At 44.8% G+C, this 230,686-nt stretch carries 175 protein-coding genes, 1 rRNA gene, 4 pseudogenes and 1 riboswitch (1 of these 181 cut by a window edge); of the genes and pseudogenes, 29 read left to right on the forward strand and 151 right to left on the reverse strand.

Features of this window, described 5'->3' with window-relative positions; translation table 11 throughout:
- The 12 genes from FKV70_RS07105 to rfbC form a co-directional block, all read right to left on the reverse strand.
- Window positions 1–223 (reverse strand): 16S ribosomal RNA (locus tag FKV70_RS07105); the annotation flags it as partial.
- A gap of 378 nt (window positions 224–601) precedes the next feature.
- Window positions 602–2,617 carry an NAD-dependent DNA ligase LigA gene (gene ligA / locus FKV70_RS07110; RefSeq protein WP_142612282.1) on the reverse strand — a complete coding sequence of 672 codons (2,016 nt, stop codon included), beginning with the start codon at window positions 2,615–2,617 and terminating at the stop codon, window positions 602–604.
- A gap of 88 nt (window positions 2,618–2,705) precedes the next feature.
- A complete protein-coding gene (gene pcrA, locus FKV70_RS07115) occupies window positions 2,706–5,030 on the reverse strand; it encodes a DNA helicase PcrA (RefSeq protein WP_142612284.1) in 2,325 nt (774 codons plus the stop codon).
- 35 nt (window positions 5,031–5,065) lie between these two features.
- Window positions 5,066–5,758 (reverse strand): heptaprenylglyceryl phosphate synthase, encoded by a 693-nt coding sequence (gene pcrB, locus FKV70_RS07120; RefSeq protein ID WP_482811952.1) that lies wholly within the window; start codon window positions 5,756–5,758, stop codon window positions 5,066–5,068.
- Between the two features lie 144 nt (window positions 5,759–5,902).
- Complete coding sequence (locus FKV70_RS07125) at window positions 5,903–6,775, reverse strand: phosphatidylinositol-specific phospholipase C/glycerophosphodiester phosphodiesterase family protein (RefSeq protein WP_142612288.1); 873 nt, start codon at window positions 6,773–6,775, stop codon at window positions 5,903–5,905.
- Window positions 6,776–6,910: 135 nt separating this feature from the next.
- The gene (locus FKV70_RS07130) at window positions 6,911–8,311 is read right to left on the reverse strand and encodes an undecaprenyl-phosphate glucose phosphotransferase (protein ID WP_142612289.1); all 1,401 of its coding nucleotides are present in this window, start codon (window positions 8,309–8,311) and stop codon (window positions 6,911–6,913) included.
- Window positions 8,308–9,216: a glycosyltransferase family 2 protein gene (locus tag FKV70_RS07135; RefSeq protein ID WP_142612291.1), complete on the reverse strand. Its 909-nt coding sequence runs from the start codon at window positions 9,214–9,216 to the stop codon at window positions 8,308–8,310. The genes FKV70_RS07130 and FKV70_RS07135 overlap by 4 nt, the downstream gene beginning before the upstream one ends.
- A 248-nt stretch (window positions 9,217–9,464) precedes the next feature.
- Window positions 9,465–9,557 (reverse strand): putative holin-like toxin, encoded by a 93-nt coding sequence (locus FKV70_RS27085; RefSeq protein ID WP_222847800.1) that lies wholly within the window; start codon window positions 9,555–9,557, stop codon window positions 9,465–9,467.
- Window positions 9,558–9,741: 184 nt separating this feature from the next.
- Window positions 9,742–10,686 carry a glycosyltransferase family 2 protein gene (locus FKV70_RS07140; RefSeq protein ID WP_142612292.1) on the reverse strand — a complete coding sequence of 315 codons (945 nt, stop codon included), beginning with the start codon at window positions 10,684–10,686 and terminating at the stop codon, window positions 9,742–9,744.
- 157 nt (window positions 10,687–10,843) lie between these two features.
- Entirely contained in the window at window positions 10,844–11,716 is an 873-nt protein-coding gene (gene rfbD, locus FKV70_RS07145) for a dTDP-4-dehydrorhamnose reductase (protein WP_142612294.1), read from the reverse strand.
- Window position 11,717: 1 nt separating this feature from the next.
- Window positions 11,718–12,737: a dTDP-glucose 4,6-dehydratase gene (gene rfbB, locus FKV70_RS07150; protein WP_142612296.1), complete on the reverse strand. Its 1,020-nt coding sequence runs from the start codon at window positions 12,735–12,737 to the stop codon at window positions 11,718–11,720.
- Between the two features lie 79 nt (window positions 12,738–12,816).
- Window positions 12,817–13,362: a dTDP-4-dehydrorhamnose 3,5-epimerase gene (gene rfbC, locus FKV70_RS07155; protein WP_142612298.1), complete on the reverse strand. Its 546-nt coding sequence runs from the start codon at window positions 13,360–13,362 to the stop codon at window positions 12,817–12,819.
- An 83-nt stretch (window positions 13,363–13,445) separates the two neighbouring features.
- Between rfbC and FKV70_RS07160 the strand changes: the two genes are divergently transcribed.
- Complete coding sequence (locus FKV70_RS07160) at window positions 13,446–15,320, forward strand: hypothetical protein (RefSeq protein WP_142612300.1); 1,875 nt, start codon at window positions 13,446–13,448, stop codon at window positions 15,318–15,320.
- 68 nt (window positions 15,321–15,388) lie between these two features.
- Here FKV70_RS07160 and FKV70_RS07165 read toward each other — a convergent pair whose 3' ends face one another.
- Window positions 15,389–16,480, reverse strand: a complete 1,092-nt coding sequence (locus FKV70_RS07165) for an acyltransferase family protein (protein ID WP_142612302.1) — start codon at window positions 16,478–16,480, stop codon at window positions 15,389–15,391.
- 37 nt (window positions 16,481–16,517) lie between these two features.
- Here FKV70_RS07165 and FKV70_RS07170 point away from each other — a divergent pair.
- Window positions 16,518–17,281, forward strand: a pseudogene (locus tag FKV70_RS07170) (IS5 family transposase).
- Window positions 17,282–17,386: 105 nt separating this feature from the next.
- On the opposite strand, the gene FKV70_RS07175 reads toward FKV70_RS07170, so the two are convergent.
- The 7 genes from FKV70_RS07175 to FKV70_RS07205 form a co-directional block, all read right to left on the reverse strand.
- A complete protein-coding gene (locus FKV70_RS07175) occupies window positions 17,387–18,115 on the reverse strand; it encodes a sugar phosphate nucleotidyltransferase (RefSeq protein WP_142612306.1) in 729 nt (242 codons plus the stop codon).
- Window positions 18,116–18,142: 27 nt separating this feature from the next.
- Window positions 18,143–19,261, reverse strand: a complete 1,119-nt coding sequence (locus tag FKV70_RS07180; RefSeq protein ID WP_142612308.1) for a glycosyltransferase family 1 protein — start codon at window positions 19,259–19,261, stop codon at window positions 18,143–18,145.
- A gap of 68 nt (window positions 19,262–19,329) precedes the next feature.
- Window positions 19,330–23,166: a glycosyltransferase family 2 protein gene (locus FKV70_RS07185; protein WP_244310700.1), complete on the reverse strand. Its 3,837-nt coding sequence runs from the start codon at window positions 23,164–23,166 to the stop codon at window positions 19,330–19,332.
- Between the two features lie 39 nt (window positions 23,167–23,205).
- A complete protein-coding gene (locus FKV70_RS07190) occupies window positions 23,206–23,619 on the reverse strand; it encodes an FAD synthase family protein (RefSeq protein ID WP_016822980.1) in 414 nt (137 codons plus the stop codon).
- Window positions 23,616–25,154, reverse strand: coding sequence for an asparagine synthase (glutamine-hydrolyzing) (asnB, locus tag FKV70_RS07195; RefSeq protein WP_064797883.1), 1,539 nt, complete (start codon window positions 25,152–25,154; stop codon window positions 23,616–23,618). The genes FKV70_RS07190 and asnB overlap by 4 nt, the downstream gene beginning before the upstream one ends.
- Window positions 25,155–25,167: 13 nt before the next feature.
- A complete protein-coding gene (locus FKV70_RS07200) occupies window positions 25,168–26,475 on the reverse strand; it encodes an ABC transporter ATP-binding protein (RefSeq protein WP_142612312.1) in 1,308 nt (435 codons plus the stop codon).
- A gap of 10 nt (window positions 26,476–26,485) precedes the next feature.
- On the reverse strand, window positions 26,486–27,274 hold the full coding sequence (locus FKV70_RS07205) for an ABC transporter permease (RefSeq protein WP_064797881.1): 789 nt from the start codon (window positions 27,272–27,274) through the stop codon (window positions 26,486–26,488).
- Window positions 27,275–27,424: 150 nt separating this feature from the next.
- Between FKV70_RS07205 and FKV70_RS07210 the strand changes: the two genes are divergently transcribed.
- A complete protein-coding gene (locus FKV70_RS07210; protein ID WP_142612314.1) occupies window positions 27,425–29,881 on the forward strand; it encodes an O-antigen ligase family protein in 2,457 nt (818 codons plus the stop codon).
- 89 nt (window positions 29,882–29,970) lie between these two features.
- Here FKV70_RS07210 and galU read toward each other — a convergent pair whose 3' ends face one another.
- Window positions 29,971–30,852, reverse strand: coding sequence for a UTP--glucose-1-phosphate uridylyltransferase GalU (gene galU / locus FKV70_RS07215; RefSeq protein ID WP_064797879.1), 882 nt, complete (start codon window positions 30,850–30,852; stop codon window positions 29,971–29,973).
- Window positions 30,853–31,039: 187 nt separating this feature from the next.
- On the opposite strand from galU, the gene FKV70_RS07220 reads away from it, so the two are divergent.
- The gene (locus FKV70_RS07220) at window positions 31,040–32,071 is read left to right on the forward strand and encodes a glycosyltransferase family 2 protein (RefSeq protein ID WP_142612315.1); all 1,032 of its coding nucleotides are present in this window, start codon (window positions 31,040–31,042) and stop codon (window positions 32,069–32,071) included.
- A gap of 13 nt (window positions 32,072–32,084) precedes the next feature.
- Window positions 32,085–32,522, forward strand: coding sequence for a GtrA family protein (locus FKV70_RS07225; protein ID WP_269203327.1), 438 nt, complete (start codon window positions 32,085–32,087; stop codon window positions 32,520–32,522).
- Between the two features lie 100 nt (window positions 32,523–32,622).
- Here the strand turns inward: FKV70_RS07225 and FKV70_RS07230 are convergent, their stop codons facing one another.
- The 4 genes from FKV70_RS07230 to FKV70_RS07245 all read right to left on the reverse strand — a co-directional run bounded on the left by FKV70_RS07230 (window position 32,623) and on the right by FKV70_RS07245 (window position 39,464).
- A complete protein-coding gene (locus FKV70_RS07230; protein ID WP_208738396.1) occupies window positions 32,623–35,133 on the reverse strand; it encodes a U32 family peptidase in 2,511 nt (836 codons plus the stop codon).
- Between the two features lie 434 nt (window positions 35,134–35,567).
- Window positions 35,568–36,029 (reverse strand): GNAT family N-acetyltransferase, encoded by a 462-nt coding sequence (locus FKV70_RS07235; RefSeq protein WP_142612319.1) that lies wholly within the window; start codon window positions 36,027–36,029, stop codon window positions 35,568–35,570.
- Between the two features lie 239 nt (window positions 36,030–36,268).
- Window positions 36,269–38,182 carry a stalk domain-containing protein gene (locus FKV70_RS07240; RefSeq protein ID WP_142612321.1) on the reverse strand — a complete coding sequence of 638 codons (1,914 nt, stop codon included), beginning with the start codon at window positions 38,180–38,182 and terminating at the stop codon, window positions 36,269–36,271.
- Window positions 38,183–38,231: 49 nt separating this feature from the next.
- Window positions 38,232–39,464 (reverse strand): S1C family serine protease, encoded by a 1,233-nt coding sequence (locus tag FKV70_RS07245; RefSeq protein WP_142612323.1) that lies wholly within the window; start codon window positions 39,462–39,464, stop codon window positions 38,232–38,234.
- 353 nt (window positions 39,465–39,817) lie between these two features.
- Here FKV70_RS07245 and FKV70_RS07250 point away from each other — a divergent pair, with 353 nt between their 5' ends.
- Window positions 39,818–41,443 (forward strand): nitrite/sulfite reductase, encoded by a 1,626-nt coding sequence (locus FKV70_RS07250; RefSeq protein WP_142612325.1) that lies wholly within the window; start codon window positions 39,818–39,820, stop codon window positions 41,441–41,443.
- Window positions 41,444–41,551: 108 nt separating this feature from the next.
- On the opposite strand, the gene FKV70_RS07255 is transcribed toward FKV70_RS07250, so the two are convergent.
- From FKV70_RS07255 to uvrB, 3 genes are all read right to left on the reverse strand, one after another.
- Window positions 41,552–42,763: a hypothetical protein gene (locus FKV70_RS07255; RefSeq protein ID WP_142612326.1), complete on the reverse strand. Its 1,212-nt coding sequence runs from the start codon at window positions 42,761–42,763 to the stop codon at window positions 41,552–41,554.
- 406 nt (window positions 42,764–43,169) lie between these two features.
- Window positions 43,170–46,031 carry an excinuclease ABC subunit UvrA gene (gene uvrA / locus FKV70_RS07260; RefSeq protein ID WP_063212678.1) on the reverse strand — a complete coding sequence of 954 codons (2,862 nt, stop codon included), beginning with the start codon at window positions 46,029–46,031 and terminating at the stop codon, window positions 43,170–43,172.
- A 167-nt stretch (window positions 46,032–46,198) separates the two neighbouring features.
- The gene (uvrB, locus tag FKV70_RS07265; protein WP_142612328.1) at window positions 46,199–48,190 is read right to left on the reverse strand and encodes an excinuclease ABC subunit UvrB; all 1,992 of its coding nucleotides are present in this window, start codon (window positions 48,188–48,190) and stop codon (window positions 46,199–46,201) included.
- 208 nt (window positions 48,191–48,398) lie between these two features.
- Here uvrB and FKV70_RS07270 point away from each other — a divergent pair, with 208 nt between their 5' ends.
- Together FKV70_RS07270 and FKV70_RS07275 are read left to right on the forward strand one after the other, a co-directional pair.
- Window positions 48,399–49,226, forward strand: coding sequence for a flagellar motor protein (locus FKV70_RS07270; protein ID WP_142612330.1), 828 nt, complete (start codon window positions 48,399–48,401; stop codon window positions 49,224–49,226).
- Complete coding sequence (locus FKV70_RS07275; RefSeq protein ID WP_142612332.1) at window positions 49,210–50,025, forward strand: flagellar motor protein MotB; 816 nt, start codon at window positions 49,210–49,212, stop codon at window positions 50,023–50,025. The genes FKV70_RS07270 and FKV70_RS07275 overlap by 17 nt, the downstream gene beginning before the upstream one ends.
- A gap of 232 nt (window positions 50,026–50,257) precedes the next feature.
- Here the strand turns inward: FKV70_RS07275 and FKV70_RS07280 are convergent, their stop codons facing one another.
- From FKV70_RS07280 to FKV70_RS07295, 4 genes are all read right to left on the reverse strand, one after another.
- Window positions 50,258–50,485, reverse strand: a complete 228-nt coding sequence (locus FKV70_RS07280) for an aspartyl-phosphate phosphatase Spo0E family protein (protein ID WP_063212674.1) — start codon at window positions 50,483–50,485, stop codon at window positions 50,258–50,260.
- A gap of 258 nt (window positions 50,486–50,743) precedes the next feature.
- Window positions 50,744–52,165, reverse strand: coding sequence for a tetratricopeptide repeat protein (locus tag FKV70_RS07285; protein WP_137079355.1), 1,422 nt, complete (start codon window positions 52,163–52,165; stop codon window positions 50,744–50,746).
- A 559-nt stretch (window positions 52,166–52,724) separates the two neighbouring features.
- A complete protein-coding gene (locus FKV70_RS07290; RefSeq protein ID WP_142612334.1) occupies window positions 52,725–53,561 on the reverse strand; it encodes a copper amine oxidase N-terminal domain-containing protein in 837 nt (278 codons plus the stop codon).
- A gap of 48 nt (window positions 53,562–53,609) precedes the next feature.
- Entirely contained in the window at window positions 53,610–54,755 is a 1,146-nt protein-coding gene (locus FKV70_RS07295) for a YrpD family protein (RefSeq protein ID WP_142612336.1), read from the reverse strand.
- A 584-nt stretch (window positions 54,756–55,339) separates the two neighbouring features.
- Here FKV70_RS07295 and FKV70_RS27090 point away from each other — a divergent pair.
- Window positions 55,340–55,460: pseudogene (locus FKV70_RS27090) on the forward strand (IS5/IS1182 family transposase); the annotation flags it as partial.
- 214 nt (window positions 55,461–55,674) lie between these two features.
- Here the strand turns inward: FKV70_RS27090 and FKV70_RS07300 are convergent.
- Window positions 55,675–57,062: pseudogene (locus tag FKV70_RS07300) on the reverse strand (DNA-binding protein).
- 295 nt (window positions 57,063–57,357) lie between these two features.
- Between FKV70_RS07300 and FKV70_RS07305 the strand changes: the two are divergent.
- A complete protein-coding gene (locus FKV70_RS07305) occupies window positions 57,358–57,933 on the forward strand; it encodes an RNA polymerase sigma factor (protein WP_142612338.1) in 576 nt (191 codons plus the stop codon).
- The gene (locus tag FKV70_RS07310) at window positions 57,905–59,047 is read left to right on the forward strand and encodes a DUF4179 domain-containing protein (protein WP_142612340.1); all 1,143 of its coding nucleotides are present in this window, start codon (window positions 57,905–57,907) and stop codon (window positions 59,045–59,047) included. The genes FKV70_RS07305 and FKV70_RS07310 overlap by 29 nt, the downstream gene beginning before the upstream one ends.
- Window positions 59,048–59,103: 56 nt before the next feature.
- Here FKV70_RS07310 and FKV70_RS07315 read toward each other — a convergent pair whose 3' ends face one another.
- From FKV70_RS07315 to ftsE, 10 genes are all read right to left on the reverse strand, one after another.
- Window positions 59,104–59,466, reverse strand: coding sequence for a BLB8/JUQZ-1 family protein (locus tag FKV70_RS07315; RefSeq protein ID WP_142612342.1), 363 nt, complete (start codon window positions 59,464–59,466; stop codon window positions 59,104–59,106).
- Between the two features lie 223 nt (window positions 59,467–59,689).
- Window positions 59,690–60,988, reverse strand: a complete 1,299-nt coding sequence (locus tag FKV70_RS07320; RefSeq protein WP_142612344.1) for a helix-turn-helix domain-containing protein — start codon at window positions 60,986–60,988, stop codon at window positions 59,690–59,692.
- A 284-nt stretch (window positions 60,989–61,272) separates the two neighbouring features.
- The gene (locus FKV70_RS07325) at window positions 61,273–65,337 is read right to left on the reverse strand and encodes a glycosyl hydrolase (RefSeq protein ID WP_142612346.1); all 4,065 of its coding nucleotides are present in this window, start codon (window positions 65,335–65,337) and stop codon (window positions 61,273–61,275) included.
- A gap of 473 nt (window positions 65,338–65,810) precedes the next feature.
- Entirely contained in the window at window positions 65,811–66,194 is a 384-nt protein-coding gene (locus FKV70_RS07330; RefSeq protein ID WP_142612348.1) for a hypothetical protein, read from the reverse strand.
- Window positions 66,195–66,467: 273 nt separating this feature from the next.
- Complete coding sequence (locus FKV70_RS07335) at window positions 66,468–67,025, reverse strand: class I SAM-dependent methyltransferase (RefSeq protein WP_063212319.1); 558 nt, start codon at window positions 67,023–67,025, stop codon at window positions 66,468–66,470.
- A 178-nt stretch (window positions 67,026–67,203) separates the two neighbouring features.
- Window positions 67,204–68,520 (reverse strand): PDZ domain-containing protein, encoded by a 1,317-nt coding sequence (locus FKV70_RS07340; protein WP_142612349.1) that lies wholly within the window; start codon window positions 68,518–68,520, stop codon window positions 67,204–67,206.
- A 163-nt stretch (window positions 68,521–68,683) separates the two neighbouring features.
- A complete protein-coding gene (locus FKV70_RS07345; protein ID WP_064797859.1) occupies window positions 68,684–70,150 on the reverse strand; it encodes a S41 family peptidase in 1,467 nt (488 codons plus the stop codon).
- A gap of 204 nt (window positions 70,151–70,354) precedes the next feature.
- Window positions 70,355–71,638, reverse strand: coding sequence for a murein hydrolase activator EnvC family protein (locus tag FKV70_RS07350; RefSeq protein ID WP_142612351.1), 1,284 nt, complete (start codon window positions 71,636–71,638; stop codon window positions 70,355–70,357).
- A gap of 84 nt (window positions 71,639–71,722) precedes the next feature.
- The gene (gene ftsX, locus FKV70_RS07355; RefSeq protein WP_142612353.1) at window positions 71,723–72,640 is read right to left on the reverse strand and encodes a permease-like cell division protein FtsX; all 918 of its coding nucleotides are present in this window, start codon (window positions 72,638–72,640) and stop codon (window positions 71,723–71,725) included.
- The gene (gene ftsE / locus FKV70_RS07360) at window positions 72,630–73,316 is read right to left on the reverse strand and encodes a cell division ATP-binding protein FtsE (RefSeq protein WP_063212314.1); all 687 of its coding nucleotides are present in this window, start codon (window positions 73,314–73,316) and stop codon (window positions 72,630–72,632) included. Before ftsE ends, ftsX begins: the two co-directional genes overlap by 11 nt.
- Window positions 73,317–73,540: 224 nt before the next feature.
- Here ftsE and FKV70_RS07365 point away from each other — a divergent pair, with 224 nt between their 5' ends.
- On the forward strand, window positions 73,541–74,959 hold the full coding sequence (locus FKV70_RS07365; RefSeq protein ID WP_142612355.1) for a VanW family protein: 1,419 nt from the start codon (window positions 73,541–73,543) through the stop codon (window positions 74,957–74,959).
- 71 nt (window positions 74,960–75,030) lie between these two features.
- Here the strand turns inward: FKV70_RS07365 and FKV70_RS07370 are convergent, their stop codons facing one another.
- Window positions 75,031–76,221, reverse strand: coding sequence for an S-layer homology domain-containing protein (locus tag FKV70_RS07370; RefSeq protein ID WP_142612357.1), 1,191 nt, complete (start codon window positions 76,219–76,221; stop codon window positions 75,031–75,033).
- Window positions 76,222–76,489: 268 nt separating this feature from the next.
- On the opposite strand from FKV70_RS07370, the gene FKV70_RS07375 reads away from it, so the two are divergent.
- On the forward strand, window positions 76,490–77,278 hold the full coding sequence (locus FKV70_RS07375) for an alpha/beta hydrolase (protein ID WP_064797854.1): 789 nt from the start codon (window positions 76,490–76,492) through the stop codon (window positions 77,276–77,278).
- Between the two features lie 78 nt (window positions 77,279–77,356).
- On the opposite strand, the gene FKV70_RS07380 is transcribed toward FKV70_RS07375, so the two are convergent.
- From FKV70_RS07380 to argC, 13 genes are all read right to left on the reverse strand, one after another.
- Window positions 77,357–78,997: a glycosyltransferase family 39 protein gene (locus FKV70_RS07380; RefSeq protein ID WP_142612359.1), complete on the reverse strand. Its 1,641-nt coding sequence runs from the start codon at window positions 78,995–78,997 to the stop codon at window positions 77,357–77,359.
- 103 nt (window positions 78,998–79,100) lie between these two features.
- The gene (locus FKV70_RS07385) at window positions 79,101–80,702 is read right to left on the reverse strand and encodes a glycosyltransferase family 39 protein (RefSeq protein WP_142612361.1); all 1,602 of its coding nucleotides are present in this window, start codon (window positions 80,700–80,702) and stop codon (window positions 79,101–79,103) included.
- A complete protein-coding gene (locus tag FKV70_RS07390) occupies window positions 80,702–81,118 on the reverse strand; it encodes a GtrA family protein (RefSeq protein ID WP_142612363.1) in 417 nt (138 codons plus the stop codon). The genes FKV70_RS07385 and FKV70_RS07390 overlap by 1 nt, the downstream gene beginning before the upstream one ends.
- The gene (locus FKV70_RS07395) at window positions 81,081–82,088 is read right to left on the reverse strand and encodes a glycosyltransferase family 2 protein (RefSeq protein WP_142612365.1); all 1,008 of its coding nucleotides are present in this window, start codon (window positions 82,086–82,088) and stop codon (window positions 81,081–81,083) included. Before FKV70_RS07395 ends, FKV70_RS07390 begins: the two co-directional genes overlap by 38 nt.
- A 23-nt stretch (window positions 82,089–82,111) precedes the next feature.
- Window positions 82,112–84,571, reverse strand: coding sequence for a cyclic di-GMP-binding domain-containing protein, MshE-related (locus FKV70_RS07400; RefSeq protein ID WP_142612367.1), 2,460 nt, complete (start codon window positions 84,569–84,571; stop codon window positions 82,112–82,114).
- On the reverse strand, window positions 84,564–84,815 hold the full coding sequence (locus tag FKV70_RS07405) for a hypothetical protein (RefSeq protein WP_142612368.1): 252 nt from the start codon (window positions 84,813–84,815) through the stop codon (window positions 84,564–84,566). Before FKV70_RS07405 ends, FKV70_RS07400 begins: the two co-directional genes overlap by 8 nt.
- A 528-nt stretch (window positions 84,816–85,343) precedes the next feature.
- Window positions 85,344–86,756: an argininosuccinate lyase gene (argH, locus tag FKV70_RS07410; protein ID WP_142612370.1), complete on the reverse strand. Its 1,413-nt coding sequence runs from the start codon at window positions 86,754–86,756 to the stop codon at window positions 85,344–85,346.
- An 88-nt stretch (window positions 86,757–86,844) separates the two neighbouring features.
- Window positions 86,845–88,080, reverse strand: a complete 1,236-nt coding sequence (locus FKV70_RS07415) for an argininosuccinate synthase (RefSeq protein WP_142612372.1) — start codon at window positions 88,078–88,080, stop codon at window positions 86,845–86,847.
- A 46-nt stretch (window positions 88,081–88,126) separates the two neighbouring features.
- Window positions 88,127–89,083, reverse strand: coding sequence for an ornithine carbamoyltransferase (gene argF, locus FKV70_RS07420; protein WP_142612374.1), 957 nt, complete (start codon window positions 89,081–89,083; stop codon window positions 88,127–88,129).
- Between the two features lie 48 nt (window positions 89,084–89,131).
- Window positions 89,132–90,394: an acetylornithine transaminase gene (locus tag FKV70_RS07425; RefSeq protein WP_142612376.1), complete on the reverse strand. Its 1,263-nt coding sequence runs from the start codon at window positions 90,392–90,394 to the stop codon at window positions 89,132–89,134.
- A gap of 65 nt (window positions 90,395–90,459) precedes the next feature.
- Window positions 90,460–91,299 (reverse strand): acetylglutamate kinase, encoded by an 840-nt coding sequence (gene argB / locus FKV70_RS07430; protein ID WP_142612377.1) that lies wholly within the window; start codon window positions 91,297–91,299, stop codon window positions 90,460–90,462.
- Window positions 91,300–91,415: 116 nt separating this feature from the next.
- Entirely contained in the window at window positions 91,416–92,642 is a 1,227-nt protein-coding gene (gene argJ / locus FKV70_RS07435; protein WP_142612379.1) for a bifunctional glutamate N-acetyltransferase/amino-acid acetyltransferase ArgJ, read from the reverse strand.
- A 106-nt stretch (window positions 92,643–92,748) separates the two neighbouring features.
- Complete coding sequence (gene argC / locus FKV70_RS07440; RefSeq protein ID WP_142612380.1) at window positions 92,749–93,798, reverse strand: N-acetyl-gamma-glutamyl-phosphate reductase; 1,050 nt, start codon at window positions 93,796–93,798, stop codon at window positions 92,749–92,751.
- Between the two features lie 322 nt (window positions 93,799–94,120).
- On the opposite strand from argC, the gene FKV70_RS07445 reads away from it, so the two are divergent.
- Entirely contained in the window at window positions 94,121–95,008 is an 888-nt protein-coding gene (locus tag FKV70_RS07445) for an SMP-30/gluconolactonase/LRE family protein (protein ID WP_142612382.1), read from the forward strand.
- Between the two features lie 93 nt (window positions 95,009–95,101).
- On the opposite strand, the gene FKV70_RS07450 is transcribed toward FKV70_RS07445, so the two are convergent.
- The 4 genes from FKV70_RS07450 to hpf all read right to left on the reverse strand — a co-directional run bounded on the left by FKV70_RS07450 (window position 95,102) and on the right by hpf (window position 101,079).
- Window positions 95,102–96,001, reverse strand: coding sequence for a YitT family protein (locus FKV70_RS07450; protein WP_063212297.1), 900 nt, complete (start codon window positions 95,999–96,001; stop codon window positions 95,102–95,104).
- Between the two features lie 97 nt (window positions 96,002–96,098).
- Window positions 96,099–97,212 (reverse strand): peptide chain release factor 2 gene (gene prfB / locus FKV70_RS07455; protein WP_142612385.1). Its coding sequence is split into 2 segments (ribosomal slippage): window positions 96,099–97,139 and window positions 97,141–97,212, totalling 1,113 coding nucleotides; the frame shifts between segments, so codons are not numbered across the junction.
- Between the two features lie 446 nt (window positions 97,213–97,658).
- Complete coding sequence (secA, locus tag FKV70_RS07460) at window positions 97,659–100,109, reverse strand: preprotein translocase subunit SecA (protein ID WP_064797844.1); 2,451 nt, start codon at window positions 100,107–100,109, stop codon at window positions 97,659–97,661.
- A 409-nt stretch (window positions 100,110–100,518) separates the two neighbouring features.
- A complete protein-coding gene (hpf, locus tag FKV70_RS07465; protein ID WP_064797843.1) occupies window positions 100,519–101,079 on the reverse strand; it encodes a ribosome hibernation-promoting factor, HPF/YfiA family in 561 nt (186 codons plus the stop codon).
- A 435-nt stretch (window positions 101,080–101,514) separates the two neighbouring features.
- Here hpf and FKV70_RS07470 point away from each other — a divergent pair, with 435 nt between their 5' ends.
- Window positions 101,515–112,590, forward strand: coding sequence for a DUF7507 domain-containing protein (locus tag FKV70_RS07470; protein ID WP_142612387.1), 11,076 nt, complete (start codon window positions 101,515–101,517; stop codon window positions 112,588–112,590).
- A 162-nt stretch (window positions 112,591–112,752) separates the two neighbouring features.
- On the opposite strand, the gene FKV70_RS07475 is transcribed toward FKV70_RS07470, so the two are convergent.
- From FKV70_RS07475 to FKV70_RS07590, 23 genes are all read right to left on the reverse strand, one after another.
- Window positions 112,753–112,950, reverse strand: coding sequence for a cold shock domain-containing protein (locus FKV70_RS07475; RefSeq protein ID WP_007432685.1), 198 nt, complete (start codon window positions 112,948–112,950; stop codon window positions 112,753–112,755).
- A gap of 251 nt (window positions 112,951–113,201) precedes the next feature.
- A complete protein-coding gene (locus FKV70_RS07480) occupies window positions 113,202–113,537 on the reverse strand; it encodes a hypothetical protein (protein WP_142612389.1) in 336 nt (111 codons plus the stop codon).
- Complete coding sequence (fliS, locus tag FKV70_RS07485) at window positions 113,530–113,934, reverse strand: flagellar export chaperone FliS (protein ID WP_142612390.1); 405 nt, start codon at window positions 113,932–113,934, stop codon at window positions 113,530–113,532. The genes FKV70_RS07480 and fliS overlap by 8 nt, the downstream gene beginning before the upstream one ends.
- A gap of 19 nt (window positions 113,935–113,953) precedes the next feature.
- Window positions 113,954–115,414, reverse strand: a complete 1,461-nt coding sequence (gene fliD / locus FKV70_RS07490; protein WP_142612392.1) for a flagellar filament capping protein FliD — start codon at window positions 115,412–115,414, stop codon at window positions 113,954–113,956.
- 15 nt (window positions 115,415–115,429) lie between these two features.
- A complete protein-coding gene (locus tag FKV70_RS07495) occupies window positions 115,430–115,828 on the reverse strand; it encodes a flagellar protein FlaG (RefSeq protein ID WP_142612394.1) in 399 nt (132 codons plus the stop codon).
- Between the two features lie 111 nt (window positions 115,829–115,939).
- On the reverse strand, window positions 115,940–118,855 hold the full coding sequence (locus FKV70_RS07500) for a glycosyltransferase family 4 protein (RefSeq protein ID WP_142612396.1): 2,916 nt from the start codon (window positions 118,853–118,855) through the stop codon (window positions 115,940–115,942).
- A 45-nt stretch (window positions 118,856–118,900) separates the two neighbouring features.
- Window positions 118,901–120,778, reverse strand: coding sequence for a glycosyltransferase (locus tag FKV70_RS07505; protein WP_142612397.1), 1,878 nt, complete (start codon window positions 120,776–120,778; stop codon window positions 118,901–118,903).
- A 141-nt stretch (window positions 120,779–120,919) separates the two neighbouring features.
- Entirely contained in the window at window positions 120,920–121,747 is an 828-nt protein-coding gene (gene hag / locus FKV70_RS07510; protein WP_063212278.1) for a flagellin Hag, read from the reverse strand.
- A gap of 152 nt (window positions 121,748–121,899) precedes the next feature.
- A complete protein-coding gene (gene csrA / locus FKV70_RS07515; RefSeq protein ID WP_063212276.1) occupies window positions 121,900–122,139 on the reverse strand; it encodes a carbon storage regulator CsrA in 240 nt (79 codons plus the stop codon).
- 2 nt (window positions 122,140–122,141) lie between these two features.
- Entirely contained in the window at window positions 122,142–122,594 is a 453-nt protein-coding gene (gene fliW / locus FKV70_RS07520) for a flagellar assembly protein FliW (RefSeq protein ID WP_142612399.1), read from the reverse strand.
- A 90-nt stretch (window positions 122,595–122,684) separates the two neighbouring features.
- Window positions 122,685–123,254 carry a DUF6470 family protein gene (locus tag FKV70_RS07525; RefSeq protein ID WP_142612401.1) on the reverse strand — a complete coding sequence of 190 codons (570 nt, stop codon included), beginning with the start codon at window positions 123,252–123,254 and terminating at the stop codon, window positions 122,685–122,687.
- Between the two features lie 19 nt (window positions 123,255–123,273).
- Window positions 123,274–124,194 carry a flagellar hook-associated protein FlgL gene (flgL, locus tag FKV70_RS07530; protein ID WP_090737978.1) on the reverse strand — a complete coding sequence of 307 codons (921 nt, stop codon included), beginning with the start codon at window positions 124,192–124,194 and terminating at the stop codon, window positions 123,274–123,276.
- 61 nt (window positions 124,195–124,255) lie between these two features.
- Complete coding sequence (gene flgK, locus FKV70_RS07535) at window positions 124,256–125,824, reverse strand: flagellar hook-associated protein FlgK (protein ID WP_142612403.1); 1,569 nt, start codon at window positions 125,822–125,824, stop codon at window positions 124,256–124,258.
- A gap of 18 nt (window positions 125,825–125,842) precedes the next feature.
- Window positions 125,843–126,343, reverse strand: a complete 501-nt coding sequence (locus FKV70_RS07540) for a flagellar protein FlgN (protein WP_142612405.1) — start codon at window positions 126,341–126,343, stop codon at window positions 125,843–125,845.
- Window positions 126,344–126,352: 9 nt separating this feature from the next.
- The gene (flgM, locus tag FKV70_RS07545; protein ID WP_013373392.1) at window positions 126,353–126,628 is read right to left on the reverse strand and encodes a flagellar biosynthesis anti-sigma factor FlgM; all 276 of its coding nucleotides are present in this window, start codon (window positions 126,626–126,628) and stop codon (window positions 126,353–126,355) included.
- Window positions 126,629–126,823: 195 nt separating this feature from the next.
- A complete protein-coding gene (locus FKV70_RS07550; protein WP_142612407.1) occupies window positions 126,824–127,234 on the reverse strand; it encodes a TIGR03826 family flagellar region protein in 411 nt (136 codons plus the stop codon).
- 734 nt (window positions 127,235–127,968) lie between these two features.
- On the reverse strand, window positions 127,969–128,439 hold the full coding sequence (locus tag FKV70_RS07560) for a LysM peptidoglycan-binding domain-containing protein (RefSeq protein ID WP_142612409.1): 471 nt from the start codon (window positions 128,437–128,439) through the stop codon (window positions 127,969–127,971).
- A gap of 383 nt (window positions 128,440–128,822) precedes the next feature.
- Window positions 128,823–129,689 carry a ComF family protein gene (locus FKV70_RS07565; protein ID WP_244310684.1) on the reverse strand — a complete coding sequence of 289 codons (867 nt, stop codon included), beginning with the start codon at window positions 129,687–129,689 and terminating at the stop codon, window positions 128,823–128,825.
- Window positions 129,690–129,747: 58 nt separating this feature from the next.
- Complete coding sequence (locus FKV70_RS07570) at window positions 129,748–131,859, reverse strand: ATP-dependent helicase ComFA (RefSeq protein ID WP_142612411.1); 2,112 nt, start codon at window positions 131,857–131,859, stop codon at window positions 129,748–129,750.
- Between the two features lie 200 nt (window positions 131,860–132,059).
- Complete coding sequence (locus FKV70_RS07575; RefSeq protein ID WP_142612413.1) at window positions 132,060–132,500, reverse strand: hypothetical protein; 441 nt, start codon at window positions 132,498–132,500, stop codon at window positions 132,060–132,062.
- A 166-nt stretch (window positions 132,501–132,666) separates the two neighbouring features.
- Window positions 132,667–133,389, reverse strand: coding sequence for a response regulator (locus tag FKV70_RS07580; RefSeq protein WP_013373401.1), 723 nt, complete (start codon window positions 133,387–133,389; stop codon window positions 132,667–132,669).
- A 4-nt stretch (window positions 133,390–133,393) separates the two neighbouring features.
- Complete coding sequence (locus FKV70_RS07585) at window positions 133,394–134,554, reverse strand: sensor histidine kinase (RefSeq protein WP_013373402.1); 1,161 nt, start codon at window positions 134,552–134,554, stop codon at window positions 133,394–133,396.
- A 47-nt stretch (window positions 134,555–134,601) separates the two neighbouring features.
- The gene (locus FKV70_RS07590) at window positions 134,602–137,319 is read right to left on the reverse strand and encodes a stalk domain-containing protein (RefSeq protein WP_142612415.1); all 2,718 of its coding nucleotides are present in this window, start codon (window positions 137,317–137,319) and stop codon (window positions 134,602–134,604) included.
- A gap of 263 nt (window positions 137,320–137,582) precedes the next feature.
- On the opposite strand from FKV70_RS07590, the gene FKV70_RS07595 reads away from it, so the two are divergent.
- From FKV70_RS07595 to FKV70_RS07605, 3 genes are read left to right on the forward strand one after another with little or no spacing between them, the layout of a single operon-like run.
- A complete protein-coding gene (locus FKV70_RS07595) occupies window positions 137,583–138,992 on the forward strand; it encodes an efflux RND transporter periplasmic adaptor subunit (RefSeq protein WP_142612417.1) in 1,410 nt (469 codons plus the stop codon).
- Window positions 138,989–142,105: an efflux RND transporter permease subunit gene (locus FKV70_RS07600; protein WP_142612419.1), complete on the forward strand. Its 3,117-nt coding sequence runs from the start codon at window positions 138,989–138,991 to the stop codon at window positions 142,103–142,105. The genes FKV70_RS07595 and FKV70_RS07600 overlap by 4 nt, the downstream gene beginning before the upstream one ends.
- A 54-nt stretch (window positions 142,106–142,159) precedes the next feature.
- Window positions 142,160–143,062, forward strand: a complete 903-nt coding sequence (locus FKV70_RS07605) for a TetR/AcrR family transcriptional regulator (protein WP_063212251.1) — start codon at window positions 142,160–142,162, stop codon at window positions 143,060–143,062.
- Between the two features lie 125 nt (window positions 143,063–143,187).
- On the opposite strand, the gene metK is transcribed toward FKV70_RS07605, so the two are convergent.
- From metK to prfA, 47 genes are all read right to left on the reverse strand, one after another.
- The gene (gene metK, locus FKV70_RS07610; protein ID WP_063212249.1) at window positions 143,188–144,390 is read right to left on the reverse strand and encodes a methionine adenosyltransferase; all 1,203 of its coding nucleotides are present in this window, start codon (window positions 144,388–144,390) and stop codon (window positions 143,188–143,190) included.
- Between the two features lie 330 nt (window positions 144,391–144,720).
- Window positions 144,721–145,011, reverse strand: a complete 291-nt coding sequence (locus tag FKV70_RS07615; RefSeq protein ID WP_063212248.1) for an alpha/beta-type small acid-soluble spore protein — start codon at window positions 145,009–145,011, stop codon at window positions 144,721–144,723.
- 137 nt (window positions 145,012–145,148) lie between these two features.
- Window positions 145,149–145,706 (reverse strand): hypothetical protein, encoded by a 558-nt coding sequence (locus FKV70_RS07620; protein ID WP_142612421.1) that lies wholly within the window; start codon window positions 145,704–145,706, stop codon window positions 145,149–145,151.
- Window positions 145,707–145,753: 47 nt separating this feature from the next.
- The gene (locus FKV70_RS07625; RefSeq protein WP_142612423.1) at window positions 145,754–147,283 is read right to left on the reverse strand and encodes a stalk domain-containing protein; all 1,530 of its coding nucleotides are present in this window, start codon (window positions 147,281–147,283) and stop codon (window positions 145,754–145,756) included.
- A gap of 99 nt (window positions 147,284–147,382) precedes the next feature.
- Window positions 147,383–149,776, reverse strand: coding sequence for a copper amine oxidase N-terminal domain-containing protein (locus FKV70_RS07630; RefSeq protein ID WP_142612425.1), 2,394 nt, complete (start codon window positions 149,774–149,776; stop codon window positions 147,383–147,385).
- Between the two features lie 544 nt (window positions 149,777–150,320).
- On the reverse strand, window positions 150,321–151,667 hold the full coding sequence (locus tag FKV70_RS07635; protein ID WP_142612427.1) for an efflux RND transporter periplasmic adaptor subunit: 1,347 nt from the start codon (window positions 151,665–151,667) through the stop codon (window positions 150,321–150,323).
- A gap of 19 nt (window positions 151,668–151,686) precedes the next feature.
- On the reverse strand, window positions 151,687–154,824 hold the full coding sequence (locus tag FKV70_RS07640; protein ID WP_142612429.1) for an efflux RND transporter permease subunit: 3,138 nt from the start codon (window positions 154,822–154,824) through the stop codon (window positions 151,687–151,689).
- A gap of 350 nt (window positions 154,825–155,174) precedes the next feature.
- Entirely contained in the window at window positions 155,175–159,191 is a 4,017-nt protein-coding gene (locus tag FKV70_RS07645) for an S-layer homology domain-containing protein (protein WP_142612431.1), read from the reverse strand.
- Window positions 159,192–159,381: 190 nt separating this feature from the next.
- A complete protein-coding gene (locus tag FKV70_RS07650) occupies window positions 159,382–160,512 on the reverse strand; it encodes a glycosyltransferase family 4 protein (protein ID WP_063212235.1) in 1,131 nt (376 codons plus the stop codon).
- Window positions 160,513–160,649: 137 nt separating this feature from the next.
- Entirely contained in the window at window positions 160,650–161,411 is a 762-nt protein-coding gene (locus FKV70_RS07655; protein WP_142612433.1) for a WecB/TagA/CpsF family glycosyltransferase, read from the reverse strand.
- 8 nt (window positions 161,412–161,419) lie between these two features.
- Entirely contained in the window at window positions 161,420–162,556 is a 1,137-nt protein-coding gene (csaB, locus tag FKV70_RS07660) for a polysaccharide pyruvyl transferase CsaB (RefSeq protein ID WP_142612435.1), read from the reverse strand.
- Window positions 162,532–164,547: a DUF5693 family protein gene (locus tag FKV70_RS07665; RefSeq protein ID WP_142612437.1), complete on the reverse strand. Its 2,016-nt coding sequence runs from the start codon at window positions 164,545–164,547 to the stop codon at window positions 162,532–162,534. The genes csaB and FKV70_RS07665 overlap by 25 nt, the downstream gene beginning before the upstream one ends.
- 258 nt (window positions 164,548–164,805) lie before the next feature.
- A complete protein-coding gene (locus tag FKV70_RS07670; protein ID WP_142612438.1) occupies window positions 164,806–166,524 on the reverse strand; it encodes a phospho-sugar mutase in 1,719 nt (572 codons plus the stop codon).
- Between the two features lie 95 nt (window positions 166,525–166,619).
- Complete coding sequence (gene fabZ / locus FKV70_RS07675) at window positions 166,620–167,066, reverse strand: 3-hydroxyacyl-ACP dehydratase FabZ (protein ID WP_013373420.1); 447 nt, start codon at window positions 167,064–167,066, stop codon at window positions 166,620–166,622.
- A gap of 898 nt (window positions 167,067–167,964) precedes the next feature.
- Entirely contained in the window at window positions 167,965–168,177 is a 213-nt protein-coding gene (locus FKV70_RS07680) for a DNA-directed RNA polymerase subunit beta (protein ID WP_063213876.1), read from the reverse strand.
- Window positions 168,178–168,187: 10 nt separating this feature from the next.
- Complete coding sequence (locus FKV70_RS07685; protein WP_142612439.1) at window positions 168,188–169,015, reverse strand: flagellar hook-basal body protein; 828 nt, start codon at window positions 169,013–169,015, stop codon at window positions 168,188–168,190.
- A 13-nt stretch (window positions 169,016–169,028) separates the two neighbouring features.
- Entirely contained in the window at window positions 169,029–169,913 is an 885-nt protein-coding gene (locus FKV70_RS07690; RefSeq protein ID WP_142612440.1) for a flagellar hook-basal body protein, read from the reverse strand.
- Window positions 169,914–170,036: 123 nt separating this feature from the next.
- Window positions 170,037–171,035 carry a rod shape-determining protein gene (mreB, locus tag FKV70_RS07695; RefSeq protein ID WP_142612441.1) on the reverse strand — a complete coding sequence of 333 codons (999 nt, stop codon included), beginning with the start codon at window positions 171,033–171,035 and terminating at the stop codon, window positions 170,037–170,039.
- A 171-nt stretch (window positions 171,036–171,206) separates the two neighbouring features.
- The gene (spoIIID, locus tag FKV70_RS07700) at window positions 171,207–171,494 is read right to left on the reverse strand and encodes a sporulation transcriptional regulator SpoIIID (protein WP_013373425.1); all 288 of its coding nucleotides are present in this window, start codon (window positions 171,492–171,494) and stop codon (window positions 171,207–171,209) included.
- Window positions 171,495–171,695: 201 nt separating this feature from the next.
- Window positions 171,696–172,436, reverse strand: coding sequence for a stage II sporulation protein SpoIIQ (spoIIQ, locus tag FKV70_RS07705; protein WP_142612442.1), 741 nt, complete (start codon window positions 172,434–172,436; stop codon window positions 171,696–171,698).
- Between the two features lie 70 nt (window positions 172,437–172,506).
- Window positions 172,507–173,913: a stage II sporulation protein D gene (gene spoIID, locus FKV70_RS07710; RefSeq protein ID WP_142612443.1), complete on the reverse strand. Its 1,407-nt coding sequence runs from the start codon at window positions 173,911–173,913 to the stop codon at window positions 172,507–172,509.
- A gap of 216 nt (window positions 173,914–174,129) precedes the next feature.
- Window positions 174,130–175,485: a UDP-N-acetylglucosamine 1-carboxyvinyltransferase gene (gene murA, locus FKV70_RS07715; protein ID WP_063213870.1), complete on the reverse strand. Its 1,356-nt coding sequence runs from the start codon at window positions 175,483–175,485 to the stop codon at window positions 174,130–174,132.
- Between the two features lie 324 nt (window positions 175,486–175,809).
- Window positions 175,810–176,061, reverse strand: a complete 252-nt coding sequence (locus FKV70_RS07720; protein WP_063213869.1) for a DUF1146 family protein — start codon at window positions 176,059–176,061, stop codon at window positions 175,810–175,812.
- Window positions 176,062–176,406: 345 nt separating this feature from the next.
- Window positions 176,407–176,820, reverse strand: a complete 414-nt coding sequence (locus tag FKV70_RS07730; RefSeq protein ID WP_063213868.1) for a F0F1 ATP synthase subunit epsilon — start codon at window positions 176,818–176,820, stop codon at window positions 176,407–176,409.
- Between the two features lie 70 nt (window positions 176,821–176,890).
- The gene (atpD, locus tag FKV70_RS07735) at window positions 176,891–178,291 is read right to left on the reverse strand and encodes a F0F1 ATP synthase subunit beta (protein WP_063213867.1); all 1,401 of its coding nucleotides are present in this window, start codon (window positions 178,289–178,291) and stop codon (window positions 176,891–176,893) included.
- A 121-nt stretch (window positions 178,292–178,412) separates the two neighbouring features.
- A complete protein-coding gene (gene atpG, locus FKV70_RS07740) occupies window positions 178,413–179,279 on the reverse strand; it encodes an ATP synthase F1 subunit gamma (protein ID WP_063213866.1) in 867 nt (288 codons plus the stop codon).
- A gap of 174 nt (window positions 179,280–179,453) precedes the next feature.
- The gene (atpA, locus tag FKV70_RS07745; RefSeq protein ID WP_063213865.1) at window positions 179,454–180,968 is read right to left on the reverse strand and encodes a F0F1 ATP synthase subunit alpha; all 1,515 of its coding nucleotides are present in this window, start codon (window positions 180,966–180,968) and stop codon (window positions 179,454–179,456) included.
- 19 nt (window positions 180,969–180,987) lie between these two features.
- Window positions 180,988–181,533: a F0F1 ATP synthase subunit delta gene (locus FKV70_RS07750; protein WP_063213864.1), complete on the reverse strand. Its 546-nt coding sequence runs from the start codon at window positions 181,531–181,533 to the stop codon at window positions 180,988–180,990.
- Window positions 181,530–182,018, reverse strand: a complete 489-nt coding sequence (gene atpF, locus FKV70_RS07755; RefSeq protein WP_063213863.1) for a F0F1 ATP synthase subunit B — start codon at window positions 182,016–182,018, stop codon at window positions 181,530–181,532. The genes FKV70_RS07750 and atpF overlap by 4 nt, the downstream gene beginning before the upstream one ends.
- A 112-nt stretch (window positions 182,019–182,130) precedes the next feature.
- Entirely contained in the window at window positions 182,131–182,355 is a 225-nt protein-coding gene (gene atpE / locus FKV70_RS07760; protein ID WP_013373437.1) for a F0F1 ATP synthase subunit C, read from the reverse strand.
- Between the two features lie 103 nt (window positions 182,356–182,458).
- Window positions 182,459–183,283 (reverse strand): F0F1 ATP synthase subunit A, encoded by an 825-nt coding sequence (gene atpB / locus FKV70_RS07765; protein ID WP_063213862.1) that lies wholly within the window; start codon window positions 183,281–183,283, stop codon window positions 182,459–182,461.
- Window positions 183,284–183,312: 29 nt separating this feature from the next.
- Window positions 183,313–183,693, reverse strand: coding sequence for an ATP synthase subunit I (locus FKV70_RS07770; RefSeq protein WP_063213861.1), 381 nt, complete (start codon window positions 183,691–183,693; stop codon window positions 183,313–183,315).
- Entirely contained in the window at window positions 183,690–183,947 is a 258-nt protein-coding gene (locus tag FKV70_RS07775) for an AtpZ/AtpI family protein (RefSeq protein ID WP_063213860.1), read from the reverse strand. Before FKV70_RS07775 ends, FKV70_RS07770 begins: the two co-directional genes overlap by 4 nt.
- Before the next feature lie 167 nt (window positions 183,948–184,114).
- A complete protein-coding gene (wecB, locus tag FKV70_RS07780) occupies window positions 184,115–185,281 on the reverse strand; it encodes a non-hydrolyzing UDP-N-acetylglucosamine 2-epimerase (RefSeq protein WP_142612444.1) in 1,167 nt (388 codons plus the stop codon).
- Window positions 185,282–185,391: 110 nt separating this feature from the next.
- Window positions 185,392–186,021, reverse strand: coding sequence for a uracil phosphoribosyltransferase (upp, locus tag FKV70_RS07785; RefSeq protein ID WP_013312332.1), 630 nt, complete (start codon window positions 186,019–186,021; stop codon window positions 185,392–185,394).
- A gap of 351 nt (window positions 186,022–186,372) precedes the next feature.
- The gene (locus FKV70_RS07790; protein ID WP_142612445.1) at window positions 186,373–187,638 is read right to left on the reverse strand and encodes an ABC transporter substrate-binding protein; all 1,266 of its coding nucleotides are present in this window, start codon (window positions 187,636–187,638) and stop codon (window positions 186,373–186,375) included.
- 15 nt (window positions 187,639–187,653) lie between these two features.
- Window positions 187,654–188,490, reverse strand: coding sequence for a carbohydrate ABC transporter permease (locus FKV70_RS07795; protein ID WP_142612446.1), 837 nt, complete (start codon window positions 188,488–188,490; stop codon window positions 187,654–187,656).
- Window positions 188,490–189,371, reverse strand: a complete 882-nt coding sequence (locus tag FKV70_RS07800) for a carbohydrate ABC transporter permease (RefSeq protein WP_142612447.1) — start codon at window positions 189,369–189,371, stop codon at window positions 188,490–188,492. Before FKV70_RS07800 ends, FKV70_RS07795 begins: the two co-directional genes overlap by 1 nt.
- 174 nt (window positions 189,372–189,545) lie before the next feature.
- Complete coding sequence (locus tag FKV70_RS07805; RefSeq protein WP_063213855.1) at window positions 189,546–190,796, reverse strand: serine hydroxymethyltransferase; 1,251 nt, start codon at window positions 190,794–190,796, stop codon at window positions 189,546–189,548.
- Between the two features lie 120 nt (window positions 190,797–190,916).
- Entirely contained in the window at window positions 190,917–191,504 is a 588-nt protein-coding gene (locus tag FKV70_RS07810; protein ID WP_142612448.1) for a TIGR01440 family protein, read from the reverse strand.
- Window positions 191,505–191,710: 206 nt separating this feature from the next.
- Window positions 191,711–191,792: riboswitch (ZMP/ZTP riboswitch) on the reverse strand.
- 78 nt (window positions 191,793–191,870) lie between these two features.
- Window positions 191,871–192,455 carry a low molecular weight protein arginine phosphatase gene (locus FKV70_RS07815; protein ID WP_142612449.1) on the reverse strand — a complete coding sequence of 195 codons (585 nt, stop codon included), beginning with the start codon at window positions 192,453–192,455 and terminating at the stop codon, window positions 191,871–191,873.
- 83 nt (window positions 192,456–192,538) lie between these two features.
- Entirely contained in the window at window positions 192,539–193,099 is a 561-nt protein-coding gene (locus FKV70_RS07820) for a manganese efflux pump MntP (protein ID WP_142612450.1), read from the reverse strand.
- 142 nt (window positions 193,100–193,241) lie between these two features.
- The gene (locus FKV70_RS07825) at window positions 193,242–194,525 is read right to left on the reverse strand and encodes an L-threonylcarbamoyladenylate synthase (protein WP_142612451.1); all 1,284 of its coding nucleotides are present in this window, start codon (window positions 194,523–194,525) and stop codon (window positions 193,242–193,244) included.
- Window positions 194,526–194,705: 180 nt separating this feature from the next.
- On the reverse strand, window positions 194,706–195,398 hold the full coding sequence (gene spoIIR / locus FKV70_RS07830) for a stage II sporulation protein R (protein WP_142612452.1): 693 nt from the start codon (window positions 195,396–195,398) through the stop codon (window positions 194,706–194,708).
- Window positions 195,399–195,609: 211 nt separating this feature from the next.
- Window positions 195,610–196,803 carry an FtsW/RodA/SpoVE family cell cycle protein gene (locus FKV70_RS07835; protein ID WP_063213849.1) on the reverse strand — a complete coding sequence of 398 codons (1,194 nt, stop codon included), beginning with the start codon at window positions 196,801–196,803 and terminating at the stop codon, window positions 195,610–195,612.
- Window positions 196,804–196,878: 75 nt separating this feature from the next.
- Window positions 196,879–197,778, reverse strand: coding sequence for a peptide chain release factor N(5)-glutamine methyltransferase (prmC, locus tag FKV70_RS07840; RefSeq protein ID WP_142612453.1), 900 nt, complete (start codon window positions 197,776–197,778; stop codon window positions 196,879–196,881).
- A gap of 3 nt (window positions 197,779–197,781) precedes the next feature.
- On the reverse strand, window positions 197,782–198,849 hold the full coding sequence (gene prfA, locus FKV70_RS07845; protein WP_063213847.1) for a peptide chain release factor 1: 1,068 nt from the start codon (window positions 198,847–198,849) through the stop codon (window positions 197,782–197,784).
- Window positions 198,850–199,265: 416 nt separating this feature from the next.
- Here prfA and FKV70_RS07850 point away from each other — a divergent pair, with 416 nt between their 5' ends.
- Window positions 199,266–200,222 (forward strand): IS30 family transposase, encoded by a 957-nt coding sequence (locus tag FKV70_RS07850; RefSeq protein ID WP_142612454.1) that lies wholly within the window; start codon window positions 199,266–199,268, stop codon window positions 200,220–200,222.
- Window positions 200,223–200,265: 43 nt separating this feature from the next.
- On the opposite strand, the gene ychF is transcribed toward FKV70_RS07850, so the two are convergent.
- From ychF to FKV70_RS07880, 6 genes are all read right to left on the reverse strand, one after another.
- On the reverse strand, window positions 200,266–201,366 hold the full coding sequence (ychF, locus tag FKV70_RS07855) for a redox-regulated ATPase YchF (RefSeq protein WP_064797779.1): 1,101 nt from the start codon (window positions 201,364–201,366) through the stop codon (window positions 200,266–200,268).
- Between the two features lie 151 nt (window positions 201,367–201,517).
- Complete coding sequence (locus FKV70_RS07860) at window positions 201,518–202,009, reverse strand: GNAT family N-acetyltransferase (RefSeq protein WP_142612455.1); 492 nt, start codon at window positions 202,007–202,009, stop codon at window positions 201,518–201,520.
- On the reverse strand, window positions 202,006–203,106 hold the full coding sequence (fni, locus tag FKV70_RS07865; RefSeq protein ID WP_142612456.1) for a type 2 isopentenyl-diphosphate Delta-isomerase: 1,101 nt from the start codon (window positions 203,104–203,106) through the stop codon (window positions 202,006–202,008). The genes FKV70_RS07860 and fni overlap by 4 nt, the downstream gene beginning before the upstream one ends.
- 252 nt (window positions 203,107–203,358) lie before the next feature.
- Window positions 203,359–203,850, reverse strand: coding sequence for a DMT family transporter (locus FKV70_RS07870; protein ID WP_142612457.1), 492 nt, complete (start codon window positions 203,848–203,850; stop codon window positions 203,359–203,361).
- Window positions 203,851–203,907: 57 nt separating this feature from the next.
- The gene (locus tag FKV70_RS07875) at window positions 203,908–204,612 is read right to left on the reverse strand and encodes a Crp/Fnr family transcriptional regulator (RefSeq protein ID WP_142612458.1); all 705 of its coding nucleotides are present in this window, start codon (window positions 204,610–204,612) and stop codon (window positions 203,908–203,910) included.
- 57 nt (window positions 204,613–204,669) lie between these two features.
- On the reverse strand, window positions 204,670–205,095 hold the full coding sequence (locus FKV70_RS07880) for a DMT family transporter (RefSeq protein ID WP_142612459.1): 426 nt from the start codon (window positions 205,093–205,095) through the stop codon (window positions 204,670–204,672).
- A gap of 234 nt (window positions 205,096–205,329) precedes the next feature.
- Between FKV70_RS07880 and FKV70_RS07885 the strand changes: the two genes are divergently transcribed.
- Window positions 205,330–206,826 carry a phospholipase D family protein gene (locus tag FKV70_RS07885; RefSeq protein ID WP_142612460.1) on the forward strand — a complete coding sequence of 499 codons (1,497 nt, stop codon included), beginning with the start codon at window positions 205,330–205,332 and terminating at the stop codon, window positions 206,824–206,826.
- A gap of 35 nt (window positions 206,827–206,861) precedes the next feature.
- On the opposite strand, the gene cls is transcribed toward FKV70_RS07885, so the two are convergent.
- The gene (gene cls / locus FKV70_RS07890) at window positions 206,862–208,373 is read right to left on the reverse strand and encodes a cardiolipin synthase (RefSeq protein ID WP_142612461.1); all 1,512 of its coding nucleotides are present in this window, start codon (window positions 208,371–208,373) and stop codon (window positions 206,862–206,864) included.
- A 196-nt stretch (window positions 208,374–208,569) separates the two neighbouring features.
- Here cls and FKV70_RS07895 point away from each other — a divergent pair, with 196 nt between their 5' ends.
- From FKV70_RS07895 to FKV70_RS07920, 6 genes and pseudogenes are all read left to right on the forward strand, one after another.
- The gene (locus tag FKV70_RS07895; protein ID WP_063213838.1) at window positions 208,570–209,187 is read left to right on the forward strand and encodes a TetR/AcrR family transcriptional regulator; all 618 of its coding nucleotides are present in this window, start codon (window positions 208,570–208,572) and stop codon (window positions 209,185–209,187) included.
- Window positions 209,188–209,209: 22 nt separating this feature from the next.
- On the forward strand, window positions 209,210–209,551 hold the full coding sequence (locus tag FKV70_RS07900; protein ID WP_063213837.1) for a DMT family transporter: 342 nt from the start codon (window positions 209,210–209,212) through the stop codon (window positions 209,549–209,551).
- On the forward strand, window positions 209,552–209,866 hold the full coding sequence (locus FKV70_RS07905) for a DMT family transporter (RefSeq protein ID WP_063213836.1): 315 nt from the start codon (window positions 209,552–209,554) through the stop codon (window positions 209,864–209,866).
- A 14-nt stretch (window positions 209,867–209,880) separates the two neighbouring features.
- Entirely contained in the window at window positions 209,881–210,813 is a 933-nt protein-coding gene (locus tag FKV70_RS07910; RefSeq protein WP_142612462.1) for a 1-phosphofructokinase family hexose kinase, read from the forward strand.
- A gap of 124 nt (window positions 210,814–210,937) precedes the next feature.
- Window positions 210,938–211,090 (forward strand): annotated as a pseudogene (locus tag FKV70_RS26500) (VOC family protein); the annotation flags it as partial.
- A gap of 118 nt (window positions 211,091–211,208) precedes the next feature.
- Complete coding sequence (locus FKV70_RS07920; protein ID WP_142612463.1) at window positions 211,209–211,673, forward strand: DUF3592 domain-containing protein; 465 nt, start codon at window positions 211,209–211,211, stop codon at window positions 211,671–211,673.
- An 11-nt stretch (window positions 211,674–211,684) separates the two neighbouring features.
- Here FKV70_RS07920 and FKV70_RS07925 read toward each other — a convergent pair whose 3' ends face one another.
- Complete coding sequence (locus FKV70_RS07925) at window positions 211,685–212,299, reverse strand: LysE/ArgO family amino acid transporter (protein ID WP_142612464.1); 615 nt, start codon at window positions 212,297–212,299, stop codon at window positions 211,685–211,687.
- A 23-nt stretch (window positions 212,300–212,322) separates the two neighbouring features.
- Window positions 212,323–213,075: a molybdenum cofactor guanylyltransferase gene (gene mobA / locus FKV70_RS07930; RefSeq protein ID WP_208738398.1), complete on the reverse strand. Its 753-nt coding sequence runs from the start codon at window positions 213,073–213,075 to the stop codon at window positions 212,323–212,325.
- A gap of 375 nt (window positions 213,076–213,450) precedes the next feature.
- Here mobA and FKV70_RS07935 point away from each other — a divergent pair, with 375 nt between their 5' ends.
- Window positions 213,451–214,674, forward strand: coding sequence for an MFS transporter (locus FKV70_RS07935; protein ID WP_142612465.1), 1,224 nt, complete (start codon window positions 213,451–213,453; stop codon window positions 214,672–214,674).
- A 145-nt stretch (window positions 214,675–214,819) separates the two neighbouring features.
- On the opposite strand, the gene FKV70_RS07940 is transcribed toward FKV70_RS07935, so the two are convergent.
- The gene (locus FKV70_RS07940; RefSeq protein WP_063213879.1) at window positions 214,820–216,499 is read right to left on the reverse strand and encodes a glutamine--tRNA ligase/YqeY domain fusion protein; all 1,680 of its coding nucleotides are present in this window, start codon (window positions 216,497–216,499) and stop codon (window positions 214,820–214,822) included.
- A gap of 207 nt (window positions 216,500–216,706) precedes the next feature.
- On the opposite strand from FKV70_RS07940, the gene FKV70_RS07945 reads away from it, so the two are divergent.
- Both FKV70_RS07945 and FKV70_RS07950 read left to right on the forward strand, forming a co-directional pair.
- Complete coding sequence (locus FKV70_RS07945) at window positions 216,707–217,435, forward strand: hypothetical protein (protein ID WP_064797764.1); 729 nt, start codon at window positions 216,707–216,709, stop codon at window positions 217,433–217,435.
- A gap of 84 nt (window positions 217,436–217,519) precedes the next feature.
- A complete protein-coding gene (locus FKV70_RS07950; RefSeq protein WP_013373475.1) occupies window positions 217,520–218,068 on the forward strand; it encodes a GNAT family N-acetyltransferase in 549 nt (182 codons plus the stop codon).
- Window positions 218,069–218,172: 104 nt separating this feature from the next.
- Here the strand turns inward: FKV70_RS07950 and FKV70_RS07955 are convergent, their stop codons facing one another.
- The 10 genes from FKV70_RS07955 to FKV70_RS08000 form a co-directional block, all read right to left on the reverse strand.
- Window positions 218,173–218,667 (reverse strand): GNAT family N-acetyltransferase, encoded by a 495-nt coding sequence (locus FKV70_RS07955; protein WP_064797762.1) that lies wholly within the window; start codon window positions 218,665–218,667, stop codon window positions 218,173–218,175.
- 125 nt (window positions 218,668–218,792) lie between these two features.
- The gene (locus FKV70_RS07960) at window positions 218,793–220,022 is read right to left on the reverse strand and encodes an MFS transporter (RefSeq protein WP_142612466.1); all 1,230 of its coding nucleotides are present in this window, start codon (window positions 220,020–220,022) and stop codon (window positions 218,793–218,795) included.
- A gap of 46 nt (window positions 220,023–220,068) precedes the next feature.
- Window positions 220,069–222,201, reverse strand: coding sequence for a molybdopterin-containing oxidoreductase family protein (locus FKV70_RS07965; protein WP_142612467.1), 2,133 nt, complete (start codon window positions 222,199–222,201; stop codon window positions 220,069–220,071).
- 355 nt (window positions 222,202–222,556) lie between these two features.
- Window positions 222,557–223,402, reverse strand: a complete 846-nt coding sequence (locus FKV70_RS07970; RefSeq protein WP_142612468.1) for a formate/nitrite transporter family protein — start codon at window positions 223,400–223,402, stop codon at window positions 222,557–222,559.
- Between the two features lie 383 nt (window positions 223,403–223,785).
- On the reverse strand, window positions 223,786–225,147 hold the full coding sequence (locus tag FKV70_RS07975) for an FAD-dependent oxidoreductase (RefSeq protein ID WP_063213824.1): 1,362 nt from the start codon (window positions 225,145–225,147) through the stop codon (window positions 223,786–223,788).
- 391 nt (window positions 225,148–225,538) lie between these two features.
- Entirely contained in the window at window positions 225,539–226,015 is a 477-nt protein-coding gene (locus tag FKV70_RS07980; protein WP_142612469.1) for a glutathione peroxidase, read from the reverse strand.
- A gap of 115 nt (window positions 226,016–226,130) precedes the next feature.
- The gene (locus tag FKV70_RS07985; protein ID WP_063213822.1) at window positions 226,131–227,024 is read right to left on the reverse strand and encodes an ABC transporter ATP-binding protein; all 894 of its coding nucleotides are present in this window, start codon (window positions 227,022–227,024) and stop codon (window positions 226,131–226,133) included.
- A gap of 228 nt (window positions 227,025–227,252) precedes the next feature.
- A complete protein-coding gene (locus FKV70_RS07990; protein WP_063213821.1) occupies window positions 227,253–228,272 on the reverse strand; it encodes an LLM class flavin-dependent oxidoreductase in 1,020 nt (339 codons plus the stop codon).
- Between the two features lie 134 nt (window positions 228,273–228,406).
- Window positions 228,407–229,552 carry an AI-2E family transporter gene (locus tag FKV70_RS07995; protein WP_142612470.1) on the reverse strand — a complete coding sequence of 382 codons (1,146 nt, stop codon included), beginning with the start codon at window positions 229,550–229,552 and terminating at the stop codon, window positions 228,407–228,409.
- Between the two features lie 148 nt (window positions 229,553–229,700).
- Window positions 229,701–230,686, reverse strand: partial view of an LCP family protein gene (locus FKV70_RS08000; protein WP_063213819.1) — the 3' portion only. 28 nt of this gene lie beyond the right edge of the window; only the last 986 of its 1,014 coding nucleotides appear in the window; the start codon falls outside the window, past its right edge; its stop codon occupies window positions 229,701–229,703.

Here is a 230,686-nt window from a genome sequence, read left to right on the forward strand (position 1 = left end):
TTGCTCCGCCTTTCCTCCTTCACCCATGCAGGAAAAGGATGTATCGGGTATTAGCTACCGTTTCCGGTAGTTATCCCTGTCTTGTGGGCAGGTTGCCTACGTGTTACTCACCCGTCCGCCGCTAGGTCAATTAGAAGCAAGCTTCTAATTGACCCCGCTCGACTTGCATGTATTAGGCACGCCGCCAGCGTTCGTCCTGAGCCAGGATCAAACTCTCCATTAAAGACCAACCGAAGTTGGTTTACAGAAAGAGCGATTAGCTCATTTTTAATGCTAGCGATTCTTCTTAATAAAAGAAGTAATCTTTATTTCATCATCCATTTGTTCAGTTTTCAAAGAACTTGTCTGTCCTCGTTTCATTTAACGAGCCAGGAATTATATCATAACATGTTAGTTGCTTTCTTGTCAAATCTTTTTTTTGATTATCATATCAGCAACCTCGCTTCAAGAAATACTATTCTCAAAGCAACGTCTAATAATATATCATGCCTAAAGTTAATTAGCAAGCACTTTTTATATTCTTTGTTCTTTACTACATAACAGATAATAAGGGCAGCCACTCCGCTCTGAAGCGGAATGACTGCCCTTATTGCAAAACTATTTATTCTTGTTCTAATAGTCTGATGAATTCGTCTTCATCTTCTATGGTGGCGATCCCGAGTTGTTGTGCTTTAGCCAGCTTGCTCCCAGCCTTTTCACCAGCGATGACTAGATCCGTCTTTTTGGATACAGATCCGGCAACTTTGGCTCCCATCGCCTCCAGCCTGGATGCAGCTTCATCACGCGTAAGCTGATGCAAGGTACCTGTGAGCACAACCGTTTTGCCGCTGAAAAAGCTATCTGTCTTCTTCACTTGTGGAGCTTCTGGAGCCTGAGCTTTCACCCCTAGAGACAGCATCTTTTCAATTCCCGCTTGAGTAAATGGATCGGCAAAGAATGCAACAATGCTTTCTGCGACAATCCCACCTACATCCGGCAGTTCTATCAGTTCATCCACCGTAGCGGACATCGTTTTGTGCAAATCACGATAGTGTTCTGCCAACATGCGTGTCGTCGCTTTACCAGTGTTCGGTATGCCCAGAGCATAAAGGAAAGAAGCCAAATCTCTCTCCTTACTCTTTTCAAGTGCCGCCAAGAGGTTATTGGCCTTTTTCTCACCAAACCGTTCCAGCTTCACGAGATCATCATATTTCAATGTATACAGATCTGCAGGTTCACGAACTCCCAGTTCATCATGCAGTTGGATAGCTGTTTTGTCACTGAATGTCTCGATATCCATAGCATCACGTGAAGCAAAATGGGAAATGCGGGCCACAATTTGTGGTTTACAACCGAGCTTATTGTCGCAAAATAAATGGGCGCCACGCTGCTGCAGCGGAAACCCACAAGCTGGGCAGTGATCTGGTACAACAATTTCCTCCCCGTCGTTCTCAGATGTTACTTTTCCTAAAATCTCCGGAATGACATCGTTTGAGCGACGAATAAACACCCGTGCCCCCAAAGCAAACTTCAGGTTTTTACGTTCGATGTCACCAGCATTGTTCAGCGTACAATTTTGTACAGTGACTCCCGCCAGCTCTACTGGTTCTACTCTTGCCAGTGGAGTGATCTTCCCCGTTCTACCTACATTCCACTCGACCGAGTTAAGAACGGTAGTCGTTTCCTCTGCTTCGAACTTATAGGCCACCGCCCAGCGCGGGAATTTATCGGTATAACCGAGAACCTCACGCGTGCGCATATCTGTAATTTTTAATACTGCTCCATCAATGAGATAGTCCAATCCCGCACGGGATTCTTCGATCTCAGTCAACTGCTCCATTACATCATCAAAGTTATCAAAGTAAGTCAGATATGGATTTACCTTAAAATGATTTTCACGCAGGAAAGTCATCATCTCCTGGTGACTGTTAAACTGAATACGATCCGCATAGCCCACATTGTAGAAAAAAGCATTCAAACGCCGCTCTGCTGTTACTTTGGGATTCAGGTTACGTAAAGCCCCAGCTGCGGCGTTCCGCGCATTTTTAAGAGGTTCTGCAGCAGTCTCATTATATTGGGACAGTACAGAGAGATTCATGATTCCTTCTCCCTGTACTTCAATAGTTCCATTTTTAAAAGGTATGGTAAGCGGCACGGATTTAATCGTTTTCACCTGTGCCAGTATCCCCTCACCTACTACACCATTACCGCGGGTAGAAGCCTGCACCAGCTGTCCATCCGTATACGTCAGGTTCAGCGTCAATCCATCAAATTTTAATTCTATCGCATAGCCTAGAGATGGCAAAGGCTGCTCCGGGTTCTTGGTATTGTAATCATTGACCAGCTTCACGACACGCGCATTCCATGCACGTAGCTGCTCCATATTCTGAGCTTTATCAAGACTCCATAATGGGGCGAGATGGCGATGCGGTGTGAAACCCTTGAGGATCTCCCCGCCCACACGCTGTGTTGGCGAATCCGGCAGCACAAGCCCGCTGGCCTGTTCAAGCGCTACCAGTTCGTCATAAAGCACATCATATTCTTTGTCGCTGATCTGGGGCTCATCCAATGTATAGTAGTGATAGTTATATGTGTTCAGTTCAGCAACAAGCTGCTCCATTCTGTGCATTGGATTCATGCAGGCGTATCCCTCCGGGAACTTCATTAGGGCAGAGGCCTATGCCAAGCTGCCCTATGAGGTTCGAGATTTAATGATATTTTAAATTTTATTCTACTTTTGTAATCGGCGCAAAGCCAGCCAACAGACGTTTAACCCCTACCGGAGCCGGGAAAGCAATTTGGAGCTCCATATCATTGCCTGTCCCTTTTACAGCTACGATAGTTCCAATTCCCCATTTGCCATGCTGTACCTTGTCTCCGGCAGCAAAAATGGATGGACCTCCTGTCGAAGCAGTCGGAGCTGGTCTTGCGGGTGAAGACGTGGTTACTGTGACGCGAGGCGATGCGGAAACAGACGAGCCACTACGGCTCATCATATCAAATGAACGTTCTCCGCCAAAGTTGCTGCTGCCACCTTTGCCTAGTCCGCGACCACCATAAGATCCACCTACATTGCCTGAACGACGGTAGCGGTCACGCTTGATGATCGTATCCTCTTTTAACTCATCCGGAATCTCTTCGAGAAAGCGGGAAGGCGGGTTAGCTGTGGTGCGTCCAAACAGAGTGCGCATCTGTGCGCATGTGAGGAACAACTGCTCCTCGGCACGGGTAATCCCGACATACGCCAATCTGCGCTCTTCCTCCAGCTCTTCATTGTCCAAAAAGGCCCTGCTGTGAGGGAATACCCCCTCCTCCATACCAACGATAAATACGATAGGAAACTCCAGTCCTTTGGCGCTATGCATGGTCATTAATACAACTGCATCACTCTGTTCCTCTTCATCATCATTCATGGAGTCAATATCGGCAATCAGGGCAAGATCGGTCAGGAAGGAGACGAGCGACTTGTCTTCCGTCCCTTTTTCAAATTCCATGGTTACCGACAGAAACTCATCAATATTCTCCAAACGCGAGCGGGACTCAAGTGTATTCTCGTTTTGCAGTTCCAATCGATATTGGGTGGTTTCCAGCATTTTTTCGGTCAACTCAGTCACTGACAGGTAATCTACCATCCGACTTAAACCTTCAATCATATCGTAAAACTCTACAAGTGCATTGCGTGTGCGCCCAGCAAAGCCCAAATCATCTACCACTTGAAGCACACGGAAAATTGAAACTCCACGTTCTGCCGCGGCTGCCTGTAATTTACCGACGGTTGTGTCGCCAATGCTTCGTTTGGGCACATTAATGATTCGTGTCAGGCTGATATCGTCGTCAGGATTGGACAGTAGACGTAGATATGCCAGCAAATCCTTAATCTCTTTACGATCATAGAACTTGATTCCGCCCACGATTTGATAAGGAATATCTGATTTAATCAAAATTTCCTCGACAACCCGTGACTGAGCATTTGTACGATACAAAATAGCATGATGACTATAGGTTTTGCCTGCCTTAATATTTTTATGAATTTCTGAGGCGATAAAGTAGCCCTCGTCATGCTCGGAGTCAGCACGGTAAACCTTAATCTTGGCTCCGCCTTCTTTGTCGGTCCATAGTTTTTTCGGCTTACGGCCGGTATTTTGACCAATGACCTCGTTGGCTGCATTAAGAATATTTGAAGTGGAACGGTAGTTCTGCTCCAGCAAAATTGTACGTGCCTCCGGGTAATCTTCTTCAAAGTTCAAAATGTTGCTAATATCTGCTCCCCGCCACCGATAGATGGATTGGTCACTGTCACCTACAACGCATAGCCGGTGATGCTTGTCAGCCAGCATTTTACACAGCATGTACTGCGCACGGTTCGTATCCTGATATTCATCAACATGAATGTATTGAAATTTCTTCTGGTAGAAATCAAGCACCTCAGGCACTTCTTTAAAGAGCTGAATCGTTGCCATGATCAAATCATCAAAATCAAGAGAGTTGTTACTTTTGAGCCGTTGTTGGTACTTGGCATATACCTTCGCCACAATGCCTTCAAAATAATCGCCAATCTTGCGTTCATACATTTCGGGAGTGACCAGCTCATTTTTTGCCGTACTCATCATAGACTGAACCGCTTTGGGTTCAAACTTCTTGGTATCTATATTTAGATCCTTCATGCAGCTCCGAATGACAGACAACTGATCCGTAGAATCCAAGATGCTGAAATTGGAGGTGAATCCAATCCGCTCGATATCCCGGCGTAAAATACGCACACACATGGAGTGAAAGGTGGATACCCACACATCTCTCCCCTGCGGACCAATCAGCTTGGATACGCGATCCTGCATTTCACGCGCGGCCTTGTTCGTAAAAGTAATCGCCAAAATCCCCCATGGGGCCGTCTTGCGAGTCGCGATGAGGTAAGCTATTCGGTGCGTAAGCACCCGTGTCTTACCACTGCCCGCGCCAGCCATAATCAGCAGCGGACCATCTACCGCCTCCACAGCCTGACGCTGAGGCTGATTAAGGCGAGCTACCGCCTCGTGTATATCTATTGATTGCATGCGTGCATGCTCCTTTCCCTAAGCTATCATAAAATTTACACTCTATCCTTCACAGCTACCGTCTCCAGTGCTTTCGCCAAGTCACGATAAATAATGTTTCCTACTACAATGGTGTCACAAACAGCTGCTGCTTGTAACGCGGTAGATTTATCCACGATGCCTCCTCCGTATAGGACACGGGACCGTTCCGTACCGCGATGTATCTTTTGTACCATCTCCATATCTCCAAAGACACCGCTATATTCCACATATATAATCGGCAGCTGCATAAGCTTGTCAGCAATCTGTGCATATGAAGCAGCAGCAGAGGCACTCAGCGAAGTATTTGCACTGGTAAGCTTAGCGACGGTGGAATCACCGTTCAAAACAATATATCCTTCCGTCACAAGCAAATCCCAAGGGATCATATAACCAAATTGCTCAATCGCACGTTGGTGCTGACCTATAATCCAATTACTGTCAGTGGTATTCAACACCATGGGAATCATATATAGATCAAACCCCGGCACCACAGCTTCCAAATCGGATACCTCAAGCACACACGGCACCTCATAACGTCGAACCCGTGATAGCAAATCCACCGTATTTTCATAGGTTACGCCCGATGAACCTCCGATCATAATGGCGTCCGTACCAGACATACACACGGCATCAAGCGTCTCATCATTCAGTTCTTTGTCAGGATCTAGCTTAAATACATGCCTCCAAGATTGAATTGAATCTGCCAACACACATTCCTCCAGCATCCATTGCTTTTGTCATCATCCAGACGAGCCGAATTCCAATATCCAAAAGCGTTCTATGCTAAGTCTATGACAGTGGCTAAAAGGTGTCAATGTTCGTATTAGATGGGAACACCTCGTTCAGACAGCTCATGGTCTTAGCGCATACACCCAACTGCGTTTACGAAGCTCTTTTTCCATTAAAACATCCGTATAAAAGCCTTGCACACCCATCTGCTCGTACTCAGTAGCATCCTTCAACTCATTAATCGTATTTACGTAGCACACTGCTCCTGCCTGACGCAAACGTTCTACCAAGTCACCACTCACCCGATTTTCTGGTAAAGTCACTGCCGTGATATCATTGTGTTGGACAAATCGAATAATCTCATCATCCGGATCTTCTGTAGCATAGAGCGTATAAATAATGGATTTATAAGGATAGATATTTCGCAGCGTTTGTAGCATTTCTTCATTATAAATTTGAGGGACAATACGAGACAAAAGCTCGGGATTTTTCTCCTGGGCCTGATGGGTCAGTTGTACAAACAACTGCTTGATTTGGGCAGGGTCCTGCTCTTTTGTATCAGTCACAATATAGGCATCCGGATAGTTCTCCAATAGATCCAATACATCCTTCCAATCTAATGGAGTATAGGAACCGTGTATGGGGGTGTTTTTAAATTGATGGTAGCTCCAAGGTCTTCCGCCCTGCTTTGTATCAACGGCGTATTCCTGTTGCATTTGTTTTGTAAAGGATTCCGTCCATTCATGGCGTGCCACCAAATGTCCATCCGACGTAAACATCAGGTCGACCTCGAATACGCGGCTGCCTTTTTTATAATTTTCCACAAACGCTTCACGTGCATTGGTATAGGCCAAACCATCAACGGCTCCCATAGCATGCGAAATCACGCGGTGTGTGGTAAAGCCAATATGTTCTTCCGTAGATTGTCCTTTGTAAGCCAGTAAAAATGTGCCACATAACATTAAAAGAATAATCGCAGCAATCACTCGTTTCATAGGGTGTCACATCCTTTTCGTACAGGTCAATACCCTACATACATCTACTCAAAACAGTTCTATATCAGTTGAACTACAAAATCAGCTATATAGACACAAAAACACCCTCCGGCTAAACCGAAGGGTGACTCTGGATTAATATGCATTTTTGAAACCATTGCGAATCGTGCGAAAAATAATTTTGATATCGAATAAGAGCGACCAGTTCTCAATATAGAAGATGTCATGCTTAATCCGTTCCTCTATAGATGTGTCTCCGCGCAAACCGTTACTCTGTGCCCAGCCTGTAATTCCGGGGCGAACATGATGCTTCACCATGTATTTTGGAATTTCCTCACGGAATTGCTCTACATAATAAGGTCGTTCCGGACGTGGGCCAACGACACTCATATCACCCAGAAGTACATTGAAAAACTGTGGCAGCTCATCGAGACTCGTTTTACGAATAAAAGTGCCAAAACGTGTGCGTCTTGGGTCATTAGCAGTCGTCCAGCCCGTGTCCTCCGTTCCTGGCGGCAGCACCTTCATCGAACGAAATTTATACATCCGGAAGGTGCGACGGTTCAAGCCTACCCGCTCTTGCTTGAAAATAATGGGTCCTTTCGACGTAACCTTTACACCAATCGCCACAGCCAGCATAATCGGAGAGGTCAGAATAATGGCGAATAAAGAAAATAAAATATCGAATAGACGCTTAAACAATCGATTCCCTGCTACATCTAGTGGAATATCCCGTACATTGATCATCGGCATGCCTGCAAAATTGTCAAAGTAAGGTCGTGCCGGCAAATAATCAAAGAAATCGGGAATAATAAGCGTGCGCACCCCAGCCTTTTCACACATGTTGATAATCTTGGGGTATTTATCATGAGCATCCAGCGGCAACGCCAGAATGACTTCATCAATCATCAGGCGTGACAGCGTTGGCTCCAATTGATCTAATCCGCCAAGAATCGGGCAAAAATGAGCTTCTTCCTCTTTGTTCCAATGCCGTTTATCATCCAGAAATCCCACTACTTCATAGCCTAAATCAGGATACTGTCTTAGATTATGATAAAATCGTTGCCCTAAAGAACCTGCTCCAAGGATAAGCATGAATTGCTTATTGTATCCTTTTTGACGGAGGAGTTTAAGAATTTGCTTCAAAAAATATCGATAAAACAAAATAATCAGCACATTACCAACCATATAGATCGCCAGATAAGACCGCGAAATGTCGATTTGCTTCACGAAGAACATCACACTCAACAGCACAAACAGGCCAACAATGTGAATCTGGGTAACACGAAACACGTCATCTGCAAACCTCTTTTTGCGCTTTGGCGAATAGAGTGAGAACAACATCCCCAGCACTACAGCAATCAGACCGTATATTAAACTCCAGCCTCCATATACTTGAATAGGAAGCGGCTCTTTATAAGTAATCCATTCACTCTCAAATTTAAAAAACCAAGCGATCAGAAAGGATAACTGAATGACAGCGAAATCCGCCACAATATATAATTGGGTTAAAAAACGCTGATTTCTGCGTATCATGCTTTCACCTCAGTACGAGATTGTTCTCCGCCGTCCGGCTTAACCGGTGCAGACAACTTATTTTTTAGAAACGCCATCCCAAACTTCACTGTAATTCCGGCATATACAGCCATGTTGGTGATCCAACTGTATTGCTGTTTATAATGCTTACGATGAAATACCCACATCGCTCTATGAAACTCATAAATAATTTTCAAAGGACGACGGCGAGCACTGCCCCCTTTGATATGAATAATATATGTGCGCGGGTAGTAGTAAATGCCCCAACCGGCTTGTTTAATCCGGTAACACCAGTCAATATCCTCACCATACATAAAAAAAGTTTCGTCCAATCCGCCGACCTGGTCAATCGTCTCCTTACGCACCAGCATAAAAGCACCAACCAGTACATCTACAGGATACTCATCATCGGGGCTTAGATGCCCAAGCTGATATTGGTTGTACTTCGGGTTATCCGGGTAACGCTTCGACCAGCCGAAAGCATAGTAAAAAGAGGCGGACGGCGTTGGAAACCCTCGCTTACAAGCTTTGTCTAGCGAGCCATCCGGCAGGATGACCTTACAGCCCGATGCCCCCATCTCCGGGTGCGTATCCATAAACTGAATCATTGTATCCAGTGTATCCGGCTGCACCAACGTATCGGAGTTCAGCAGCAACACATAACGCCCGCTAGCTACTTCCATGCCCTGGTTGTTCGCCTTGGCGAAACCTGTATTATCTTTATTGGCTATCAATGTAATCTCCGGGTATGCAGCACGAATAGCCTCAACAGACCCGTCACTGGAGTGATTATCGATAACAATCACTTCATATCGATACTGCGTCTTTGACGCATACACTGACTGCAAACAATCCAGCGTCAATCGACACGTGTTATAGTTGACGACCAGTATGCTTACATCCATATTTAAAACGCTCCTGACAAATTCAGTAATCTATTCTACTATCGCCTATTATAGCATACCCCGTCGATCACGGGGCGCAAAAAAGCACACAACTTGTAACCTTACATAGTTGAGGTCTAAAAATCATCGTGGTAAGATATACATGGAAAAAGGGCTGGTGCCAGCCAGCCCCGCGCAACCAACGCTCCAAGAGCGGACGGTTTTGGAACAATCAGGCCGAAAATAGACCCTTCCTTTGCGGGGGCGGTCTATTTTCGTTTGTTAGACTCTAACAGTGTGACGATTAACGCCCCGAACGTCAGCATTAAACTGAGCGCCTCAAACACTGTCACAGGCTTCACCCCCCTCCTCGGGAGAGTTAGCCGACCGCCCTTGCCAGCTCTATCGGTTGCACGTTTCAATTATACTATATATTTCCAAAAAGGAACACGCATTCGATGGTATTTTATCTAGCATTCAGTTGTACCTTTGATTATTTGACGCTTCTATATGGAAAAAAGTTTCAATATTTTTTCCTTCCGTCTTCTATAATTTCCCCATTATAAAAACAAATTTATAAATCCAGTTGTCCAACCGTGACTGCCTATAAAATGGAGACTGCCCAATATATTTTATACGTGAAAGTACACCCTTATGGTAGCTATACAGGAATCGCTCCACATCTCTATACATTTGGGAAGGCATGTCTTGTCCATATAGTTGAACAAATTGCCGGGCTTGTTTACTTAAAATATAGCGATTTTTCCCTTTTACGAATCTACTTAGTCTTTTCCTCCACTTGCCAAGCCAGCCATCTGTTGAACCTCCCAGCACATTGTTTTGATGCTGCCGATACCAGATATATGGCTCGTGATCAAATATAACTTCACCAAAAGAGGAGGTGCATAAGTAAATCCACCAGTCATGCATGATAATGTTATCCAAAGTATCCGGCATTCTCGTTTTCACGAGCTGAAGTGTTTCTTTATTGATTACCATGGTACAACCTACACATACATTCTCGATGAGAGCATTATAAAAGGATAAAGATCTAGAGATATCGGCTGGCCATACTTTGAGAGGTTCCAAGTTTTGAGAGACCATTTGCGTTGCTGAACAATACATCAGCGGTCGACTCCCATCCTTTTCCCTGAGACGAGCTACAGCCCGAGCAAGCTTGTTCGGCATCCACACATCATCCTGATCACAAAATGCGTAATAGTCAAATGCCTCGGACGATCTTTCAATCAGATCAAAAAAGCTCGCAATAACACCTACATTATTCTCTCGGCATAACCTAATCTGTTGGGGATAACGTTGCTCCAGTATTCTCAACTTATCAACTGTATCATCTGTTGAGCCATCATCACGGATTAGAATCTGAACTTCTACGTCTTTTTGATTAATGAGACTTTCTACCTGCTCTTCTAAGTAAGCCGCTCCATTATATGTAGATAATAAAATTTGTACTTTAGGTCTGTTCAGAGTCATGCCCTCCTTCTTTTAATATGGGCTGCAGGGACGTGTACGTCCCACCTGCCTATACATTATAATGCTCATCGCGCTTTATCAACATAGTCTTAAATTAATAAAATCTCCCAATCCTAAAATGATGGGAGATTTTTTGATAGCTATGATAAAGTTTAAATTACTCGGATTTATTAAAATACTCCTGCAAAAATTCACGTAATCCTTTGCGCCAATCCTGTAAATCATGGAATCCGTTGGTCCGGATCGCAATATGCTCCATCACGGAATTACGTGGCCGCGCTGCGGGTCTGGGAAACTGCTCTGTGCTGCACGGTTCTAAATTTGCAGTGACCTTTACAGCATATAGCTCTGCGGCATCCTGCAAAATAGCTTGTGTAAACTCGTACCAGGTGCAAGAACCGCTATTGGATGCATGATATACGCCATACTTCTCCGTTTGAATCAATTTCGCCAAAAAACGTGCCAAATCCACCGTATAGGTAGGTGAACCCTTCTGATCGTTCACCACCTGAAGTTGCGGTTTCTCTTGTCCAAGCTTCAGCATTGTTTTCACAAAATTGTTCCCGTGCAATCCGTATACCCAAGAAGTACGTACAATAAAATATCTGGAGGAAAGTGTTTGCGCCAGTATCTCTCCGGCCCGCTTGGACTTTCCGTAAATACTCTGCGGATTCGTATTGTCATACTCATGATATGGCTGTTCCGCTGTTCCATCGAACACGTAATCCGTACTGATATACACCAGCTTAGCTCCTGTTTTTTCCGCAGCCAATGCCATATTGCGTGTTCCCGACGCATTGACTTGGTAAGCCGTATCTATATCAGACTCGGCTGCATCTACAGCCGTATACGCTGCACAGTGGATGATAGCATCAGGTTGGTACTGTCCCACGATCTTTACAACCTGCCCCAAATCCGTTATATCCAGCTGTTCCCGATCGTATCCCAAGACATCATGTCCCTGGCCCTGAAAAACGTTCACTACATCTTTGCCAAGTTGACCGGATGCTCCAGTAACCAGCACCTTCATCTTACACATCCCCTAAGCGGGAACCATACTGCTTGGCATAATATTGCTGATATTCACCGGATTGAATGCGGGTCCACCATTCCTCATTGTCCAAGTACCAGCGAATCGTTTCCTTAATGCCGGTCTCAAAAGAGTGCTTTGGCGTCCAGCCCAGCTCATTCATGGTCTTCGTTGGATCAATGCCATAACGGCGGTCATGACCTGGGCGATCCTGCACATACGAAATCAGAGATTCTGGCTTGCCCAGCTCCTCCAATACCGTTTTGACAATATGCACATTCGTTCGCTCGTTATTTCCACCGATATTGTATACCTCACCAAGCTTCCCTTGATGTATGACCAGATCGATTGCACTGCAATGATCCTCTACATACAACCAGTCGCGAATGTTCAAGCCATCCCCGTACACAGGTAGCTGTTGGTCGCTCAGTGCACGGGAGATCATTAACGGAATCAGTTTTTCTGGGAATTGGTATGGACCGTAGTTATTAGAACAACGCGTGATATTCACTGGCAGACCGAAGGTTTCATGATATGCACGAACTAACAGATCACCGCCTGCCTTGGAAGCAGAATAGGGACTATTAGGCTGCAATGGAGTTTCCTCTGTGAACAATCCGGTTTCACCCAGTGAACCGTATACTTCATCTGTCGATACCTGCACAAATTTGGTCACATTATATTTCTTGGCGGCATCCAATAACAACTGTGTACCCAGTACGTTTGTTTTCACAAACACTTCCGGCTCCAAAATACTCCGATCCACATGCGACTCTGCCGCAAAATTCACCACCACATCAATTCCCTGCTGCATCAGCTGGTCCATCACTTGTGCATTAGTAATATCCGCTTTCACAAAGGTATGTTTGGGATGGTCTTCGATGGATTTCAAATTTTCCAAGTTGCCTGCATAGGTAAGTGCGTCCACATTTACAATTTCATATTCTGGATGCTGCTTTAACGTATACAACACAAAGTTACTACCAATAAATCCGGCACCGCCAGTGACAAGAAGTTTCATAAATACCTCCTAAAACATGCTTAATACAATAACATGTGTTATTTTGGAACAGAACGAAAAACAGTCGGTTATTATCACTCTAGTCAAAATTAATGTCTGCATCCTTTAATGTTGGATGCTTCTGGTCCTTCTCTGAAAGAATAGCCTGAGAAGTTGGCCAATCAATCCCCAACGCAGGGTCATTCCACAGAATTCCCCGATCATTTTCGGGTGAATAATACTCGTCTACCTTATACAACACTTGAGTATTTGGAACAAGCGTACAGAACCCATGAGCAAACCCTTTAGGAACCAGTAATTGACGCTTATTGTGTTCACTTAAGATCACCCCAACCCATTGGCCGAATGTTGGAGAACTTTTTCGAATATCTACAATAACATCATAGATGGCTCCAAACAGCACTCGGATGAGTTTGGTCTGAGCTTTGGGATTAAGCTGGTAATGCAACCCTCGGATTACGCCAGCTTCTGTAGATAAGGACTGATTATCCTGAATAAACGCATAGTTGATTCCATGTTGCTTCATAATTTGATCATTGTAGCTTTCCATAAAAAAACCACGGTGATCACCATGGACCACGGGTTCAATGATTTTTGCGCCTGCAAGTACTTCCTTTATTATCATTCACGAAACCTCCAACATCTTCTGTATATACTTTCATTTATGATTACTATAAAATTAATAAGCACACTATTTTGGGAGGGAATATGCTTTTGAATTTATCGAGAGTTAATAAAAATTTTGTTTGGTCCTATTTGATTTTGATGTGGCTACTTATCCCGATTCTCATATTGTTTAAAATTGATTCTTACTATATTTCCATATTATTCAGTATAAATATTGCTCAGTCGTTTGTCATAGGTGCTACATACATTTTACACATCAGTGGTATCTTAACATATGCAAAGAAAGAAATAATGGTGCAATACCTAGCTTTTGGCGGCTATCTCGTTGGGATTATATTCATTTATGCTTTTCTCCAAAGGGAACATTTCATTTATTATTGGGACTTTTCGGCCTATTGGAATACTTCCATACAATTTAACAACCTTTTAAGTACAGATTTTATAGCAGCATCTAAACAAATCTATGCAAGTATTTTAAGAGACGATTATTCCGTGTTCCCAACAGTCTTTCTCGCTCTACCCTTAAAGTTCTTAGGTACAAGCTACATGAGCTATGTGTTAGCAATCTATACCTGCTTCTTGTATCCATCTTGTTTGATCCTGTTCTTATTATGTATCAAGATTGCTGATCAAATCCAGTTCAACACAAAATTGAACGTTCTTATCATCTTTGTACTTACATTTACTTTTCCAATTATGATAGCTCCTATGTTAGGTGGATATCTGGATTCTATAGGACTTATTTTTATCGGCTTGTCCTTAGTTATCTTATTTAATAATGATTTTAAACATTTAAATTTAAAAGCGATTTTACTTTTAGCTGCTTGTCTGGTATTACTAACATTCACAAGAAGATGGTATGGATTCTGGATCGTATCTTTTTTTGGGTCGATCGGTATCGCCTTTTTATTCAAATGGATTCTAGAAAAAGAGTTTCGCTTTAAGCAGCTTTTACAGGTTATTTTAAACTTTTTCATTATAGGAGCTTCAAGCGCATTATTTCTTATCATATTCTTCAATGAATTTATTCAAAGAGCTCTGACCAATAACTTTAAGAACGCCTACTCAGCTTATTATTTTGGTGACGTCTTAAGTAACTTGCAGAATTTATTTTATCATTACGGAGCCTTCATTTTTATCATAGCTCTTGTTGGTTGTGTAGGCTTGCTCTTTATGAGTAAAACTAGGTATATATCAATCTTTTTAGTTACGAACTTATTCATTACGTACTTTCTTTTTACAAGAATCCAAAGCTTAGCTTCTCAGCATTATTATCTGCTTACAGTGAATGTGTTAATTCTATTTATTAGTGGCGTTATTCTCATTCTAAACTATTTGTCCAAGATAAAATATGCAAAAAGTGTTGGCTTAGTTATTCTGGCTTATTTAGTGCTTTGTAATTTCTTAGTAACCTTTACGAATACAAATGCACGGCCTGTTACCTACTTTTCTTCTTTATTCAGTGACTTTAAACAAACACCTAGAGTAAGAACAGATATACCTGTTTTGAAGCAACTGACGGCTGATCTTAAGGAAATTTCATCAGAACAGCATAAAGTATATGTCCTATCGAGCTCTGGAATCCTTAATGATGACATACTCAGACAGATCGAAATGCCTGACAATAGCAACGCTCTTCCGTTTATGAATCTGACTCATCATGTGGATTTAAGAGATGGCTTTCCAGTGTCGTTTTTTGAGTCCGATTATGTTGTGATCGCATTACCTACACAATACCATTTAGGTGAAAGTGGTCAAAAAGTTGTAGGTATACTCGCAGAAGAGGTTATGAACGGATCTCTTAAAAATAATTTTAAACCTTTAAAAAGCTATACTCTTGATAATAATGTAAAAGCCATCGTATTGAAAAAGACATCATCTATCACAAAAGAAAAAATTGAGCTTATACGTTCACAATTCAGAAAAATATACCCTGATAATCCTGATCTTTTCTAATTCAATCCAGATGTCCGACGCATAAAAAAACCCTCGAATAAAAATCGGGGGCTTTTTTAAGTTAATCGTTATACATTCTTATTAGGAATTGTAGTTATTATTTTAGAATTGCCAAAACTAAAATTTTTGCCGATCAGGAATGGTAAGAATCTATTAAATATTTCAATAAAAAGGACACAGCTTAAAAAGACAAGCAAGGTAGAAATAACAACAAATGAAATTCCATCTAAATACATATTTGTTTTAACAGAAAACATCTCGTAAAAATTCACATTCTCCCAGAAGCTAAGTATTAGCCCATGCAGACCAAATATAACTAAAGAATTTTTACCAAAATAGGACAACAAGCTAGATGACTCAATTTTTTTGGATAAGTAAATATAGAACACTAGACTGCCCAGTACCGACAGATAAAATAACACATAATTATGTCCATAGTAATTTCCTGACATGCCTGGTTTATCATTTATTAAAAATAATAAAAGACCCAAGAATCCACCAGTATAAGCAATGTATGGTTTATTAATTTTAAGTTTTTCGATAAAAAATTGTTCGTTTAATTTAAATAAATAACCACAAATAATTAAAGAAGCTGCATTAACGGACGTACCAAATGACCAGGGAAGTGCATGTGTGTCAAGCTTACTTAAAAATGCCCCTAAAATAGTTAGCAATATCCAAAATACATACATATAACTTCTCTTTGAGGAAATTTTCAAAACTAAGTACGAAATGATTTGGGCCAAGAAGAGACAAGGTAGGAACCATAGAGACATATTAAGAATACCCAGGTGATTCCCATCTGCATATAAAAAAGTTTCAATAACAACCATTGGATCAAGTGTTCCGACAATCCCCATCCAATGCATCCAACCAAAATACAATAAGGAACATATATAAAGAGTCGTATATGGTAAAAGGATTGTTTTGATTTTAGACCACAAAAAACTACTAAACTTATACTTTTGAAAATTAGAGGTAAACCCAGAAGCAAAAAAGAAAAGAGGCATATGGAAGGAATAAAAATAACCTATAATAAAGCTTTTATCCATCGACTCATTCCCTTTAAAACCATGAGGTACCAAGTGGGAGAAGACTAAAAAAATAATTGCCAGTCCCTTTAATACATCTACCCACTTTATTCTAGGGCCTGTACGCAAACTGTAGAGCCCATAAAAATCTAGTAAAATAAGGAATATGAGACGAAGATATGAGTTAACAGATGAAGAATGGAATATCCTTGAACCCTTGCTGCCCCCGGCCCGAAAAAAACAAGGAGGACGTCCACCTAAAGATCGGCGTCAGATGCTGAATGCCGTGCTATGGGTTGCTCGAACGGGAGCGCCATGGCGAGATTTACCGAGTACGTATGGTCGTTGGTCTTCTGCCTATAGTTTTTTCTGGCGGTTACAAAAAGCGAATATTTCGAATGAAATCTTGAAGCATGTCGCCATCGAACCCGATTGGGAGCAAGTGATGATTGATGCTACCATCGTTCGCGTCCATCAGCATGGAGCGGGCGCAAAAGGGGGCAGGATCGGCAAGCCATCGGGCGTTCGCGCGGAGGATTAACCACCAAAATTCATGCGATGGTGGATGCGCTTGGCTATCCGCTGCGTTTCGAATTGACGCCAGGACAAGACCACGATTCGGTCACGGGCTATCGCCTTCTTCATGGACTGGACGTTTGCCCGGGAGAAGTGTTAGCGGATCGCGCCTACGATACCAATGCCATTTTAGAGCTTTTGCAAAGCCGATCCATTACTCCGGTGATCCCATGCAAACGCAATCGGCGGGTAAAGCGTCCGCTAGATTCGGAGACGTATAAAGAGCGACACTTAGTTGAATGCTTTTTCAACAAAGTTAAAAACTATCGACGCCTGGCTACTCGCTATGAAAAAACAGCGAACATGTTCATGGCTTTTTTGACGCTACTTTCTATTCGTTTATGGCTTAAATAGGTTTGCGTACAGACCCTAGTTGGAGAATGCACAATTTGCATTTATAAAGTCTCACTTTCTTTATGTCATTAATATCTCAATGGATTCTTTAGTACTGCGATCATCCTAAGAAAAAAGGTCATAATCCATTTCACTTACTAATTTGTTAGCAAGCATCAATGAAGTATGTGTTCCCGCATCAGTCCACCAATTTTCTAAAATATCAAATGTAAGTTGGTTTCGTTGGATATAAGCGTTATTAACATCTGTGATTTCATATTCTCCTCTTGCTGAAGGGGTTAAGGTCTTAATAATATCGAACACTGAGTGGTTAAACATATAAATGCCCGTAACTGCATAATCACTTTTAGGGATCTTCGGCTTCTCCTCAATATTGACAATGTTATTTCCTTGTAATTCTGGTACTCCATAGCGATTAGCATCAGGCACTTTATGAAGTAGCAATTTCGCTCCTGATTCTTGAAGCTTGAATTTTTCAACGAACGAGGTTATATCATCTTTAAAAACATTGTCCCCCAAAATCACAACCATCTTGTCATTGCCAACAAATTGCTCAGCTAAAAGCAAAGCCTGCGCAATTCCCCCAGCCTCATCTTGTACTTTATAAGTCAGCGTAACTCCAAGGTCGCCCCCGCTTCCTAAGAGATTAACTACATCTCCCATATGTTCCTTTCCGGTAACGATCAAAATATCGTTTATGTTCGCCTTTTTGAGCTTGTCAATAGAGTAATAAATCATCGGATATTTACCAATTGGCAGCAAATGTTTGTTTGTAACTTTAGTAAGCGGGTACAATCTAGAGCCAGTTCCTCCAGCTAATATAATCCCTTTCATATCTAACTTCCTCCTATTGAAGCTCTTTTATAGTTGCTCCATAATGGTTTTTGCACGAGCTTCCCAATTGTTGTGGACTATGAAGTTTTCTAGTTGCTCCTGATCATAAAAAGGCCGTTGCAGGGTATCTATATCTGCTAAATATTCCCTCATCTCTTCTAAACTACGATATAGATAGACCCCTTTCTGATCTAATAGTTTAGTTTCCTCACTCTGCACAGCTAAAGTCACTTTATTCAGGCTAAGATACTCATAAACTTTTACTGGATTAATCGTATCAATTCTATCCGAATTCCTCAAAAAGGGGTATAAACAAACATCAAAAACATCAATAATCGCACCAATTTCTGATTTTGGAACAGGGCTATAGTACTTGATCCCACTATGCTGCTCAAAATTATAGTCCAGATTATTTCTTCCAACCAAACATACAACAAACTTTTCATCAAATTCTGTAATAGCCTTAACCGCTTCTACATCAAACCAGTGGTCAATCGCTCCTACATAGCCAAAAATATGGTAGCCCTCATGCTTTAATCGTCTCAAGTCACTAGCAACTAAGCTATTTACATTTATGTTTAGTATAGCTGTATCCACAGCATTTTTCACTAAATAAGATTGTTTATTCAATGATAGGGAATGCTTATGCAAATCATTGCTCGTAGAAATAACAAGATCCGCCTTGGCCAGTAATTCAAGTTCCCACTTTTTAAGTAACTTCTTCATCAATACATTGTTAGTTAGAAATACGTAGTCGTCCATGCGATCAAATACAATCTTCTTCTTATTTTGTTTAATAAGAGGATAAAAAACAGGACTCCCCAACCAAATGATATCTGCATTGGAAACTAAGTCTTTTAATTGTCTCTTTTCAAACCATTGATTCATACGGAATATGTCTATGCTTTCAAAGCTTCTAGGCAATCTCAGACTGCCTGAAGGCCTGAATATTTGAAGACTATCATTAATGGTTTGTTCTCTTTGTTTATAATCTGAGTTCTGCCTTGCAATACTATTAAGTATGCTAATGGATGGTTCTACAAAGGTGATGTGAACCCCTGGTATCATAGCAAGCTCTTCAGCTAAATGTTGCGGACGCTGTTTTAAATCATCCCAATAGATTGGAGAGAAATATAAAATTTTCAATTTAACCGCTCCATACTAATAAAGGCGCCCCTTATTTTATAAAAGAGGCGCCTTTAAAGTTTTATTAATTATCTATACGCTCCTGCCAACTGTCTTCGCGTATTCATATCATTTTCCTTCATTTGTATCAGCTCTTCATATGCTTCGATTGTGTACTTTTTATACAAGATATCAATCTCCACATCTCGATTTTTAACTGGAGTCTTCTGCAAATGATCTAATTCAGCTTTAACAATTTCAAGGTGATTCTTATCTGCCTCAATATCCGATTCCATTGGCGCATACAGATCCTTTTGCAATTGGTAATTGGTTAAAATACTATTTCGCATTGTCTTTCTAACATGCTCAACCGTATATCGGGAGGTGTCCACATCATGAATGACTTTCATCTTCGGATTAAGACCAACCTTATAACCGATTTCTTTCATAGCAAAAGATACGACAATTTCTTCTCCTCCAGCGTAATTGTTTCCTTTACGCCCATAAGCGCTTCTAAAGCCACCAATTCGCATTAACGCAGCATGTCTAACCGCAAAGTTGGCTCCATAAGGAAACTCCCACTGAAAGTTAGAATCGATAATTTCTTCGCCTTCCACAATAAGCTGACTCCAGTATGCTTCAGTACCTGGTTTAACCACTTCGGGACGTTCCTCATGTAAATTGAGTATAATATTCCCACCCATAACTCCGATATCGGGACGATCTGAGAAGCCTCTGACGGTCTCTTCAAGCAAGTCGGAGTTTGCGATAGCATCATCATCAATATAGAGTATGACTTCACCCTCTGCTCCAAACAAACCAACATTACGCGCAAAGGAAAGACCTTTTAATGGAGCCTCCATATACCGTAGGAAGGACTCGTCAATATTATAGGTTGTTCTGAACTCACGAACCAGATGATGAATCTCATCATTCTGATAATCATTATTTACAACAATAATTTCATAGCTTGCTTTATCCAACGACTGTTCTATCACAGATTTAATCGCATTTGATAGTTTCTCACTCCGCTGGTATGTGCAAATAATAACGGATAATCCCTTTTTATAGACGGGTTCACTTTCAATTACCGCCTCAATGCGATATAAGTGATCGTTTTTAACCTTGGTATTTATAAGAGAGAACAGAACTTCCGTCTCCTGTGCAAAAAAGTCATAGTTGCTATCCGTCTCACCATTCATTTTATCCTTTATTTTCAGATCCCAAGGATAGTCAGCTACGAATGTATCTGCGGTATGCTCTGATTTATCTATAAGCAGTGCATACATAGACGATGAGGCATTAGAATCTATAAATTCAAAATTATGGACTTCGCCTGTTTTAATATATAAATAGCAAATAGGCGTTGCCAAATTAAGACCAATAATTGTATTCAGTTCATCTCTTCCAACCACGGTATGACCTTTAGCCAGAACATATTTCTTAAACTCACTAACTTTAGCAGCATCTCCCTCAATAATCCAAACTAATGGGGTCAGATAAAAATCTCTTCTAAAATCATCAAGTACCATGAGTTTATATCTGTTAGATGTGATGCCAAGTTCTTGATCTGAAGCGGTCAATGATTTGTCATGCCAGCGATAATCATATATAGGCTCATCGAACGTCACATGTTTGAGCTCAAATAAGGAGTTCACTCTCATCCAGTAATCATAATCTTCAAGGGTATGCTTATAGCTAGAATAGTCGCCTAATAAGTGAGTTACCTTGGCCCTATACATAAAGGCCGCACCAATCGTATTGTTAGGATATACATTTAGTTCCAATGCAGACTTAGGTAGCATAACATTGCCACTGAACTGTGGTTCTTCATACCAGCCATGGTTGGAAATTACTTGGCCGTCCGAGTCAATTAACCTCATGTTCGCATATACCATACCAATATTTTCATCACGTTTAAGATCAGCGACCATCTTCTCCAAGAAATGTTCAGGTAGAATATTATCTGCACTGGTCCACGTATGATACTCACCCTTAGCAAGTTTAAAACCTCTCGATAATGTTCTTGGTATTTTACGATTTTCCTGATGGACTACCCTAATACGATGATCTGCTTTCGCATACGCATCAATAATTTCTGCCGTTTTATCTTTTGAACCATCGTTAATAATAATGAGTTCAAAATACTTATAAGATTGCTGCAGAATACTATCAATAGCTTTTGATACATAATCCTCACCGTTATATACAGGAAGGACAATCGATATAAGATCTTTCTCAAATGCAGTCTCAAACTTATCCAGTGCCAGAGAAAATGAATTGTCTTTAGCTACTTTATAATTATAAAATTTATACTCATACCAAGTTAATAACTGATTGTAATTCCCTTCATCTTTGCGCAGATCAACAGGCTGATCTCCTGTGTTAGCCCGCTTAATCTTATGCGACACTTTAGATTTAATCTTTTTCAGCAAGATCGTAGTGCCATAGTTTTTCCATACTCTGTATCCCTTAAGAACATATATCATTTTGGATTTGTGTAAAATATGTTTAAGTTTATTTGCCATTTTCCACCTTTTAGAGTTATAAATATTATGAAGCTCTGTAGACAGTCTTCCATTATATTCTTGCAACTCACAGAACTGGGTGTTCAGTTCATTATATTGACCAAATAATTGTCTATATTGATGATTCAAAATATCCAAATTATTTTTTTCATCATTATAATCCTCTGTGAGTTGAACATATTTTTGTTCTAATTCATCTTTCTTTTCTGACAGAGATTTAAAATCTGCTGACATGCTGTTTATTACATTTTCCTGATGGTCACGCGTTTGAATCAATGTGTTAATCTGATCCGCATGCTCAGCTACTCGTTGTTTTTGCTGTTCAATTTCTTGGCTCTGATTTTCATTAAGGTTTTGTAATGCATTGAACTCATTATTCAGACGTGTATGCCCTGCTCTATAAGCATGGTCTACGTCATCTTTTAAAAACCTATTAATTACATCCATACACTTATCTATCGTCTCTCTTCCTTTGACCGGAAACATCTCTAAAGTAAATTTCCTTCTTTGTTGTATTAGTTGCTCATCTAAGATTGCATTAAGTAAAGTTTGCTTAATATTACCGTTATCACTCACAAAAGGAACAATATTTTGCTGAACTATTTGTTCTTCCAAAGGTAAAATTCCCTCGAACGATTCTGTTTGAGGATGCTGAAATATTACAATTGGAGTATCCGTAAATAGTGCATCAAATATAGCCCCAGAGCCGTCTGATAATATTACATCTGCTTCCTCTATTAAATGAACAAGAGAAGCTTTGTGATCAAGTACTTCAGGAACACGAGATTTAACTAGATTAACCCGATCATGCTCCAAAAAAGAAGTGCCATGATGTAATTTCACCTTCATATTAAAGATATCTGAAATCTCTTCAATGTGGTTCATCACAAGCTCAATAGACGACTCATTCCCATACGTAGGCAAATAGAGCAAACTATATTTATCTGTTTTATGTCTCATCCTTTGAAAGTTGGCATATTTAATCATTCCTACGATTTCAGTCTGAGTGTACGCTGTCAGAACCGAGGAATCATACATCCCATTACAAAAGATGAAATCAAAATTCCGACTCCATGTATCTAAATTCCAGTTTGGTTTAGCCATTCCATACTGATATCTGAACTTATAATCGGACTTAACTTCCAAATAATAGGGGAGGTAAGGATAGAAGGCTATTTTATATGTTTTGTCAGGTACAGCGCTTGTTAGAGTCACGTTTATACCGTTGTTCTTTAAGTAATGATAGGTATCTAAGGACATGTCTCCCCAATCATCTTCTTCAATGTGAGGGACATAAATATCACAAACGATCTGCTTTTTTTCACATTCCTCAATTAAAGGCTTAATCGTTTCATATAAAACAAGATTGTGAATGACAAAAGCTATAGATCTGTTCATATTCACTGTAAAACCTCTTCCTTTCAGGCAAAAATCCACTTATTTTCTTAATTTCAGTAATGTCTCATTCAGTAAAGTTGATGATGTACTCTTCGTATAGGGAAAATATATAATTTTCACTCCAACTTCCTTAAACTGCAACTCATACTGGTCCCAACGTTCATTTTGAAACCAATCATCACCAACGAACATTACGTCATACTTTAATTTTTGCCAAACCTCAAATTTATCCATTGAGTCCTGAGGAATTACAGTATCAACAAATTTGATATTTCTAACAATCTCAATTCGTTCCTCAAAAGGAATGACCGCTTTTTTGTACTTATATGAAACCAACTCATCTGTGGTCACACCCACAATGAGCTTGTCACAGAGTGACTTAGCATTTCTCAACAAATTCAAATGTCCAATATGAAATAAATCGAAGACTCCGGAAGTATAGCCGATAATCATAAGATTTCTCCTAACGTATTTAAATTGAAGTTAAACCATTTGTCGAATGTCGTCTTCCCTTCAATTTTTTCAGAAGATAGGACTCTTTCAAGTTGAACAGGAAAACCCACCTTTTTTCTGTTTACAATCTCTGCTGGGACGATATCTTTAAAAATTCTCTTGAGCGGAGCCTTAACAACCCCATCCCTCATCTTATACTGAGCATCTACACCTGCAAGCCTTTCAATTAATCTGTAGTCCAAGAAAGGAGATCTTGCTTCAACCGAATTTAACATTGAGGCACTATCCAATCTTTTAAGTAACCCTCGTAAATGGGCTTGTTGAAAGAATGCAGCTACGATTTTTTGAGGGCACTTCAGGTTCATAAAAGGTGCTAATGCATCTTCTACAATCTCTAAATCCTCTTCCGATCCATAGGTGTAGAGATCACTAAAAGCTTGGATATCAAAGTCTGTGGTGCTGCTAGCCCATCTGAAAATACGGTCATATCCATAGAAAAGTTCATCAGCGCCTTCTCCACTTAAGATGACTGTGTTTTTAGCAGATGCTTGTTGTGTCATATGATACAGCAGCACTTCGTTGGGCACAGACAGTGGTTCTTTTTTTACAAGCACAAGTTCACGAGCTAATGATAAAAAGCGATCAGGATCAAACAATATCGGATGATGAATAGTGTTGTATCTTGTTGCTGCGATTTCAGACCACTGGAACTCATTATAATCTTCAAAGCCAACAGTCCATGTATGCTCTACCCCAGCAAGTGCGGTAATAATCGTGCTATCCAAGCCTCCGCTTAGGTAACTTCCAATTTCAACATCTGCGATCTTGCGATACTCTACTGCAGAACGAATTAAATACTCAAGTTCCTCATCTGAAGGCGGCTCTTTCTCTGAATAATCAAGTTCCCAATATTTAATAAATTCGCCATTCTCATAGTAATATCCTGGCGGGAATTCTTTTATTTCATTATAGATAGTCCGATTATTAAAAAAACATCTCATTTTTTTATATTGCCTTATAGCTGCTTGATCTAAAGAAACGCTATGAACTAGTGGGAGCAGGGGAGCAATTTCAGAGCTAAAGATGTACTCTTCACCATTCCTATTGTAGTAAAGCGGCTTTACCCCCATACGATCTCGTGCTACAAAAAATGATTTCTGCTGGACGTCTAAAACAATAAAACTGAACATTCCATTAAGCCAATTCAACATTCGGGGACCATATTGAATGTAAAGCTTCAATAAAAGTTCAGTATCTGAGTTTGTTCTCATTTGAATTGAATATGCAGAAGCTAATTCTTTATAATTATAGATTTCTCCATTAAATATAATCGCATATCTTCCATCATCAGAAAAAAAAGGCTGATCACTTCTCTGATCTAGATCTAAAATGCTTAACCTGTTGTGACCAAGCATAAAATTTTCATTCTGGTATATGCAAAGTGGGGCCGTAGGCCCCCGATGTTTCATTATACTTAATGAATTACGAAATGCTTTTTTATCTATAGCTACATTAGAAAACAAAATCCCACACATTTTATCACCAGCCCTAATTAATGACTTGCAAATCTATTGTATTATCTACAAATATTAAACCTGGTACGTAATTATTTTCTGGCTTAGGAACCTCAAAAACAGCTGCTATACTTACGCTATCCAAATAAAGAGGCTCAAACGGCTTAGGCTTCAAGCCAATAGAGATGGTGTATTTACCACTTTCAGACAATAGATTACGGAAATTAAAATTAACCTCAAGAATGCCCCCTGCTTGCATTTTCGGGACTAATTTTGCCTTATTATAAATATTCATGCCAAACACATCTACACCTGTATGGTTTCTAACCATGTAGCCAATGGTTCCCTCAGAATCAATATCTTTATAATATTGTGCCAGCAAACGCAAAGTAACCATTTCGCCAAAAGGAACCTGATTTACTACTTCTCCATTGACTAACAAGTCTGCTCTTATAAATCGTGCATCTCCCGTTCCAGAGCGAAACTCATTGGCACGTTTTGCAAAAGCAGGGTCCTCTTCTAACAACAACAACGTACTCTTCTTATCCGTTTCAGAATTCACGAATATATCCAAAGATTGGACGCGCTTCATATCAGCAATTTCCTGGTTAATAATATTTTCATAAATTTGTGCTACACGTTTCACTGGGCCAATTTCGACCATGTTCCCCTTATCAATAAGCAAAGCTGTATCACAAAAACTCTTAATGGTATCCATGGAATGAGAAACAAATAAAACGGTGCTCTTTTTGGAGAGCTCCTTCATTTTCGTGATACATTTGGCCTGGAAATAAATATCTCCAACAGACAAGGCCTCATCCACAATCAAAATGTCAGGATCAACATTGATAGCTACTGCAAATGCTAGGCGGGCAAACATACCGCTGGAGTACATTTTGACAGGTTGATTAATGAAGTCCCCAATATCCGCAAAGGATGTAATATCTTCTACCTTCTCATCCATTTCCGCTTTGCTATAGCCCATAAGCGTACCATTTAAATAAATATTTTCCATCCCGGTTAAGTCCGGGTTAAACCCCGCCCCGAGTTCCAGCAGAGCTGCAATTTTTCCATTCACCTTAATGCTTCCGCTGGTAGGCGTAATTACGCCAGTAATCATTTTTAAAAGAGTGGATTTGCCTGAACCATTTTTACCGATAATACCAATCGCTTGTCCTTTTTTAATAGTAAAGGAAAGGTCGTTAATGGCTTTAAAATCAGAATGATATTTCTTTTTGAAGGGATGAATGGCCTCTTTTAAACGCTCATTGGGATTATCATATATTTTATATATTTTAGTGACATTATTAACCTCTACAGCAACTGATTCCGTTTGAGTCATACTTTTCTCCTCACAATACATCAGCAAAATGAGATTTCATTTTTTTGAAAATTTTGATTCCTATCGTACCTGCGATGATCACAATAGCCCAAAAGTAGATCGTCATGGATGGATGCTCCCAGAACCATTTGTGATTAATAAAAGTATCCCGATATCCTTCAACGATATAAAAAACAGGGTTTAGTTTAAAGAAAAACTGATATTTATCCTCAACAATATTTAAATTCCAGAAGATCGGCGTAAGCCAAAAGAATAGCTGAATAAATACCGCAACAACTTGACCAACATCCTTTACAAAAACAACCAATGTCGCTGTTATGTAAGAAATGGACAAGGAAAGAAAAATCGTGGCCAATAAATAATAAAGGATCTGAAGATTATAAATCGTAAAATCAACATTGTATATTTTGAACATAATGAAAAGAACAATGATGAAAAACACATGGACAAAAAGGGCAGCCAAAATTTTCACCATTGGTAGTAAACCTACCCGGAAAACAATTTTCTTTACCAGATAACTATTTTCAATAATACTATTGGTTGCAGTTGACAAGCTTTCCGAAAAGAATAACCACGGCACCATGCCTGTTAGTAACCAAAGAATAAAGGGAGTATCACCAATAGGTACATTTTTAAAACCAACCTGAAATACGACCCAATAAACAAGTATAGATACCATAGGATGTATAAAAGCCCAGAGTACTCCCATAAATGAACCAAGGTACCTAGATTGAATATCCTTTTTAGACAATTCCCAAAGTAACTTTAAATTTTTCGAAAAGTTTTGAGTTAAATTCATACGAGTGTGTCACGACCTTAAACATGGTTTGGTAATTCTCTTATAATACAATAATGTGAATATGTGGGAAGTACATTCTTGCGATATAGCTCTGACCGCTACTATATGCTAAAATGTTGACGTATCTACAAGAAAAGGAGATTGTAAACCTTGTCGAATCCAGTATACGGGAAACAGGCCAAAACGTCGACCCGTGACGATAAAAGGCCGGCTATGTTTTGGGTGTTAATTGTTGGCATGATTCTGTTTTTAGCTTGGTCTCCCTTCCAGGCTGCACTTTTTAATGGGCAAATGCTCGATTTTGAAAAGCCTCTTTATTGGGCTGTCATCATCGCCTCGATTCTAATGATCCTGGCAATCGTATCTTATTATAAGAAATTCAAGCTGGAAGAGCAAAGGGATTGGCTGGCTGTGCTAGTATTACTGCTTCCCCTGACCTATGTGCTTTCACTGACTTCAGCAGCTTCGCATTACCTGGCCATGAATATGGTGGTGGTACAGTGCATATATGCTGCCCTGTTTATCATCTCAATCTACCTACTACAAGATCGCTTAGGCAATAAGATTATTCACAACCTGATTATGACTATTGCCTATATCATCGTAGGCTTTGGCTTCATTAACTGGTTCGGACAGTGGGTGCTTGCCGGCAAGATGGTGGGCTGGTTTAGCCAATATGTGTATCAAAATCGCTATATCAATGCGGTTATGACAGATACAAATGGTCTCCGGCTGACATCAGTGTTTCAATATGCGAATACATATGCCGCCTTTCTAATGGCTTTCCTGTTCGCTGCCGTTTTCTGTCTGATGAAATCAAAACTGTGGTACGGCAAAGCTATTCACGGCTTCATGTTGGTGCCTATTCTGGTCTCGCTATTCCTGACTTTGTCACGGGGCGGTCTGGTTATGCTGCCTGTCGTATTCGTGCTGCTTTTACTTTTCCTTAAACCTGCACGCCAAATTATATGGATTTTGCATTGCGCCATTGCTGGTATAGCGTCAGTATCTATCTTGGCGCCAATTACAAATATGGGATTACAACTTAATAAGACTTACAACGGTGGAGAAGCTGCCAAGGCTTGGGGGCTAATTATTGGTGTCTCCCTGGCTGTAGCTGTCGTACTGTGGCTTGTTGAACATTATCTGGCACCAAAGCTGGAAAATGCCCTCAAAGGATGGAACTCACGGAAGTTGTCCAACTTGTGGTTGCCTGTCGGCTCCGTTGTGGTGATTGGCTTGCTGGCTTTTCTGTTAATTGGAACCAGTCTACGCAGCGTACTACCAGAGAATGTTCAAGTGCGGTTAGAAAATATCAATTTCCGCCAGCATAGTGTGCTGGAGCGGCTGGCATTCTATCAGGATGCCGCCAAATCGATTAAAGACCACCCTATCATAGGAACTGGCGGTGGTGGTTGGGCTACTTTATATGAAAAGTACCAGGATTATCCTTATACTAGCCGTCAGGCCCATAACTTTTTCATGCAGTATTTAGTTGAAGTGGGCATTCTCGGTTTTGTAATTTTCATGTCATTTATCTTATATATCTTCTATAAATATATTCGCAACTATATTAGACAAAATGATGAAGAACGGGATTCTCACTTCCTTTATCTCATTTTGGCACTCTCGATCTTACTTCATAGCTTGCTAGACTTTAATCTGAGTTACGTATTCATGGGCATATTGGTATTTGTGAGTCTCGGTGGTATGGCCGCTGCTATGGACAGCAAGCCGCTTAAACGTCTGTCTATGAGTGCTTCGGGATTCCGGGTCCTGTATAGTGCAGTCATTGGCATTCTAAGCATCGTGGTGCTTTTTGCAGGTCTCCGCTTCGTGCAATCAGCCAATGCTGCCACAAATGCTAAACAAATTATGGCGGTAAGCACATCATTTGAGGAAATTCAAAGTGCTATTAATAAAGATCTGGAGCTTCGACCTACACATCCGGATTCGGTAATAAGATTGGCTGCACTGTACAAGAATGTGTATGATCAAACGAAAAAAGAGGAATTTTATAACGCTGCAATTGAGGTATTAAATACGGGTCTGAAAGCAGAACCTTATAATAAAACCATGCTAAACTCCAAAGTTAACCTTTTACAAGCAAAAGGTGAGAATGAGCAAGCCTTCAGCATTTTGGAAAATAACATTTCCAACTTTAACTGGGACAATGACTGGTACAATATGTTGATTGCCCAAGCTTACACTATTGGTAATAAGGCACGTGAGCAAAAAAACACCGCCAAAGAACAGAAGTATTTCCAAACAGGTCTTGCTGCTTATCAGCAGGTTTTGGATAGGGTAGCCCATCTTAAGACGATTCCACCTGAAATTGAGTTGCCACGTACTTTTGAAGTAACTCCAGGTATTGCACTCAGTACTGGCAAAATTGAGTTCATGTCAGGCAAGCCTGCTGAGGCTGCAAGCATCCTCAAAAACGGCCTGAAGGACGACCTGAGCGATGCTACAAATCGTGAGGTTGCTCGCTATTACGTTGCTGCCCTTCAAAAACAGGGCCAAAATGACGAAGCTTTATATAAGAAGCTGATTCAGGCTGATCCGAAGGAGAAGGAGCAGATTGAACAGTTGAAATCGGGGAAATAGTTAAGAAAAAAGAGACTGTCAGATGGTTTTACATCACCTGACAGTCTCTTTTTTATATTGAGAAGGCAAAGTTTGGTTTAGTGGGATGTTTATTTTTGTTCGTCAATCTCTTGAATAACCTGTCTCATATAAGCTAATACTTCATCCTTAATCTCGTTATGCTGTAGAGCATAATGAATGGTCGTTTCAATGAATCCCAGCTTCTCGCCAACGTCATGGCGATTACCATCAAATTCGTAGGCTAGGATCGGACTCTTTTCTCCCAGTTTGGACAATGCATCCGTTAACTGAATCTCCCCGCCTACTCCTGCAGATTGCTGACCTAGGATATCGAAAATATCGGGTGTCAAGATATAGCGTCCCATGATCGCCAAATTGGATTTAGCCTCTTCCTTCTTTGGCTTTTCCACTAATCGTTCCGCCTCAGAGATTTTGGAAGTAAGTGCATGACCTTCAACAATTCCGTAACGATGCACCTCGTTCCAATCGACTTGTTTTACACCTACAACAGAACGCTGATATTCATCAAACACGTCAATCATCTGTTTGAGACATGGGTTCTCAGACTCTACGATGTCATCACCCAAAAGGACAGCAAAGGGTTCGTCACCGATAAACTTACGTGCACACCAGATGGCATGCCCGAGCCCTTTAGGCTCCTTTTGACGAATATAGTGGATATCTGCCATCTCTGATGGTTTGCGCACTTCATTAAGCAGGTTCCATTTTTCCTTCGAGGTCAAATTATGCTCCAGCTCGAAAGAGTAATCAAAGTGATCCTCAATCGCTCTTTTACCTTTACCAGTAACGATAATGATATCCTCTATACCAGATGCAACAGCTTCTTCAATGATATATTGAATTGTTGGTTTGTCTACAATGGGAAGCATTTCTTTGGGCATCGCTTTCGTCGCAGGAAGGAACCGAGTCCCTAATCCCGCAGCAGGAATAATGGCTTTACGGATTTTCATAGGTAAAACTCCTTTTCGACAAATCTTACTAAATTATTCAATAGTTTGAGTAACGTTTGGAAATTGCTAATAGTTTATTATAGCACTTAGTCATTGCATTGTTATATAATTTAAGTAAATCATATTATAGACTAAAAAAGATAGAAATATGAGTGCCAGATAAGCCAAAATTTGAGGAGAGAGTTATTTGGATTCAATAATCAGTAACCCTGTTTTAACGTTAGTTATTCCCTGTTATAACGAAGAAGAAGTACTGCCTGAAACCATAAGCAGACTTACCGCCATTCTTGAGGAGTTGACAGAGAGTCAGCTCATTTCTAAACATAGTAAAATGTTGTTTGTTGATGATGGCAGCCGTGATCAAACATGGGACATCATAGCATCATATAATCTAAAAAACCCTTTTGTCAGTGGTCTTAAATTGGCAAAGAATGCGGGTCACCAAAACGCTCTATTATCCGGGTTAATGGAAGCTAAAAAAAACTCAGATTGTGTGATATCCGTCGACGCTGACCTGCAGGATGATCTCAATGCCATTCGAGAATTCATAATAAAATTCAATGAAGGTAATGACATCGTGTACGGGGTGCGAAAAAGTAGAACTACCGATACATTTTTCAAGCGTTCAACAGCCCAAGGCTTTTATCGTCTGATGAGTAAAATGGGTGTTAATATCGTATATAATCATGCAGATTACCGTTTAATGAGCAAAAGAGTTCTACAAGAATTAAGCAACTTTAAAGAGGTAAATCTCTTTTTACGCGGTCTAGTTCCATTAATAGGTTATAAATCTACTGAGGTGTATTACGATCGACACGAACGCTTTGCAGGTGAGTCCAAATATCCTTTAAAGAAAATGCTCGCTTTTGCTTTTGACGGAATCACCTCGTTTAGCGTAACCCCGATACGGCTTATTTCGGCCGTGGGTTTTGGAATGTTTGGCATAAGCTTATTAATAGCTGCCTATACCCTAATTAGCAAGTTTCTTGGCACCACCGTTTGGGGTTGGTCATCTTTAATGTTGTCCATTTGGTTTATAGGGGGTCTACAGCTCGTTGCACTCGGACTCATTGGCGAGTACATCGGTAAAATATATAAAGAAGTAAAACAAAGACCCAAATATATTATTGAAACTATATTAGAGTCCCAGAGCACCTTAGACACTGAAAACACAAAAAAAGTGAATAATAGTGAAAGGGAAGCTGTGGCGGTCCAATAACAGATGCGAACAGGTGACTAATTTGACTTTATTTCAGAATAGTTTTTTCCGTTTTCTTGTCGTAGGTGTTCTAAATACAATATGCGGCATGTCCGTCATGTTCTTGCTCTTTAATATTTTAGGGACTAACTACTGGTTATCGACCTTTATTGGTAATTCTGTAGGCGCCACTGTAAGCTATTTCTTAAATAAGAGATTTACTTTCAAAAATGATGCAAGCCATGGACAGACCATTTGGAAGTTCATCTCTATTATATTAATATGCTATATACTGTCGTATTGTCTGAGCTATCTAATCAGTCACTTCTTGATCTCAAGTTTGAGTATTAAGAACAATGAGGTTCTAGGCAATGTGTCCATTTTAATCGGGAATGTTTTTTATACTTTAATTAATTATGTCGGACAAAAGTTCATTGTTTTTTCCAAAAAAACAAGAGCCCAAAAAATATAACAATAGAGGTTCCATCATCATTTAAATAAACTAATAGATAAAAAAGGGTATGTGCTGTCAAAGCACATACCCTTTTTTTGCTTTTTCTATAGCATCTTTGTTACTTCACCAGTTGCCCACGTGTAACCCCTAACTGATTCGTCGCTTTCAGCGTCTTCCATACTTGTGTTCCGCTAATTTCTCCGCGCAAGGCACGGTTGTAGAGATCAATAACCTCATGAACTTGCTCTGGTGTCTCCTCCAAAAATTCCACTCGGTAACGGGACACGCCTAATTCCAGAAAGTTAGACAGGTATTCCGCGCCTGATTGCTCAATCGCGTTGTACACTGTATTACGGCATCCTTCGTCCACGCGAACTGGGTGAGACATCCCAATACGATCACGCAGGGATGCGCGATGATCCTCACACGGACGACCACAGTTGGTGTAGTCTGTGCCTTCACTCATAAAGGTACAATACACGCAGTGTTCGGTATGGAACATCGGCAAATGCTGCTGGATAACGATCTCAAGCTTGTCGGTACGTGTACGTCTCAGCATATCGACCATCTGCTGGATGTTCAGATCATATGACGGTGTCACCAGGTCACAGCCGGAATCCAGGAACAGATCAGCCGCTTTATGATTAGCTATATTCAGCGAGAAGTCGCCAATCAATTGCGGATGATGTGCATCCGGATTCTCCAAGCGATGACGCATGTAAAAATACAATGCTCCTGGATTGCGTACCAGCACAGCGTCCGGTTGCAGGCGCAGGATATTGTTGTGATATCCGTTTTCGCCTGGCATGTGAATACGCGGAGTCACCAGCGCAATTCGGCGCCCAGCGCCGTGCACGGCCTCTACAGCTGCCGGGAATTGCTTGATGAACTCGAAGTCGGCGTAGATGAACTCCACGCCGGCCTCAAGCGCAGCCTCCACCTGAGGGAGGCTGCGGCACAGCGCGGTCAGCTCTGCCTGACCGTGCGCCACAGACGATGCTGGAGCTGATGCATCGCCATACACCTCTACCGCCCGCTTCGTGTATACGGGCGGTTTGGGGCGCTCGCCTGCGAGCAGTTCCACCGCCTGACGGCGGATACTGTTCAGCTCGCGCATCGGCACGATGACGTCCCCATGCAGATGGACCTCCAGCTTCTCCAGCTGGAACACCGTTCCGCCCAGTCGACCGAATTGCTCTTCGAGCAGTTCGTGCGTCATCGGACGCTTCTGGGCGATTTCAAGTTCCAGCTCGGAGTCCACACGGACCGTTGTGCCCTTCTGCACGTCGGTCCACCATGTTGACAGCGGCTGTCCCGGCGAGCCGCTGACCCGCACATATACCGGGAAGACACGGTACGGCTTTTCGGTTTCGTACGACTGGCGCAGACGCTTGTCCAGCGCCGGGTCGTTGGTCTTCCAAACACGGTCGCCTACGTGCACACGGCGCAGATCCACATCGTTGCGTCCTGCAACGATGTCAACGATCCAGCCTTCTCCGGCTTCGCCTTCAATCTTCACGCCTTTGCGGCGGATATCGTATACGCGTCCGCCTTCTTCTTTTTGCGTAGGATCTCCGGCATCGAATACAATACCATCGCCACGCTTGAGCGGAGCGTCGATCCGGCACACTACGCCATCACGAAGGATTTGTTCCACTCGGCCCAAATACACACCCCGGCTTTTCGGGAACGTACCGTCCACCAGCTTTTTGTTATTCGTCCCTTCCAGAAAACCGTGCGTAAAGCCGCGTGAAAAGCTCTGCTGCAGCTCACGGATATCTTCTTTGCTCGTCTTGGACGTATCGCCGTCAAAATACTTGTCGATGGCCTTGCGATATTTGCTGACCACATTGGCTACATATTCAGGTGTTTTCAGTCGTCCTTCGATTTTAAAGGAAACTACACCTGCATCGATCAGTTCTGGCATCAAATCAATGGCTGCCAAATCCTTGGGGGATAGCAGGTATGTCACATCGGCCATCGGCTTTTGCTCTCCATCCACCATCAGATCGTAAGGCAAACGGCATGCCTGCGCACACTCGCCACGGTTTGCAGAGCGTCCACCCCACATTTCTGAAGTCAGGCATTGGCCTGAATAAGATACGCACAACGCTCCATGCACGAATACTTCCATCGGAAGTCTCGCTTGATCCCCGATTTTTTGAATCTGTTTTAGATTATTTTCACGACCTAGCACAACCCGCTCCATGTTGTACGGCTTCGTGAATTCTACAGCCTCCGGCGAGGTGATCGTCATTTGGGTAGAGCCATGGATCGGGAAATCCGGGGAAATGTCGCGGATCATTTTCACCAAGCCCATATCCTGAACAATGAGGGCATCAACTCCAGCATCTATGCAGGCATCGACCAGTTCTTTAGCGTCCTCCAGCTCGTTTTCAAATACCAGTATATTGAATGTCAAAAAACCCTTAACTCCGTAGCTATGCAAAAAGGCCATTATTTCGGGCAGCTCATCCATGCGAAAATTATTCGCCCGTGCTCGTGCGTTGAACTTTTCCACCCCAAAAAAGATCGCATCGGCTCCGTTCGCTACCGCCGCACGCATACAATCCCAGTCACCTGCTGGTGCCAGAAGCTCGACATCTTCTCTTCGTACTGCTGATTTCATTATTGCCCTCCCTATATGCTGAAAACGAATGATCCCTCATTGGACCATCGTTGTTTTCAGGGCAGCTATGCTGCTTAATTGGTCATCTCATGAATGCTCCATCCACTCATTCCAAAGCGGGTTATGCTCAGTCAGGGGAATGGAACTCTACTAAGAATCTTATTTTTAAAACCTATCTGTCTCTATCATCTTGTCCGATCAATCACACGCTGATCCATCGGTCCCTTGCATAAATCGCATCCAACTCAAAAAATCCGCATCACAAACATCTGCGGCAGAAATTATTCTTATCTTGTAACTAATCTAGTGTACCAGACTGCGCCCCAAGCTTCTACACTTTCCAAGCGATTCCTTTAAAAATATAATACTAAAAATACAAAAACACCTCCAATCCCGATCAACGGTGCTTTGGAGGTGCATTCTTCCATCATTAACTAGGCAAATCTATACTTCGCAAGCATTTCTCCCCAGGGTGATATTCCTTCTTCCCTGAAACCTGCTTTTTCATATAGCTTTCTAGCTAATTCATTATCTGGTTTATATCCAATCATGATTATATCAGTCCGATCACTGGCTTTCCTTATTTCGTCGATCACCAGCAATATTGCATTATAACCATGACCACGGCCTTGAAATCTTTCGTCAATCATAAATCGGTAAACCCAGTAATTCCCGTCATCCGGATCTTTACCAAACATCGTAAAACCAATCAGTACGTCGTCATTATAAATCGCTTTAGATACAAACCCATCTAAAAACTGACATTCGGCAATTGAGTAAAGGTTAGATACCATAAATCTTTGTTGTTCAGGACTCGGTTCAAGTTCAGCACATTCTTCCCAATTCCTTTTATCGACTGCCTTTAGCGTAATTATGTTCGGATTCCTCCTATACATTTAGTCGGACATCTTCGCTCTTCCCAGCTTACTTCACTCTTTAAAAGATTAGTGGTATTTCGGTCGTTAGCGAAGCGAGCCATTTGAATCCGAAGAAGCGCCAGCGTTCGCCTTTGACCCGGGATTCTTACTATTAAATCCTTATATAATCCAAGAATCCCGGGTCAACAGCGATCGTAGGATCAAATGGCACGCGTAGCGTCTTCCCACATAACTCACTAATCTTTTACCCACACCCTCTACTTCACAAAATGAAACGAATTCAGCGTCGAATCTAGTGCATTAGACTGTGCCGCTGTGTTGTTCGCATCGTTTAATGTTGTTGTCACGGTATAGGTTTTACCGTTATGCTCCAGAACGATTTGACGACCTGTATAACCGATACCTTCCTCCACACGGTGAAATGTAAAGGACACTGCTGGAACTCCAGCAAACGTTACGTCCTTAACTTCCTCCACTTTGAGGTTTTTATAGTTCTTGGCTTGTTTATCGTAGAAGTCCTTAAGCTGAGACACCGTTAATTCGAAGGATTGGTCGTTGTCGATTTTGATGGAAAAACTTCCTCCGGTAAATTGATACTCTATATCTCCCAATTCAAATTGATCGCTAACCGCGGTCCAATACCGTGGAATATTCACTGTATATTCATATGCTTTAGACGTCTTTTTGATCGTTTTCGTTTTGTCCGCCAGGTAGTCATCCTCTTCCAATTGTCCAAAGTTATTCGCTACCGTTTGGAAATCGATTTGAAGTGAGGAGATGATCGCGTTGAACTGGTCATTTCCCTTGCTTACTTTTTCAGGCACTGCATATTCAGCCAGGTAGCGGTATCCATTTTGCTGAATCAGCACATTGTACTGCTTGACCCATTCATCCCCAAAATTATAGCGGTACTCCTGCACTAATCCCTGAACGCCTGCAACCTTCAGCGGATACGTCTTTTGTGCCTCATAAGCAGTAGACACAAATGAATCGCTCAGCCATTTTTGCAGCTGCTGACCCCAGTTCTCCAATTTTCCATCCGCGGGAGCGGAGGTGACTTTCATGTGGAAGCTCGATCCGTCATTGCTTTCATATTGCATTCGCTGGTCGTCCATTTTCCAGCCGGCAGGTATTTTGAATGACACACCATAGTCTGGGTTTCCGGCCACACGTGTGCCCCCTACAACAGTAGACAAGTCTTTAATACTCTTATCCTGTGCGTTAAAAGAGGTTTTAAAGGAGTTCAGCAGTCCTGCATACTGGGCCAGATCTTTATAGTTCGTTGCTTTAGCATCAGAAAAATATATTACATACAGTCGTCCATTGTCATAGTACTGACGATTTTCCCATAGTACGCCGTCCCCATCCTTCGTAATAACACGAGCATAAGGAACTTTCGCTTTCGGGAAGGATTTTCGGTCCACCACAGTTTCTCCCGTTTCCTTGGCTGCCTGTACTAATTGTTGCAATAGATCATCCGCATTCAGTGGAACCGGCTGTGACGCTGTATGCACTTCCATATAGTATGCACTGTTCTCATCCATAAAAGTGGAAATACTCTCGTCTCCACCTCCCTGACCGATGACAAGTCCTGTTGGATAGTTCATGGACCAGTCGTAGTAACTGTTTCCAATCTGCGTCTTGCCCTCATCATTATCGATATTTGGTGTATCTTCAGCTACTGTGCCCGCCTCTTCCTGGGCTTTCATCCGAACAATGATTCCTGCGCCATTCTTCTCCATCTTACCGCCCAGTCCTTCTGCTACTTGACGCAATGGCACCATGAGAATGCCGGATGACATTTCCGGTGGAGCCGGAAGTGTTACCTTATGACCTCTCACCCAGGCCGTACGGCTACCGATCGTCAGCGATACGACGTTAGTGCCACTGGTGATCTTGACCACATTATCTTCAGCCAGGCGGATTTTGCTGTTAAATGCCTTTTTAAACACACCAGCCGGCACCATCAGTGCACCACTTTTGGAATAGGGCTTCGTAATATTCGCATTTTGACCGTTTACAATGGCTGTATTGCTACCGCTTTGCAGACGCAATTCCAATAGATTTTTATCTTGATCTGCTGCAACTGCTGGCAAGGCGGTAAGCAGAAGGGACAATGCGACAGCGCCGACCCCCAGCTTACGCATCATTTTTCTTTGAATATGCTTCACGGTAAATCTCCCTTTAGCTTTATTTTATAGATTCATGAGCCGTTATCGTTCACTTTCCAGTAGCTGGCTCTGAAGCTTCCTTCGAAGGTGCCATACTGTCATCTACAGCTGCCCCAGATTCATTCGAATCTTCATGATCTTCTCCAGACTGAATGGAATCATAAATTTCACCACTATCCTGTGTCAGCACCAGTTTGCGCTTTACAATATCACCGTCCGATTGCATAAGTACACTTATCGTTTGGCCTGGTTGATAGTTTTTAAGCAGCTCATTGACATCGATGGCGGAGGCTACACGCTTGCCATTAATACTATATAGCTCATCGCCTTCCTTGATTTTGGCCTGTACGGCATTGGCTGAAGTAACTTTCGTGACTTTCAAAGGATCCTCTGTAGGTAGCCCAACGATAGCTGACCAGCTCTCTTCAAGCCCTAGGCCAAGACTAGCACGCCGGACCTCACCATATTTGAAAAATTGATTGATAACATATTTCACTGTATCCGCCGGAATAGAAAAGCCCATATTTTCAATCCCGACCGCCGAGAATTTCATTGTATTAATCCCGATGACCTCACCTTTGAGATTGACCAATGGACCACCGCTGTTACCAGGATTGATCGCGGTATCACTTTGGATCAAACGATAAGCAGCGTTGACACCACGGTTCAGCCCGCTAACAACACCTGAGGTTGCCGAGTTCCGAAGTGAGAAAGAGATCGGCGTACCGATAGCCACTACCTGCTCGCCTACCTGTAAACTGTTCGTAGAAGCTGCAAAGGTAGCGGGCTTAAGGCCGCTTGCCTTAATTTTAATCAACGCCAAGTCGCTGATCGGATCGCTATAGCTGTCGATGATCCCGTAAGATTTTCCGTCCGAGGTTACAACTACGGCATCACCTAATCCATCGATTACATGCGCATTCGTAACTATCCATCCATCTGCCCGAATGATGACACCCGTGCCGTGAGCCAAGTTGTATCGGTCCCCCCCTGCTACGGTCTCTCCCTCAGCTGAACGGCCAATAATGCCAACTACAGAAGGAGATACATTTTTAACAACCTGCGGCACACGATCGGCCGATAACGTATATGTACCATTTGCGCTGTTATACGCGCCGCTGGTTCCTAATGCTTTATTCATATCACTTACGTTAACATAGACCCCGCCATTAATGACCTTGGCCTTTAATGCAGTTCCACTGCTGGCTGCACCCGCTGTTCCAGAAATACATAGAGCGCTGCCCAAAGCTAGTACAGCCGCCCTTTTCCCCATCTTACGCATATACTCACCATTTCCTCTCCAACATGACCCTGTTCTATCAGTTAGTCCAAATCTACCATAGAGGGAGCACGCATACAATCGCTTTAAGCCCTATCTTTTTCTAAAAAAGGACCGTTTGCTGCATCCCTATCCTCTCATACTATTTATATTATAAATTTTCCAAATCCTTATATCAAAAAAATAAGCAAAAACAATAAAAAATCGTTATACCTTTTGGGTCATTCCTTCGTTTACGGGCGTAACCAACTATGATACCATCACATTATATCTTAGTTATATTGTCGGAAATAAAATCGTGAGTCCTACATCCAAATCTCAAGTATAAATAAGCACCTGAAGGAGGTTAAAAAAGGATGGCCTATGAACCAATCTGGAATGCTCATCCCGATAAGCTTAACAAGTTTGAGCTAGTCAAGCTGGAAAAGGACGGTCTCGACGTTATACGCACCATCATTGAAAGCTATGCACACAAAGGCTATGACTCGATCACTGCGGACGATATGGACCGATTCAAATGGGCCGGGGTTTACCAGCAAAAGCCTAAGGATGGCCATTTCATGATGCGTGTCCGCATCAACACAGGGATTATGACTTCAGCACAGGCACGTGCCTTAGCGGACATCTCCGCACTGTACGGGCGCGGCCTGGTGGATGTCACCACCCGTCAGGCTATTCAATTTCACTGGCTGACCGTTGAAAGCTTGCCAGATATTTTCGAACGACTGGAAAAAGTCGATTTGTATTCCTTTGAAGCCTGTGGAGACTGCCCGCGTACCATTGTCGGCAATCCGCTGGCTGGCATTGATCCTAATGAACTGATAGACACTCAGGAGATTGTAGATGAAGTAAACCGCTTCTTCTTGTTGAATCGCGATTTTTCCAATCTTCCACGCAAATACAAAATGTCCATCTCCAGTAATACGTACAACAATGCACAAGCTGAAATTAACGACTTGTCCTTCATACCGGCGACCAAGATCCTTGACGGAAAAGAAGTCGTTGGCTTCCATGTGATGGTTGGCGGTGGATTATCCGCCAAGCCGCATTTGGCACATCCACTGGACTTGTTTGTCCGTCCTGAGGAAGTACTGAAGGTTGCTATTGCTGTTACCACCATCTTCCGGGATTACGGCTATCGGGAAAAACGACACCATGCCCGTCTGAAATTTCTCGTGGCCGATTGGGGGCCAGACAAATTTCTGGCCAAACTCACCGAGTACACCGGCGAAATGCCGGGACGAGGGGAAGATAAAACCATCGGCTGGCAAGCCGCCTATTTTGATGGTGTGCATCCTCAAGCCCAAGAAGGTCTGAACTATGTCGGTCTGAATGTGCCTGTCGGTCGCCTCAGTGCTGACGAGTTGCATGAACTAGCCGACCTGGCTGACCGCTACGGCGATGGACAGATTCGTACCACGATGTCGCAAAATATTTTGCTGAGCGGTGTGCCTGATGACCAAGTGGATGAGCTACTAGAGGCTCCAGTCCTGCAACGCCTGACACCACGACCCAAGCATTTTATGAGCCGTACCGTATCGTGCACAGGCAATGAGTTTTGCAATCTGGCGATTGTGGAAACGAAAAAGCGCGCGGTTGACGTTGCCGAGTATTTAGATGAGCACGTGCAATTGGATGAAAAGATACGCATCCATTTTATCGGCTGCCCGAATTCCTGCGGTCAAAAGCATATTGCAGACATTGGACTGCAAGGCTCGCTCCTTAAGACACCAGAAGGCATGGTTGACGCGTTCGATATCGCTGTCGGCGGGGCGCTTGGTGCGGGTGCCCAGTTCAACAAGGCACTCAAAGGCCGCGTACGCGGTGATCAGGTTGGTCCGGTGTTGGCAGAGCTCATTCTGTTCTACAAAGAAAACAGGCTTGCTGGCGAAAGCTTTTATGCGTATGTCCAGCGTGTAGGCATTCCGTCTTTCCAGGAAAAGCTGTCTGCTATTCTGCAGTCCAGTCACGTTGCATCCTAAGGTAACACCCGTTAACAGCCTGCTTGTATCTCATATACAAGCAGGCTGTTTCTTATGCATATACCATCCCATACCTGCTTCTTAAATTGCATAAAAAAAGATACCGGATTACTCCGGTATCAATATTTTCCCAAAATCGAGTACTGTTGGCTTCTGAACGCCTGTTGTAGATGTCACCACCGCATAGCCTGAGGGTATCTTGTATATCAATCCCGTATCGTATCGGATGGCGAAGGAGTTATCTTCCTTATAATGAGTCTTCGTTTCCCATACCTTCGTACCGTTTCCTTTTAAGCCTGTGATGGTGATGCCATGCATCTTCGACGTTTTACCCAGTGGATCGTATTGGTCAATGAACTGGACATACAACTGCTCTTCAGGCAGATACACCCGGTCAGCCGCATAGTCCTCTGTGTTACTAAACAATTGGAGACCATTACTTAACACCTGGGTACGCTTGCTGTTTCCTTTAAGCCCTGTTACAGCGATATGACCGCCGGGCAACTCGCGTACTGCAGCAATTTCTTTACCTGCTCCTAAGTCCAGATGGACATCCCGGATATTGCGACCATACACATCGGCTTGTACCCCCACAGGGCCATCTGAGCTGTTCAAAAGCGCATAATATCCATTGTGACTGCCAACCAGCCAACCCGAGGTCACTCCGGTTGTCGTTCGATTCCATAAAAGATCGCCAGTTTCAGTGTATTTGAGTACAGTGAAGGACTGCTCTGAAAGGTTCAGATAGGAGACTAGAAAACTGCCATCCTCCAGGGTCTCCAAACCTACCTGAGCATCCTGTCCATGAGATATCAAACCATCAGTTGGTAATATTTTGGACCATAAGGGGTTTCCATCCGAGTCTAATCGTGAAGCGTGTACATCTCGCATTCCGTTCGGTTCGGTATAATCAAGCAGAAAAAGCAAGCCACCATCTGACGTCTCCTGTTGGACTCCCCTGCTACTTGTTCCTGGCTGTACGCTCAGGTCTTGCTGGTGTTTCCACACAGTCTCCAGAGAACTGTCCAGCTTGCCATAGGTGACGTGTACTACACTTGCTGCTGTATCGTCTTCGACGTTCAGCATTAAGAACCCACCCTTTGCTGTAGGCTGAATGTAATTGTGAGCGCTCTCTGAATCCTTAATGCTGCCAATTGCTGCACTGGTTTCAATCTCGGCTTGTATGGGCGCATACGCCTCGGACACCTCGGATGCATAGGATGGTGCTGCATTATACCCCAACAAACATGCCGCTAAAGTGACTCCTGCTGCCCATGAGTATACACGTGTACGTAGAACTTTACTTTGCTTCATCTTCAAACGTTCCAGCTCCCTTCATGACTTCCTCAGAGATGTGGTATAAACCTTAGATGTGATCTGACTATAAACGGTTCGTTTCAACTAGTAATGGTTGTCACGTGGGCACGGAACTTCGTATGATGCTAGATAATCATAAGTTATATATTAACCTCTTCAAGCCCGAGCCTAAACATCCAAAACTCTAAAATGTAGAGATTACTCAGAGACTTTTTGGCGATGATATACCTATAGATTTATTATTCCAGCGCTTGGTAAACTATGTGTCACATGCTTTAACGCAGGAATTTAATAAAAGTTTTCTTTTTTTACAAAAAAAATAAACCCTGCCAACGGGAAGGCACAAATACGCTTATCGTATTTTGCCTCCTGTCTGTGCAGGGCATCAACATGTACGTTAAAACTGTATCTATAGATCGACGGTCTGAAGCGCTTGGCTGCGCTGTGTATCCCGTTCAAGGATCGGCTTTAAGTATCGGCCTGTATAGGATTCCTCGACTTTTACGAGTTGTTCTGGTGTCCCGGTAGCCAGGATCGTTCCACCGCCGCTTCCGCCTTCAGGCCCCAGATCAATCAGGAAATCGGCTGTTTTAATTACATCTAGATTATGCTCAATAACCAGTACGGTCTCGCCTGAATCAACCAAACGATGCAGCACGGTCAACAATCGGTCAATATCGTGAACATGCAGACCAGTTGTCGGTTCATCCAAAATATAAATGGTTTTGCCTGTGCTGCGACGATACAGTTCGGAAGCCAGCTTCACACGCTGTGCTTCACCACCGGACAAGGTAGTCGCTGGTTGACCCAGCTTGATATACCCCAAACCCACATCCATCAATGTCTGAATCTTGCGATGAATCTTCGGAATGTTTTCAAAGAATGCTGTCGCATCCTCTACCGTCATTTCGAGCACATCAGCAATACTCTTCCCTTTATACTTAACCTCAAGGGTCTCCCGATTATAACGTTTTCCTTTGCACACTTCACAGGGTACATACACATCTGGCAAAAAGTGCATCTCAATCTTGATGATGCCGTCGCCTCTGCAAGATTCACATCGGCCTCCCTTAACGTTAAAACTAAACCGGCCTTTCTTATAGCCTCGAACTTTAGCCTCGTTTGTCTGAGAGAATAAGTCACGGATATCGTCAAACACTCCGGTATATGTTGCAGGATTGGAACGCGGTGTACGGCCAATCGGCGATTGATCAATCTCAACAACCTTTTCGATATGCTCTAACCCACGTATTTCTTTATGTTGCCCTGGGCGTACTCTCGCACGGTTCAGATCACGCGCCAACGTTTTGTATAAAATTTCGTTGACCAGCGTCGATTTTCCAGACCCGGATACGCCAGTGACAGCCGTGAACACGCCCAATGGAATTTTGACATTCACATTTTTGAGATTGTTCTCCTTGGCTCCGCGGACCTCCAGCCACTTATCCGCAGGCTTGCGCCGCTCGGTATTGACCGGAATAAACTTGCGGCCGCTCAAATATTGCCCAGTCAGGGAGTTCGGATCTTCCATAACTTCCTGCGGTGTCCCCTGCGACATGATCATCCCGCCGTGAATCCCGGCTCCTGGCCCAATATCAATGATATAGTCCGCCGCCATCATCGTATCTTCGTCATGCTCCACCACGATCAACGTATTGCCTAGATTCCGCATATGTTCCAATGCACTAATCAGACGGTCATTATCACGCTGATGCAGCCCAATACTTGGCTCGTCCAAAATATAAAGCACACCCATCAGGCTGGACCCGATCTGTGTCGCCAGTCGAATACGCTGTGCCTCCCCACCGGACAACGTACCTGCTGCACGGCTTAAAGTCAGGTATTCCAGACCAACGTTCACAAGAAATCCGAGTCGACTGTTAATTTCCTTTAAAATGAGATTGGCAATCGACTGCTCTTTCTCACTCAGCTCCAGTGTGTGGAAAAAGTGAGACGCCTCCCCGACAGACAAAGCGGTCACATAAGCGATATTGCGCTCTTGAATGGTTACCGACAAGCTTTCTTTTTTCAGTCGGTGTCCCTTACAAGTGTTACATGGCTTTGCACTCATAAAGCCTTCAATAAACTCTCGTATTCCCTCAGAAGCGGTATCCCGGTAACGACGCTCCAGATTCGGGATGATGCCCTCAAAGGTCACATAGGCTTCCTTACGTTGACCAAAATCATTTTCATAGCGGAAACGGATTTTCTGGTCACCTGTTCCATGTAAGATAAGATTCATTTGCTCTGAAGTTAATTGGCTTACAGGAATGTCCTGCGGAATACCGTAGTGTTCGCATACCGACTGTAAAAACTGAGGATAATAAGTGGAAGTTCCTCCACTCCATGCCTGGAACGCCCCATCTTCCACACTTTTTTCTGGATCGGGTATGAGCAGATCAGGGTCAACGACCATTTTAACGCCTAACCCATCACAATCCGGACAAGCGCCGAACGGACTATTAAAAGAAAACATTCGTGGAGACAGCTCATCTATGCTAAAACCGCAAATCGGACATGCAAAGTTGGAGCTAAATCGCAACTCCTCTTGCCCTATAATGTCTACAAGCAACTGTCCGCCTGAAAGATTCAGTGCCGTCTCAATCGAGTCGGACAGACGCGCACGCACATCCTCCTTGACTACGATCCGGTCTACAACCACTTCAATCGAGTGCTTCTTGTTCTTCTCCAGCTCAATCTTCTCAGACAATTCACGCAGTTCGCCATTCACCCGTACCCGCACAAAGCCCTGCTTGGCTATATCAGTGAACAGTGTCTTATGCTCACCTTTGCGACCAGATACCAATGGAGCCAGGATTTGCAGCCGTGTCTTTTCAGGATACTGCAAAATGCGGTCTACCATCTGTTCGACGGTCTGTGAAGTGATTTCAATGCCATGTTCAGGACAATGAGGATGACCTACGCGGGCAAATAACAGCCGCAGGTAGTCATAGATTTCGGTAACTGTTCCGACCGTAGAACGTGGATTTCGACTTGTCGTTTTTTGATCAATAGAAATCGCAGGAGACAGACCGTCAATCGAATCAACGTCCGGTTTCTCCATTTGTCCGAGGAATTGACGGGCATATGCAGATAAAGATTCCACGTACCGCCGCTGTCCTTCCGCATAGATCGTATCGAAAGCCAGTGATGATTTACCTGAGCCGCTAAGCCCTGTCAGGACGACAAACTTGTCCCGTGGGATCGTCACGTCAATATTTTTGAGATTATGCGCCCGTGCGCCTTTGATGATGATGCTTTCATTCGCCAAATGTTTCATCTCCTTAGCCGTAGTTCACGTCATCCTATACCGCATGGGATTATTCGATGGAAGTGATATATCGCAAAGAGAACGACCACATCGGCCGTCCTCACTATCTTTAAAGCAATCAAACATTCTATGATCAATATGTTGTGCTTCTATCCTATTCTCGATGTTTAGTCAGCCCGCAGCTCCAGCAAAGCATCACGCAGCTCGGCGGCCCGCTCGAACTGTAGATTTTTGGCCGCGTCCTTCATTTCTGCTTCTAGGCGCTGAATGAGGGATTGACGCTCCTTCTTGGAAAGTTTACCCGTCTCATTAGGAAGGTAATCATTCTTGGATTCTGCCGTCTTGGTTGCTTCAATGACATCACGGATCTTTTTACGGATGGTTTGCGGGGTAATTCCATGTTCTTCATTGTATTGAATTTGAATTTCACGGCGCCGTTCCGTTTCCTTGATCGCTTTATCCATAGAATCGGTAATCTTATCGCCATACATAATAACACGACCATCACTATTCCGTGCGGCCCGTCCGATCGTCTGAATCAGAGAGCGCTCAGAACGCAGGAAGCCTTCTTTGTCCGCATCCAAAATCGCAACCAGCGATACTTCCGGCAAATCAAGGCCTTCCCGCAACAGATTGATCCCGATCAGCACATCGAAGGTTCCGAGACGAAGATCCCGCAAAATCGCCATCCGCTCCAACGTCTTAATCTCAGAGTGCATATACCGAACCTTGATGCCCACTTCTTTTAAGTAGTCCGTCAAATCTTCAGCCATTTTCTTCGTGAGTGTAGTGACCAGCACCCGTTCTTCACGTTCTATGCGCTGCCGTATTTCATTAATGAGATCGTCAATCTGCCCTTTGCTCGGACGCACCTCAATAAGAGGATCAAGAAGACCTGTAGGACGGATAATCTGCTGTACCATCGTATCGCATTTCTCCATCTCATACGGACCTGGAGTAGCCGATACATAGATAATCTGATTTACTTTGTCCTCAAATTCCTCAAACTTCAACGGACGGTTATCGAGTGCAGATGGCAGACGAAACCCATGTTCAACGAGTACGTTTTTACGCGCTTGGTCTCCATTATACATCGCACGAATTTGCGGCAATGTAACATGAGATTCGTCGATGACGATCAGCATATCATCTGGGAAATAATCCAACAGTGTATAAGGTGTCGCTCCGCGCTCGCGGAATGTCAGTGGACCCGAGTAGTTTTCGACACCGGAACAAAAGCCAACCTCTCTCATCATCTCGATATCATAGCGGGTACGTTGCTCCAAACGTTGTGCCTCCAGCAGCTTCCCTTGCTCCTTCAGCTCTGCTAACCGCTCTTCCAGTTCACGTTCGATATTGACCAGTGCTACCCTCATCGTATCCTCATGGGTAACGAAGTGAGACGCCGGGAAAATGGCAATATGCTCACGTTCACCGATCAACTCACCTGTAAGCACATTAATCTCGGTGATCCGTTCAATTTCATCTCCGAACAGTTCTACCCGTATCGCATTTTCTCCATGGGAAGCCGGGAATATCTCAACAACATCCCCCCGTACACGGAAAGTACCCCGCACGAAGTTGATATCGTTCCGCTGATATTGAATATCGACCAAGCGGGACAAAATCTGATTGCGGGGTTTCTCCATGCCGACTCTAAGCGAGAGCAGCAAGCTTGAATATTCTTTCGGGGAACCCAAACCATAAATGCAAGAGACACTCGCTACAATAATCACGTCACGACGCTCAAACAGAGAGCTTGTGGCCGAGTGGCGAAGTTTGTCAATCTCCTCATTGATGCTGGAATCCTTCTCGATATACGTATCGGAGGAAGGGATGTACGCCTCCGGTTGGTAGTAATCATAGTAGCTGACAAAATAATCGACCGAGTTGTTTGGAAAGAATTCTTTAAACTCACTTGCCAGTTGAGCGGCCAAAGTCTTATTATGCGCAATAACTAGCGTAGGCCGATTCAGCTTGGCAATGGTCTGAGCGATGGTAAAGGTCTTACCTGTTCCCGTAGCACCTAATAGAGTTTGATGCTTCTTTCCTTCTGCAATTCCCTCTACCAATTCGAAAATGGCCTGGGGTTGATCGCCCTGAGGTTGGAATTCCGACTGAATTTCAAAAGTCTTATCGCTAACAACGATATCACTCATTGCCCTGCATCACCCTTATCGTCTAAAATGAAAACATCATGTTTTTACACCAATCGAGCTTTAACGTCTTTGCCTGTAATTCTATGTCGATATTTCCCGAGCAATGATACTTGGGAAATATGGTTGAATAAGAATGTTTGTTCCCGTATTATACCTCTTTCTAACCGTGGATGCAAACGATAAGTCTTGAATAGGAGTGAATTAAATTTTGGATATCACCATCGTATTGGGCATCATCGCCGGAATTATAGCATTAATCGGTGGCTTCTTATGGGAAGGCGGCCAATTTACAGGGCTGCTTCAAGGGACATCAGCTCTGATCGTATTTGGCGGAACCTTCGCCGCCGTTGTGATCAGCTACCCTGCCTCCAAGCTGAAAACTATACCTACCGCTCTGCGGATGGCTTTTAGTCGTGAGGATAATCCTACGGAGCAATATATAGAAGATTTGGTTTCCATGGCTGCCACTTCCCGCCGATCGGGTGTGCTTGCGTTAGAACGCATATCTTCTGAGCATCCGAATGCATTTTTGCGTGAAGGTCTTCAACTAGTCATTGACGGCACCGAACAGGAGCAGATCAAGCAAATTTTAGAACTGGAATTAGATGCGATTGGGCACAAACATGAGGGTTACGCCAAAATATTTGAATCGGCAGGCGGCTATGCTCCTACAATGGGGATTATCGGTACGGTCATGGGTCTGATCCATGTACTGGGCAGCCTGACCGAGCCGACTGCGCTCGGCCCTTCGATTGCTGTGGCTTTTATCGCAACACTTTACGGCGTTGCTAGCGCCAATCTGATCTTTTTGCCCATCGCGTCCAAAATAAGAGCAGCCAGTGAAAGCGAAATAATTACGATGGATTTGCTGCTGCAAGGTATTCTAGCTATTCAAAATGGAGAAAATCCTAAGCTTGTACGCAAAAAACTGGAGTTCTTTATCCGCTCGGAGCAAAATATAGATCGTAAACTGCCTCGTCGCTCACCTACAGAGAGCGCTTCTCCAAAGGAGGACTTCCATGAGAATGCGCGCTAAGCGCCGTGGGCGTCAAGGCGGTGGTGGAGACCAACGAGACCGGTGGATGATCACCTATGCCGATCTGATCACCCTGCTGCTCATTTTTTTCGTCGTGATGTATGCCATGAGCAGTCTGGATGCTAAAAAATACGACGTCGTTGTTCAATCCCTCCAGGATACGTTCCACAAGGGAGATTCTATACTGGAGCAAGGCTCGGGCATTACGGGAACTGCCGATCGTTATACCAGCAAGAATCCACCTGCGACCAAGCAACCGGCCTCTAATAAAAAGGAAGCTGGATCAACCAAGCTCACCGAGCGTGAACAAGCCTTTCGCAAGCAGGAACAAGAGCTGCAAAACCTGATGGGTGTCATCCAGGAATATATTACAGACAACAAGCTGCAAAACCAGATTTTCGTATCCGACCAACCGCGTGGCATTGTCATTACGCTGAATGACCGCTTTCTATTTGACCAAGGCAGAGCGGCACTCAAGCAGGGTTCGGCGAACACGCTATCCAAATTAGCCAGTCTGTTTCGAGATTTGAAAACACCGATTAGCATCGAGGGCCATACGGACAACATTCCATTCACGCGTTCCTCTAACTCATCGACCTACAAGGACAACTGGGAGCTTTCCGGCGCTCGGGCACTGTCTGTACTCCGATTCTTTATCGACCGGGAGCAGCTATCCCCCTCAGGTTTCCAGTATGCGGGTTATGCAGATACCCGTCCGGTTGGTGACAATAGCACCGAAGCAGGGCGACAAAAAAACCGCCGTGTCGAAATCACTGTGCTGCGTCAGCTACAGCAGTAAAACCCAAAAACCTCCCGAATCACGCAATAACGTGATAGGGAGGTTTTTTTAAAACGTATCATCATGTTACGTGGCTTCCGCTCTGATGTAGACGCAGAACAATAAACTGTACGAACAATGTGGATAAGGGCGGCGTACAAGATGCAATAGAGATGATTTTGTTTATGCTATATCTCACTATGTATTAGAAGCCAAGGGGAGGTTAGATTTTATCTTGTCATGGTGCTTGATGCTAATAAGATAGGACGAGCTCGTGTTGCTTCTCTTGAATCTGTGAACTTTGGGATACGCTCTGTTGTCTACGATAGCTATATTTCCAATCGCTGTACTTATTAAGGAGTCGATCCAACTCCATAGACTTGGTCAGCACCCGTCGATCCTTCAAACCCACCTCTTTCGCCAAATCATTTAATTCTTTTCGCTTTTCTTCGATGCACTCCTCCAATTCTTGCCATTTCACATCAATAAACCTCCTGTTCGGTGTGGTATTTACATTAGTTTACAAGCTGATACCTTCCCCGCAGGTTAAAAATATAATAAAACCCATTTCATCCCTTTAACGGAATGCATCAAAAAAGCCAATCCAAATGAATTGGCTTTAGAAATACAATCTCTATTTCTTTAATGTCCATTTCCATGCCCATAAGTGCTATAGTTCCCGTTACCATGTCCGAATAGATCCACATTAGCATTAATCGATTCTTCAAAACTAACAAAGCTAATTAGACTTAGTGCCAACAAGGAGAACATCGTTAATTTTTTCATCATCTAATATCTCCTCCATTATAAATTCATAATTCTTTCTATGCTGAGATGTGGAGTCTTTTCTGAACTTTTCGAACAAAGCAACACATTCCACAAATTTTGTTTTATTATTAATATTTTTATAAAACTTTAGGCTTTCTAAAATAGAATCAAGACCTTGATCGATTTTTTCATTGCCTAAATAGTAAATTGCTAGTTTATAATGTAAATCAGCATATCTATCTACAGTCGGTGCTAGCTGATAATAACCACTATCCAAAGAGAAACTATCATTAAAAACTCTAATATCCTCTGAAAATTCTGAAAGTACGGCATCAATGCTAAATTTATGTTTAATAGCAGACTCAACAATAGTAAGCAAGCCAGGCAATACTTCAAGGGGATTTTTTTTAAGGAAATTAACATACGAAAGTAAACTTCCCTTTTCACCCATTAAAACCTTTAAATTAAGTTTATTTGCTTCTGCCCATAATTTAAGTAGTTCAACTTCTTCTAAACCTAATTCGTCCAGTCCTTCAAACCAGCCTAAATCAGCATAGCCATCAATATATTCCATTGCCTTTTCATACATTCCTTGTAGTTCCAAAGCATTGCCTTTAAGTAAATAACCTTGCCCATAGTAAACTACAAGTGGTCTTTCAGTCTCTAATTGTCTATACTTATTTATATTTTTTCGTTTTTGAATCTCATTTTTATACACAGTTGTTGCTAAGTTACGTAGCTCGTCAGCATACCTCTCTACCTCTTTCCATTGATGAAGACTAAAGTAGATATTAGCCAATTTCAACAAAGCATCCAAATGATAATTTTCAGGGAGTCTGTTACGATAGGGGATGAATCTTAAAACCGCTTCTAAGTTCCTTTCTAAATCTTGACCTATAGAAGCAACAAACAGTTTATAATGACTGATTGCCAATCTCTCAGAGTGTTGGTACTTTTCATTTTCAACTACACATTCATAAAAAGGAATTGCCTCTTGTAGTTTCCCTTCCTCATAAAGCTCCTCTGCCAAAGCAAAGATTGTTGGAATATGGTTAAGATCCTCCATTAATCGGGATAGTACTTTCTCTACACACCTCAGATTTCCTATTTCTACACAACGTATAAGGAATGGCTTAACTCTTTTCCAATGTGGTCTTCCATCATAAAAACATTCATCAACATATAGGTCATATAGCCAGCCCTCTGGATAATTAAGCGCTTTAGTAATCAAGTCCATTTGTCGTACGGAGATAGGTTTAGGTGGATTTCCGTTAAGCATAGCACTAAAAATGCCCCGGTTAAGTCCCGTAGCTTGTCCAAAACTATTAAAAGTGTAGCCACCAAGTTTTAATTCTTTCTCAATTTCCGAACGAATCGTGGTTGTATTTTCCAATAAAAACACCCCCGGCGTATTCAGATGATTTTAAAAAATCACCCTCCTCGACAATCAATTACAATATACTAGAAATTATATGAATATTTTGGATAATGGTCAACCCCTTTTCTACACTATTTTATAATATTATGGAATTTGATGTTATTAATTAAAATAATCCTCACAAGGACTAAAAATTAATTAAATTACGGCAATTTAATTACCTTCACGCTTAATCCACCTTTTGTCTACACTCATACTATAGGAGCGTGGATGTCTATGGAAACAACGAACTACTAGGAACGAAAATCCGCCAATTTCGAAAATTACATGGTATTACACAAGGACAGTCCATTCTTCGTCAGTTAACTCGTATCTTCGTCTCATGTACCTTATTTCACTAAATTTCTATGTGTTGTACAAGTTTGCGTACAGATCCTTATTGATAACAAAGTAGGTTGAGTTTTTTTATGAGCGTGAGAATTTTGAAATTCACAAGCTAATATTAATCAGTAAAGCTGACCCCAGAAAGGATCAGCTTTACTCTAATCACCACTCTGCAAGTAAAAGTACTTTTTTACTTGTGAGTCTTTAGCGTTCGGCCCTTAAAGAGAACGTAGGACAGCTCATGTTTGATAATTTTCTTATTCTCTATTGTTCTCACATAATCTATGTCATATTCGCGAGTTACAATTTCATCCTTATCTATACTGGGTCTTTTGCGATTTCTATTTTCCCCGGCCGTGCTATCGTCAGAAAAAATAAAAGTGGTATTTAAATCTTCAATGCCCTCACTAATCCTTTTCCCAGTAATATTCTTAGCTGTAATGTCCAGATGTATTTTTTCCCCCATGACCAATTTGTACGATAACAACTGAAATGCACTTTCATTATCCACTTGTTCTCTAAAATGATCCAAATCTTCTACATTCTCCATCATAGGCGTCCTCATTAATTCTTTCCCGGAGAGGGAATACAGTTTATTTTGCTGGTCCCATTCCTGGTGTATGTCTAAGTGCTTAGTAAGTACACCTAAAGGGACAAACATCGCATTTTTATAAAGTACAGGGACGGTATCCATCACGGACGTGCTCGAGTCGGTAACAATCTCAGTGGAGTTCATTTTAAACTCAACTTTGTGTGTTCCGAACTTAATTGTGGCCGTATTAGAAGTTGGGTTAAACATAGTCTGCCCCCCCAACAAATCATTAATGGATCTCAAAGGCACCATATAACGATTATTGTGATCAATATAAGGGGCTTTAGGAGCTGTGAACAAGACATAGTAATTGTTAATCTTCAAAAATGGTGAACTTGGAGCTATACTCTGAGCTGACATTTTTCCTGTATAGGGTAGAGAAAAACAAAGTAACAATGCACCTATAAGCATAATTCTGAACAAAATCTTTCCCATAAAAAAAATCCTCCTTAAAAGAGAGGGGCTAGCAGCCCCTCACGGAATTCAATCTAAAAATATATTATCTGTTTCCTCTCCTCCGTGTACGTAATCCACTACAACTTTACTCCGTGGCATAGAACAATAATCATAGGTTTGACTGTTTCGCCAAGGGATATTATCTTCTGAATTTGTACCAATATAGGATGTAGACCAACGAACTCTTCTGATGTAAGAACCATCATTATAGTCTTGTCGATCTTGTATCTGGCCTATACTTGTCGTTCTTTTGATAAGGTTACCATTACCAGTCGCAGTCCAACCTGGGGCCGACTCAACATAGGTTCTAGTTATCTTTTCACCGTCTGCATAACCTGTTAAAGTCAAGGCAATATTACCGTCAGAAGGAACATAAAATTTCATTCGTACTTCCTGATCAGGATCAAAGCGTGGCTTAAAAGTATAAGGGTTCTTTTCACCTTCAATGAGCATGAAAGGAGCCCAGTCATTATATTTTGTACTATGCTGTAAACCAACATCAACCGCCATATTGGTGTTACTCCAACCACCCATATAGATAAATCCAGTACTTCCATTATAACCACTATTATTATCACGAATCTCTCTAGCAGTTGGTAAATGAACTACTGTACTAGCCCATGCAAACCCTATATGTGACCATACCGAACGATAAGGCCCGTTTCTATGATCTCGACATTCAGGGAAGCTTGCGGAGTTAGTGCTAAAATCCATTGGTGTTACGGAGTGATTTCCCATACACGCCGGTTTAGGCTGTAATACGGGTAAAGTATATAAATCCCCCGTCGAATCTTTATACCTATTACTTTTATACGTAGTGTCAGTAACGGAAGTGAGAGACATATTATCTTTGTACGTAATGTCAGTTATGGATGTAAGGGATGAATCCGAGTTCTTATACGTAACCAGACTCACAGGTTCCAGGGGGATGACTTCCTGTCTTAAACTTTCCTTGTTAACCAGCACTTTGCCCGTTTCGTCTATGTATGTAACGTTTCCTCTGTCATCGGGGTCCAGCGAGTTGATGATGTCGCTCAAAATAGCATTATCTGAACTAGTCATCGACGGATTGATTAACTGTTCATTTTGGAGTGAAACTGCACCTGCTGAACAAGTTAGCGATAACGAAAGCATGCCTACAACAACACACGTACATAAACTCTTGACCTTCAAAATCCATTCATCTCCCTTAAATTTTTTGTCTTTACAATTTCATAAAAAAACACTATGATCCTTTTTTTGGAATTTCTCACGCAAATCTATTATGCGAAAAGATATATATTAAATCAAGATTTTATTATATTTACCACTAATCCTACAAAATTGAATAATTGAGAGTCAGTGTAGCGATAACAGTCAATAAAAAGGGTAATAATGATTTTTTTCTTCCTTTTTAGAATTATATTTTTACTACGTAACTCTCTATATACATTCTGCTCAGGGTCTGTACGCAAACTGTACAACACATAGAAATTCAGTAAAACAAGACCTATATGACGTAAATACGAGTTAACTTACGAAGAAATGGACTCTTCTTTGCCCCCAACTGGAAAAAATAAGGTGTACGCCCGCTTATAGGCTGCGTCACATGCTGAATACCGTACTCTAGGTCGCTCGAACCGGAGCGCCATGGCGAGATTTACCGGACTATTATGTGCCCAATGGCTTTTCGTCTACAGCTTTTTCTGGCGCTAGCAAATATCAGAGATAAATTTTTGAAACATGTTGCCATAGAGCCTGATTGGGATCAAATCATGATTGATTTCACCATTGTCCGCGTCCACCAACATGGAGCGGGCGCAAAAGGGAGCAAGACAAGCAAGTCATAGGACGCTCCCGCAGGGGTTAACGACCCAAATTCATGCTGTCGTGGACGCTTAGGCTTTTTATTCCAAGCAAACGCAATTGACGGGTGAAACGCTCTTAGGATCCAGAAACCTATAAAGAGCGACACTTGATTGAATGTTTTTCAACAAAGTGAAGAACTATCTACGTCTGGCCACACGCTATGAAAAAACAGCGAACATGTTTAAGGCTTTTTTGACTTTGCGCACGGTTAATAAGTAAAAAAGTACCTAATCTTTTTTGTGGTTTAAGGAATCATCTGGTTTACATTATGCTGTACTTCTTCAAGTAATTTTTCATATTCCTCCCGTTGTACGTTCGTAGAATGATCTTTATACTTTTCAAATAATAATGTAATAGACTTGATATAGTAGGCTTTATCATTCAGTTGAGAAGATGCTTTGAAGCTTTTCAACATAGCATCCATGGCTTTCAAATAAGCTCCATTATTGAAATAATAGCGACTAAGTTCAAGAAAAAAACGAGAATAGGTGATCAGATTATAATTCGTATGATAATAAGAAATATTGGTATTTAATTCTTTGAATTTATCAACTTTTTCAGCAAAGAGAATTAAGATTTCATCTATTGGATAATTGTAGGCATTAGCTGACTCAACAATAGTCAATAACCCGTGTAATATCTCTTGTGGATTATTCCTAAGAAGCTCAACATAGGCTGGTAAACTTTCCATTTTCCCCATTAGAATTTCCAGACTTAACTTGTTTGCTTTCGCCCACATTTTAAACTTTTCTGCCTCTATCCTCCCTATATCGTCCAGCCCTTCAAAACCAGTTAAATCTGCGTAATAAGGAATAAAATCCAGGGCCTTTTGATATGACCCTTGTTTCTCGTAGGCATTTCCTTTCAATAAAAAGGATTGACCATAATACACGATTAGACGCCTTTCTGTGTTTAGTGGCTTAACTTCACGACTCTTCAATTTTTCTCTGACCTGCTGTTGATAGATATTCGTAGCTAGTACTCTTAGTTCCTCAGCATACTGTATAACCGTCTCACAATCATCAAGTTGAAAATAGGCATTAGCCAATTTTAATAATGCATCTAATTGGTAATTATCGGGAAGGTTTCTTCGAAACGGAGCAAACTTTATAGCTGCTTGACGATTATTATCCAAGTCAGTATTCAGAGAGTTACAAAACAATCTGTATTGACTAATAGCCAACCGCTCAGCGTGGTAATATCTTTCGTTCTCTATTACACACTCGTAAAAAGGGACAGCTTCGTTTTCCTTCCCACCTTCATGCAGTTCTTCTGCAAACTCAAATACCGTCGACACATAGGACAAGTCCTCCGTTAGTCTCGACAATACCCTTTGAATACACTCCTTCCTCCCCAACTCTACACAACGCAATAAAAAAGGTTTGATCCGTTTCCAGTGCCCTTTCCCCTCGTGAAAGCATTCATCTATGTACAGCTCATACAGCCAGCCTTCTGGATATCCTAATGCCTTAGTAATCAAGTCCATCTGCCGAACGGAGATTGGCTTGGGTGGGTTACTGTTCAGCATGGTGCTAAATGTACCACGATTAATACCTGATATTTTACTAATGTATATCCTCTTTGCTTTAGTTCGGTCTCTATCGTCGAGCGGATCGTAGGTGTATGTTCCATTTCAATCCCCCTCAATATAGTTGCAGATGTATCGTAAGTCATACTTAACATGTGTTTTCGGTCGTAAGAACTTCATTTCATTACAAAATAATTAAAATAGTGAAATATATGGTCTATAAAGTCATTTTATTTTATGATGCCTTAGAAGGAAGCCTTTTTTTTACGAATTCCGTGATAATTGAAAGCTGAATGAGATACATCTGGAGAACGATTAAAAGCAAACTTCAAGTTTTTTTATTTGAATGTCACAAATGCATATCTTTTTCAGTTATATAGGCAGAAGGGAGGGACGTTAATGGAAAAACTAAATACAGATACTCAAAACGCAGATATCAATCTTGTCATAGAGCAGGTCCAAGCAGGCGACAAGCAAGCATACACACATATCATACGGCGCTATCAACAACAGATCTTTTTATACTGCTACTATTTACTTAAAAATCGGGAAGAAGCGGAAGATGCTGCTCAAGAAATATTCATTAGAGGGCTAGAACATATACATCATTTTGTACCTACCGTCTCTTTTTCAGCTTGGCTTTATAAAATCGCTCAAAACCACTGTACTGACTTATTAAAAAGAAAGGCTAGAACATTCAAATCCTTCATTCAGTACAAACTGAACCTAAAGCAACAGCCAATATACGAATATACAAATTTAATCCACGAGTTACTGGATCAGCTAACATTAAAAGATCGCCAGATTTTATTATTACGTTCGCTTGAGGATTACAACTACGAAGAGATTGCTACAATTATGGGGCTAAAATCGTCCACGATCCGAAAAAGATATGAGCGACTCCGTAAAAAGCTAATCAACTACAATGAAAAGGGAGGAAAACAAATTGAGCACTCATTTAAACCCGGAAGATAAAGAAATTGAGCACTTACAAAAGCTTATTCGGAACACCCCTTTCCAAGTGGATTTAATTGATAGAACTATGGAACGCTATAATACAATGAAAACAAGACACTATAAACGCTCTAACTCCCGTTCGAAAAGGGTTCGCAATACCTTTCTCGGAACCTCCGCTGCACTTGTAGTAGCGTTTGCACTTGTCGTTAGTACTGGATTTATTTCACCAACAATGGCTGCTTCCTTGAAACAAATCCCAGGTATTGATTCTATATTCCAGCTTGCTGGTGATCTTGGTTTACAAACAGCAGACGAAAAAGGGCTAGTATCAAAGCCAAATCTTAGTGATACTCACGATGGACTGACTCTCAGCGTACCAGAGGTCATGTTTGATGGAACACGTGTATCCATTGCCTTAGAACGACAAACCACTGACAAAAGATTTTTAAACACTGAATTACCCTTATTACTTGATGACTTAATATTTTTTATTAATGGAAAAGAAATCAACTCTTCTTATGCGCCTGCAAACACTACTAACTCTATTGACCCATATATGATACCTGGAAAAAATAAAAACTCAACAATTATACAGTTTTCAGATTTACGCAACCAAGGGGGCAAATCTTTCCCAGATAAGTTTGATTTATCAATTTCTATGCCTGTCTCTGGTATCAAGCAGCCCTTCAAAATAGAAATTCCAGTGGAAAAAAACACAAAAAATAACCTGACTTTTACGCCATCTCTTAAACGAAAGTACCAAAACATCGACTATACTCTGGAAAAGATTGAGCTCACGCCGATTACAACCAGCATCACAACTCGCATAAAGCTACCTGACAATTTAAAAATTTCTTCGTCACTTCCTTTTTTGAGTTATGAAATTTATGATGACAAAGGAAAGCAACTAAATTTTATAAGCAACAACGGTTGGAGTGCTACGGATGGAAACGTTCTGATAAATGATTCACGTTTTGAACCTTTCACCTCTCCCCCCAAAGCAATTACTATAAAGGTCTACAAAAATATCTTTAACAAGGATGATAAGAGTAAATTTGAACTAGACAAAGATGGAAATCCGAAAATTGAGTATTTCCCTGATCTGGAGATTACTTACCCAATTAATCCATAAAAATAAGTAAGTGAAGGAAGTGAAGCGTACTTCACCTCCTTCACTGCATATAAATACTATCTTTCAACCTTAAAAGTATAAACTCCAAGTTTGTCTCCATTAGATTTAAAGGCTTCAACCTGAGCTGAACCATAGCCAATCATCTTAGCCTTATTTCCATGAAGTTCGACAACATCACTTCCATACAAAATCATCCAGTTAGAACCATCCATTTTATACGTGCTACCTATGCCTAATTTAAGTGGGGGAGTATCTTGCTTTGTAATAGGTGCCTTTTCTCCGTTAGCAGGACTAAAGGTTACGGTTACTGTGGCTGGAGCTCCAACAGATATTGTTGAACTTCCTGGTGAAGCCGAGGCTACTCCCCCTAAAGATAAAGCTAACGCGGAAATTGATAGTGCTAAGATCGCTCTTTTCATTTGTCATTTCTCCTCTTTAAGTATTTTTACTGATTAAACATTAGACTTCCAAGCAATTGTAGACAGTAGACATTATCAAAATACGAGTTATTTCATTTTTTTCATCTCCTTCCTTCTAATTAATTCCATTCTAATTCTTGATGTGTTACAAAAAGAATAGAAATAAACATATCATTTCATTTTTTACAAAATAATCAATAAAAGACCAATCTCGAAGATTAGTCTAATCTGATTGCATATGATCTTGAAGAGTCTCAATCGAAATTGGAGGCTTAAACCAATTTCTCTGCTGGGATAATGAAAGATAACTGAGTGTATCTCCTTGTCCTTTTAATATTCTTCCACGTCTGTAATGGTAAATGGCAAGCTGATACATGTAACAATAATAATAGGTCAATTGTTTAACATCATTAGATTCCTGTAAGCTCTTTATTTGCTCAGAATACTTATCAATAATATAGTCTACATCAAAATCATATTTATTAGCGGTCTCAAGTATAGTTACAAGTCCAGAATTTATTTCTTCAGGGTGATTTTCAAGGAAAGTTATATACGCCGGAAGTATATCTCTCTTGCCTAAGAGTAAATCTAGAGTGTAAGAGTTGGCTTTAGCCCACACACGGAATTGCTCCACATCTGCTTCGCCTTCTGAATCAAGTCCTTTAAACCAACTTAGATCTGCATAGCCTTCAAGTTCTGCCCTCGCCTCCTTAATGAGTCCCTTCTTTTGCAACGCTGTTGAAACAGAAAGGAAGCCGTATCCATAGTAAAATACCAAATGTCTCTCTGCACGCAACCATGTAATTGTTCTTCTGCTTTCCTTTCTTATTTGCTGATTCCTATAGATTACATAAGCTAGATTCTTTAGTTCATGGCCGTATTTTTCTACCTCATCCCATTTATGTAAATAAAAATATATATTTGTGATTTTATGAATCGCCTCCAACTGATAACGCTCAGGAAGCAAATTACGATAAGGTATAAATTCCAATACTAATTCAAGGCTCTTTTCCAAATCAGACATTGTAGATGCTTTAAACCTTTTGTATTGGCTTATAGCCAACCGCTCCGAATAACGATATTTTTCATTTTCGATCACACACTCGTAAAAAGGGATAGATTCTTTTTCTTTGCCTGCTACGTGTAGTTCTTCTGCAAGCTCAAATATCGTCTGCACATAGGATAAGTCCTCAGTCAGTCTCCACAATACCTTTTGAATACAGTCTTCTCTCCCTAACTCTACACAACGTAATAAAAAAGGTTTAATACGCTTCCAATGCCCTTTTCCTTGGTAAAAGCATTCATCTATGTACAGCTCATACAGCCAACCCTCAGGATATCCTAATGCCTTGGTAATCAGATCCATCTGCCGAACCGAGATAGGCTTAGGTGGGTTACTATTTAGCATGGTACTGAATGTTCCACGGTTTATCCCAGAGATTTTACTGAAACTGCTAAATGTATAGCCTCTCTGCTTTAGTTCGGTCTCTATTTTCGAGCGGATCGTAGGTGAATATCTCATTCCAATCCTCCTCTTAACTAAAAATATATATTATTCGTCTTTTCTAACATTATGAGGTAATTTTAGCTCGTGATTTCTTTAACCTGAATATAATAATCAAACATACTTATCCTTCATCATCCATTTTAAAGTTATAGAGGTTCTGTACAAAAAAAGAGCAGATAGGATACAAATCCCCTGCTCTTATCAGCAATGTTATTTATATAAGTTTAAACTGGAAGAGTTCCCCATCGGCGCAAAAAAATTGGTTGATTGCACATGTTGTCGCATATCGAACATTTGTCTTAATTAGCTGTCGGTTCGGTTCCCCACACAAGCACGCCGTTATGATACAAGGTAGCTTTCGCATGGTCGGCATATGAGGTTTGCGTACCTTTATACGAATAATCATCACTTTCGTTGTAGTTTGACCAGTCTGTTTTATGAATACGGGTTTGAATTTCGCCCGTGCTTCCTCCAGGAGCTAACACGCCTGCATCCGAGTTAAAGCTGACTTCCAAATAATAATCGGCACCAGTTGCAGCTTTCTCCATTTTAACCAGCTTACCATTCAACTTCGAGCAGCCCAGCATCGCATAGTCGCAGTTGAATGTCTGCTCACGGTCACCGTCAACCGTGTAGTAGTAGCGAATTTTCAACTCGTTGAGCGGTATGGAGGTTGTGCCTTGGTTTACAATTTGGAAGTGCGGATTCAGATGATTGTCGTTCACCTTGGTATCCGCTGTGCGATACTGGAGCAGCAGTCCCGTTGTCGGCTGCTGTGTATCCGCTTTTGGCGCTGCGCTAGCGGTATTCGACAGCGTCTGGCCCGCATCGTTCTTCGCTACGACTTGGTAGTAGTACGTCGTGTCCGCCGTTACGGCTGTGTCGGTGTAGCTGCTGCCGTATACATCGCTCGCCACAGTGGCGAACGCGCCGTTTTCAGCCGTCGAACGCTTCACTTCATAGCTTTTTGCATTCGCAGATGCTGTCCAGCTTAGCGATACTTTTGCCTTTTCGCCCGCGGCGTTTAGCGTGAAGCTGCCTGGTACGGACGGCTGCTCGGTGATGCCATACGTTTTTAAGTTCGTTGGAAGCTCATCCAGCGTAATGACGTTCGGATGATTATACACTTTTTTCAGATGCTCAAGACTGTTTTGTTTGCCGTCTCTCAGAAAATCCCCATACCATGTAGCAAACCAGCTCCAATGGGCTTGATACGCCTTCATCAGATCAGGGTCCGGAATCGGTCCATTTTCGCTCATGGCAACTAGCTTTTTGTCCTTGCCCAGTGCAACAAGGTCTTCGTATTTTGCAATTTGCGGGCTGTAATCCCCTGCTTGCGGATAAGAGTCAAAGCTCAAAATATCCACAACCTCATCTCCCGGATACCAGTCCAGAGCAACAGAATTCCATACCCATATCAGATTGTTCAATTTGTGCACATTCGTCAAACGATCATGCATCAAAATATACAATTTTATAACAGGCTCAGGACCTTTGGCGCCCCACCAAAACCATTTGCCTTCCGCTTCGTGCAAAGGACGGAACAGGACAGGAACCTTCGCATCCTGGAGCTTCTTCAATTGCGCTGCAATCACATCGATGTCGCGAATAAGCAATTTATAATCCTCGGACTCCGGATGATTCATCGCATATTCTACATCGAATGTGGTCGAATCAGCATAAAAGCCTCTCCACCATTCTTTTCCCTGCGTATCGATCAGGCCTTTTGGCGCGTTCCAGTGCCATGCAAAGGTAACGATGCCTCCTTGCTTATCCCATGCAATCGCCTTTTCCGCCTCAGTGGAACTAAGACCGTGTTCCGCTCTGCTTGGCGAATAATCGATCAGGTCAAGCGCTGCAATCGCCGGCTTTTTACCTACATTGGCTTGAAGCCAGTCAATCTCGTTCATTTCCTCTTGTCCAGAGAGCATATTCTTCCCGTATTGATCAACCAGATAGTTCATCAATGCTTTGGCTTCTACGGTCGCATTCGGATCGGTGAGTGTTTTGGTTACCGCATGCGGTGGGCGATCAGCAGCAGGCTCCAGCCTGACGTAGTCGATATCGTACCAGCCCCAGCCTGTTTCAAAACCGATTGTATTCGCGCCTGCATTTAATAGAACCTTGCCTCCGGAAGTTTCTTTGAAATCTGCTGTTTTCTCCAGCAACAGTTCGCCAAACGCTTTGCCGTTTAAGGAGAAATTCGTACGTTTGTCATCATGAGGAGAACGATAGCCGATTGTAAGATTGTACAAACCTGCCGTTGGAGCCTGAATCGTCATCGTCAGAGAATCTCCTGCATTGTGGAAATTCGTTACATAACCAGTGCCAGAGTAGCCGGTTCCGCTGGATTCCACAATGGTTCCCTTCAGTATGCCGTCTTCGGCTTCATAGCGAACTGGACCGTTTACAGGCGTATTCGGAACCGCTTTCAAAACATGGGATTCGCTCGTTCCCTTATTTGTTTTGGCAGTTACTTTGTAATAGTATGGAGTGCCGTTCGTTAGGTTAGTATCCGTATAAGACGTTTCATTCAAATTGGATGCTACAGCAGTAAAAGGACCGTTTTCATCCGCTGCTCGCTGTACACTGTAGCCCACAACTTCGCTGGAAGCGTCCCAAGACAAATGGACTTTCCCATCGCCAGCCTCTGCCTTCAGCTTAAAGCTATCAGGATTTTCCACTGGTGGCACAGACGTATCTTTGCCAGCAGTCAGCACAATATGATAAGCCGTCAAAGGCGGTACGGTATAAGTAAAACGGTTGCCTGAAATTTGTGTAATCGGTTCTGCTTCTTTAATTTGTGGGCTATTTTTATCGAAGCCCCATACTTTACCGGAGCCGTAAGTCGTCTCGCCAGAAAGATCAAATTGGGCGTCGAATGCGCTGTCCATGCTTTTGTTCATGACCACGAGGTGCAGTTCCTTGTCGGATGCATTCGCTATGGAAGCATGCACGGAGCTGTTAACAATATCCGACGTTTGCGCACTAACACTCGTATCACCGAAAGTAGCGTTTTTTCCGTCATAATTGCGATAAAGCTTGTAAGCAGCACTAACGTAGTTGTTCGCACTATCTTTTAACTTCCAGTAGTTTGCCATATAAACATCGTTTTTTCCGAAGATGCCCAGCACATCGGCCATCGCAATCCCGCCGGAAATATCATTTTCACCGCCATAGCTATACTCGGTCATTGCCAGCTTGGTTCCTGGATAATACTTATCCACCGACTGCTTCAACCGAGGCAGTATAGGCAAAAACTCGCTGTTCCACTGGGCGATCCAGCTATCTTCCTTATAGGTCGGGTCCCACAAAGTACGAGGTGCCTGCATTCTGGCTTGCTTCGTTTCATCATTGCCTACCTCATTCGTAACTCGTATGCCTCCGCCCATCGCCTCGGGATACCAGTGTACATCAAAGGCATCCAGCAATCTCTTGCCTTCGGCTTTTGAACTGAGGCGCATTTGATCCAGATAATAGTCCACAAACCAGCTATAGTTGCCTTTTACAGAGTCCCAATCAGGTGCAGTTTGCAGATCTTTATAGGCGCCAAAACCGTAAAGAACTGGCCCAAAAATCTCCGCTCCCGCATCAACTGCTTTCACAGCTTTGGATAAGCTTACGGACCGGTCTACCAGCTCTTTCGCCCCGACCTTTTCACCATGAATGCGTGGATGTGTATGCGACCAGAGAGCGGGTTCATTGTCGAGCGCATATCCTTTCACACCTGTCTTTGTTGAAGCAGCTCCGTACTTTTTCACTAAAAAATTAACGAACTCATCTACATACACCCGATTGTCATTCAGATCAGGCTGTAGCTGGAACGGTGCATTTTTAGCGTTTACGACCTGATTCCAACGAGCGGACGGAGCCTTTTCGCTTTCCTGCACACTGCCGTTTCCATCCTTGGCCACATAACCGGCCATTGGCAATGTAACTAAAGAATAAGCGCCAAGCTTCAGCGATTGATCATGAAACGAAGTCGTCACCGCTCCCGGCTTTTCGCATTCGGCTTGTGTCAGGCCACCATTACTACATAAATAGTTATCGCTGGATTGCTGCCAGTCACTTCCTGCATTGGACATATTGTTTTCCCAGTTGTATCCGGTCATTCGATTGCCACCAAGCCGTCTGGCAGCCATATGTTCATCGCCCGCCAAATCCTGATTCGTACCGTATATATAAGGACTAATTGGCTTACGATCCTTGGATGTATCTACTTTAATGGTGATAGTCTTTGCCGTTTGACCGTGAACTACAGCTGGAGCCGGTAAAGCCCCTCCTGCTATCATCGTGCATGCCATGACGACAGGCAGCCACTTGGAACGTTTGAACAAAATACTCCTGCTATTTTTCGCCTTCATGCCGTTTTCCTCCTTTACATTTGAAAAAGAGCAGCACCCATTCGAGTACCGCTTCCTCAGGCTTTTAGGCTCCTGATTCCAAACGAGTTGATTGTTCTGGTACAGCGTCACCTTACTCTAAACCATAAATTCATTTTTTATAGATACGTGCTTACATTCCTCCCATCGAAGCAGCAAGTATCCGATTGATTATACGCTCCTTTCCGTCCGAAATTCAGAATTGCTCGGATCTTCAAAGGTTGTAATACGGCCGTGCTATACGGTTCTACCGACCAAATCATCATATCGAACTATTTATGGGACGCAATGTCCATATCCATAAAATATTCTATATATCCATATAGCAGAACATAACTAGAGTTGACTTATTAAATAACTTTATAGCGTGAGTATTAAAAAAAGCCCCTTAGCTAAGGGACTTTTTATTTTGCGATAAGTACGCTATTCAATCGCAATAGCTTTTTTTCTTTTTCCTACCGTACTTTGTCCTTTTGAATAAGCTCGTAGTAGATCCGTGCAGACTCAGCATCTCCAGTGGATAAGATGTATTCTGCTAAAGGTGCGCACAACTTTTGGAGATAGAAGGAGTACAGCAGTTCAGCCGTGTCAAAATGAATGTGCAGCACGCGTTTCATCAGTTCTTCGAATTTGTTATAATCCAGTTCTTCCGGGCTAATATCAAACGGGTATTCTGGAAAGGTTTGTTTTTGAATCTCAACAAATTGCTCTTTAAGTTTTGGTTGATTGCCTGATCGTGCAGCCGAAAAATTCATCATAAAAAAAGATACAAAATCTGTCTCACGGTCGCTTAACCCATAATACTCACACCAGCGCATGAACATCAGCGGTTTTACCATATATAAATCTCCTTTAACAAAAGTTCAGATTTATTATGAATCCTACAAAAATCTAACAGGTTCCAACTTATGTAATATATAGGTTAAGCCCCATTTTAAAAGATGATTCCTTAAAACAATTTTGCTATTTAACATATCCATTCTCTTATATTTCCATAAAAGTAGACAACAAAAAAGACCGTTTCAACATCTTAATGATGCTGACCTAGTCTTCTCATAATCATATGCATATGGATATTCGTATCTATTCTAATCTCCTACATAGCTGAAGGCTCACAGGCTGCAAGTGAACACATAGGCTGGCGGAACATTATAGTTTACCTTTTTAATCTGGATATCTGCAAAAAAAGTACGGAAGAAATTGTGCTTAACCTTGCTGTACTGGAACGTAATAAACTTGCCCTCCTGGCCTAACACCTCAGCCGTTTGTCCCAAAATGAGACTGGATAACGCAGCGGGTAAGCTGGTAAAAGGTAGCCCCGATACGATATAATCCACTTTCGAGACGTGGTACTGTTTCATATACCGTGCGACATGCTCGGCTGAACCATGAATAATGTGTACCTTCTCCAGATGTCCATATTTGCTTTGTAACGTTTTGTAAAACGATTCGTTAGCCTCTATCACTAACAGTAGCGTTTCTGGACGCTTGTTCAAAATCAGCTCTTGCGTAAACACACCCGTCCCGGCCCCATATTCAATAATACACGAGGCTTTGTCAAAGTAAATCGGTGTGGCAATTTGCTTGGCCAGCTGTCTTGAGCTGGGTATAACAGCGCCTACGCTGCGTGGGTGCCTGATGTACTCTCGAATAAAGTGAATCGCGTTCATCTTTTCCTCTCCCTGCTTGATACACATGATAGGCACTCGGTTCATCAAAGGTTCCCATTACATATTCATTGTATACCGATCAGAATATTGATTTCAAGCAGGCTACTGTTGCCATATACAAAAGAGGGTAGTCATATTCGATTCTAATCAAATTATGACTACCCTCTTGGTGCGATATCTATGAATCCATAGTGTCCAAATGCGTACCCTCTGTCTTGGAGGCCTGTCCCGCCTTACGTCGTCGTGCACCTATGTGCATGGCCACAATTCGGTAGATGGAGGCCGGCTGTATGGACACGGCCCAGCCTGCGTCTTCATCCGGCGCAAGCACAACCCCCAGTTGGTGGTGATCACCATCGTACATGCCTCGCTGTACAAACTTGCTCTCACCTTGCAAATTGCGTACCTCCAGCTTGCAAAAAGCAGAATTGACCCGCAGTGCCTGGTGCAGCTCGGCACGGCTGTTCACCACCATGCCATTCACCCGGTAAATGGCTTCGCCCGGCAGGATGCCCATGGCTGTCGCCGGACTATCTGGCAGCACAGCGAGCACACGCATCCCTTGCTCTGGATGTACAAACATCGGGCTAAGACGGCTTTCCTCTATATTGCCGTACCAGATCAGCGCCTCATGAGCCAGGAAGGAGAATAACGCTGCCAGCAAGATCAGCGGACTCCACCAGGCTGCCAACAGGCTTAGCAAAAGCAAAGCCACACTGTACAGGAGCAAACGGTTCGAAGTGAGTGCTGCCTTCTGTCGTGGCAACTGGCCGAGCGTCACACTGCTAAAGCCCATCAGGACCGGCAGCGCTGCTAGCATATACCCCGTTCCGGCAGCGCCACCGAACAAAGGTGTCCAGGGAAGCGTGAAGCCTCCCTGGGCAGGTACCAACAACAGCAACGGAATAGGCCAGAGGTCTTCCATACGATAGCCGCCAACCAATCGTCCCCGTTTGCCCTCAACAAACAGTGGAGTGGCTGCCTTTCCTCCTTGCCAGCGAACCAACAGCGCTTCAGCCACATGCAGCACAGCAACGAGCACTAAGAGTGCTGGAATATCCAATCCACGGATGGCTGCTACCGCTGTCCCGAGCGCTCCCCCAGGTTGCCAGCCACTGGCTACGTTTAGAAAAAACTGAACTACACCTAGCAGACCTGCCGAATAAGCAAGACATAGGTAACGGACGCGTACCAACATGAGCAATAATGTGGCTATCCACAGGCACACGATGGAAGTCGAGGTCAGATGCACGCTGACGAACATTCCCAGAGCGGATATTGCTACCCCAGCAAGCAAGCCACTCCATATGACACGCCAGGTCTCAGCAGCCCAGCTATGCATTCTAGTATGAAATAGCTTGCGCTCCAGCAGCATTTGCCGACGATATCCAAGCGCGACAATGAGTATCGAGATATAGTAAAACGGCTGCAAAAGCAGGTACAAGCAAGCATTCAAGACGCTCCATCCCCATTGTAATGCCCATTCCAAGTCCATTCACACTCCTTATGCCCCTGGTCCGCTGTATAGCGGAGCACGTACATTTCATATCCATTTATTCTATATGAAATTGCCAACGTAGGGAAGACAAACCGACAGACTGCAAATAAATCCCAATAAAAAAGGGGACTGTTTCCAGCCCCCTTGTGTAGCCTCTCTATTATTTCGCTACGTTTGCCTTCATTTCCTTCCGAATCTCTTCAATCCCCTGCTTGAGCTGATTGTCATTTTTCGGATCACGAATTTTTTCAATCAGCTTGGCTTCCATCGCTGCTGCTGTCTTCGCGTCAATGATGCCGTTAGCCGTCAGCTTCGCCTCTTTTTGAAAAGCCATAACAGAGCTTTCAGTCACTTTGTCAAAATAGCCATCCTCGCGACCTGGTTTGTAGCCCAAGCCTTGCAGAATGATTTGTGCATTTTTGACATCACTGCTATTCATATTGTATTTCAAGGACTTTTCCTTGTTCAGCGGTGCGGCCGTAAAGTATTCAGGCTGTTCCACCGCGATATCCGGCTTAATCCCTTTTTTATGAATCCATGTTCCATTTGGCGTCAGCCATTTGGCAATCGTGATTTTGAGTAGGCTGCCATCACCCATTTGCTTGTCATAGCTGGTTTGTACAGTGCCTTTACCAAAGGAGTTTTCCCCGATCAACACTGCACCAGCGGATTGCTGGAGAGCACCTGCCAGAATTTCGGACGCACTGGCGCTACCTTTATTCATGAGCAAAGTCACTGGGTAATTTTTGCGCGAACCTTTGGATTTCTCTTCCTCACGCTTCTGATTTTTATCTTCAACTTGTACGATTGTTTTGCCGGAAGGTACAAATTGCTCTGCAATATTAATAACGACAGAAAGGACTCCACCCGGGTTATTGCGCACGTCAATGACGAGTCCTTTAAGCCCTTGTTTTTCCAGCTTCGCTAACTCTTCCTTGAATCGTTCTGCCGTATTTAAGGAGAACTGGGTGATCGTAATAACGCCTACGCCACCTTTTTCCATATGAGCCGTTACAGTTTCCATATCAATATTGTCACGGGTAATCGTGTATTCAAGTGGATCAGGAGAGCCGTTACGCTGAATTTTAACTTTGGCCTGACTGCCCTTCGGTCCACGAATTTTGGAAACAGCCTTGTTCAGATCCAATCCGTCCAGGGTTTCACCGTTAACAGACAATATAATATCCTTAGCGCGTAGTCCCGCCTTCTCAGCTGGAGAGCCTTTGATTGGTGTGACTACGACTACTTTTCCGTTCTCAGCCGCAACTTCGGCCCCAATCCCAGTAAAAGAGCCTTCTATGGATTGCTCGAACTGCTGTGCCGTTTCTTTACCCATATAAGAGGAATACGGATCGCCAAGCGACTCCATCATACCATTGATCGCGCCATCCACCAGCTTGGTGCGATCCACATCCTGATAATACTGTCCCTGAATTAAGTCCATCGCTGTCTCAATTTTGCGGATATCACTTCTGGAGGAGGAACCACTCCCTGTCACACTCGCCAGCAGTCCTTCGCCCAAAGCACTATTCCCTACTGTAGTCGTTCCAGTATAAGCAAAAGTGAGCAGACTGCCGCCAAGCAGCCCGATCACCATCAAGAGTACCGCTGTACTTTTTTTCAACATCTAATCGTCCACCGCCTTCTCTTTATCTTGTATCCTATTTTCTCACAACGCATCCATTCACGAAGTATACGTCTAGCTTGTACGGAATATGTTAATTGTATCCTACTCCGTGTCTCAATGCACATGTTCCTTATTGGATATGATCCATTACAGCAAAACCCTATCTGCAACCGCATAGGTTACAAATAGGGCTTACCATATCTGTTATAGATAATTCATCGGATTTACAGGTTTATTATTCTCGCGTACTTCAAAATGACAGTGAGGTCCTGTAGAATTCCCCGTCGAACCCACTTCCGCAATTTTTTGACCGCGTTTTACGGTTTGCCCCGTATGAACCACTGTACCACCATTGCGAATATGTCCGTACAGGGTCCATAATCCATCTCCGTGGTCAATGACAACCGTATTCCCATATCCGCTCCACCATTCAGCAACGATGACTACACCGTCTTCAGCTGCATGAATATCGGTTCCCTGCGGAGCCGCCAGGTCAATGCCTGTGTGGCCTTTAAGCTTGCCGGTGATCGGATGTACCCGCATGCCAAAAGTAGATGAGAGCCGGTAATGGGCTACAGGCGTAGCCAATGTCCCCGATCCGCCTGTATACGAGCTGGCGGCGGCATGGCTGGAATTCGAGGCGGCACCTGAGGATGAAGATGCATAACGCTTGGCTGCAGCAGCACGTGCAGCTGCTCTAGCGCGGGCAGCTTTGGCAGCTTGCTCGGCTCTCAGCTTGTTCTTCTCCTGCACCAGTCCCACACGTTTGTTCGCGAGCGCTACTAACATATCGTTTTGCTCTTCACTGATTTCATCCGATTCAGCAATATCATGATCGTAGCCAGCAATCAGTCTTTGCTTCTCTTTTTCTTTTGAATTCAATTGAGCTTTGGCGTCTTGCTTAAGCGCATACAGCTTCTTGGCATTTTTATATTCCGTATCAAGTTGTTTCTTTTTGCTTACGACCAGAGCCTTGTCCTTTTTATGCTCGTCCAACAGAATTTGGTCCTGCTCCACGATCGTTTTCAGAGAATCCACCCGGCTGAGAAAATCACTGAAGCTGGCCGAAGACATAAGCACGTCCATATAAGAGACAGTTCCATCTGTATACATGAGACGCACACGAGTTTCCAGCATTTTTTCCCGCGATTTGATGCGATCAATGGCTTCGGCTAAATCTTTTTTAGTCGCACGCAGGTTATCTTCCGTTTGATCGATCTGAACCGCTACACGAGTCAACTGATCACTGACGCTGTTAATTTGAGCGAGTACCGTTTTCAGGTTTTGTACGGTTTTATTTTTATAATGCTGAGCATACTGTTTATCTTGAGCAGCCTTTTGCTGTTGTTGCTTCGCAGATTTGGCTTGCTTTTCTAATTGGTTTAGTTGCGAATTGATTTCACTCATGCTTTTGGCATATCCGTCAGAAGGCTGGATTAGCAATGCAGCCACCAACGTGGCAGCCAACACAGATCCTATTTTTTTCAACTTGCACTCCCCATCCTTTATCGCAAAATAACACCGGGCTTCCCCGTTCTATTGAATCAATCACGACGTTCCACCAAATGCTTCTTAGACTTTCAAGAACTTGCGCATGGACAGGGTACTGCCAATAATGCCGACCAGCATCCCCAAAATAATCAGCAATGCACTCAGCTGAATCCAAATGCCTTCAAGCGGCATCAGCTTCAACATATTGAGAGCGATATCTCCCTGAACGGCTGTCAGCAAACGCTGATAACCTGTAAATAAAATTCCTACAGTAATAAGAGAACCAATAAGACCAATAAGCGCGCCTTCGATAAAAAACGGCCATCGTATAAAGAAGTTGGTCGCACCGACCAGCTTCATAATGCTGATTTCTCTGCGTCGTGCCAATATCGTGACTCGAATCGTATTCGAGATTAAGAACATAGACATGATCGCCAGTCCGGCGACGAATATAAAACCAACATTGCGAATCAGCTTGGTAATGGTAAAGAGCGTCTCAACAGTGCCTTTTCCGTAACGAACCTTTAAGATCGGTTTCTCAGGATGCACTGTATTCAGCTTTTCAATCTTCTCAGCCACAAATGGAACTGTCGTTGGTTCAATCACTTCTACCACGATTTTGTCCGGTAGTGGATTGCTGTCCTTGTCAAAACCCTCCAGCAGATCCTTACCGCTGTCTCCCAAATCTTTGCGCAGCTCCTCCAAGCCTTGAGCTTTCGTCACAAAGGTCGTTTTGCTGATTTCCGGCATTGCCGCGATTTCCTTTTGCAGCGTTTCACGCATGCTTTGATCGACATTGAGTTCCAGGAACACGTTCACTTCCACCTGGCTATCTGCTTGATCAGCCAAGGAGTTGACGTTAAGCACCAGCATGATAAACACGCCGAGTATGAGCAGTGACACAATAATTGAGGTGATGGATGCTACGGACATCCAGCCATTGCGGAATATGTTTTTGAAACCTTCCCGCATATGACGCAAGAAGGTATTAAAAGTCATATCCATACTCCCCTCTTACCTGGTCTCTTACGATGTTGCCATTTTCGATGGCGATGACGCGTTTACGCATGGAGTTCACGATGTCCTTATTGTGTGTCGCCATCACAATGGTCGTGCCCCGAAAATTAATTTCATCGAGCAACTGCATGATCTCCCACGATGTTTCGGGGTCCAGATTACCCGTTGGTTCATCGGCAATGATAACCGAGGGGTTATTCACGATCGCCCGTGCAATCGCTACACGCTGTTGCTCCCCACCGGATAGCTGGGCAGGCTCACGATGCATTTTCTCTTTCAAGCCAACCAATTCGAGCACTTCCGGAACCCGCTTGCGGATCAGCTTCTTGGGAGCCTCTATAACTTCCATCGCAAAAGCCACGTTCTCATAGGCTGTCAAACGCGGCAAAAGTCGGAAATCCTGAAAAATGACTCCGATGTTGCGACGAACATAGGGGATTTTGCGCTGCTTGAGCTTTCCGATATTAAAACCATTGACCGAAATTTGCCCCTTGGTCGGTACTTCTTCTCTATAAATAAGCTTCATAAAAGTCGATTTCCCCGCTCCAGACGGGCCGACTACGTATACAAATTCATTACGGTCAATTCTAACCGATACTCCTTGAAGTGCGTGGGTCCCGTTCGTATAGGTCTTCCACACATCCTGCATTTCAATCACTCGATCACTTCCCGCTGCTTAATCATATTACGCATAACCTAATATCCATTCGACATATTCCATGCATTTCCTTTAAAAACTTCTGTATTTCATCATACCGTTTATCATTGTAACAAATTTGTTACCTAAATAGTACCGAAAGTTTTCTGCTTTTGGCACATATATATGAATATTGTGGCACACGAATACGCTATCAAGCTTATCAGACAGGAGACATCTGCATTATGAAAAAAATTCATTTATCTGTCATCTGGTTATGGTCTGGGATTCTGGCGCTGGCAATACTGTGGGGAGGACTTCATCTGTACGCCGACAGACAAACCCTGCCAGCGGGAGTGAAGGTTGGAGGCGTCAACGTAGGAGGCATGGATAAAACAATGGCTCTCCAGTTAGTGGAGAAAAAACTGGATGAATTGAAGCAGCGTCCTCTGCTCCTCACGGACAGTGACAGCAGTGCACAGGATATAAAGCTAACACTCGGGGAAGCAGGGATTGACTATAAAGCGGATGCCTTCCGGAATGTGGTAAAGGCACTCGGCGCAGGGCATGTATGGACTCGTGTGCAGACACGTTTTAGCTTCGAGAAGGAATGGCCTATCACACCTTTCCGGCAAGAGAAATTTTTAAAATCGAAGTTTGGAGCGGATTGGGAGGAGCAGCGATACGGCATGCCTATCAATGCAGTGCGCCAGATCGATGCAAACGATCAGGTTCGGTATATTCCGGGGCGCTCTGCAAGGCGTCTGGATTGGCCCAAACTGGACGTTGCAGTGAACAAGGCACTCCCCAGGGATTTTACGGCTTCCGAAAAGCCGATCCGAGTGGAATTGCCGTTCTACCAACTGGAACCGAAAATTACGGTCGACAGTCTGCGCAGTGAAGGCATTGAGCGAAAAATCACCCAGTTTTCCACCAGTCTTGGTAGCAGCTCGGAAGGGCGTGTGTATAACGTAAATTCGGCGGCAAGCGCCGTCGATGGTACGATTCTCAAACCGGGTGACATATTCGACTACGGCCAAGTGATTGCCAAGGCTGAACGTACTCATGGCTTTCGCGAGGCTCCAGTGATCGTCAACGGACGGTTGGAGTCCGGCATTGGCGGTGGAATTTGCCAGGTGTCCAGCACAGTCTATAATGCAGCGCTGCGAGTCGGCCTGGACATTGTCGAGCGCCGCAACCATTCCTTGCCAGTCAGCTACCTGCCCAAAGGTCAGGATGCGACTTTTGCTACAGGGTCTATTAATTTTCGTTTTAGAAATAATACCGGTAAACATTTACTCCTGCGTGCTGCGGTTCAAAATCGAACGCTGACTGTTAAAATTTTTGGTACATTTCCATCGAATATTTCGTATGAACTTGAATCTCACACCGTTCGTGTACTCCCTATACCAGTAAAAAGAATACGTGATGACTCACTATCCCCTGGCTTCTTTCAGGTCATTCGACAGGGCAAAGAAGGATATGTGGTAGAAACATTCCGAGTAAAAAAGGTAAATGGGAAAACTGTCGAGCGCACCCGGATCAGCCGCGATACGTACCGAGCGCAGCAACGCATTATAGCTAGTTACGGTGGGAGCACATCGTCTGACCCACAAACACACGAACCGGAGAAACCTATCGTGGAAGACGGCATAAGCGAATAAACGAAAAAATCCCCCTTTACTACTGACTGGATTGGTTCCAGCCAGAGTGAAGGGGGATTTGTCGTGCTATATTACTCGCTGCGTTTACTCAAAACCGAGATTTCTACAGGCTCACTTTCATGGCCGTCTGTATCTTTAGCTTTAATCACCAGTCTAACTGTCGCTTTTTGAGTTTGCACACTGATGCTAAATGTGCCGTCATCTTTGGCTACTGCACTGCCGATAGGCAGATCGTTGGAATAGGCAGTTACTGTGGAACCAGCTTTAGCTGTCCCTGTAATCATACCTTCACCATCGTACACATCGTTGACTTTCAGTGTACTTGAAGTAGCACCCACGGCTGTGGCTGTAGTGTTGTCCGCAGTCGTAGTTGTGTTTGTGTTGGTAGTTGTGTTTGTGTTGGTGCTTGTCTCTGTTGTTGTAGCGTTGTCCGTAGCAGTCGTAGTCGTACTATCTGTGCTTGTGCTAGTGCTAGTACTAGTGCTGCTACCTCCTGTTTCAGTTCCAGAAGTTGTGGACGTGTTACCATAAGTGGAATCTGTCACGTTACTGTATGTGGAATCTGTTACCGTTCCACCAGGAGTCGTCGTCAGATTATCGACAGGGCTCAGGTTGTAACCGGATGCAGCATCCAGAATAGCAACCGCCTCTGCACGAGTCAGTGGCTTCAGTGGCTGGAATTTACCATCCGGATAACCGTTGATGATTTTTTGCTCCGCAGCTGCCGCTACACTTTTCTTCGCCCAGGATCCGATTTTGTCGGAGTCAATGAATTTAGTAACATCTGCTGCATTACCCGCAGTCAGCCCAATAGCTTTGCCAATAATCGCAGCTGCTTCCTGACGTGTTACCTTACCATTTGGTTTGAGCTTGTTACCTGCATAGCCGCTTATGTAACCTGCATTCACGGCATTTGTCAGTTCGTTGTATGCCCAGTGGGATGCCGGAACATCTGTGAACGTTCTGCTTCCATTACCGTTGACTTTCACACTGCCTCCATACGTTGCGTCTGTCACCACTGGAGTCTCCTGCGTGAACGTTCCCAAGCTGCGGTTCAAAAGCACGATAAATTCTGCGCGTGTGATCGCTGCATCCGGTTTTACCGCTCCGCTCAATTGCCCTGTAGCTGACCAGCGTTGCACCTGATCTCCTGCCCAATGGCCGCTTGTAGTTTGAGGAGCAGCTGCCGCTGCGCTGAATGCGCTAAGAATAAGACCTGTACTCAGTACACCTGTAATTGTGGTTCTTAACTTTTTCCCCATGCTATAAATTCCTCCCTCAGATTGGATTCATCAATCTTTTTTTAAACACTTTACCAGAAATCAAACCCAAATAGCCCCTAAATTAAAAAAATCGTCCCATATAACCATACCCCCTCCTAATGTAGGATAAATAAGAAACGGGACTTAATACCTAGCCATTCACTTGGATATGTATATTTGGACAGGTCACAGTATACTGAATGAGTAATCAGTTGTAAGCAGAAACAGGTCAATGAGATCACATAACCCTAGGAAAAGAGGTTTTTTTATGGCTCTTATTCAATGTCAGTTTTATTCGGAAGTTCTTGGTCTAAGCACATCTATGAATGTCATTCTTCCGCAGGCAACTCGTTCACAGATTGGAATGGAGGGCAAGCAGGGAACAGGGCCACACCCGACCCTGTATTTACTGCACGGTCTGTCGGACGATGATTCAACCTGGCTGCGCCGAACCTCCATTGAACGCTACGTTGCCTCTATGGGCCTTGCCGTCGTCATGCCTCAGGTGCATCGGAGTTTCTATACGAATATGGAGCAAGGGGCGGCTTATTGGACCTTTATCAGTGAAGAATTGCCAGCTTTGGCCCGTTCATTCTTTCCGCTGTCCGACAAGCGTGAAGACAATTTCGTAGCCGGGCTTTCTATGGGTGGATATGGGGCTTTCAAACTGGCACTTCAGCATCCTGACCGCTTTGCAGCCGCTGCCAGTCTGTCGGGCGTCATGGATTTACACGCATCCCGCACCGATCCTATGCAAAATGCTATGAGTCCAGCGGAATGGCTTAACATTTTTGGGCCAGATGAAATACGTGGAACGGATCACGACTTACTGGAGCTGCTACAACGTCATGCCACCGCGGGGACCTCACTCCCCCGACTCTACCAATGCTGCGGTACAGAGGACTTTTTATATAAAGGAAATCAGACTTTTCGTGAAACATGCAACTCTCTTGGAGTTCCGCTGACCTATGAAGAAGGTCCTGGAGCTCATGAATGGGGATATTGGGACGCGAAAATTCAGGATGTACTGGCGTGGCTACCGCTTAAAGGGCACTAATCAGGCAAAAAAATCCCCGTAGCCTTTCTCACCGCATCAAGCGAAGGGAATGGGCTTCGGGGATTGTTGTTATGCACATCAGGGATTTGTCGTCGTCTCCGTCGATGGAGATCCTTTAGTTGTAGTTAATGATTTAGGCAGCACTTTATACAGGCGCCACTCGCCATTAAACTCACGTTCAAGCTGAACCCATGGGGCCCCATGTTCATATAAATTCGGATATACCATATTGATCTTACTCAGTGGCATGCCTGACATAATCTTAGGTACAAGGATATAGTCTACATGATTGTCCTGCGGATAACTTAATGCCTTATTGAACGAATAATCACTGGTGATCAGAAAGCGTTTGGGATATTGGCTGTAGACGATCATCGTATAGGCTGAAGCCGAATCAGTCATAATGGTCGACTTTGGCAGATGCTGGTCCAGCCAGACGGCAATCTTACGATCTGATTCCTGTCTTACATAGTTCACATTCCCCGTACGTGTGAGAAAGCTGTTCTCATCCGGAGCAATATCCGGGCGAGTCAACGCATAGGACAGTAATCCAGCAGTAAGTAGCAGACTGACAGACACTAGACCAAAGGCTGCCCTCCGCCATCGTCCCTGTAGCTGGCTCAACTCATATGGCAACCAGGCCACAGTAATTGGGAATACGTACATAAAATAACGAAACCAACCATACGAGGATTGCTTCATCATAAGTAAAAATTGCAAGCCCGGTACAGATAGGAACAGTAATAAAATAATCAAGGTACCCCACCGGAATAAGCGTCCACTCAACAGACGAATGAACAGAATAGCAAACAACGGCACAGAATACCAGATGGTTTTGGAAGCAATAAACTTCAAGGCTACCAGCGGATTGGAAAAAATCTCCACAAATTTATCATCATTGAGCAATTCTGCCGATTGGGCTGTGTTCGAATACTCTGAATTCAAGAAATAAAGAGCATTTCCCATGATGAGATAGTTAAAGAAAATCCACAACAACCCGGAAAAGACCACAGGGAGTAGAAGCAGTAACCAGGTTGCCTCGACTTTATGCAGCTTTTCCCGCCAGACCAGTTCGCGTCTACCCAAGTTGCGATGAAGAAATAAGGTCGCCAAGACCACGCCTACAGCCATGGCCACGCCTAGAGGTACCGCTTCATAGCGAGTCCAGAACGCCATGGCAAGCGCTAATCCAGAAACAATCAGACTTGCCGTCATACGATCCTTGAGCCATAGGGCAAATTCAATGACCGTCATCATAATAAAATATATGTATAACGAATCGCTCAAACCGTTGGCACCAAACAGTAGAACAAACGGATTCAGTGCATACAGCAATGCCAACAGCAAGCTCATCCTGGAGCTAAGCCCTGTTCGGACACCCGCCCGATATAGCAGCATTGCGGTCAAAGCAGCAAAGGTAGCACTCAGAATAACAGCAGCCAATCCATAGGAGGCTAATGCCGGAAAAATCGGATACAGCACTAGAATCACCATTTCCAGCAGACTGGGTAGTGGATTCCAGATAAATCCGATGGCACCCAGATGTGGATCGCGGCTATACAGCACATAAAATGCGTTAGCTACCCGACTGAGCGCGTCTGTGTGCATATATCCCAGAACATAGCTGAAATAGATACCCGCAGATAGCTCCAATGCAAGTATAAACACAAACAGACCGATACCCATCCATCTGCTTGCAGACCATTTGCGAAAGGACATTCCTCTCGTTCCCCCTCAAACTTGTTGCGGTGGTGCAGCTGTAAGGAACTCACGCCCCACAGCTACCTCCTTTCTCCGCTACGACGCAGTAAAACGCAATAAATTATTGCGTTTCTGCATGCTCTATTTTGTACAATCGCCACTCCCCGTCAAAGTCATGCACCAACGTGGCCCATGGCGCCCCCGTTTCAAACAGATCAGGATAGTTCCGGTTCACCTGATCCAGCGGTACCCCTTCCACCAAGCGTGTAATCAAAACATAGTCCACCTTGGAAGCAGGGAGATTTATTAAAGATTTTCCAAAATCATAATCACTCGTAATCATAAACTTCTTCGGAATTTTACTGCTCAAAATGATCGGATAGGCTGTATAAGAATCTGTCAAAATGAGCGACGAACCATAATGTTCATCCAGCCACGGCCCTATTTTCCGTTCAATCACTTGCCGATCATAGCTCTCATTGCCGCTATGCGTCAGATAGCTATGTTCATCAGCTGCAATCGCGGGATTCGTCAGAGCGTAGGATAACAAGCCTGCTGTTACCAACATTCCCATCGTTACCAGTGAGATTCCGATCCCACGCATTTTTCCCTTCAATAAACTGAGCTCATACGGCAGCCAAGCAACTGTAATCGGGAATACATACATAAAATATCGGAACCAGCCAAACGAAGAATGCTTAAACATTAACAAGAGCTGCAGTCCAGGTACCGACAGAAAAATAGTCAGCAGCGTTAACGTGCTCCAATTCCAAAGACGTTTGTCCAATAGACGTATAAGCAAAATAGCAATCAACGGAGCCGCATACCATAAGGTTCGTTGCCCGACAAACTTTAGCATCAGCACAGGGTGGGCAAACATTTCCACAAAGCGTTGATCCTCCAGCAAAGCCGCTGATTGTGTGGAATTGGAATATTGCGAGCGTAAAAAGTAAAGCGGGTCGCCCATGATAATCCAGTTAAAAAAGAGCCATAGCAAACCGGAAAAGACTAGCGGCAGCAATAATAGAAGCCATGTCGCTTCAACTTTGTACAGGCGCTCTTTTAAAGACAATTGCGTTCTACCCTTCTCTCTGTTTGTACGCCACCGATGCAGAGAAAGAATCGTCAGCAATACGCCTACAGCCATCGCAACACCTAGCGGGACTGCTTCATAGCGAACCCAAAAGGCCAATGCAAGCGCAAAACCGGATACGATCAGATTCGCCGCCTTGCGATCCTTAAGCCACATACAGAATCGACTCACCGTCAGCAGGATAAAAAAGATATAGGGCGAGTCACTCAAGCCGTTGAAGCCGAACAGAAACATAAACGGATTCAGTGAAAATAACAGCGCAATCAGCAAACTGGTTGCACCGTGAAGCCCTAGTTCTTTTCCCGTCCCGTACAATAATGCTGCGCTCGCCCCAGCAAACAGGCTGCTCACAATCACTGCTGCCAGCCCGTGGGAAGCGAGTGCGGGAAACAAAGGATAGAACAACAGCACAATAAGTTCCATCAAACTCGGTAGCGGATTCCATACAAAACCGATAGCACCCAAATGTGGGTCACGGCTATACAGCACATAAAATGCATTAGCCACTCGACTGAGCGCATCGGTATGCATATAGCCCAGATGCCATGCAAAATAAATACCTACTGCCAGTTCTAAAGCAGTAATACAAGCAAACAACGACAGCAACTTTCCATGTTTCTTTACGATCATTAAACCTCTTTCTGACGCTGTTGCGGAACGGAGAAGATCCAATAGCGATTCCAGATATAATTATGAATGGGCACGATGATGGTAGTCAGGACTTCACCGATTAGATACGACCAACCGATCCAGTGAATGGTTACGTACATGAGACCAGCATTCAAAAGCAAGCCGCAGGTACAGACCAATACATATTTAAGAAACTGAGTCCGGCTTCCCTCGCCAGTCGGCTCGAACGTCCAGTTTCGGTTCAGCACATACGAAACGAGCAACGTAACTATAAAGCCTATTGTAGTAGCCGTTACCGCAGGTACCGCAAACAGCTCCACCAGCAGCACAAGCACACCGACGTGAATGCCTGTACCCAGCAGCCCGACAATACCGTATTTAATGATTGGATACTTTAGATACGAACGTCTGATCATGTTGATTAAACTCCCTATCCACCCACAATCGCTCAGCATTCGCCCGTTTGTCTGCAATTAGATAACGAGGTCTGGCTTTGACTTCGTGATATATGGCGGCAATATATTCTCCTACCACTCCGATCGACAGCATGAGTACACTGCCGATAATCAAAAGCAGTAAAATGACAGTGGTAAACCCGGTCACCGCGTCACCCGTTATTTTGTGCATCAAGGTTTGAATCCCCAACACGACCGAAATCAGCATGAAAATGAGACCCATTAAACTCACTACCCGCAAAGGTACTGTCGAAAACGAAACGATCGCTTCCGCGGCCAATCGAAACAGCCCTAACGGACTCCAGCGGCTTGGACCCTCTTCTCGTGGAGCCACCCGGAACGTAATCTGGGTTTTACGAAAACCGAGCCAGGCGGTCATTCCACGAAAGAACGGCATACGCTCTGGCATCGCCATCCAGGCATCCACCACTCTTCGATCCAGCAGCTTATAATCGGAGGCATCCTTGAGATTAAAGCCGGTCAAACGATTCAAAATTGCATAGAACAAAGAAGCTCCGAGCTTTTTGCCTACAGACTCTTCTCCCCGAAATTCTTTCACACATTCAACTAAATCATAACCTTCATTTTGCCATAAACGTACCATTTCCCCGATCATCTCAGGAGGATGCTGCAAATCCCCGTCCATGACAATGATCGCATCGCCAGATGCATTTTCCAAACCTGCGCACAACGCCAGCTCCTTACCAAAATTCCGACTCAGCCGGAGCGCGAGTAAAGAGGGCATACGACGGGACAATTCGGACAGTTTGAGCCACGTATCGTCTTTGGAACCATCATCTACAATAATAAGCTCATAACGTGAGGTGACAACAGACAGCACTCCATCAATCACCTTAAGCGAACGTTCGAGATGCGAGCCTTCATTGTACATGGGAATGACGACGGATAAAAAAGGATTTTTTGTCTCCATTCTTGCTCCTTCTTTCTTCATATTCAGGAGGACTGTGCCGGGGTATCATCCAAGTCGTGCATATCGGTCAGACCATGCGTCGTCTTCTCCCAATAGAACGGCTTGGTTATAAGCTGCCAAGCTGCTTTTATCGCGGCTATACTCATAAGTACCCAATATAACGGCGAGAGTAGCCCATATTTGACCATCGCGTATGAAAATGTTCGTTCACCGCGCTCTTCCAGTTCCCCGATGACCCAATACATGCCGGCCACATTACTGAATACGAACAGAAAGTTACCGATATAAAATTCCGCGCTGGCCAAGTAGTACACATAGCCCGGGAACAGTTTGGGAATAAAGGACAGCTCCCAGCCAAACCACAAAATAAGCAAGCCCCAAAAAATAGGGTTCAACAACGGCAACATCGGCGTCGCCAGAATCATCACCTGAAAACCGAAAAAGCCTTTCCAGCCCACTTCGCGCACCAGCTTAACCGGATTGCGCATATGGACCAACCATGTCTGCATATATCCCTTGATCCAACGTGAACGCTGACGAATCCAGTTGCCCACGCGGCTGTTCGCTTCCTCCCATGTGCGGGAATCGACAATGGCCGTTTTGTAACCCCCTTTATACAGACGAATGCCCAGATCCGCATCCTCGGTTACATTATAGGGGTCCCACGCATTAATATCTTTTAATACAGATACCCGAAAATGATTGGACGTACCGCCCAACGGAATCGGGGTATCTAACTGCATAATTCCTGGCAGCAGCAATTCAAACCACATACTGTATTCTTGTGTGAACCAGCGGGTCAGCAAATTTTGGGTACTGTTAAAATAATTGAGCTTTGCTTGAATACATGCGTAATTTTCAGGGAGTAAATCAAACGCGGCAATCACCTTTTTAAGTTGGTCGGCATCGGGACGATCCTCCGCATCGTAAATGACGACAAACTCGCCGCGAGCGCGAATAAGTCCATAATTACAAGCCTTTGGTTTGGTTTTCGGCAAGCCATCAGGCACGACCAATGTGGTGTAATAGGCTGGCAGCTTCATTTCCCGCAACAGCTCAATCGTCTCAATGTCGTCCTCTTCAATCAACAGCCGTACGTCCAGCTTGGACTTTGGATAATCCAACTGTTCCAAATTCCGCAACAACATCGGAAGCACGCCCGCTTCCCTATACATCGGGACAAGAATCGTATAAATCGGCAGTTTCTTTTCATCCATAGCGTCTACCTCTTCCTTCGTGAAACGAAGCTGCGCCCCGCGCCGGGAACCGAGATAGATAATTCCAAATTTGAAAAGCGTCATCGCAAAATAAAAAAGCTGGATCATCATATTAATGATCAGCACTGTCTTCCAGCTGTTCCAGAAGAGGCCGAGCAATGTGATCATTCCCATGGCTGCAAACACCCAGAGCTGTCCCTTGGTAAAGGTGGTCCGCGCCGAATTGTGCGGTTCTTTTTCCAACAGCCCGGTCGTGCTCTCCTGCATCATTTCTTCACCGTAGATTTTACCCCAGAGTTGCTCCATCTCTTCCTTTGTAGCAAGCACTTGCTCTACCGGCATACCCAGAATTTCCTCCAGCCTCAAGCGGCGCTCTTCTGGCAACGGATCACTGACCGCTACAATATAACGGTTCATATATTGATGGATGACGACCACGCCATAAGCCATGGCCACTTGCTCAGGTAGTTTGTACGCCGCGTCCAGCGCCAGCTCTTCACCAATACGCCCGATTCGGTTCTGGGTAGCAATCGCGCGGTACAAATCCGCAGGCTCCAGCATTTGCAGTGACAGCAAAATGTCGCCGAGCAGTCCGCCGCTCTTCGCCTGGAACTCAAGCGCGCGCTCTAGCTGCTCTGGTGAGATATAGCCGGAACGAACCAGCATGTCGCCTAATCTTTCCTTGGACTCATCACTATCAATCTGCTCATGTAGCTGCTCTGTTGTAATGAAGCCCATCTCTACAAGAATATCGCCCAGTCTGCCACCGTAACGCTTCTGGTTGCGGATCGCGTCTGTCAACTGATCGCGGGTGATCAACCCGCTCTCCACTAATTGATCTCCCAGGCGGGCCTTGCCGTTTCGTCCGGTTGACGTTTCTGCTGCAGACTCTCCGCCTTCTGTACCTGTGATACTGGAGGCTACACCCATAGCAGCCCCTGCTGCTACCTGTTCCTGCCCAGATGCATACTGGACTTGCGCCTCTTGCTCCTGTCCATCCTGTATCCCTTCATCCAGCAATTGTTCCACAGCTGCTGCCGTATCATTCGCATTCTGAATAGCCTGAATACGCAGTTCTGTATCCCGAAGTCGCCGTTCCAGCTCTTCGATGTGGAAATCAAGCTTGTACAGTATCGGGGCCTGCTCAGCACGCTGTGCCTCTAGCTGTTGTTGCAGTTGTTCGATTCGCTGACGCTCTTCTTTTATTCTTCTCTTGGTTTGGCGAATTGAAACTCCTCCAACCTGCCACCTAAGCTTGTCACCCATGAATTCCCGCCCTTTCAATCCAGCGCCGCTCTTCCGCAAGCGCGTCTGCAAGCTGCTGCTTTAACTCAGCATCCCGCTGCTTTTTCCGTTCAAGCGCTGCGTGGAAAAGCTCACGCTCCTCACGCAGCAACTTCTCCGCTTGGATTCGCTCCTCATGCAATGAGGATACGAGTTGATCTGCGTCAGTAGCACGATAACCGATCCAAACACTCTTAAGCTGGCGCGTCGTTCGTTTAGTTCTCATAATACCTCCCTGGATCGTCCCGACTCTGCCTTTTGCCCTGTCGCTACTTCAATATTTTTACCCACATTTTTTTACAGCATTTTTCCGAAACCAGGACATACCTGCTTTCTCATTGAAGCCCTTCATTTACACGTTTATGAAATTCGCTTGGGTGAAAAAACCAATAAATACTTGACAATGATTTATCATATATGCTTCTTGTTCTACTAAATTGGTAATTCAATGAAAAACTTAGTGCTATTCTACCATAATCATGGTAGGCGTAGTATACATAAATGTAAATTCTAGAAACTTTCACACTAATGTATGAACAGGTATATAGAACTATATGTATCAACCTTCGCACTCGATAGACTTCCAATAATCTATGTAGTTCATGATTATCCCGATCATAAATCATTCGAATACCTCAGAAAACACAAAAGACACCGCGAACGGTGCCTTTGAAAACATAGCTGGCAAATATTCTTAAAATCTGATTTTACACAGCATCCCATTGCTGTGCAAGAGAATAATTCTTTTTTTGGATTAATTTCTGGACTTATGACCTTCGAACCATATTGATGTGTTTGCCAGAAGCTGTTCACTACGCCCAATGGCTGCCTTCACCTGGTCTGTGGCGGTTCCGCCATACACATTCCGAGCATTGACTACCGCTTCTGGTTGAAGCACCTCGTAAATGCGCTCGTCGAACAGATCCGAAAACTGCTGGAATTCATCCAGTTTTAGATCAAGCAGATATTTGCCCTGCTGGATGCAGTACAGCACCGTTTTGCCAATGACCTCATGGGCCTGGCGGAATGGAAGCCCCTTGCCGACCAGGAAGTCCGCAATATCCGTTGCGTTGGAAAAATCCTGGTTAACCGCTTGACGCATGCGATCCTTGTTAACCTTCATCGTGGCGATCATCGGAGCGAACAATTGCAAGGCTCCCTCCAGCGTAGCCACCGTATCGAACATTCCTTCTTTATCCTCCTGCATGTCCTTGTTGTATGCCAGTGGCAAGGACTTCAGTACAGTCAGCAGACCGACGAGATTTCCGTAGACACGCCCGGTTTTGCCACGTACAAGCTCCGGTACATCCGGGTTTTTCTTCTGTGGCATAATACTGCTGCCTGTGCAGAAAGCATCATCCAGTTCGACAAAACCAAACTCTGTGCTGCTCCATAGCACCAGTTCTTCACTCAGACGGGACAAATGCGTCATAATTAGCGAGGCCCCGGCCAGAAATTCCACGATGAAGTCCCGGTCACTGACAGCGTCCAGACTATTTTCATAGACTCCGTCAAAACCCAATTGCTCTGCTACAAAATGACGGTCGATCGGGAAAGTGGTTCCTGCCAAAGCGCCAGCCCCTAGCGGCAACACATTGATGCGCTTGTAGCTGTCTTTAAGACGGTCAATGTCACGCTCCAGCATGGACACATACGCCAGCAAATGATGTGCGAACAAAATAGGCTGAGCACGCTGCAAGTGTGTGTACCCAGGTACAATCGTATCCAGATTGTCTTTAGCCTGCCCAATTAAAGCAACTTGTACATCGTGCAACATACCTACCAGCGATACCACACGTCCGCGCAAATACAAGTGCATATCCGTTGCTACCTGATCGTTACGACTGCGTCCAGTATGCAGCTTACCGCCGACAGGACCAATGGCTTCGATCAGATTTTTTTCGATATTCATGTGAATATCCTCATCCGAAACGGAAAATTCAATTTCCCCACGGCGGATACGCTCCAGAACGGTATGCAGTCCTCCCTTGATCGTGTCCGCATCCTCCTGCGGAATAATGCCGCATTTGCCCAGCATGGCCACATGGGCCAAACTGCCTTGAATATCTTCTTCCGCCAACGCTTGATCAAACCCAATAGAAGCCGTATATTCCTCTACCAGTTTGTTTGTTTGCTTTGTAAACCGTCCGCCCCATAGCTTACTCATTGCATGATCCCCTCTCTGCAATAACAAGCCGCCCTCGTCGTTTGGACAAGAACGGCCCGCATTCCGTACATTTGTTTAGATTACATTCTTATTTATGATTTTGTGTTACACCCGCATTGACCTTCAAACGCAAAGCATTCAAGCGGATAAAGCCTGTCGCATCGCCTTGATCGTAGGCTTGTGTCGGATCAGCTTCCATGGTTGCAATGTCTGGATTGTACAAGCTAACCGGACTTTTGACACCTGCACCGATAATGTTGCCTTTGTACAGCTTCACGCGCACGGTACCCGTGACATTTTTCTGGCTCTCATGAACCAGAGCCTGTAAAGCGACACGTTCTGGCGCGAACCAGAATCCATTGTATACCAAGGTAGCATAACGGGTAATCAGGCTATCTCGCAGATTCATAACCTCGCGATCCATCGTGATCGATTCCATTTTGCGGTGAGCTGTGAACAAGATTGTACCGCCTGGCGTCTCATAGACTCCACGACTTTTCATCCCCACAAAACGGTTCTCCACCATATCTACACGTCCGATACCGTGCTTACCGCCCAGTTCATTCAGTTTTTCCATCACTTGCAGTGGAGTTAGCTGTTCACCATTTAAAGCAACGCAGTTGCCTGCTTTAAATTCCAGTTCCAAATATTCTGCTTCATCAGGCGCATCCTCCGGCGCATTGCTGAGCAAGAACATTTCTTTATTTTCAGGAGCACTCGGATCAAACCAAGGGTCCTCCAACACGCCGCTTTCATAGCTGATATGCAACAGATTGCGGTCCATGGAGTACGGCTTGGCTGCGGAGGCGGTTACCGGAATACCGTGTTTTTCCGCATAAGCAATCATTTCTGCCCGGCCCGGGAACTGATTGCGGAACTCCTCCAGCCGCCAAGGTGCAATGACTTGGATATCCGGCGTTAGCGCCGCTGCGTTCAGCTCGAAGCGCACCTGATCGTTACCTTTGCCTGTTGCGCCGTGAGCAATGGCTGTTGCTCCCTCGGCAATCGCAATATCGACCATCCGCTTAGCGATCAATGGACGTGCAATACTCGTTCCGAGCAAATATTGCCCTTCATATAAAGCACCCGCTTGAAACATCGGGTAGATAAAATCCTTGGCGAATTCATCGCGCAGGTCATCGATGTACACTTTGGAAGCCCCGGTAGCGAGTGCTTTTTCCTCCAGGCCGTCCAGTTCTTCCTTTTGACCGATATCTGCGGTGAATGCGATGATTTCAGCATCATAGGTTTCCTTAAGCCATTTCAGAATGACCGACGTATCCAGACCGCCGGAATATGCGAGTACGATTTTTTCTTTTGCCATTATTAAAGTCCTCCCCGATGCTTATACCTCTTCTTAACGATCAACCTTATCCCATTAAAGCAACTAGCAACGCTTTTTGCGCATGCAGACGGTTCTCCGCTTCATCAAAAATGACCGAATGGGGACCATCGATTACGCCTGCACTCACTTCTTCCCCACGATGCGCAGGTAGACAGTGCAGGAATAAATAATCCGGCTTCGCGAGCTTAACCAGCTCCTCATTCACTTGAAAATCAGCAAAAGCAAGCTCACGTTCCTTCTGCTCTTCCTCAAAGCCCATGCTTGCCCACACATCCGTGTAGATCGCATCGGCATCTTTTACTGCTTCCTGCGGACTTTGAGTGATCACAATTTCACTACCTGTCTGTTTGGCAATCTCACGGGATACCGCAACCACACTCGGGTCAGGCTCGTATCCAGCTGGACTTGCAATGGAGACATGCACTCCGAGCTTGGCTCCACCAATCAAGAGGGAATGCGCCATATTGTTGCCGTCTCCAATATAAACCAGCTTGAGCCCTTTTAGCTTGCCCTTTTGCTCATACAAGGTTTGATAATCAGCCAGCACCTGACACGGATGCGCCAAATCGCTCAAGCCATTGATTACAGGGACGGATGCATAACGTGCCAATTCTACAACATTATCGTGTCCAAAGGTACGAATCATAATGCCGTCCAGATAACGTGACATGACCTGGGCCATGTCGCTAATAGGTTCACCGCGGCCGAGCTGAATGTCATTCTTGCTGAGGAAAAGGGCATGCCCGCCCAACTGATACATACCGACTTCAAAGGACACCCGTGTACGTGTGGAGGATTTTTCGAAAATCAGTCCAAGCGTTTTCCCCTTCAGCGGCTGATAAACTTCCCCGTTTTTGTGCTTACGCTTAATTTCAATAGCGAGCTCAATTAAATACTGGATTTCCTCTGGCGAATAGTCGTCCAGCTCAAGAAAGTCCCGCCCTTTCAAGTTCACTTGTTGCAGTGCGCCGCCCTGGCTCATACGATCCTCTCCTTATACCCTCTTGTCTCGAATGCTTCTGCCTTTACTCTAAGCTACATGCTCCCGAATCAATTCAGCAATCCATGTTACGGCCTGATCTATTTCTTCCTTGGTTACATACAGATTAGGTAGCAAGCGAATGACGTTCGGTCCTGCTGTAATGAACAGAATGCCCTTCTTCTGTCCTGCCAGCACAAGCTCTGCTACTGGCTCTGCACACTCAATCCCGACCATCAAACCTTTTCCGCGGATATCCTTCACAAAAGGATTATCTCCAAGCTGCTTTTGCAGACTATGGAAGAGATAATCTCCCATTTCGGCAGCGCGTTCTGGCAGCTTGTCATCAATAATCGTTTCAATGGTTGCTTGAACCGCTGCCATAGCAAGCGGCGTACCGCCAAAAGTAGAACCATGACTGCCCGCCGTGAACGCTTCACGCAAATATGCTTTGCCGAGCATTGCACCGACCGAAAAGCCACTGCCCAATCCTTTCGCCAATGTAAAAATATCTGGTTCTATTCCATAATGCTCAAAGGCAAACAGCTTTCCTGTCCGTCCCATACCTGTTTGCACCTCGTCAATGATCAGTAGCAATCCATGCTCGTGGCACAGCTTGGTAATCACGTCTACGAAAGCAGGGTCTACCGGATACATGCCACCTTCAGCCTGCACCATTTCCAGCATAATTGCTGCTGTATTCTCATTGATCGCTGCTTCGAGCGCAACCTGATCATGAAGTGGAACGCTTTTGAACCCGGCAGGAAGTGGTAGAAAGCCTTCCTTCACTTTGTCTTGACCCGTAGCAGTCAAAGTTGCCAGCGTCCGTCCGTGGAAGGATTGCGTGAACGTAATGATTTCATAGCGACCGGTCTGCTTCACCTTCTGGTGGTAACGACGTGCCAGCTTAATGGCAGCTTCGTTCGCTTCAGCTCCGCTATTGCAGAAAAACACGGCGTCTGCGCTGCTATTCGCTGTCAGTAACGCCGCAGCCCGTTCCTGCCCAGGGATATGAAACAGATTAGATACATGCCACAGTTCATCAATCTGTTGTTTCAACCGCTCAGCTACAGCTTGAGGCGCATGGCCGAGATTGGTAACGGCAATACCTGACATGAAATCCAGATAACGTTTGCCCTGATCATCCCACAGCCAGCTTCCTTGCCCTTTCACCAGGGTAAGCGGGTATCTTGCGTAGTTTGGGAAAAGAGAGCTATTTGTCTGTGCTTGTGCCGGCTCCTTTTCCGCTTGTGCACTGCTTCCATTCGTACTCGGCATTTCCTCACTCACCAGCGTATTCGGTTCCTTACTCATGTTGTTCACGCCCCTTTATCGTTTGGTTATTTTGGTTATATAGTCGAGCAATATATGGATTGCAATTACTGCATACGCACGATGCGTGTTCCAATCGATTCTCCGCTCAGCACTCGACTGAGTACTTGCGGTTCGCTCCCATCCACAATAACGACTTCCTTCACTTTTCCGTGAATGCAAGCAATAGCCGCTCTCACTTTCGGGATCATACCGCCGTAGATTTCACCCGTGCTGATCATATCTTCAATTTCCTGTACGGTGATCGATTCCAGTACTTTCTTTTCTACACCATTCTTTTTCAATATACCGGGCACATCCGTCACAACAATCATCCGACTGACCCCGAGATGAGAAGCCACCGCTCCCGCGGCTGTATCGGCATTAATGTTGTAACGCTGACCGGATCGATCGATGCCGATAGGCGCAATAACCGGCATATAGCCCATATCCAGCACACCCGTAATAATCGAAGCTTGAACAGATGTTACCTCTCCGACCCAGCCGACCTCTGCGGCATTCGGCACAGGCTTTGCCTCGATTAAATAGCCATCACTGCCCGACAAGCCCAGCGCTCGCCCTCCGTGCATCCCTATTCTGCGTACAATCTGCTTGTTAATGCTGCCTGCCAGCACCATTTCCACGACATCCAGCACGGGTTCAGTCGTTTTACGCAATCCATGAATGAACTCTGTTTCGATTCCCAGCTTCGCCAAATTGTCAGAGATCGCAGGCCCGCCGCCATGTACAATGACCGGTTGGAGACCTTCCGACTGCAAACGGGCCAAGTCGTCAAAAAAGGAATCAGGCAACGCAGCCAGTGTACTTCCTCCGCATTTCATGACAAAATTACGACGTGCCACTCCCGTATGTTTCACTTGATCCGCATGTCCCACTGCCGATTGCATATCATCTCTCCTTTTCTCCTCTGTACAATCTGTGCGATTTTCAAAATGATGCAAAACTATATCTGCTTGCTTCTTCTATTAACTACTAATTGGTCTATCCGTGTTTAATTGGCTATCTATGTCCGGTATGCCGCGTTAATCCGCACATAATCATAGGTTAGGTCACAGCCCCATGCGGTAGCCGTTCCGCTCCCGTGATGCAAATCAACGATAATTCGCACCGTATCACCACGTAAATAGGAAAGCGCCTCGGCTTCATCAAAGGTGACCGGACTGGATTGGCTCAGTACCCTAATATCACCCAAGCAGATGTCTACCGTATCTGGATTGACCGGTTCTCCGGCACGTCCAACAGCTGCAATAATCCGTCCCCAGTTGGCGTCTGCGCCAAAAACGGCTGACTTCACTAGGCTGGACCCGATTACGGTCTTGGCTATCGCCTGGGCTGATGCATCGCTCACCGCTCCACTTACAGACACTTCTACCAGCTTCGTAGCACCTTCTCCATCACGAGCAATCGCCTTTGCCAGTTCCCGGCAAATATAGATGAACGCCTCGGCAAAAGCTTCCCAATCGGGATGGTCTGCTTGCAACTCGCTATTGCCCGCCAGCCCGCTCGCCATAGCGATCAGCATATCGTTCGTGCTGGTATCCCCATCGACCGTAATCATATTAAAGCTGGTATCCGTGGCCTGCTTTAATAGTTGATGAAGAGCCGTCTGTCCGATGACTGCATCACAAGTTATAAAAGCGAGCATGGTTGCCATATTCGGATGAATCATCCCCGAACCTTTTGCTGCCCCGGCGATGTGCACAGTCACACCGTCCACTTCAACTGACACGCACGCTTCTTTTTTAACCAGATCCGTTGTCAGAATGGCTTGGCTAAATTGCTCCGCCCCATCGTTTGCCTCGCTCATCCGCTCAGGTAGTGACGATATCCCGCCAAGCACACGGTCCATTTTCAGATGCTCGCCAATTACACCCGTCGAGGCAACGGCTACATCGCTCTCTGCCACACCCAGTTCACGAGCAGCGGCCGAGCGCATTGCGTAAGCGTCCTGCTCCCCTTGCTGTCCCGTACAGGCATTGGCATTCCCGCTGTTCACTACTACAGCCTGCAATCGGCCGTTTGTCAGGCTCTCACGGGTCACCTTCAATGGTGCAGCCTGAAATACATTAGTGGTATACACCGCAGCTGCTGTCGCCTCTACCTCACAGCGGATCGCGCCGATATCGTTGCGATCTGTATTTTTTAACCCACAGTGCAAGCCCCCGGCTGTAAAGCCACGCGGAGTTACAATGGTGCCCTCTTGTACTACTGTAAACCCTACTTTACCCATAATTATGTGCCCTCGTTCGCAACTTATAGCAGACATGCCAGCTAGATGCTTGCGTGCTCACACCTGCCCACTGTCGTTCCCTATCCCGGTTGCGTTTACGTGCTACTTACGGATATACCGGTATGAAGCCCAGCCCGAGGTTCTCCTCCCATCCCATCATCAAATTTAAATTCTGAATCGCCTGCCCAGCAGCACCCTTCACAACATTATCAATGACAGAAATAATCGTAAGTCGTCCGGTACGGGCATCTGCTGCAAAACCGATATCACAGTAGTTTGAACCAAATACTTCCTTTGTTGCTGGCCACATACCTTCGTCACGTACACGGACAAAAGGACGGCCTTTATAATAATCCCGGTATAACCCGATAAGATCCTGATCCGTGTGGTCACCTTTTAGCGTGACGTAAATTGTACTCATAATTCCCCGCGTCATAGGCACAAGCTGTGTCGTAAACGTAATTGTAACGTCCTCGCCCGCAACATCACCCAATACCTGTTCGATCTCAGGGATATGTTGGTGCTTATTCACCTTGTAAGCCTTAAAGTTTTCGTTCATTTCGGCATAATGTGAAACAAGACTTGTTCCCCGACCGGAGCCGGATACCCCCGATTTGGCATCCACAATCAGTGACCGATGGTCGATCCACCCTGCCTTCAAGGCAGGAATAATACCCAATAGTGTTGCCGTTGGATAGCAACCTGGATTCGAAATGAAAGAAACTCCAGCAAGCTTTTCTGCATACACCTCGCTGAGTCCGTATACCGCTTGCTTGAGATACTCAGGTGAAGCTGCAGGCTTTTTGTACCATGCTTCATACGCTTCCCCGCTTCGGAGCCTAAAGTCCCCGGAAAGGTCAATTACCTTCAATCCGGCATCCAGAAGCTGTGGCACTAAATGGGTACTAACGCCTGAGGGCGTAGCTGTGAAAACCAAATCAGCCTTGGCAGCAATTTCATGGACATCGACACTGTCCAAATCCTGTACCACAATGTCCGTCAAATGTGGAAACCCGTCACTAATCGGGACACCCGCGCTGGACGAAGAAATAACAGATACAATCTCCACCTGCGGATGATGAACCAAAAATCGAATCAGCTCCACTCCGCCGTATCCAGTGGAACCGACAATTGCTACTTTTAGCTTGCTGCTCACAGACCTTCCTCCATTCCGTCCCTATGAATTATGTATTATTATACATCTCTATTCATATAAATACAACACTTCATGTTATGTTATGCCTCAAATTTAAAAATGTGCGTTCTCGTCCAGTCGGCCGTTTTGCATAAAGAGAGTAAATGTTTCTTTTATACTATCTTGTATACTGGTAATCATCTGGATTATCTACTTGCTGCACTAATGTATTCGTAGAATATGGAATAGGGTATAAATAGTCAGTGGGCACAGCAGGTACCGTGCTACGACAATTAACCTATAGTTAGGGGTGTTACACATCGAAACCTATACAGCGAATTTGGTGATAGATGCTAAAGCAAAGTTAGGCGAGGGTCCTAGTTGGGATCATCAGTCGCAACGTTTATTGTGGGTCGATATTGAAGGCTTTCAATTGCACATCTACGATCCATCTACAGGCACAGATCGTACAATAGATATGGGCGAACATATTAGTGCAGTTGTACCTTATCTTAAAAATAAAGTAATTGTAGCCATGATCAGCGGTTTATACTGTTTGGATATAGAGACAGGGACCAAAGTATTGATCCACGATCCTGAGGAAGGTAGAGCAGGCAATCGTTTTAATGATGGTAAATGCGATCCTGCAGGACGTTTTTTGGCAGGAACTATGAGTTTAAATGGCGAACGCGCACAAGGAGCGTTGTATAGTTTGAGTACCCAAGGCAATGTCTCCTTGCTGGTTGATAAAGCTTCCACATCTAATGGCTTAGCTTGGAGCTCAGATAACCGTACCCTGTATTATATTGATACTCCGACCTTGGAAGTGGTCTCCTTCGATTACGATGTGACACAAGGTACTCTTATGAATAAGCAAGTAGTAGCTAGATTGGATGAAAGTGAAGGGTATCCAGATGGTATGACCATTGATGCAGAGGGCATGCTGTGGATCGCACGATGGGGTGGTAAGCGTGTCTCTCGTATCCATCCCGCTCATGGAGAAGTGATTGCTGAGGTGTCACTCCCAGTCAATTGTGTGACTTCGTGCGCTTTTGGCGGTGAACATCTGGATGAGTTATATATCACAACTGCTCAAGATAACGATAATAGTGATCAACCATTAGCAGGCGGTTTATTTATGGTCAAAACCGGGGCAAAAGGAGTACCGACCTCCTATTTTAATCAAGGACAACCGGCGGATTGGCTTGAACTTTTATTAAAAAGGACTTGATAAAGCTGTTCTGAAAAAGAGAAAAGCCCACTACATCAGTGGGCTCTTCTGCATTAATTCATTTATGAGTAAGAGTCCAGCAGGCCATATACGTTAGCCTTCCCTTTTGAACCCTTCCCCCAATACTTCACGTGTATTACTAATAATCACAAAAGCCTCCGGGTCTACCAGGCGAACGAGCGTTTTGAGGCGGGTTACCTCGTTTTGCCCCACGACAACCATAAGCACAGGCCGTTCTTCGTTCGTGTAACCCCCACGTCCTGCAAGCTCCGTCAATCCACGATCCAAATCCTGCAAAATGGTTTGCGTGATTTTTTCCTTTTGATTGGATATGATGTAAGCCACTTTCGAGTAGCCTAATCCCATTTCTACAGCATCAATGACCTTGCCAGTTACAAACAGGCCAATTAATGCATACAGGGCCCGCTCTGGCGATAGGGTGAACCCCGCTAGTGTAATAACCGTTCCGTCCATCAGCATGACACAGAGAGAAAGGCTAAAGCCTGTATATTTATGAATAATTTGCGCTAAAATGGCCAGTCCACCGGTTGAGCCTCTGCCCCGAAATACAGTCCCTAACCCCAATCCTACTCCAATTCCGCCATACAGCGAAGCCAGCAATGGATTGGTGGTGGGAATTGCCCAATCCTTTGTTACATACACGAATAGCGGCAGCATAATGCTTCCCAGCAGGGAACGTAAACCATATTTTTTTCCCAACAGCAGTACACCTGCTATAAATAACGGAATATTCATGCCCCACTGCGTATAGGCTGGTTCCAGACCCAGCAGCTCCTCGCCCAAGATAGACAAGCCAGATACACCTCCGGATGCAATCCGGTTAGGCAGCAAGAACATGTTAAAGGTCAACGCTGTAATAAAGGAGCCGAGTATAATGAGCAAAACATCGGTCACGTTACGCGCGGGCCCACTGGCGGCAATCAGAGGCTTACGCCTTCTTCGGCGGGCAGCGGGAGGGTTCAATTGAGACATCATTCAGGTTCTCCTTTAATAAAAAATACCGTTACACAAAAATTCCTACAGACCGCAGACACATAGACTGCGGTTCTGTAGGAAAACGTACAGGCAATTATTCTGCGTCCAGCTTAATTTGGCTGCGCAGGTAACCATCGATAAACGGATCGAGATCGCCATCCATAACAGCCCCTACATTGCCTGTTTCCACGTTAGTACGGTGATCCTTAACCATACTGTATGGATGGAACACGTAAGAACGAATTTGGCTGCCCCATGCAATATCGGACTGTTCACCACGAATTTCGTCCAATTGCTGCTGTTGTTCTTCGATCTTGCGCTCGTAGAGCTTGGAACGGAGCATCGTCATCGCACGTTCACGGTTTTTGATCTGGGAACGTTCATTTTGGCAAGTCACAACAATACCAGTAGGTAAATGCGTAATCCGAACAGCTGAGTCAGTCGTATTAATATGCTGACCCCCTGCGCCGCTGGCCCGGTACGTATCAATTTTAAGATCTTCCGTGCGAATCTCAATATCCACATCGTCCGCAATTTCCGGTACTACATCACAAGATACGAACGATGTATGCCGACGACCGGAGGAATCAAATGGTGAGATGCGAACAAGCCGATGCACGCCTTTCTCCGCCTTGAGATAACCATAGGCATTGTAGCCTTTGATCAACAGGGTTACACTCTTAATCCCCGCTTCATCACCTGCCAGGTAATCCAGGGTCTCTACCTTGAAGCCTCGTTTTTCTCCCCAACGTGTATACATACGCAGCAGCATTTGTCCCCAGTCCTGGGACTCGGTACCGCCCGCTCCCGGGTGCAGCTCCAGAATAGCATTAAGCTTGTCATAAGGCTGATTTAAAAGCAGTTGCAGCTCAAATTCCTCCAGCTTGCTCAGCAGGGATTTGATGCTGTTTTCAACTTCACCAACCAGTGCTTCATCGCCTTCCTCTTCAGCCAGCTCTACCATCATACTTGCGTCTTCATATTCCTGACGCAGCTGTTCATAGCTGTCCACAGAAGACTTCACAGCATTCATTTCCGCAATTACGCCTTGGGCCTTTTCGTTATCATCCCAAAAATCAGGCGCTGCCATCTTTTCTTCAAAGTTCGCGATCATTTCCTGTTTGAGATCTAAGTCAAAGAGACCCCCTAAGGTTTGTTAGTTTCTTGCCTATTTCTCGTAAATCATGTTTTACACTTGGATCAATCATGATGTCATTCTCCTTTTAATATATGGTTAGGGGGAGTAAAAGCGTTGTGAGTTACGGCTGGTGGGCAGGCGCTGCGCGAATGATTTGATCTTACGAAGGCTGGCGCTTCTCCAGATTCAAATCCTCCGCTTCGCTACCGACGAGCGCCGTAAAGTCAAACGACTTTTACATACCTGGCTCTGGTTATGTGAGCCCGGTTAACTGCTGAATTAACTGACAACCAAGCAGGGATCTGCTTGGTTGTCTTAATTATAGAAACAAGGATAATCTTCACAAGAATAAAATCTTTAAACTGATCTTCCAACAGAAAGAGCTATATTAAAAACATCTGTGTCGCCCCCTGTATGGCACAAAATGGCCGACGGTCAGTGGTTGAACTGCCGCCTGCCATTATATGCATCGCAAGGAATCGTGTATATCAATATCTATCCCTTAATTTCAATCCGTTATTTTCTGCGCGGACGCGAAGGAGCGGATTTCTTTTTAGGAGCCGCAGGCTCGCCACTCGTTGAGATTTTATCTTCATCAACAACAGCCTGACGCTCTTGGTTGGATTCGATTTGTGCTTTCATGATGTATGTCGCAACTTCCTCTTGGATGGTGGCGATCATAGCATGGAACATTTCGAAGCCTTCAAATTGGTATTCACGCAATGGATCAGTACCACCATAAGCACGCAGGTGAATACCTTGACGTAATTGATCCATAGCATCAATATGATCCATCCATTTGCTGTCAACTGCACGCAGTACGATAACTTTCTCGAACTCACGTACCATTTCTTCACCGATCATCTCTTCACGGCTGTGGTATCTATCGGTAACTTTCTCGAAGATCATATCGACCATCTCTTCTTTTTCCTTACCCCACAGATCGTCGCGCGTAAGTGAATTTTCCTCAAGCAGATTGTTGTTCATATACTCTGCTACTTCGTCCAGCTCCCAGTTTTCAGGGATATCATCACCACAGTGAGCTTCCACCACACGCTCAATGACAGGCTTGATCATATCGAACACAATTTCCTTGATGTTCTCTGATTCCAGCACTTCACGGCGTTGCTTGTAAATAATAGCACGCTGCTGATTCATCACGTCATCATATTGCAGAACGACTTTACGCTGATCAAAGTTATTCCCTTCAACACGTTTTTGAGCCGATTCAATAGCACGTGTAATCATACGGCTCTCGATAGGTTGGTCTTCCTCGAAGCCCAAGCGCTCCATCATATTTAGTACATTGTCTGCACCAAAACGCTTCATTAACTCATCGCCCAGCGATAAGTAAAACTGCGTGGAGCCCGGATCACCCTGACGTCCTGCACGTCCGCGAAGCTGATTATCAATACGACGGGACTCATGACGCTCTGTACCGATGATGTGCAAACCACCGAGTTCTGCAACACCTTCGCCCAGTACGATGTCAGTACCACGTCCAGCCATGTTGGTAGCGATGGTAACCGCGCCAGCTTCACCTGCACGTGAAATAATCTCAGCTTCTTCGGCATGATACTTGGCGTTAAGTACTTTATGGCGAACGCCTTTACGTTTCAGCATTTCAGAAAGAAGCTCCGAATTTTCAATAGAAACCGTACCTACCAATATCGGCTGGTTCTTTTTGTTGCGTTCCAGAATTTCATCTACCACAGCATGGAATTTACCCTTCACGCTCTTGTATACCACGTCAGGCATATCTACACGCTGGTTAGGCTTGTTCGTCGGAATTTGGAGTACTTCCAGACCATAGATTTTTTTGAATTCTTCTTCTTCAGTTTTTGCTGTACCCGTCATCCCCGCCAATTTGCGGTACATACGGAAATAGTTTTGGAAGGTGATCGTCGCCAGTGTCATGCTTTCATTTTGGACAATGATGTTTTCCTTCGCTTCAATAGCTTGGTGCAACCCATCACTGTAACGACGTCCAGCCATCAGACGACCCGTGAACTCATCGACAATCAGGACTTCACCGTCAGCCACGACATAATCCACATCCAAACGCATAATAGCGTTCGCTTTCAAGGCTTGTACGATGTGGTGATTGATTGTAACACTTTCCTGATCGTACAGGTTTTCGAGACCAAAGAAATTTTCAGCCTTGGATACGCCGTTCTCGGTTAAAGCAACTGACTTCACCTTAATATCCAGCGTGTAATCTTCTTCAACATTCAGGCTCTTTACAAAACGATCAGCCGCAAAATACAGCTCGGTCGATTTCTGAGCTTGTCCTGAAATGATCAATGGTGTACGAGCTTCATCGACGAGAATGGAATCCACTTCATCAATGATACAGAAGTACAACGGACGCTGTACCATTTGTTCTTTGTAAAGTACCATATTATCGCGCAGATAATCGAACCCGAATTCATTGTTTGTACCATACGTAATATCACAAGCATAAGCTTCCTGTTTGGCAGCATGATCCATATTCGCTAAGTTCAGCCCTACGGACATCCCTAGGAAATTATAAATCTGTCCCATTTCTCCGCTGTCACGTTGTGCCAAGTAGTCATTGACTGTCACCACGTGCACACCTTTGCCCAACAGAGCGTTCAAATAAACCGGCAGTGTTCCGACCAGCGTTTTACCTTCACCGGTTTTCATTTCGGCGATTTTTCCTTCGTGCAACGCAATACCGCCGAGCATCTGTACATCATAATGACGTTTGCCCAGCACCCGCTTGGACGCTTCACGAACCGTTGCAAATGCTTCCGGCAGAATTTCTTCAGCCGTAGCCCCTTGTTCAATCCGCTCTCTAAACTCCGCCGTCTTTGCTTTTAGCTCCTCATCCGAGAGCTTCTCAAAATCAGGCTCTATTTTATTGATCAGTTCAACCGTCTTCATCAAACGTTTGACTTCACGTTCATTTGTATCACCAAAAATTTTCTTGACAATTCCTAGCATGGTTTACCCCTTTCGCGCAAAACAATTAATAGAATCAATTTCACAATAAGAAAGGGTCCATGATGAAATTGATTCCCGATATGTTTGACAGGCCCGGCTGTACCAGCCCATCGTGCGATGTTCTTTGCATAAATTGTAACAGTTTGTAGGACATGCCGCAACACAAGCAGCCTCCAGATTTGCATTCGGTTAAAGATACCAAAACAATTGACGCATGAAACACACAATTGGTTACACTTAATTAAGTTGAAATTTTCATTCGCATTTACAAAAAACATATAAAAGAGCCCTACCCCGCCAGGTTCGCAAGGATAAGGCTCGTGTTTTTATCATTTTCCTGATATCCATGAAGCATGCTTCAATCAAACGTACTATTCATTTTAAATGTAATAAGTTCCTGCTGTACAGGCTATTCCCGTTCGATCAGACCGTATTTACCATCATTGCGTTTGTAAACTACGTTAACTTCTTCGTTATCAATGTTAGCAAATACAAAGAAATTATGTCCAATCATGTTCATTTGCAGAATAGCTTCTTCCACATCCATAGGTTTCAATAAGAAACGCTTGGTGCGGACGACTTCCAGCTCATCCAATTCTGCATCCTCATCTTCAGCAACAGCTACACCACCAGCCGGATCTTCCACAAAAAGGGTTTTTAAACTGCCTTCCTGCCGGAATTTTCGGTTTAGTTTGGTTTTGTGCTTGCGAATTTGCCGTTCCAGCTTGTCTACCACGGCATCAATGGATGCATACATGTCATCGCTTTCGTCTTCGGCACGGAGTACAAGCCCCGGCAAAGGAATGGTTACTTCTACAGTGTGCAAATCTCTGGTTGTGCTTAACGTTACACTTCCATCAGAAGTCGGGGGTGCATCGAAATACTTTTCAAGTCTGCTGAATTTCTTATCAACGTAGTCCTTCAAAGCGTCGGTAACCTCGATCTGTTGACCTCGTACTGTTAAGTTCATAGGGCACGCCTCCTTTGCCCTTTCAGTATAACACATATGTTAACGCCAAGTAAAAAAAGAGATCAGCACTTCGGAGTTTTTTTACAAAATTCATCATAGTTCGACAAAAATCTTCTCATAACGCCCTCCTATGAAAAGGGTCATGTTTAAATGCAGCTCGCATACATATGTGAATAATGAAGAGATATTTAAAAAGTTACTCTGCTGGTGTCATGACAAATCCACAATTTCGAGTTCATGCTATGTATTTTATCGACTGGGGAGGGGGTTATTTGTCAGACTGAATCCGGTATAGAACCTATGCTAAAAGCAAGACCTGACTATCATGCAGGCAATTTATACGAAAGGATCATTACACCCAGCCCAGCTGGCTCTTCCCCTGCAAAATCCCTAAGACAGCCGATCAGGAAGAGATGGAAAGTAGGAAGTTAATTCATGGCATTTATTCAGCGTTATGCAACGAACCAGACCGAGGCTATTACCTTTATAGGAAATACACTCGGGCTGGCACGTTCTGCTTCGGCGGGGGTGCCAGGTACAGTGACCAGCATTGGCGCTTTCGTCACAACCAATACAGCCTCTCGCTTTGGCACGTATCCATTCGGCACGACTTCTTCCTTTGCCAGTAATTCATCGGCGGCATTTCTTGTGCTCCCTGCAGGCAGTACCGTGCTATATGCTGAGCTTATTTGGGGAGGAAGCTATGCCAATGGCAGTACCAATGTATTGTCCAGCGCCAGTAATCCGATCATATTTCAGACGCCTGCTTTATCTACTACAGTTAGCCCTGAATCTGCAACATCAGTCAACGTTACCAGTCTCAGTACCTATGTAAGAACCGCAAATGTAACGAATCTGGTCATTCAAGGCGGCGCAGGGGCGTACACGGTTGGAAATGTGACGGGCACCATCACGGTTCCCGATTCTACTAATACCAACCACGCTGGATGGACGCTGGCAGTGGTGTACAATAACCCATCTCTCCCCTTCCGTAATCTATCGCTGCGCGTAGGTGGTGAAGGGGTCAGCAGCGCTACTGGCTCAGTCAACGTGGTAGTAAGCGGGTTTGCCACACCTGTACAGGGGACTTTGCGCGGCAGGGCGTTAATTAGCGCCCAAGAGGGTGACGTGGATATCACCGGGGATCGTGCGTTGTTTGGACCTACCACGTCCAATTTGACTGCGCTGTCTGGGCCCAACAATTTCTCGACTAACTTTTTTGCGTCTCAAATTAACGGGGATGACGGTACATTGGTCACGACAGGGACCTTCGGTACTACGAATGCCGTGAATGGGACACCTGGGACGCAGGTCACGGGGGGACGGCAAGGCTGGGACATTACCAACGTCGATATCTCTTCTACACTACTAAACAGCCAAACCAGTGGTGTCCTTCAACTAACCACAAATGGCGATATTTATATCGTTAATGCCAACGCCATTCAAATTGATATCAACGCCCCGCTGGTGACCCTGACTAAAACGGCCAGCTCTACAGGCTTGGTTATCGGCGATACTGTGACTTATACCGTTAGCATTTCAAATACAGGGCTCGTTAGCGCCTCTGACACCGTGCTTACGGACACCATACCTGCAGGGGCTACCTTTGTCCCCGGCAGTGTTATTGTCGCGGGCTCAGCCCAGCCTACAGCCAATCCTGCGACAGGCATTACAGTGGGCAGTGTAGCTCCTTCAAGCACGGTAACCATTTCCTTTCGGGCAACGGTCACTTCCTTGCCAGCCAATGCGCAGCTAGGCAATCAGGCATCGGCATCCTTTTCTTTTCAGACCGTTCCAGGCGGTCCTGTCATTTCTGGTAATGTCCCGTCCAACACTGCAAGTACGCCCATCTATCAGCCCATCATTAGGATGGTTAAAAGTGCCAATGCAACCACTGCTACCGTTGGGGACACCATTACGTACACGTTCCAGATATCAAACACAGGCAGCATCGCTGCCAATCTCAACTTTACTGAGAGCATCCCGGCGGGCTCATCCTTTGTTCCAAGCAGTGTGACTATTGGCGGTTCTTCCGTACCTGCTGCCAATCCCACTACTGGCTTTTCGGTAGGCACGATTAATTCGGGGGCTACTATACCAGTAACCTTCCAGACCCTCGTTAATACCGTTCCCGCCTCTGGTAATTTAACCGATCAGGCGACTTACACATATACCTTTACACCGCCTGACGGACGGGTATTGAATGGAAGCGGGACGTCGAACACGCTCACCATCCCTGTATCCTCGCCAAATGTGACCGTGACCAAGGCCTCTTCTCTGGTGGCTGCCGCTGTTGGAGAAACCATTCAGTTTACGATAACGGCTACCAATAATGGAATTGCAAATGTGACCAATGTAGTGGTCACTGATCCGCTACCAGGCGGGGTTGCCTTTGTATCCGGCAGTGTCACCGTAAACGGAACACCAGCCACGACAGCCACGCCTGTCAACGGGATTCCCATTGGCACTTTGGCTCCAGGGGCTTCGGTAACGGTTGTGTTTCGAGCAGCCATTAATTCATTGCCTTCCCCAGCGCAAATCAACAATCGCGCAACCGTCAGCTTTACCTCTGGTGCCTTTACTGGATCATCTTTGTCCAATCTCGTAACCATACCTGTCGTGATTGCCGCACCAACAGTTACCAAAAGCGCAAGCTCCAACCGTGCCAGCGTCGGTGGAACGATTACTTATTCATTTCTCATCGCCAATACCGGTACAGCCGTGTTAAACACAACCTTGACGGAAACTGTACCAGCAGGCTCCACTTTTATTTCAGGCAGCGTCATTGTCGGCGGATCTTCAGTTCCGGGTGCCAATCCCAATACCGGTATTACAGTAGGCACTGTAAATCCTGGAGCACAAATTACCGTCTCGTTTCGCACCACCGTAGACTCGCTACCGCCTGGAGGCGGATTAAACGATCAGGGGCTACTTCAATATACGTATCAGTTGCAAGACGGGAGGATTCTCTCCGGCTCTCTCCTGTCTAATATTGTTTCTGTATCTATTTCGCTACCTAGCGTGGCGGTAACCAAATCTGCGGGATTTACATCCGTTAGTGTAGGTGAAACACTGACCTACAGCGTGAACACAGTCAACAACGGGATTGATCCGATCACCAACACCGTCATTACCGATCCGCTTCCCGGCAGCGTCTCATTTGTACCTGGCAGCGTAATCGTTGGCGGCTCACCTGTGAGCACAGCGGACCCAAGAAGCGGCATTCCAGTCGGCAGCATTGGTGCAGGCGCATCTGTTCTAGTGTCCTATGCCGTGCAAGTCAATGCCGTCCCGTCCGTACAGCCGCTGCAAAACACAGCCAGTGTCAGTTTCACCAGCGGTAGTTTTACAGGGACATCCCAGACGAATACCGTTGCTGTGCCCGTTTATCAACCTCGCATCAGCATCGCCAAATCTGCAAATACAACAGCGGCTACAGTCGGCGATACGATTTTGTACACCTTACTGGTCACCAACAGCGGCAACTATAATGCTTCTGTAACACTGACCGATGCCATCCCTGCTGGATCTACATTTATAGAGAACAGTGTGATCGTCAATGGTGTTAGTCAGCCTGGGGCCAGTCCGGCAGCAGGTATTTTCATCGGAACTGTGTCACCGCAAAGCCCGATCACATTAACTTTCCAAACTGTAGTGGCTTCTCTTCCCACACCATCTGTGCTGACAGACCAGGCTACCGCTGCTATTTCCTTTACCTTGCCCGATGGGCGGGTACGAACAGGAAGCACATCGTCTAACGTGTTATCTATTCCTGTGTCTGCGCCAAATGTGTCTATTTCGAAGACTACAGACCGAACCACTGCCATTCCAGGCGATTCGGTGCCACACACACTGACTGTACTCAACAAAGGCATTCAGGCAGTGAACAATGTAGTTGTTTCCGATCCGATCCCAGCCGGCTCCCAATTCACTGCGGGCAGCGTAACACTGAATGGCATCGCAGTGGCCAGCGGAGATCCGGCATTAGGTATCCCGGTTGGGAATATTCCCCCAGGAGGAGGGGCTACGATTACGTTCAGGGTCACGGTATCCTCTCCATTGCTGAGCCCACCGCAGCTCAACAATCAAGCGCGTGTCAGCTATACCAGCGGCGCCTTTTCAGGTGTCTCAATTTCTAATCCGTTGACGGTAGCCGTCAATAGTCCAGTGCTAACTGTAAGTAAAACTGCTGCCCCCATACGGGCAACGGTTGGTGATGTCGTAACGTATTCCGTGGCGGTAACCAACAATGGCAATATAGCTGCTACTGCCACATTGACAGACAATATCCCCGCAGGCTCGGCGCTGGTGCCGAACAGTGTAGTCGTCAACGGTACTCCTGCTCCGGGCGCCAGTCCCGCAACAGGCCTGTCTATTGGCTCCATTGCACCCGGAGCTACGACTCAAACAACTTTTCAGGTGGTGATTACTTCCGTGCCTATACCTCCCCAACTCACCGACCAGGCGAATATCAGCTTTTCCTTTCAACCGCCGGATGGCCGGATTGTTAACGGCAATGTTTCGTCCAATATTGTCACAGTTCCTGTCTCTTCACCCAATGTGCAGGTTAGTAAAAGCGCCTCGGCAACTGATGCTGTCCCCGGTGATACGATAACCTATACCATTACAGCTACCAATAGTGGCATCGAAATTGTAACTGCTGTTCGTGTGACTGATACTATTCCGACAGGCTCCTCTTTTGTTCCGGGCTCCGTTACCGTGAATGGAACAACGCTGCCTTCAGCCAGCCCTTTGACAGGGATTCCTATCGGTTCGATCGCTGCCGGGGCGTCAGCAACTGTCACCTTTTCTGTGTCTGTTAGCAGCCTGCCTAATCCACCGCAACTGAGCGACCAGGCAACGGTTTCTTTTACCAGCGGCACACTGAATTTCGTATCGCTCTCCAACACCGTGGTCGTCCCTGTTTACCAACCTATTCTCAACCTCGTTAAGACTGCTAACACGAGTCAAGCAACCGTAGGCGATACCGTAGTCTATACTCTGACCGCCCAAAATACAGGTAATTTAGCAGCAACAGCTACCTTTACCGATGCCATTCCATCAGGTTCCTCCTTTATACCCAACAGTGTCACCGTAAATGGTTTGCCTGTTGCTGGAGCTAATCCCCAAACAGGTGTCGCTGTCGGAAACATTGCAGTAGGTGCCTCGGTCGCTCTAACCTTTCAAGTGGTGATTAATGCTGTCCCTACGGGCTTGGGCCTGTTAAATCAGGGCTCGGCCACATTCACTTTCCAGCCGCCTGACGGTCGAACATTAAACGGAAGCGTCCAATCCAATCCGGTGTTTATTCCAGTATCCAATCCAGATGTCACCGTGACCAAGACAGTCAATCAGACTTCTGTAGCCTTTGGAGACACCATTACGTACACCATTGCCGCAGCAAACGGAGGCATTGAACCTGTAACAGGAACGGTCTTTATCGACCCGATAGCTGATGGCACTACCTTTGTGCCTAACTCCGTACAAGTCAATGGCGTGACTATACCAGGAGCCAACATCGCCACAGGCGTGTCTGTAGGCACTATCCCCGCTGCCAGCTCGGCAACAGTCTCCTTTCAGGCCACAGTAACATCGTTGCCAGCATCAGGTTTATCCACGGATCAAGCAACGGTCTCCTTTAATTCCGGGGCTTTCGCAGGTCAATCGGTCTCGAATCAAGTCAGCCTGCCTGTATTTCAGCCGATTTTAAATGTGACCAATACTCTGAGCGCAGATCGTGCAACCGTAGGGAATACGCTTGGGTTTGTCATCACTGTCACGAATACAGGCAATGCGCCCGCAGAAACAGTCGTGCTTGATCTGTTATCCAGCTCGCTGAGCCTGAATCAAAATAGCGTATTGGTCAACGGTGCGCCCATTCCTGGGGCGAACCCGATTACAGGCATTGATATCGGCTCGGTCGCCCCAGGTGCAACGGTAACTGTCTCATTTAGCGCCGTAGTTATATCGGTTCCACCTGGCTCCGTATTAACCAACCAAGCCAACGTGAATTACACGTTCCAACTGCCAGATGGACGAACGTTGACCGGCAGCGGTGCCGCCTTGCCCGTATCCATTCCAATCTCATCACCCAATGTTACAGTCACGAAGGCTGCTGATGCGAATGTCGCTGTTGTGGGGGATTCTGTTCCGTATGTCATAACTGCGTTCAATAACGGACTCGATCCGGTGACTAGCGTAATCGTCACAGATACCATACCTTTCGGGACCGCCTTTGTACCAGGCAGCGTTACCATTAACGGCACTCCTGCTGTTACAGCCAACCCGCAAACTGGTATTCCTATCGGGACGCTTGGAGCCGGCGGCGGAGCCACCATTCGCTTTTTGCTTAATGTACAATCACTACCGTCACCAGCGTCCATTACCAATGAAGCGACCGTCAGCTTTACCTCAGGTGCATTTAATGGATTTTCTGTATCCACTCCCGTTACCATCCCTGTGTATCAACCGATCATCACTGTAGCAAAAAGTGCAGGAACAGGAAGAGCTACGGTTGGAGATACTGTAACCTACACCATTTCTGTCACAAATTCCGGGAATATCGGCGCGGATACCGTCCTTACCGATCCGATTCCAGCCGGGGCTGCCTTTATCCCTAATAGCGTAGTGATCAACGGTACCGCCGCCCCTGGTTCAGATCCAACCGTTGGGATTCCCTTAGGTATTGTTGGAGCCGCTACGACCGTTTCGCTCACCTTCCAGGCAGTGATTACTTCGCTGCCCGCATCGGGTACGCTGATCAATCAGGCGACCGCTGCTTACAGCTATCAGCCACCAGATGGCCGTGTCCTGACCGGAAGTGCAGTATCCCCGGCCGTGACCGTCTCCGTCTCTTCGCCGGACGTGGACGTGACCAAAACAGCCTCAGCTACTGATGCCGTAGTCGGAGACACCATTACTTATACCGTGATTGCTACAAATAACGGGATCAGCCCCGTCGTCAACACCGTCGTATCTGATCCGCTACCGCCCGGCACCAGCTTTGTTCCTGGCAGTGTGACCGTGAACGGCACATCTGTACCTACTGCATCGCCAAGCTCAGGTATCCCTGTAGGCACCATTGCGGTAGGTGGATCGGCAACCGTTACATTCCAATTCTCCGTCGTCAGTCTGCCTCAGCCGCCGCAAATAACTAATCAAGCGACCGTCAGCTTTACTTCAGGCGCGTTGACCTCATCTTCGCAATCCGATCCGGTTACCTTGCCTATTTATCAGCCGATCATCGGCCTGACTAAAACCGCTAATACCATGAATACACAGATCGGATCGACATTGGTCTACACCTTGACGCTAACCAATACTGGAAATATCGCCGTTTTACCAGTTCTCTCGGATAACATTCCTGCAGGTTCAGAACTACTACCTAACAGTGTAGTCGTTAACGGTATCCTTGTGCCGGGAGCTTCGCCAGTTACAGGCATAACACTCGGATCACTGGCTCCTTCAGGCAGTATCACAGTAAGCTTCCAAACCATCGTCTCATCTCTGCCAACTCCGCCTATATTGACCGACCAAGGACAAGTGAACTTTACGTACTCCCCACCGGATGGTAGAGTGTTGAGCGGTTCTGTCACATCCAATGCAGTTAATGTTGCTGTGTCTGCACCTAATATCCAGGTAACTAAAACATCCAGCCTGGGAGCCGCTGTAGTCGGAGATACGATCAGATATACACTGAGCATCACGAATAGCGGTGTGGATTCCGTCTCAGATACCGTTGTAACCGATACAATCCCAGCAGGTACTTCCTTCGTTCCGGGTAGTGTCCTTATCGATGGTGTACCTTTCCCTAACGCCTCGCCAATTGCTGGAATTGCCATCGGAAACGTCGCACCTGGAAATACATTTATCGTGAGTTTCCAGACATCTGTCCAGAGCTTGCCGCAGCCACCACTGCTCACGGATATTGCATCCGTTACATTTACCAGCGGAACATTCGCCGGTACTGCCTTTTCCGATCCACTCATCGTCCCTGTATTCCAGCCGTTAATTACACTTACTAAAGCATCCAGTACTCTTAATGCCTCCGTTGGCGATACACTAACCTATACGATTACAGCTGTGAATAATGGCAATATTGCAGCTGCTCTTACGATCAGTGATAATATTCCCGCCGGATCAGTATTTCTTGCCAACAGTGTCAGTATCGCTGGCAGTCCGCAACCTGGTGTATCTATCGAAACTGGCGTCCCGGTTGGATCCGTACTGCCAGGCGGAACGGTATCCGTCACCTTCCAAACCGTTATCAATGCCCTGCCAAATCCACAGGTGCTGGTCGATCAAGCATCAGGCTCATTCACCTTCCAGCCGCCGGATGGCAGAACCGTATCAGGATCATCTGTATCCAACAGACTCAGTATCTCTGTGTCGTCACCAGATGTGAGCATTGTTAAAGGAACAGCAGCTACAGACGCCATTGTTGGTGATATCATCACCTATACCCTGGCCGTCTCCAATAATGGAATCAGTACCGCCAATAATATAGTGGTTTCAGATATCATTGCAGCAGGAAGCTCCTTTGTGAACGGTAGTGTTACTATAAACGGAACCTCCTTCCCCGATGGAAATCCGGGATTTGGCATTGCCATCGGTACGCTCGCTCCTGGGGCCGTTACTACCGTTACATTCCAGGTTCGAGTCAATTTCCTGCCCACACCTGCACAATTAACCAATCAGGCATCAGTCAGCTTTACCAGCGGGGCATTTACTGGCAGCTCATCCTCTAATGTGGTAACTATTCCAGTCTTCCAGCCAATCCTGACAGCTGTCAAAACAAGCAATACCAATAATGCCACCATAGGTGACATCATCACCTACACAGTTGTCGTCTCCAACACCGGAAACATTGCTGCCTCGACTACGGTAAGTGACAATATTCCAGACGGCTCTGTATTCCTTCCAAATACAGTATCGATTAACGGCATCACTGCTCCTGGTGCAAGCCCGGTTTCCGGCATTCCGACTCCAGCCATAGCACCAGGACAATCGGCAACCGTCACTTTCCAAGTGCTGGTATCCTCCATCCCTACAGCTATACTGCTGGTAGATCAGGCTGAGGTAGGCTATCGCTTTAATGCTCCAGATGGCCGGGAGGCTGGCGGATTCCATTTATCCAACATCGTTGAAGTTGCCGTGTCACCGCTAGACATCACCTTAAGTAAAAACGTAAGCTCGCCTTTTGCCACGACTGACGATATCCTGACGTATGAACTCGTGATTCTTAACGAGGACGCAGGCACCGTGCAAAATGCCCGTTTAGTGGATACGTTACCAGAGGATATCGAGTTTATTACAGATACAGTTCAGATTAACGGGTCTACAATGACCGGAATAGATCCTGGTGACGGCATACCGTTGCCACCATTAGAAGCGAATACTAAGACCTTTATATCCTTTGAAGTCCGGATCGCTGCCACAGAACAGCCGGGACCGCGTACCAACCAGGCCCGCTTGTTACTTACGAATGGTGAAGAAGCAAGTGCCATTTTGTCCAATCCTGTAACGGTTGCTATTTTCCAGCCTGTAGTGAGTCTTGAAAAAACAACCAATACAGAGAGCGCACAGCCGGGTCAAAACGTCACCTATTCCATCATCGCAGAGAACATCGGAAATACGGGCGCCTTCGGCTTGTTGACAGACTTCTTGCCACCTGATCTCTCCTTTGTTCCCGACTCCGTTTCAGTTAATGGAGTGGCTCAATATGGTGTCAGTCCAGAACAAGGTATTGCTCTAGGCGTCATTGCACCTGGAGAAAGAACGACTACCGTCTTCTCCGCACTTGTCGTTCGTATCCCTGAGTCGGGCTTATTGGAGAATCAAGCTTCGCTGACTTACTCCTACCAGTTGCCAGATGGACGGAGCCTAGATCAAGAGACCACTTCGCCTTCTGTCTCAATTAAAGTAGCCACTGCCGATCCAGAAGGCCTGTCAGCGGTGCTGCGCACAACGGTATCTACTGCCGCACTGGGCGATGCGGTGCCTTACCAGTTGACTATTGTTAATGATGGAGGTTCTGTCGTTACCGATATAGTGTTAGCTGATTACGTACCAAGCGGCACCATCATAAGCCCGGACAGCCTGGGAATTGATGGTATTCCACCTGCTTCTAGCAAGCTGGGCGAACCCCTCTTTATCGGTAGCTTACAGGCGGGACAGAACATTGACGTGACCTACACCGTAAATGTTCAATCCCTGCCGGTCGGGGGACGTCTAAATAATCACGTGCGCCTTCAGTATGCCGATAGCGACGGTGCGAGCGAGATCACCAGCAATACCGTGACTGTAGCTGTTTTCGATCCGCAGCTTGCCGCAAACATCTCCACAGACAACAAGGAGGCCCAAGCAGGAGAAACCCTGACCTACACGGTACAAATTAATAACTACGGCAACATTACTTCAGAAGTTATTCTGCAAAATTTTATTCCTGCCGGAACCCTGTACATTCCTGACAGTATCCAATTGAACGGCCAATCATTGACAGGCGCCGATCCTGCTGCCGGAGTTAGTCTTGGGTCTGTGGAACCTGATCAGTCATTGACCCTGACTTACCAAGTAACCGTATCCGAGGCACCTTCAACTGGCTACATCGTGAATCAAGCTGCCTTTACCTACTCATTTACATTACCTGGAGGAAGAATCGTACCAGGCACATTAACTACCAATACCGTTACGATTCCAGTGGTGTTCCCACTGCTCGAATTAGTGAAGCAGGTGAACACTCATGACGCTTCTGTAGGAGACACACTTACCTTTACCATACAGATTACAAATAAAGGAGGAATCTCGGCGCAGTATCCCTTGTTCACCGATCCGTTGCCGCACGGACTTGTTTATGTGCCCGACAGCCTGACGATCCAAGATAAAGCGCAGCCAGGCGCTAATCCTGGCACTGGTATCACACTCCCGGATATTGCACCAGGGGAGACGCTTACACTTACGCTCCAGGCCCAAATTCGTGAAGCACCTGCTGATGGAACATTCAGCAACCAGGCCACCATCGAATATACCTCACGTCGTAGTGGTGGAGAGACCTTGAAGGAAACCATTCAAACCAACACCGTAGAGTTGACTGTCATCGCAGCTATTCCTAAACTTACACTTAGTTCTAGCGCTTTACGTGTCGCACAAGAAGATACCTTGTCCTTTACCCTTCAGATGGAAAACATCGGCAATACCCCAATGGAGGAACTATTGCTCACAGCACCATTCTCAGCTGAAGATTTCCTTGTACTGAGAACCGTCACCGTGAACTCAGTACCGCTTCCGCATCCTAATTTACTCCAAGGTATTCCATTAGGCCAGCTTGATCCTGACCACAAAGCCGTCATCGTCTTCTCCTTCGATATCGAATCTGCACTTCGCGCGTATCTGATCGCCCAGGCCATCCTACGCTATCAATTCCGGTATCCAGACGGACGCGTAGAGAAACAATCCGCCTCCTCCAATACCATTTTTGTGGAGATGGCTGACTTTGATGGTTCTCTAGAGTAAACGTTTTGTCAAACTGAGTTGAGCTCCTTACCCTTAGGTAAGGGGCTTTTTTATGTATCTAGTAAATATAAAAAAGCCCTGGAATATATTCCAGGGCAGTGCTAGCGCGTTATCCATTGCTAACCATCTTACCAATTATGTAGGTCGGCTATGCCGGGATGATTATAATTTGGTTACGTTAGCGGCTTGTGGTCCACGTGCGCCTTCGACGATGTCGAACTCCACGTCTTGTCCTTCTTCAAGTGTTTTGAAGCCTTCTGTTTGAATTGCGGAAAAATGTACAAATACGTCGCCGCCTTCAGCCGTTTCGATGAAACCATAACCTTTTTCTGCGTTAAACCATTTTACTTTACCTTGCATGCACTAACATTCCCTTCGTCATCAAATGAAGTGAAGCTCTCGCCCACATTTTTGACTATACCACCCAAAGTTATCCATTGTCAATTGGAATTGATAATGTTTTCATACATTTATTTGCCATCAATATTCTCCTGCTAATACAGTTGAATATCGTTACAATGAATTCTTAATGATTGTATAGAGGTTATAATATAGTAATAACCCGCTTCCCTGTATGCTGAAACAGGTGAAACGGGTTAGGGAAAATATTTTTATTTTCGGCGATCCATCAAAATGGCATCAGAAGAATAGGCGGTTTCGTAGGCATTGCGCTGAACTTTGGCCATGTTACGCTGTTGGAGCCAGTCGGCTGCTTCTCCTTTTAAGAAATTCATTCTGCTTATGATGGCAGTATCATTACTTAAAAGATTCTTTATACGATCGGTCTGTCCTACGTCTGCAGCACTTTGCTTAAGAAGTTCCTCTAGTTCATTCACTAGCAACTGACGACTTTCAACAAATCTCACCATCTCTTCATAAGATGTTACATTCAGTCGATTCATTAAATCAGTAGTAAGGTTTTCCAGTTGACCGATAAGCTCATCCATGGTTGGCTCCTATCGCTGTATCCGCAGCACCCGTTGTCAACTTACTTGCCTGTACCCAGGTTTCGCGTAATTCGGTGAGATATCCTAGAGCTTCATTGGCTGGATCTGCACTTTTTTTTATGTTGGCTTGAATTAAAAGATAATTCATATATTCGTAGAGAGCAAACAAGCTTTTAGAAATATCGTAGGAATGATCCAACGTCGACATTAGCTCACTAACGATGGTCTGTGCTTTACCAAGGTTTAGGTTAACCTTTTGGTAGTCCTTAGAATCTAAAGCAACCAGCCCTGCCTTAACAAAGCGAATGGCTCCATCATATAACATAACTACAAGTTGAGAAGGAGTAGAGGTCTGAACCGAAGACTGCCGATATTTTTCATAAGGAGATGTAATCAATCCGCTCACCCTTTACTATCTATTTTAACAAACCTGTCAGACTAGACGACTGGGATTGATATTTATTCATGGCTTCTTCCATGGCTGAGAATTGTTTGTAATAGCGTGTTTCCATATCACTTAGCCGGCTTTTCATGTCAGAAATTCGTTTATTGTAATCTGCAAGTTGCTTGCCCATAATACTTTCTGATTTAAATATACTATTCACATCAGAACTAAACTTAGATGTACCTGCCTTCTTAGCTAGTAAGTCCAATGTTCCGTTCAATTCGTCACTGATTTTACTATATATTCCTGTATTCGTACCATCAGCGCTACCCTGAAAAATATTCATGACTTTTTGAGGGTCTCTCTGTAAAGCAACCTTAAGCTTCTCCTCGTCAATATATACTTTTCCATTTTCATAGTATTGTCCCGTTGTAATTCCTAGTGCACTTAGATCACCGAGACTTCCTGTAATCACTGAACGCATCGAGGAGACTGCTGAAGATAGGATATTGTCGTTTTTGAGAAGACCACTTTTAGCCTTTTGTTCCCAAAGTGTAATATCATTCTCTTTCATATCTTTCTTTTGTTCATCTGTAAGTGGCTGATAATCACGGTATTTTTCCTCTTTGACTTTCGAACTAAAGGTATTGAGTAAGTCATTGTAATTTTGAACGAAATTTTTGATCGTATCTAGCGCTTTAGCTGGATCTGTTTGAGTTTGAACTTTCGCAAGATCTGTAGATGTGTTCGTTGATAAAAGGGTGAGCGTGACACCATTAACAGTAAGAGAATTGTTATTAGTGGTAAATTCCTTAAAATTCAAACCACCGTCCGTACTAATTTTTACTGTTCCTGCTGTAGCGTTTTGTATTGTACCCATTCCCAATAATGTTTTCAAAGTACCTGAACCATCTGTAAGATTCGTTCCATAATCTTTTGATGTGATGGAAAATTTACCGGATACTTCATCAAAACTCGCATTAACCTTCATATCGGCATCCGCACTAATTGTCTTAATAACGTCATTTATAGTTTTGTCGCTAGAAAAGGTTAAGGATTTCCCATTAATGGTGACTGTATAATCTGCTGCACCAGTACTAGTGGATAGATCTCCAATTTTTGTTGTTAGTGTAGCATCTGCACTAGAGCTAGTCGATAACTTACTTCCACTTGTCATATTCGACTTTTGCGCGATACTTGTAACTTGTACAGCCATCGCCGCACCGCTCGCATTAGCACTTGCGTCTGCTTTGATTGCGGTCGTATTTCCCGATACAACCGCCTGTTGTGTATTCATCGCAGGTGATAACTTAAACCCCGAAAGTTTAGTTCTGAAATCAACAATTTTGCTATTTAACTCTCTATAGCTGTCCCGTGTCCATTCCAAGATTTGTTTCTGTTGATTCAACTTGTTTAATGGGGCTTTTTGAGCAGTCATTAAACTTGTGACCATGCTATCGATATCCATTCCGGAAAATCCGTTAATACGCATGATATAATTACCTCCTTACGCTTTTTGGTCTACTAGGATTCCTGCTATTTCCATCATCTTAGCTACTAGGTCCAATGTTTTTTCTGGGGGAATTTCTCGGATAAGTTCTCCGCTCTCTTTATTCAGGACCTTCACCATAATTTGGTGTGTCTTTTCATGTACGCTAACTTCTAATGTTGTGGAAGGACCCTGTAGAGCCTTAACTGCTCGGTCTATTGCCTTAATTAGCTGTTCCTCACCAAGTGACACTGACATCCCTTGTTTTTCATGCTTTGTTAATTCAAGATCGGTCTTAATAGTTTGTATTATCGCACCACTATTAGTATTGTGAGAACCAGTGTACTCACTCTTTAAATTACCACCTTTTACTGCATCCACTGTGGTACTTGTCGAAACTGAGAACTGCAGATTCATCTGACAACCTCCGATACATGTTTTTATAATATATATCGGCTAGACCATCAATGAACTGAATAGAGTATAAATTTGTAGATTATAATTTTCGATCCCAAGGATGGTAAGCAGTTATCTACATAGCTCTTTATCAATCATTCTGGACAACTTATCCCTGCCGTTAATGTTTAAGTGAGAAGCATCGTAAAAATCCTTCTCTTCAAAATTACGACTCCTAAAGTAGTCTAGTAACTTAAAATCATATTCTTCCTTCATCTCTTTAATGATCGAATGAAATTCTCGTTCTAGCTTAGGGGAAAACGCGTCACTATAACATTTTGCTACAGGACATACAACAAATACTGGCGTGATCTTGTTTTTTTGCAGCATATCAAGATACTTTTTGAGTATTGCTTTATTTTCTTCCACAGTTTTTGGGTAATTTTTGTTGCTGTCTTTTTCTGCTAAAACGGCAGCATGGAGTTTATCATCACTAGACATTTCTCGACTTCTAAGAATAGTATTTTCTTCTTCTTTGCTTTCTTTAAAAGCCTCGAAGACTTTTATTGTCAAATCATCTAGCAATAACTTCTTACTAAGAGTTTCAAACTGATCATAGTCTTGTTGAGCTTTCTTCTCTTCATGATAGTTATGCATTGTTTGAAAGATCGGATAATACATGCGCGAACGATCTTTATAGATACTTAAAGATAGGTCAAAATGAAAACTATAATAACTAAGCCCAATAATGAAATTGCTTATTGTTTTATTAGGGTTAAAGTAATCAAGTATCCACTCCGCAATCTTATAATCATAAAAAAGATCTTGACTGGATAAAGCCATATTTTTATAGTTCCCGCCCAATAACTCTGTATTAATTCCTACCTCATGATATGAAATACCTGTAACTATACCAGTTATGTCATTCTGGTTCTCAGTTATGCTGTTAATATTTTTATGATACTCATATAGATAATAATTATTTAAAGCACCCACCAAATCAATAATTTTGCTTGCATCGAGCGAACTAAGTAAGCTGTTTGCTTCAAGCTTAACAATATAATCATATTCAAAAGAATTGATCTCATTAAGACCAATGACTTTAGTATTTCTTATAATTCTCCCAGCATATTGTCCACTAGAATCGACGATTGCCTCAACTGTGCATTTATTTGGATCAGTAAGAAGATAAGCAAACTCTGTTAAAGTGTTAACTCCAAAAATTATCACTTTATACTTCCTGCTGACTCCACCCTGACCTTTATTATCTGTTTGTAACAAAGAGGCTTCCAGCGAAGACTCTTTATTCTCTATATTTAACTTGGAACAGAGTTCACCAACCAATTCATTTAGATTTCCTATATAATCTGGATAGAAATATGAATTATCTATTGTAAGAAAATATTCACAAATAGCAGCCGCTCTATCTCTAGCCCCTAATCCATAAAGCACTCTAGAAAGCAAGTACCAAAGCTCCATGTTCATCTTGTGAATTTCCAAAGTAGATGTTAGAAGTTCAAATGCATTTGAGTACATTTCCAACTCCATGTAACATAAAGTAATCCAACGTATGCACACTGGGTACTCTATCGATTCTTTACTAGTGACAGACAAAACATCTTTTAGAAACCTCAATACTTCCACATACTTTTTATGCTCAAATAAGGCCGCCACTGTTTTGTACTTAGTATTTGTTAAATTAGGATTTTTACTTTTAATTAATACTTTTTCAGGAAACCCCTTTTCTAGATAGTCCCTTCTTTTATAAAATAACTCCCAAGAAATATTACTTATTCCTTGAACGGTTGAATATTCTACAGGTCTCCAAATCTCGCTTGCTTTCGTAGTGTCTAGAAGGTGGTTAATATAAAGTAATTCCTCATTAGAAAGTTGATCCTTATCTTCACAAATTATATCCCATTCATTGTTTTCTTGGATTTGCACCTTATGAGCAGATACACTTTTATAAAAACATAATAATTCGGATAAAATTGTATCCCAGCTAAATGAATTTGCAGTATCTATACCATTTTTTTTTAATTTTTTGTATAACTCCTCATCATTTAACAAACGTATAACCTGATCGGTAATTCCCTGTATATCACGAACATTAGTCACCAAGCTATTATGCTCGTTAACCGCGTATTCCATAACGCCATTACTATCAGTTACTACTACTGGGGTACCACAAGCCATGGCCTCTAACGGTGGAAGAGAAAAAGACTCATAGTGCGATCCTGATACATAAACATAAGCATCTCGATAGAGTTCCGCAATTTTGGTTTGCGGAGGATTAATATATACTTGTCCATAAGGTTGTAGTGGCTCATTGGGAGTTATCCAAACAAAATCAAGATCATAACCTCTATCAACAATATTTTTATGCACCTGCTTTAAATCATCAATACCTTTAAACTCTACCCTATCACTACCAACGACAATCATTTTTCTAACTCCCAAAGAGTTAGAGGACTTCTCATAAAATACATTTCTATTGAGAGCATTGTGAAATACCTTTGGTCTACGTTTGAACTTACTCTCTATAATCCATGATACACGCTCTGATACTGTCGTTATATATGCAGGCAGCGCAAAGAGATGATTTAAGGTGATTGACAATTCTTCGCTCACATCCGTGAATAAGTGAAAATCTCCCTGCTCAAAATAAACAACTGGTGCAATGCCTGCATCGACACAAACATTAATTTGATCCCAATAAGTTGCGACTATAACGTCACAATCAGGTATAAACTGAGCTATATTAACTTGAAAGGGTATCTTAATATAATTTACATCAATAGGAAACCAATCCGGTTTGGGAAAATGGGAAATAATAGAGACCTGAGTTCCTAGCTTTTTCAGTCCATTTGCGTGTTCAAGTATTATCTTATTCCCCCCGCAAACATTAACGTGTCCTATCACATAAACAATATGAATATTTTGTTTAGGCTCTTTAGGGACAAGTCTTTGAGTCTCAGCATATGCGAGGCGCTTCATTCTGGTCCTATATTCTTCAGATCTAGCTTCACTAATAATTTGGCTTAGCATTAGCTGAACTCCTCTCAAGTGTAAAACTAAAATTTCAGTAAAGCCTTAAGAATTCACCCAATCTGAGAATCTAAATTTCTTTTTAATTTCTGCTTTAATCACTCCCATGCCTTCAGAGTCATTCAGTGCCTCGTACAAGTTAAAACATCTCTCATACGACGAATATTCGGGTTTCAATTCCAATAGCCTGGAATAGAATAATTGCGCATCCTGTAAATAGCCAGATTTAAGACAAACATCGCCCAGTAAACGCACTAACATTGAGTTTCTAGGTTGTCTTTCGAAGCATTTAGAAAGCACATCTATTGCTACTTCATTAAAGCCATAATTCACTAAAACTTCGCCCAATCTAATATTTATGTCAACATCTGACTTGAGGATCATTGTCGAAATTTTCTCAAAAACGTCAAATTCCTGTAAGCTTATTAAATGGGTTATTACTTTCATAATAATTTCTTCTGTTCTAGTAGTTATCACAGGTTTCTTATCATTTTTGCCATCCATTAAGAAAGTGTATAAGGTTTTTTGCTCTTTATTACTAAGATTAAGAAGCGGTTGAATTAATTGAAATAGAGTCTGATCATTTAGTATAGTAGCAAGCACAAGCACGTCCAATGCGTTCTCTTCACCAACTGATATTTGCTCCCAACAGTGCTTAGACTCTTCATATTTTTTATCAAACAGCAGAGCAACTGCTCTGATCTTATCTTCAACTGTCAAACTATAACTATCCAAATATTCATTAAGTAGCGGATGACGCAAAGAATACATAGACTCCATGAGCCAGCGTAATTCTTCTACATTTGATATATTGTAAATATTGTTTATATTTTGCTTTACGTCCTCGAAAGGAATATTGCCTTTCAAAATGATCTCAAAGTAATGATTCAGACCAGGTACAAACAACTTTTTTTCTTGAATCACTTTAATGATCTCATCATAACTTTTTGCCAGCTCACCTTTTTTATAATAAAGCAGGGATAGATAATAGTGAGCTCCATAACCCCCAGCTCCCTCAGTGACAGTTATTCCTTTATCACCCATGACTACGCATTTTCGAAATGTAAGTTCAGCATCTTTAAAATAACCAGCTTCGAAATAAATTTTACCTTGTGCATAACGCAAATCCACTGTATTTGGAAATATCTCAACTGCATCTTCTAAAACTCTCAAACCTTCCTCATGTTTGTCCAAATAGCTCAGGCATGTTGCTATTCTAGTTAAAAGCTCTGGAGTATAAGATTTATCCTTACTGAGTGGGTATGATCTTTGATAGAACTCTATCGCCTTTTTATAGTTGCCCAAGGAGTAGTATACATTCCCTGTGTTAAACAAATTGTAGCCATTTGGATTTTCAGCGACTTCCTTTAACATAATAGGTAGGTTTCTGGATAGCTTATCTTTTTCCGCTAAGGTTTCATTCATATAACCAGTGTGCAGAATAACAAAGTCTGCCATTTCATTTGAATACTCATAATTCTCGTTCATAGTGTCTAAATGCTCGTGCAGACGATTTTTATATTTTAACTGTGGTTTATTTACAAACAATCGAATTGCAGTATGTGTATGCGCCCAACCAAAAGATAGCAAATTTCTAATTCTTATTAGGTAATAATCCTTACCTGACCCGACAACTGTTTTTAAGTCCGTATTCGACTCCAAATACTCATCTGCATCCAGTACTAGAATATAATCAGATTCGGCATATTCTAATGAACGATTGCGGGCTGCTGCGAAATCATCGGCCCATTGGTAGGAATATACTTTCTCTGTATATTTCCTTGCAATTTCCATCGTTGAATCTGTCGAGCCAGTATCTATTATGATAATTTCGTCAACTTTGTTTTCAACACTATTTAAACATCTATCTAACACTTTCTCTTCATTTTTCACGATCATGCACAAAGAAATAGTTTTGTTCATGGTAAAACTCCTTTTTTAGTAAGTGCGTTATATAACTTTTATCGGCTGTTTCTTATGTCTTCATTAGCCTTGAAAAAGGAGTTCTCACTAACAAAAAAAGGAATCCCATAATTGGGATTCCTTTTTGACACTAGTGAAAAATTAACGAAGCAATTGTAGAACACCTTGAGGCTGTTGATTGGCTTGAGCCAACATAGCTTGAGCAGCTTGTGCAAGAATGTTGTTCTTCGTTTGGTTCATCATTTCTTTCGCCATATCTACGTCGCGAATACGGGATTCAGCTGCAGACAGGTTCTCAGAAGAAGTGTTCAGGTTGTTGATTGTGTGTTCCAGACGGTTTTGGTTCGCACCCAATTTCGCACGCTCACCAGAAACTGTTTCGATTGCAGCGTTGATTGTGGAGATAGCTGCGTCAGCCGCACTTTGAGTAGAGATATCGATACCACTTGTAGCAGATTGGGCAACACCCAGAGTACTAGCATCCATAGAACCAATGGACAAGCTAATGTTTTGACTTGCGTTAGCACCGATGTGGAATACTACACCAGAAGCAGAACCATCCAACAATTTCTTAGTGTTGAATTCAGTGGTGCTGGAGATTCTTGTGATCTCTTTGGAGAGTTCATCAACTTCTTTTTGAAGAGCGCCGCGGTCTACAGTAGTGTTAGTATCGTTAGCAGATTGAACAGACAATTCGCGCATACGTTGAAGGATACTGTGAGTTTCGTTCAATGCACCCTCAGCTGTTTGGATCAAGGAGATACCATCTTGAGCGTTCTTGGAAGCCATATCCAAACCGCGGATTTGGCCGCGCATTTTTTCGGAAATTGCCAAACCAGCAGCATCGTCACCAGCACGGTTGATACGCAGACCGGATGACAGTTTCTCGATAGCTTTGTTAGTGTTGCCTGTGTTGACAGACAGTTGACGGTGAGTGTTCATTGCAGCGATATTGTGATTGATAATCATTTTAAATTTCCTCCCTGAAGGTAAATGTCCCACATCCATGTGGTTTATTGTTGTTACAGCTATCCGTTGAAGTCGGCCGCCCCTCCGCAATAGCTTGTACTATATATATCGACATTCTCGTCGAACTTTTAATAGCATTTTAGGATTTTTTTTTATTTTCCGTTGTTTTTATTTATCATCTTGCGCAAAGCATCCAAATTTGGCTGCGTATGGGCAGCAGATTCACGGTTGGACTCTTGAATGGATAAATAGATTTCTTTGCGAAAGATGTCCATCTGTTTGGGTGCTGAAATCCCTATACGGACGATATCCCCCTCTACTCCGAGTACCATGACCTCAATGTGATCCTGAATGATAATAGACTCGCCTTTTTTACGCGAAAGCACCAGCATGATTATTCACCTTCCTTTGAACGGATGGTTTCGTCTTCCTTAATAGGTTGCAGTGAATGCTTGGTCAGATACGAAGACTGGTACAAAACAACCTGCTTGGCTTGCCTATTATCGGGATTGAATACCAAAGGTGCCAATAAATTGATCGTTGAGTTCTCTACCTGCTCATGTAATGTTAGTATGCTGCGAACAACTAAATTAGATTCAATCCCCAGTTCTTCCGCTTCACTATCAGGGAGTTCGAACTCGTATTCAGGATAAAATATAAAAGGGTCAACTAGGACAAAAGATAGTTCTTTCTGCTGAAGGGACTGGAGATAGTAAAAGGGTGCCTCATCTTGATCGAGCAACACAAATTCAGTCGTCTCCTCAAATCCTGGAATTCCTTTTTCAAAACGATATATTTCTTTGTCATTAACTTCAATGTCACCCCAAATAGATGTGGATATAATCACTATTATTCCTCCAATATTCAATTAGATCTTTACGTTTTATTAAAAAAAGGCTATAGACGGCTTGAACAACCTCTATAACCTTAACTTATTTTACATCATGACATCAATTTCAGGCGGAATATAGGCCACAGATGGATACTGCTGCATATAAATCTCCAGTTTCCCCCGAGTATACTCAATCTCTGGACGATTAACGGTCACATGCATTTCCGATACAGCAGGTGTATATGTAATATCAGGTGCACGTGTTTCAACATGAATATCGACATTATCCATAGATGCCGGACCCCTAAATTCAGGAAGCACATGCGTTTCTGTATCCTCTCCATAAACATTGGCTACAGTATTACCAGGAATGTGAATCGCCGCCATTCGGTTGCCTTGCTCCACTTTATGCGCAATAGCTTGTAAAAATATCTGTGGTAACCCTGAATAAATTCGATTATTCATCTCAAGGTAATTGCCACCATTATAGGCAGAGAAGGCCGCACTTTGATCTATGGTCAGCTGTGGCTGATACTGGTGAATTTCCAGTTGAGCACGTCGTGTTTTTAATTCCATATCAGCCGAAGGCTGTTGAATCGAATACTGCCCAGGGTCTGCGTCAATATGCAGGATAGCCGGAGTTTGCCGGATCTGAAGCATCGGAACAATGGGCATCTCTCCCCCCCTCCTTAGATTACCTTAAGAAATCAACTAATGATGCGGATATGATCTTCGCTCCTGCTGACAAAGAAGCATTGTAAATATTCTCTTGGATCTTGGAATTCATTAAAAGCTCAGCGTAATCTGCATCTTCCGTTTTAGATTGCAAATCCGTTAAGTTTACCTCGAGATCACTCAAACGGCTCTGCATTAGCTCAACACGATTAGATTTAGCACCCATTTCCGACCGAACTTTTAGCATTTTTTCCACACGTGAATCAATATTAGCTAGTTGATCCCCACTTGTTTTAATATCACCACTTGCCAGAGCTGATGAGAGCTGATTAAAAATAGTAAACAAATTGTCGGCATCCGCACTTGTTCCTACAACTTCATTGCCAGTAACATTAATGGGTAAAGCTACATTTTCCCCTACTATAAAATTAACATTCCCAGTGTCCGTCACAATAGACGCTGCTCCAGAGATATCATGCGTATTATCTGCATTTAGAGGAAGGTCGTAAGGCTTCTTGTCATAGGTCTGACCATTGAATATATATTTTCCGTTCAACTGGCTGTTCACAACATCAATCATTTGTTCCTTAAGCTGACCGATTTCTTTGTTAATGCTGTCCAACGCTGATTGTGGATTAGTCCCCGTAGAGGCCTGTACTGTAAGTTCACGTACTCTTTGCATAATTTGGCCAGCCTGATCCATTACCGTATCATTAAAATCAAGCCATGACACTGCGCTGTCCACATTCCGCTGGTATTGTTCATTTGAAGACAGTTCAGATCTGTACCTTAAGGAATACGTAATGCCTACAGGATCATCAGAGGGTTTGTTCAACTTACGTCCAGTCGACATCTGGTTCTGCGTATTATTCATACGTTCAGAATTTCGATTTAAATTAAGCAAAAGCTGTGAGCTTAGCATATTGTTAGTAACTCGCATAGTTATATCCCTCCGTAATTAAATATCCAGTGTATATACATCAGATATTTAATCCCCATTCTTATCTTCCCACTACACCCGTGGAGTTAATTAATTTATCTAATAATTGATCGAATGTGGTCATAAACCGAGCAGCGGCACTATAGGCATGCTGAAACTTGATCATATTGGACATTTCTTCATCCAGTGAGACACCGCTCACAGATTGGCGCATAGTTTCTACTTGAGAAACGAGAGCTGTCGAGTTTTGTGTCTGTCTTGTAGCCTCTTGAGCCTCTATCCCCAACTGACCAACCATAGAACTGAAGAAGCTATCAATAGTAGCTGTATTCCCCGTAGAAACTGAAGTGAAATTGCTTAATTTCAAATTGGACATCAAGGATGCCAATGTATTATTACCCTTTACCAATTCCTCAGTAGGAGCAGTGCCAGTTACCCGAAGGGATGCTGCAATAGCGTTAGGATTATCTACTATAGCAGTGTTTAACGTGATATTGCCTGCTGTTATTGTCCCACCATTATTTGAAGTTACAAAAAAAGGTTTACCTGCAACCATATTACCGTTAGCATCTTTATTTTCTTGGGTATATCCCAGTTGATGCAAACCATTAAGACCTTTAACTGTAACTGTTAAATCCGATTGAAGTGTTCGGCTGGCCCCTGTGTAAGTCACTCCATTCAGGACAGTGCCTTCTGGCAGAACTGAGCCTTTAGGTAGCGTTACAGTAATATTACCTGTCGCCAAGGTGTTGGCGAGATTATCCATTTGGGCTGAGTAATCTGCTACAAATTGATCTCTGGAGTAGATCATTCCATGCACTTCGCCACCTTGTAAATCATTAGAGGCAAAAGCTGCTTGTAAAAAGGCGCCGTTAATTCCAGTAGTCGGTTCAAATCCAGTTACTAATGCTTGACCACCCATATTAACGTTGTAGCCTTGATCAGTATCAGTCACCGTTACATTAACGATTTTCGAGATTTTATCGACAATCAAATCACGTTGGTCACGTAGATCGTTAGCGTTATCGCCCAAACCTTCAATTTTAGTAATCGATTGGTTCAGATCAGCTATGGAGTTTACATAACTTTGTAGCTCACTAGACTTAGCCTCCACATTAGAAGTTAAATCCGCAGATAAATTATTCAACTGTTTACTCATATGATTCATTGCATCAGTCAAAGCAAGTGCATTTTCTTTAACAATAGTTCGTGCAGTCACACTTTCTGGGTCTTTACTTAAGTCAGACCAAGATTTATAAAAGTTATCTAGAACTTTCCGAATCCCTGTATCGGATGGCTCATTCATAATCTGTTGTAGCTTATCAAGTGTATTACTTCGAATTGTCCAACTACCCAGTTCAGTATTTTCTCCGCGATACTGGCTATCCAAGAACTTCTCACGAATACGCTCAATAGCGTCAAATTCAACACCTGTTCCCAATTGACCAGGTACATTAGAACGGTTAATACCGTAAGCCTCCATGGGGATGGAAGCCTTCATTTTGACCGTCTGCCGTGTGTAGCCTTCCGTGTTAGCGTTAGCTATGTTGTGTCCTGTTGTATTTAAAGCTGCCGTTTGTGTAAAAAGACTTCTTTTAGCTGTTTCTATGGAATGAAATGTGGATGGCACTCTGTTTTCCTCCTCGGCTCAAGCCTTAGTATCGAACAATCCAGGTCGTGCGTGTTGATTACTCTTCTGATCAGGATGCATATAAGTTATCTCCTGATTAGGACGTCCTACAAGTAGATCTAAAGAGTAATCAATAAACACCAACGATTGCTCGATGAGCTTTTGATTAATTTCATTAATTTCCTTTAATTCTGAAAGAGTGTGGGATAAACGGCTCTGGACACTGAGGAGTTTGTTCTTATCTTCCGGATCAAAGACAAGGCGCGCCAGCTCGGTTATAGTCAAATTAAGCTGAGACTTAATACCACGTTCACGAAGAAGCTCATACGAGACCTCCATACGAGCTTCTTCCAACTGTTCTACTTGTTTAAGGAGTCTGGATTCCTGGTTCAAATGCTGTACCAGGCTATCCATATCATTTTCCATGACTATTTTTTTTTTACTTTTCGCTAGTTCTAATAAAATAAGATGTTTTTGATCTAGCTGTTCCAGCACATCAATCAAACGCTCTAAAGGCATATCCCTCACCTAGCTTTCGGAAGACTGCTTAAAGAAAGGCAACAGCTTCTCTGCAATTTTATCGGCATCCACACGATAGGTTCCAGAAGCTACTTGCTGCTTAAGCTCCTGAATTTTCTTAACGCGGTCTGCATCGCTGCTGCGGTTCAGCATTTCCATTGCTTCTGGAGAAATGGAAACCTCGTCCTTGCGACGGGATTTTTTTTGTTCCTCTTGACGACCTGTTTCAATATTTCGTTGATATGGATTGATAGCTCCGATGCGGTTGGTCTCGTTAATTTTCATAACTTCCACCTTCCTTAGTTATTTGATATGTTCAGAATGTATCAGACGACATAGCGTCGAACATGGTTCGTATTATGCCTTACTTCTTTATTTTGTGCATAATTGCTAAAATAAAAAAACCGATAAGCTCTATAAAGATTATCGGCGGTATTTGAAACTTTTTGAATAGCTAAATGCGTATTTAATTCCCCTGTACTAGTTTCCACGAAGTTTATCCATCGCACTGTAGGTACCTGAGCCCATATTATTACTTTGATCCTGATTGCTACTTTCGCGTACGGCCTGATTCAGGTCTTTAGTCAGGCGTGTTCGACAAGAATCGCACATATGCCCATCACGAATTGGTATCCCACATACCTCGCAAGGATACGTCATATTGGGCGCATTAGCAATGGAAATACGTCCCTCACGTATAAATGTCGTGATTTGTTTGACAGATACACCCGTAGCTTCCGAAAGCTCATGCATATGAATACCTTTATTCTCACGTATATGTTTGACACATCGTTCGTATTCAATCTCAATTTCTTTAATGCAGTTCTGGCAGATTCCTCTAACATTCTTAATAAATAGCTTTCCACAACGAGGACAGTTATCCAAATTCATCCTCTGTAGCGCCCCTTTCCAACTTCTGGTCTCTTTAATTACTTTTATCCTTACATTACCTTATAGCGAAGAGCCTCGTCTATCAAATATTTCAAAAAAGTTTTTTAGATTTAACACAATTGCACATTTTGCTCGTTATCATAGTAAAAGTATAAGGAGAGAAGGTTCAACAGGCAGAAGAATTCCCCATCTCTATGTGCATTAATACAACAACATAACGCAGGGAAAATGAGCCCTTATAATCCAGCCTATGATATGGAATATTTATCGTCAAACTGTACTCCGTAATTTAGATAAAAAAATAAAACAAGCGCCATTCCAGTTATTTTCGGGAATAGCGCTTCATTATCATTAAACAGCTATATATGAATATGGTTAAAATGTAGAAATAAGATGAGGGGAAAACCGGGCGAAACAATCCTCAGAAGAATTCATGTTCACCTGTGCCCCGAATGCCATCAAGCATATGCTGTAAATCCGGGGGATCGGCGTCCATACGAATGCTCCGCACATGGAGTGTGGGTATTCATAAATCTCATACACCTAACATCAATTCAACCTATAACCTATCTGAATTAAGCTAGATGTACCATCGGAAATTTGCAGCCCAAAAAAACAAGCGATTTTACAAATAATTATTCAAAAAAGCATTGTTTTAATAGAGGCCTTCCCGTATACTATAGTCAAACGCTTGGTTTAATAAATATATTTTATAAAACAGTTTATAATGTTAATTATTTAGTTGTATTTGTTTGTGGTACTTGCAGTTCTTGACCAACTTTAACTAAGTTGTTGATTTTTACCAGTTCTTCAACAGTTACGCCGTATTTTTCAGCAATAGAAGCCAATGTGTCGCCTTCTTGAACATTTACAGTGATTGTTTTTACAGTTGTTGCTGGTGTTTCAGTTGTAGTTGCTGATGGTTTTGTAGTTGTTGTTTGGTTGTTGTTCTCTGTTGTCGATTGAGCAGGTGCTGTAGTTGCTGCGTTCTCAGTAGTTTCAGTTTTAAAGAACTTAGCTTCAAATGCTTTTTGTGCTGCTTCTTGTTGTTCTCTCATGATTTGGTCTTCCAATTGTTGTTTTTCATAATCCGAACCGGATTTCGCCATTACTTGACCTGTTGCAAGTGGACTCAACAAAGACACTGCACCTAAGCTAACAGCCAGCATGCTAGAAACTGCTACTTTTTTCATTACGTTTTTCATGATTTTATTCTCTCCTCTTTTTAACTTTAAATTTTAATTAACTGCTTTACTACTGAGCGAGACACTCCCAATGTCCGCTCTTTTGTCGTTAGCTAATCACTTATTACCAATCATGTTAGCTATCAACAGAAAGAAATTGTACTCCTCTTTTCCAAAAAAATCAACCTCTAAATTGAAATATTCTGATTTCATCCCTCACTTCCTAACTTTTTGTTCGTCTCTATATTTTTATTATATACCTCTCTCTAGCTTGTTGTCAAATTTTGCTGATTGTACGGATTAAAAAGCTTCTGCTCTATCATTTAAGCCTTCTTTCAAAAGAATTATAACCTTTTTTTCATAGTTTCAAGCACAAAATCATGGAATATAATAGAAATTTGGACTCATGATCTCGCTAAGGATAGGCAAAAAATAGCCAAATGTACTCCTTGTTCTAATGCCTTTTCTCTTAAAACGCGTGCACATGCCTGCAATGTACTCCCTGTCGTATAAATATCATCCACAAGCAAAATTGTAACGGAATACATATTCTCCACAGCATGTTGAGGTTCGGCTTTTAAAATAAAGCGTTTCATCAAATTCGCCATATTAGGGTGAACAGAAAAAGCATTATTCATTGTATTCATGCGTTCTTTTTTTGATTTAAAGCTTTGTTTGCCTGTATCTTGCGGACGAACAAGCAATGAAAGGAAGGGAAGCTTATTTTGCTTTGCAATTTCTTCTGCCAAAATCTGAGCCTGATTGAAGCCTCGCTCTGTCAGCCTCTTTTTACTTACCGGGACACAGGTCACAATATCTACATCCCACAAAGATCGCTTGAAATGAGTACATTTAGGATCTGCAAATTCATGCCTCATCGCTTGATAGGCTCGGTTCATGACTTCGCCCAGAAGGGGACCAAATTTTTCATTGCCACGATATTTGAACTGTCCAATCCATTCTCTCATCATCGGCGTATAACTGGTTGCACTCCGATTACATACATAGTAACGAGCTAATCGGCCGGGCCTGACGCAATCTGGACAAAACGTCGGACGTCCACAGTGAACACAGCGAATGTTGTAAACCCAGGGAATTTGATTCGAGCAACGAGTGCAAAGCCCAGTAAATTCGGAAAAATTGCCTGCAAGAGTGCCACAAGCAACACATGTCTGTGACTGACGATGGAATAACCAATTCAAAAATAGACGGATTCTTGGAGTCATCCCCATACCAAAAAGCACCTTTCCTGGTAGTTTACGTACCGACATTGTTTCAGGTTTCACATTTCCAAAAAAACTTTTTTTATTTAATGCATTTAGTGCTTTATCAATTCAGATATCCTTTTTTCCGAGCCAGTACATTCATATGCTTAATCTGCTTGATTGCTCTCTTTTGGCCGCTAGTCCATTGGGGAGATATAAAAATAACACTTCCGTATGGATCATCCTTAGATCTTCCAGCGCGACCAGCCATTTGGACAAGGGATGCTTCGTCAAAGAGACTGCTGTCCGCATCTAGTACGTACACATCACTCCGTGGAACAGTCACTCCCCGCTCCAGAATAGTGGTTGTCACCAGCACACGTATTTCAGTTGCTCGAAATAATTGTACCTTGGCGGTTCGTTCGTCATCCTGCGATGAGGTGCCCGCAATAGGTATATCAGGCAATTGTCTAATCAGCAGTTCCACAAGACCTTGGATATGTGAGATTCGTGTCACAAATAGAAAGATCTGTGCTCCACGTTGAATGGATACGCATAGACGTTGAATAAATGAAACAGGAAGCTGACCTTTTTGCAGCCAATGATGCACTGGAGCAGTATCCAAACGAATTGGGACAGGTAGGGGATGACGATGAAAACGAACGGGAACCTTGGCATGTGGCAGTTGACCACGTGCAGCCTCTTTCTGCAAAGGACGAGGCGGCGTAGCAGACAAATAAATAAACTTTCCTTCCCGTTTACATACTGCTTGGGCAGCAAAGGCAAGCATCGGATCATTATGAAAAGGAAACGCATCAATCTCATCAATTACAACCAAATCAAAGGACTGGCGATAACGCAACAACTGATGTGTCGTTGCCAATGTCAACTGTCCTCTTTGCCACCGTTCTGCACTCCCTCCATAAAGCGTCACCATGCTAACCTGGGGAAAGGCAACAGCCAAGCGAGGTGCCAATTCCAACACCACATCGCGGCGCGGTGTTGCTACAAGCGCTGTCCCTCCGCGCTCTAACACATGTTGTAAAAGCGGGAACATCATTTCTGTCTTGCCGGCGCCCGTCACGGCCCAGAGCAGAAAACGTTCAGCCGCAGAATCAGATACTTGTCGGCCAGCGATCCCCCAAGCAGGCTCGTCAGATTTAGGCGAGGACTGCTCGTTGTCGGGAAGAGTGCTGCCATACGTAGTGGCAGCGACTGCATCCTGGCGTCCAAGCATGCTGCGCCAGAATAATTGGCGCGCCCATTGCCACTGACCTTCCGGACGAGAGGATTTTCGCCCCTCGCCGGGTGGTGCAGCCAAAAAACGCAGCGCTACTTCGGCGGCGGCACGTTGCGCAGGGCTCAGTCCCCAGCGGTCGAGATTCGCCGGCGGGGCAACCTGTGCCGCTCGCGGCATGGCGGGTTTCGCTGTACCGCGCAGCAGCAGCGAGCACTCACGGCTGCGCCCAAGCGCGAGACATGTCTCGCAGTAGGCGCACGCCTTACGGCCGCACGATGCGCAGCTTGTGCGATGCACCTTTCCGCTGCCACAACGGTTGCAGCGGAGTTCATGCCTACGCGCAGCAGACCAACGCACGCGTGGTGTTGGAGCAAGGCCAGCAGCAAAGCTGAGTCGGCCTTGTAGATATGCAAGTTGCGCAGCTGAACGCCAGTTATGTTCCAAATCTGGCGCTGCCTCTGCTAGTAGCGCTTCAGCTTCAGGAACGAGCAACTGGCGTCCTGCCAACAAATGAGTCAGCTCATTCGCTTGTCGCGTTAAACTTTCCAAATCCAACCCATCTACTCCTGTGATGAGGTTCATGTTCTGAATTGAACGTACAGCTCCTATTGTCTCCCATCCCTTATTCCCATGCGTAGTGCGAGAAACCCAGCCTTGTCGACAATCCCAAATACTTATATTTTCTACTCCTCCAGATAAGATCATCCCTTCTCCATTAGAAGACTCTAGAACCAATTCATTCTTTAGCTGTGCAAGCAAATATTCCCACCATTGCTGATTCCCCCATCGCACCATATTTGCTAATTCCTTAAATTTTTCACACAGGCTTACTGCCCAGGACAAGGGAAGCTCGTCTCCTAATAACACCCACCTTTCGACAGTATTCTCCTGTTCCTTATCTCGAGCCAACCACCATGTCATATCTACTCGAATATCCACAGATAATCGGAGATTCCAATCTCCCTTATACTTGACTGCATATACTGCAATTTTCATTTTCGATCTCTCTCCCATCCATCTTTTTTTCGGTTTCTTGTCATCCCGGAAAACAGCAAAAAAGCACACTTCCATGGCTACTAGCCTGAAGTGTGCTTCACATCAAACAGATTTCAACGAAATCCCTGTTGTCTTGCATATGCAACTGTCTATAAACATTTATATCTGATTTTAACCACAATGTCCACAGTTCCTTGTCACTAAGGAACAAGTGGGGCACCCGCCAACGGGTTTGCTGTTCTAAGATCAATAACAACCTGTCTTTCACCGCCTGACTTCGGCAATACCGGGTTCCCCGGTGAAAAACGACGTGAGATGACTGAAACATCCATATGACTATAGCGCACCAGTCGGGTCAGAATCGGTAGCGTATCGTCTATAGATTCATCATCCAGTACCGTTACATGCAACGGCCTCCGGTGTAGCCAGGCAAGTATGCTCAATGAACGCATCACCCATTCCACACGATCTCCGTCATTGGATGTGATCACAATATAGCGAGTCGCACGACGATCCGGCGATGCCGCATGTGCATCTTCGCCATTGTGATAAGCCTGAACCGCCTGTCGTATATACATAAGATGCACGACTGCGGCTCCCACACCGTATATAAGCAATATCCAAACCAAGTGAGCCGTCACGAGGGTTCCACCTCCTCCTATAGCGACAATATATGCCGTATAACAGGAAGAGGTGTCACGGTTATGTACTGGACTTCCGTACGAGCGGATATCTCGCTCCAAAAGAGGGGCGTACAGCATTCATACCTAGGCAACTGAGTGGTCTAATGTATGAAATAACTACACTTTACAGCGTAACCCATCCATATTTGATGGAGTTAATAACGGCTTGGGTACGATCATCAACCTCCATTTTTTGCAGAATACTGCTGACATGGTTTTTGACCGTTTTCTCGCTTATGAATAAATATTCACCAATCATCTTATTGCTCTTGCCTTCAGCCATCAGACGCAGCACTTCTGCTTCACGGCGGGTCAGCGGGTTATTTTCACCTGCGACAAACTTCACGCCTGCTTCCTTAGTATGGCCTTCCGCCATAGCACCTGTTTCATTCAGGTAAGTCATCCGGCGAAGCTGCTGAATAAGCTTGCCCGTTACTTTTGGATGGATAAATGCATATCCTTCATGTACGGAACGAATGGCATTGATGAGAGATTCGGCCTCCATATCTTTTAACAGATAGCCATTGGCTCCCTTGCGCAATGTCTCGAATACATAGCTTTCATCATCATGAATGGATAAAATGATCACTTTGACATCCGGGAACATCTCACGTAGTTTTTCAGTTGCCTCAACACCATTTTCAATTGGCATATTAATGTCCATCAGAACAATATCCGGCTTCTCTACGTTGCAGAATTCCAGCACTTGAATACCATCGCCACATTCTCCGATGACCTCAATGTCGTCCTCCATATTCAAAATACGTTTAAGTCCTTCGCGGAACAACTGATGGTCGTCCGCTAACAGAACTTTGATGGGTGCATTACTCATTTCCTGATTTTCCATGTTGTTACTCCTTTCCCTTTTCCACGTTGGTTGGGATATGAATCACTATCTTGGTGCCTTGATTCTCAGCTGATTCGATCTCCATTCTCCCCTCGAGCAGTTCAACCCTTTCCCGCATACCAATCAGACCAAAATGCCCGTGGTCTTTACTTTTTTGCTGAAAAAGCTCTGGCTTAAAGCCCAGACCATTATCCTGCACAACAATTTTTACAAGCTGCGCCTGGTAGGTAATCTCAACAAGCACATAGGTAGGGTAAGCATGCTTGGCAGCATTAGTCAAAGCTTCCTGGATCAGACGGTAAATGGCTGCTTCCATCGCGGAAGAGAGACGGTGTTCCTTGCCCCTTGTTTCAAAAAGCGCTCTAATTTTCGTTTTTTCTTCAAAATCCTGCACATATTTCCGGAGCGTCGGAATAAGTCCCAGGTCATCCAGGGCCATGGGACGCAAGTTGAAAATGACCTTTCGCATTTCTTCAAGACTGGAGCGAACCTGTTTCTTCAAGTCTACTATTTCGTCCTGAACCATCTTAAATTCCTGCTTAGCGATCATTCTTTCCACAATTTCCGTCCTAAGCACTAGATGCGCAAGGAGTTGCGCAGGTCCATCGTGAATTTCACGGGATATGCGCTTACGCTCCTCTTCCTGAGCCAAAATAATTTTCAGACCAATAAACTGCCGATTTTTGGCCGATTCAATGATCCGCGTCACTTGTCCCAATTCACCCGATAAATATTCCAGCACGACCCCCATCTGCGAGCCGATGGTTTCGGCCCGCTCGACAGAAGCCTCGACACTTTTAGCCCGCTTTTGAAGATCATCTCTTCTGGCTTTGAGATACATTTCCTTCTCGCGAAAAATCATCACATCGAGCTGAAGCTGTGTCGCCTTCTCATAAGCCTGCTTGATATCCTCTTCCGAGTAACGGACGAAATCACGACTGACCTCAGTCAACCGAATTCGGGACCGCCGATAGTTCATCTCCAGCTGGTCCACCTTTTCGATCGTTTCCGCCGTTTCCTTCAATACGCTCTGGAGCTCTTGATTTAACGTAACCAACTCGGTCCGGGCCGTGTCCAATATTTCGAACATCTGATATTTGCTGTTCTCCATCACCTGGATGGCATTTTTAATGACTCGGTCTATGATATCGGCTTGAAAGTCCACAAATGTTCTACTCCAATCCTAGCATTTCAAGTATATATCATACCATATCATGACTGGAGGGTGATGGTCTTCGTTTCTTGTTCCCATTTTACAGTCATCCCTAACTGCTCAGACACAAGTCTTAACGGGACTAAAGTCCTACCTCCTAGTACAATAGGTGCAACATCAGTACTCTGACGCTTTCCGTTCAGAATTACTTCTTTCTTTCCTACAGTCAAATCCATCAGCACGCCACCACGCATAATGGTAATCCGCTGATCGCCCGCATTCCATTTGGCTTGCCCACCAAATGCGTCCAGTACATACTTGATCGGAACATACGTCGAACCATCGCGAGTCATCGGAGCTGCGTCAATCGTTGCTGGTGTTCCATTGACTGTCATTGATTTTTGGCCGATCGTCATCTGAGCTGTTCCCTTTTTGAGTCCTTCTGTACCGACCGTTCCCGGTGTATTAAAAGAAATATTATCAAAAGCAACCTTACCTGTCTTAGCACGCTCATCCTGACCCTCAGCTACATTGACCACATAGAGACGTTTTAGCTTCGCTGGATATGAAATATTCAAACCACTCATATCTGCGTTAATCGTTTTCCAGCCGTTCCAGTCGATCACTTTAGCGAGATCAATATATGCGGTTTTGCCCTGGGCATCCTCTAACTCCGCACGCAACCAGTTCAAGCTCTTATCTCCTTTGACATCGAGCGAGATGGATGTAGCTGCCTGTTCCAGTGTCTTCCCGGATGTGCCATTTAATTGAGCGTAAGCATACATTTTACCACTGCCGTTCGTCATGTCGTAGCTTAGCTCCAGCACTTTGGAATTAGCATGGTCTCCATCTCCTTGTACAACAGCCGCTGTGCCGGTAACACCTTCCACATTTGAAGTGAAATCAACCGGATACGATACATTTTCGAAGTTTTCCCAGCTATTTGTACTTGCCCCGCCAGCAGACAGGATAACAACCGCACTGAAACCATCATAGCGACCAATGGCATAGCCTGTTTTCACACCCGCATCCACTGTATTTACCGTAAGCTGATTGTCCTTTACACTTCCCTTAAAGCCGATGAATTCCCATTTGAGTGCATCTGACGTAATGCTGACACTCTGTCCATCTTTCGTTTTAGCTGTTATTGGTACTGGGATTTTAGCCCCTGCAGTAAGCGAGCCTGTCCCACTTCCTGCAGTAAGCGATGAAATTTCATCCGCTCCAAGCACGGTGACCTTGGTTGTCGCACTGGCTGAGCCACTGGATGCTGTTAAAGTAGCAGTTCCCGGTTTGGCCCCCTTCACAACACCGCCGCTCACAGACACAACAGCCGGATTGCTGGACTTCCACGTCACTTGCACTTTCGAGGTATCAAATGGATTGTAGTAGTTGTCGTAGCCTTTAAAGGAGTAGCTTCCGGTTTGACCAATCAGCAGCGTTTTATTGCCCTTGATGGTAAAGCCTTTGAGCGTTCCTTTAGGAGCAGTGGTATATACGCCCACTCCATTGACGATGCTGCGTTGCTCTGTACCATATTCTGTATTGAAGGTAAGTCCCGCTGTCGTATCTCCCAAATCGCGAGTTACCATGGTGGTAGAGCCGCCCCCATCGAGGTTCATTCCCTTCCAAACGCCAATATCTTTCATCAGTGTTTGCAGCTCGCTCAGGGATACACCAACACTGTTCTCATTCTTCTCAACGGCAATGACGTATGCATATCGTTTGTCCCGGGAATATCCCAAAGCCGTACGCGCACGCGTCCCGCCTATACTTGTCGTACTTCGGGAAAACGAAGTCTTCTGTCCGTCATTTACTAATATGGTATGTCCACCGATCATCATCTGAAGGTTGGCAGGATCTACTTCACTCCCTGTCGATTTGACACGAAGGTGATAGCTCGTTTCTACGGTCTGTCCCACAGTTAGATGCCCTTTGGCATAATCAGCTGCTTTACCATGCGTACGTAAAATGTAGCCATCCTGCGGAACAGTCATATTCAATGTAGCATTCTCGGAGACTTGCGTAACTACGCCATTTTGTACCAATATTTCGGTAGGCGTTGTCGAACTGTTTTTAGGCCGCTCAATTGCTTTCCAAGCAGATGTATAAATATACATAGCGTTGGAGTGGCTATAGCTGCTCCCACTCGTCTCAGGCGAGTACGAAGCCTTGTTCATCCCTGCCAAAGAGAAGGAAGACCCATCTCCAGCTTTTACTGTACCTTCAAAAGTAAACTGTTCAACCATCGGCGAGCCATCCTTTGTTACAGCAAAGGCATACATCCCTGTTAAATCAGAGGGTGTAGACATCAACACGCCCTTAGATACCTGTCCACCAATCGGTGCTCCCTCGCTAGAGGTATTAAAATAATCCCCGTTCACGCCAGCAACCGCACCGGTCTCTTTTGCCATACCGCCTGTGCTCTGACGGGTCGTAAACTGTCCGTTCTTCCCTGTCATGACATCCAGTTTTACGTACGGATTTTGCAAGTCTACTCGAATGATATCAGCCAGCGCTGTTCCTTTAGACCCTTTAAAACGATATTTCAATAATGTTGCGCCCGAAGTAATGATTTCCTCACCCAATTTTACCGTTGAACCGGAGGCAGCACTCGCGATTGGGGCAGATATCCAATTATTTAACGGAATTAGAACCCCAGTTCCAGCAACCGGACCGACCCATAATACTCCTGCTAGCGTTAAAACAGCCCATCTTTTAGCCATTCCTTTGCCATCTACTTTCACTTTGCTCTGTTTTCTATTACTTAAAAACATTTGGACAATAGCTCCCATCTTCTTTGTATTCAAACGGATTAATCCGAACGTGACTCTACCAATAAACAAAAAAATCCTCTTATGTTAATAGACTTATTATAAAGGCAAAAGTTCCGAAATACCGCCAACTAATTCATAAAATCCAAAACAGTGAATTGACGAATGCAATATGGGCGCACTATAATACACATGAACTTATGAGTTCATTTTAAACCAAATGGTTCAAACTTGATTATATGACCCTATCGGAAGGATTGATATTCATGAAAAAACAACGGACCATCATCGTGCTCACTTTATCATTGAGCCTCGCCATTGCCGGATGTTCAACCGAAAAAAAAGATGCCGCTTTAGGTTCATCGGCACAGCCAACCGTTGTGCGCACCACAATTGTTAAAAATTCACCGCTCCATACTGCCTATGACTTGTCGGGTACCCTTCAGGCTTATGAGGAACGCACACTAGCCTTCCAAAATGGAGGTACCGTCGCTAGCGCCGAGATTACAACCGGCACTCTTGTCCAAAAAGGTACAATCATTGCCTGTCTAGATGATGCTGACTATAAGCTACAGGTTGCACAGGCAACAGCCTCGATCCAAGAGGCTCTAGCCGGTATAGATAACGCACAGGCTAACCTACAGGCAGCTAACTCTGCAATTCAATCTGCCGATGCTGGTATTGCGAATGCTCATGCAAATGTCAGCAAGGTCAACAAGGGTGCGCGCGCTCAGGAAAAACAGCAAGCGAAAGTCACTGTCGACAAGGCACAAAGCGCCTATAACAAGGCCAAGGCGGATAGCGAACGGACACAAAAGCTGTTTGAGGCCGGGGCAGCTACCGCATCGGATAACGAGAACGCCCGCTTGAATGCTACCACTGCTCTTCAAAATCTGGAGCAAGCGAAAGCTTCCTTATCTCTTTTGCTGGAAGGGGCCACAGCCGAAGAGCATCAATCTGTCCAAGCTTCCTTTCAGGATGCGATTGCAGGTAAAACTAAAGCTCTTGCAGCCAGCGAACAGGCTGAGGCTTCCCAAAAACAAGCACGTGCCAACTACGAAAAAGCCCTTGTCGCCAAGGACCAGGCAGAGCTGGCACTGTCCCGCACCCGTTTAACTTCTCCCGTGAACGGCGTAATCTTAGACAAAATCGTAAATACAGGCGATTTGGTCGCGTCAGGCCAAGCGGTTTATCGCATAGGCTCCATTGACCGTCTCAAAGTGCTGCTTCCCGTACCGGACAGTGAAATTAAGGATTGGAAAAAGGGACAACAGCTACAGGTAGCGCTCTACGAAGAAACTCGTCAAGGTACGGTGTCCAACATCTATCCTTCAACCAGCACAGATACAGGGAGGGTTAACGTAGAGATTGTCATTGCCAATCCAAAGCGAGACTGGTTACCCGGCCAGGTCATTAAAGCTGCGCATCAGGTGACAGACAAGAATGGAATTCTTGTTCCTGCAGAAGCGGTCATCAATACGGGAAGCAAGCCCTTTATTTTCAAAGATGTTCAAGGAAAAGCGGTTAGAACCCCTGTGGAGCTTGGCAATCAGGTTGTAGAAAACCAATTGCAAATTGTATCTGGGCTTCGTGAAGGAGAACGTATTGTCGTTAAAGGGGCAGAAAATCTGTTTGATGGAAATGCGATTCAGTCGGAAGAAGGCGGACGCCCATGATTGAGTACATCGTAAAAAAACGAAAAATTACATTACTGTTTTTTGTCATGCTGATTACAGTCGGGGTTTTCGGTTTTTTCCAGTTACCACAGCAGGAAATGCCCGACGTGACTATACAGAACGCTACGGTCACAACCGTCTATCCCGGTGCTTCGCCACAAAAAGTAGAACAAACCGTAACAAAGGAGCTGGAGAAACGCATCAAGGAGGTTGAAGGGGTTAAAACGATTAATTCGACCTCTGGGAACGGATTCTCATCTATTTTAATCGAATCCAAAAATGGAATTGATCCTCAAACGGTTTGGGATAATATGCGTAAAAAAGTGCAAGATGCACAAGCTGATCTTCCTCAAGGCGCTGAAGTGCCTGTTGTAAATGACAAGCTGACCAGCTCATTTATCGGCTCTTATGCCCTGACTGCCCACTCATCTGCACCCCTGTATAAACTAAATGATTTGACCAACACCTGGAAAGATCAACTTAATACAATTTCCGGCGTATCCAGTGTCAAATTCAATGCTCTTCCCGATCAGGAAGTACGTGTTCATATTGACAACCAAAAGCTTCAGCAATATCAATTATCGTGGGGTCAAGTGGCTCAAGCAATCCAGTCTCAGATGGATCGGGTTCCTACTGGTAATATTGAATACAACGGACGAACCTATCAACTCGTTGTTCGTGAGACCGAAAAAGCTGATGAATTAAATCAGGTCATTTTGACACGTACCAAAGAAGGTAACCCTGTTTATTTAAGAGATATCGGTGCAACTGAGCTGGCACATTCTGAAGCAGAATATTTCGCTTACGTAGAGGGTAAGCCGGCCATTACACTAAGTATTGGAGCGGAAACAGGCACAGACATCCCCTCTATGAGCGAAAAGGTCAATAGCAAGCTCAAAGAGCTGGAGAAAACACTCCCTGCGGGTGTTCGCTTACAGACTCTTTTTGCACAAAAGGATCAGGTAAGCCATATTTTTGACGACTTAAAGCGTGAAACGATTCTGGCCATTGCGGCTGTTATTCTTGTTTGTATGTTGGGCCTGAATTTACTCACCTCAGCTTTTGTCGCGCTGGCAATCCCTATTTCGGTTTCGATTGCCATTATCTTTTTGCCTATGTTCGGCATTACTCTAAACCAAATCTCCGTTGTCGGTCTGATCATTGTACTCGGCATACTCGTCGATGACGCTGTAGTGGTAAACGATAATATTGAGCGCAGACTTACGGAATTAGGGGAACCGCCCTCTGTTGCAGCTATAAAAGGTACCAAAGAGGTCATGCTGTCTATTTTGGTTGCAACATTGGCCACGATCTCTGCCTTTGCTCCATTGTTGTTCCTTCCCGGAAATGTAGGTGCCTTTATTAAACCCATTCCCGCTATTGTTTCTCTGGCCATGTTAGCTTCTATGATCATGTCTCTCACGATCATCCCTATTTTTCGAAAATGGTATGAGAAACGCAGACAGACTCGTCACCCTCAGGGGAAGTCTAAACCAGTAGGCTTGCTCGGTCAGCAGATTCATTCTTTAAACAAGCTTTATTCACAACAACTGATGCCTAAAGTCATTCAGCGTCCCTTGCTGACGGCTATGGTTGGACTTATGCTTGGAACAGCCGCTTATGGATTAGTTCCTTTTACATCGGTTGAGCTTTTCCCTGAATCGGAAGATCCTCATGTTGCTTTAAATGTAAAAATGCCTGTAGGCACTTCGATTGCGGAAACCGACCAGGTCGTTAAGGATCTTGCAGGCTGGATTAAGAAACAACCTGAAACTTCCAAGATCGTTTACAGCGCTGGAGGGACTGCTCCCCAACTGTTTAGTGATATTAATAGTGCGGGTGGAAATATTACTTATAACGAAACCGTAGGTCAGATTGCTGTTGTCGGAAAAGAGAACGTATTCGATCTCAATTCGACAGTTGATGCTTGGGAACAACATGTTAAAAAATCCTACCCTGGCGTTACGGTTACCATGTATGTGCCCCGTCTCGGGATTCCGGTAGGTAAGCCTGTTTCTATTCGTATCTCCGGTCAGGATCTGAATGAACTGCAAACCCTTGCCCAAAAAGCAAAAGAGCAGATCGCAACAGTAGAGGGCACAACAGGCATCGTAGATGACGTAGGAATTGAACGATATGCTCTTGAGCTTGAGGTCAACAAGCAAGCAATGGATCAGTATCTCGTAAGCTACACCGATTTGACTCGTACTCTTCTTCTATTAAAGGAAGGAGCTCAAGTTAGCCAATTTGATACGGGAAGCAGTCTAGTAGATATTAAGATGTATTTGAATCACAGTAACGAGGAGCCAAGTAAGCTTTTCCAACAATTAAGTGTAGTGAATGCAGCTGGAAAGCAAATTCCATTAAACCAGCTTGTACAGATTAAACCGTCATTTGCTATTCAGCAAATCAAGCATTACAATATGGAGCGGACGATTACAGTCGAGGCCGACTTGAACGGACGAACAGCAAGTGAAGCCATGGTAGATGTGGAAAGCAAACTGGCACAGATGAAGTTCCCTGAAGGCTATAATTGGGAGGTAGGCGGGGAAACATCTGATCAGTCCACCATATTTGGGGATTTAGGGAAGCTGGCAATCGTGGTAGTCCTACTCATTTTACTCTTGATCACAATGCAGTTTTATTCACTCTCCATTCCTATTATTATTATGACGACCGTTTATCTAGCAGCAGCTGGCGGGATTATTGGCATTTTTCTGACTGGTATGCCCATTGGTTTTATGAGCATCATGGGAATTATCGCACTCGCGGGTATTGTGGTCCGGAATGGGATTGTCTTAATTGAATTTATCGAGGATGCAAGACATGAAGGAATGGATTTAAAGGAAGCTGTTATACAAGCAGCCACGGCTCGCTTCAGACCGATTTTATTGACGTCTCTGGCTGCCATTGTAGGTATGATTCCGTTAGCACTATTGGGAAGTCTGCTCTTTAAGCCATTGGCGTTCACTGTCATTTTCGGTTTGTTATTTTCGACCTTGTTAACTTTGTTTGTGGTGCCATCTTTGTATATGATCGTGGCTAAGTACAAGATGCACCGGCAACTCAAAAAACAGCAGCGCACAGTTATTACTCATGACCAACCTTTGTAACGTATGAAGTAGTGATTTCGCATGCTGTCGAGTGGGTTCCTGGAGGGAGTATGTATGGAAAGTAAAAAAAATGATATTTTACAGGCGGCCATTCGGCTGTTCTCCAGAAAAGGCTATTATTCGACGTCTGTTGAGGAGATCGCCAAAGAAAGTGGGATGGCAAAGGCATCCTTCTATAAATACTTTCAAGGGAAAGAAGAATTGCCTTTGGAAATGTGTATCATTCTGGAAAATAATATTGAACAAGACATCCGGGCACTCTACAGTAAACCTGACCTGTCTAAACATGATAAACTGCACGATTTTATTGTTCTCTACCTGAAAAATCTTGTTGAAAACAAAGTGTATCTCATGATGGATCTTCCTGAACCGTCCATGCTTATTTTTCAGAATGAACAGCTCAACGGCGCGTTCGAGCAGCATGAATACAAATTGTACAAATGGGTACGTGACTGCCTAATTGATATTTTTGGAACAGCTATCGAAGATCATGCATGGGATATAACCTTTGTGCTTAAAAGTATTGTGTTTGAGTATATTCGCTTTTTTGCCGATCGGATGAATGATGAAACAATTGAACGTCTAACACAGTTTATCATCTTCTTATCCAGCTCCCTGGCAGCCAGCCTGAACGGTTCCGATCCTGCTCCCCATTTGTTCTGGAGCAAGCAAGGCTGGTTACCCGAAAGTATACTAAGTAGTCCCTTTGACCAAGGTCGCCAGATAAACAGCCTTCTTCATTCTCTAGAAGACAGTATACTGCTGTCTTCGTGGAACTCAGAGGAGAAGCAGGAATGTCAGCAAATCTACGTCCTATTAAAGGAAGAAGCACTGAAAGCGAACCCTCAAAAAGGCCTCTTAAAAGCTCTTTTTGCGTATTTGGAGCAACATAAGGAAGTTCAAAAGGTATGTCGTTTGCTCAAAAATTTATTGGGTCTTGCACCAGTATCCGAATAGTCGAGCGGCATTAAGTACATCGTGGTAAGTTCAAGTGGAGCATATCAAAAAAAGACTGTTCATGCTATGCATGAGACAGTCTTTTTTTGATTAATACGTTATTCTGATGACATACGAGGATAGGATTATAAGCCCGCTTGCTCTCTCAGAATTTCAGCTTTATCTACACTCTCCCATGGTACATCCAGATCAGTCCGTCCAAAGTGACCGTAAGCAGCGGTTTGCTTATAAATTGGGCGGCGTAGATCCAACATACGAATGATGCCTGCTGGACGTAGATCAAAGTTATTTCGGATCAGCTCAACGAGTTTTTCATCACTTACTTTCCCTGTGCCATATGTATCGACGTTAATCGAAACAGGTGTAGCTACACCGATGGCATAAGCAAGCTGAATTTCCACCTTGTCTGCCAATCCAGCTGCCACAAGGTTTTTCGCTACATAACGAGCAGCGTAAGCAGCAGAACGATCCACTTTAGTTGGATCTTTACCCGAGAATGCACCCCCGCCATGACGAGCATAACCACCGTACGTGTCCACAATGATTTTGCGACCTGTCAGACCTGCATCCCCTTGAGGACCACCAATTACAAACCGTCCTGTCGGATTAATGTAGTATTTGGTTTGATCATCCAGCAATTCAGCAGGAACAACTGGCAAAATGACCTTTTCTTTGATATCTGCCTGAATTTGCTCCAAAGTAGTATCTTCTGCATGCTGCGTGGAAACCACAATGGCATCAATACGGACAGGTTTTCCATTCTCATACTCTACCGTTACCTGAGTTTTGCCATCTGGGCGAAGGTAATTCAGTGTTCCATCCTTACGCACTTCAGACAAACGTCGTGCGATACGGTGAGACATAGCGATAGGCAGAGGCATCAGCTCAGGTGTTTCATTCGTAGCAAAACCGAACATTAAACCTTGATCCCCAGCACCGATGTTTTCTGTTTCCTTATCTACTTCAGCAGGATCACGGCTTTCCAGGGCAGCGTTAACCCCTTGAGCAATGTCTGGCGACTGTTCATTCAAAGAAGTCAGTACAGCGCAAGTATTATAGTCAAAACCATATTTTGCACGTGTATACCCAATTTCCTTAATCGTATTACGAACAATGGATGGAATATCCACATATTCCGACTTGGAGCTGATTTCACCAATGACGAGAACAAGACCGGTAGCAACCGAAACTTCGCACGCTACCCGAGCATTAGGGTCATTAGCCAAAAAGGCGTCCAATACAGCATCGGATATCTGATCACAAATTTTATCCGGATGGCCTTCTGTTACAGACTCGGACGTGAACAAATGACGACCTTTTACAGACATGAATTTCAACCTCCCATAATTAAAATACATGAGGATTAAAAAAAATCCTAACATGGTATGGCATTATTCAGTTACCTTCAACGCAACAAATGACAGAAGATATCTTTTACACCTGATTAACAAAAAATGAACCTTTTCCGGTAGGAAAAGGTTGCGTACAAGCCTCAAATGCCATGATATCCTATTTAAAACAAGGTGTCAATTCATGTCATCCAAATAACAACATTCGATAATAAAGGGAGTTTACATGCAAACCATCTTCGATTCACATGTAAATAAATCCATTTTATACCTATTATTCATTTTTGAAATTGTATCAATAATTACAGTTTATAATGTGCCAAATTCAGATAAGCTTCGTTCAGCGGATTGAACCAATCGTTTAGTAATTTCTCCGCCAACAGAGCCATTTTGTCTTGAAGTTAAATCGCGCCATGCAACATTTTGACCTCCTGTAAACTCTCCCAATTCTGCTGCAAATTCACTGTCAGCATTCGGATGTATATGTGCATATTGAGGATTATAAACAGGCAACCCAAACTCGGCAGCAATTTCATACTTCAAATCATCCAACCTAGCACGGCTTTCAGGAATTAATCGTCTTTGACCTCTTGACGCCATCGTATAAACCCTCCACTCCATGAAATGATTTTTCATGAGGTTAGTGTGCAATGTTTAAAGTCAACTTAGCCAAGAACAATTTGTTATCGCAAACAGTATTTAAGAAAAAGAGTACCTTAAAAAGAGATAGACACCAGTTATTGAACAGTATAGCCGCCTCGTACCATAACGACCAGGCCAAACTTCTGCCCTTCTTTTACTTGAATACCTCTTCCTTCTCTAGGAAACGATAATAAATGATTTTTTTCGACAGCCTGGTTATGAACAATTTCCGTTCCAGAAGTAATATCAATAGCACCGCTGGCATCCATGCTGTACACAACAGCATTTCCATTACGTAAAATAAATTCTGCTCCTGCTTTGGCGATCAGTTTCTGACCAGGCTTAACATCAACAACTTTTAAAGCCTCTGTCTGCTCCACCGTTGAGCTTTTAGCTGCATTCGAGGTTCCTGAAGACGTAGAAGTAGTAGTGTTTGTTGCTGGAGCAGTCGAAATGCTGCTTGACGATACCCCACCTTTGACGGCTTGAGCAATTTTTTGGTCAACATAGCTTTTGGTTACGACTGGATCGTCAGCTGTTCCAGGTTGTCCAGAACTGGAAGCTCCATTAACTGAATTGTTCATCAAAGAGCCAGCCACAATTCCTCCTCCAATTAAAACGGCAGCTAACGATACTTTATAGCGTGATTTCATAAAATCCTCCTACTGCAGGTTATGACAAGTATTAGGTTAGGCTAAAATTACTGCGCTCCAGAAGCAGCACCCTGTAAAACCCAAGGTTTCCCATATGCCATCTTCAATGTATCAATGCTTGTAACTATATCTTCAGCCTGTTGCTCAGCAGTAGTCACTTTTAAATTAGCTTCGTAAACCTGAAGCTCTGTAGCCAACCCAACATCAAATTGCTTCTTAGCCATATCAGCCGCACTTCTTGCACTTACCAAACCAGCTTGGATCTGTGAGTATTGGCTTTCCAATGCTTTAATGTTGTTATAAATCGTTCTCACAGCTTCTTCCAACTGTCTCTTTGTACCTTCTGTAGCATACTGGGCTTTATCAACATTAAGTTGTTCAGCTTCATAAGGCGTATTTCCAGGAGTACTAAAGTTATATAGCTTCAAGCTCAATTCAGCCAAATCGACTTTTTGCTCACTTAACCAAATGGCAGTACTGCTAGTGAGTACTTGGCTTACTTTTGTCTCTACATTATCTTTAAATTCAGAATAGACAGGCTTATCCTTCAATTCGTAACGTTGCTCTGGTTTGTAGCCAATCACTTGGTTCAACGACACATAAGCACTATCGAGGTCTTTTTTAGCTTTATCCAAAGCAGCTTGATTTTGAGTTAACTGGTTAGTTGCTTGGGTAACTTCATAATCACTCGACATTTGATTATCTCTCTTGATTTGTGCAACTTTAAGCTTGCGTTCAGCATCCTCAATATTCAATGCCGCCAGCTTAACAGCATTTTGCTTTTGAAGGAGTTTATTGTATAAATCCTTTACGTTATATTCAATACCTTCTTTAGTCATTTCCAGGTTCTTTTTCGCAGCCTCATAATTAAGATTCGTTTGGGCGTAACCTTTGTAAGCTTTATCTTGCGCCTCATTACCTGCTTCTGCTGGAACAAAGTCAATATTTTTTCCTGTTTCTTTCATAATTTTTCCTGCTTGGTCAATGCTCACTTCTCCTGTTTTAACTGAAGTACTATCAGCAATAGCCAGTTTTACTGCATCTTCATAGGTCAAAGAATCATTATAGTAGGTATCGTAAGTAACTTTTGTCACAGGAGCAGCGAGTGGCTTGCTGGACAAGCTATTGATGTCAGTAGTGCTAGCGTTAGCTTGATTGGAAATGGTCACTGTTCGTGAAGTCTGGTCCCAATTTACTTTGGCGCCTAATGATTGGCTCACAAAACGTAAAGGAACAAGTACCTGACCCTTTTGAATTTGAGTTGCTACATCGAGCTGTACTGGCTTACTGTTTTTATAAGCAAGTTTGGAACCAATATTTAAAGTTAATGTATCTTCACTTTTAGATGCTGTTACCTTTTTAGCCTTGCTGTCCCACTCCACTTGCGCTCCTAAGCTTTCAAAAACGCCCCGAAGAGGTACCAAGGTTGTATTTTGACTCACTACCGGAGACTGCGTATATTGCTGCGTTACACCGTTAATAATAACCTTTATATCACCTGATTGAGCTCCTGCAAGACTGGCAAACGCAGAAGTAAGAACCAATGTGGATAGCAATGCCACTGCAAAACGTTTCATAATTTCTCTCCTTTGTCAATAAGACTAATAAAAGAAAAGGGCTCCAAAAGGAACCCTCTTCTCATCTAATTCAGTTAACTCAAAAGAGTTGCTCTTAAATTAGTTGTTGTTTTCAACAGTTACTGTTTTAGCAGTTGCATCATAGTTGATGGATGCATTCAGCGCTTTACCAACCCAAGAAATTGGCAGTACAGTACGGTTTTTGTTAGTTACAGCTTTAACGTCCATGCGAATCACAGTACCGTTAACAGTCAACAGGTTAGTGTTCAGTTTGATTTGAGCAACAGTGTCACCCTTGATCAGAGTAACTGTGGAAGTTGCTTTGTCAAACAGGATGTTTTGTGGGGATACACCCAAAGCTTCAGCAGCATAACGTACTGGCAAGTAAGTACGTCCGTTTTGAGCATAAGCAGCTACATCAGCTGTTTTAGTTTCGCCGTTCACAGTGTAGGAAGTGCTTCCCAGTGTGAAGACAGCTTTAGTTTTAGTAGCACCTGGAGCTGGAGTTCCAACAGTTGCGATAGCTACTTCAGCAGCTGCAGTGTTGTTGTCTTTCCAGTTTTGAGTGTTGTCAGTTGCGCCTTTGTATGCAGTGTAAGAAACTGCGCTACCTTTCAGCTTAGCAACGATGTCGCCTTGAGCTACAGTACGGTCAACAGTCAGCTTAGGAGCAGAGATTGTGATTGTACTTGGAGTAGCAGATTCACTGTCGATGTAGAAGCTCAGACGACCTTTGTTGCTTTCGCCGTAAGTATCAGTAGATACGCTCTTCACTTTAACGTCACCAGCTGTAACTTTTACTTCTGGAGTAGAAGCAAAACGTACGCCTGTTGGCAATTCCAAGATTACTTCACGGCTACCGTCTTTCTTAACGAAAGCTTCTTTAGCAGCTTCAGTGATTGTGATATCGCCAACTTGTTGATCGCCCAGACCGATTGTCAGGGTTGGTTTGGAAGCAGCAGCCAGAGTAACTGCTTGTTTCACAGTTGCAACCTTAACAGTACCGCTCAGTCCTTGGCTACCAGCAACATCTACGTTCAGATCGCCAGAGAAACCTGGTTGAACTGCAACTTCAACGTTTCTCAGTTTCAAAGTACCAGCGTCAGTTGTGCTATTAGGGTTGTTGAAAGTCAGTTTCAAAGTACGTTTGTCAGAGTCAGTGTAGGATACCTCTGCTCCACCCAATCCGTTAGTATTTTCCATAGAACCAGCAAAGCTGTTTCCTGGGTTGTTACTCTTGAAAGTTTCTTGCCAACGAGCACCTTCAGGCAGACGCAAAGTTACAGTACGTCCTTTTACAAAGGATTTAGCAACAGTTTCTTTAATTACGATGTCGCCAACTTTTTGTTCGTCATGTCCAGCAAGGATAGTTGTTGGAGTAGCTACAGTAACACCACCACCGATTTCGCCATAGTTACCAACAACAAGAGAGCTAACATCAGTTGTTGCATTACCAGAAACGCTAACAGTAACATCGCCTTGTTTAGCATTTGTTTCATCATCTACATGGAATTTAACTGGCAATTGGAAAGAATTTTGTTTGGAGCTTTTCACAGTATCTTTCAATCTTACAGTAAGAGTATCACCATCGGATTTAGCATCAATGTCAGCAGCTTTTATATCACCAAAAAGAATTGCTGCTGTACCAGAAGCATCCCATTTAAAACCACTTGGCAATTTCAACTTGATATAGTTACTACCTGTCAAAGAACCAGCAGTTTCCTCTTTAACTTTCAGCGTTGCTGTGAAGTTATCTTCACTGGAAACTGTATCGTTTGCAGCAAGAGAAACTTGACCAGAAGAAACAACGTTTGCGATTGCAATTTCACCGCTAGTCAAACCGCTATTGGAAGCTGCATCAATAGCTGCTTTAACTGGACCGTTACTTGGACCAGCTACATTAATTCTACTGAAGTTCAAGAACAAAGTAACATCATCTTTAATGTTATCTTGACCCGTAAAAGTGATTTTTGCGGAGTTTACATTAACTGGTTTACCATCAGTGTCATAATTGTTGATGATTGGAGCAACTGTAATACCAGTATCTTTATTATCATCAAAATCAGCGTATACACCCAAGCCATAAGTGGCATCACTTACACTACCTGGGCCATTACTTGTACCAGTTACACCAGCAATTTTCGCAACATCACTGCTGTTAAAATAAAAACCTTTAGGCAAAGTAACAGTAAAAGAAGAACCTTCTCTTACAGAAGCTTTGCTCACTGTAATTTTCACTCTGCTATCAAGATTAGTGAAGTTTTCAGCGTTTCCACTAATAGTAGGAGTATTCACAGCTGTGAAACTAGAAGATGCATGGATAGCAGTTGGTGCAGTCAATGCTGCGATTGGAGCTGCTACACCAGCAACCAATGTTGCTGTTGCCAGCACGTTGATCATTTTTTTGTTAAACTTTGTCATAACCTTTTTTTCTCCTCCTTGAATATAAACAGAAATATTATTTTTGTCTTTTTGTCGGATCTTGTCACTCATCAGTCGTTACACCTCCTTTCCGAGCTTTATGAGAACCCTTATAAAATGATATCTGTGACAATATCACAGAAGCTTGAAATCTAGTTGAAAGAAAGCGTCCATTTATGACGTACTCCAGTATTATACAATGTGATAACAATGCAGTAAAGATTTTTTTTAGCGAATTTTGTCTTTACGCTTTTGTACCCCTTTGTTTCATACTCACCCAATTAGACGTAGCATGGGTTCAAAAAGTTGCGTCTGTTTCAAAAAAAATTTTATTTTTTTTGATTATGTATTCCGCTTTCCACAGTCATAATTATACTCCTCAACCTGTTCCTCCGTCATCCTACAACTTTTACCTTCTCAACCTTAAATGTACAAGGTTTATTTCTGTACAATTAATTAGGTCTTTAATGGAGTATATTCGTTACGAATTATCCATAGAATACATAAAGTACATAAAGACTATAGATTTCTTAGAAATCTAATACTCTAATACACTTTAAATAGTAGAAATGACGGAGAACAGCAATTTAATGTAAATATAACGAAACAAAACAAATTATTTTACTACATTAATCTTCGCACCATCTGAAAGCAAACTTACGCCTTTAACGACGACATTTTGTCCCTCAGTAAGCCCCTTGGTTACCTCAACCTGTTTGGCACTTTCCTGACCTGTCTGCACTTCTACGCGCTTCGCGACAGTTCCCTCCACTACATAGGCATACTTCTTCCCTGCCTGCTCTGTAATGGCATCCTGGGATACCAAAATATTTTTAGGAGCTTCTGACTTCATATATACAGTTACAACCATGCCTGACTTCAATTCCCCAGAACCATTAGGAACCGAAATCTCGACAGGATATGCCTTGAGGTCATTATCCATTACGGGATTGACGGCAGTTACTCTAGCTTCTATGCGCTTATTCAATGAATCCACACCTACAGTTACAGACGAACCTACCTGCAGCTTCAGAAGCTCTGATTCAGAAACGTTGACTTTAGCTATGATAGGATTGGTATTTGCAATTGTAACAACTGCAGATTGCGCACTAACCATTTGTCCTTGGACTCCTGTGACTACCGATATCGTGCCGGAAATCGGAGCTTTGACTACAGCATCCACCAGTTGGCTACGTGCTGTGTCTAAACTGGCTTTAGCTTGATTTACAGAAGCACGTGCTACGTCTATGCCCGTCTTTTGTTGCGCAAGACGCAGTGATTTCTGAGCATTATTATATGTGGTTTGCGCACTTTCCTTAGATGTTTGTGCATTGTGCAGTGCAATCTGTGCATTCTCCACCGCAGTTTGAGCCTTTCGATACGCTATTTGGGACTGCTCTAACTCGGATTGAGATAGAGCGCCCGCACTAAACAACTGTTGGTTGCGATTAAGCGTATTTTGAGCATCACGCACGGAATTCTGAGCATCGATCAGACTGGTCTGAGCTTGTGTGATGGAGTTATCTTGCTGTACAAGCGCACTTTTGGCTTGATCCACACTGGACTCCGCCTGCTGCACAGATTGTGCTGCGCCAGACTCAGCCTGTTTTAAGTTGGCCAAGGCAACCTGGTACGATTCCTGAGATTGCTTAATCGAGTCCTGAATATCCTTTTGGTCTATAGTAAACAATGTGTCGCCTTTGTTTACTTTTTGCCCCACTGTAAGATTGATACTTTGAATTTTTCCGCTAATTTTCGGAGATACTTGGGCCGTCTCTTTCGGAGCAAAGCTTCCAATAATACCTGTTGAGTCGTTGATACTGCCTTTAGCCGCTTTTGCCACTTGGACTGGGATCGCCTTCTGCACTGAAGCTGGTGTGGTAGGGGCCTCCCCCCCACCACAGCCTGCTAATGCAACTGATAAAAGCAAAGTTGTGGCAATCAGAGCACTTTTTTTATTCATTATGTTTCTCCACCTCACCTTATATATGAACACTTTTTTGTAGTTTCGCTTCTTTTTTCAGTTGTCTCTTTTCTTGTCTTTTCAGTTTGCGATTTTTACGTTTTTGAATGATATTGTCCAAAATAACATAAACAACCGGAATAAGAATCAGCGTGACCAAAGCTGCGAAGGATAACCCGAATACAACAACAACCGCCATAGGAGCTTGTGTCTCATTACCGTCACCTTTAGCAAATGCCATAGGAATCAAAGCAAGTACGGTAGCCAGCGTTGTCATCAAAATCGGACGCAACCGCTCAGATGCGCCATGAATAATAGCTTCATCTCGATCTTCGCCTTCTTTTCGAAGCTGAATAATGAAATCAATCATGACAATTGCATTATTTACGACCAAACCGACGAGCATGATGTAACCCGTAAAAGCCGAAACACTGAGACTCGCTCCCGTTACCACTAGACCGATAAGTACACCGATTAACGTAGGCGGAATCGAAAACATAATAACAAACGGTGTGAGCAGAGATTCAAACTGTCCTGCCATAACCATATAAATCAGAACTACAGATAGCAGAATAGCTATCCCTAAGTTTATAAAAGACTCCATCATTTGTTCACTTTGCCCGCCACCCGTATCTGCACTATAGCCTTCTGGGAAGTGAGTACTCTTCAAAAGAGCATCTATTTTCTGTTTGACGGTTAGAATGTCACCTGATCCATCAATGTCAGCAGAAATCTGTACTTGACGTGTCTGGTCTTCACGGGTGACACTATCCGGTACAGCGCGTTTATCAATACTTGCTACCGAAGATAAGGGCACATCAATTCCTTGTGAAGTGGTAATACGTAATGCTTTCAAATAGGACCAGTCATGTCGATCCTGCTCAGGCAGAGATATTTTCACATCGATTTGATCATCACCTGTGCGATAGCTTGTTGCAACAGATCCATTAAAGGAAGTATTCACCGCAGATAAAATTTGGGTTGCTGATAAGCCATATTGACTAGCAAGTTCCCGGTTAACAGTAATCTCATATTCTTCGCGAACCGCATTCAAAGAACTTTTTACATTGACCGTTCCCGGTATGCTCTTTACGCCGGCAACGAGATTGTCGGAAAGTTCCCTCAAGACGTCCATATCATCGCCTTTTAGATTAATATTAACCGCCGCTCCAGTCGAAAGGCCTGTTGCAGACGCCAATGTAATCTCTGCATCCGGAATACTATCGAATTTCTTGCGAAGGCCTTCAACTACAGCGTCTGTTGGCTGATGCCCATCCTTCAGCGCAACACTTAGTTCTGCCGAATTGGATGGAGTTGCCCCTGAATAACCAGAAAGACCACCAGCACCAACAGTCACTGTCATTTTGTCCAGATCAGGAACTTTCAGAATTTCTTTTTCTATACCTTGAACAACTCTTTCAGTCTCCTCTAAAACTGTTCCGTTAGGAAGTTTCACTTTCACTGAGAATTCCCCAGTGTCGGATTCAGGAATAAATTCAGCCTTAACCATAGAAATCAGAGACCCAGCTGCCACAAACATTAATACAGTAATGATTAAAACAGATTTTCGATGATTAATTCCCCACTTCAATACACGGCGATAACCACCCTTAAATTTCTCAAATCCGATATTAAACCACACAATAGGGTTAATACCTTTATAAGTACCTAAAGAATATATGGATTCATCCGGTACAGTAGGCATCCAACGCGAGCCAAGCATTGGCACAATCATAAGGGATACCAGCAAGGCTGCTATATGGGAGAAGATAACAGTTAATGCCAACGGTTTAAACATAACTCCTGCAATTCCATCAACAAAAACAACCGGTAAAAATACTACAATCTGTGCAAGTGCAGATGCCATAACCGCATTGCCCACTTGCTTGGAGCCATCAATTGCCCCTTGTAGCATACTTTTCCCTTCATGTCGCTGCCTAAAAATATTTTCAATGATAACAACGGCAAAGTCGACAAATGATCCTAACCCTAGAAGCAAACCGCTCAATGAAATAACATTAATGGTTTGTCCAGTGAAATACATCATCATAAACGTTGCTACGAAGGAAATTGGAATAACGATCGCAGCAATAATAGTAGAACGTATACTGTTCAAAAATAATAGCAACACAATAGCTGCGATAATAAGCCCCAATATAGCATGTTCTATTAGTGAGTGTACGGAGTCTCTAATAGGCTTGGAAGCATCAGTTACCATATCCAATTGTGTTCCAGGAGGCAGGTCCTTCCGTATCGAATCCAAACTTTCCTTCACAGAATTAGCGATTGAAAGAGTATTTCCACCAGTAGCCTTAGTAACAGAAATATTAATACTTGGCTTCCCATTATAGGTAGAAATAGTGGTGACTTCTTCTACGGAGTCTTCAACTGTCGCGATATCCTTCAATTTCACGCTTCCCTTACCTACAGGGATTGGCGTTTCGCCCATTTCCGAAACAGCTTTATATTCACCTTGAACTCGAAGTTGAATTTGTGTATTACCACGATATACAGAACCCGCAGAGCCAGCAACATTATTAGCCGATAGGGCCTGGCGAATTTGATCCAGCGTAATGCCATAGCTTTGAAGCTTGGCCTGATCTACAGTGATCTTTACGAGTCGTTCTTGACCACCTGACATGTTGGCTGCAGCTACTCCTGCAATTCTTTCAAGCCGCGGCTCGATAATATCCTCAGCAATAGGCTTCAGCTTGTTAATATCCTGATCTCCTGTAAAAGCGAGGGTAATAACTGGCGTTGCATTGAGGTCCACTTTTAGAACACGCGGCGAATTTGCCGTGTCTGGAAGAGATCCTCTAACGGTATCAACTTTATCCCTCATGTCGAGGGTGGCCTGGTTCATATCTACTCCCCAGTTAAATTGAATCATGACCATAGATGATCCTTCTGAAGACTCGGACGTGATTGTATCCACGTTCTCGATAGAAGCCAAACTCTTTTCAATAGGTTTAGTAACCAATTCCTCAACCTCAGTAGGCGTTGCATTTGGAATACTGGTCACCACTGCAGCGTAAGGCAGCTTCATATCTGGCATATACTCGACAGGAAGCCTTAACGCAAAAATACCGCCCCCGATTAACAAAGCAACAATCAACATAAATACTGTTACAGGACGGCGTATTGAAAACTGAGACATCTCATCACTCCCCACTCACTTCTCTATGTAATATTTAAGCACACACATCCTCTACTACGATGAAATAGGCGTAAAGTTTCAGATAAATGCGCAAAAAAAACATATAGAAAAATAATAAACACATTTTGAGATAAAACCTTAAAAAAAAGCAATTAATAACAGTCTTTCAAGGCAAAACTAAACGAAAAAAGCCGTAGTGCTTATCCAAAGTTTTCATCTCTTTGATATTATGGCATAGGCGCTTAATTCCAGTCAAATAGCTGATTTATAAAAAACATCCCTCTCATGTATATGAAAGGGAATTTCCATTTCCATGGAGGGATGTTTAATGATTTCAGTTTTTTTAAGGATTAAATTTTAGGAAGCAGTTTTTTATCAGCCATAACTTTAGCTACAATAATCGCTGCATCTCCGCGCAAGGTTAAGGATGTAGGGTTAAACATATATCCTTTTTTCGGATCACTTGCATCTACAGGAGACCCTGTGATAAAGCCTTTCTTAGCAATAGCCAATACAGATGCTTGTGCATAGTAGTCAATCTTGTCCGCATCTTTAAAGGTCTTGGACAGATTCTTCATGATCTTGTCATGATCTGTTTCCAGCTTCAAATCCAATGCCTTGGCGATAATGACCGCGGCATCTTGACGTGTGATTACATCTTCCGGCATAAAGATTCTTGGTTGCGAACCTTTGACAATACCTGCACGTGCAGCTGTTTCAATATAACGATAATCGTAGAGCGCATCTGCGGATATCGTATTTGGAATAGACACGTCGTCGAAATGCTTCGCACCGCTGAAATTAAGCGGAATTTGCAGACCTTTGACAATCATCGACGTGAATTCGCCTCTTTTAATGTAGCTGTCAGGTCCAAAGCTATTGATTGGATCCATTGGGTTCATAACACCTTTAGCCAAGATTGCTTCGATGTAATCTCTGGCGTACTTGTGCTTAATGACATCACTATATGTTTCTCCAACCTTAGCAACTACATAATAACCGAAACGATCAAATGGTACTTTAATGGTATGTTTCTTCGGATCTACCACACCACCAATGTTCTGCCAATCCTTCAAATCAGGATCAAAAAAGAACACTGTCATTTGTTTCCCTGCATCCTGAGCAATGCTGCCGTCATACGTCAGCGTCAAAGTAGCACGCTTGGAAGGTACTAGCTCGTTAGATGGGTCACGCCAGTAGAAGTTTTTAATCTTGCTACTGTCATTTTGCGATTTGTTTGCCAATTGATATGGATCGGCACCATACGTTACCGGATCGTAAGCATCTGTTTTGATATCATCCGCTGTACCTGGGTCAATCCAGAATACTGGACTGGACTTGGTAAAGCGACTTGGGAAATCTCTGTTGAAGTATCTACTTCCATCTGCAATCAAGCTCTGCATGTCGGACAACGCTTTTTCAGTTTCAAATTCATGACGGTCTACCACGCCATCTTCGCTATTCGCAATCGCAAAGTACAAAGTATGACCGGAGAAAACCTGATTTTTAAATTGCTGCGGTTGGTCGTAATCACGACGAATCAGGCTCGTTCCCTTCGCGAAAGCAAGTGTAAGATTACCATCAAACACTTTGTGCGATGTTTTCATCGCTTCCATGTACTGCTCGCCAGGAATATTAGTAGGCACATATTTAACAGTAATGGTTTGTTTTAGTTTTTCCTTGCCTACTGTAACCACTACATCAATTTTATTATCTTTGTTAGCTTTTAGACCTGTAACGATGGCTTTATAAGCTGATGGGTAATCAACAGTGCCATCATAATCAGAGTCAAATCCTTCTTGAACCGCTGTTTCCTTACCTACTGTAACACTATCTGCATTACCTGCGTTTACAATAACTTGCACAAAGTTTTGATTCACGATCCGTTTTTCAGGAAGCGGACGCAGGATATCAAAAGATGTAGATTGACCGGATACTTGCAGTCGGAAAGTAGCAAATGGTCCGCTCTTGCCACTGTTGTATAAGGTAATGTTGTAAGCTACTGGCGTTCCATCTTGCGAAATAGTCTGGTTTTTCAATACAAAACTGAAGTACTTTTTGTCCGGATGATAGTATACGAGCAGGTCTTTCAAATCTTTGCTTGTAAACTTATCCGTAGTAGCACCGGAGTTGTATGCCGTTTTGGCATCTTCTGCTGAGAAGAACTCGTTATTCAACGTCCAGTTTACTTCACTGTCGTCTGATCCCTTAATCTCTAAAATGTATTGATCTTTATTGGCAATATCACTTAACGAACCATTCACCTGATCCGCTTTACCCAAATCAGCAATACTGAAAGTACCAAAGATATTGATATTTTTCAGAGATGTTTTGTAGTTAGTGTCATCTACTTTAGTGAAATTTGCATCTTTTGCTTTCGGTGCAATTTCGCTATATTTCGGCGTATTGCTCAAGCCGCTAACAGGTGTAAAAGGAATAATACCCTGTGTGTTTGGAACTGGAATTACTGGAATATTCGTTTGTGTAAAGTTTACTTTTACCGTATTGCTATATTCAATACCTGGCTTGAACACAAACTTGATTTCATTATTTCCGTTTGCCAGTGCGTTGGCTGCAACTGTTTCGGAGGAAGCTGCAAGCTTAAAGTTTGCTCCTGAGCCATCAAGGTCAACTAATACGTTGTTCACATACAAGAATACATTTCGGTTACTACCAGTGTAATGAATATCAGCTGCATTACTCACATCCAGCAATTTACCTTTAAAATAACCCAATTGATTCAGTTTATACGTATTTAGGTTTGCACTCGACGTATTCAACGGAATTTGTTGACCATCATAAATCGTATCGTATTTCATGAATGGGCCCTGCAATAAGTTTACAGTTGCCTTAATCAATTTGCTTGAGTCACCATTCAGGTAGAAATTCAGGACGTTTTGTCCTTCTTTAGGCAAAGTATCTACGTAAGCAACAACTTTTTTCACTTGTGTTGACTTACCATTGATTGTTCGAATCACATCTTGGGCTTGACCCACGGGATGAACGGATACACCAGAAAGCTCGTTAATTGAACTAGGCGCACCGTTAACAATGATAAATTCCATACCTACAGGTACAGATGGAGCATCTGTAGTCTTGTTCTTCATAGAACTACCTGTTAATTTCATAGCTTCATCAATGGCAGCTGCTTGATCAGACCCGCTACCATTGATACGATTCAACAGCTGATTATTAAAATCAGGGAGAAAGTTCACGTCATCAATATAAGGTTGAGTGCTGCTTCGCAATGTAAATTGCACCGCAGATGCATTTGAACTCGATCCATCTGCAAACCCTACACTCAGGGATGCACGAATCAAGTGGTCTGTTACGATGCCATCAGGTACAGTTACCTGGAACGGATATACTTTGTAACCATTAGATGTAACAACATTGGCTGTATCAATCGTAGCATCAATTCCATTGGTATCCCCAATGGCGCTACCGTTATTGCTTACATCCGTAAATCTAGCATTAATTTTGCTCACTACTGGATCAGTTGCTCCGGAAGGAACCAGAACATTACCTTTCAAAACCACACCGCTGGTAGACGATACGGTAAAGTCAGGCGAAGTCGTCAGATCAGCAGACACATTGCCGTCCTTATTTAAAGTCAAATCAGAAAATTCAGGTTTACCCGTATAAATCGTGATTTCACGCGTAACTGTAAGAGCCTGAGTTCCGTTATTCACTTTAATCGTCACTATATTTTTACCCGGAGTGAGCACAACACTACCTGTTAATTTATAGCCGGTATAAGAGGAAACATTATACGTATTACTACTTTTTGTAGAAGTGAGCGTTACACTGTCAGCATTAGGAGCCGTCCCTTGAATCACTACTTTCACGTCATCCGAGCCGCTATTTCGCGCGTCTGTCAGCACCGCTGTCTGATTTTCTACTAACTGCTGGGTTTGGCCATTCAGCGTAGCAGACAGATCATACAGCTTAGGTCCATCCTGATACTCAATGTAAATGGAATCCTTCATTTCGGCCGAATTTTGACTGCTTTGGAATGTAATTCGGTTCAAACCAGGAAACAGTTTAATGTCTGAAATTTGAATCGTAGAGCCATTTACTGTAATTCCGCCCTTTTGACTCTCATTTTTATTAACTACCGTAAGGTTTGTTCCATTTTTAGAGAGTTGGAATACACTATACGATATAGTACTCCCATTCACTCCGTTGATCGTACCGTTAACTGTAACACGGTCTGTGTTTACCATTCTGGCCGAATCCGCATCATATTTTTCATTTGGAAAAATGAAATAAGTTCCTGTCGCAGCATGAGCCGTACCTACCAGGGCCGCCGGCACCAAGCCAATGATGAGACCAACCGTCAGCAACATGGATAGCAATCGTTTCAAATCATTGTCCTCCTTTGATTCTGTCGCACCTTGGGGTACGTAATCATTCGTTACTATTTTTATCGGTAGCCAACATACAAAAAATTAGTAAATTCTCAAAAAAGGAGGGAGTTTTTTTACAGCAAACAACAAAAAAGCCTTCAAACCCGCGGTATACCGCCAAGCTTGGAGGCTTACATTTGAATTAAAATTATAATTTCGATCGCGTCTGGGAATCTGGCTTAGCCAACAACCGAATTAGTGTGTTAATCACAGGACGTTTGGTTTTTCCAACAAGACCAATAACCTCTGCACCGATCTGTAGGAAGAACATCATGATACATATCACGACAAAAGTAACCCAGTTTGCTTCATTAAGTGCAGCCGATGACTGAATCACGGCCAAAATACCGAAAAATACAGCAATACCGTAGATAATCAATACCGTCTGTCTGTGACTGAAACCTAGTTCGCGCAAGCAGTGATGCAAATGACCTTTATCCGGTGAGAATATCGGTTTTTTCTGCAACTTGCGACGAATAATTGCAAAGAATGTATCTGACAAAGGCACACCGATAATAATCAATGGCGTAATAAATGATACGATAGCAATTTGCTTGAAACCAAGCATTGAAAGCATAGCCAGAGAAAAACCTAAAAATAAGGACCCTGTATCACCCATAAATATTTTCGCAGGATGAAAGTTGAAAAATAGAAACCCGATAATACTGCCTAACAACACAAGGCAAAGCATGGCAACCATATAATTGCCCATTAGTAACGACATCACAAAAATAGTTCCAATCGCAATTCCCGATACACCTGCAGCCAGTCCATCCAGGCCGTCAATCAAATTGATGGCATTGGTCACACCTACGATCCAAAAAATCGTAAGCGGAATGGAAATCCAGCTTTCCAAAGATGAGTAAGCATCCTGAAAAGGTACATTTACAAAATCAACACGAATATCAAAAGCAAACACGACCATACACGCAACGGCGATTTGAGCCAAAAATTTGAGCTTTGCATTGAGATCAAAACGATCATCGAGAGCACCAATCAATGTAATCAACGTACCGCCAATCAGAAAGGCTGCGATAAAGTTAATATCCCGCGAGGACAGCATTCCTTCAGGCACAAAAGGTAACATCGCCAATAAGGATAACAGAAATGCCAAGAAAATCCCCAGACCGCCAAGACGCGGCATAATTCGGGTATGTACTTTTCGGGCATTCGGCACATCGACGGCTCCAACCTTCACAGCGAACTTTTTAACAAGCGGTGTCAGTAACAGCGCAAGTCCCAGTGCCATGATGAAACCAATAATATAGATCAATAACATTTGATCATTCGACCCCCAATTTTAAAGCAATGCCTTTTCAGATGTAACCGCATTGAATTATACTCTGATCAAAAATAAATACCAAGCCTCATATTCTGGCAAATTAGCGGGTTTTGAAGGCAGATTCAAGCTATTTATCACACTTTTGTGACGTTTTCTTTTTCACGCATCACTTTCACTGCGAATTTCGGCAACGCAAGCATTCTTTTGTAACGACTGGGCTCTTTTAGGAGTCTATATAACCACTCCGCTCGTAGCTTTTGAAACAGTTTAGGTGCGCGTTTGGTTTTGCCCGATATAACATCGAAACTACCACCAACACCCATCATCACCGGCACTCCCAGTTGTTCTTTATATTTCCCAATCCAGGGTTCCTGTGTGTCTGCTCCACGCGCTACAAACAACAAATCAGGATTTACTTCGCGAATAGCCGCAATCACCGCTTCGTCCTCGTTAGGTCCAAAAAAGCCATCGCGCTTGCCGCAAACCGTAATTCCAGGATAAAGCTCATGTACCCGCTGAGCGGTCGCTTGAATCACTTCAGGCGTTGATCCAAGTAAATAAACTTTCCAATGATAACTTTCTCCGGCTGCGAGCAATTCATGTAACAAGTCATAGCCCGCCACTCTCTCGGGTACAGGATGCCCAACATAATTTGCTGCCCAAACCACACCCGTTCCATCTGGAACAATCAATTCTGCCTGTTTCATTACATTCATATACACTGGATCTTCCAATGCAGCCATGACCATAATCGGATTGGCAGTGATCACTTGATGAGGGCGGCGAGACTTCACCGCCTGAATCAATACATTTAATGTATCTTTCATATTAAGCCTTGATACCTGAACACCGAAAATCGGGACGGTAGGCACATTCGTAACCTTATCAACTGTCACTGTATCCATCATCCTTTGCGACGCAAGTAATTAACGATATGCTGAGCTGGTAAGCGAGCCTCACTTTTTAACAAAGCAATTGCTGCCCCCTGGCTCTCAATCCATTGACTACGCTGATCTAGCAGCCGCATAGACTCATTAGCCAGCTTTTGCCCGTTCAATGCTTCTGTAGTACCTACAGGCTGGCTGCCCACACGGCTGAGGAAATGATCAATTTTGGGATCGTAGGATATACCCAACGGGGGCACCTGATGGGATGCTGCATAAATCAAGCTGTGCAGCCTCATCCCGATCATCAAACTACATCTGCTGACTTCCAAAAGCATCTGTTGAGGATCGGTCACTTGGTCACACATACTGACAAGGCTTCCCGTCCCCCTAATATCCCCCAACAAATCCATTACCATCCTAGAAGCCTGTACGTCGTCAGGCAAATGGAATGGTAAGAAACGCAAGTGAACACGGCGCTCTGTAGCTAATCTTTTTAAGCCATCCGCAATAGCCGTTAAATCGCGTCGTTCCTTGTCCCAGTAACGTACAGATATACCAACGATGGGAAGTTTGTCCTCATCTATCTCAGTTCCCGTATTATGCAGTTCGGAACCGGAGGGCAAAGGAAGCCCCATTACTGGATCAGGAACAACTTCGACAACCGGGCGTTTTAGTTTCATGGTGCCCAGCAATGCAGCAGATTGTTCATCTCTTACGGAAACATATTCACAGCGTTGGAACACAGACCGGATCATTGGATAAAATATCTTCCGCTGTACTGGACCCATGCCCTGAGCATAGATAAACGTTGGCTTTCCAGCCCATTGAGCCAGTTTCAGAATCGCCAGATAATACGGAATGCTTTTAGGGCTTGTAGCATCCTGGAGCAGACTCCCGCCGCCACTAATTAGCCCGTCGCTGTTTTTAATCGCTCTCCGTACTTCCCCTAGGCTCATACGTGGAACAGCTTCTACCCCGTACATTTTCTGTGTCCAAGCAGGGTCAGAAGATAAAACAACAGGCTTGACCGTAATCCCCGCCTGACGGCTCTCCTCTTCTAAAGCAGTCAAAATCGACTTGAGCACTGCTTCATCCCCACTATTGCGAAACCCGTAATAACCCGAGATTATTATCGTTTTAGCTGTGGTGACCATTTCTTCCAACATCCTTCCAGCACTTGCCACACGACAATTGCGATGATTCCCAATACCAGACCCAATCCTAATCCCAACAACCCGCGACTAAGCGAAAGTGCCGCTGGAGAGTGAATGTGAGCGAAGGTATCCACCATCGAGGCTTGACCAATAGCAGCTATGATCAGCAAATAGATTGCTTTGCGATATTTTAAAGCCAGGAATGCCCCTGCAATAAACAGTGGATGAGCCATTAAAAATTCCTTATTACGCGGACGTACACCAAACGCATTCTCAAGGAAGTTACGGAAGACCAACTCGGTGTTCGACACCGTACCTGCATTCCCAGTACGAGTCAAATAGTAGTAGCCTGCCGCTGCGATCACAGCCAGTGCGATCACCCACAAGACAGTAATCGGTGTACGCAGCAGTTTGGAAATTTCCTCCCGTATAGAAACACCACGATAAAAGAAAATATAAATCGCCGCTAAGAAGATCGGCAGAATATGAAGCAAGCTTACACCTCTAAATTGGTTTAACACCAGACTGTAAGCAATACTGTTCAACAGCGCAATAACAAAAGGCACTGCAGCCAGCGACAAGATCGCAGTCTGTACGTATAGTATAAGCGTTTGAGTCAATCGTTGACCTACAGATAATTCATGTCCCTGTTCACGTTTAATTCTGATCGTACGCACTGCAATAATCATTGCAACCGTAGGTCCGCTAATTGCTGCAAGCAGTGCTAAACCTTGTTCCATCAAGCTGGAGTTCAAAACGTAAAGCCCTGCAGAACCTACCAAACCGAGTGCAAATACCAGCAGAGTCAGCGCTGGAACGAAATAGGACACCATAATGGAGAAGAACGCCAGTGCACCCAGCACGACGAGCATCTTCAGATAACGCTGAATGGATGAATCAACTACTTGGAATGGTTCAGCCTGTCCAAGTTCAAATCCTTTTTTCTCCATCCGCTGTACTGCGTTGCCCGGCTTGTCCAAGCTGTGGATCAGGTTGTCTACTGAATCTTTCACCTTAGCTTCAGCAACACTGCGACTTGGCGCAGTATTCAGATACAACATGCGAATATTACGATCCTTGGTGGCGAGTGCAAAACGATCGGCCAACGTTTCCACATCGAGCATTGAATCTTTATCACTCAATGAATATAGACGCACAACATTATAGTGGATATCGTAAGCGAGCCTGTTGAAGCCTGCCTGCGGTTTTTTTAAGTTTTCGATAGCTGCTAGGCCAATATCGTATTTGTTCAGCAATTTAGCAAATGCCGCTAAGCTATGTTGCTTCTCGTTATCGGTAAAGCCTTTGACTGAATCACCTTCAAACAAAATGCGTTTTACACCATTTTGCTGAAAGGAAGCCAGCATCTCTTCCGTCAATTCCTGGTTATAGGGCAGACTGTCACTCATCCGTGGAACGATAAAAAATCCTTTGCTACGAAGCTGTTTCATAGCAATCGGGTCAGGCTGCATAGGCTTGAGATACGCATCCTCTGGAGATGTTTCTACAACTAGTCCTTCCTGCCCTTGATAACTCCACGGCTTTACATTGATGCCCAGACTTGTAAACGTGCGTAAAATTAACGGTTTTAACGCCTCGGCATTTTCTTTGTTGGTGAAAACAACGTAAGTAAAATTCTCATTTGCAGGTGAAAGACGTTTTTCCAGATCCGCAACATTCTGAGTCGTATAAGTTACCACACGACCCGCTTTACGGAAATCATCCAGCGTACTTTCATACATCGCCATGCTGTTCACACCCGCTTGTTGTAAGCGGTCAAGCTGCTCATTCAGATAGTCCTGCGGATGAGCCTGATACGAAGCCGCCTCCGTTAAATCCCGATAATCGAATACAATCTCTACCTTTTTACTTGAGGATTCTGTCTTTACACGATCGACGATGACTGGAATGGAAGCCAGCAAGCCAACAGCGACCAGAATCCATAACCATTTTCGAGAAGCCGTATTCCAATACTGCCATTTCTGATACACCAAAGAACCTCCTTAATATTCGGGATTTTGCAAAATTCAATGCTGCCCACTTTGCCATTTTACTCTTAGGTAGGCACTCATTGAATTTTGCAAAATCCTCCGTTGCCGGAATAAGCCTATTTTCCCAAAGCTTCTTCCAGGTTATTCTGCAATACAGAGAAATGACCTCCACGGCGTACTGCCCTTTGCCGTGAGAGGTCACCGATAACTTACTTCTATCTAATTACCTTAACCTATTCTATTATAAAGGGAATTTCCTCAAGCGTCTACGCGAGCCATAACAGCCTCGACCAGCTGACCGATTCTGTGCTCTGCGTCAGGCAGCGAGGAGCCGCGTACTGCAAAGTATACTTTGATTTTAGGCTCTGTGCCTGAAGGACGCAGGCAGAACCATGAACCATCCTCCAGTAAAAACTTGAGTACATTTTCCCGCGGAAGTCCGTCCAGGCCTTGTGAGTAGTCTAGTACTTTGTCTACCTTCACACCTGCAATCTCTTGAGGTGCGTTGCTGCGCCAATCCGTCATTTTGCCTTGGATTTGCTCCACTCCATCCTTACCCTTGAGTGTACGGGACTCCAGCTTCTCAAGGAAGTAGCCAAACTGCTCGTACAGCTCTTGCAAAACATCATAAAGCGTCTTGCCTTGTGTACTGTAATAAGCAGCAGCTTCAGCGATCAGCATAGCTGCCAAGACAGCATCCTTATCGCGAGCATAATTTCCTGCCAAATAGCCGTAGCTCTCTTCATAGCCAAACAAGTAGGTATACTCGCCAGTTTGGTCAAACTGATTCATTTTCTCGCCAATATATTTGAAGCCAGTTAGCGTGTTAAACACTGTCGCTCCAAAATGTTCAGCAATGACCGCACCCATTTCGCTAGTTACGATGGTTTTGATAACTGCACCATTATTCGGAAGCTTGCCGGTTTCTTTCAGCTGATTCAGCAAGTAGTAGACCATAATTGCGCCCGACTGATTACCGGACAAAACCACATATTCGCCATCACGGTTTTTTACCACTGCACCCATGCGGTCAGCATCAGGGTCTGTTCCGATCAACAAATCTGCACCAATTTTCTCACCTAGCGCAATGGCCAGCTTGAACGCATCACGTTCTTCCGGATTAGGCGACTTAACGGTTGAAAATTCTGCATCTGGTTGCTCTTGCTCAGGCACAATATGCACCTGTTCAAAACCGATTTTCTCCAGCACACGACGTACTGGTATATTCCCGGTGCCATGAAGAGGCGTAAACACAACTTTAAAGTTCTTGCCCGGTCCAGCTGCAATCAGTTCCCGGTTCACACTCACACTGGCTACCCTATCCACAAACGCTTCATCTTCCGCTTCTCCAAGCCAAACCAACAATCCCTGTGACTCTGCTTCTTCACGTGTCAGCGTTTTGATGTCAGCAAAAGAAGGAACCTCACGAATATAGCCAATCACCTTTTCAGCCTGATCTGGAACAAGCTGCCCACCTTCATTGTTGTATACCTTGTACCCATTATACTCGGGAGGGTTGTGACTCGCGGTTACAACAATTCCTCCACTGGCTCCCAAATGACGTACACTAAACGAAAGCTGTGGCGTTGGGCGCAAGGATGGGAACAACTTAGCTACGATCCCATTGCCTGCCAGCACCAAAGCTGCATCCAAAGCAAACTCTGGCGAAAAGTGACGCGAATCATGGGCAATGACAACAGAAGGCTTGCCTTCTTTGCCAGCATGCTGCTCCAAAATATAGCGAGCGAGCCCTTGAGTCGCACGTCCAATCACATAACGATTCATGCGGTTACTGCCTGCCCCGATCACTCCACGCAGACCACCTGTACCAAATTCCAGTTCTTTGTAAAAGCGATCCTCTAGTTCACGGTCATTGCCTTGCAATGCGCGCAACTCCTGTTTGGTTTCTTCATCAATATAAGGGTCTTGCAGCCAGCTCTCAATGCCTTCTAATGCTTTTTTACTCAACTGCGTCATACGGAATTTCCCCTCTCCATTTTTGGTTATCAAAACAGGATTTCTATGTACACATGCACTCGGTTAGACGTGGTGCTTATGTCGGCAGAACTTATTTATTGGGGCGGGTCTGATAAAGCAAACATAATTTCGCCCTCAGCTACCACCGTGTCACCCACTTTCGCCGTTGCTTTCCCTTTACCAAAAGCGCCTTTGGAACGGGTAATTTCCACTTCAAGTGTCAGCGTATCCCCAGGAACTACCTGTCCGCGGAAGCGGAAACCATCCAACCCTGCCAAAAAGCCGATTTTGCCGCGATTGCTTTCCAGGTGCAGTAATGCGACTGCTCCGACTTGAGCCAATGCTTCAGTGATCAACACACCAGGCATAACGGGATAACCCGGAAAATGTCCAATGAAATGAGGCTCAGTCATTGTTACATTTTTGATGCCTACTGCTCTTTTCCCTTCCTCCAGTTCAATAATACGGTCCACCAACAAAAATGGAGGGCGATGCGGAATAATCTCCTGAATTTGATTAACATCCAATTGCAATTTGTCCATTTATCTTAATAACTCCTCCCGCTTGCAGATTTGACTCTGTTCAGCCCTGAGTTACTGCAAGCATAATATTACCCCGCAAACGCTGTATAAAAACAGCTCATCACGGCAACAATGTTAGATATCCTTCACCTACTGCAGAAGTGAAGGTTGAGATAAGGGGCTTTTTCCGCCGGTTACGCAACCAGAGGCGAGAAAAAGCCCTTTTGCATGTGCTTGGTTTTACCCCGCAATGTTATAAACTCCCCATCATTATACATTCATCAGATGCAAAAAGAAAATTATGCGGAAGTACCATATTTGTTGCTCCTATTATGGGGTGAAGCGAAGTTTCATTTGAGTCAAGGTGGGCGGGCTACGGAGATGGATCATTCTTCCGATCGCTGTTACCCTCGGATTTTTTCATTATTTTAAAACCCGGAAAGGTTAAAATCCGAGGATAAAGGCGAACGCTACCACTTCTCCAGAACGATTCCATCCCCTCCGCCGAGTTACTTTTGCTCAAAAAGAAAGCTCGCTTCAATAATGCTCGCTTGTCGCGAAGAGCAAACAAAACAAACGAAGGCCTCTGCGATGGCCTCAATTGGTTGCAATCCATACTCGCTACACTGAAGGATTCTCCATTGAAGACAAAACAAAACCCTGCGCCACTGGCACAGGGTTTTGTTTTCTATACTCCCCACACAAATTGCGGGATTATTTATCTTAACAAGAGTGGCCCTGATAGCGGGTAGCCAGCGGAGCGGGCAGAATTGTCCTGGAGAAGCGCAGCGTTTGCCTTTATCCCCGGATTCAAACCTCAAAAGTTAAAATCAAAATAAATCTGGGGATAACAGCAATCGGAAGAACAATCTGCACGCGGAGCGTCCATTTCCCTCCACAACCACTCTTTTAAAGTAAACTAAGGCGCAAATATAAGATCAATGACATGCTGCCAGGTCTTCCACTCAAATACACCTGCCAGCCCTTGCTTACCTACAATTACATATCCTGCAATTAAGCCGCCTAACAGCGAGAACAGAAACAACAACGGAACAACGAAATAACGAGCAGTACGCCAGCGGGATTTAGTCTTTTCAGGCACCGGACGGGAATCAGATTGTTCTTCCTTCATCACCAAATCCTTATGCCCTCAAATTGTTGGCCAGGTTCATCATCGTGTCGCTAGAGGTTAAGGCCCGTGCCGCCATTTGATACATCCGCTGGACTTGCATCATATCTGTCATTTCGCCCGCTAAATCCACGTTAGACTCCTCAAGATAGCCGGAACGCACAGTAACGTCCGCTGGAACAGCGCCTGCCACACCTGCTGCTCCGAATACATCGGCTTCAGTCACGCCATTCGCTAACACGAACAGGTTATCATCCCGCTGCTGTAACCCTTCTGGACGCTGTACATCCATTAGCTTAATTCGCTGGCCAGCTGTCGGGGCACCAGTTCCATTAGCCCGAATCAGCAATTCGCCATCGGAGGTAATAGCTACTTTGGAACCCGCTGGCGCGGTTACAGGTACATCATTATTGTCTAACACAGAATAACCCTCAGCGGTGGTCAACATCATCGTTGCATTATCATTCGGATCAGGAACAAAATGAAAACTGCCGGCACGCGTCCAGGCTTTTTGTCCATTCCCCTGAACTTCAAACAAAGCATTTCCCTGAATGGCCAGGTCGGTAGGAAGTCCCGTTTCCTTGAGCGGACCTTGCTCCATATTTTTCATAACTGCGGTTGTTTTAACTCCGTAGCCCAAATTATAGCCAAGCGGCATCGCCCGTCCATTTTGGAGATACGTTGAAGGTTGCTGCTGTACATTAGCCAATACATCTTCAAAGGAACCCTGTTTGCTCTTATAACCAACCGTATTGACATTGGCGATATTATCGGCAATTAAATCCAAACGCTGCTGCACACTGGCCATAGACACCATTGCGCCAATCATGGAGTTGTTCATCACTTACCCCCTGTTATACACGGCCTACTTCGTTAACGGCCTTGTCCAAGCTTTTATCATAAAATTGAATAACCTTCTGATTCGCTTCATACGCTCTTAACGCAGCCATCATATCCACCATCGACTGAGCAGCATCTACATTAGATACTTCCAGATAGCCCTGACGAACCGATACCGTATCATTAGCGGTCATCATTCTAGCCGTAGCACCATCCGTATCATTCAAACGGAAATTGCCATTACCCTCACGAACGAGCTGGTATGGTCGATCAATAACACTAATTCCAAGTGTCGTTCGGAGCGGCTGGTTGGATTGGCTGTCCACCAATTGACCCCGTTCATTTACTTTAAGCGCTGAGACAGATCCCGTCAATTGAATTGGGTTTCCATTCGTATCTAGCACTGCTGAACCAGTCGACGAAAGCAATGCTCCCGTTCCACTTACTTGAAAATGTCCATCACGTGTATAGCGGACATTACCACTACTATCCCGTACCGTAAAAAACGCTTCTGGACGATAAGTGACTTCACCGTTAGCATTGATGAATTTACCCGCCTGATCAAAAGCCATAGGTCGACCAGTCGCCGGGTCATTCACATTAATATTGGACTGTATCGCAAAATCTGTAGTTTGTCCACTATCCTTCAACGTTCCCTGAATGTAAGGGGAGAGGCTTTCCTCAGCAAAAACGCCAGTATTGAGCTTGCCGACCGTACGATCCGGGTTATCAGGGTTCCCCCCCGTCATGGAGATAAACATTTCGGGGAATGAGCGCTGAACGCTGTTCTCCTGCTTGTATCCCGTGGTATTCATATTAGCAATATTTTGCGTTACGGTGTCATGACGTCGCTGTTGTGTCATCATCCCGGCGGCCGCAGTATATAAACCTCTCAACATGTATCGTGCACCCCAATCCTATACTCTGCTCATCAATTGTATGCTCGCATGGAGGCACTAAAGCCAAAACGCTAAGCAGCCTGCCTGACAGCACACGAGTCTCTTATAGTCACTATCGGCAGATTAGAACTTTTTCTTAACCACATGATCCAAATTATCCAGCATAATTCCTGTACCTTTAACGACACAATGCATCGGATCCTCGGCAACGAGTACTGGAACACGCAATTCTTCAGCAAGCAGCTCGTCCAAACCGCTAAGCAGCGCACCACCGCCGGTCAAAATAACTCCACGGTCAATAATATCAGCAGATAGTTCCGGTGGGGTCTGCTCCAGTACAAACTTAGCTGCAGCAACAATCGCTGACACGGGATCTCTTAGTGCATCCTGTACTTCTTCCGCAGAAATGCTTAACGTTTTGGGCAATCCGGATACCATATCCCGTCCACGGATGTCCATCTCAGCATGCCGTCCGCTTGGATGTACAGTTCCAATAGCAATTTTGATATCTTCAGCCGTACGTTCCCCGATGAGAAGTTTGTACTTCGTTTTTACATATTTCATAATGGCTGTATCAAATTTGTCCCCCGCCATTTTAATGGAAGAAGCTGTTACAACATCCCCCATAGAAAGGACTGCAACGTCAGTTGTTCCACCACCAATATCTACGACCATGTTGCCGCTAGGCTCAAAGATATCCATTCCTGCCCCGATGGCAGCCGCCTTTGGCTCTTCCTCCAAAAATACTTCTTTCGCCCCGCTACGCTCCGCCGCTTCACGAATCGCTTTTTGCTCCACTGAGGTAATGTTCGTCGGCGCACAAATCAAAATACGAGGGTGACTGTACCAGCTTCTTCCCCCTACCCGATTAATAAAATATTTTAGCATCGCTTCCGTGACTTCAAAATCGGCGATGACACCATCACGCAATGGGCGGATGGCTATGATATTACCAGGAGTACGTCCTACCATACGGCGCGCTTCCTCTCCGACAGCCAGAACTTTTTTTGTATCGCTTTCTATCGCAACAACGGAAGGTTCGTCAAGAACAACTCCCTTACCTTTGACGTGGATAAGCACGTTGGCCGTACCGAGGTCGATACCAATATCATTACTGAACATATTAAAAAGGCCCCCAAAGTGATATTTTAAAAAGCTAAGATTCGACAAGAAGCGGCAAATATATGTATAAACCTACGGTTACATGTCATTTTTCGTCTTGTACCATCTTTTAACATATCATACTTCAGGGGGTTGATTCAATGGCTTTGCCAGCCAATTCACTATATATTTTTAGGACTTGCCGGAAACAAGAATTCCCCTTCTTTTCCCACTCGTTTTTTTGTACTTAATTTTCGTCGCTTCACCCCCCCGCAGATGGCGGATGGATTTATGGTATTCGAGAATGTGCTTCACCTGATCAGCAAGATCCGGGTTAATTTCAGGCAGCCGTTCGGTCAGATCTTTATGCACCGTGCTCTTGGAGACACCAAATTCCTTGGCAATCGTACGGACCGTATTCCTTGTTTCCACGATACAGCGACCGATTTTGATGGTCCGTTCCTTGATGTAATCGTGCACGCTCCCGCCTCCCTACTGTGGATAGTTTGGTACATTATATGAGGAGCGTGCCTATATATTCGCGGTTTGGCGGGAAGACATGCTTCGGAAGGCCTATTTATTTGGCAACAGCAGCTTATGTTTACGCTATGCGTTAAAACTGCACAAGAAAAAAGCAGGGAATATGAATTCCCCGCTTAACATGCAAAGCTATGGCCTAATTTATTTTTTAGGAAGCAGACCTGTTGGATTCACTGGCTTGTCATCCTGATACACTTCAAAATGCAGATGTGTTTTCAAATCCTTTTCAAGCTCATTGCGACCTGCTGAAGCAATCACATCATTTTGTTTTACTTGATCGCCTTCTTTTACTTTCAGATCACTCAAGCTTTGGTATACTGTTTTGAGATTATTATCATGCGTGATTTCTACGACATTCCCTACCAGCGGATGTTGTTCCACACGGGATACTTTTCCACTCAGGGCAGCTCTCACTTCAAATGCCTGATCGTCGGAACGAGAAAGGTCAATTCCGGTGTTGGCGGTAAATGTTTTATCGTACTCTACCATAGCTGCCGCTTGCTCATCAGCTGTCGCTTTTTCATCAAAGAAAGGCTTTACGACTTTCACTGCACTCGCATCTGCCACCGGCCATGCGATATTTTCCGACTGAGCAACAACTTCCACACTTTCTGGTTGTTGTTCGCTACCGTCGGTACTTACAGCGCTTGTGCTTTGTACCGACGGACTAGCTGGGTCAGGTTTGAAAGACTTCTGGCTAGCATCCTGATAGACCCACACTAAGGTTAGTATAATGGCTGCTGCGGCAATGTAGGCTGCCGGGTATGCCCACCTTTTGGACAACAGCTTTTTCCACGAAGACGGCCGTGAAGCTCTTCCACCCGGAAAGGTTTTGGGTGTATCTTCATGATTTTGATTCTGGTTTTTATTTTGTTCACTCATTTGCTCATCACCTCAGTAACCAGTGTTACCGGGTGCAACTCTTTTATACTTCAAAGTTACGAAAAATTTACTAACTTAGAATACGAGAGGCATTCGCAAAAGATATACCAGTATAATAGTGAAGGAGAATCTGAGTGGCCGTATGACCTTCTTTGGCCATTCCATTGGCTCCCCACTGGCTCATACCAACGCCATGACCATAGCCATAGGTTGTTATAGCAATCCGATTCCCTTCGGTCTTCCATGTAAATTCAGCCGACCGTAATCCTAGTTTGTTTCGAATCTCCGGTCCCGTAAAGACCAAGCCTCCTACCTCAATCTTCTTGATGCGATGACCTTCTGTCTTGGAGAGGATACGAATCTCTGGCATACCTCCCCCTCCAGTAGAAGCAGTGACCGCAGCACGACTCAATCCCAATCTATCGAACACACTCTGACGGCTCAGTGTAACGGTTTCTGTAAAACGAGGGGCCAACTGCTTGTCCCATGGACTGGACACACTTCGTAAATAGGGCACTGCCTTCGCCCATACATCCTCTGAATTTTCAGTGTAGCCATTGCTGGTAGAAAAAAAGGAAGCAGTAATGGGTTTCCCCTCATATACCATGATGGTATCCTTGGTGTCGCGTACAGCCTGGCGAATTTTTTCCAGATCTGCGGATTTTCCAGAATGCTCCCATTCTCTAGCAAGCTTAGCTTTGGAAATGTAAGCCTGATGTTTGACGGTATCTGTCACATCTGCCCCCGCCGGGGCGCCGCTGGTGTCATCAGCTAACAAACGCCTTGTAATGAAGGTACGTGCGGCAATGGCCTGTGCCTTTAGCGCTTCTTCCTCAAAGCTGGCAGGCATTTCAGCTGCTACTACACCGACAATGTATTGCTCCAAAGGCAGTGACTCCGTTCGGCCAGTAGACGTGACGTACACCCGCACGTCCGGCTCTGCCGCAACCGGCGCGCTACGCGCTGGAGCAGCGGGTACTGCCGGCATCGGCGGGACGCCCGGCAGGCGCGTAACGGGCGCCTCGCTCTTTGCCCCCGTATTGGGCTGCACGGGTGCGGTTGTGCGGCTCCCAGACGGCAAAGGCTGCGCTGCCTGGCGAGGCCATGCCATTAGCGTGGGCACCGCTATGGCAAGCACCAGCACCCCGACCATGGCGGCAAAGGGCAGCCATGGTCGGCGGCTACCCCAGCGTGGGGCTCGCCCGGCTGCAGGTCGCAGGTGTGGCTGCGATCCCTGCGGCTTGCTTGCGTCCCATGTTTTACTAGGCGCTGTTTTTGCGGCGGGAGGCACCACTGTAGTACGCCGATGCGTCTTGACGCAAATCGGTAATGCATCTGACGTGTCTGGCTGCTGCATAAGCATATTTTTTTGCAATGAAGTTGCTATAGAGCCACAGCTTTCCTCCGCAAATGAGACCTGGCGGTGTTTCTTAGGATGATGAATTGGTATACGGATGCGAACCTGTGAATCTTTCATAGGCTGAAACCTCCATCAAAGGGCTAAATGTCCGGCTGAAAGTACAGATATACTCCAGCTGATATTTTCAATCATATGAGGTCGTCCACTTTGATAGAACCGTTTTAAGAGAACTGAAAGAATGAAAAAGCCAGGCAGCAAAAACACAAAAAGAACCAAGCCCTTTCGGACTTGGTTCTTTTTGCTCAAGTTTATAACTATGCAATAAGTTAAAGATTAAGCGAGGGAAGGCTGAATCTTCTTGAACAGATTCCCCGATGTTTCTTCTGGTACAACACGTTCTGCGCTAGCCGAATGATCCAGTTTGGATTCATCTACAGTCACTCTGTAAATGTCAGCTCCCAATCCAGTCAGTTTCTCAGCCAAATGAACGTATCCACGGTCGATGTGATGGACGCCGGATACCTCCGTTGTACCTTCCGCAATAAGTCCGGTCAGAATTAACGCAGCACCTGCACGTAAATCTGTCGAGGTTACTTTCGCACCCGTCAGCTTAGCATTGCCAGTTACAATCGCCGTACGACCTTCGACCTTAATTTCCGCATTCATAAGATGAAATTCATCTACATGCATGAAACGATTTTCAAACACGGTTTCTGTAATGATGCTCGTTCCTTCAGCGGCAAGTTGAAGTGCCATCATCTGAGACTGCATATCAGTTGGAAACCCAGGATAAGGCAGTGTTTTAACATCAACGGCCTTCAACGGTTTATCCGCAATGACACGAATACCATTTTCATCAGGTTGAATTGTTACACCCATTTCTTCCATCTTGGATATAACCGGACCCAAATGATCGGATATTGCGCCTTCTACATATACGTTCCCGCCTGTGATCGCAGCAGCAACCATATAAGTACCTGCTTCTACCCGGTCGGGAATAACCGTATGTTTTACACCATGCAGCTTCTCGACGCCTTCTATACGAATGACGCCTGTGCCTGCACCGCGTACTTTCGCTCCCATGCCATTCAGGAAGTTGGCGAGATCAACGATCTCAGGCTCCTTAGCAGCATTCTCAATGGTAGTTACGCCCTCAGCAAGAGTAGCGGCCATCATAATATTCTCGGTTGCTCCTACGCTGGCTACATCCAAATAAACCTTAGCTCCGCGCAGACGACCGTTACTTTTAGCTTCAATAAAACCCTGGCCCAAGCTTATCTCGGCGCCCAACGCTTCAAACCCCTTCAAATGCTGATCAATAGGTCTTGTTCCAATTGCGCATCCGCCTGGAAGCGAGATTCTTGTACGTCCCAAACGAGTAAGCAATGGCCCCATAACCAAAAATGATGCGCGCATTTTCCTAACCCACTCGTAAGGGGCTTCACAGGAAATTATCTTCCGCGCGTCAACACGAATGACCTCGTCTTGGTATGTAACGCCTGCTCCTAAGGACTCCAGCACTTTGTTAATGGTCATCACATCGTCTAGAGGAGGTGCATCCATAATAACACTTTCTCCTTCTTCTCCTAACAGAGAAGCGGCGATGATCGGCAGAACTGAGTTTTTGGCTCCGCTGACTTTGACACTCCCGGTCAATCTGTTGCCACCGCGGACGATAAATTTGCTCATCTATGGTTCCCTCCGCGCGTCATTTCCCTTTTCCATTCTGGAAAAAAAGAACATATTCCGCTATTTTCATGCCTTGCTTTTTCATTACATAAAAAAACAAGATTTTACTAATACCCTAACTGCCATCATACCACTGATTAAAACAAGTATACAAGCGTTTTTTACACTTGACGTCCACATGAGTTCTAACGGATTCATCCTGTTATACATGTATGGTGCTTTTGTTTACCATTGTTAACAATATGGCATGATGTTATTCGACAATTCCTGCACATACGGAGTCATAAAATCATATAACCCGCCTACTTCATGTTAAAACAAATTCTACAGCATTTGGCTCCAAGAGATGTAGCTCAACAAGAAACCAGAAACCAACTGTCCCAAAATAATAGCAAGAAACAAGTGCAGCAATCTGCCCTGCGGTCCTTTGGGTTGCCGGATGAATAAATCCAGCTTTAAGCTCTGCAAAGCCCACCAGGCTAACGCTATACAGATGAGCGATACGATCATAGAGATCAGCGCAGTCATACTCGCCGATTGACTTAACTGTTCAGCCAACTGCTGCTTCCCGTTCATTCGTGATTCCTCCCATCTGCGTCACAGACTTCTTTATAATACTCGGCAAGCGCCTAATTTGCTAGTGCTATTTCTATTCTTAGCATATTTATTTCGACAAAATGTGTATAATCACTTCTGTTTTGTGAATTTAAAAGGTACTAAATACCTAGCTATTAAACATGAAATAGGACTATATATTTGGAAAATACAACTAAAAAAGGGCTCGATCACAGTGATCGAAGGAAGTAAAGATGTCACTCACCTTCTGTAGGCCCTCTTGGGCAGAAGTTATGAAGTGGTCTCTTTGTCATTCCATCCGTATACTATGCCGAACCCTTTTAAAATTCCACTCAAATTCCAATATTAATTCTTATTGGTTCTGATACTTGTAGCATTCAAACGGTTAAGCGCCCGTTGCAGAGCGACTTCTGCCCGATGATGGTCTATTTGATCCTGCTTACTCTGGAGCCGCAGTTCTGCCCGCTCCCTTGCCGCACGAGCCCGTTCCACATCAATATCTTCGGAACGTTCCGCGCTTTCAGCCAAAATGACCACTTTATCATTGCGGACTTCAATAAAGCCCCCATTGACCGCAATCACTTCGGTTTGACCACCGATTTTAATACGTACCGGTGCAATCTTCAAGGGAGTGACCAAGGGAAGGTGTCCTGGTAAAATCCCAAGATCGCCTTCCGAGCCGCGAACACTGATGCTGTTTACCTGCTCCGTATAGACCAGGCGCTCCGGCGTCACTATCTCTAGTAAATACGTGCTCACTTGAATCCCTCCTGGAAACTGTCCACAGACAGCTCACTTCGTAAGGCTCGGCTATTCTCTGCCTATATGTTTACAAGGTTTTAGCTTTTTCCACTGCTTCTTCAATGGCCCCTACAAAAAGGAAAGCCGCTTCTGGAAGATTGTCATGCTTGCCTTCCAAAATTTCTTTGAAGCTACGTACCGTTTCTTTAACTGGTACATATTTACCTGGGAAGCCGTTAAATGCTTCGGCAACGTGGAAAGGCTGTGAAAGGAAACGCTGGATTTTACGGGCACGTGCTACCAGCATTTTATCTTCTTCACTCAACTCATCCATACCCAGGATCGCGATAATATCCTGAAGCTCATTGTAGCGGGCCAAAATTTGTTTTACCCCTTGTGCTACATTGTAATGCTCTTCACCCACAACGTCTGGCGACAAAATACGGGAGCTGGATGCGAGTGGATCAACCGCCGGGTAAATACCCATTTCGGAAATTTTACGTTCCAGGTTCGTTGTAGCATCCAAATGGGCAAACGTCGTTGCAGGAGCCGGGTCAGTGTAGTCATCCGCAGGCACGTAGATTGCCTGAATGGAAGTAACCGAACCTTTTTTAGTAGAAGTAATCCGTTCTTGCAGTTGCCCCATCTCCGTTGCCAGCGTTGGCTGGTAACCTACTGCGGAAGGCATACGTCCCAACAGGGCAGAAACCTCAGAGCCTGCTTGGGTGAAGCGGAAAATGTTATCAATAAAGAGCAACACGTCACGGCCTTCTTGGTCACGGAAATATTCCGCCATCGTCAGACCTGTGAGGGCAACACGCAAACGCGCACCTGGAGGCTCGTTCATTTGTCCAAACACCATCGCCGTTTTGTTGATAACGCCGGAATCTCTCATTTCATGGTACAAGTCATTTCCTTCGCGTGTACGTTCACCTACACCCGCAAATACAGAAATACCACCATGCTCCTGAGCGATATTGTTAATCAATTCTTGAATGGTTACGGTTTTACCTACACCCGCGCCACCAAACAACCCGACTTTACCACCCTTGGCATAAGGAGCCAGCAAGTCGATAACTTTAATACCCGTTTCGAGCATCTCTGCTTGAGTTGTCAGTTCTTCGAAAGAAGGCGCTTGACGGTGAATCGGATTTCTTGTTGCTTCACCCATATCAGCACCATTATCAATTGGCGTTCCAAGCACGTTAAATACACGTCCAAGAGTAGCTTCGCCGACAGGTACCGAGATAGGCGCTCCCAGATCTATTGCTTCAGCTCCACGAACCAAACCATCTGTGGAAGACATGGCAATACAACGCACACGGTTGTCACCTAGATGTTTTGAAGCCTCGAGCGTCAGATCAATTTTGACTCCGCTCTCCAGCACAGTCCCAATATGAATGGCATTCAGAATTTCCGGAAGCTGTCCACGTTCAAACTCAACGTCGACAACCGGACCCATGATGCTCACTACGCGTCCTTTGTTCATCTTTTGGTTTCCCTCCTACAAGCTTGCACAGCCGCAAATCCGAACCATTCTGATTTGTTTTGCGCCCGCAATTTATCATAATAGTGTAGACCTTGTTATCAAACAGTCGCAAGAAGTCGCATTAAGACTGAGCGTTAGCCCCTGCAACAATTTCCGTAATTTCCTGGGTAATAGCCGCTTGACGAGCACGGTTATAGGTCAAGGAAAGCTCTCCAATCAACTTGGTAGCATTCTTCGTAGCAGCTCCCATCGCCGTCATTTTCGCTCCCAGCTCACTTGCTTTACCATCCAGCAAAGCGCCGTAAATGAGCGTTTCCGCGTAACGTGGCAGCAATGCTTCCAGTACTCCCTCTGGTGAAGGTTCATACTCGTAGTTAATTGAGGATGAAGCAGTAGCTGACTCCGGTGTTGCCATCGGCAACAAACGATCAACTGTTGGAATTTGAGTCAATGCGTTGACAAAGCGGTTATAGCATAGATAAAGCTCATCAAATTCTTTAAGTTCAAAGCCTTGTACGGCTTTGCTAGCAATCGTTTTGATATCTGCAAATGCAGGTGTATCTGACAGATCGGTTACCGATTCAGCGATAGGGAATTCACGACGTCTGAAATAATCCCGTCCTTTTCGCCCAATGATGAAGATTACAAATTCATCCTGTGAACGGTGACGCTCAGCAATCGTCTGCGTAACCTGTCGCAAAATATTGGCGTTATAACCACCAGCCAGACCACGATCAGATGTAATGATGAGATAAGCCGTCTTTTTAACTGGACGACTCTCCAGCATTGGATGCTTGATGTTATTCGCTCCAGAGGCAATACTACTCACAACTTCTTTAAGCTTTTCCGAGTAAGGTCGAGCTGACTCCGCTTTCTCTTGAGCTCTTCTCAGTTTGGAGGCAGCAACCATTTCCATCGCTTTCGTGATCTGCTTCGAACTCTGCACACTTTTAATCTGACGTTTAATGTCGCGCATACCTTTTGCCATGATTTCACCACCTTCAAGCTTTGGCCAAGCCAAAGCTAACTTCATAAGATTAAAATCCAGCCGCACATATGTTAAAGGGCCTGTTATTGAGAGTAAAACATGCCAAGGAAGCCACAACCCAGAGGGTACGCTTCCTTAGACACCTTTCATCATAAACAGGCAAATTCCAATATATTACACCGACGTGGCGAATGATTTCTTGAATTTTTCGATAGCTGCCTTCAAAGCTGCTTCATTATCAGCAACCAAGTCTTTCGTGTCGCGAATAGATTGAAGCACATCCTGATGATCGGACTCCATGAAAGACAGGAAGTCTTTTTCAAAACGTTTTACATCCGATACAGGAATATCATCAAGGAAGCCTTTTACAGCAGTATACAAGCTCACTACTTGTTGCTCTACAGCAAGCGGTTGGTGAACACCTTGTTTCAAAATTTCCATCATGCGTGCGCCACGGTCGAGACGGGCCTTGGTGGATTTATCCAAGTCGGACCCGAATTGGGAGAACGCTTGAAGCTCACGATATTGAGCAAGATCCAGACGCAGGGAACCTGCAACCTTTTTCATCGCTTTAATCTGAGCAGAACCACCTACACGAGATACGGAAATACCTACGTTGATCGCTGGACGTTGGCCTGCATAGAACAAGTCAGCTTCCAGGAAGATCTGTCCATCTGTAATGGAAATAACGTTAGTTGGAATATAAGCAGAAACGTCGGAAGCCTGTGTCTCGATGAACGGCAAAGCAGTAAGTGATCCGCCACCCAACTCATCATTCAGCTTCGCTGCACGTTCCAGCAAACGAGAGTGCAGATAGAAAACGTCACCTGGATATGCTTCACGACCCGGTGGACGGCGCAGCAACAGGGAAAGTTCCCGGTAAGCAGACGCTTGTTTAGTCAAGTCATCATAAACAACCAGGACATGCTCGCCTTTGTACATAAAGTATTCACCCATGGCACAGCCAGAGTAAGGAGCAATGTACAGCAATGGTGATGGTTCGGAAGCAGATGCCGTAACGACAATCGTGTATTCCAACGCACCATGACGACGCAATGTTTCAACAACTTGAGCAACCGTGGATTGTTTTTGACCAATAGCGACATAAATACATTTCATGCCGTTGCCTTTTTGGTTCAAAATTGCATCGATTGCGATAGAAGTTTTCCCCGTTTGACGGTCACCGATAATCAACTCACGTTGACCACGACCAATCGGAACCATCGCATCAATAGCTTTAATCCCTGTCTGCATAGGCTCATGTACCGATTTACGGGCCATAACGCCTGGAGCCTGACTTTCAACCGGACGGAATTCTGTTGTAGCAATCGGGCCTTTACCGTCAACTGGTTGTCCCAGCGGGTTAACTACACGTCCGATCATTGCTTCGCCTACAGGGACTTGCATGATCTGACCTGTACGTTTTACTTGGCCACCTTCACGAATGTCGGAGAATTGACCCAAAATAACAACACCGACATTGCTTTCTTCCACGTTGAGCGCCAAGCCCAATACGCCAGTGTCGAATTCTACCAATTCACCGGCCATAACTTTTTCCAGTCCGTAGACGCGGGCAATACCGTCGCCGACTTCAACAACAGTGCCGACTTCAACGACCTCGATATCATTTTTATATTGTTCAATCTGACTTTTAATCAATGAACTGATTTCTTCAGGTTTGATACTCAAGTGTGTTCACCCCTATCTTCTATACTCGTCTGTTAAAGGATTTCTCAAGACGATCCAGCTTGCCGGCCAGACTGCCGTCGTACAGTGTATCGCCGATAACCACTTTCAATCCGCCCAGTAGACTCGGGTCCACTATGTTTTCCACACGGATTGTTTTATGTTCACGGGCACCAAATTCTTCGGCTACCGTTGTTTTTTCCTGATCACTTAAAGCATACGTCGAATACACCTTAGCATGGGCAATTCCCAGCTTGTATTCCTGAATCTCAAGATATCCGGCCAGGAGAGATTCGAACAAATCTGCTCTGCTGCGCTGAATCAACAGCTTAATCGTGTTAATCAGCGACGCAGACAACTTGCCTTCAAAATTGCTAGCCAGTACCTGAAGCTTGACTGCTTCCGTAATGTTAGGAGAATTAATGAATTTACGGATTTCAGCATCCCCCGATACAGCTTCTACAAAAGCACGTAGCTCCTGTTCGGTTTCCATAATGGTCTGTTCCTGCTCTGCTACTTCATACAAAGCTTTCGCATACCGTTTGGCAACTACCGTATCTCGGCTCATGCTTTGCCTCCTACCTCTTTAAGGTATTGGTCGACAAGCTCTCCCTGGACTTGGTCTTCCTTAATTTCCTTTTGAATCAGTTTGGAAGCAATTTGTACCGAAGCTTTACCCACTTCGCTACGCAATTCGGCAACTGCCTTATTACGCTCGCTTGTGATTTCACGAACAGCTTCGTCTTTCAGGCGGACAGCTTCGTCTTTAGCCTGAATAATAATTTGTTCCGCTTGCTTGTTACCTGTTTGTTTTGATTGCTCTATAATATCGTAGGCTTCCTTGCGCGCTTGCTGGAGAGCCTGCTTTTGCTCTTCAACATAAGCAGCAGCCTGTTCACGCGTTTGTGCCGCCTCATTCATTTGCTGTAATACGAGTTGACGCCGTTTTTCCATTACGGAAAAGAGAGGGCCAAATGCATAGCGCGTCAGTAACCAGTACAAGATCAAAAATGCAATGATAGTGAAAACGATACTTGTCCAATTTAAACTCAATTGAAGTCACTCCTTTCCGGTGAACGTCGGTTCTGGATCTTTCATGTTCAAACGAACAAAGAAGGCGCGGATGGCTGTGCCTTCCCCGCCAAACCTTGCTTAGTTCAATTCATTAAGCCTTAGCGTAAAAAATAAATGCCAGAACGACACCGATAATAGGTAGAGCTTCGACCAGACCTACACCGATAAACATAATAGTTTGCAAGGTGGACTTCGCCTCTGGCTGACGAGCGATACCTTCAACTGTTTTACTTACAATCAGACCGTTACCAATACCTGCGCCAAGCGCACCCAAACCTACTGCGATAGCTGCTGCTATTAATGCCCAAGCTCCCATTTTAAAAATCCTCCTTAGAGATGTGTATTTGTATTGTACATGTATTTGCAGTTAAGCGCGAAGCGTACTCCTGAACTTAACTTAAAACTGAAACATAATTTACCTAATGTTCTTCTTCATGTGTGTCAATTGCCTGTGATATATATACGAACGTCAAAATGGTGAAGACGAACGCCTGAATGCTACCGACAAAAATACTGAATCCTTGCCAGACTACGAGTCCCAATACGGAAGCAACCATACCTCCCACACCAAGTGCTGTCATTTTCAACAGAACACTTATCAAAACTTCGCCGGCAAAAATATTACCGAACAGACGCATACCGTGTGTTAATAGTTTTGAGAACTGCTCAATCAAGTTAATTGGCAAAAAGAACGGAAATGGCTGAACGTAATGCTTGAAGTAAGCTTTCGTATTACGGAAGATCCCCAGGAAATGAACCAGAACAAAGATCATCAATGCCAGTCCAATGGACACCCCTGCATCTGCGGTAGGTGATTTCCACCAGCTGATACCTACATGGGCAGCTTCGCCTGGGTGAGACGCCTGTGCTTGTTCTAGTGCTTCTTTCACTGGAATGATTTCATGTCCAAATACTTGGGCACTCTGCACATTATCGAATTCAGTCACAATCCCGAACGGTAACCCCAGCATATTGCCCACGAAAATGAACATGATCAGCGTCATCCCCAAGGAGAGGAATGGCTTCCCTTTTTTCAAATCCATTGTGCTGGAGATCAGTCCTTGAACGAATTCTACGACCCATTCCATAAAATTTTGCAGCTTGCTCGGATTGTCCACAGACAGATTGCGTGTTGCAGCAAATGCCAATCCAAATACAATCGCGCAAGTCACAATAAGCATAATAATGACGGACAAGTCAATGTTAAACCCGCCCAATTCGATAATCGGTGATTCATGCAACATGTTTTCTCACCCCTTTCTCAGTTGAGCCATTATTTTTCCTGTAGTGTGAATATGATGCCTATAATTAGAAGAAGAAATTGTCCAGTCACCAGGCTTGCCATTACAGCGATCTCATGGAAATAGGCTGGAAACTCCATAGCCAGCACCACTGCCAAAATTGAGGTCGCCAATCGAACGCCAAAGCCAATTCCCACCCTTTTCTTCTTTCCTTCACCGGCAGCCGCACTCGCAACCTGTCGAATCTTGTAGGCCATATGTAGCACATTTAGACAGCTTACTCCCGTTCCCAGAATGATTCCGTGAGCAATGTCACGATGTTGGGGCATGAAGGCGGAGACCAGGAAACATAGAGCCATAATCATAAGCGCTACGATCCATAACATCTTTTGCATTCGGGTCATCTCATTCATTTATCCCTCAGTACCTTTCCGATCACAAGGGCAATACTCAATGCGCCTACAACCAAGCCTACGAGAACGCTTACGCCAGTCCAGATCCCAGATCCACCAAGTTTGGCATCAAGCCATTTTCCGGCATAGAAACCACCCAGTGTGCATACCGTCAAATCAATGCCGATCGCGCTCACCAGTCCTATAGCTTTAAAGGCGTTTCCGGTGTTATTTCGGTTGTTGTTTTGCTTGGAAGGTTTGACCACTTTTCTCATGTCACCCCTGCAATTCCAGTCCATTTTACTTAAATATAAGATGCTTTGTCAATTGAGATATTTTAGCGCCCTAAAGTATAAAAATCAGTCGACAAAGCATCTTAAAATGCTGTATCCCTTGGTAACCGTACAGTTTAACTGTATGCTTACCTTGTAAAGATTAATAATTACGGACGAACACCTTTTGTGAACATTGTGTGAAATTCTTCAGGACGTTCTGTTTGAACACCGTAATGGTGAAGAATCGCATTGACAATTCTTACTGATGCCTGTCCATCACCGTAAGGATTCGCTGCCTGACTCATAGACTCATACAATGCAGCATCTGTCAAAAGAGCCTTGGTCCGATTGTACACATTCTCTTCACTTGTACCCACCAGCTCCAAGGTACCCGCTTCGATTCCTTCCGGTCTCTCGGTCGTATCACGCAGCACCAGAACAGGTACTCCGAACGAAGGCGCCTCTTCCTGAAGACCACCAGAATCCGTAAGAATCAGATGCGTGTGTGGATAAAAATTGTGCAGATCCACGACATCCAGCGGATCAATCAGCTTAATGCGCGGATGGTTGCCTAAAATCTCAAATGCAGGTTCCTTCACAGCTGGACTCGGATGAACTGGGTAAACAATTGCAACATCCTCAAACTCATCCGCGATCCGCTTAACTGCGTTAAAAATTTGACGATGTGGTTCCCCTTGGGACTCCCGGCGATGTGCTGTCATGAGAATCAGGCGTTTGCCCTGTGCCCAGTCCAGTACAGGGTGCTCGTAGTCCTGGCGAACTGTATACTGAAAGACATCTGTAACTGTATTACCTGTTACATATATTCGCGATTCAGGTTTATTTTCCTTCCGCAAATTGCCAGCTGATAAAGAAGTAGGTGAAAAATGCAAATCGGACAACACGCCTGTGAGCTGACGATTCATTTCTTCTGGATATGGAGAAAGCTTGTTCCACGTCCGCAGACCTGCTTCCACATGCCCTACTTCAATTTGCTGCATAAAGGCCGCATAGCTGGCCAGGAAAGTCGTCAGTGTGTCGCCGTGAACCAACACAATATCAGGTTTGGCCTCACGCAATACAGGCTCCAGACCTTGAAGTACACGTATCGAGATTTCATTGAGGGTCTGGCGATCCTTCATTACATCCAGATCATAGTCAGGGTGAATATTAAAAACCTCCAGAACCTGATCAAGCATCTGGCGATGTTGAGCTGTAACGCATACCACGGACTCGATATGCTCCGGATGACGCTGAAGCTCCAAGATAAGAGGAGCCATCTTAATCGCTTCCGGACGCACACCGAAAATGGTCATCACTTTGATTTTAGACATTTTCTGTTGAACCCCTTTTCATAATAAACGTCTGCTTCCCAGATCTTCTGTGATCCAGATATATGTTCTGTCTTAGCATCCATAGATGGTGCCAAATTGCCAAAAGCAGTCTACTTAGTTCCGTACAAGCGGTCGCCCGCATCTCCAAGGCCTGGAATAATGTAACCATGATCATCCAAACGCTCGTCCAGTGCAGCGACATAAATGTCCACATCAGGATGCGCATCCTGCACAGCTTTCACTCCTTCAGGAGCGGCAATCAGATTCATCATTTTAATTTGAGTACAGCCTCTCTTTTTCAATACATCAATTGCTGCGATCGCCGACCCACCCGTTGCCAGCATGGGATCAATCACGATCAATTCACGTTCAGTTACATCCGTAGGCAGCTTCGTATAATATTCTACTGGTTGCAATGTCTCAGGATCACGGAACAACCCCACATGCCCTACCTTTGCGGCTGGCAAAAGCTTTACGACACCATCCAGCATACCTAAACCTGCACGCAAAATCGGAATAAGGCCCAGCATACGACCAGAAATCACTTTACCTTCTGTTTCAGCAACTGGAGTCTGCACCGTAATGCTCTCCAGTGGGATATCCCTTGTAATTTCATAAGCCATCAATGTTGCTACTTCATCAACCAATTCGCGGAAATCTTTCGTGTTGGTCCGCACATCGCGGATAAATGTAAGTTTGTGTTGGATCAAAGGGTGATCGCAAACCACCAGTTTTGCCATGATATATTCCCTCCGGTATTATCGTCACGTTCTTCCGCATCAGCACATCGAACATCCTGATTCGAAAGGATCTATGTAACCTATTTGTACAAACCAAATAAGCACAGATGCAATGCGTGCCTGTAAATCCTGTTTATTATAACATTCCCTTGGTTGATTTAACACCTGCCACCACAACCTTTTGTCAAGGGAAAGATATGACATGCAAAATACTTGGCAGGCCCCATTTCGTGTGACTTTTGTCATATAAAATCACATCAAAAAGGCTCTGACGGCCCTTGACCGTCAAAGCCTTTTCAGCTTGAAGTTTCCCACCTAAGGTATAGTCTCTACATCCCCATGCAGCATATTTTACCTATACTTCAGATTGTCCCATGCTTCCTGAAATTGCTGAAGCATTTCGTCTTTCGTAATAACTCCTGCAATATAGGCTTGCATACTACTGCTTAAATCCTGATTCAACCCCTTCGGGAAGCGCTGGAAGTTCCAACTCCATATCTTGCCTTCTCTCACATGCCGGGATATTTCCGCACCTAAATCACCTGTGGTCTCGTCACTGGACTTGATACTTTTGAAAGCGGGAACGAACTTAAACTCCTTGGTGATATAATGCTTGCCGGTTTCCGATGTGACCAGCCAGTTGAGAAATTCTTTTGCTTCCTGCTTCACAGGTGAGTTTTTATTGACCACCCAATTCGAGGCCACTCCCACAGCGAGTTTGTCTCCAGCGGAGGAGTCATTGTCTATAGGTGTAGGAAGAATACCCAAATTCAAGTTAGAATTAATTCCATCTATTTGCGGCTGCGTCCAGTTTCCCTGGTGCATCATAGCAGCCTTGCCTGTCGAAAACAGGGTCACTTGTGTGTTGTAGTCTGTCGTGAGCGGATTAGGATTTCCGTATTTTAAAGTCAGGTCAAGCAATTTCACCCACTGATCAAACACGGTGTTACCAGGGATGCGAGCAGTTCCTTTATTTAAATCGGCAACGTAGCTTTCCGGGTTTGGCTGTCTGGCAAAGGGGATATTGATAAAATGGTTTCCCAGAACCCACCACTCTGCATAGCCGTTAGCAAAAGGGATAATCCCTGCCGCTTTCAGTCGCTTGGCCGTTTCCTCCAATTCATCAATCGTCTGAGGCAGTTTGGTGATACCCGCTTTTTTAAACAAATCTTTGTTATAGACAAAACCAAATCCCTCCAGGTTCATAGGCTGTCCATAAATCTTGCCGTTAACTGTCATTGGCTTACGAGCAAAATCATCCAGATCCTTCACCCATGGCTGATCCGACAAATCCTCCAAGTACTCAAACCACGTATCGCGATCCTGGTAGCCCTCATTTGTGAAAATGTCGGGCTGATCGCCTGAGGCGAATTTAGCCTTCAACGAAGCACCGTAGTCCGTCCCACCACCGACAGATTGGATATCCAGCTTGATGCCAGGGTGCGTTCTTTCATATTCAGCCTTCAGCTTGTTCAACGGCTCCGAAATCTCCACTTTAAATTGATAAATGTGTATCGTTTTAGTCCCAGTCTGTTGAGCCTTCGTATTACCACAACCTGCAAGCATACATGTGAGCAACAACATCAGGGAGATGACAAGCAACACTGTCTTTTTCATCCGATATCCCTCCCATCAGCCTTTAACCGCTCCGGCTGCAATGCCAGAAACGATATATTTTTGCATCACCAGAAAAAAGACAACGATTGGCGTGATTCCAAGTACCAATGCCGGCAGTGCCAAGTCCCATTGCTTGGTATATTGACCAAACAGCATATAGGTCGCAATCGGAATCGTACGCAGCTCAGGGCCGTTCAAAATGAGTGAAGGCAGCAGATAGTCGTTCCAGATCCATAACGTGTTCAAAATAAGTACGGTCACGAACATAGGGAGCAACAATGGGCAAACGATGCGAAAGAACACCCCATAACGAGAGGCCCCGTCCACTCTTGCCGCTTGCTCGACCTCAATAGGCACGGTTTTAATAAAACCATGAAACAGAAACACCGATAGAGGCGCTCCAAAACCCAAATAGCACAAAATCAGTCCTGGTATGCTGTTGTTCAGGCTTAACACATTGGACACTTCCATAAGCGGCAACATAATCGATTGGAAAGGCACGACCATCGCGGCCACAAGCAAACCGAACAGGAACCGATTAAAAAAAGTGTCATGCCGAACCATTTGGTAGGCGGCCATCGAGCTGATCAGCAGCAGAAGCGCATTGCTGACGATCGTGACGATCAGGGAATTCCCGAGTGCGGTGGGAAAGTTTATTTTATTCCAGGCATTAGCATAGTTTTCAAAACGGAAGGTTGTCGGCCACGATGCGGAATGGGCCAAAATATCTCCAAAAGATTTAACGGAGTTCACAAGCAAAAAGTAGAACGGAACTAGAAAGACCAACCCAACCACAATAAGTAATATTTCAGCTACCCATGTGCTTAAACGATAGTTCGATGTTTTTCCCATTACATTTCGACCTCCTTTTTCTTCGTGAGACGCACCTGAATGCTGGTAATGATCGCAACAACCACGAAGAAAATCATAGCCTTGGCAGTCCCCAATCCAAGTCGATTATTTGTAAACGCTTCATTATATATATCCAACGCTACAGACTCTGTCGCCTTGAACGGTCCCCCCTTTGTCAAAGCCAGATTCAACTCAAATACTTTAAAGGACCAGGATATCGCTAGGAACAAGCAGACGGTCACTGCTGGCATAATAAGCGGCACCACAATATGACGCAAAATCTGTCTTCGGCTCGCACCGTCGATTTGCGCCGATTCAATAAGGGCGTGCGGGACATTATTTAGAGAGGATATGTAAATAACCATGAGATAACCTGCGTATTGCCAAACAAACACAATGACAGTCCCCCAAAAAGCAGTCGGCCCATCCCCCAACCACGGCAGTTTGAAAAAGGAAAGTCCTGTCGCCTCTCCCACCGCAGAAAAACCGCGTATAAATATAAACTGCCAGATAAAGCCGAGTAGCAAACCGCCGATCATATTAGGCATAAAAAACACCGTTCGCAGTGCATTGCGGGTACGCAATGGTTTTGTAAGCGCATAGGCCAGGAAAAAGCCAACCAGATTCGTTAGAATGACGCCACATACGGTAAAACGGACCGTAAACCAGAACGCATTACGGAAATCTGGATCATCTCTAAAAATATGAATGTAATTCCCTAGCCCGAGCCATCGGACATGTTCAGATACGCCATCCCAGTTCGTCATGGAATAATATAGCCCCAGCAGAAACGGAATGACCATAATCAAGACGAAAAACAACGCCATCGGTCCCACAAATATGAGCTGCTGCAATAATTGCGCGGATTTTCTTTGACTCAATGCAATCACTCCTTTGTCGTAGATCTTGAAGGAAAATGCGCATAATCCTTACTGTAATCGCTTATTACCCAAAAACGCAGGTTCCGAGTCGTTTGAAATCAAAAAAGGCTTTCTCCCCTCCACGAACGGAAGGGAAAAAGCCTTATTACATAAAGAATATGAAATGACGACGAATTAGTATTGCGTTCCTGGATAGATCGGGAACTTATCTGTCAACTCGCCAACCGCTTGGCTTGCTTTGGACAATACCGTGTCATCTTTTGGATTTTTAAGGGTGTCCGCAATAATTTTACCAATCTTAACCATGGCCTCTTCATCCATACCACGAGAAGTTGCAGCAGGTGTACCAATACGGATGCCGCTGGTAACGAACGGACTTGTTGGGTCAAACGGAATGGCGTTTTTGTTAACCGTGATCCCCACGGAATCCAATACATGTTCCGCTTCTTTACCTGTAATATTCAAATTACGTGTATCCAGCAGCATCAAGTGATTATCCGTACCCCCGGATACAATGTTAATCCCCTCTGCCAGTAGTGTTTCGGCCAGCACCTGTGCGTTGCGAACTACGTTTTGCGCATAGGTTTTGAATGATGGCTGGAGCGCTTCACCCAAAGCAACCGCTTTGGATGCGATCACGTGCATCAGTGGTCCGCCTTGAGTACCCGGGAAGATAGCTTTATCAATCGCTTGCGCCCATGCTTTGCGAGTCAGAATCAGACCCCCGCGCGGACCACGCAGCGTTTTGTGTGTCGTTGTTGTCACAAATTGGGCATGAGGAACTGGACTTGGGTGGATTCCTGCTGCCACGAGACCAGCGATATGCGCCATATCCACCATGAACAACGCACCTACGTCATTAGCGATAGAAGCAAAAGCTTCAAAATCAATAGTACGCGGATATGCACTTGCACCAGCTACGATCAGACGAGGGCGGTGCTTGAAAGCTGCTTTGCGCACTTCATCGTAGTCGATGCGGAAGTTGTCTTCACGCACACCGTAAGCGGCAAAGTTGTACAACAAGCCGGAGGCATTAACCGGGCTTCCGTGTGTTAAGTGGCCGCCATGCGCCAGATTCATACCCAGTACAGTATCACCAGGTTGAAGAGCAGCCAGATATACCGCCATATTAGCTTGTGCTCCAGAGTGAGGTTGCACGTTCGCATGCTCGGCACCGAATAGTTCTTTCGCGCGATCACGTGCAATATCTTCAACGACATCGACATGCTCACAGCCACCATAATAGCGTTTGTTCGGATAACCTTCAGCATATTTATTGGTAAGCACGGAGCCCATGGCTTCCATTACTGCTTCGCTGACGATGTTTTCGGATGCGATCAGCTCGATATTGTGGCGTTGCCTTTTTAGTTCAAGCCCCATTGCTTCCATCACTGCCGGGTCACTTTTACGCAGATGTTCCATCATGATTGATTACTCCCTCTCCATGGTCAAATTGTTGGGCATACAAGCAAATGCCTGCTCCTCTGTTGGGTACCTCATCATCAATGCAAAGAAATCAGTACAAACATGCCGACATGCCAAATGCTAATCGCAGTTTCCGCCGGCTTCTTGTTCCAGACTGTACACTGCCCGTTGTCCGCCAATAAGTGGAGGACGAGTGAACGCAGCCGTCACACGTGCTTCACCAATCCAGCGAAGGCTTGGGCGAAACGGAACGGCAATCGGGCGCAGATGCATGCCAATCAGCGTTTCGCCGATGTCTATCCCGGCATGAGCCTGTACGTTCGCTGCCAGACACGCATCGTCCATAGAACGATAGGCAACGGTAGCCATAGACCCCCCTGCTGTACGAACAGGAACGGCCGCAACCTCCATCAGTCCTAATCGTTCCAGTAGAGAACGTTCAACAACCAGCGCTCGGTTCAAGTGCTCACAGCATTGAAACGCCACATCAAAGCCATACTCTCTGCGAACGGACTCTACTCCAGACAACACTTGCTGAGCCACGTCGAGCGCCCCTGCCGTGCCGATGCGACTTCCAGCCACTTCACTCGTGCTTGCGCCAATAACCAGCAGGCGACCCGCTTTGAGACTGGCTGCCTCTGCAATTTCCCGCACGACAGAAGCGGTCTGTGCTTCGAGTGAAATCTCATGATCCAATTGTTCTACCATTGGAACCTCCTTTGGTTGAACAGCCTCTCAGAGACTAGGCATGGTCTATGCCCCGAGTTCAACACACTCTCTCCTGATCACAATCTGACTATATTATAGCCGATGTTTCAGATTTCGAGCAGAAAAAATGGAAGAACAAGAAGACAACAGAAAATCTGCTGTAGCTCGTATACGAAAAAAGAGCAGTCCACACCTATGTGGAATTGCTCTTTTGCCCAGGCGACCGGCCGTATATCCGATGCTCCACCGTGGTTAATCCCACTTTTGTCGCCAGTTACACCGGATGCTCATTTTTCCACCTTATCTTAACGGATTAGCTGCTGAAAATCAACAAATTCCGTACAAAATAGAGGGATAGTGCCTATTTCATTCGGAAGAACCCTTTAACTTGTCCAACAACTTATGCAAAGCCGTACGGATTTCCGATGCTGTGACATCGTAGTCCTCCCGCGAACCGCCAAACGGATCTGAGATATCGAAGCCCGGAATCCGTTGATGCAATTCAATTATACGTTCACGTTCCTCCACCGATAGCTCTTGTCCCAATGAAGCCATCAACTGCTGTGAAGCATACAAGCCATCTAACTCCTGTACATCATTCAGCACTGCTTCCCGGTCTTCCACATATTCCTTAAGCGTAAATACTTTGCCCGCCGTTTGGGGAAACCGCTGAACGACATGCTGTTTATGTCCTTGCGTCAAGGTTAAGATCAGATGTGCCCACTCGGCAAGCCCGTCGCTTAAAGGGGTTGAAGTGATCTGATCGGTAATATCGTGATCACGCAGAACCGCCTCTGCATGTCGGGATATCGGCGTGCCTTCCATCGCAGCTACTCCCGCAGAACGCACGTCCAGTTCCAATCCATGCTCAGCAGCCAATTTACGCAGCATCCCCTCAGCCATTGGACTGCGACAAGTGTTCCCTGTGCATACAAATAAAATATTCTTCAACGCCTTCACCCCCCGTATGTTAAAAATATATAAACAGAGGATTACTAAAATCCTGTATTTATTTTACACTGTCCACGTTAAAATCAAAACATAAACATAAAGCCGAATGCCAGTAATATAGCACCACCCACCGCTTCTCCATAATCCCCCAGATTGCGGCTGACCTTGCGCCCCAGCAACAGACCCAGCATGGCCATCGCTCCTCCGCAAAAGCCAAAGGCCAGGACAGTCAGTACCAGATCACTCTGGAACATCCCTAAAGACACTCCTACAGAAAATGAGTCAATGCTCACCCCAAGCGCAAATAGCAAAAGACCCAAAGGCGACCGATGATCCAACACCTGTACGCCGTCCCCTTTAAAGGAGTTATATACCATATGCCCGCCCAAAAGGATGAGTAATCCCCCTGCGAAATAGGTCGTCACATGGCCTAATAAAGAACTCATATAATGGCCTGTGAACATTCCCAGCAATGGCATCAGAATGTGAAAAAAGCCAATCACAATACTGATGCGCAGCACGTCTCGCAGGCGTATCCCCTTCATACCGATCCCTACGCCCAGCGACAGCGCATCCATCCCTAGCGCTACCGCCATGATCAGAATCGTTACAACCTGCCCAGCATCGGCAGAGGATGCCAGCATATTCATCCCTCCATTGTCCGTCTGTTCTTGTACACGTTATGCGGACAAGGGGCAAATCAGTACAAGCAGGCACTGAAAAGACCCGAAACAGCGACGAGGAAAGAGAAGAAATTAAAAGAAGAAGCTTCATTTTTTACGGATGCTACAGACAGATGATTCGATGACCTGCCGCTTTAAGCAGTCGATTCATAACGGCGTCTCCCAATCCTTTTGGCGGACAGGCTTCCGCCAAAATGTAGGTAACGCCGTCCTCATCGCAGCGGCGCAGCACGCCGTATAGACGTTGCGCCGCCTCATGAAGCGCGTCCAGCCTGCCCAGCGTGTAGACTCGTTCTCCGGCATAGCCGGCGGCATGGTCGTCGAACGCGAGCACCGCTGTGCGCTCTCCGCGCGCGGCAGCCTCCACCAGCGCAGCGCGAATCCAGCCCGTCACTTCATCAGACGACGGGCCTTGTACCACACTCAAGCGGCCTCGCGGCGCATAGTGTGTATACTTCATGCCTGGCGAGCGCGGCGCCAGGCTATCGGCGTCCTGCCCCGGTGTGGCAGCCAACGCCGGGTCCAATACGACGGCGCGAGCAACCGCAGCGAGCTGTTCAGCCGTCACGCCGCCGGGGCGCAGAATGGTGACGGTTCCGTCGTCACCGACTTGCACTACCGTGGACTCCAGTCCCACCCCCGTGGGACCTCCGTCCAAAATGCCGCCGATGCGGCCCTCCAGGTCCTCCAGCACATGCTGTGCCAAGGTAGGACTGGGTCTTCCCGAGCGGTTGGCGCTTGGTGCAGCCAGCGGACAACCGGCCTCCGTGATCAAGCGCAGCGCGATCGGATGATCTGGCATGCGCACACCGACCGTGTCCAGTCCGGCTGTCACACGCGATGATAGTGCCTGTGACACTACTGGCAATACGAGAGTCAGTGGTCCTGGCCAAAAGGCATTCATCAGCGCTCGGGCTGTATCGTTTATTTCTGCTACCATCCCGTTTAATTGAGCAGCATCGGAAATATGGACAATGAGCGGGTTGTCGGAAGGGCGTCCTTTAGCAGCAAATACCGCCTCCACTGCTTTAGTGCTGCGCGCATCAGCTCCTAGTCCGTACACAGTTTCCGTAGGGAAGGCTACCGTCTCTCCAGCCTGAAGAAGTAGGGCGGCCTCTCGTATGCCCTCTTCCGCAGCGATTCGAGCCTGTCCAGCCGAAACTCCGTCAGAACCATTCCCATCAGCGTTATTCACAAAACCAACGGAATCCGCTTTTTCCACCTCAGCAGACGATATAGTTGATATAGTCATATCTTCTTTAGGAACCAAGCACCTTACGTCCCACCAATGTGTTTGAGAAGGCTGTAACGCCTGCTTCTGCGCAGCTTTTTCCTTTTTCACAAGACCTGCGTGCATATCTTGCATTTGATTCACTTTATCGCTCATATTAGATCATCCCATATCTTATTGTCATACAGGCCAGTGCATCTCCCTGATCCTTAAAAATCTACTGTAACAAATCAGTTCAAATTGGCTCTGCCATCTGTATATCTATCGTAAGTTCCATTATAACATATGGGGAAACTTACACTCGTCGTTCTCTTTTACACAGCTCTGGCGAAGCACTTAGGCAAACAAGCCACTCACCCAGCTCCACAGCCCCGTAAGGGCATCCCACAGAAAAAAGCGCACTTCTGGCTCCTTCCCATTCCCCTTCGTTCGACTGTCTCCATGATTCGTTTTTGCCGATACAGTTTGCGCTGCTGCTTCACCACTACCTGCATCAATAAAACACAACGGCGGGAACAGTACACACCACCAATTTTGTCCTTTTCCTTGCCCCAGTGTAACACGAAGCGCCTCATAATTCCCTGCCGGGTAGACAAGCCCCCCGTACATTTTCGTCGGAAAAGGTACACTTGCCAGCTCTACCTGATGAGCATACGCTATACCGCGACGAGCAAGTTCAGCACCTACCAAACGATCAATTTCAGGTAAATGTGCGTCAATCAATACTCTGGCTTGATTCAGGCTTTGTGGATTGTCCAACTCACCTACCCATGTATTCATCTGCTGCACAATAGCGTCCCGTATTTCGCGCTTAACCAACTGATCCTCTGGACGATCGGAATTAGCTAAAATACGCAGTCGAATGGAATCGTGCGGAATGACCTTCAATCCTGTAGTGGTCACTCCAGACGTTACAGCTCCTCTTGCCCCTGTGGTCATCGCAGCATCCGTCTTTTGGCCTTCCCAAGACATCATTAATATCGAAATACAAAAGAGTATCATTGCAACTTGCTTTATCCAACTGCTCATCTTCGTTCCCCCCAAACCCAAACTCTATCATGTCTATCAGTCTGTCCGGTTTGGGAGAGTCTAAACCTATGAATCTCTTAAAAAATCGGGCATCGCAAACTTATCGTCACCTAGAAATATAAAAAAGCCCAGATTTCATAATCTGGACTCTTTCATTTCACCGTTTCATCTCATACAAATCCCCATCAGCTTTTAGCTGCAATTACCTGCACTAAGCTTTTTTCGCCTTCGTCAAGCTTACTCTGGAAGGCTGCGGCAGGTCATCTTCCAGTTCTTGGCCATGGACCTTAATACTCATAACCAGGCCAATACTAGCCATGTTAATAAGCAACGAGGTACCCCCATAGCTTATGAACGGAAGCGTAATTCCCGTAAGTGGCATAATGCCCAGAAACGCACCAATATTCTCAAAAATCTGATACAGCAACATGGACACAATCCCGACAATAATATACGGGCCAGCCCGATCCCGGCATTCCAGTGAAATCAGGATCATTCGATGTATCAATATAAAATATAGCAATAGCAGAACGGATGAACCTACGAATCCAAACTCCTCGGCTACAACTACAAAAATAGAATCCGCATACGTATAAGGAACACGCCCGGACTGTACCGAGGTTCCTTGCAAAAAGCCCTTACCCATCATCCCGCCGGAAGCGATTGCCAGTTTGGCATTTTTGGTATGATAAGATGCCTTCGCGGTTGCTTTATCCGGTACCAGCCAAGGGTCCAAACGCTCTACCCAGTGACTACGGCCAATCCCCTTCATAAAGGAATCAATCTCATCGTGAAACGAAATATACGCTTTGATCCCCCCGCCAACGGCGACTGCAAAAACGATAAACCCGATCAGCGCATGGGATGCCTTCACATTACCAATCCATAGCATACCAATGACGATGACAATGTAACCAAGCGCATTACCCAAGTCATTTTGTGCCATGACCATGGCAAACGGGACAAAGCTGACCAGTGCAACTGGAAGCACATCCTGAACAAAATACAGCTTGCTTTTGCGTTTTTTAACCAGCATGTACGTCAAAAAAATGATAAGAACCAGCTTGAATACCTCAGCAGGCTGAAGATTCAAACCGCCAATTTTCAAGAACCCTTGAGAGTTATTAACCGTCCCGCCAAAAAAGCCGAGAATCAACAGAAAGATTCCGCCTCCATATACATACAAGGCTTTTTTAATGAATATCCGAAAATCGACTATCGCTAAACCCAAGATCACTACAAAGCCCAATATATAATACCCGATCATCTTCTGGTAATCGTTGCCGTGTTCTGCCAGGTTTGTAGGCCCCCTACCAGCACTGTATACCGTTATAATACTAATCGCCATGAGCAAAACCAGAATAAAAATAACCGGACCATCAACTTTTTTCAATTTCTGAAGCATGATTTCCCCCTGAGCCGTTTCTCGGTCATACTCCTCTTATTCTAAAGGAAAGACTCGCAAAAAGAAAATGCAGCATTACTCCGAGACACCAAGGACATGTCGCTCGATCCCAGCAAGGTCAGGAATGATTAAAATATTCCTCCAATGACCTGCCTGTTCCAGTAGATCAGCCACGTCTCTGGCCTGTCCCATCCCCAGCTCAAACCCGATTAGCCGGGGGGGAGTCTGAAGGAGTCCCAACTGCTCTAGCATGGCCCGATACGGGCCAAGCCCGTCAGGACCTCCGTCCAGCGCCATCCGCGGCTCATGGTCGCGCACCTCTGGCTGCAAGCCAGCGATGTCAGCAGCCGGAATATATGGCGGGTTGGACACAAGGATGTCCACCGCCGTGCCCGCAAACGGCCTTAGCAGATCGCCCTCGCGGAATTCTACGGCTGCGCCGTTATGAGCGGCGTTCTGAGCCGCCATTTTGAGCGCAGCGGCAGAAATATCCCCCGCCGCCACGTGCCAGCGCGGCCGCTCAGCTGCCAGCGTCACGGCAATCGCGCCGCTGCCCGTACCGATGTCAAGCGCGTGCGGAGCGCCGCTTGGCCACAGCCGGTCGCCGTGCTGAAGTATCGCTTCGACGAGCAATTCTGTCTCAGGGCGCGGAATCAGCACCGACGGTGAAACTGCGAACGGGCGGCCGTAAAATTCCTGCCGTCCGATAATATACTGCGCCGGTTCTCCCGCAGCTTTGCGGGCGATGATCCGTTCCCATGCCTTCTTGACGGAGGAAGGGAATTGATCACCCAATGCAGCGTAGAATCTCGTTCCCTCCAGCCCAAGCGCATGTTCCAGCAGCAAGCGGGCATTATGCTGCGGCTCCAACACGCCGCAACTTCCTAAAAAAGAAGAAGCCTCAACTAAGGCTTCTCTGATACTCATGTTCCGTTCCGGCGGCATCCGATACACACAATCGCGTTCGTTCCCCAAAACTTAAACCTCTTGTTCCATCAAATCAGCCTGCTCTGCAATGGTGAGTGCTGATACGATTTCTTCGATCTCTCCATTCATCACCTGATCCAGCTTATGCATGGTCAGACCAATGCGATGATCCGTTACACGGCTTTGCGGGAAGTTGTAGGTACGTATACGCTCACTGCGGTCCCCGGTACCTACTTTGCTCTTACGCTCGCCTGCATATTTGGCTTCCTCTTCCTGACGCATCATATCCGAAATACGGGCGCGCAAAACTTGCAGTGCCTTCTCCTTGTTGGAGTTCTGGGACTTGCCGTCCTGACAGGTTGCCACAATACCTGTTGGCATATGCGTTACACGCACCGCCGACTTGGTTGTATTAACGGATTGACCGCCCGCACCACTGGAGCAGAAAGTATCCACGCGGATATCCTTGTCTAAAATTTCGATATCCACTTCCTCTGCCTCTGGCATCACGGACACCGTAGAGGTAGATGTATGAATACGTCCACCGGATTCTGTAGTCGGAATCCGCTGTACACGGTGTGCGCCACTTTCGAATTTCATTTTGCTGTATGCACCGCGTCCGTTAATCATGAAGATAACCTCTTTAAAACCTCCAAGGTCATTCATGTTCGCATCCATCAGCTCTACACGCCAGCCTTGGGCATCTGCATAACGGGTGTACATCCGGTACAAGTCCGCTGCAAACAGTGCGGCCTCGTCACCGCCCGCAGCACCACGAATTTCAATAATAACGTTCTTATCATCATTCGGGTCCTTCGGCAGCAGCAAAATACGAATTTTCTCGTCCAGCTCCCGCTTACGGGCACTCAGTTCTTCAATCTCCATTTTGACCATTTCACGCATCTCGTCGTCCAGCTTTTCAGCCTGCATGGCTTTAGCAGCGTCCAGCTCCTCAACGACAGTTTTATATTCGGTATATGCTTCATAAGCAGGCTGTAAATCAGACTGTTCTTTGGAATAATCTCTAAGTTTTTTGCTATCGTTCGCCACATCCGGATCGCAGAGCAGTTCGCTCAGTTTATCGTAGCGGTCCGCCAATGATTGCAATCGGTCCAACAAGCGATTCACCTCTTCAGTTAAATTAATATGAAACCAGCATAAATTCGCTGGCTACAGCTCTTTATTATAACAACTTTTCGATTAATTAGCTACATAAAATACTTGCTAATTTAGGTTTTTGCAAAAATTCGCAAATCACTTGAAGTCGAATACACCAAATCTCTTTTAGCGCTTTGTATAACAAGCTTCCAACTAAGAAAAAAATGCGAGTCAAATAAAAAGCCGCCGCCCGGGACAGGCAGCGACTACGTAACTGATATATATAGGAAACCCATATACATTCACCTAATATGTTTATATATGACGGATTGTAATATGAAGTGCGACACCTACTGGAAATAAATAAAAAATGGCCCATGGCCGGATTCGTGTAGAATGAAGGTTCCTACACCACATTCACACAAGGAGAATCCACCATGAGCTACACACATCTTAGCATAATCGAGCGCAGCAAGCTAGAAATCCTCCACCAGCAGGGGAAAAGTGCTCGAACCATTGCCAGTGAATTGGGCAGGCATCATGCCACCATTTGCCGAGAACTCCGTCGAAATGAAACGCAGAAGCCCTATTGTGCCGAGCGATCTCAGGAGAGCTATGTCCAGCGACGTAAGTCCTCCGTCCCAGCCGGAAAATGGACACCACAGCAGTCGGTCCTTATTGAAGAAAAGCTTCATGCCACGTGGTCTCCCGAGCAGATCGTAGAACGACTCCGTCAAGAGGGACACCCTGTGGTCTGCTTTAAAACCATCTATCGCTGGCTATATACAGGCCGTTTGGTGAAAGGAGTGCTTGCCGTCCTACGCCACAAAGGTAAACGGCAGAAGCCTGTAGAGACACGCGGCAAGTTCGCTGTGGGTAAGACCATCTCTCAGCGTCCGAAAGAGGTTCGTTCCCGGAAAACCTTCGGTCATTGGGAGCTCGATACGGTCGTCTCGGGCCGTGGGAAAAGCAAGGGCTGCGTAGCTACATTCATCGAACGCAAGACCCGACTGTACACCGCCGTTCCCATGCCTGACCGTACAGCTTTGTCCATGGAAATTGCTTTTGGTGTAGTAGCCTCGCAGTACCCTGACGGTGCATTTCAAACCGCTACTGCAGATCGTGGCAAGGAATTTGCCTGTTACGCCAGCTTGGAAGAAGCTCATGGCCTACAGGTATATTTCGCAGATCCGTATTCTTCCTGGCAACGCGGCTCGAATGAGAATGCCAATGGCCTCTTGCGAGAGTTTTTTCCCAAGGGGACAGATTTTGCGCAAATCACGGATGAAGCCTTGGAGACTGCTCTGCGCTTGATCAACCATAGACCACGAAAATGCTTGGGTTGGAGAACCGCTCACGAATCCTTTTCAGAGGAACTGTCGCACTTAGCTTGACAATCCGTCATATAAACACTGGTACTATACACTGAAATGCATACTAGACATTAAAACGGAAATGCATAACGTCTCCGTCCTGCACCACATATTCCTTGCCTTCCAAACGAAGCTGACCACGTTCTTTGGCCCCGTTCATAGAACCAGCAGCAACCAAATCATCATAGGATACAACCTCAGCGCGAATAAATCCGCGTTCAAAATCCGAGTGGATTACGCCGGCAGCGCCAGGTGCTTTGGTTCCTTTGTGAATCGTCCATGCGCGCACTTCCTGCACACCTGCTGTAAAATACGTATACAGCCCCAACAAGCGGTAAGCTGCTTTGATCAGACGGTTCAGACCGGATTCAGCCAGCCCCAGTTCCTCAAGGAACATTGCCTTGTCTTCGCCTTCCAGTTCGGCAATTTCAGCCTCTACTTTGGCGCTGATCGGTACCACTTCAGCATTTTCCGCTATCGCAAATTCACGTACCTTTTGCACATATGGATTGCTGTCCGCTTCCGTTACACCATCTTCACTGACATTAGCCGCATACAGTACAGGCTTCATCGTGAGCAAATGAAGGTCACGTATAATCAGCTTTTCATCTTCTGTCAATTCTACGCTACGTGCAGGCTTGTCAGCATACAGCGATTCCTTGATCCGCTCCAGCACTTCAACTTCTTGGGCGTACTGCTTGTTACCGCCCTTCATGTTCTTGCGGGAACGCTCAATGCGCTTGTCTACACTTTCGATATCCGCCAGAATCAATTCCAAATTGATCGTTTGAATGTCGCTGATCGGGTCAATTTTGCCGTCCACATGAGTAATATTCTCATCTTCAAAGCAGCGTACCACATGAACAATGGCATCTACTTCACGAATATGAGCCAAAAATTTGTTACCCAAACCCTCACCTTTACTGGCGCCTCGTACAAGTCCAGCAATATCAACAAACTCAAAAGCCGTTGGCACCGTTTTGTTTGGTACTACCAGTTCAGTCAGCTTATCCAGCCGCTCATCCGGTACTTCAACAACTCCTACATTGGGGTCAATTGTACAAAATGGATAGTTTGCGGATTCCGCTCCCGCCTGCGTTATTGCGTTAAACAGTGTTGATTTGCCCACGTTCGGCAAGCCCACGATCCCCGCTTTTAAAGCCATAATCAGAACAACTCCCGTTTATATAAAATATGCGTTATACCATCTGTCAGTTTACCAACCCACATTATATAGGAGAACCTATACATGCGGCAAGCATATGACTGTGAATTTAGGATTTTGCTGCATCCCTATACCCTATTTAGATATTTATTTAGATTTCCTTGCTCATCTGGATATCCGTAACCCGATAACCCGACTTGCGATATACATGCAAAGCCCGCTCATTATGCCCGAATACATGCAGACCGATGCGAACCGCACCCAGCCTCCGAGCTTCTTGTTCCAACGCCTGCATCGTCAACGTACCCAGACCTCGTCCCTGATATGAATCGTAAACGAGAATATCCAGCAAAAAGGCCTCTTTGCCCTGCGTACCTTCTGTAATATTGAACCAGATATATCCCACTTCCTCTGGGCCCTGACCCGCACTAGCTGAATACTCAAGCATGTACAGGTGAGCATGGGGCGTATCTAGCCTTTGCGGCAAATATGTTGCAAAGCTCTCCTTTGCCCGTTCCGGTGCCTCTTCCACCGTCCACGTGCCTGCCTGGATTTTCTCCTCCGCATAATCCGCGAGCGAGCGCTGCTCAAAGCGTTCATATTGCTCGGCGTTCATCGGAACCAACTTGATGAATCCACTCATCCGTTCACCTTCCTTCTTAGTCTGGTCGTATCTTTAAGACCTTCAATCTCTGCTACTCCGATGCCGAACATGACTGTAAGCAATTCCAGCTCCACTTGCTCCAATCGCGCTTCCAGCGCCTCGCTTGAGGCGACCGCCGAGCCAAGCAAAGAGCGACCAAAGCCTGCCATGTCAGCGCCCAAAGCTAGTACCTTCGCAGCATCGACACCATTTTTTAGTCCACCGCTACCGATCAGAGTGCCATTAGGCTGAGCTGCTCTAACCTCCACGATACAATCAGCGGTCGAATTGCCCCAATCCGCAAATGCCTCCGCCGCTGCACGGCGTACAGGATCAGGATTACGAAATTTCTCCACCTGGCTCCAGCTTGTCCCGCCCGCACCAGCCACATCAATAAAAGCGGCGCCTGCATCGTACAATCTCGATGCCGTCTCGCCATCTATGCCCCAGCCTACTTCCTTCACGCCTACAGGCACCGAAAGACGACGACACAACTCTTTGATGCGATCAAGCAGTCCGCTAAAATCCAAATTCCCTTCCGGTTGGAAAATCTCCTGCAATCCGTTCAAGTGCAGCACCAACATATCCGCTCCGGCAATTTCCACTGCACGTTGGCAATCGTCCACACCAAATCCGTAGTTGAGCTGCACTGCTCCCAGATTGGCAAGGATCGGGATGCTGGGCGCTAGACGGCGGACCGCAAAGGTTGAAGCCAATTCCTCTTTTTCCACCGCAGCTCGTACAGAGCCGACGCCCAACGCCCAGCCGCGTCTTTCTGCGGTCTCTGCCAATCGCTCATTAATCGCTCCTGTCTCCGCGCTGCCGCCAGTCATAGAACTGATGAGCAGCGGTGTCCGTACAGCGCGTCCCATAAAAGTTGTATCCAGACGCACCTCGTCAAAATGCAGCTCAGGCAAAGCGCAGTGCTTAAAAGCATAGCGCTCCAGTCCGCTGGTGACCCCATGTCCGGCCACATCTTCTTGCAGACAAAGACGGACATGCTCAATTTTCCGTTCACCTGTCTGCGCAACAGGCAACAAAGAGCCGGATCTGTCTGGGTCGTTAGGTGATCCCTTTATATTTTCAGCATTACTCATCTATGTTTCACCTCACTCACTCAATCACTCTGTTTGTTCCAGATTCATGAAGCACAAATAAGACCGTTCCCGAACACGGTAACCGATCTATTTATTGTCTCCTATTTCAAATATCAGGCTCTTAAAGCAGTTATTTTAAGATATTTTCATTGTATCATGGATGAAAAAATATATACACGACCGTAAACATTTTTTCTCGCCTATGGAATTGAAAAAGCAGTACCTGCTTGAGGTGCTGCTTTTCTGCCTCCTTTAGCCCTTCATCGAATCAGGTATAGGTGTAGTATTTTCTTGCGGTTCCTTAGTACGTCCTTGACCAAGCTTGAATACTAGAATACCGCCGATAATGACGATTACACCGATCAACTTATTTAAGGTAAACGGAATTTTTTCTAATCCCAGCCACCCTAAAGAATCCCATAACAGGGCGGTACCCAATTGTGCCGTCAATACGATGGAGATTGCATAGGTGGGACCCAGTCGCTTCATTCCTTGCACCAGACAGAACACAACGCCGACACCAATCATGCCGCTGAACCAGTACCATGGCTGCATATGCTGTAAAACAAATGTATTTTTTCCTTCAAAAATAAGACTCCCCAGCAAGGAAGCCAAGAACCCCGTTCCCAATACCAATGTCGTGGTGGCCCACGAACCTGTCCGCTCATTCACCTTATTATTGAATATCGTTTGCAGACTGACCAAAGCACCTGCAATAATTGCCAATATAAGTCCTAATAACATATTTAACTCTCCCTTGATAGTCCCTTTATTGTTCCGCATTTATTCAATGCCCTATGATTACAACGATTCATAAATATTATGGCCCGCCAGTTCACTCAAACCTTTTCTGTCCCGAATGACAATGTAGCCTTTTGCCCGTTCAACCAATCCCTCTTCAATCATCTTGCGAATGACACGGTTGAGGTGCCTGTAGCTGGTTCCGATCAAATTTGCCACATCTACCAGACTGGATACCCGCAGTTCCTCATGAAAGTCAGAATTGGATTCGTCAAAAGAAACAGATAGCAGGTAGCTCGCCAGCCTGACTTCCACCGGATACATCAGGTTGAAGCTGGAGAAATCAGAATCCAGGCAAAATTTTCGCGTGACAATATCCAATAGGAACTGTAGTAATGGAGCATAATCTCTGCCGTACTTATTCATCCATTGATGATGGACACCAATCACATAAATCGGCGACACGGCCTCTACTGTATTGATGACATGACTACCACGAATATATTCAACATCGCCTATAACCTCGATCGGTGTTTTAAAACAAAGGATTAGCGTCTTTCCTTCTGTAGAGTTGGTAAAAATTTTAACCTTGCCCTGCACCAGAATATACAGATGTTCAATGGCATCCCCCTGCGAACAGAGCTTTTCCCCTTGCTCCAAACGGTGCAGCGACAAATGGGGATGTAGCGGCTCGTAGAGTACGGATTCTAACTGATGCAGCTGCAAAAAATATTTCAGCTGCTCTTGATCCTGTATTTCTCTCATTCCTTAGCTCACCTTCAATTTCTACGGCCTAAGCTTTTTCTGTAATAAAGTTCTACTTTAAAGCTTCAAAATAATGACACCCGCGATCATCATACCAATACCTATAAATTGTGGCAGCTTCATCTTTTGCTTCACGATGCCAAACCATCCCTTGATGTCTACCATAAAAGTTAAACATAACTGAGCTATCAACAGCGCCGAGATTGTGAATGTAACTCCAATATGTTGGATTGCTGTGACTTCACTAAATATAATGATAGCCGCAAAAGCACCGCCCCAAAGATACATCGGCTTTACCTGCTTCATTTCAGCCACACGGCCATCCTTTGTAAACATCCAAACGAATGCTGCCAAAATAAAACCTATGAGCTGAGTAACCGTAGCCGCCTGCCATGTCCCGATATCGTGACTAATCCATGTATTCGCTACCCCCTGTAGCGTAATACAAGCGCCTCCTAGAAAAGCAAACAAGATTCCTCTCATAAATCGTTATTCTCCCCATATCAATGACTTTTGTTATCTATTTAAGTATAGGTCAGCCTGCCCATAAAGGACATATGTCCTCAATTAATAAAACGTTCTCCATTTCATTCCGTTCAGCATGCCGCTTCAATTCGGTAGACTTGCGTTAATAAATTAGACAGTATCTAATCATAACCCTCATGTTGGGACACGATAAAACGGAATGCAGCACACAATTGAGGAGCTGATCGTCATATGACTAAACAAAATCCGCTGCCTTCTGCGCCGGAATCTCATAAAAAATCCATGCACAAGGGCCGTGCTCTTAAAATCGCCATTCTGGTGCTGATCCTCTGGTTGATTGCCGTCATGCTGTATCAAACTCATAAACCACTGCCTCCGTTCGTCTCTTATGAAAGTCAGGAGTATTCCACGAACGAGGTAAACTTTTGGACGGATTTGACCTACCCAACCGGGGATGGAAGCAGTGTACAACATGAAGGGCAAATTTTGAATCGTATGCTACGCATCATTGATGACGCCCAGCAATTTATCGTCATTGATCTGTTTCTGTTCAACGATTATAAGCATAAAGGCCAGCACTTCCCTGAAGTCAGCGAACAAATGGCCCATCATCTTATCGCTAAAAAGAAAGCCCATCCTGATATGCCTATCTTTTTCATTACAGATGAAGTCAATACCAATTATAACTCTGCTCCCAATCCTTTGTTAGAGAATATGAAGCGAGTAGGGATTCAGGTCGTGCAGACTGATGTAGACCCGTTGCGGGACTCCACGCCCCTCTATTCAGCCGTGTGGCGTACCTTTTTTCAATGGTTCGGGCAGCAGGGCACTGGCTGGATTCCCAATCTGATGGCCAGTGACGGACCTGATGTTACGGCACGCTCCTATTTAAAGCTGTTAAACGTCAAGGCTAATCACCGAAAATTGGTTGCCAACGAACAAACTGCGCTTATTTCTTCAGGCAATGTTCACGACGCAAGTGCCTATCATTCCAATATTGCCCTGGAGGTAAAGGGACCGATCATTGCAGATATTTTACAAACAGAGCAGGCGATATTGGACTTCTCGGGTGGAGGACAACTTCCTGCGTATACGCCTCAAACAGCACACCTAGTCCCGTCAGGGAAGGACAGCTACCGGATCAAATATCTCACGGAAGGCAAAGTGTATACCTCCGTTCTGAATGGTATTAAGCAGACGAAGCAAGGGGACAGCATTCATATGGGCATGTTTTATCTAGCTGACCGTAAAGTATTGAATAGTCTGCTGGATGCCTCGGCACGCGGTGTAAACATCCAATTGCTGTTGGACCCCAATGATAATGCGTTTGGACAAGAAAAAATAGGCATACCTAATCGTCCGGTTGCCCAAGAGTTGTCCGATAAATCAAATGGAAACATTCAAATTCGCTGGTATCATACTACCGATGAGCAATTTCATACCAAGCTGATTTATATTGCCAAGGCACAAGGAGAGCACTTGATTTGGGGTGGCTCTACAAATTTGACCCCCCGTAATTTGGATGATTTAAATTTGGAGAATGAATTGTGGGTGGCCGCTCCGGCGGACAGCAAGCTGACCCGACAGGTGGCGGCCTATTTTGATAAACTTTGGAATAATCGGGGAGCTGAATACAGTCTGGATTTGGCAGCTTACGAGGATCATTCAACATTTTGGAAAGATATTATATACCGTCTCCAGGATATTTTAGGCTTTACTACATTTTAACGTGGAGATTACGACTGTAGCCCATTCGTTGAAGCCTACAATAGCGGTGAAAGCAGACGAGCGAGCGATTCCATTAAACGTTTGAACAGACGCTTCTTCATGAATTCCTCGCGTACGATCAAGCTGGCATTGTGCAAATCCCGCTCATAGTCGTTCACCATCTGCTGCACACTGTGGGTTTGAATCAATAGAGCGTTCACTTCAAAATTCAAATGAAAGCTGCGCATATCCATATTGGCTGTCCCAATAGTCGCAACCTCCCCGTCAATAATGAGAAGCTTGGAGTGAAGGAACCCTTTTTCATATTCATATACCTTGACTCCAACCTCAAGCAACGATTGGAAGTACGAGTGGGATGCGAGAAAAGGCAGCCATTTATCCGGTTTTGCGGGAAACAGAATACGCACGTCCAATCCGGATAGAGCAGCCATGCGCAAAGCAGTCAGGATATCTTCATCCGGGATAAAATACGGAGTGGCAATCCAGACGGATTTTCGGGCAGATGTGATCATGGAGAAAAACAGATTTTTAAGCACTCTCCGCTCATTATCCGGGCCGCTGGCAATAATCTGTACGCCGCCGTCCGTGATCGGTTCAATATCGGGAGACAGATATTCGCGATCCAGCACGGATTCGCCCGTCATATGAAGCCAATCCTGTAAAAATATAAGTTGCAACGTCCGCACCGCTTCGCCCTTCACAATCATATGCGTGTCACGCCAGAAGCCGTAGGCTTTGTTGCGGCTGAGATACTCATCTCCTACATTTAGGCCACCGATTAACCCGATATTACCGTCGATAACTACAATTTTACGGTGATTACGGTAGTTTACCCGGCTGGAGAAGAACAAGATCCGGGCGCCGCCGTATGCGACAACCTCTACTCCTGCATCTTTCATTTCCTTCAAAAATGCTTTCGATAACTGAATACTACCGACCGCATCGTACATAAATCGAACCTTAACACCCGCTTTAGCCTTTTCGATCAAAATTTTCTGAATGCTGGTACCGATATCATCCGACCGGAAAATGTAATATTCCATATGGATATGATGCTGCGCCTTGCGCAGTTCTTCCAGCAGCGTGGAGAAAGTTTCATCTCCATTATTCAGAATTTTAGTTTCTGTCGCAAAATAAATCGGGGAGCGGGCCAATCTCCGGGCCAGACGCATCAACTGCTGCTGCTCATCTGTAAAGCAGGTCAGATCTCGCTTGACCCGCAAAGCATCCTTTTCGATACGCTCGTACGCCTGTTGGTCACGCAATGCCTTTTTGTCATACTTACGACGCTTGAATACATTTTGCCCAAACAAAAAGTAAAGAGGAAGTCCAACAACTGGCAGCAACGCCAGCAACAAAATCCAGGACATAGTAGTGGAAGGATTACGATTCTCCGAAAAAATAATCAGACTTATGGAAATAACCGTCAGAGTAGAGAAAATACTGATGACAGTTCCTTCATTTTTGCCGATGTAATTAAACAAGCCAAAATAATAAATAATAAACACCAGAACCGCAATCAATACGGCCAGTAAGCTCCGCCTCATAACTAACCTCACTTCCAGTGGACTGCATTTAAACAGGTATTCTTCATTATATTGTACATGAGCCCCTTATTTCTTCCCACTTATTTATTTAAATGTTGATTAAAAAAGTGCACAGCACATAACGAAATGTCTTGGTGTTGACACTTACTTTTTTTCATGCAAAAATAAACTAACGAACGTTAGGTAGGTGATAATATTGGGGATGGAAGAGATTCGAAAGGCCGCTCTTTTCCAATTTGCCGCCAATGGGTATGAGGGAGCATCCTTGAGCAGTATTGCCGCCGAGGTTGGAATCCGAAAACCGTCTATATATGCGCACTTTCAGGGTAAGGAGGATCTGTTTTTGCAGGTGGCAAGGTATGCGTTTCAAGAGCAGAATTTACGTATTTTTCAATACTTTACGGAACGCAAAGAACAATCGCTGGAGCATACACTGCATGACTTCCTCTTCTGGATGGAGCAGGAATATGAGAGCAATAACTCAGCCAAGTTTATGCTTCGTTTTTCCTTCTTTCCACCTGTATCTTTATATAACGAGGTACTGAATATTGTGAATCCCTTTCTCGATAAAATGGAGCGAAAATTAACTCGTCGCCTCCGAAATGCACGGGATCGGGAACCTTTTGCACATATGAAACCAGCGGATATGGCTTTAGCCTACATGACATTGGTGGATGGAATTATAGTAGAGCTGCTGTACAGCGGAAGTACCAACTACCACCGAAGGTTAAACGCGGCATGGCCTATTTTTTGGCGTGGGATTACGTTAACTTCATCTCATGAAGGCTCAAGCAGTCTGAATTGTAAAATATAGTAAATCAAGGAGAACATTCATCATGAATCGCAGTTGGATTTACGTTTTTGTTGGAGGCCTGATTGAGGTCGTATGGGTATCAGGTTTGAAGCATGCAGATTCTGTACTCACCTGGGCTGTAACTGTGCTGGCTGTGTTGGCCAGCTTTTATTTAATCATGAAGGCTGCAAAACGCCTGCCTGTAGGCACGGTGTATGCTGTATTTACCGGACTGGGCACAGGGGGAACCGTCGTAGGCGAAATGCTGCTATTCGGGGAACCGTTTCAATGGTCCAAAACGCTGTTAATCGCCCTTTTGCTAGCAGGTGTGATCGGCTTGAAGTTAGTTACCGATCGTGATGCTCAGGAAGGGAGTGGTGCCTAAATGGCTTGGATTGCACTGGTTATTGCGGGATGTTCGGAAGTGCTTGGAGTCATCGGCATGAAGGGAGTTACGGTCGGCAAAGGGTGGAAGGCTTTGGCACTTATGATCCTATCCTTTATTCTTAGCTTTTCTCTGCTCAGCTACGCCATGAAAAGTTTGCCCATGGGAACCTCCTATGCCGTATGGACAGGCATCGGGACGGTCGGTAGTACAGTTACAGGCATGTTCTTGTACGGTGAGCAAAAAAGCGTACTGCGTGTTTTATTCATCGCCATGATTCTGGCCGCAGCACTGGGCTTAAAGCTGATTTCTTAAAGGAGTGATGCCTTGTGATTACCACCGTAACGCTTAACGCAGCCGTGGATAAAATCTACACGGTTGCAGGCTTTGGACTGAATGCCGTCCACCGCATTGAAGGTGGCCTGACAGTGCCTGGCGGCAAGGGCGTAAATGCCGCTCGTGTCATTCGCACGCTAGGTCAGCCTGTGCGAGCGACCGGGTTTGTAGCCGGGCACACGGGGCGGCTGCTCATCGACGGGTTGAGCGCGGAAGGCGTAAGCGCCGATTTCATCGAAACGGCACACGGGGAAACCCGTCTCGCCATTACCGTGCTCGACCCGGCAGCCCGCACGCAGACCGAGCTGATTGAGAGCGGCCCGACCGTTGGTCCGCTTGAACTAGCCGCGCTGCGGCGCAAAATTGCGACCCTTGCCGAGGATTCGGCTTGGGTCGTTCTCTCCGGCAGCCTGCCACCCGACTGCCCGCCCGATCTGTACGCCGAGCTGTGCACGCTGGCGAAGGAGCACGGCGCGCGGGTGGCGCTGGACGCGAGCGGTGAGGCGCTGCGCTTGGGCCTGCGCGGAAAGCCTGACCTCGTGAAGCCTAACGAGGACGAGGCTGCCCGCTTCGCGGGAATCGACGCCGCGCGCCCGGATGCCGCTGAAGCGGCGGCCTCGCAGCTGCTGGAAGCCGGAGCGCAGCTGGCCGTCATCTCGCTCGGCGCGCGCGGGGCACTCGCGGTAACGCGCGATGCACGCTACCGCGTAAGCCTGCCGGACGCGGACATTGTCAGCGCGCTCGGCAGCGGTGACGCCATGGTCGCCGGGCTGGTTAGCGGCGCGGTGGCGGGGCTGGATCTCCCTGCCATGCTACGGCAGGGAGCAGCTTGCGGCACGGCGGCGGCTCTGCACGCCATGGCTGGCAAAATCGAGCTCCAGGACGTGGAGCGTCTGGAGCAGGGAATTAAGGTGGCGCTGTTATAATTCAGCGTCACCTTTTTTATCCAACCATTCACCTAATTTAATGTCACAAATAATAGCTTTCCGAACCAATGAATGTTCCAAATATGCGTTTCTCAGCTGACTTACAGCAAAATCCTATTTTGCCCACGGAGCAAGAACCTTTGTGGAACCCAATCAGCTTACACTTGGTGAACCCCCTTTGGTTGTAACAAACGCCTTAGTCCACAGCCCTAATGGTGAGATTATTGAATTTATCGAGGATGTTGATTTTGATATGTCCCTATCGAAAAAAAAGTAGCTCACGTAGCTATTATGACCTAAATCCCCTTGGAAAAATTAAACTATTCCTAAGTATATCCGATATATTGATTATCGCTTGGTTAAAGGAGTAGATTATCATTTCAATTGATTTTAATGTGTATTGGTTTCATTTTAGCTCCGATCTGCTCATGCCGTTGTTCAGTTTGATCGGTCTGCTGTTCATCTATTTTGGATTTAAAACGATTCGTCGCCATCGTTATCGTAAACGCCACTGGGTCCGTACCAAAGGGCAAATCGTAGATGCTCATATCGAAGTAGACGTAGATGTCGTTCCTTTTGACCGTGACGATCCGGTAGATACCAGCTACACCCGCCGATTAAAGGTACGCTTCTATACAGCTTCAGGTGAAGCCGTGGAATTCTGGAATCCTTATAGTACCAATCTCAGCCTCAACCGGGTTGGCAGCAAGATTAAGGTACTATACAATCCGGCCAACCCTCGGGACGCCCGAATTGCTGGCGGTGTCAATGGTGCAGGCTGTCTGGCCTTTATGTTGTTTTTGATCGGTGTCCCCTTTGCTTTGAGCGGGGTATTGACGATATTAAAATTTTTCTTCTAACAAGGTCCGGATCACATACTGTTCATAAAATTTATGGCCATATAAATGGCCAGCCCCAAAATAATCAGTGCTGATATTTTGTTGAGCACAGTACCAAAATTTCCTTCTGAATCCATGCGTCCTACAAGCCGCCCTGCCGTTGCCAGACCCACAAACCATATCCACGATACGGACACAGCGGCCAGACCGAAGGCCCAGCGTTCCACGCCATTATATTGCAGGGAGCTGGTTCCAATTACACCAACTGTGTCGAGTATGGCATGTGGATTCAGTAGCGATACCGAGGCAGCAAAAACCATCTGGCGTTTTGGCAGCATCGGCTGACTTTCTCCCGAGGAAGCAGCCTGCGAGTTCCAAAGAGTCCAGGCCATATACAGTAAAAACAAACAGCCTGCTGCATAAAGCACATTCGTGAGCCATAAAAATTGCTGCAAAATGAGGGATACGCCCCCAACGGCAAGCGTAATCAGGATGGTGTCACAAACACCTGCTGTAATGACAGCAGGCAGTGCATTGCGAAACCGCGACTGGGACGCCCCCTGATTAAACACAAACACATTTTGTACCCCTAAAGGCAGAATCAACCCCAATGCCAACAAAACGGCATGAATAATAGCTTCTAGCATGTTATGTACTCCCCCAAGAATCATCACATATCCTCTCTCTCATCTTCCACTATTCCTTTCTGTCTCGATACGTCTTCTGTACACTCCAATTGTTTCACGATAAGCTGGTAGTCTTGTGGATAGTTCATGTTGAACACAGCTTGCTTCCACATGTCTAGGCTCGCCCCCGGCCATTCACCAGCTCTCTCATAATGAACGTTCAAGGAATTCAGCCAGTCGATCAGACGCAGGCTTCCACTCCGTAAACATTGCTCCGCAGACGGCAGTACACTTCGATGATATACTCCCAGCAACGGATGTATACGTCCATCCACAGATGCAATCACCGCCTGTAATGCTGGCTGTGTTGACTGAGGAAATAGGTCATTTTCATAAAACGGTACCTGTTCTCTTTGCGCATGTTTTTGTTCACTCGCTACCTTTTGTGCAGCTGTCCAGTTCGTTGCGTGAGAAAGTAAAGCCTGCAATATCTCTGGCTGCACAAAGGGCATATCGCAGGCTACGACGATCCCCCATTCCGTTTTGGAAGCAGAAAGTCCTGCATGGATACCGCTCAAAGGCCCCAAACCGGGATATAGATCTGCCGTCGTTTCCAGCCCAAGTTCTCTATATTGTTGTGTATCCCGCGTTACCACAATAACTCGCCTCGCAACTTTTCCTAGCACAGCAGCGATTCTCTCCAGTATCGTAACTCCTTCGAACTGGAGCAGTGCTTTGTTCTGGCCCATTCTGCTAGAACGTCCACCTGCCACGATAATTCCGGTCACCTCCACCATCACCATCGCACCTCCTTTTTTCCTAAAAAACGATCATGAAACAGCGGTAGCTCTAATAATAGCATTTATTATAAAGCATAAAAACTTTGTAACCCGCAAAACATCTGTGTGAACTAACCATATATGGACTCCAATGCGACAATTCATCTGTATATCGCGTTTTAGAACTACAAAAATTAAAGCTAACAATATAAAGCAGTAATTATTAATTCATTTAAATCAATATCAAACTAGTATAATCAAATAATTATTACATAATTGTAATTTTATTGGTTTGTTAACCCTTTCAACACATGATACATTGGAATAAAGAACCGCTCACAGATCGGCATCCGTGCGTAGTTCTCTATCGGGCTAAGAAAGGAATGGCTTGTCTTGCAAAAGAGAGAAATTCAGGAGACTCCCCTATATTCCCTAAAGCTATATAACTTTTTTCTATACGGAGCTATGGTCATTTTCTCCAGCTTCTTCCCATTGTATTTGCAAGATATCGGCATGGACAAGCTGGAAATCGGGAGTCTGATGGCCATCGGGCCTTTTGTATCCGTATTCGCGAATCCTTTTTGGGGATATACAAGCGACCGCAGCCGAAACCTCCGGCGTATTCTATTAATTATGATTATAGGTACATTGTTACTGCTGCAAGCTTTATTTCATGTTCACACGTATGTCATGATTTATGTGTCGATGATTGGCTTTTATTTTTTCCAGAGTCCGTTATTCGCCCAAAGCAACACCCTGATTCTCAGTTATATTGAGGGCACAGACCGGAAATTTGGTGCTTTCCGAATATGGGGTTCCTTCGGTTGGGCTGTGGTTGCAGCCGTTGCTGGCGTAGTGGTGGACCACACAGGAATATCCAGCATATCGACTATCTTTACAGTACTTCTTCTGGCTGCATTGGCCTGTACATTGGCAATTCCGCCACTGAAAAGCACTGTGGAGACGGCCACCATTCATTTACGTGGCTTTGGCAGTATTTTATTAAACGGATACTTTATATCCTTCATATTATTGGGTATTCTCGTATCTATCCCTAATTCAATCAACAGCGCCTTTATGTCCCTGTATATCACCGAACTGGGCGGGTCTAAGCTGATGCTTGGTTTTGCCGTTTTTATGTCATCGGTATTCGAAATTATTGTCTTTTTGCTGTTTGATCGCTTCTTGAGAAAAAAAATGACCGTGATGGTCGGCTGTTTGGCACTCGTCAGTCTGCTGTTCGCCTTACGTTGGGAACTAATGGCTCAGGCCACAGACCCGATTCAGATCGTGTTCATTCAAGCACTTCATTGCGTCACCTTCGGTGGATATTTCTATGTAGGCACCCAGTTGACTGTCCTGTTCACGCCTGCAGCATACCGATCATCCGGACAGGCCGTATATACCTTGACCTGGAGTGGCATATCCGGGATCGTCGCAGGTTTTGCAGGAGGTTGGCTATTCCAGAACTTCGGCGGTGAAATGATGTACCATGCAGGTGTCTTCTTCGCCCTGCTGGGATCTGCGGGATTCGCTATCATGTGGTATATGCTGTACAAGAACGGTTACCAGCCAGGACATAGCGGTGAGCACAAACCAATAGATGAAGCACCATAACGACAATAAATGTCTCAAGTCAATGGTCAGGTGAACCATGAAGAACGCGTATGTATGCGTAAAAAATAAAGGAGTCTGCCGTTGGCAGACTCCTTTTCAAGTTGGTCGCACGAAGCTACCATTTGTCCCGTTCTTTCCGAGCATCTTATTGCTTAGGCAATTGGAAAGAGCTTTTCAGTGACACGACGCGGTTAAATACAGGCTCACCCGGTTTGGAGAGCTTCGGATCTACACTGAAATAACCATGACGGAAAAATTGGAACTTATCCTGCGGTTGAGCTTCTTTCATATTCCGTTCCACATAACCATGAGCAATTTCCAAAGAATTTGGATTTAATTGATCAAGGAATGACTTTTCCGATCCATCCTCTTCCAGGGCCTCTGGTTCCTCTGCGTTAATCAATGGCTCATACAAACGGAATTCGGCCGGCACAGCCTGAGTAGCCTCTACCCAATGGATAGTCCCTTTCACTTTACGGCCCGTAAAGCCTGATCCGCTCTTGGTTTCTATATCATAGGTACAGTGAATCTCCGTTACACGACCGTCCGCATCCTTAATGACATCGTTGCATTTAATGAAGTAAGCATGTTTGAGACGTACTTCATTACCAGGGAACAAACGGAAGTATTTGCTCGGTGGATTCTCCATGAAGTCCTCACGCTCGATATAAATTTCACGAGAAAACGGAATTTGGCGTGTTCCAAGCTCCGGATTTTCTGTGTTGTTCTCCGCCTCCAGCATTTCCACTTGTCCTTCAGGATAGTTCGTAATGACCACCTTCAGCGGATCTATAACTGCCATCGTGCGAGGTGCCTTAAGCTTCAAATCCTCACGCGCAAAATGCTCCAGCACCTGTAAATCAATAACTCCGTAGGCTTTGGAAATACCTGTCTCATATACGAAGCTGCGAATGGCCTCTGGCGTATAACCGCGACGACGCAAACCGGAAATGGTCGGCATCCGCGGATCATCCCAGCCGTCTACGTGTTTTTCCTCAACCAGAAGTTTGAGCTTACGTTTGCTAGTTACCGTTTGAGCTAGATTTAGCCGTCCAAATTCGTATTGATGAGGGACGTTTTCCATCTCGCATTCCGCTACAACCCAATCGTACAGTGGGCGTTGATCTTCGAACTCCAGTGAACAAAGCGAATGCGTTACACCCTCAATCGCATCTTCCAGCGGATGAGCATAGGAATACATTGGATAGATGCACCAGGTATCGCCTGTATTGTGATGAGCTGTGTGTGAAATGCGATAAATCACCGGATCACGCAAGTTGATGTTTGGTGAAGTCATGTCAATCTTGGCACGCAGCACCTTTTCACCATTCTGGTATTTGCCTGCACGCATCTCTTCAAACAGCTTCAGATTTTCTTCCACACTACGATCCCGATAAGGACTGTTTTGTCCCGGTTCTGTCAGTGTTCCACGCGTTTCACGGATTTGGTCCGCGCTTTGGTCATCCACGTAAGCTTTCCCTTTTTGAATCAGCAGGATAGCACGCTTGTACATTTCTTCAAAGTAATTGGAGGCAAAATGCTTTTCCTCCCATTCATAACCGAGCCACTTCACGTCCTCCTGAATGGAGTTCACGTATTCCGTGTCTTCCTTCGCCGGATTGGTGTCATCAAAACGCAGGTTCGTGCGTCCTCCGAATTCATCTCCCAACGAGAAATTGATCCAGATGGCTTTGGCATGTCCAATATGCAAATATCCGTTGGGTTCAGGTGGAAATCGTGTAACAACTTGCTTTACCTTCCCCGTACGTAAATCCTCTTCAATAACATTTTTAATAAAATTGGGGGGAGTAATCGGCTTCTCCACACTAATCAACCTTTCTTCCGTATAATCTGTGTACAACCTGTTCCCTTAAATATACCCTTTCACACCGCATAACTCAATAAAATGAAAATTAGGATGCTCTCTTCAGCGAAAAAAGATGCAAGTTATGAAAAAGAGTTAACATTTTCGGCAGATAAATTCGTTATAGTGTATATATCTTTTATTTTAATCGGAAAAGGAGACCCACCCGTGTTTAAGCTGTTGATCGTCATCCTGCTGTCTATGCTATTGTCCTCTTCCGTTATGACTTCTGATCATCCTTCCTCAGGCATGGTGACCGAGACTGTACGATCTCATCCGCTGGCCAGTGCGCCAGAAGACTCTTCTGTCCGCTTATATGCCGTAAGCCCGTCACAGGGAATATTTCATTCAGCCGTACTGGAAATCGGCCAGCAGCAGCGCCGCACATTCCAGTGGTCAGGCTTGGCGGAAATTTCCGCTGCACCCCAGTTATATTACAGAGATGTAAACGAAGATGGTGTCCGTGAAGTCATTGTGATTCTCACGCGTGCCTCGGGAACGGGCGTGGAGTTGCAGGAAATGCATATTGTTAACGCACAGACGATGGAGGAATATGCAGTGGAATCGGCAGCAAATGCGGTATCCCAGCGAATACACAGCTCAGTAGAGCTGCGTGACCACAACCGCCAGGTGCATATCACTGTTACGATTAACGGTACTACACACACGATGGACCCCAAAGCGTCCGTATTTTACGATGATCCAGCCCATTTTACAAAGCATCTCGATTTTAGCTCTGTTGTAATATATGATGCTGAACAGTCCCCTCTGCAGGCCACTGTATCTGGTAGCGTATCGCCAAGCGAATTTGTAGGGGATTTGGATCTGAAATATGTATATGAGCAGGGGCAGTTCCGGGTGGGACCTATAAAATTTGAAGCTTCCTCTCCCTTTTGACGACTCTCGCAGAATAAGGTAGCATGGGATTAAATGCTAGACTGGCTGGTTTAGCGATTTTCCGAGTGAAAGAGGGGATTCATCATGTTTACATATGCGTTGGACGAACGCACAGTCCTTCGGCCGCTTACCAAGGAGCATGTGCAGCCTCTGTTTGAGCTGATCGAAATGTCCCGTGACCGCCTGCGTCAATGGCTACCATGGGTAGACTCCACCACGGAAATCAGCCATACAGAGCAGTTCGTGCAGGGCGCCTTGAAACAAGCCGCAGAGAACGGCAGCCTGACCGCAGGAATTTGGATAGACAACGAGCTCGCTGGCATCATCAGCTATCATGAGATCAATTGGGCTCACCGTTCGGTCAGCATCGGATACTGGCTTGGACACGGCTACGAAGGACAGGGGCTCATGACCAGCGCCTGCCGTGTATTCGTCGAATATGCGTTGATGGAGTTGGATTTACACCGAGTCGAAATCCGCTGTGCAACGACAAACCGCCGTAGCCGCGGCATTCCAGAACGCTTGGGCTTTGTACTCGAAGGCATTGTACGCGAAGCAGAGCTACTGCCAGATGGATATATGAACCACGCAGTGTACGGTATGCTCCAGAATGAATGGAAGCAACTTCGGTAACCTTGTACTGCACAACAACGCCGCAGACCTGATCAAGTCTGCGGCGTTGTTGATTATGAGTTGGACATTGCGACCGAATGTTGCTGCCTGTCTGTAACTCCGGTCTATTTTAGGAAATAGGCCATTAAAACATCATCCACGAATTGGCCTGCGATATAAAACTCCTCATGTAGCCGTCCTTCAATCGCGAAACCGCATTTTTCATAAAACATAAGGGCTTCCGTATTACAAGAGAGTACGCGCAAACTCAATTTACGTATGCCTTCCGCAGCTGCAATGTCCTTCATGGAGTTCATAAGCGCCGTCCCAATACCTTTGCGATGATAGTCTGGATGTACGGCTATATTTATTTCGAGTACATGACAATTACTAGCCAACAGCGTTGGAGGACGAAATCCAATATATCCACAGAGCACTTCCTGCTCAATGGCGACCAGTTGAGAGCCCGGAGGCGTATTGCGCAGAAACTCTCCGCGCGACTTCCATGACAGCGAGGCAGGAGCCGTGCGTTCATTCCACACCAATTCATCCAGCGCAATCAGATCAGGAGCATCCTTCATCTCCGAATGACGTATCGTCAAGGGTTGACTTGTAAACAATTCCTTTCAATCCTTCCTGTGAAGGCTTTCCTGAAGCAATAACTGCAACCATCTGTCACTTATTGTACCATAGTTATAGGTCATTATTGAACTTTTATCGGGACTTAAGAACCGGGAATACCAACCTACGAAGTAGTAGTATCCAAAGTATCCAGATCATGTCGGGAACGGTTCAACCAACTGTGCAGGACGAAAAACAGGATGGATAATACTGCTACGCCTGATGCCAGCCAAAGTGTAGGCGGTAAGCCGCCGCCATCATACAACTTCCCCATAACATAAGGTCCCATCACCCGTCCGGCTGCACCAATGCCCCCCACAAGTCCAATGTAAAAGGGTGCACCCCGACCTCCATGATCAGACAGGAATGCGGGAACCGCAGGTGCAATCAGCATTTCTCCCAGGGTTGCCAGTACCATAGCGAATATCATCCCAGTATAGTTCTGTGTGCCCAGAATGACAATATAGGCAGCCAAATAGAATCCTCCAGCCCATGTCATTTGCGCCGAAGCATGGTGAGCATACAGCCGTTTGATCCAGAAAATAATAGGTTGTGCGGCAAAAATAAGGATACCATTCAACGTCCAGAGTAATCCATACATCGTTTTAGGTAAGCCCTGCTCAATAATGTAGGGAGAAACCCCTGTATTCCAGATGGAATTGCCAAACCATAAAAAGAGCGAGCCTAATCCTACAAAGAGATACAGCCTGGTATCACGAAACAGCAACCGAGCTGGTATTTCCTCTCTTTTCATCACGGATTTGCTGAACTGAACTTCCCCCTCCTCCCGATCCACTCTACTTAAATAAGACCAGAAGAACCCGGCAAATACCGCAGAAGTTACCCCGTTCATTACAAAGCTGAGCTGATAGGAAAGGTCAGCCAGAACACCGCTCAGTCCCGTTCCAAGTGCGACCCCAATATTGTTCGCAACATAAATAATATTAAACAACTCTCCACGACGGTCAGCAAAACGAAAACCTACAAAGGCCTGAATCGCAGGCACAGATACCACATTAAAAAAACCGATAAAGCCCATCATGATGACAAATGAGACCCAATGACCGCTGGTAAATGGAAGCGAGAGAAGCCCTAACGCATTCATAGCCAATGAGCCGACAATCAGTTTTTTGGCTCCAATACGATGATAAAGGGCTCCGCCCAGCACCTGACCAAAAATTCCGCCCAAGGACTGCACTAAAATCGCAATCCCCGCATCTTCCATACTACGGTTCAGTTCGTCAAAAACATACATACTGACAAGCGGCCACATGAGGGAACTTCCAGCGGAATTAATCAGGCTGGCAACGAGGAATACTTTTACTTCTTTCGGATAAGACTCCAACCATTTCATATTTTTCGCTTCTCCTTTTGCACCTGACGCCATAAAAGGCAGTTTCTCATTGGCGCTTTACATTCACCACCGTTGAGAAAAAAGTAGCCCCCTGCCCCATATCCGACAGCCGGTCAGAGGTTAACACATTCGCACGCTGTCTACGTCCCTTGCCTTCCCACCATAATCCTTGGCTAACCACCGTACCGGGCAGCATCTGATCGGTAACCTTGGCTTTCAACTCATACGTTCCTCTGTCATTCCAGACGGTGACCGGATCGCCATCTGCGATGTCTCTTGCCTGAGCATCTTCCGGGTGAATTTGCAGCAAAGGCTCCCGCTCCAGTCGCTGATGCTTGGGAAAATTTGCGAAAGTTGAATTCAAGAAGTTATGGTTTGGCGGTGAAACAAACATCAATGGAAAACGATCATCCGCTTGCGGTCGACGCTCTCCGTCGTACCCTTCGATCAGCGGTACATAAGAGGGCATTGCGGGCAGACCTGCTTGTTTCATTTTTTCCGAATACAACTCGATCTTGCCTGAAGGCGTAGTTAGACGCCCCAAATAATTAGCCTTTTGCGTCATATCGAGCTTGACAAAAGGTGACTTTTTTAAGGCATCCAAGGTGACACCGTTGAGATAAGGGTTTGTTGGATTATCCAGCGCACCTGCGATCATATCCTCTTCACTTTCCGTAAAGGCAGCTTCTTCAAAGCCCATTGCCCGTCCGAGCAGGCTAAACAGCTCATAATTACTTTTGCTTTCGCCAAGCGGCTCAATAACTGGCTGCTGCATTTGGATATAGTGGTGCCAGTACGATTTATATAGGTCTGTACCTTCAAAAGAAGACGAAGCAGGCAGCACAATATCTGCATAGCGGGCCGTATCCGTTAGGAACAAGTCATGAACAACCGTAAACAGATCCTCTCGTTCAAATCCCTTCGTCACCCGTTCCGAATCGGGTGCTACAACTACCGGATTACTACAATATACGAATAATGCCTTAATCGGCTGTTCCTTCTGTAATAGCGCCTCTCCGATCCGATTCATGTTAATCACCCGGGCGTCCGGGTTCTGTCGCAGATCAGGGCGCTCCAGATGGGCGCTGTTAATCTTGGCATAAGCACCATTGGAGCGTGATGCTCCCCCGCCGTGCTTCAACCATTGTCCCGTGAGCGCAGGCAAGCATGTAACTGCGCGTACGTTCATACCGCCATTATCATGATGTTGAAGCCCATTTCCGATATTGATATAAGCCGCTCGCGCCTTCCCGTACATTTCCGCCAAACGGATAACATCCTCCTCGGGTACGCCAGTAATCCGTGAAACCCGCTCTGGTGTATAGGTCTTAACATGCTCGCGCAATTCCTCATGACCTACGGTGTAGCGACGTAGAAAATCCTCGTCTGTCAGTCCCTGCTCGAACAGCACATGCATAACCCCCAGCGCGAGTGCCGCATCCGTGCCCGGATATAACGGAATGAACCAATCCGCCCATTGCGCCGTCCGGTTGCGATGAACATCTATAACAATCACCTTAGCACCTTTTTTACGTGCTTTCTCAGCCAATACGACCTGATGCATGTTGGTGCTGATGACATTTCCGCCCCATACAATAATGAGATCTGCATCCTCTGTATCCTCCGGGCTCGTACCGCCCTTAAACCCCATAACGGATGCCCAGCCTTCATTCCCAGCCACGCTGCAAATCGTCTGATCCAACTGGCTTGAACCCAGCGCATTGAAAAAGCGGCGGTCCATTCCATCTACACTCAACACACCCATATTGCCATAAAAGCTGTAGGGGAGAATCGACTCCGATCCGTCTGTACGTATCAGCTCCTTGAACCGACCTGTAATGGTATCGACCGCCTCCTCCCAGCTAATTCGTTCAAACTTCCCTTCCCCTTTGGCGCCTACACGCTTCAACGGATACAGAATCCGATCCGGATCATATACCCGCTCGGTCATATTGCGGACTTTGTTGCATATAGCCCCTTTGGTAATGGGGTGATCGGGATTACCAGTCACCTTGACTATCTTTCCATGTTCCTTGTGAAGCAGGAGCCCACATGTATCCGGGCAATCCAACGGGCATACAGCCGGAAAAATACCGTTTTGCTGTTCCGTCATCCGCTGTCCTCTTTGTAAGTTATGTTGAAGTGTGGCCTCAAGAGGCGCGCTATTGCGATGATCCATGGTGTTCATGCTCCTTTCCGTTACCGTTTCCAAAAATTACACTGTTCTTATCATATCTACAGCTTTGTTCTATGGCAAGAGAAGGATTTTACCACACAGCCTCTCTCAAAACATTAAAAAAATCCGTCTGCTACATAAAGCAGGACGGATTTTAGAAATCATAATTATTTTTTATCATGCTGTTTCACTCTTACGAACTCAGGGTAAAAGAGATCAAGGCATTATGGACGAGAGCACACTCATCCTCCATGCCAAATCATGGACCACTCCCAAAAAAATCCGCCATGACAGGTTTCGTTCCCCCGGGCCTGTCATGGCGGATTTGCTTTGTTCATTGTTTCATAAAGCAATGTAATTATGCATGGTCACTCAACGGATTGGATGCAACTGAAGAAGTAGTTTGAGATTCATTCATGGAATGTACCTTGGCTTGAGTTTTCTTCAGATAGGCCAGCCAGTAGGCTCCAGCCACAAACAGGCTACCACCTACCAAATTCCCCAACCAGACCGGAATGAAATTCATAACATACGCTGCCCACGAAAAATGACCTGCAAAAATAGCTGCCGGAATGAGAAACATATTGGCAACAACGTGCTGAAATCCAATGGCAACAAAGGCCATGGTCGGGAACCAAATCCCCATAATTTTGCCACCAATGGAGTCTGTACTGTATGCCAGCCATACAGCCAGTGCTACGAGCCAGTTACATCCTATACCTGATATAAAAGACTGTAAAAAGCTTTCATCCAGCTTATGTCCTGCCATATCCACGACTTTGTCCAGATAAGGACCCGTTTCTGTTAAACCCAAAACATGCCCAAAGAAAAACGCAACAAATATGGCACCTGCAAAATTACTGAGCGTAATAATCGCCAAATTACGAAGCATGGCTCCTGTCTTGATTCGCCCTGCCCATCTCGCCAAAGGGACTGCCATCATATTACCAGTCAGCAATTCGCCACCAGCGACCAAAACTAATATCAGACCTACAGGGAACACCGCAGCTCCAATAAAGGTAGCAATGCTTCCCCATTCTTTAGGTGCACTTGCAATAACACGTATATCCAGCAAAAACCCGAGTGCAATAAATGCACCTGCCAAAAATCCCAATACCACCGCCACAGTCCACGGGTTGTTCGCTTTGGCCATTCCTGTTTCCACCGTCTTCTCGGCGATTTGCCCCGGTTTATAGCTTGCCATCTGCCCCCGCTCCTTTAATATCTTTTAAAATATTCTTCTTTCATATTTTATTTAAAATCAGTGATTTTGTTTGTGAAAAAAATCACTTTCTCACGATATAAAAAAACAGCCCTTCTAAAAGGACTGTTTTTCTGTATGATTACATCTACTGCGCTACTAATGCGCTTTACATTTAATTATATTCTTCCTTTTCAAGGGCTCTCAAGAACCAAAGAACTCCGCCCAGACCGACGGCTGCAACAACTACAAGAAAAAGGATATAAAACAAACCCATTATCTACTTCTCCCCCTAATCCTTATGCTCTCTATATTGTACTATAAGGATTCATCTATACGCTTCAGATTGTTGACAAACTTATGAACAATGTCACAGACAAATTAAATTATACAGTAACTGGATTTCGTTCCGATATCGTAGGCAATGCTTGCAAACCTGCCGCGTTCAGGAAATTCCAAGGTTTGTTATAGTGCGGCTGGAAGAAGAAATCGACAAAAGCCAACTGGTCAATGGTCATATGATTTTGAATCGCTACAGACAGTGTGTTAATGGATTGCGTCAAATCCACCTTCGACATAATTTGGGCCCCGACAATTCTTCGAGTCTCCTGCTCATATACAACTTTCAGCAGCACCTTTTCAGAGGTAGGCATAAACTCAGGACGATAGCTGTCCTCGATTGTTACAGCTTCTACAGTCATACCCTCGTCTATTGCTGCGGCTTCTGTCATTCCTGTTCCTGCAATATTATCTTCGTAAATTTTGATACCCGAAGTTCCTTGTGTGCCCATGTAGGCAATGGTCGGCTGTACCAGATTGCGTGCCACCAGCGTCCCCATACGAACCGCATTGGTCGCTAACGGAATATACGCTGTTTTGCCAGTCGGATTATATCGAATTGCACAACTGTCGCCTGCTGCAAACACATCCGGGCAGCTACTTTGCATATAATTGTCTACGATAATCGCACCGTTAGGCAACATATCTACCTGACCTTTCAGCAGATCCGTTTGAGGCCGGAAACCGATACAAAGTATAACAAGCTCTGTTTCATATTCTCCTTTGGAGGTCACAACCTTGCTCACTTTACCGTTAGTCCCCTCAAAACGACTTACTGTCTCGCCAAGTACCAGCTTAATGCCATGTTCTCTCAGGGAATTTTCAATTCGGTCTGTATACTCATGGTCCAGATATTTATTCAATATACGATCAGCACTGTCGATCAGCGTTACGTTTTTGCCGTTCATTTGGAAAGCTTCTACCAATTCAACCCCAATGTAACCGGCTCCGACGACTGTAATGTTCTGTACGTGCTGAGCTTTCTCAATGATTTCATTCGAATGATTATAGTTTTTACAGAGCAAAATATGATCAAGTTCAATGCCTTCCAGCTTCGGAATAATTGGCCACGACCCGGTAGTTACAATCAATTTATCAAATGTGTCGGTAAATTCCTCACCTGTTTGGAGATTGCGTGCATGCAGCGTTTTGCCAACCGTATCCACACTCGTTACTTCATGAAGCATCTTGGTCACTACACCCATGTCAGCCAGTTGATCTGGGGAAGAATAAAACAATCCGTGCGGATCTTTGACGACACCACCGACGTACAGTGCAATACCACAAGATAAAAATGAAATATTGTCATTACGCTCATAGACCGTAATTTCGGCATCTGGATAACATTTAGCTGTGTTGACAATGGCTGCCGTACCTGCGTGTGTACATCCGATAACTGCTACTTTCATGTTGAATTCCTCCTTGGTGTGTGGGCATAAAATGTATAATAATTGTGAATACTTTCACTTATGCAACTCGTTACCGCTTGTGATTTATTTCACTTCATACGCTCATTATAGTGTGATGTTTTTCACATTACAATAGCTTTCTATTTTATTCACAGTTTGTCCACATTTTAAAAGGCAAGGATAGCTGAACTCAGTCGTTTGCTGAAATCTTGTTTTTAGCTCCATTCAGTTTTCCCTATGTACCCCCTGTTTATGCCCTTAAAATAGACTCTCACAAGATGCGTCAATCATTAGGCAAACGCGTATGTAGAAATAAAAAAAGGTCCGTTTCCCCGAGACAGGCGGAAACCAGACCTTGTTAAACATACATTAGTTTAAATAGACGAAGCTATTATAACAACTGCTCAATGGCAGCTCTCATCGCTTCCGGTGACTCCTTAGGCTCAAAACGCGCCACAGGCACACCCTCACGATTCACAATGAATTTTGTAAAATTCCACTGAATTGTTCCATCTTCCTGTTCGCCAGGCTGCTGTTTCTTCAAATATTCAAACAGAACTGCTGTATCCGGTCCGTTCACATCCACTTTGGCGAATACCGGGAAATTAACCCCGTAATTCAATTGGCAAAATTCAGCCGCTTCCTCGCTGCTGCCTGGCTCCTGGCCACCAAATTGGTTGCAAGGGAAACCTAAAACTACGAAGCCCCGATCCTTATATTCATCATAAAGCTTTTGCAACTCCCCGTATTGCGGGGTAAGTCCACACTTACTAGCGGTATTGGCAATCACCAGCACTTTACCTGTGTAAGTTTCCAGAGAAACCTCCTGATTGGCTGGTGTTACGGCATTATATGAATAGACAGACACACAGCATCCTCCTTCATGTCGTTTGTTTTAGATTCTTAACCTATTTTACCCAAAACGTGACGGACACGCCAATATCCACAGACCTTTGTCGTGATGCTGCCAACTGATGCCTCTCCTAACCTCTCGCTGCCACTTGTGGTCTAGCATCCCGTCGCTCGGCAACAGAACCCATCGTTTGCTTCTCTTCCATATTCATTCCCTTTACTGCTTGGCTTACCGCAGGCTGGCCAGCCAAAGCATACGGAAGACAGAGCGGTACACCCGTACGAGGATCAGTTACAATATCCGCTTCAATCCCGAACACCTCGCGTAGCACATCCGGGGTCATAACCTCAGTCGGGGCTCCTACCGCCTTCGCTTTCCCTTTTTTGATCGCAATCATATGCTGAGCATACCGGGCTGCATGGTTTAAGTCATGCACGACCATAACAATGGTGCGTTCTGCCGAAGTATTCAAATACTCAAGCAGATGCAGAACTTCCAGTTGATGCGCCATATCCAAAAATGTAGTTGGCTCATCCAGAAACAAAATATCCGTATCTTGGGCAAGCGCCATCGCAATCCAGGCGCGCTGACGCTGACCGCCAGAAAGCTGATCAATCGGACGATCATGAAACTCGCTCATCCCTGTTACTTGTATTGCCCACTCTACCATCTTACGATCTTCCGCTTTCATGGAGCCAAAGCCTTTCTGATAAGGGAAACGTCCGTAAGATACCAGTTCCGTCACGGTCAATCCCTCCGGTGCAGTCGGATTCTGCGGCAAAATAGCTAACTGCTTCGCTACCTCCCGCGTGGATTGCTTATGAATGGATTTACCATCCAGCAGAACACTACCGCCTTTAGGATTCATGATGCGAGCCATCGTTTTCAGAATGGTCGATTTACCGGAGCCATTCGCCCCCACCAATGCTGTAATTTTTCCCTGTGGTATTTCTACGTTCAGATCTTCTACGATTAATCGATCCTCATAAGCAATATCCAGATTTGCCGTTTTCAGACGAAACATTTGGAATCATCCCTTTCCCTTATCCAATATATATAGTCACGGGCTTAACGCACGACATTCATCAAAACTTCATTCTATCTTTATATAATAAAGATATTGATAATCATTATCAAGTATTAACTCACATATTCCCTCTAATATACAAATGCACTGCATCAATAACCCTTAAAAAATCAAAAAAAGATCACCGCCCTAAAGCGGTGATCTTTTCATTCCAGCAAATTCGCATTAAGCCTGTACAGAAGACAGTCCAAATGCTTCAGCCATGAGACGGATAGATTTCATTTTGGCATCAAAGTCGTGAATAATGCTCGCAACCATGATCTCCTGTGCATTATAGTCCTTGCATAATTGCTCAAGCTGGTGCTTGACTTGTTCGGGTGAGCCAACCACCATACGCTTGCGATTCTCACGAATCCGCATCCGATCATAGGGTGTATACGGGTACGCCAGTGCCTTTTCGACAGAAGGTGTCCCTCCGGTACGCGTCCCCTGCTCTAAAAGCACGAGGGACAAGTCCATGCTGGAAGCCAAACGATTGGCCTCCTCTTCAGTATCCGCACAGATCGCGAATACAGAGACAAGCGAACGCGGTTGCTCACTATGCTGGGAAGGCTGAAAACTATGCTGGTATCCCTTCATAGCACCTGTGCCGCCTTCACCATTAATGAACTGCGCGAACGCGAAGCCTACGCCACGCTCGGCGGCCAGACTTGCGCTATCGCCGCTGGAGCCAAGCAACCAGATTTCCGGCACGGTCTCTACGAGCGGCATCGCCTGTAGTGAGCCGAAGCGGTGCTGGTTGCCTGTGCTATCGTGCAAATAGGCTAGCAGATCATCCAGCTGCTCAGGGTATAGATCAACACCGCCCCGCATTTTCCCCTCCTGCAAAGCTCTGGTAGCAATCGGCATTCCTCCAGGCGCTCGCCCCAGCCCCAGGTCAATACGTCCCGGATACAGCCCCTCCAGTACCCGGAAATTTTCCGCGACTTTATAAGCGCTGTAATGGGGCAGCATCACACCGCCTGATCCTACTCGGATCGTCCGGGTACGAGCAGCCAGATGTGAGATCAATACCTCCGGGCTGGAGCCTGCAAGGTTAGAAGCTGCATGATGCTCGGATACCCAGAAGCGATGATAACCCAGACGTTCCGCCTCTATAGCAAGCTCAGCAGTCTTTTGTAATGCCTGTGAGTGTGTCATGCCTTCCGATACCGGAGATTGGTCAAGAATGCTGAGTTTTATCATAAAAAGTCTGACCTTTCTATTTTGGAATAAGAATAGGCATTAAGTATAGCACGTAAAGCCACAGTTAACCAAGAGGGGCATAATAGCAGGTTTACAGCGCAAATTGTCATGTTTATTTTTTTTATAGATCGTCTTTACTTTAATTTATCTGCTTCATAAAGATGGGAACGTTTTTGAAAGAAACTAAACAGATGGGTGACGATTACTTTCAAGACGGCATAACCCGGAACCGCCAGCACAATTCCTACCACACCAAATAAATTACCTGCTGTTAAAATAACAAAGATAATCGTGATCGGATGTACCCGAAGAGACTTGCCCATAATTTGTGGGGAAATAAATTTACCCTCAATAAGCTGGACGACTGTCCATACGATGACCATTTTGAGCAGCATAACCGGTGAGGTAACCAGAGCTACGATTAACGCGGGTGTAATGGCAATTGCAGGTCCCAAATAGGGAACCACGCTCGTAAAGGACGCAATGACCGCAAGTGTCAAAGAGTAGTCCAATCCAATAATCAGATAACCTATATACAGCAGCACTCCAATACAGAAGCTGACAATAATCTGTCCACGAATGTACGAGCTCACCTGATGATTCATTTCAGTCATGATCCGATCCGTCTCTTTACGGAGCATAGGTGGAAGCATTTTTAGAATCCAATGCGGCAGCTTGTGCCCATCTTTCAGCAAATAGAACAGAATGAACGGAACCGTAGCGATCGCAAGCACAGTCTCCGTAATCACACCCAAAAAGCTGCCCACACCCGTCCATGCATTGTTAATAAAACCAGATAACTTTTCAGAAGCTTTGGAGGCTAATTCGGATGGATCTATTTGAATGGTGTTCTGGAACTGGTTCACAAAATTGCTGCCAATCAGTCTCTCAAACTGCTGTTTGACTTGCTCGGTATAGGCAGGAACGTTTTGGATAAGACCCTGTATTTGATCACGGATCACCGGGATCACCGATGTAATTACAATAGCGATAATCCCTATAATGAGCAAAAACAGGACAATAATGGAATATACTCGTTTTACCTTATTCCGCTCCAGTACATCCACTAACGGGTTCAGCAGATAGTACAACACGCCGGACAAAATAACAGGGAGAATAATCGTTTTCAGCAATACGATGACCGGAGTAAATATGTATGAAATTTTCGTAAGCACTAAGATATTCAAGCCAATCAACAGCAGTACCAACAGGAATATCACAAACTTGTTGTTCAGAAAAAACTTCTTAAACCGTTCTTTCCATGCTGGAGTTATTTCCACATGACATTCCCCTTCTCTTTATACAGATGAATAGCACCTTCATCGTTACGATATATTTTTGGAACAAAATATACAAGGTTATACCCAAATAAACACAAAAGCAAACAAAGCTGTACGTTATCGTACGAACTTCGCTTGCTTTGAATAGTTATGGAGTATCATTTGTCGTGGCAGCAGCCTCTACCGTCGTGGTCACAGGTTTGTTTTCCTGTTCAAAAAGGTTCTGTATGAACCGCTTAAGCTTCCGTTCATCCACACCCAACACCTGGGCACCTTTAATGGTTTCCCCGCGCACCAGCTCATTCGGCGGGATTTGCTGCTTCGCTACTGTTTTCGCATCGATATTAAAACCCAATGAAGCCAGCTGCAACATTTCTGTTGTACTCAAATTCGTTTCAATATAAGGAGAAATGCTATTCAAAATACTCGGCAGTTTAATTAGCGATGAGGTCGATTGTATTTTACTACCCAGTTCGGTAATGAATTTGCGCTGTCGCTCCGTACGTGTAAAATCCGAAGTCGCATCATGACGGAAACGCACATATTGCAGGGCTGTTTTGCCGTCCATATGCTGCATTCCCTTTTTCAAGTCAATATCAAACTGGTGTTTGTCTGCCTTGGATGTATAATGCATGTCTTTTTCAACATCCAGGTCAATACCACCTACAGAATCAACCAAGGCAATGAAACCATTAAAATCAGTATATACATAATATTGAATCGGTATGCCGAGAAGATCACTCACGGTCTGTCTGGTCAAATCCGGTCCACCGTAGGAAAAGGCCGCATTCAATCGGCTTTGCCCATGACCTGGAATCTTGACGTACGTATCACGAAGAATCGACATCAGTGTAGCCTTTTTCGTAACTGGATCAACAGAAGCAACCATAACCGAGTCAGAACGCCCTGAATCTTCTCCACGGGAATCGCCACCAAGCAGCAGAATGTTCACTCTCTCTGTCCCATCCCATTCCGGTGGAAGTGATACGTCTACAGGTTGTACATTGCTTGGGGTTTGGGTTTGCGGTTTAAATTTTGAGTCCTGTCCGGAAGCAACCGAAATTTGATTCGTAAAATGATATATAGAATAAGCATAATATCCGCCCACTAAAAGAACTGCCGCAGTCACAGAAA

This window comes from Paenibacillus ottowii (genome assembly GCF_006874425.1).
Taxonomy (GTDB): domain Bacteria; phylum Bacillota; class Bacilli; order Paenibacillales; family Paenibacillaceae; genus Paenibacillus; species Paenibacillus ottowii.

What these genes read in the sequence shown, in the direction of transcription:
- FKV70_RS07810 (WP_142612448.1), bottom strand. Translation starts at nt 191,504, where the DNA reads ATGGTAGAACAATTGGATCATGAGATTTCACTCGAAGCACAGACCGCT.
- galU (WP_064797879.1), bottom strand. Translation starts at nt 30,852, where the DNA reads ATGAAAATCCGTAAAGCCATTATTCCTGCTGCGGGATTAGGGACTCGG.
- FKV70_RS07190 (WP_016822980.1), bottom strand. Translation starts at nt 23,619, where the DNA reads ATGATTATCGGCTATACTTCCGGAGTCTTCGATTTATTTCATATTGGA.
- FKV70_RS07340 (WP_142612349.1), bottom strand. Translation starts at nt 68,520, where the DNA reads ATGGACTTGGAATGGGCATTACAATGGGGATGGAGCGTCTTGAATGCT.
- murA (WP_063213870.1), bottom strand. Translation starts at nt 175,485, where the DNA reads ATGAGCAAATTTATCGTCCGCGGTGGCAACAGATTGACCGGGAGTGTC.
- FKV70_RS07605 (WP_063212251.1), top strand. Translation starts at nt 142,160, where the DNA reads ATGGAAAGTAAAAAAAATGATATTTTACAGGCGGCCATTCGGCTGTTC.
- FKV70_RS07230 (WP_208738396.1), bottom strand. Translation starts at nt 35,133, where the DNA reads ATGAAATCAGCAGTACGAAGAGAAGATGTCGAGCTTCTGGCACCAGCA.
- ychF (WP_064797779.1), bottom strand. Translation starts at nt 201,366, where the DNA reads ATGGCTTTAAAAGCGGGGATCGTGGGCTTGCCGAACGTGGGCAAATCA.
- FKV70_RS07140 (WP_142612292.1), bottom strand. Translation starts at nt 10,686, where the DNA reads ATGACTCTGAACAGACCTAAAGTACAAATTTTATTATCTACATATAAT.
- FKV70_RS07625 (WP_142612423.1), bottom strand. Translation starts at nt 147,283, where the DNA reads ATGAAACGTTTTGCAGTGGCATTGCTATCCACATTGGTTCTTACTTCT.
- argH (WP_142612370.1), bottom strand. Translation starts at nt 86,756, where the DNA reads ATGAGTAAGCTATGGGGCGGACGGTTTACAAAGCAAACAAACAAACTG.
- FKV70_RS07990 (WP_063213821.1), bottom strand. Translation starts at nt 228,272, where the DNA reads ATGATAAAACTCAGCATTCTTGACCAATCTCCGGTATCGGAAGGCATG.
- FKV70_RS07525 (WP_142612401.1), bottom strand. Translation starts at nt 123,254, where the DNA reads ATGCCCATTGTTCCGATGCTTCAGATCCGGCAAACTCCGGCTATCCTG.
- FKV70_RS07325 (WP_142612346.1), bottom strand. Translation starts at nt 65,337, where the DNA reads ATGAAGGCGAAAAATAGCAGGAGTATTTTGTTCAAACGTTCCAAGTGG.
- uvrB (WP_142612328.1), bottom strand. Translation starts at nt 48,190, where the DNA reads ATGAGTGATATCGTTGTTAGCGATAAGACTTTTGAAATTCAGTCGGAA.
- ligA (WP_142612282.1), bottom strand. Translation starts at nt 2,617, where the DNA reads ATGAATCCAATGCACAGAATGGAGCAGCTTGTTGCTGAACTGAACACA.
- flgM (WP_013373392.1), bottom strand. Translation starts at nt 126,628, where the DNA reads ATGAAAATTAACGAGACCAACCGCATCGGAGCTATCAATCCATATCAA.
- secA (WP_064797844.1), bottom strand. Translation starts at nt 100,109, where the DNA reads ATGCTAGGAATTGTCAAGAAAATTTTTGGTGATACAAATGAACGTGAA.
- FKV70_RS07885 (WP_142612460.1), top strand. Translation starts at nt 205,330, where the DNA reads ATGACTAAACAAAATCCGCTGCCTTCTGCGCCGGAATCTCATAAAAAA.
- fliD (WP_142612392.1), bottom strand. Translation starts at nt 115,414, where the DNA reads ATGCGTATTAACGGATTTTCCGGAATGGATATCGATAGCATGGTCACA.
- FKV70_RS07965 (WP_142612467.1), bottom strand. Translation starts at nt 222,201, where the DNA reads ATGGATCATCGCAATAGCGCGCCTCTTGAGGCCACACTTCAACATAAC.
- FKV70_RS07540 (WP_142612405.1), bottom strand. Translation starts at nt 126,343, where the DNA reads ATGCCTTTAGAGCGTTTGATTGATGTGCTGGAACAGCTAGATCAAAAA.
- metK (WP_063212249.1), bottom strand. Translation starts at nt 144,390, where the DNA reads ATGTCTGTAAAAGGTCGTCATTTGTTCACGTCCGAGTCTGTAACAGAA.
- FKV70_RS07470 (WP_142612387.1), top strand. Translation starts at nt 101,515, where the DNA reads ATGGCATTTATTCAGCGTTATGCAACGAACCAGACCGAGGCTATTACC.
- FKV70_RS07335 (WP_063212319.1), bottom strand. Translation starts at nt 67,025, where the DNA reads ATGAACGCGATTCACTTTATTCGAGAGTACATCAGGCACCCACGCAGC.
- FKV70_RS07380 (WP_142612359.1), bottom strand. Translation starts at nt 78,997, where the DNA reads ATGTCCTTTCGCAAATGGTCTGCAAGCAGATGGATGGGTATCGGTCTG.
- FKV70_RS07880 (WP_142612459.1), bottom strand. Translation starts at nt 205,095, where the DNA reads ATGAGAGGAATCTTGTTTGCTTTTCTAGGAGGCGCTTGTATTACGCTA.
- FKV70_RS07505 (WP_142612397.1), bottom strand. Translation starts at nt 120,778, where the DNA reads ATGAACAAAACTATTTCTTTGTGCATGATCGTGAAAAATGAAGAGAAA.
- FKV70_RS07870 (WP_142612457.1), bottom strand. Translation starts at nt 203,850, where the DNA reads ATGTTATTAGGACTTATATTGGCAATTATTGCAGGTGCTTTGGTCAGT.
- fni (WP_142612456.1), bottom strand. Translation starts at nt 203,106, where the DNA reads ATGAGTAATGCTGAAAATATAAAGGGATCACCTAACGACCCAGACAGA.
- FKV70_RS07480 (WP_142612389.1), bottom strand. Translation starts at nt 113,537, where the DNA reads ATGGATGAGCTTATCGGTCAACTGGAAAACCTTACTACTGATTTAATG.
- FKV70_RS07365 (WP_142612355.1), top strand. Translation starts at nt 73,541, where the DNA reads ATGAAAAAAATTCATTTATCTGTCATCTGGTTATGGTCTGGGATTCTG.
- FKV70_RS07720 (WP_063213869.1), bottom strand. Translation starts at nt 176,061, where the DNA reads ATGAACGGGAAGCAGCAGTTGGCTGAACAGTTAAGTCAATCGGCGAGT.
- atpD (WP_063213867.1), bottom strand. Translation starts at nt 178,291, where the DNA reads ATGAACAAAGGACGCGTAGTGAGCATCATGGGTCCGGTTGTCGACGTT.
- FKV70_RS07305 (WP_142612338.1), top strand. Translation starts at nt 57,358, where the DNA reads ATGGAAAAACTAAATACAGATACTCAAAACGCAGATATCAATCTTGTC.
- hag (WP_063212278.1), bottom strand. Translation starts at nt 121,747, where the DNA reads ATGATTATCAATCACAATATCGCTGCAATGAACACTCACCGTCAACTG.
- asnB (WP_064797883.1), bottom strand. Translation starts at nt 25,154, where the DNA reads ATGTGTGGGATTTTGTTTTCTAATGTAGCTATAGATAAAAAAGCATTT.
- FKV70_RS07570 (WP_142612411.1), bottom strand. Translation starts at nt 131,859, where the DNA reads ATGAAAATTGCAGTATATGCAGTCAAGTATAAGGGAGATTGGAATCTC.
- FKV70_RS07415 (WP_142612372.1), bottom strand. Translation starts at nt 88,080, where the DNA reads ATGGCAAAAGAAAAAATCGTACTCGCATATTCCGGCGGTCTGGATACG.
- FKV70_RS07450 (WP_063212297.1), bottom strand. Translation starts at nt 96,001, where the DNA reads ATGTCTCAATTGAACCCTCCCGCTGCCCGCCGAAGAAGGCGTAAGCCT.
- FKV70_RS07130 (WP_142612289.1), bottom strand. Translation starts at nt 8,311, where the DNA reads ATGATACGCAGAAATCAGCGTTTTTTAACCCAATTATATATTGTGGCG.
- FKV70_RS07795 (WP_142612446.1), bottom strand. Translation starts at nt 188,490, where the DNA reads ATGGGAAAAACATCGAACTATCGTTTAAGCACATGGGTAGCTGAAATA.
- FKV70_RS07250 (WP_142612325.1), top strand. Translation starts at nt 39,818, where the DNA reads ATGGCCTATGAACCAATCTGGAATGCTCATCCCGATAAGCTTAACAAG.
- wecB (WP_142612444.1), bottom strand. Translation starts at nt 185,281, where the DNA reads ATGTCTAAAATCAAAGTGATGACCATTTTCGGTGTGCGTCCGGAAGCG.
- FKV70_RS07615 (WP_063212248.1), bottom strand. Translation starts at nt 145,011, where the DNA reads ATGGCGTCAAGAGGTCAAAGACGATTAATTCCTGAAAGCCGTGCTAGG.
- FKV70_RS07950 (WP_013373475.1), top strand. Translation starts at nt 217,520, where the DNA reads ATGTTTACATATGCGTTGGACGAACGCACAGTCCTTCGGCCGCTTACC.
- FKV70_RS07985 (WP_063213822.1), bottom strand. Translation starts at nt 227,024, where the DNA reads ATGTTTCGTCTGAAAACGGCAAATCTGGATATTGCTTATGAGGATCGA.
- FKV70_RS07405 (WP_142612368.1), bottom strand. Translation starts at nt 84,815, where the DNA reads ATGAGAACTAAACGAACGACGCGCCAGCTTAAGAGTGTTTGGATCGGT.
- FKV70_RS07345 (WP_064797859.1), bottom strand. Translation starts at nt 70,150, where the DNA reads ATGTTGAAAAAAAGTACAGCGGTACTCTTGATGGTGATCGGGCTGCTT.
- atpE (WP_013373437.1), bottom strand. Translation starts at nt 182,355, where the DNA reads ATGGGAGCTTGGGCATTAATAGCAGCAGCTATCGCAGTAGGTTTGGGT.
- FKV70_RS07875 (WP_142612458.1), bottom strand. Translation starts at nt 204,612, where the DNA reads ATGAGAGAAATACAGGATCAAGAGCAGCTGAAATATTTTTTGCAGCTG.
- FKV70_RS07475 (WP_007432685.1), bottom strand. Translation starts at nt 112,950, where the DNA reads ATGCAAGGTAAAGTAAAATGGTTTAACGCAGAAAAAGGTTATGGTTTC.
- FKV70_RS07275 (WP_142612332.1), top strand. Translation starts at nt 49,210, where the DNA reads ATGAGAATGCGCGCTAAGCGCCGTGGGCGTCAAGGCGGTGGTGGAGAC.
- FKV70_RS07925 (WP_142612464.1), bottom strand. Translation starts at nt 212,299, where the DNA reads ATGCTAGAAGCTATTATTCATGCCGTTTTGTTGGCATTGGGGTTGATT.
- FKV70_RS07805 (WP_063213855.1), bottom strand. Translation starts at nt 190,796, where the DNA reads ATGATGGAACATCTGCGTAAAAGTGACCCGGCAGTGATGGAAGCAATG.
- mreB (WP_142612441.1), bottom strand. Translation starts at nt 171,035, where the DNA reads ATGTTCAGTAATGATATTGGTATCGACCTCGGTACGGCCAACGTGCTT.
- FKV70_RS07375 (WP_064797854.1), top strand. Translation starts at nt 76,490, where the DNA reads ATGGCTCTTATTCAATGTCAGTTTTATTCGGAAGTTCTTGGTCTAAGC.
- atpB (WP_063213862.1), bottom strand. Translation starts at nt 183,283, where the DNA reads ATGTTGCATGAATCACCGATTATCGAATTGGGCGGGTTTAACATTGAC.
- FKV70_RS07135 (WP_142612291.1), bottom strand. Translation starts at nt 9,216, where the DNA reads ATGGATGTAAGCATACTGGTCGTCAACTATAACACGTGTCGATTGACG.
- rfbD (WP_142612294.1), bottom strand. Translation starts at nt 11,716, where the DNA reads ATGAAGGTGCTGGTTACTGGAGCATCCGGTCAACTTGGCAAAGATGTA.
- FKV70_RS07200 (WP_142612312.1), bottom strand. Translation starts at nt 26,475, where the DNA reads ATGACTCAAACGGAATCAGTTGCTGTAGAGGTTAATAATGTCACTAAA.
- FKV70_RS07315 (WP_142612342.1), bottom strand. Translation starts at nt 59,466, where the DNA reads ATGAAAAGAGCGATCTTAGCACTATCAATTTCCGCGTTAGCTTTATCT.
- FKV70_RS07635 (WP_142612427.1), bottom strand. Translation starts at nt 151,667, where the DNA reads ATGAATAAAAAAAGTGCTCTGATTGCCACAACTTTGCTTTTATCAGTT.
- FKV70_RS07820 (WP_142612450.1), bottom strand. Translation starts at nt 193,099, where the DNA reads ATGCTGGCATCCTCTGCCGATGCTGGGCAGGTTGTAACGATTCTGATC.
- spoIIR (WP_142612452.1), bottom strand. Translation starts at nt 195,398, where the DNA reads ATGAGCAGTTGGATAAAGCAAGTTGCAATGATACTCTTTTGTATTTCG.
- FKV70_RS07835 (WP_063213849.1), bottom strand. Translation starts at nt 196,803, where the DNA reads ATGCTTCAGAAATTGAAAAAAGTTGATGGTCCGGTTATTTTTATTCTG.
- FKV70_RS07770 (WP_063213861.1), bottom strand. Translation starts at nt 183,693, where the DNA reads ATGAATGAGATGACCCGAATGCAAAAGATGTTATGGATCGTAGCGCTT.
- FKV70_RS07330 (WP_142612348.1), bottom strand. Translation starts at nt 66,194, where the DNA reads ATGGTAAAACCGCTGATGTTCATGCGCTGGTGTGAGTATTATGGGTTA.
- FKV70_RS07680 (WP_063213876.1), bottom strand. Translation starts at nt 168,177, where the DNA reads ATGAAGGAAGAACAATCTGATTCCCGTCCGGTGCCTGAAAAGACTAAA.
- pcrA (WP_142612284.1), bottom strand. Translation starts at nt 5,030, where the DNA reads ATGCAATCAATAGATATACACGAGGCGGTAGCTCGCCTTAATCAGCCT.
- FKV70_RS07595 (WP_142612417.1), top strand. Translation starts at nt 137,583, where the DNA reads ATGAAAAAACAACGGACCATCATCGTGCTCACTTTATCATTGAGCCTC.
- FKV70_RS07975 (WP_063213824.1), bottom strand. Translation starts at nt 225,147, where the DNA reads ATGAAAGTAGCAGTTATCGGATGTACACACGCAGGTACGGCAGCCATT.
- FKV70_RS07640 (WP_142612429.1), bottom strand. Translation starts at nt 154,824, where the DNA reads ATGTCTCAGTTTTCAATACGCCGTCCTGTAACAGTATTTATGTTGATT.
- FKV70_RS07960 (WP_142612466.1), bottom strand. Translation starts at nt 220,022, where the DNA reads ATGAAATGGTTGGAGTCTTATCCGAAAGAAGTAAAAGTATTCCTCGTT.
- FKV70_RS07290 (WP_142612334.1), bottom strand. Translation starts at nt 53,561, where the DNA reads ATGGGAAAGATTTTGTTCAGAATTATGCTTATAGGTGCATTGTTACTT.
- FKV70_RS07500 (WP_142612396.1), bottom strand. Translation starts at nt 118,855, where the DNA reads ATGCTAAGCCAAATTATTAGTGAAGCTAGATCTGAAGAATATAGGACC.
- csaB (WP_142612435.1), bottom strand. Translation starts at nt 162,556, where the DNA reads ATGGTCACCACAGCTAAAACGATAATAATCTCGGGTTATTACGGGTTT.
- FKV70_RS07185 (WP_244310700.1), bottom strand. Translation starts at nt 23,166, where the DNA reads ATGAACAGATCTATAGCTTTTGTCATTCACAATCTTGTTTTATATGAA.
- FKV70_RS07860 (WP_142612455.1), bottom strand. Translation starts at nt 202,009, where the DNA reads ATGAGTGGATTCATCAAGTTGGTTCCGATGAACGCCGAGCAATATGAA.
- FKV70_RS07670 (WP_142612438.1), bottom strand. Translation starts at nt 166,524, where the DNA reads ATGACGCAGTTGAGTAAAAAAGCATTAGAAGGCATTGAGAGCTGGCTG.
- FKV70_RS07690 (WP_142612440.1), bottom strand. Translation starts at nt 169,913, where the DNA reads ATGTTGAGAGGTTTATATACTGCGGCCGCCGGGATGATGACACAACAG.
- FKV70_RS07750 (WP_063213864.1), bottom strand. Translation starts at nt 181,533, where the DNA reads ATGAGCCGAGATACGGTAGTTGCCAAACGGTATGCGAAAGCTTTGTAT.
- rfbC (WP_142612298.1), bottom strand. Translation starts at nt 13,362, where the DNA reads ATGATAATAAAGGAAGTACTTGCAGGCGCAAAAATCATTGAACCCGTG.
- FKV70_RS07125 (WP_142612288.1), bottom strand. Translation starts at nt 6,775, where the DNA reads ATGAAACGAGTGATTGCTGCGATTATTCTTTTAATGTTATGTGGCACA.
- FKV70_RS07385 (WP_142612361.1), bottom strand. Translation starts at nt 80,702, where the DNA reads ATGATCGTAAAGAAACATGGAAAGTTGCTGTCGTTGTTTGCTTGTATT.
- argB (WP_142612377.1), bottom strand. Translation starts at nt 91,299, where the DNA reads ATGCAATCGGCAGTGGGACATGCGGATCAAGTGAAACATACGGGAGTG.
- FKV70_RS07320 (WP_142612344.1), bottom strand. Translation starts at nt 60,988, where the DNA reads ATGAGATATTCACCTACGATCCGCTCGAAAATAGAGACCGAACTAAAG.
- csrA (WP_063212276.1), bottom strand. Translation starts at nt 122,139, where the DNA reads ATGCTGGTGCTTTCGCGTAAAAAAGGCGAGTCTATTATCATTCAGGAT.
- spoIID (WP_142612443.1), bottom strand. Translation starts at nt 173,913, where the DNA reads ATGAAAGATTCACAGGTTCGCATCCGTATACCAATTCATCATCCTAAG.
- FKV70_RS07370 (WP_142612357.1), bottom strand. Translation starts at nt 76,221, where the DNA reads ATGGGGAAAAAGTTAAGAACCACAATTACAGGTGTACTGAGTACAGGT.
- atpG (WP_063213866.1), bottom strand. Translation starts at nt 179,279, where the DNA reads ATGGCAAAAGGTATGCGCGACATTAAACGTCAGATTAAAAGTGTGCAG.
- flgL (WP_090737978.1), bottom strand. Translation starts at nt 124,194, where the DNA reads ATGCGAGTTACTAACAATATGCTAAGCTCACAGCTTTTGCTTAATTTA.
- FKV70_RS07495 (WP_142612394.1), bottom strand. Translation starts at nt 115,828, where the DNA reads ATGAATCTGCAGTTCTCAGTTTCGACAAGTACCACAGTGGATGCAGTA.
- hpf (WP_064797843.1), bottom strand. Translation starts at nt 101,079, where the DNA reads ATGAACTTAACAGTACGAGGTCAACAGATCGAGGTTACCGACGCTTTG.
- spoIIQ (WP_142612442.1), bottom strand. Translation starts at nt 172,436, where the DNA reads ATGAGTGAACAAAATAAAAACCAGAATCAAAATCATGAAGATACACCC.
- rfbB (WP_142612296.1), bottom strand. Translation starts at nt 12,737, where the DNA reads ATGAAACTTCTTGTCACTGGCGGTGCCGGATTTATTGGTAGTAACTTT.
- FKV70_RS07560 (WP_142612409.1), bottom strand. Translation starts at nt 128,439, where the DNA reads ATGAAAAACGTAATGAAAAAAGTAGCAGTTTCTAGCATGCTGGCTGTT.
- FKV70_RS07160 (WP_142612300.1), top strand. Translation starts at nt 13,446, where the DNA reads ATGCTTTTGAATTTATCGAGAGTTAATAAAAATTTTGTTTGGTCCTAT.
- FKV70_RS07425 (WP_142612376.1), bottom strand. Translation starts at nt 90,394, where the DNA reads ATGAGTAAGGAACCGAATACGCTGGTGAGTGAGGAAATGCCGAGTACG.
- upp (WP_013312332.1), bottom strand. Translation starts at nt 186,021, where the DNA reads ATGGCAAAACTGGTGGTTTGCGATCACCCTTTGATCCAACACAAACTT.
- FKV70_RS07825 (WP_142612451.1), bottom strand. Translation starts at nt 194,525, where the DNA reads ATGAGCGATAAAGTGAATCAAATGCAAGATATGCACGCAGGTCTTGTG.
- FKV70_RS07630 (WP_142612425.1), bottom strand. Translation starts at nt 149,776, where the DNA reads ATGAGTGACAAGATCCGACAAAAAGACAAAAATAATATTTCTGTTTAT.
- ftsX (WP_142612353.1), bottom strand. Translation starts at nt 72,640, where the DNA reads ATGACTTTTAATACCTTCTTGCGTCATATGCGGGAAGGTTTCAAAAAC.
- FKV70_RS07620 (WP_142612421.1), bottom strand. Translation starts at nt 145,706, where the DNA reads ATGAAATCACGCTATAAAGTATCGTTAGCTGCCGTTTTAATTGGAGGA.
- FKV70_RS07790 (WP_142612445.1), bottom strand. Translation starts at nt 187,638, where the DNA reads ATGAAAAAGACAGTGTTGCTTGTCATCTCCCTGATGTTGTTGCTCACA.
- argJ (WP_142612379.1), bottom strand. Translation starts at nt 92,642, where the DNA reads ATGGGTAAAGTAGGGTTTACAGTAGTACAAGAGGGCACCATTGTAACT.
- cls (WP_142612461.1), bottom strand. Translation starts at nt 208,373, where the DNA reads ATGAGGCGGAGCTTACTGGCCGTATTGATTGCGGTTCTGGTGTTTATT.
- FKV70_RS07905 (WP_063213836.1), top strand. Translation starts at nt 209,552, where the DNA reads ATGGCTTGGATTGCACTGGTTATTGCGGGATGTTCGGAAGTGCTTGGA.
- argF (WP_142612374.1), bottom strand. Translation starts at nt 89,083, where the DNA reads ATGAGCCAGGGCGGCGCACTGCAACAAGTGAACTTGAAAGGGCGGGAC.
- mobA (WP_208738398.1), bottom strand. Translation starts at nt 213,075, where the DNA reads ATGGTGGAGGTGACCGGAATTATCGTGGCAGGTGGACGTTCTAGCAGA.
- FKV70_RS07175 (WP_142612306.1), bottom strand. Translation starts at nt 18,115, where the DNA reads ATGAAAGGGATTATATTAGCTGGAGGAACTGGCTCTAGATTGTACCCG.
- FKV70_RS07550 (WP_142612407.1), bottom strand. Translation starts at nt 127,234, where the DNA reads ATGAATTTGGATAACTGTCCTCGTTGTGGAAAGCTATTTATTAAGAAT.
- FKV70_RS07235 (WP_142612319.1), bottom strand. Translation starts at nt 36,029, where the DNA reads ATGTATAGGAGGAATCCGAACATAATTACGCTAAAGGCAGTCGATAAA.
- fabZ (WP_013373420.1), bottom strand. Translation starts at nt 167,066, where the DNA reads ATGGACAAATTGCAATTGGATGTTAATCAAATTCAGGAGATTATTCCG.
- FKV70_RS07970 (WP_142612468.1), bottom strand. Translation starts at nt 223,402, where the DNA reads ATGGCAAGCTATAAACCGGGGCAAATCGCCGAGAAGACGGTGGAAACA.
- FKV70_RS07900 (WP_063213837.1), top strand. Translation starts at nt 209,210, where the DNA reads ATGAATCGCAGTTGGATTTACGTTTTTGTTGGAGGCCTGATTGAGGTC.
- FKV70_RS07395 (WP_142612365.1), bottom strand. Translation starts at nt 82,088, where the DNA reads ATGGAGACAAAAAATCCTTTTTTATCCGTCGTCATTCCCATGTACAAT.
- FKV70_RS07775 (WP_063213860.1), bottom strand. Translation starts at nt 183,947, where the DNA reads ATGAGAAAAGTGGTCAAACCTTCCAAGCAAAACAACAACCGAAATAAC.
- FKV70_RS07850 (WP_142612454.1), top strand. Translation starts at nt 199,266, where the DNA reads ATGAGCTACACACATCTTAGCATAATCGAGCGCAGCAAGCTAGAAATC.
- FKV70_RS07245 (WP_142612323.1), bottom strand. Translation starts at nt 39,464, where the DNA reads ATGCGTAAGATGGGGAAAAGGGCGGCTGTACTAGCTTTGGGCAGCGCT.
- FKV70_RS07390 (WP_142612363.1), bottom strand. Translation starts at nt 81,118, where the DNA reads ATGATCAGACGTTCGTATCTAAAGTATCCAATCATTAAATACGGTATT.
- FKV70_RS07580 (WP_013373401.1), bottom strand. Translation starts at nt 133,389, where the DNA reads ATGGAAAATCAGGAAATGAGTAATGCACCCATCAAAGTTCTGTTAGCG.
- FKV70_RS07590 (WP_142612415.1), bottom strand. Translation starts at nt 137,319, where the DNA reads ATGTTTTTAAGTAATAGAAAACAGAGCAAAGTGAAAGTAGATGGCAAA.
- FKV70_RS07600 (WP_142612419.1), top strand. Translation starts at nt 138,989, where the DNA reads ATGATTGAGTACATCGTAAAAAAACGAAAAATTACATTACTGTTTTTT.
- FKV70_RS07565 (WP_244310684.1), bottom strand. Translation starts at nt 129,689, where the DNA reads ATGTCGGTACGTAAACTACCAGGAAAGGTGCTTTTTGGTATGGGGATG.
- FKV70_RS07685 (WP_142612439.1), bottom strand. Translation starts at nt 169,015, where the DNA reads ATGAACAACTCCATGATTGGCGCAATGGTGTCTATGGCCAGTGTGCAG.
- FKV70_RS07400 (WP_142612367.1), bottom strand. Translation starts at nt 84,571, where the DNA reads ATGGGTGACAAGCTTAGGTGGCAGGTTGGAGGAGTTTCAATTCGCCAA.
- FKV70_RS07650 (WP_063212235.1), bottom strand. Translation starts at nt 160,512, where the DNA reads ATGTTATTGATCTATATTATTGGTTTCATCATGGCACTGGGACTTGCG.
- FKV70_RS07205 (WP_064797881.1), bottom strand. Translation starts at nt 27,274, where the DNA reads ATGAATTTAACTCAAAACTTTTCGAAAAATTTAAAGTTACTTTGGGAA.